The 221,838-nt window shown below is 67.1% G+C and carries 221 protein-coding genes and 2 tRNA genes (1 of these 223 only partly in view); 129 read left to right on the forward strand and 94 right to left on the reverse strand.

The features are described 5' to 3' along the window. The 6 genes from CLD20_RS05185 to CLD20_RS05210 form a co-directional block, all read right to left on the reverse strand. A partial coding sequence (locus CLD20_RS05185) for a YgcG family protein (RefSeq protein WP_224405546.1) occupies positions 1–627 on the reverse strand: 627 nt, incomplete at its 3' end. A gap of 23 nt (positions 628–650) precedes the next feature. Continuing rightward, positions 651–1,274 carry a LemA family protein gene (locus tag CLD20_RS05190; protein WP_224405547.1) on the reverse strand — a complete coding sequence of 208 codons (624 nt, stop codon included), beginning with the start codon at positions 1,272–1,274 and terminating at the stop codon, positions 651–653. 93 nt (positions 1,275–1,367) lie between these two features. After that, positions 1,368–1,775, reverse strand: coding sequence for a hypothetical protein (locus CLD20_RS05195; protein WP_224405548.1), 408 nt, complete (start codon positions 1,773–1,775; stop codon positions 1,368–1,370). A 10-nt stretch (positions 1,776–1,785) separates the two neighbouring features. Continuing rightward, a complete protein-coding gene (gene rlmN / locus CLD20_RS05200; RefSeq protein ID WP_224405952.1) occupies positions 1,786–3,003 on the reverse strand; it encodes a 23S rRNA (adenine(2503)-C(2))-methyltransferase RlmN in 1,218 nt (405 codons plus the stop codon). Between the two features lie 129 nt (positions 3,004–3,132). Beyond that, positions 3,133–3,630, reverse strand: coding sequence for an invasion associated locus B family protein (locus CLD20_RS05205; protein WP_224405549.1), 498 nt, complete (start codon positions 3,628–3,630; stop codon positions 3,133–3,135). Positions 3,631–3,867: 237 nt separating this feature from the next. After that, complete coding sequence (locus tag CLD20_RS05210; protein ID WP_224405550.1) at positions 3,868–4,254, reverse strand: YkvA family protein; 387 nt, start codon at positions 4,252–4,254, stop codon at positions 3,868–3,870. A 103-nt stretch (positions 4,255–4,357) separates the two neighbouring features. Between CLD20_RS05210 and CLD20_RS05215 the strand changes: the two genes are divergently transcribed. Next, positions 4,358–5,143, forward strand: a complete 786-nt coding sequence (locus tag CLD20_RS05215; RefSeq protein WP_224405551.1) for an SDR family oxidoreductase — start codon at positions 4,358–4,360, stop codon at positions 5,141–5,143. A 51-nt stretch (positions 5,144–5,194) separates the two neighbouring features. Here the strand turns inward: CLD20_RS05215 and CLD20_RS05220 are convergent, their stop codons facing one another. Further along, complete coding sequence (locus tag CLD20_RS05220; RefSeq protein WP_224405552.1) at positions 5,195–5,779, reverse strand: hypothetical protein; 585 nt, start codon at positions 5,777–5,779, stop codon at positions 5,195–5,197. A gap of 298 nt (positions 5,780–6,077) precedes the next feature. On the opposite strand from CLD20_RS05220, the gene CLD20_RS05225 reads away from it, so the two are divergent. Then, positions 6,078–7,460 carry a pilus assembly protein gene (locus CLD20_RS05225; RefSeq protein WP_224405553.1) on the forward strand — a complete coding sequence of 461 codons (1,383 nt, stop codon included), beginning with the start codon at positions 6,078–6,080 and terminating at the stop codon, positions 7,458–7,460. Between the two features lie 114 nt (positions 7,461–7,574). Here CLD20_RS05225 and sdhA read toward each other — a convergent pair whose 3' ends face one another. The 8 genes from sdhA to CLD20_RS05265 all read right to left on the reverse strand — a co-directional run bounded on the left by sdhA (position 7,575) and on the right by CLD20_RS05265 (position 14,162). Next, positions 7,575–9,431: a succinate dehydrogenase flavoprotein subunit gene (gene sdhA / locus CLD20_RS05230; RefSeq protein ID WP_255599498.1), complete on the reverse strand. Its 1,857-nt coding sequence runs from the start codon at positions 9,429–9,431 to the stop codon at positions 7,575–7,577. Between the two features lies 1 nt (position 9,432). Further along, on the reverse strand, positions 9,433–9,810 hold the full coding sequence (gene sdhD, locus CLD20_RS05235; RefSeq protein WP_224405554.1) for a succinate dehydrogenase, hydrophobic membrane anchor protein: 378 nt from the start codon (positions 9,808–9,810) through the stop codon (positions 9,433–9,435). A gap of 8 nt (positions 9,811–9,818) precedes the next feature. Then, positions 9,819–10,214, reverse strand: coding sequence for a succinate dehydrogenase, cytochrome b556 subunit (gene sdhC / locus CLD20_RS05240; protein ID WP_224405555.1), 396 nt, complete (start codon positions 10,212–10,214; stop codon positions 9,819–9,821). Positions 10,215–10,307: 93 nt separating this feature from the next. After that, positions 10,308–10,526, reverse strand: coding sequence for a DUF1737 domain-containing protein (locus CLD20_RS05245; protein WP_224405556.1), 219 nt, complete (start codon positions 10,524–10,526; stop codon positions 10,308–10,310). After that, positions 10,523–11,419, reverse strand: coding sequence for a CoA ester lyase (locus CLD20_RS05250; protein WP_224405557.1), 897 nt, complete (start codon positions 11,417–11,419; stop codon positions 10,523–10,525). Before CLD20_RS05250 ends, CLD20_RS05245 begins: the two co-directional genes overlap by 4 nt. 3 nt (positions 11,420–11,422) lie before the next feature. Then, a complete protein-coding gene (locus tag CLD20_RS05255) occupies positions 11,423–12,304 on the reverse strand; it encodes a 3-hydroxybutyryl-CoA dehydrogenase (RefSeq protein WP_224405558.1) in 882 nt (293 codons plus the stop codon). Between the two features lie 149 nt (positions 12,305–12,453). Further along, positions 12,454–13,398, reverse strand: a complete 945-nt coding sequence (locus tag CLD20_RS05260; RefSeq protein ID WP_224405559.1) for an electron transfer flavoprotein subunit alpha/FixB family protein — start codon at positions 13,396–13,398, stop codon at positions 12,454–12,456. A gap of 14 nt (positions 13,399–13,412) precedes the next feature. Continuing rightward, positions 13,413–14,162 carry an electron transfer flavoprotein subunit beta/FixA family protein gene (locus CLD20_RS05265; RefSeq protein ID WP_224405560.1) on the reverse strand — a complete coding sequence of 250 codons (750 nt, stop codon included), beginning with the start codon at positions 14,160–14,162 and terminating at the stop codon, positions 13,413–13,415. Positions 14,163–14,372: 210 nt separating this feature from the next. Between CLD20_RS05265 and msrA the strand changes: the two genes are divergently transcribed. Next, positions 14,373–15,089, forward strand: a complete 717-nt coding sequence (msrA, locus tag CLD20_RS05270) for a peptide-methionine (S)-S-oxide reductase MsrA (protein WP_224405561.1) — start codon at positions 14,373–14,375, stop codon at positions 15,087–15,089. Between the two features lie 10 nt (positions 15,090–15,099). On the opposite strand, the gene CLD20_RS05275 is transcribed toward msrA, so the two are convergent. The 5 genes from CLD20_RS05275 to CLD20_RS05295 all read right to left on the reverse strand — a co-directional run bounded on the left by CLD20_RS05275 (position 15,100) and on the right by CLD20_RS05295 (position 18,370). Next, entirely contained in the window at positions 15,100–15,813 is a 714-nt protein-coding gene (locus tag CLD20_RS05275; RefSeq protein ID WP_224405562.1) for a rhomboid family intramembrane serine protease, read from the reverse strand. Positions 15,814–15,835: 22 nt separating this feature from the next. Beyond that, positions 15,836–16,429, reverse strand: coding sequence for a cob(I)yrinic acid a,c-diamide adenosyltransferase (locus tag CLD20_RS05280; protein WP_224405563.1), 594 nt, complete (start codon positions 16,427–16,429; stop codon positions 15,836–15,838). Positions 16,430–16,523: 94 nt separating this feature from the next. Continuing rightward, positions 16,524–17,129: an acyloxyacyl hydrolase gene (locus CLD20_RS05285; protein WP_224405564.1), complete on the reverse strand. Its 606-nt coding sequence runs from the start codon at positions 17,127–17,129 to the stop codon at positions 16,524–16,526. Positions 17,130–17,259: 130 nt separating this feature from the next. Next, entirely contained in the window at positions 17,260–17,439 is a 180-nt protein-coding gene (locus tag CLD20_RS05290) for a twin transmembrane helix small protein (RefSeq protein ID WP_224405565.1), read from the reverse strand. A 103-nt stretch (positions 17,440–17,542) separates the two neighbouring features. Beyond that, entirely contained in the window at positions 17,543–18,370 is an 828-nt protein-coding gene (locus CLD20_RS05295) for an SDR family NAD(P)-dependent oxidoreductase (RefSeq protein ID WP_224405566.1), read from the reverse strand. 138 nt (positions 18,371–18,508) lie between these two features. Here CLD20_RS05295 and CLD20_RS05300 point away from each other — a divergent pair, with 138 nt between their 5' ends. After that, the gene (locus tag CLD20_RS05300; protein WP_224405567.1) at positions 18,509–19,468 is read left to right on the forward strand and encodes an AEC family transporter; all 960 of its coding nucleotides are present in this window, start codon (positions 18,509–18,511) and stop codon (positions 19,466–19,468) included. On the opposite strand, the gene gluQRS is transcribed toward CLD20_RS05300, so the two are convergent. Further along, positions 19,458–20,351, reverse strand: a complete 894-nt coding sequence (gene gluQRS, locus CLD20_RS05305) for a tRNA glutamyl-Q(34) synthetase GluQRS (protein ID WP_224405954.1) — start codon at positions 20,349–20,351, stop codon at positions 19,458–19,460. The two genes, CLD20_RS05300 and gluQRS, sit on opposite strands and share 11 nt — an antisense overlap. Then, positions 20,338–21,267, reverse strand: a complete 930-nt coding sequence (locus tag CLD20_RS05310; protein ID WP_224405568.1) for a DMT family transporter — start codon at positions 21,265–21,267, stop codon at positions 20,338–20,340. Before CLD20_RS05310 ends, gluQRS begins: the two co-directional genes overlap by 14 nt. A gap of 164 nt (positions 21,268–21,431) precedes the next feature. On the opposite strand from CLD20_RS05310, the gene CLD20_RS05315 reads away from it, so the two are divergent. The 3 genes from CLD20_RS05315 (at position 21,432) to CLD20_RS05325 (ending at position 24,239) form a co-directional block, all read left to right on the forward strand. After that, positions 21,432–22,232, forward strand: coding sequence for a creatininase family protein (locus CLD20_RS05315; RefSeq protein WP_224405569.1), 801 nt, complete (start codon positions 21,432–21,434; stop codon positions 22,230–22,232). Between the two features lie 151 nt (positions 22,233–22,383). Continuing rightward, on the forward strand, positions 22,384–23,331 hold the full coding sequence (locus CLD20_RS05320) for an NAD(P)/FAD-dependent oxidoreductase (RefSeq protein WP_224405955.1): 948 nt from the start codon (positions 22,384–22,386) through the stop codon (positions 23,329–23,331). Next, entirely contained in the window at positions 23,331–24,239 is a 909-nt protein-coding gene (locus tag CLD20_RS05325) for a LysR family transcriptional regulator (RefSeq protein ID WP_224405570.1), read from the forward strand. The genes CLD20_RS05320 and CLD20_RS05325 overlap by 1 nt, the downstream gene beginning before the upstream one ends. A gap of 6 nt (positions 24,240–24,245) precedes the next feature. On the opposite strand, the gene CLD20_RS05330 is transcribed toward CLD20_RS05325, so the two are convergent. After that, the gene (locus tag CLD20_RS05330; RefSeq protein ID WP_224405571.1) at positions 24,246–25,325 is read right to left on the reverse strand and encodes a Glu/Leu/Phe/Val dehydrogenase; all 1,080 of its coding nucleotides are present in this window, start codon (positions 25,323–25,325) and stop codon (positions 24,246–24,248) included. Positions 25,326–25,541: 216 nt separating this feature from the next. On the opposite strand from CLD20_RS05330, the gene CLD20_RS05335 reads away from it, so the two are divergent. Then, on the forward strand, positions 25,542–26,222 hold the full coding sequence (locus CLD20_RS05335) for a DUF1007 family protein (protein ID WP_224405572.1): 681 nt from the start codon (positions 25,542–25,544) through the stop codon (positions 26,220–26,222). Next, entirely contained in the window at positions 26,213–27,253 is a 1,041-nt protein-coding gene (locus CLD20_RS05340; RefSeq protein WP_224405573.1) for a nickel/cobalt transporter, read from the forward strand. The genes CLD20_RS05335 and CLD20_RS05340 overlap by 10 nt, the downstream gene beginning before the upstream one ends. Before the next feature lie 29 nt (positions 27,254–27,282). On the opposite strand, the gene CLD20_RS05345 is transcribed toward CLD20_RS05340, so the two are convergent. Further along, entirely contained in the window at positions 27,283–28,056 is a 774-nt protein-coding gene (locus CLD20_RS05345; RefSeq protein WP_224405574.1) for a gamma-glutamyl-gamma-aminobutyrate hydrolase family protein, read from the reverse strand. A gap of 184 nt (positions 28,057–28,240) precedes the next feature. Here CLD20_RS05345 and CLD20_RS05350 point away from each other — a divergent pair, with 184 nt between their 5' ends. From CLD20_RS05350 to CLD20_RS05385, 8 genes are all read left to right on the forward strand, one after another. Further along, on the forward strand, positions 28,241–29,332 hold the full coding sequence (locus tag CLD20_RS05350) for a TRAP transporter substrate-binding protein (RefSeq protein WP_224405575.1): 1,092 nt from the start codon (positions 28,241–28,243) through the stop codon (positions 29,330–29,332). A 170-nt stretch (positions 29,333–29,502) separates the two neighbouring features. Beyond that, positions 29,503–30,045: a TRAP transporter small permease subunit gene (locus tag CLD20_RS05355; RefSeq protein WP_224405576.1), complete on the forward strand. Its 543-nt coding sequence runs from the start codon at positions 29,503–29,505 to the stop codon at positions 30,043–30,045. Between the two features lie 35 nt (positions 30,046–30,080). Beyond that, complete coding sequence (locus tag CLD20_RS05360; RefSeq protein WP_224405577.1) at positions 30,081–31,697, forward strand: TRAP transporter large permease subunit; 1,617 nt, start codon at positions 30,081–30,083, stop codon at positions 31,695–31,697. A gap of 9 nt (positions 31,698–31,706) precedes the next feature. Beyond that, positions 31,707–32,474 (forward strand): SDR family NAD(P)-dependent oxidoreductase, encoded by a 768-nt coding sequence (locus CLD20_RS05365; RefSeq protein ID WP_224405578.1) that lies wholly within the window; start codon positions 31,707–31,709, stop codon positions 32,472–32,474. A 78-nt stretch (positions 32,475–32,552) separates the two neighbouring features. Then, complete coding sequence (locus CLD20_RS05370; RefSeq protein WP_224405579.1) at positions 32,553–32,741, forward strand: DUF3008 family protein; 189 nt, start codon at positions 32,553–32,555, stop codon at positions 32,739–32,741. A 42-nt stretch (positions 32,742–32,783) separates the two neighbouring features. Next, positions 32,784–33,296 carry a hypothetical protein gene (locus CLD20_RS05375; RefSeq protein ID WP_224405580.1) on the forward strand — a complete coding sequence of 171 codons (513 nt, stop codon included), beginning with the start codon at positions 32,784–32,786 and terminating at the stop codon, positions 33,294–33,296. 198 nt (positions 33,297–33,494) lie between these two features. Continuing rightward, entirely contained in the window at positions 33,495–37,028 is a 3,534-nt protein-coding gene (locus tag CLD20_RS05380) for an indolepyruvate ferredoxin oxidoreductase family protein (RefSeq protein WP_224405581.1), read from the forward strand. Between the two features lie 185 nt (positions 37,029–37,213). Beyond that, on the forward strand, positions 37,214–38,752 hold the full coding sequence (locus CLD20_RS05385) for a bifunctional diguanylate cyclase/phosphodiesterase (RefSeq protein ID WP_224405582.1): 1,539 nt from the start codon (positions 37,214–37,216) through the stop codon (positions 38,750–38,752). 32 nt (positions 38,753–38,784) lie between these two features. On the opposite strand, the gene CLD20_RS05390 is transcribed toward CLD20_RS05385, so the two are convergent. Continuing rightward, positions 38,785–39,003: a hypothetical protein gene (locus CLD20_RS05390; RefSeq protein ID WP_224405583.1), complete on the reverse strand. Its 219-nt coding sequence runs from the start codon at positions 39,001–39,003 to the stop codon at positions 38,785–38,787. 477 nt (positions 39,004–39,480) lie between these two features. On the opposite strand from CLD20_RS05390, the gene CLD20_RS05395 reads away from it, so the two are divergent. Continuing rightward, a complete protein-coding gene (locus CLD20_RS05395) occupies positions 39,481–39,789 on the forward strand; it encodes a hypothetical protein (protein ID WP_224405584.1) in 309 nt (102 codons plus the stop codon). A 145-nt stretch (positions 39,790–39,934) separates the two neighbouring features. Then, positions 39,935–41,410, forward strand: coding sequence for a radical SAM protein (locus CLD20_RS05400; protein ID WP_224405585.1), 1,476 nt, complete (start codon positions 39,935–39,937; stop codon positions 41,408–41,410). Here the strand turns inward: CLD20_RS05400 and CLD20_RS05405 are convergent. Genes CLD20_RS05405 through CLD20_RS05415 form a run of 3 tightly spaced genes read right to left on the reverse strand, consistent with a single transcriptional unit; the run spans position 41,375 to position 45,040 of the window. After that, a complete protein-coding gene (locus CLD20_RS05405; RefSeq protein WP_224405586.1) occupies positions 41,375–41,671 on the reverse strand; it encodes a DUF1330 domain-containing protein in 297 nt (98 codons plus the stop codon). The genes CLD20_RS05400 and CLD20_RS05405 overlap by 36 nt on opposite strands. Positions 41,672–41,678: 7 nt before the next feature. Continuing rightward, positions 41,679–43,394: a sulfoacetaldehyde acetyltransferase gene (locus CLD20_RS05410; protein ID WP_224405587.1), complete on the reverse strand. Its 1,716-nt coding sequence runs from the start codon at positions 43,392–43,394 to the stop codon at positions 41,679–41,681. 41 nt (positions 43,395–43,435) lie between these two features. Continuing rightward, the gene (locus CLD20_RS05415) at positions 43,436–45,040 is read right to left on the reverse strand and encodes a GMC family oxidoreductase (protein WP_224405588.1); all 1,605 of its coding nucleotides are present in this window, start codon (positions 45,038–45,040) and stop codon (positions 43,436–43,438) included. 436 nt (positions 45,041–45,476) lie between these two features. On the opposite strand from CLD20_RS05415, the gene CLD20_RS05420 reads away from it, so the two are divergent. The 4 genes from CLD20_RS05420 to CLD20_RS05435 all read left to right on the forward strand — a co-directional run bounded on the left by CLD20_RS05420 (position 45,477) and on the right by CLD20_RS05435 (position 49,613). Then, positions 45,477–46,028, forward strand: a complete 552-nt coding sequence (locus tag CLD20_RS05420; RefSeq protein WP_224405589.1) for a TRAP transporter small permease subunit — start codon at positions 45,477–45,479, stop codon at positions 46,026–46,028. After that, entirely contained in the window at positions 46,021–47,337 is a 1,317-nt protein-coding gene (locus CLD20_RS05425) for a TRAP transporter large permease subunit (RefSeq protein WP_224405590.1), read from the forward strand. Before CLD20_RS05420 ends, CLD20_RS05425 begins: the two co-directional genes overlap by 8 nt. A gap of 99 nt (positions 47,338–47,436) precedes the next feature. After that, positions 47,437–48,555, forward strand: coding sequence for a TRAP transporter substrate-binding protein (locus CLD20_RS05430; RefSeq protein WP_224405591.1), 1,119 nt, complete (start codon positions 47,437–47,439; stop codon positions 48,553–48,555). Positions 48,556–48,830: 275 nt separating this feature from the next. Continuing rightward, entirely contained in the window at positions 48,831–49,613 is a 783-nt protein-coding gene (locus tag CLD20_RS05435; protein WP_224405592.1) for an IclR family transcriptional regulator, read from the forward strand. A gap of 6 nt (positions 49,614–49,619) precedes the next feature. Here CLD20_RS05435 and ppsR read toward each other — a convergent pair whose 3' ends face one another. Then, complete coding sequence (gene ppsR, locus CLD20_RS05440; protein ID WP_224405593.1) at positions 49,620–51,065, reverse strand: transcriptional regulator PpsR; 1,446 nt, start codon at positions 51,063–51,065, stop codon at positions 49,620–49,622. Positions 51,066–51,296: 231 nt separating this feature from the next. On the opposite strand from ppsR, the gene CLD20_RS05445 reads away from it, so the two are divergent. From CLD20_RS05445 to CLD20_RS05465, 5 genes are all read left to right on the forward strand, one after another. Continuing rightward, positions 51,297–51,908 (forward strand): biliverdin-producing heme oxygenase, encoded by a 612-nt coding sequence (locus tag CLD20_RS05445; protein WP_224405594.1) that lies wholly within the window; start codon positions 51,297–51,299, stop codon positions 51,906–51,908. 14 nt (positions 51,909–51,922) lie between these two features. Then, positions 51,923–54,211 (forward strand): ATP-binding protein, encoded by a 2,289-nt coding sequence (locus CLD20_RS05450; protein WP_224405595.1) that lies wholly within the window; start codon positions 51,923–51,925, stop codon positions 54,209–54,211. Further along, positions 54,204–54,809, forward strand: coding sequence for a response regulator transcription factor (locus CLD20_RS05455; RefSeq protein WP_224405596.1), 606 nt, complete (start codon positions 54,204–54,206; stop codon positions 54,807–54,809). The genes CLD20_RS05450 and CLD20_RS05455 overlap by 8 nt, the downstream gene beginning before the upstream one ends. Positions 54,810–54,986: 177 nt before the next feature. Beyond that, the gene (locus tag CLD20_RS05460) at positions 54,987–55,184 is read left to right on the forward strand and encodes a hypothetical protein (RefSeq protein ID WP_224405597.1); all 198 of its coding nucleotides are present in this window, start codon (positions 54,987–54,989) and stop codon (positions 55,182–55,184) included. 515 nt (positions 55,185–55,699) lie between these two features. Continuing rightward, on the forward strand, positions 55,700–56,464 hold the full coding sequence (locus tag CLD20_RS05465; RefSeq protein WP_224405598.1) for an acetoacetate decarboxylase family protein: 765 nt from the start codon (positions 55,700–55,702) through the stop codon (positions 56,462–56,464). Positions 56,465–56,561: 97 nt separating this feature from the next. Here the strand turns inward: CLD20_RS05465 and CLD20_RS05470 are convergent, their stop codons facing one another. Next, positions 56,562–57,170 (reverse strand): helix-turn-helix domain-containing protein, encoded by a 609-nt coding sequence (locus CLD20_RS05470; RefSeq protein ID WP_224405599.1) that lies wholly within the window; start codon positions 57,168–57,170, stop codon positions 56,562–56,564. A gap of 246 nt (positions 57,171–57,416) precedes the next feature. Here CLD20_RS05470 and CLD20_RS05475 point away from each other — a divergent pair, with 246 nt between their 5' ends. From CLD20_RS05475 to CLD20_RS05515, 9 genes are all read left to right on the forward strand, one after another. Further along, positions 57,417–58,196, forward strand: a complete 780-nt coding sequence (locus CLD20_RS05475) for an acetoacetate decarboxylase family protein (protein WP_224405600.1) — start codon at positions 57,417–57,419, stop codon at positions 58,194–58,196. A 29-nt stretch (positions 58,197–58,225) separates the two neighbouring features. Further along, positions 58,226–59,092 (forward strand): transporter substrate-binding domain-containing protein, encoded by an 867-nt coding sequence (locus tag CLD20_RS05480; RefSeq protein WP_224405601.1) that lies wholly within the window; start codon positions 58,226–58,228, stop codon positions 59,090–59,092. A 29-nt stretch (positions 59,093–59,121) separates the two neighbouring features. After that, positions 59,122–60,021 (forward strand): amino acid ABC transporter permease, encoded by a 900-nt coding sequence (locus CLD20_RS05485; RefSeq protein ID WP_224405602.1) that lies wholly within the window; start codon positions 59,122–59,124, stop codon positions 60,019–60,021. 22 nt (positions 60,022–60,043) lie between these two features. Next, positions 60,044–60,829 (forward strand): amino acid ABC transporter ATP-binding protein, encoded by a 786-nt coding sequence (locus CLD20_RS05490; RefSeq protein ID WP_304504351.1) that lies wholly within the window; start codon positions 60,044–60,046, stop codon positions 60,827–60,829. A 235-nt stretch (positions 60,830–61,064) separates the two neighbouring features. Continuing rightward, on the forward strand, positions 61,065–62,297 hold the full coding sequence (locus tag CLD20_RS05495; RefSeq protein ID WP_224405603.1) for an ROK family transcriptional regulator: 1,233 nt from the start codon (positions 61,065–61,067) through the stop codon (positions 62,295–62,297). A gap of 19 nt (positions 62,298–62,316) precedes the next feature. After that, complete coding sequence (locus tag CLD20_RS05500; RefSeq protein WP_224405604.1) at positions 62,317–63,303, forward strand: tripartite tricarboxylate transporter substrate binding protein; 987 nt, start codon at positions 62,317–62,319, stop codon at positions 63,301–63,303. 73 nt (positions 63,304–63,376) lie between these two features. Further along, on the forward strand, positions 63,377–63,859 hold the full coding sequence (locus tag CLD20_RS05505) for a tripartite tricarboxylate transporter TctB family protein (RefSeq protein ID WP_224405605.1): 483 nt from the start codon (positions 63,377–63,379) through the stop codon (positions 63,857–63,859). A gap of 21 nt (positions 63,860–63,880) precedes the next feature. Continuing rightward, positions 63,881–65,434 carry a tripartite tricarboxylate transporter permease gene (locus tag CLD20_RS05510; RefSeq protein WP_224405606.1) on the forward strand — a complete coding sequence of 518 codons (1,554 nt, stop codon included), beginning with the start codon at positions 63,881–63,883 and terminating at the stop codon, positions 65,432–65,434. A 61-nt stretch (positions 65,435–65,495) separates the two neighbouring features. Beyond that, on the forward strand, positions 65,496–67,538 hold the full coding sequence (locus CLD20_RS05515; RefSeq protein ID WP_224405607.1) for a metallophosphoesterase: 2,043 nt from the start codon (positions 65,496–65,498) through the stop codon (positions 67,536–67,538). A gap of 180 nt (positions 67,539–67,718) precedes the next feature. Here the strand turns inward: CLD20_RS05515 and CLD20_RS05520 are convergent. Next, positions 67,719–67,793, reverse strand: a tRNA-Val gene (locus tag CLD20_RS05520). Positions 67,794–67,900: 107 nt separating this feature from the next. Then, positions 67,901–68,263, reverse strand: a complete 363-nt coding sequence (gene cpdR / locus CLD20_RS05525) for a cell cycle two-component system response regulator CpdR (protein ID WP_224405608.1) — start codon at positions 68,261–68,263, stop codon at positions 67,901–67,903. 186 nt (positions 68,264–68,449) lie between these two features. On the opposite strand from cpdR, the gene CLD20_RS05530 reads away from it, so the two are divergent. Both CLD20_RS05530 and hisN read left to right on the forward strand, forming a co-directional pair. Further along, positions 68,450–69,364, forward strand: coding sequence for an N-formylglutamate amidohydrolase (locus CLD20_RS05530; RefSeq protein ID WP_224405609.1), 915 nt, complete (start codon positions 68,450–68,452; stop codon positions 69,362–69,364). A 298-nt stretch (positions 69,365–69,662) separates the two neighbouring features. Then, a complete protein-coding gene (gene hisN / locus CLD20_RS05535; protein ID WP_224405610.1) occupies positions 69,663–70,454 on the forward strand; it encodes a histidinol-phosphatase in 792 nt (263 codons plus the stop codon). Here the strand turns inward: hisN and CLD20_RS05540 are convergent. Beyond that, complete coding sequence (locus CLD20_RS05540) at positions 70,445–71,413, reverse strand: alpha/beta fold hydrolase (RefSeq protein ID WP_224405611.1); 969 nt, start codon at positions 71,411–71,413, stop codon at positions 70,445–70,447. The genes hisN and CLD20_RS05540 overlap by 10 nt on opposite strands. A 185-nt stretch (positions 71,414–71,598) precedes the next feature. Continuing rightward, positions 71,599–72,009, reverse strand: coding sequence for a hypothetical protein (locus CLD20_RS05545; RefSeq protein WP_224405612.1), 411 nt, complete (start codon positions 72,007–72,009; stop codon positions 71,599–71,601). A 287-nt stretch (positions 72,010–72,296) separates the two neighbouring features. Here CLD20_RS05545 and CLD20_RS05550 point away from each other — a divergent pair, with 287 nt between their 5' ends. Next, a complete protein-coding gene (locus tag CLD20_RS05550) occupies positions 72,297–72,767 on the forward strand; it encodes an Hsp20 family protein (RefSeq protein ID WP_224405613.1) in 471 nt (156 codons plus the stop codon). A gap of 91 nt (positions 72,768–72,858) precedes the next feature. Here CLD20_RS05550 and CLD20_RS05555 read toward each other — a convergent pair whose 3' ends face one another. Beyond that, positions 72,859–74,298, reverse strand: coding sequence for a glutamate synthase subunit beta (locus CLD20_RS05555; RefSeq protein WP_224405614.1), 1,440 nt, complete (start codon positions 74,296–74,298; stop codon positions 72,859–72,861). 176 nt (positions 74,299–74,474) lie between these two features. Beyond that, positions 74,475–79,130 (reverse strand): glutamate synthase large subunit, encoded by a 4,656-nt coding sequence (gltB, locus tag CLD20_RS05560; protein ID WP_224405957.1) that lies wholly within the window; start codon positions 79,128–79,130, stop codon positions 74,475–74,477. A 564-nt stretch (positions 79,131–79,694) separates the two neighbouring features. Here gltB and CLD20_RS05565 point away from each other — a divergent pair. The 8 genes from CLD20_RS05565 to CLD20_RS05600 all read left to right on the forward strand — a co-directional run bounded on the left by CLD20_RS05565 (position 79,695) and on the right by CLD20_RS05600 (position 86,933). Further along, positions 79,695–79,997 (forward strand): DUF2282 domain-containing protein, encoded by a 303-nt coding sequence (locus tag CLD20_RS05565; protein WP_224405615.1) that lies wholly within the window; start codon positions 79,695–79,697, stop codon positions 79,995–79,997. 42 nt (positions 79,998–80,039) lie between these two features. Next, positions 80,040–80,936: a DUF692 domain-containing protein gene (locus CLD20_RS05570; protein ID WP_224405616.1), complete on the forward strand. Its 897-nt coding sequence runs from the start codon at positions 80,040–80,042 to the stop codon at positions 80,934–80,936. Further along, positions 80,914–81,720, forward strand: coding sequence for a DUF2063 domain-containing protein (locus tag CLD20_RS05575; RefSeq protein ID WP_224405617.1), 807 nt, complete (start codon positions 80,914–80,916; stop codon positions 81,718–81,720). The genes CLD20_RS05570 and CLD20_RS05575 overlap by 23 nt, the downstream gene beginning before the upstream one ends. 3 nt (positions 81,721–81,723) lie before the next feature. Further along, positions 81,724–82,215: a DoxX family protein gene (locus tag CLD20_RS05580; protein WP_370636814.1), complete on the forward strand. Its 492-nt coding sequence runs from the start codon at positions 81,724–81,726 to the stop codon at positions 82,213–82,215. A 61-nt stretch (positions 82,216–82,276) separates the two neighbouring features. Further along, positions 82,277–83,083 carry an IclR family transcriptional regulator gene (locus tag CLD20_RS05585; protein ID WP_224405618.1) on the forward strand — a complete coding sequence of 269 codons (807 nt, stop codon included), beginning with the start codon at positions 82,277–82,279 and terminating at the stop codon, positions 83,081–83,083. 160 nt (positions 83,084–83,243) lie between these two features. After that, positions 83,244–84,563: an FAD-dependent oxidoreductase gene (locus CLD20_RS05590; RefSeq protein WP_224405619.1), complete on the forward strand. Its 1,320-nt coding sequence runs from the start codon at positions 83,244–83,246 to the stop codon at positions 84,561–84,563. A gap of 133 nt (positions 84,564–84,696) precedes the next feature. Beyond that, positions 84,697–85,698 carry an ABC transporter substrate-binding protein gene (locus tag CLD20_RS05595; protein ID WP_224405620.1) on the forward strand — a complete coding sequence of 334 codons (1,002 nt, stop codon included), beginning with the start codon at positions 84,697–84,699 and terminating at the stop codon, positions 85,696–85,698. Positions 85,699–85,880: 182 nt separating this feature from the next. After that, positions 85,881–86,933 carry a low specificity L-threonine aldolase gene (locus CLD20_RS05600; protein ID WP_224405621.1) on the forward strand — a complete coding sequence of 351 codons (1,053 nt, stop codon included), beginning with the start codon at positions 85,881–85,883 and terminating at the stop codon, positions 86,931–86,933. A gap of 30 nt (positions 86,934–86,963) precedes the next feature. Here CLD20_RS05600 and CLD20_RS05605 read toward each other — a convergent pair whose 3' ends face one another. Together CLD20_RS05605 and galE are read right to left on the reverse strand one after the other, a co-directional pair. Next, on the reverse strand, positions 86,964–88,247 hold the full coding sequence (locus CLD20_RS05605) for an SGNH family hydrolase (protein ID WP_224405622.1): 1,284 nt from the start codon (positions 88,245–88,247) through the stop codon (positions 86,964–86,966). Positions 88,248–88,362: 115 nt separating this feature from the next. Continuing rightward, on the reverse strand, positions 88,363–89,349 hold the full coding sequence (gene galE, locus CLD20_RS05610) for a UDP-glucose 4-epimerase GalE (protein WP_224405623.1): 987 nt from the start codon (positions 89,347–89,349) through the stop codon (positions 88,363–88,365). A 142-nt stretch (positions 89,350–89,491) separates the two neighbouring features. Here galE and galU point away from each other — a divergent pair, with 142 nt between their 5' ends. Continuing rightward, positions 89,492–90,388 (forward strand): UTP--glucose-1-phosphate uridylyltransferase GalU, encoded by an 897-nt coding sequence (gene galU, locus CLD20_RS05615; protein WP_224405624.1) that lies wholly within the window; start codon positions 89,492–89,494, stop codon positions 90,386–90,388. 53 nt (positions 90,389–90,441) lie between these two features. On the opposite strand, the gene CLD20_RS05620 is transcribed toward galU, so the two are convergent. The 4 genes from CLD20_RS05620 to hemH form a co-directional block, all read right to left on the reverse strand. Further along, positions 90,442–91,953 carry an outer membrane beta-barrel protein gene (locus tag CLD20_RS05620; RefSeq protein ID WP_224405625.1) on the reverse strand — a complete coding sequence of 504 codons (1,512 nt, stop codon included), beginning with the start codon at positions 91,951–91,953 and terminating at the stop codon, positions 90,442–90,444. A 136-nt stretch (positions 91,954–92,089) separates the two neighbouring features. Beyond that, the gene (locus tag CLD20_RS05625; RefSeq protein ID WP_224405626.1) at positions 92,090–92,542 is read right to left on the reverse strand and encodes an NfeD family protein; all 453 of its coding nucleotides are present in this window, start codon (positions 92,540–92,542) and stop codon (positions 92,090–92,092) included. After that, entirely contained in the window at positions 92,539–93,645 is a 1,107-nt protein-coding gene (locus tag CLD20_RS05630; protein WP_370636815.1) for an SPFH domain-containing protein, read from the reverse strand. Before CLD20_RS05630 ends, CLD20_RS05625 begins: the two co-directional genes overlap by 4 nt. Before the next feature lie 301 nt (positions 93,646–93,946). Continuing rightward, positions 93,947–94,975 carry a ferrochelatase gene (gene hemH / locus CLD20_RS05635; RefSeq protein WP_224405959.1) on the reverse strand — a complete coding sequence of 343 codons (1,029 nt, stop codon included), beginning with the start codon at positions 94,973–94,975 and terminating at the stop codon, positions 93,947–93,949. Positions 94,976–95,237: 262 nt separating this feature from the next. On the opposite strand from hemH, the gene CLD20_RS05640 reads away from it, so the two are divergent. Then, positions 95,238–96,743: a bifunctional UDP-sugar hydrolase/5'-nucleotidase gene (locus tag CLD20_RS05640; protein WP_224405627.1), complete on the forward strand. Its 1,506-nt coding sequence runs from the start codon at positions 95,238–95,240 to the stop codon at positions 96,741–96,743. An 8-nt stretch (positions 96,744–96,751) separates the two neighbouring features. Here the strand turns inward: CLD20_RS05640 and CLD20_RS05645 are convergent, their stop codons facing one another. Further along, complete coding sequence (locus CLD20_RS05645) at positions 96,752–98,005, reverse strand: phenylacetate--CoA ligase family protein (RefSeq protein WP_224405628.1); 1,254 nt, start codon at positions 98,003–98,005, stop codon at positions 96,752–96,754. 140 nt (positions 98,006–98,145) lie between these two features. Between CLD20_RS05645 and CLD20_RS05650 the strand changes: the two genes are divergently transcribed. The 5 genes from CLD20_RS05650 to CLD20_RS05670 all read left to right on the forward strand — a co-directional run bounded on the left by CLD20_RS05650 (position 98,146) and on the right by CLD20_RS05670 (position 100,866). After that, positions 98,146–98,221: transfer RNA gene (locus tag CLD20_RS05650), tRNA-Ala, on the forward strand. Positions 98,222–98,327: 106 nt separating this feature from the next. Then, positions 98,328–99,017: a methyltransferase domain-containing protein gene (locus tag CLD20_RS05655; protein ID WP_224405629.1), complete on the forward strand. Its 690-nt coding sequence runs from the start codon at positions 98,328–98,330 to the stop codon at positions 99,015–99,017. Continuing rightward, complete coding sequence (locus CLD20_RS05660) at positions 99,014–99,862, forward strand: glycosyltransferase (RefSeq protein WP_224405630.1); 849 nt, start codon at positions 99,014–99,016, stop codon at positions 99,860–99,862. The genes CLD20_RS05655 and CLD20_RS05660 overlap by 4 nt, the downstream gene beginning before the upstream one ends. A gap of 119 nt (positions 99,863–99,981) precedes the next feature. After that, on the forward strand, positions 99,982–100,575 hold the full coding sequence (locus tag CLD20_RS05665) for a MarR family winged helix-turn-helix transcriptional regulator (protein ID WP_224405631.1): 594 nt from the start codon (positions 99,982–99,984) through the stop codon (positions 100,573–100,575). A gap of 93 nt (positions 100,576–100,668) precedes the next feature. Then, the gene (locus CLD20_RS05670; protein ID WP_224405632.1) at positions 100,669–100,866 is read left to right on the forward strand and encodes a hypothetical protein; all 198 of its coding nucleotides are present in this window, start codon (positions 100,669–100,671) and stop codon (positions 100,864–100,866) included. Positions 100,867–100,872: 6 nt separating this feature from the next. Here the strand turns inward: CLD20_RS05670 and CLD20_RS05675 are convergent, their stop codons facing one another. After that, complete coding sequence (locus CLD20_RS05675) at positions 100,873–101,400, reverse strand: sigma-70 family RNA polymerase sigma factor (protein WP_224405633.1); 528 nt, start codon at positions 101,398–101,400, stop codon at positions 100,873–100,875. Between the two features lie 208 nt (positions 101,401–101,608). On the opposite strand from CLD20_RS05675, the gene CLD20_RS05680 reads away from it, so the two are divergent. Next, positions 101,609–102,385 (forward strand): response regulator, encoded by a 777-nt coding sequence (locus CLD20_RS05680; RefSeq protein WP_224405634.1) that lies wholly within the window; start codon positions 101,609–101,611, stop codon positions 102,383–102,385. 6 nt (positions 102,386–102,391) lie between these two features. On the opposite strand, the gene CLD20_RS05685 is transcribed toward CLD20_RS05680, so the two are convergent. Together CLD20_RS05685 and CLD20_RS05690 are read right to left on the reverse strand one after the other, a co-directional pair. Next, entirely contained in the window at positions 102,392–104,836 is a 2,445-nt protein-coding gene (locus tag CLD20_RS05685; RefSeq protein ID WP_224405635.1) for a PAS domain-containing protein, read from the reverse strand. A 167-nt stretch (positions 104,837–105,003) separates the two neighbouring features. Then, a complete protein-coding gene (locus tag CLD20_RS05690; RefSeq protein WP_370636816.1) occupies positions 105,004–105,960 on the reverse strand; it encodes a choline ABC transporter substrate-binding protein in 957 nt (318 codons plus the stop codon). 211 nt (positions 105,961–106,171) lie between these two features. Here CLD20_RS05690 and betI point away from each other — a divergent pair, with 211 nt between their 5' ends. From betI to CLD20_RS05765, 15 genes are all read left to right on the forward strand, one after another. After that, a complete protein-coding gene (gene betI / locus CLD20_RS05695) occupies positions 106,172–106,777 on the forward strand; it encodes a transcriptional regulator BetI (RefSeq protein ID WP_224405636.1) in 606 nt (201 codons plus the stop codon). Positions 106,778–106,781: 4 nt separating this feature from the next. Next, entirely contained in the window at positions 106,782–108,437 is a 1,656-nt protein-coding gene (gene betA, locus CLD20_RS05700; protein WP_224405637.1) for a choline dehydrogenase, read from the forward strand. Between the two features lie 92 nt (positions 108,438–108,529). Beyond that, complete coding sequence (locus tag CLD20_RS05705; RefSeq protein ID WP_224405638.1) at positions 108,530–109,117, forward strand: sigma-70 family RNA polymerase sigma factor; 588 nt, start codon at positions 108,530–108,532, stop codon at positions 109,115–109,117. Beyond that, positions 109,114–109,803, forward strand: coding sequence for a hypothetical protein (locus CLD20_RS05710; protein WP_224405639.1), 690 nt, complete (start codon positions 109,114–109,116; stop codon positions 109,801–109,803). The genes CLD20_RS05705 and CLD20_RS05710 overlap by 4 nt, the downstream gene beginning before the upstream one ends. Positions 109,804–109,932: 129 nt before the next feature. Continuing rightward, positions 109,933–111,510 carry a S8 family serine peptidase gene (locus CLD20_RS05715; RefSeq protein ID WP_224405640.1) on the forward strand — a complete coding sequence of 526 codons (1,578 nt, stop codon included), beginning with the start codon at positions 109,933–109,935 and terminating at the stop codon, positions 111,508–111,510. A 142-nt stretch (positions 111,511–111,652) separates the two neighbouring features. Then, complete coding sequence (locus tag CLD20_RS05720) at positions 111,653–113,650, forward strand: AMP-binding protein (protein ID WP_224405641.1); 1,998 nt, start codon at positions 111,653–111,655, stop codon at positions 113,648–113,650. Between the two features lie 42 nt (positions 113,651–113,692). Beyond that, a complete protein-coding gene (locus CLD20_RS05725) occupies positions 113,693–114,526 on the forward strand; it encodes an ABC transporter ATP-binding protein (RefSeq protein ID WP_224405642.1) in 834 nt (277 codons plus the stop codon). Continuing rightward, on the forward strand, positions 114,526–115,503 hold the full coding sequence (locus tag CLD20_RS05730; protein ID WP_224405643.1) for a branched-chain amino acid ABC transporter permease: 978 nt from the start codon (positions 114,526–114,528) through the stop codon (positions 115,501–115,503). Before CLD20_RS05725 ends, CLD20_RS05730 begins: the two co-directional genes overlap by 1 nt. Before the next feature lies 1 nt (position 115,504). Continuing rightward, positions 115,505–115,942 carry a hypothetical protein gene (locus CLD20_RS05735; RefSeq protein ID WP_224405644.1) on the forward strand — a complete coding sequence of 146 codons (438 nt, stop codon included), beginning with the start codon at positions 115,505–115,507 and terminating at the stop codon, positions 115,940–115,942. Next, on the forward strand, positions 115,939–116,355 hold the full coding sequence (locus tag CLD20_RS05740) for a VOC family protein (protein ID WP_224405645.1): 417 nt from the start codon (positions 115,939–115,941) through the stop codon (positions 116,353–116,355). The genes CLD20_RS05735 and CLD20_RS05740 overlap by 4 nt, the downstream gene beginning before the upstream one ends. Before the next feature lie 23 nt (positions 116,356–116,378). Continuing rightward, the gene (locus tag CLD20_RS05745; protein WP_224405646.1) at positions 116,379–117,458 is read left to right on the forward strand and encodes a branched-chain amino acid ABC transporter permease; all 1,080 of its coding nucleotides are present in this window, start codon (positions 116,379–116,381) and stop codon (positions 117,456–117,458) included. A 134-nt stretch (positions 117,459–117,592) separates the two neighbouring features. Next, positions 117,593–118,927 carry an ABC transporter substrate-binding protein gene (locus CLD20_RS05750; RefSeq protein WP_224405647.1) on the forward strand — a complete coding sequence of 445 codons (1,335 nt, stop codon included), beginning with the start codon at positions 117,593–117,595 and terminating at the stop codon, positions 118,925–118,927. Between the two features lie 67 nt (positions 118,928–118,994). Continuing rightward, complete coding sequence (locus CLD20_RS05755) at positions 118,995–119,849, forward strand: ABC transporter ATP-binding protein (RefSeq protein ID WP_224405648.1); 855 nt, start codon at positions 118,995–118,997, stop codon at positions 119,847–119,849. Between the two features lie 150 nt (positions 119,850–119,999). Next, positions 120,000–120,212: a hypothetical protein gene (locus CLD20_RS05760; protein ID WP_224405649.1), complete on the forward strand. Its 213-nt coding sequence runs from the start codon at positions 120,000–120,002 to the stop codon at positions 120,210–120,212. 111 nt (positions 120,213–120,323) lie between these two features. Beyond that, a complete protein-coding gene (locus CLD20_RS05765; protein WP_224405650.1) occupies positions 120,324–120,893 on the forward strand; it encodes a fasciclin domain-containing protein in 570 nt (189 codons plus the stop codon). Positions 120,894–121,252: 359 nt separating this feature from the next. Here the strand turns inward: CLD20_RS05765 and CLD20_RS05770 are convergent, their stop codons facing one another. Then, positions 121,253–122,026, reverse strand: coding sequence for an anti-sigma factor domain-containing protein (locus tag CLD20_RS05770; protein ID WP_224405651.1), 774 nt, complete (start codon positions 122,024–122,026; stop codon positions 121,253–121,255). After that, the gene (locus CLD20_RS05775) at positions 122,026–122,598 is read right to left on the reverse strand and encodes a sigma-70 family RNA polymerase sigma factor (protein ID WP_224405652.1); all 573 of its coding nucleotides are present in this window, start codon (positions 122,596–122,598) and stop codon (positions 122,026–122,028) included. The genes CLD20_RS05770 and CLD20_RS05775 overlap by 1 nt, the downstream gene beginning before the upstream one ends. A gap of 188 nt (positions 122,599–122,786) precedes the next feature. Between CLD20_RS05775 and CLD20_RS05780 the strand changes: the two genes are divergently transcribed. Further along, a complete protein-coding gene (locus CLD20_RS05780; protein ID WP_224405653.1) occupies positions 122,787–123,077 on the forward strand; it encodes a YggT family protein in 291 nt (96 codons plus the stop codon). Then, entirely contained in the window at positions 123,074–123,391 is a 318-nt protein-coding gene (locus CLD20_RS05785) for a DUF167 family protein (RefSeq protein ID WP_224405654.1), read from the forward strand. Before CLD20_RS05780 ends, CLD20_RS05785 begins: the two co-directional genes overlap by 4 nt. Here CLD20_RS05785 and CLD20_RS05790 read toward each other — a convergent pair. The 3 genes from CLD20_RS05790 to CLD20_RS05800 all read right to left on the reverse strand — a co-directional run bounded on the left by CLD20_RS05790 (position 123,381) and on the right by CLD20_RS05800 (position 126,119). After that, the gene (locus CLD20_RS05790; RefSeq protein ID WP_224405655.1) at positions 123,381–123,890 is read right to left on the reverse strand and encodes a GNAT family N-acetyltransferase; all 510 of its coding nucleotides are present in this window, start codon (positions 123,888–123,890) and stop codon (positions 123,381–123,383) included. The genes CLD20_RS05785 and CLD20_RS05790 overlap by 11 nt on opposite strands. Positions 123,891–123,940: 50 nt before the next feature. Then, positions 123,941–125,767: a translational GTPase TypA gene (typA, locus tag CLD20_RS05795; RefSeq protein WP_224405656.1), complete on the reverse strand. Its 1,827-nt coding sequence runs from the start codon at positions 125,765–125,767 to the stop codon at positions 123,941–123,943. A gap of 64 nt (positions 125,768–125,831) precedes the next feature. Beyond that, complete coding sequence (locus CLD20_RS05800; protein WP_224405985.1) at positions 125,832–126,119, reverse strand: hypothetical protein; 288 nt, start codon at positions 126,117–126,119, stop codon at positions 125,832–125,834. Between CLD20_RS05800 and CLD20_RS05805 the strand changes: the two genes are divergently transcribed. The 3 genes from CLD20_RS05805 to CLD20_RS05815 are packed head-to-tail and all read left to right on the forward strand — an operon-like array spanning position 126,088 to position 128,691. Beyond that, positions 126,088–126,585 (forward strand): TadE/TadG family type IV pilus assembly protein, encoded by a 498-nt coding sequence (locus CLD20_RS05805; protein ID WP_255599502.1) that lies wholly within the window; start codon positions 126,088–126,090, stop codon positions 126,583–126,585. The genes CLD20_RS05800 and CLD20_RS05805 overlap by 32 nt on opposite strands. 8 nt (positions 126,586–126,593) lie before the next feature. After that, a complete protein-coding gene (locus CLD20_RS05810; protein WP_224405657.1) occupies positions 126,594–127,184 on the forward strand; it encodes a TadE/TadG family type IV pilus assembly protein in 591 nt (196 codons plus the stop codon). Position 127,185: 1 nt separating this feature from the next. Beyond that, positions 127,186–128,691 (forward strand): pilus assembly protein TadG-related protein, encoded by a 1,506-nt coding sequence (locus CLD20_RS05815; RefSeq protein ID WP_224405658.1) that lies wholly within the window; start codon positions 127,186–127,188, stop codon positions 128,689–128,691. A gap of 3 nt (positions 128,692–128,694) precedes the next feature. Here the strand turns inward: CLD20_RS05815 and CLD20_RS05820 are convergent, their stop codons facing one another. Then, positions 128,695–129,366, reverse strand: a complete 672-nt coding sequence (locus CLD20_RS05820) for an AraC family transcriptional regulator (RefSeq protein WP_224405659.1) — start codon at positions 129,364–129,366, stop codon at positions 128,695–128,697. Between the two features lie 192 nt (positions 129,367–129,558). Here CLD20_RS05820 and CLD20_RS05825 point away from each other — a divergent pair, with 192 nt between their 5' ends. Beyond that, positions 129,559–130,278: a class I SAM-dependent methyltransferase gene (locus tag CLD20_RS05825; protein ID WP_224405962.1), complete on the forward strand. Its 720-nt coding sequence runs from the start codon at positions 129,559–129,561 to the stop codon at positions 130,276–130,278. A gap of 16 nt (positions 130,279–130,294) precedes the next feature. Here CLD20_RS05825 and CLD20_RS05830 read toward each other — a convergent pair whose 3' ends face one another. After that, a complete protein-coding gene (locus CLD20_RS05830) occupies positions 130,295–131,449 on the reverse strand; it encodes a site-2 protease family protein (RefSeq protein WP_224405660.1) in 1,155 nt (384 codons plus the stop codon). 240 nt (positions 131,450–131,689) lie between these two features. Between CLD20_RS05830 and CLD20_RS05835 the strand changes: the two genes are divergently transcribed. Both CLD20_RS05835 and CLD20_RS05840 read left to right on the forward strand, forming a co-directional pair. Next, positions 131,690–132,067: a hypothetical protein gene (locus tag CLD20_RS05835; RefSeq protein ID WP_224405661.1), complete on the forward strand. Its 378-nt coding sequence runs from the start codon at positions 131,690–131,692 to the stop codon at positions 132,065–132,067. 13 nt (positions 132,068–132,080) lie between these two features. Continuing rightward, the gene (locus tag CLD20_RS05840; protein WP_224405662.1) at positions 132,081–134,264 is read left to right on the forward strand and encodes a pyrroloquinoline quinone-dependent dehydrogenase; all 2,184 of its coding nucleotides are present in this window, start codon (positions 132,081–132,083) and stop codon (positions 134,262–134,264) included. Positions 134,265–134,339: 75 nt separating this feature from the next. On the opposite strand, the gene CLD20_RS05845 is transcribed toward CLD20_RS05840, so the two are convergent. Then, entirely contained in the window at positions 134,340–135,551 is a 1,212-nt protein-coding gene (locus CLD20_RS05845; RefSeq protein WP_224405663.1) for an argininosuccinate synthase, read from the reverse strand. A gap of 95 nt (positions 135,552–135,646) precedes the next feature. Further along, on the reverse strand, positions 135,647–136,471 hold the full coding sequence (locus CLD20_RS05850; protein ID WP_224405664.1) for a phosphatase PAP2 family protein: 825 nt from the start codon (positions 136,469–136,471) through the stop codon (positions 135,647–135,649). A 146-nt stretch (positions 136,472–136,617) separates the two neighbouring features. Here CLD20_RS05850 and CLD20_RS05855 point away from each other — a divergent pair, with 146 nt between their 5' ends. Both CLD20_RS05855 and CLD20_RS05860 read left to right on the forward strand, forming a co-directional pair. Beyond that, positions 136,618–137,259 carry a LysE family translocator gene (locus CLD20_RS05855; RefSeq protein WP_224405665.1) on the forward strand — a complete coding sequence of 214 codons (642 nt, stop codon included), beginning with the start codon at positions 136,618–136,620 and terminating at the stop codon, positions 137,257–137,259. Positions 137,260–137,273: 14 nt separating this feature from the next. After that, complete coding sequence (locus CLD20_RS05860; RefSeq protein WP_224405666.1) at positions 137,274–137,822, forward strand: GNAT family N-acetyltransferase; 549 nt, start codon at positions 137,274–137,276, stop codon at positions 137,820–137,822. Between the two features lie 7 nt (positions 137,823–137,829). On the opposite strand, the gene CLD20_RS05865 is transcribed toward CLD20_RS05860, so the two are convergent. Continuing rightward, positions 137,830–138,726, reverse strand: coding sequence for a LysR substrate-binding domain-containing protein (locus CLD20_RS05865; protein WP_224405667.1), 897 nt, complete (start codon positions 138,724–138,726; stop codon positions 137,830–137,832). 95 nt (positions 138,727–138,821) lie between these two features. Between CLD20_RS05865 and CLD20_RS05870 the strand changes: the two genes are divergently transcribed. Then, the gene (locus tag CLD20_RS05870) at positions 138,822–139,016 is read left to right on the forward strand and encodes a hypothetical protein (RefSeq protein WP_224405668.1); all 195 of its coding nucleotides are present in this window, start codon (positions 138,822–138,824) and stop codon (positions 139,014–139,016) included. A gap of 12 nt (positions 139,017–139,028) precedes the next feature. Here the strand turns inward: CLD20_RS05870 and thpR are convergent, their stop codons facing one another. After that, the gene (gene thpR / locus CLD20_RS05875) at positions 139,029–139,565 is read right to left on the reverse strand and encodes an RNA 2',3'-cyclic phosphodiesterase (protein ID WP_224405669.1); all 537 of its coding nucleotides are present in this window, start codon (positions 139,563–139,565) and stop codon (positions 139,029–139,031) included. Positions 139,566–140,043: 478 nt separating this feature from the next. Here thpR and CLD20_RS05880 point away from each other — a divergent pair, with 478 nt between their 5' ends. Beyond that, positions 140,044–140,385: a DUF2794 domain-containing protein gene (locus tag CLD20_RS05880; RefSeq protein WP_224405963.1), complete on the forward strand. Its 342-nt coding sequence runs from the start codon at positions 140,044–140,046 to the stop codon at positions 140,383–140,385. A gap of 19 nt (positions 140,386–140,404) precedes the next feature. On the opposite strand, the gene CLD20_RS05885 is transcribed toward CLD20_RS05880, so the two are convergent. The 4 genes from CLD20_RS05885 to CLD20_RS05900 form a co-directional block, all read right to left on the reverse strand. Further along, positions 140,405–140,962: a GNAT family N-acetyltransferase gene (locus CLD20_RS05885; RefSeq protein WP_224405670.1), complete on the reverse strand. Its 558-nt coding sequence runs from the start codon at positions 140,960–140,962 to the stop codon at positions 140,405–140,407. A 116-nt stretch (positions 140,963–141,078) separates the two neighbouring features. Further along, positions 141,079–141,831, reverse strand: coding sequence for a Bax inhibitor-1/YccA family protein (locus tag CLD20_RS05890; protein WP_224405671.1), 753 nt, complete (start codon positions 141,829–141,831; stop codon positions 141,079–141,081). A gap of 150 nt (positions 141,832–141,981) precedes the next feature. Next, positions 141,982–144,528: an ABC transporter permease gene (locus tag CLD20_RS05895; RefSeq protein ID WP_224405672.1), complete on the reverse strand. Its 2,547-nt coding sequence runs from the start codon at positions 144,526–144,528 to the stop codon at positions 141,982–141,984. Continuing rightward, a complete protein-coding gene (locus tag CLD20_RS05900) occupies positions 144,525–145,250 on the reverse strand; it encodes an ABC transporter ATP-binding protein (protein ID WP_224405673.1) in 726 nt (241 codons plus the stop codon). The genes CLD20_RS05895 and CLD20_RS05900 overlap by 4 nt, the downstream gene beginning before the upstream one ends. A 58-nt stretch (positions 145,251–145,308) precedes the next feature. Here CLD20_RS05900 and CLD20_RS05905 point away from each other — a divergent pair, with 58 nt between their 5' ends. After that, on the forward strand, positions 145,309–145,956 hold the full coding sequence (locus CLD20_RS05905) for an arylesterase (RefSeq protein WP_224405674.1): 648 nt from the start codon (positions 145,309–145,311) through the stop codon (positions 145,954–145,956). A 3-nt stretch (positions 145,957–145,959) separates the two neighbouring features. On the opposite strand, the gene CLD20_RS05910 is transcribed toward CLD20_RS05905, so the two are convergent. Continuing rightward, the gene (locus tag CLD20_RS05910) at positions 145,960–146,724 is read right to left on the reverse strand and encodes a thioredoxin family protein (protein WP_224405675.1); all 765 of its coding nucleotides are present in this window, start codon (positions 146,722–146,724) and stop codon (positions 145,960–145,962) included. A gap of 121 nt (positions 146,725–146,845) precedes the next feature. Then, complete coding sequence (acnA, locus tag CLD20_RS05915; RefSeq protein ID WP_224405676.1) at positions 146,846–149,608, reverse strand: aconitate hydratase AcnA; 2,763 nt, start codon at positions 149,606–149,608, stop codon at positions 146,846–146,848. 233 nt (positions 149,609–149,841) lie between these two features. Between acnA and ccmA the strand changes: the two genes are divergently transcribed. The 5 genes from ccmA (at position 149,842) to CLD20_RS05940 (ending at position 152,799) form a co-directional block, all read left to right on the forward strand. Continuing rightward, positions 149,842–150,435 carry a heme ABC exporter ATP-binding protein CcmA gene (gene ccmA / locus CLD20_RS05920; RefSeq protein ID WP_224405964.1) on the forward strand — a complete coding sequence of 198 codons (594 nt, stop codon included), beginning with the start codon at positions 149,842–149,844 and terminating at the stop codon, positions 150,433–150,435. Further along, positions 150,432–151,100, forward strand: coding sequence for a heme exporter protein CcmB (gene ccmB / locus CLD20_RS05925; RefSeq protein WP_224405677.1), 669 nt, complete (start codon positions 150,432–150,434; stop codon positions 151,098–151,100). The genes ccmA and ccmB overlap by 4 nt, the downstream gene beginning before the upstream one ends. Before the next feature lie 80 nt (positions 151,101–151,180). Beyond that, positions 151,181–151,975, forward strand: a complete 795-nt coding sequence (locus CLD20_RS05930; protein ID WP_224405678.1) for a heme ABC transporter permease — start codon at positions 151,181–151,183, stop codon at positions 151,973–151,975. A 7-nt stretch (positions 151,976–151,982) separates the two neighbouring features. Next, positions 151,983–152,156 (forward strand): heme exporter protein CcmD, encoded by a 174-nt coding sequence (gene ccmD, locus CLD20_RS05935; RefSeq protein WP_224405679.1) that lies wholly within the window; start codon positions 151,983–151,985, stop codon positions 152,154–152,156. A gap of 10 nt (positions 152,157–152,166) precedes the next feature. Next, the gene (locus CLD20_RS05940) at positions 152,167–152,799 is read left to right on the forward strand and encodes a DsbE family thiol:disulfide interchange protein (RefSeq protein ID WP_224405680.1); all 633 of its coding nucleotides are present in this window, start codon (positions 152,167–152,169) and stop codon (positions 152,797–152,799) included. A 66-nt stretch (positions 152,800–152,865) separates the two neighbouring features. Here CLD20_RS05940 and CLD20_RS05945 read toward each other — a convergent pair whose 3' ends face one another. The 5 genes from CLD20_RS05945 to dapF form a co-directional block, all read right to left on the reverse strand. Then, positions 152,866–153,645, reverse strand: a complete 780-nt coding sequence (locus tag CLD20_RS05945) for a tellurite resistance TerB family protein (RefSeq protein ID WP_224405681.1) — start codon at positions 153,643–153,645, stop codon at positions 152,866–152,868. Positions 153,646–153,744: 99 nt separating this feature from the next. After that, complete coding sequence (locus CLD20_RS05950; RefSeq protein WP_224405682.1) at positions 153,745–154,362, reverse strand: septation protein A; 618 nt, start codon at positions 154,360–154,362, stop codon at positions 153,745–153,747. Positions 154,363–154,418: 56 nt separating this feature from the next. Further along, the gene (gene ftsY / locus CLD20_RS05955; protein ID WP_224405683.1) at positions 154,419–155,783 is read right to left on the reverse strand and encodes a signal recognition particle-docking protein FtsY; all 1,365 of its coding nucleotides are present in this window, start codon (positions 155,781–155,783) and stop codon (positions 154,419–154,421) included. Further along, on the reverse strand, positions 155,783–157,054 hold the full coding sequence (mtaB, locus tag CLD20_RS05960; protein WP_224405684.1) for a tRNA (N(6)-L-threonylcarbamoyladenosine(37)-C(2))-methylthiotransferase MtaB: 1,272 nt from the start codon (positions 157,052–157,054) through the stop codon (positions 155,783–155,785). The genes ftsY and mtaB overlap by 1 nt, the downstream gene beginning before the upstream one ends. Further along, positions 157,051–157,938 (reverse strand): diaminopimelate epimerase, encoded by an 888-nt coding sequence (gene dapF / locus CLD20_RS05965; RefSeq protein ID WP_224405685.1) that lies wholly within the window; start codon positions 157,936–157,938, stop codon positions 157,051–157,053. The genes mtaB and dapF overlap by 4 nt, the downstream gene beginning before the upstream one ends. A gap of 187 nt (positions 157,939–158,125) precedes the next feature. On the opposite strand from dapF, the gene CLD20_RS05970 reads away from it, so the two are divergent. From CLD20_RS05970 to trmD, 6 genes are all read left to right on the forward strand, one after another. Then, on the forward strand, positions 158,126–159,394 hold the full coding sequence (locus CLD20_RS05970; RefSeq protein ID WP_224405686.1) for a YihY/virulence factor BrkB family protein: 1,269 nt from the start codon (positions 158,126–158,128) through the stop codon (positions 159,392–159,394). Between the two features lie 167 nt (positions 159,395–159,561). After that, positions 159,562–161,067 (forward strand): signal recognition particle protein, encoded by a 1,506-nt coding sequence (ffh, locus tag CLD20_RS05975; RefSeq protein WP_224405687.1) that lies wholly within the window; start codon positions 159,562–159,564, stop codon positions 161,065–161,067. A gap of 24 nt (positions 161,068–161,091) precedes the next feature. Then, positions 161,092–161,505, forward strand: coding sequence for a 30S ribosomal protein S16 (gene rpsP / locus CLD20_RS05980; RefSeq protein ID WP_224405688.1), 414 nt, complete (start codon positions 161,092–161,094; stop codon positions 161,503–161,505). A 30-nt stretch (positions 161,506–161,535) separates the two neighbouring features. Further along, a complete protein-coding gene (rimM, locus tag CLD20_RS05985; protein WP_224405689.1) occupies positions 161,536–162,084 on the forward strand; it encodes a ribosome maturation factor RimM in 549 nt (182 codons plus the stop codon). Next, positions 162,081–162,380: a putative quinol monooxygenase gene (locus CLD20_RS05990; RefSeq protein ID WP_224405690.1), complete on the forward strand. Its 300-nt coding sequence runs from the start codon at positions 162,081–162,083 to the stop codon at positions 162,378–162,380. Before rimM ends, CLD20_RS05990 begins: the two co-directional genes overlap by 4 nt. Before the next feature lie 8 nt (positions 162,381–162,388). Beyond that, complete coding sequence (trmD, locus tag CLD20_RS05995; protein ID WP_224405691.1) at positions 162,389–163,096, forward strand: tRNA (guanosine(37)-N1)-methyltransferase TrmD; 708 nt, start codon at positions 162,389–162,391, stop codon at positions 163,094–163,096. On the opposite strand, the gene CLD20_RS06000 is transcribed toward trmD, so the two are convergent. Further along, positions 163,078–163,827, reverse strand: coding sequence for a sulfite exporter TauE/SafE family protein (locus CLD20_RS06000; protein ID WP_224405692.1), 750 nt, complete (start codon positions 163,825–163,827; stop codon positions 163,078–163,080). The genes trmD and CLD20_RS06000 overlap by 19 nt on opposite strands. 281 nt (positions 163,828–164,108) lie before the next feature. Between CLD20_RS06000 and rplS the strand changes: the two genes are divergently transcribed. From rplS to CLD20_RS06030, 6 genes are all read left to right on the forward strand, one after another. Next, positions 164,109–164,573, forward strand: coding sequence for a 50S ribosomal protein L19 (rplS, locus tag CLD20_RS06005; protein WP_224405693.1), 465 nt, complete (start codon positions 164,109–164,111; stop codon positions 164,571–164,573). Positions 164,574–164,809: 236 nt separating this feature from the next. Continuing rightward, positions 164,810–166,162 (forward strand): substrate-binding protein, encoded by a 1,353-nt coding sequence (locus tag CLD20_RS06010; protein WP_255599504.1) that lies wholly within the window; start codon positions 164,810–164,812, stop codon positions 166,160–166,162. A gap of 96 nt (positions 166,163–166,258) precedes the next feature. Further along, positions 166,259–167,275 (forward strand): branched-chain amino acid ABC transporter permease, encoded by a 1,017-nt coding sequence (locus CLD20_RS06015; protein WP_224405694.1) that lies wholly within the window; start codon positions 166,259–166,261, stop codon positions 167,273–167,275. Positions 167,276–167,382: 107 nt separating this feature from the next. Next, positions 167,383–168,513, forward strand: a complete 1,131-nt coding sequence (locus CLD20_RS06020) for a branched-chain amino acid ABC transporter permease (RefSeq protein ID WP_370636835.1) — start codon at positions 167,383–167,385, stop codon at positions 168,511–168,513. 4 nt (positions 168,514–168,517) lie between these two features. Continuing rightward, a complete protein-coding gene (locus tag CLD20_RS06025) occupies positions 168,518–169,276 on the forward strand; it encodes an ABC transporter ATP-binding protein (protein ID WP_224405695.1) in 759 nt (252 codons plus the stop codon). After that, the gene (locus tag CLD20_RS06030) at positions 169,276–170,055 is read left to right on the forward strand and encodes an ABC transporter ATP-binding protein (protein WP_224405696.1); all 780 of its coding nucleotides are present in this window, start codon (positions 169,276–169,278) and stop codon (positions 170,053–170,055) included. The genes CLD20_RS06025 and CLD20_RS06030 overlap by 1 nt, the downstream gene beginning before the upstream one ends. A 6-nt stretch (positions 170,056–170,061) precedes the next feature. Here CLD20_RS06030 and CLD20_RS06035 read toward each other — a convergent pair whose 3' ends face one another. Next, positions 170,062–170,805: a phosphodiester glycosidase family protein gene (locus tag CLD20_RS06035; protein ID WP_224405697.1), complete on the reverse strand. Its 744-nt coding sequence runs from the start codon at positions 170,803–170,805 to the stop codon at positions 170,062–170,064. A gap of 81 nt (positions 170,806–170,886) precedes the next feature. On the opposite strand from CLD20_RS06035, the gene CLD20_RS06040 reads away from it, so the two are divergent. The 8 genes from CLD20_RS06040 to leuB all read left to right on the forward strand — a co-directional run bounded on the left by CLD20_RS06040 (position 170,887) and on the right by leuB (position 178,758). Then, on the forward strand, positions 170,887–171,042 hold the full coding sequence (locus tag CLD20_RS06040; RefSeq protein ID WP_224405698.1) for a hypothetical protein: 156 nt from the start codon (positions 170,887–170,889) through the stop codon (positions 171,040–171,042). A 53-nt stretch (positions 171,043–171,095) separates the two neighbouring features. Then, positions 171,096–172,508 carry a 3-isopropylmalate dehydratase large subunit gene (gene leuC, locus CLD20_RS06045; protein ID WP_224405699.1) on the forward strand — a complete coding sequence of 471 codons (1,413 nt, stop codon included), beginning with the start codon at positions 171,096–171,098 and terminating at the stop codon, positions 172,506–172,508. Between the two features lie 183 nt (positions 172,509–172,691). Next, positions 172,692–172,952: a hypothetical protein gene (locus tag CLD20_RS06050; protein WP_224405700.1), complete on the forward strand. Its 261-nt coding sequence runs from the start codon at positions 172,692–172,694 to the stop codon at positions 172,950–172,952. Next, entirely contained in the window at positions 172,945–173,364 is a 420-nt protein-coding gene (locus CLD20_RS06055) for a metallopeptidase family protein (RefSeq protein ID WP_224405701.1), read from the forward strand. Before CLD20_RS06050 ends, CLD20_RS06055 begins: the two co-directional genes overlap by 8 nt. Before the next feature lie 62 nt (positions 173,365–173,426). Continuing rightward, entirely contained in the window at positions 173,427–174,032 is a 606-nt protein-coding gene (gene leuD, locus CLD20_RS06060) for a 3-isopropylmalate dehydratase small subunit (protein ID WP_224405702.1), read from the forward strand. Between the two features lie 148 nt (positions 174,033–174,180). Further along, positions 174,181–175,383 (forward strand): lytic murein transglycosylase, encoded by a 1,203-nt coding sequence (locus CLD20_RS06065; protein WP_224405703.1) that lies wholly within the window; start codon positions 174,181–174,183, stop codon positions 175,381–175,383. A gap of 118 nt (positions 175,384–175,501) precedes the next feature. Next, positions 175,502–177,529 carry a cache domain-containing protein gene (locus CLD20_RS06070; RefSeq protein WP_224405704.1) on the forward strand — a complete coding sequence of 676 codons (2,028 nt, stop codon included), beginning with the start codon at positions 175,502–175,504 and terminating at the stop codon, positions 177,527–177,529. Between the two features lie 98 nt (positions 177,530–177,627). Further along, entirely contained in the window at positions 177,628–178,758 is a 1,131-nt protein-coding gene (gene leuB / locus CLD20_RS06075) for a 3-isopropylmalate dehydrogenase (protein ID WP_224405967.1), read from the forward strand. 34 nt (positions 178,759–178,792) lie between these two features. On the opposite strand, the gene CLD20_RS06080 is transcribed toward leuB, so the two are convergent. Then, complete coding sequence (locus CLD20_RS06080; protein ID WP_224405705.1) at positions 178,793–179,671, reverse strand: leucyl/phenylalanyl-tRNA--protein transferase; 879 nt, start codon at positions 179,669–179,671, stop codon at positions 178,793–178,795. Positions 179,672–179,932: 261 nt separating this feature from the next. On the opposite strand from CLD20_RS06080, the gene CLD20_RS06085 reads away from it, so the two are divergent. Then, positions 179,933–180,964 carry an aspartate-semialdehyde dehydrogenase gene (locus CLD20_RS06085; RefSeq protein WP_224405706.1) on the forward strand — a complete coding sequence of 344 codons (1,032 nt, stop codon included), beginning with the start codon at positions 179,933–179,935 and terminating at the stop codon, positions 180,962–180,964. Between the two features lie 5 nt (positions 180,965–180,969). Further along, positions 180,970–181,650 carry a hypothetical protein gene (locus CLD20_RS06090; protein ID WP_224405707.1) on the forward strand — a complete coding sequence of 227 codons (681 nt, stop codon included), beginning with the start codon at positions 180,970–180,972 and terminating at the stop codon, positions 181,648–181,650. A gap of 10 nt (positions 181,651–181,660) precedes the next feature. On the opposite strand, the gene CLD20_RS06095 is transcribed toward CLD20_RS06090, so the two are convergent. The 3 genes from CLD20_RS06095 to CLD20_RS06105 all read right to left on the reverse strand — a co-directional run bounded on the left by CLD20_RS06095 (position 181,661) and on the right by CLD20_RS06105 (position 183,500). Beyond that, the gene (locus CLD20_RS06095; RefSeq protein WP_224405708.1) at positions 181,661–182,005 is read right to left on the reverse strand and encodes a DUF2147 domain-containing protein; all 345 of its coding nucleotides are present in this window, start codon (positions 182,003–182,005) and stop codon (positions 181,661–181,663) included. Between the two features lie 105 nt (positions 182,006–182,110). Beyond that, positions 182,111–182,989, reverse strand: a complete 879-nt coding sequence (locus CLD20_RS06100) for a PfkB family carbohydrate kinase (RefSeq protein WP_224405709.1) — start codon at positions 182,987–182,989, stop codon at positions 182,111–182,113. A 202-nt stretch (positions 182,990–183,191) separates the two neighbouring features. After that, positions 183,192–183,500, reverse strand: a complete 309-nt coding sequence (locus tag CLD20_RS06105) for a DUF1127 domain-containing protein (RefSeq protein ID WP_224405710.1) — start codon at positions 183,498–183,500, stop codon at positions 183,192–183,194. Between the two features lie 154 nt (positions 183,501–183,654). Between CLD20_RS06105 and CLD20_RS06110 the strand changes: the two genes are divergently transcribed. Continuing rightward, positions 183,655–184,548 (forward strand): LysR family transcriptional regulator, encoded by an 894-nt coding sequence (locus CLD20_RS06110; RefSeq protein ID WP_224405711.1) that lies wholly within the window; start codon positions 183,655–183,657, stop codon positions 184,546–184,548. 7 nt (positions 184,549–184,555) lie between these two features. Here CLD20_RS06110 and CLD20_RS06115 read toward each other — a convergent pair whose 3' ends face one another. Beyond that, a complete protein-coding gene (locus tag CLD20_RS06115) occupies positions 184,556–185,242 on the reverse strand; it encodes a TlpA disulfide reductase family protein (protein WP_224405712.1) in 687 nt (228 codons plus the stop codon). Positions 185,243–185,289: 47 nt separating this feature from the next. Here CLD20_RS06115 and argH point away from each other — a divergent pair, with 47 nt between their 5' ends. The 4 genes from argH to CLD20_RS06135 all read left to right on the forward strand — a co-directional run bounded on the left by argH (position 185,290) and on the right by CLD20_RS06135 (position 191,214). Beyond that, a complete protein-coding gene (gene argH / locus CLD20_RS06120) occupies positions 185,290–186,711 on the forward strand; it encodes an argininosuccinate lyase (RefSeq protein ID WP_224405713.1) in 1,422 nt (473 codons plus the stop codon). Between the two features lie 28 nt (positions 186,712–186,739). Further along, on the forward strand, positions 186,740–187,021 hold the full coding sequence (locus tag CLD20_RS06125; protein WP_224405714.1) for a lipoprotein: 282 nt from the start codon (positions 186,740–186,742) through the stop codon (positions 187,019–187,021). Positions 187,022–187,067: 46 nt separating this feature from the next. Next, a complete protein-coding gene (gene lysA, locus CLD20_RS06130; protein ID WP_224405715.1) occupies positions 187,068–188,345 on the forward strand; it encodes a diaminopimelate decarboxylase in 1,278 nt (425 codons plus the stop codon). Between the two features lie 199 nt (positions 188,346–188,544). Then, positions 188,545–191,214: a TIGR02302 family protein gene (locus tag CLD20_RS06135; RefSeq protein ID WP_224405716.1), complete on the forward strand. Its 2,670-nt coding sequence runs from the start codon at positions 188,545–188,547 to the stop codon at positions 191,212–191,214. Positions 191,215–191,263: 49 nt separating this feature from the next. Here CLD20_RS06135 and CLD20_RS06140 read toward each other — a convergent pair whose 3' ends face one another. The 3 genes from CLD20_RS06140 to CLD20_RS06150 are packed head-to-tail and all read right to left on the reverse strand — an operon-like array spanning position 191,264 to position 193,198. After that, a complete protein-coding gene (locus CLD20_RS06140; protein ID WP_224405717.1) occupies positions 191,264–191,641 on the reverse strand; it encodes a response regulator in 378 nt (125 codons plus the stop codon). 13 nt (positions 191,642–191,654) lie between these two features. Continuing rightward, complete coding sequence (gene hpt / locus CLD20_RS06145) at positions 191,655–192,209, reverse strand: hypoxanthine phosphoribosyltransferase (RefSeq protein WP_224405718.1); 555 nt, start codon at positions 192,207–192,209, stop codon at positions 191,655–191,657. Further along, positions 192,206–193,198: a hypothetical protein gene (locus tag CLD20_RS06150; RefSeq protein ID WP_224405719.1), complete on the reverse strand. Its 993-nt coding sequence runs from the start codon at positions 193,196–193,198 to the stop codon at positions 192,206–192,208. Before CLD20_RS06150 ends, hpt begins: the two co-directional genes overlap by 4 nt. Before the next feature lie 103 nt (positions 193,199–193,301). Here CLD20_RS06150 and ftsE point away from each other — a divergent pair, with 103 nt between their 5' ends. The 5 genes from ftsE to CLD20_RS06175 all read left to right on the forward strand — a co-directional run bounded on the left by ftsE (position 193,302) and on the right by CLD20_RS06175 (position 197,746). Beyond that, complete coding sequence (gene ftsE / locus CLD20_RS06155; protein WP_224405720.1) at positions 193,302–193,994, forward strand: cell division ATP-binding protein FtsE; 693 nt, start codon at positions 193,302–193,304, stop codon at positions 193,992–193,994. After that, entirely contained in the window at positions 193,984–195,027 is a 1,044-nt protein-coding gene (locus tag CLD20_RS06160; protein ID WP_224405721.1) for an ABC transporter permease, read from the forward strand. The genes ftsE and CLD20_RS06160 overlap by 11 nt, the downstream gene beginning before the upstream one ends. A gap of 67 nt (positions 195,028–195,094) precedes the next feature. Continuing rightward, the gene (locus CLD20_RS06165) at positions 195,095–195,745 is read left to right on the forward strand and encodes a YdcF family protein (RefSeq protein WP_224405722.1); all 651 of its coding nucleotides are present in this window, start codon (positions 195,095–195,097) and stop codon (positions 195,743–195,745) included. Positions 195,746–195,878: 133 nt separating this feature from the next. Next, positions 195,879–196,850 (forward strand): SLAC1 anion channel family protein, encoded by a 972-nt coding sequence (locus CLD20_RS06170; protein WP_224405723.1) that lies wholly within the window; start codon positions 195,879–195,881, stop codon positions 196,848–196,850. A 104-nt stretch (positions 196,851–196,954) separates the two neighbouring features. Continuing rightward, on the forward strand, positions 196,955–197,746 hold the full coding sequence (locus CLD20_RS06175) for a 1-acyl-sn-glycerol-3-phosphate acyltransferase (protein ID WP_224405724.1): 792 nt from the start codon (positions 196,955–196,957) through the stop codon (positions 197,744–197,746). 8 nt (positions 197,747–197,754) lie between these two features. Here the strand turns inward: CLD20_RS06175 and CLD20_RS06180 are convergent, their stop codons facing one another. Next, on the reverse strand, positions 197,755–198,300 hold the full coding sequence (locus CLD20_RS06180) for a gamma-glutamylcyclotransferase (protein WP_224405725.1): 546 nt from the start codon (positions 198,298–198,300) through the stop codon (positions 197,755–197,757). A 56-nt stretch (positions 198,301–198,356) separates the two neighbouring features. Between CLD20_RS06180 and CLD20_RS06185 the strand changes: the two genes are divergently transcribed. Then, the gene (locus tag CLD20_RS06185; protein ID WP_224405726.1) at positions 198,357–199,322 is read left to right on the forward strand and encodes a DUF2125 domain-containing protein; all 966 of its coding nucleotides are present in this window, start codon (positions 198,357–198,359) and stop codon (positions 199,320–199,322) included. 12 nt (positions 199,323–199,334) lie between these two features. Here CLD20_RS06185 and CLD20_RS06190 read toward each other — a convergent pair whose 3' ends face one another. Genes CLD20_RS06190 through CLD20_RS06200 form a run of 3 tightly spaced genes read right to left on the reverse strand, consistent with a single transcriptional unit; the run spans position 199,335 to position 202,182 of the window. After that, positions 199,335–200,243 carry a prephenate/arogenate dehydrogenase family protein gene (locus tag CLD20_RS06190; RefSeq protein WP_224405727.1) on the reverse strand — a complete coding sequence of 303 codons (909 nt, stop codon included), beginning with the start codon at positions 200,241–200,243 and terminating at the stop codon, positions 199,335–199,337. 8 nt (positions 200,244–200,251) lie between these two features. Beyond that, entirely contained in the window at positions 200,252–201,337 is a 1,086-nt protein-coding gene (gene hisC / locus CLD20_RS06195) for a histidinol-phosphate transaminase (protein ID WP_224405728.1), read from the reverse strand. Continuing rightward, positions 201,334–202,182, reverse strand: a complete 849-nt coding sequence (locus CLD20_RS06200; protein WP_224405729.1) for a chorismate mutase — start codon at positions 202,180–202,182, stop codon at positions 201,334–201,336. Before CLD20_RS06200 ends, hisC begins: the two co-directional genes overlap by 4 nt. Positions 202,183–202,314: 132 nt before the next feature. Between CLD20_RS06200 and CLD20_RS06205 the strand changes: the two genes are divergently transcribed. Both CLD20_RS06205 and metW read left to right on the forward strand, forming a co-directional pair. After that, the gene (locus CLD20_RS06205) at positions 202,315–203,487 is read left to right on the forward strand and encodes a homoserine O-acetyltransferase (protein ID WP_224405730.1); all 1,173 of its coding nucleotides are present in this window, start codon (positions 202,315–202,317) and stop codon (positions 203,485–203,487) included. Then, positions 203,484–204,137 carry a methionine biosynthesis protein MetW gene (gene metW, locus CLD20_RS06210; RefSeq protein WP_370636817.1) on the forward strand — a complete coding sequence of 218 codons (654 nt, stop codon included), beginning with the start codon at positions 203,484–203,486 and terminating at the stop codon, positions 204,135–204,137. Before CLD20_RS06205 ends, metW begins: the two co-directional genes overlap by 4 nt. Here the strand turns inward: metW and CLD20_RS06215 are convergent. Beyond that, entirely contained in the window at positions 204,109–204,888 is a 780-nt protein-coding gene (locus CLD20_RS06215; protein ID WP_224405731.1) for a class I SAM-dependent methyltransferase, read from the reverse strand. The two genes, metW and CLD20_RS06215, sit on opposite strands and share 29 nt — an antisense overlap. Positions 204,889–205,062: 174 nt before the next feature. On the opposite strand from CLD20_RS06215, the gene gloB reads away from it, so the two are divergent. Together gloB and CLD20_RS06225 are read left to right on the forward strand one after the other, a co-directional pair. Continuing rightward, the gene (gene gloB / locus CLD20_RS06220) at positions 205,063–205,833 is read left to right on the forward strand and encodes a hydroxyacylglutathione hydrolase (protein WP_224405732.1); all 771 of its coding nucleotides are present in this window, start codon (positions 205,063–205,065) and stop codon (positions 205,831–205,833) included. A 2-nt stretch (positions 205,834–205,835) separates the two neighbouring features. Further along, positions 205,836–206,288 carry a cupin domain-containing protein gene (locus tag CLD20_RS06225; protein WP_224405733.1) on the forward strand — a complete coding sequence of 151 codons (453 nt, stop codon included), beginning with the start codon at positions 205,836–205,838 and terminating at the stop codon, positions 206,286–206,288. Here the strand turns inward: CLD20_RS06225 and CLD20_RS06230 are convergent. The 4 genes from CLD20_RS06230 to CLD20_RS06245 form a co-directional block, all read right to left on the reverse strand. Beyond that, positions 206,237–207,151 carry a DMT family transporter gene (locus tag CLD20_RS06230; RefSeq protein ID WP_224405734.1) on the reverse strand — a complete coding sequence of 305 codons (915 nt, stop codon included), beginning with the start codon at positions 207,149–207,151 and terminating at the stop codon, positions 206,237–206,239. The two genes, CLD20_RS06225 and CLD20_RS06230, sit on opposite strands and share 52 nt — an antisense overlap. Positions 207,152–207,158: 7 nt before the next feature. Beyond that, the gene (locus tag CLD20_RS06235; RefSeq protein ID WP_224405735.1) at positions 207,159–208,100 is read right to left on the reverse strand and encodes a YihY/virulence factor BrkB family protein; all 942 of its coding nucleotides are present in this window, start codon (positions 208,098–208,100) and stop codon (positions 207,159–207,161) included. 80 nt (positions 208,101–208,180) lie between these two features. Then, entirely contained in the window at positions 208,181–208,906 is a 726-nt protein-coding gene (phbB, locus tag CLD20_RS06240) for an acetoacetyl-CoA reductase (protein ID WP_224405736.1), read from the reverse strand. A 190-nt stretch (positions 208,907–209,096) separates the two neighbouring features. After that, complete coding sequence (locus CLD20_RS06245; protein ID WP_224405737.1) at positions 209,097–210,272, reverse strand: acetyl-CoA C-acetyltransferase; 1,176 nt, start codon at positions 210,270–210,272, stop codon at positions 209,097–209,099. A 258-nt stretch (positions 210,273–210,530) separates the two neighbouring features. Between CLD20_RS06245 and phaR the strand changes: the two genes are divergently transcribed. After that, entirely contained in the window at positions 210,531–211,130 is a 600-nt protein-coding gene (gene phaR / locus CLD20_RS06250; RefSeq protein WP_224405738.1) for a polyhydroxyalkanoate synthesis repressor PhaR, read from the forward strand. 37 nt (positions 211,131–211,167) lie between these two features. On the opposite strand, the gene CLD20_RS06255 is transcribed toward phaR, so the two are convergent. The 4 genes from CLD20_RS06255 to mtgA form a co-directional block, all read right to left on the reverse strand. Next, positions 211,168–212,865 carry a diguanylate cyclase domain-containing protein gene (locus CLD20_RS06255; RefSeq protein WP_224405739.1) on the reverse strand — a complete coding sequence of 566 codons (1,698 nt, stop codon included), beginning with the start codon at positions 212,863–212,865 and terminating at the stop codon, positions 211,168–211,170. Positions 212,866–213,025: 160 nt separating this feature from the next. Next, complete coding sequence (locus tag CLD20_RS06260; protein ID WP_224405740.1) at positions 213,026–214,609, reverse strand: gamma-glutamyltransferase family protein; 1,584 nt, start codon at positions 214,607–214,609, stop codon at positions 213,026–213,028. A 75-nt stretch (positions 214,610–214,684) separates the two neighbouring features. Then, complete coding sequence (gene rpmF, locus CLD20_RS06265; RefSeq protein WP_224405741.1) at positions 214,685–214,870, reverse strand: 50S ribosomal protein L32; 186 nt, start codon at positions 214,868–214,870, stop codon at positions 214,685–214,687. Between the two features lie 126 nt (positions 214,871–214,996). Continuing rightward, positions 214,997–215,737 (reverse strand): monofunctional biosynthetic peptidoglycan transglycosylase, encoded by a 741-nt coding sequence (mtgA, locus tag CLD20_RS06270; RefSeq protein WP_224405742.1) that lies wholly within the window; start codon positions 215,735–215,737, stop codon positions 214,997–214,999. A 50-nt stretch (positions 215,738–215,787) separates the two neighbouring features. On the opposite strand from mtgA, the gene CLD20_RS06275 reads away from it, so the two are divergent. Further along, the gene (locus CLD20_RS06275) at positions 215,788–216,711 is read left to right on the forward strand and encodes a polyprenyl synthetase family protein (protein WP_224405743.1); all 924 of its coding nucleotides are present in this window, start codon (positions 215,788–215,790) and stop codon (positions 216,709–216,711) included. Positions 216,712–216,765: 54 nt separating this feature from the next. Here the strand turns inward: CLD20_RS06275 and denD are convergent, their stop codons facing one another. The 3 genes from denD to CLD20_RS06290 all read right to left on the reverse strand — a co-directional run bounded on the left by denD (position 216,766) and on the right by CLD20_RS06290 (position 220,521). After that, positions 216,766–217,749, reverse strand: a complete 984-nt coding sequence (denD, locus tag CLD20_RS06280; RefSeq protein ID WP_224405744.1) for a D-erythronate dehydrogenase — start codon at positions 217,747–217,749, stop codon at positions 216,766–216,768. Positions 217,750–217,831: 82 nt separating this feature from the next. Continuing rightward, positions 217,832–218,656: an isocitrate lyase/phosphoenolpyruvate mutase family protein gene (locus CLD20_RS06285; RefSeq protein ID WP_224405745.1), complete on the reverse strand. Its 825-nt coding sequence runs from the start codon at positions 218,654–218,656 to the stop codon at positions 217,832–217,834. 44 nt (positions 218,657–218,700) lie between these two features. After that, positions 218,701–220,521 (reverse strand): IlvD/Edd family dehydratase, encoded by a 1,821-nt coding sequence (locus CLD20_RS06290; protein WP_224405746.1) that lies wholly within the window; start codon positions 220,519–220,521, stop codon positions 218,701–218,703. Positions 220,522–220,691: 170 nt separating this feature from the next. On the opposite strand from CLD20_RS06290, the gene CLD20_RS06295 reads away from it, so the two are divergent. Beyond that, a protein-coding gene (locus CLD20_RS06295) for a pyridoxal phosphate-dependent aminotransferase (protein ID WP_224405747.1) crosses the window boundary here: on the forward strand, positions 220,692–221,838 show its 5' portion. It continues 29 nt past the right edge of the window; 1,147 of the gene's 1,176 nt are visible here — the first part of the coding sequence; the start codon lies at positions 220,692–220,694; its stop codon lies off the right edge, out of view.

Consider the following 221,838-nt stretch of genomic DNA (forward strand, 5'->3'; position numbering starts at 1 on the left):
GCCGCCGATGAAGGGCCCGCGCCTTCGCCCCCCGCCGCCTAAGAGGCCGGAGAAGACCATGATGAAGAAGACGGCGAAGAAGAACATGGTGAAAAGCGTGGAGCCGATATCCTCTTCGGGGACGCGCTCCCTCGCCCGCTCCAGCCAGGCATCCCGGTCGCCGCCGAGGACGGCGACAATATCCTCCGTGCCGCGCTGGATGCCGCCGGGAAAATCGCCCGCCTTGAAGCGGGGGATGATGGAGCCCTCGATGATCAGCCTGGAGATGGCGTCGGTCAGCACCGGCTCCAGCCCGTAGCCGACCTCGATCCTCACCTGCCGCTCGTTCGGCGCGACGAGGAGGAGGACGCCGTTATCCTTGTCCTTCTGGCCGATCTGCCAGGCGCGGCCGAGATCGACGCCGTATTCTTCGATGGTGCGGTCCCCGAGCGAGGGGATGGTGGCGATGACGAGCTGGTCGGTGGTCTTGTCCTCAAGATCCTTCGACAGTGCCGTCAGCTCCGCCTCCTCTTCTGGCGAGAGGAGCCCGGCCTCGTCGACGACGCGGCCAGTGAGCTTCGGAAAATCCTGGGCAGCCGCCGGCAGGGCGGCCGCGATAAGGAGAAAGAATGCGAGGAGGAGGCGCAAGGCGCGGTGCGGGTCCCTGAGCCTCAGTTGGCCGGCTGCGGCGCGGCGCCGCCCGTGCCGAAATCGACCTTCGGCGCGTCGGCGTTCTCCGGCGCGGTCGAAAAGTTCGCCATCGGCTCGTAGCCGGAATAGAGCGTCATCGCCCAGAGCCGGCCGGGGAAGGTCTTCAGCTCGGTGTTATATTTCCGGACCGCCTCGATGTAGTCCCGGCGGGCGACGGCGATGCGGTTCTCCGTGCCTTCCAGCTGCGACTGCAGGGCGAGGAAGTTCTGGTTCGATTTAAGGTCCGGATAGTTCTCGGTGATGGCGAGAAGCCGGCCGAGGGCGGCGCCGAGCTCGCCCTGCGCCTCCTGGTAGCGGCGCATGGCTTCCGGATCGGTCGGATCGACGTTGAGCGTGGTCTGCGTCGCCTTGGCGCGGGCCTCGACGACCGAGGTCAGCACCTCGCGCTCCTGCTGCGCAAAGCCCTTCACCGTCTCTACGAGGTTCGGCACGAGATCGGCGCGCCGCTGGTACTGGTTCTGCACCTGGCTCCAGGCGGCCTTGGCCTGCTCCTCATAGGTCGGGATCGTGTTGACGCCGCAGGAGGATAGCAGCATCGCAGCGAGGAAGAGGGCGCCGAGGCGCAAGGCAAGGACGGGGCGCATTCTAGAAAACCTCCGGAAGGGTGCCGCGCGAAAGGTAGTGATGTGCCGCCACGGCGCAAGCGGCGAGTGGCCGGCCAAACGCCTCACGGCCGGTCAAAGCCCGGCCCGCCGGCCGGCGATCAGCCAGTAGACAAAGCCGCCGACGGCGCCCGCCCCGGCAAAGATGACGATGTCGCGCGGCTCGACCGGAGGCGGGGAGGCGATGCCGAGCACCACCGCCACGACGCCGAGAAGCGCGCCGAAGACGAGATGCAGGATCAATGAGCGCCAGCCGAAGCTCTCGGCAAAAAGCACCACAAGGAAGGAGGGGATGCCCGCGACGGCACCGACGACCAGGGCGGCGATGAAGGAGACGAAGCCGGCCTTGGCGGCGTATTCGGCGAGCGTCTCGCCTGCCTGGAGGGCGGGCGGCACGGAAAAGAAGAGCACCGCCGCGGCCGCCCAGCAGGCGGCGACGAAGGCGAGCGGAATGACGAAGAGGATGCGCCAGATCCGGGCCATGCCGGAAGGGTCAGGCCCCAGCCGCGACGGCGGAAACCGCCTCGCGCTCGCGCTTCTTCATCCGTTCCGATGCGCTCTTCAGCTGGCCGCAGGCGGCGAAGATGTCCCGCCCGCGCGGGGTGCGGATCGGCGAGGCATAGCCGGCCCGGTTCACCACCTCGGCGAAGAGCTCGATCTGGTCCCAGTCGGAGCATTCATAGGGGCTGGCCGGCCAGGGATTGAACGGGATGAGATTGATCTTGGCGGGGATGCCCTTCAGGAGCTGCACCAGCTCCCGCGCTTCGGCGAGCGAATCGTTGACGCCCTTCAGCATGACGTATTCGAAGGTGATGCGGCGGGCGTTAGAAAGGCCCGGATAGTTGCGGCAGGCGTGAAGCAGCTCGGCAAGCGGCCATTTCCGGTTGATCGGCACGATCTCGTCGCGCAGGTCGTCGCGCACGGCGTGCAGCGAGATCGCCAGCATGCAGCCGATCTCATCGCCGGTGCGGGCGATCTCCGGCACGACGCCGGAGGTGGAAAGGGTGATGCGGCGCTTGGACAGCGACAGGCCCTCGCCGTCGGCAGCGATGAGCAGCGCGTCGCGCACATTGTCGAAATTGTAGAGCGGCTCGCCCATGCCCATCATGACGATGTTGGAGACGAGGCGGCCTTCCGACGGCACGATGGCGCCCTGCGGCGTCGCCAGATCGGGAAAATCGCCGATCCGCTCGCGCGCCATCAGGATCTGGGAGACGATCTCGCCGGCGGTCAGGTTGCGCACGAGCTTCTGCGTGCCGGTATGGCAGAAGGTGCAGTTCAGCGTGCAGCCCACCTGGCTGGACACGCAGAGCGTGCCGCGGCCTTCTTCGGGGATGTAGACGGTCTCCACCTCGACCGGACGGCCGGCGCCTTCGGCCGGGAAACGGAAAAGCCATTTGCGCGTGCCGTCGACGGAGACCTGCTCGGAAACGATCTCCGGCCGCGCCAGGGTGAAGTTTTCGGCGAGGCTTTCGCGCAGGTCCTTGCCGACATTGCCCATCGCCTCGAAGGACGAGGCGCCTCTGAGATAGATCCAGTGCCAGAGCTGGGCCACCCGCATCCGCTGCTGGCGCTCGGGCACGCCAATGGAGCCCAGCGCGGCGGCGAGCGCCGAGCGGTCCATGCCGAGGAGGGACGGCTTTGCCGGAAATGCAGATTGCGCCGGGGCGGCCTGCCGCTCCGGCGTGAGGGTCTGGAGGCTCATCTTCATCATCTGGTGGTTCTGCCGGGCTCTTACCACAGGGCGCGGCGGACGAAAACGGGCCGGGCCCCGGTATCCGGGGGCTGGCCCGCTCGCCTGACGGTCTTCAGACGGCCCTTAGGTCGCCGAAGCCTTTCCCTACTTGCAGGTGGAGCTCACCTTGTCGCTCGCGGCCGTGACGCCGGAGAGGGAGTATTCGTAGCTCGTCTCGTTGCCGCGGCGCGACGTGCCGGTGATCTTCATCGATTTGCCCGCCTTCATCGCGGCGAAGAGCTCGGGCTCCTCGGCGGCGTTGAGAAGCCAGGCGCTGTCGCCCTTGGTGAACATGGTGAACTTCTTGCCGTCGATATCGACGGTCACCGTCGACTTGTCCTCGAAGGCATAGCCGACAACGAAGTTCGCCTCGTGAGAGATGTTCTCCGAGGGGCTGGTGCGCACGAAGAAGGCGACCTTGCCGTGATTGAGGCTGGAAGGCGCTTCCTTCTTCGGCACCGAATGAATGAAGCAGACCGTGCCCTTGTCGCCCGGATAACTCCAGGCCGTCCAATCGTTGAACTGCCCGAGGGAATTGGGCGTCTGGGCGTAGGCGGCCGTCGCGGCGATCAGAAAAGCGCTGGTGAGAATTGTCCGTAGCATGCCTGTCCCGCTTCAGATGGTTTGCAGTTGGTGCCCCCGCTCAAACGCAGGGCCGAGGCCCTTTGCGGCCCGTTCACAAATGGGTCGTCAAGGTTACTAAATCATGAACGCGCACCGCCTTGCCGCAATTCCGCTCGCGAATTGCCTTCAACAGGCGAGGCCGGCGTTGCGGCGACGGCGCGGCAAGGGTTGTTGTCGCAAAAGCGGCCAGATTTTGACGAAGCACTTGCAGGACGTTCAGGCGGCAAAGCCCTGTGCCCCGGTTTCTTCCGCCAGCGCCTGTCGCGCCGCCTCGCGATGCTCCTCGCGGATGGAAGAGGAAACGGCGGCGAGCGCGGCCGCCAGGATGGAGGCGTCGTCGAGGAAACCGATGCCGAGAATGACGTCCGGCACCAGGTCGAAGGGCGTGACGAAATAGGCGAGGGCGCCGATCACGGTCAGCTTGGCGCGCATCGGGGTGCGCGGATCGAGCATGGCGTAGTAGGCGGCCACCACCTCGTCCATGAAGGGAATCACGCGCAGCGCCTTCTTCACCGTCGGCCAGAAGGCGCGGCGAATGCGGGCTTCCTTGTCGGCGGCATCCTCAGGACCGAGGATTTCGATTTCAGGTATGCTGCGGGCCATTCTCTCTCCCTTTCCTCAGAGGGCAGGTAGGGCCCGATGGGCGCTTTCGCAAGCGCGCCGGCCCGGCTATGACGCTCGCCAACGAAGCTGAAGGGAGTGAGGCATGAAGCTCGACAGCAACCTTGCCGCCGTCGTCACGGGCGGCGCGTCCGGCCTCGGCGAGGGAACGGCGCGCATGCTGGCGCGCGAGGGCGTGCGCGTGACGATCTTCGACATGAACGAGGAGCACGGGATCCGGACGGCCGACGATATCGGCGCCGCATTCGTGAAGGTCGACGTCACCGACGAGGCGAGCGTGAAGGCCGGGTTCGAAAAGGCGCGCGAGATCAACGGCGTCGAACGGATCCTTGTCAATTGCGCCGGCATCGCTCTCGGCCGCAAGACGGTCTCCACCGACCGCAACAGCGGCGAGCTCAAGTGCCACGACATGGAATCCTTCTCCAAGGTGGTGGAGGTCAACCTCCTCGGCACCTACCGGGTGATCCGCCATTCGGCGCTCGCCATGGCGCAGCAGGAGCCGGTGACGGAGGACGGCTGCCGGGGCGTGATGGTCGTCACCGCCTCCGTTGCGGCAACGGACGGTCAGATCGGACAGGCGGCCTATTCGGCCTCCAAGGGCGGCGTCCTCGGCATGACGCTCCCGGTGGCGCGCGACCTCACCGAATACGGCATCCGCGTCTGCTGCATCCAGCCGGGGGTGTTCATGACGCCGATGGTCTCCACCATGCCGGAGAAGGTGCAGGAGGCGCTCGCCGCCGGCGTGCCCTTTCCCAAGCGCCTCGGCCGTCCGGACGAATATGCCCGGCTGGTGCGCTTCATCTGCGAGAGCGACTACATGAACGGCGAATCGGTGCGTCTCGACGGGGCGATCCGCCTGCCTCCGAAATAGATCGCGAGACAGGCCGGCGGCGCCGGTCGCCGCCTGAAGGAGACCGGGCCTTCAGAGATCCAGGCTGAGCGAGAGGCGGACCTTGTCGACCGGCAGGCCGGTGATCTCGGCGACGGCGCCGCGCGCGGCGTCGAGGATGCGCACGATCTGGTCGCGGGGGCGGCCGGCGACATCGGCGCCGGCGATGGCCTCGTCGGCGCCGTCGAGTTCCGCAAGGGAAAGACGCGCGGCCGGCTCATGGCCGGCCAGGATGCCGGATCCGGCGTGGCGCACATCCTCGTTCTCCAGGAGATCGAGCGCGACCCACATGCCGAAATTCTTCGTCAGGCGCTGGCCGGCGGCCTGGCGGGCCTTGTAGGCGGCCTGGAAATGGCTGCGCACCTCGTCGGCGCCGAGAAGGTAGATCTCGATCGCCTGCGGGTTCTCCACCCGGTCCACCGTGGCGATGATGACGATGTCGACCTCGTCGAGCGTCTTCCAGCCCGTGCCGGTCGGCGGAAAGGCGATCCAGCGATCGGCGGCGGTCCGAAGGCAGGCCCGGCGCTCCCGGCCGTTGCGCGAAATCAGCCAGTTATTGGCGCGGCCCCTGCCGGGCAGGCGTTCCATGCCGTAGCCCGCATCGATGAGAGCCGGCACTGCCGCGTCCCGCAGCCTCTGCCACAGTTGTCCCAATTCCGGCCCCTCGGCTATTCTTCGTTAAAGTTTTAGGAAATCTGTCGAATCCGTCGGCGGACGGCAAGGATCGTAGCGGCTGGAGGGTTAACCTTTCCTTCCCGGCTCTGTGGGCACGCCGGTATTGACCGGCCCGAGATGGGCGCGCGGGCAGACTTGCGAAAGATCTGGATGGCGCCGCGCGCGGGAAAGAACGTTAAGCATAGCTCCACATCTTATCTTAAATGCGAAGTCGGAGCATGGCGGCAAACGGGAGGCCACCATGGCTCTGGCGCGCAGGACCTTGCGGAAGGGTCGCGTCTTTTTCAGATTCGCGGGCATCGCCCGGCAGTATCGCAGCGAGGAGGAAGGCGTCGTCGCAATCCTCTTTGCGCTGGCGCTCATCCCGCTTCTCGGCCTGGCGGCTGGGGCCGTCGATTTCTCGCGCCTCAACACGATGAAGGCGGGCGTGCAGCATGCCGCGGACGCGGCGGCGATCGCCGGGGCGAAGGCGGCCCGGCTGGAGGGCGTCGACGCGATCGAGACGGCGCGCCAATCCTACTGGGCGAACGTCGCACGCCTCGGAATCTCGACAGCGCCCGAGCCGGCCATCACCCTCGGCGAGGGGCGCATCACCGTTACCGCCGATGATGCCCTGCCCTCCTCGCTGCTGCAGGTCGTCGGCATTCCGAGCCTCAGCTACCACGCGCTGGCAGCCGCCAATATTCCCGGCACCGCGAATGCCGAGATCGTCATGGTTCTCGACTATTCGACGTCCATGCAGACTTCGGGCAAGTGGGGGCGCATGAAAGATGCGGCGGAGAGCTTCCTCGCCGCCTTTGAGGAAAATCCCGACGCCGACGCCAAGATCGGCTTCGTGCCGTTCTCCGAGTTCGTCTACGCGCCCGTTTCGGGGCGCTATCTGCGCGGTCTCGCCTCGGCCGACTGGGCGAACGACTACCTCGCCTGCACCTACAACCGCGACTATCCCTATTCGGTGGAGGATGCCGAGCCGAACCCGGTGCAGGAGGCGAGCCGCTGGGCCTTCTCCAACTACCGGCTGGCCGACGGCGAGGAAGATACGCCGCCGGGGCAGATCGAGTGGCTGACGGAGGCTGAGCCGGGCAGCGAGGCCGAGGCGAAAGCGAAGCTCTGCGAGAACTACGACAAGTTCCAGCTCGTCCTTCAGGAATTGACCGACGATTACGGCATCCTGCGCACCCAGCTCGGCAAGATGAAGCCGATCCCCAATGGCGGCCTCACCAATATCTCGCTGGCCTCGGAGATGGGCTGGCATGTGCTGACCGACGTTCCGCCCTATGAAGAGGGCGTGGCGGCCGACAGCGCGGAAGGCAAGAGAACCAAGAAGGTGATGATCCTTCTGACCGATGGCGAGCAGACGGTGCCGGTACAGGGTCCCGGCGGCGACGTTTCCGTCGAGGCCGCCGATATCGTGACGCAGGAGGTCTGCACCAACGTGAAGGCCGACGGCATCGAGATCTTCACCATCGCCTACGATCTGGAGCCGGGGCCGGCGACGGACCTTCTGGTGAACTGCGCCTCGAGCGAGAAGAACTTCTACGCCACCGGGGCGACCGGCGACCTCAAGGGCGTCTTCCAGGACATCTTCGACCAGATCGCCGAGCGCATCCGCCTGGTGAACTGAACGGGTGAACTGAAGACATCGGGACAACAAGGTGCCAACGGGAGGCGCCAGACAAAAAGGCCGGGCGAAACGCCCGGCCTTTTCAATTCGCTTCCGGCGTGCCGGCAGATTGCGTCAGTAGACGCGCTTCTTCGGCTCGATATAGGGCACGTCGTTCGACATCGTGTAGGTGTGGACCGGCCGGTCCTCCAGCGTGACGCTGTGCGCCGCCTCGTCGAGGAAGGCGAGCGTGTGCTTCATCCAGTTCTGGTCGTCACGCTCGGGATAATCCTCGCGGGCATGGGCGCCGCGGCTCTCGGTGCGGCTTGCCGCCGATTCCATCGTCACCACCGCCTGGGTGATGAGGTTCTGGAATTCGAGCGTCTCGATGAGATCGGTGTTCCAGATGAGCGAGCGGTCGGAGACGGCGATGTCCTCGGCGCCGCGCCAGACCTCGTCGATGAGCATGCGTCCCTCCTCCAGCACCTCGCCGGTGCGGAAGACGGCGCAGTTCGACTGCATGACCTTCTGCATGCGGGCGCGCAGGGCCGCCGTCGGCGTGCCGCCCTTGGCGTTGCGGGCGCGGTCGAGGCGCGAGAGCGCCAGTTCGTCGGCGGCGGGCGCGATGTCGGGATGGCGCTCGTCCGGCATCACCGTCTCGGCGCAGCGCGCTCCCACGGCCCTGCCGAAGACGACGAGGTCGATCAGCGAGTTGGAGCCGAGGCGGTTGGCGCCGTGGACCGAGACGCAGGCCGCCTCGCCGACGGCCATCAGGCCCGGCACGATGCTGTCGGGATCGCCGCCGACCTTGGTCAGCACCTCGCCGTGATAGTTCGTCGGGATGCCGCCCATGTTGTAGTGGACCGTCGGCAGGACCGGGATCGGCTCGCGGGTGACGTCGACGCCGGCGAAGATCTTGGCGGTCTCCGAAATGCCGGGCAGGCGCTCGTGCAGCACGGCCGGATCGAGATGCTCCAGATGCAGCTCGATATGGTCGCTTTCCTTGCCGACGCCGCGGCCCTCGCGGATCTCGATGGTCATGGCGCGCGAGACGACGTCGCGCGAGGCGAGGTCCTTCGCCGAGGGGGCGTAGCGCTCCATGAAGCGCTCGCCTTCCGAATTGGTCAGATAGCCGCCCTCGCCGCGCGAGCCCTCGGTGATCAGGCAGCCGGCGCCGTAGATGCCGGTCGGGTGGAACTGCACGAACTCCATGTCCTGCAGCGGCAGGCCGGCGCGCAGCACCATGGCGTTGCCGTCGCCGGTGCAGATATGCGCCGAGGTGCAGGAGAAATAGGCGCGGCCATAGCCGCCGGTCGCCAGGATCGTGCGGTGGGCGCGGAAGCGGTGGAGGGTGCCGTCCTCCATGCACAGCGCCATCACGCCGCGGCAATGGCCGTCCTCCATCAGGAGGTCGAGGGCGAAATACTCGATGTAGAACTGCGTGGAGTGCTTCAGCGCCTGGCCGTACATGGTGTGCAGCATGGCGTGGCCGGTGCGGTCGGCGGCCGCGCAGGTGCGCTGCGCCGTGCCCTCGCCGTAGCGCGTGGTCATGCCGCCGAAGGGCCGCTGGTAGATCTTGCCCTCTTCCGTGCGCGAGAAGGGCACGCCCCAATGCTCCAGCTCGTAGACGGCTTCCGGCGCGTTGCGGCACAGATACTCGATCGCGTCCTGGTCACCGAGCCAGTCGGAGCCCTTGACGGTGTCGTACATGTGCCAGCGCCAGTCGTCCTCGCCCATGTTGCCGAGCGCGGCCGAGATGCCGCCTTGGGCCGCCACGGTGTGGGAGCGGGTGGGGAAGACCTTGGTGAGGCAGGCGGTCCGCAGGCCGGCCTGCGCGGCGCCGAGGGCGGCCCTCAGGCCGGCGCCGCCGGCGCCCACGACGACGACGTCGACCGTGTGGTCGATGACCGGGTAGGCCGTGCCGTTGCGGGCGGGCGCGCCGCCGGGCTCTCCTGCCCCGTTCGATTTTCCGTTCTGGCCGTTCGACGCCAAATCAGCCTCCAAAGGCGATGATCAGGATGGAAAGAATGCCGACGACGGCAAGGCCGCCGGTGTAGAGCGAATTGGCGATCCAGGCCGCCGCTTTCAGCCCTTCGTGCTGGAGGTAGTCCTCGATGACCGACTGCATGCCGATGCGCATATGCGTCGTGACGTTGTAGACGAGGGCGACCATGATCGCCGCCACGATCGGATTGCCGATGCGGGCGCGGGCCGTGTCGTAATCGGCGCCGATCAGCGAGACGACGATCAGGATGAAGGCGATCATCAGGGGCAGGTTGGCGTAGGCCGTGATGCGCTGGCGGATCAGGTGGGATTCGGTCCCTTCCTTCGCCGAGCCGAGGCCGCGGACCTGCGAGAGCATTGTGCGCATGGGTGATCCTATAGGGCGATGAGAACGGCGATCCAAAGGATGAGCGTCAGGCCGATGCCGCCGATCATGCTCGCCCTGGCCATGAGATCGACGGTGGGCTTGTCGAGGCCCATCGCCGTGTCCCAGATGAAGTGGCGGATGCCGCCCATGATGTGCTGCATCAGCATCCAGGTGAAGACGAAGAGCACCAGCCAGCCGAGCCATGTGCCGAAGAGCATGGTGGCGAAATCAAAGGCCTGCGGACCCCAGGCGAGCGATACCAGCCAGAAGGCGAAGAGGATGGAGCCGCCATAGAGCACCATCGCCGTGATGCGATGGGCGAGCGAGGCGGCCATGGTGACCGGCCAGCGGAAGATCTGCACGAAGGGCGAGAGGGGCCGCCGGCTTTCGGAAGTATCTGTCATCGAACGCTCCTTGATCCCTTCATAGCGTGCCCATGACGCGATGCAAACGCGGCCGGACGTAATTGCTGCACTGCGTCGTCATCGCGGGGGCGATCAATAGTCGCCGAGGCTGAAATCGGGTTTCGAACTTTCCTCGTCGTAGGTGCCCTCGACCTCCTTGACGATCGCCTGGGCGCAGATCGGCCGGTTCGCCTCAGGGCTGAAGGTCAGGGAAGGCGAGCCGTGCAGCGCCCAGCCCTGGTTGAGGGCCGCGGAGACACGCTTGCAGAAAGCGGGGTCGTCCAGCCCGGTCAGAAGACGGTAGAGTTTCATGTCCGATCCCTCTCGGTGATGACAGCGGCTTTCGCAAGTAGTCTTTCGGCGCTCTGAAGGTGGAGGCGCTCCACCATGCGCCCGGCCACGCGCAGCGCGCCCTTGCCGGCATTCGCCGGATCGGCGAAGGCGGCGCGGATGGCCTCGGCGTCGGCCACCTCCGCCTCGCTCGGCGCAAAGGCGGCATTGGCGGGGCCGATCTGGGCAGGATGGACAAGGCTCTTGCCGTCGAAGCCGAGCGCGCGCGCCTGCCGGCACTCGGCGCCAAGCCTGTCCTCGTCGTCGAGCGCGTTGAGGACCCCGTCGATGGCCAGCAGCCCATAGGCGCGCGCGGCGGCGATCACCGAGAGCATCCAGGGCACGAATTCCGCGCGCTCCGGGCCGGGCGTGACGCCGGTATCCTTGGCAAGGTCGTTGAGGCCGAGGACGAAGCCGGCGAGCGGCAGCTTCTCGGCAAGGGCCGCAATTTCCCGCAGGTTCAGGATCGCCTTCGGGGTCTCGATCATCGCAAAGAGGCGGACGCGGGAAAGCGCGTCGGCTTCCTCCAGCGCGGAGGCGACCGTCGCCAGCGTCTGCGGCCCGTCCACCTTCGGCACCAGGATCGCCTCGGCCCTGGCGGCAAGCGCGGCCAGGAGGTCTTCCGTCGCCCATTCCGTGTCGAGGCCGTTGATGCGCACGAGGCGGAGCTTTTGCGACGGCTCGGCGAGAGCAGCCCGCAGATTCTCGCGCGCCGTCTCCTTGGCATCGGGGGCGACCGCGTCTTCCAGGTCGTAGATGATGCCGTCCGCGGCGAGGCCGGGGGCCTTGGCGAGCGCGCGCTCCTTGTCGGCCGGCACATAGAGGAGCGAGCGGCTGAGAAGGATCTCGCCGGCTGGGGCGGGAGTGGCCGTCACGATCTAGCGGGTCGGAACGGGCGTATCGCCGCGGTAATCGTAGAAGCCTCGGCCGGTCTTGCGGCCGAGCCATCCGGCTTCGACGTATTTCACCAGAAGCGGGCAGGGCCGGTACTTGGAATCGGCGAGCCCCTCATAGAGCATCTGCATGATCGACAGGCAGGTATCGAGGCCGACGAAGTCGGCGAGCTGCAGCGGTCCCATCGGATGATGCGCGCCCAGCCGCATCGCCGTGTCGATGGCGTCCACCGTGCCGACGCCCTCATAGAGCGTGTAGATCGCCTCGTTGATCATCGGCATGAGGATGCGGTTGACCATGAAGGCGGGGAAATCCTCGGCCACGGCGATCGTCTTGCCGAGCGAAGCGACGAAGACCTTGGCCTTGGAAAAGGTCGAATCCTCCGTGGCGATGCCGCGTACCAGCTCCACCAGCTCCATGACCGGCACGGGATTCATGAAATGAATGCCCATGAAGCGCTCCGGCCGGTCGGTGGCCGATGCGAGGCGGGTGATGGAGATGGAGGAGGTGTTGGTGGCCAGCAGCGTCTCCGGATCGAGGATCGGGCAGAGCTCGGCGTAGATCTTGCGCTTGACGGTCTCGTCCTCGGTGGCCGATTCGACGACGAGATCGGCCGCGGCGAGCTTTTCCAGCCCACGGGTGGCGGTGATGCGGGAAAGGGAGCGCTTGCGCTCCTCGTCGTCGATCTTGCCGGAGGAGACCTGGCGGGCAAGGTTGCCCTCCACGGTCGCCAGCGCCGCCTTCAGCCTGTCCTCGGCGATGTCGTAGAGGATGACGTTGTAGCCTGCGAGCGCACAGACATGGGCGATGCCGGCGCCCATCTGGCCGGCACCCACCACACCGACCGTCCTAATCTCGTCCGCCATGGGTGTCTCTCTTAACGCGGTCTCTTGTCCGTTTGTCGAACAAACCCTGCCACGATCTAGAGTATCAAGCAGGCACAGGGAAAGGGGAAGCGTGCGGCGCAACAAAATCCGGGCCGGCGCGAGCCATCTTGCCGCGCCGGCCCGAAGGGTCAGCCGGCCTGCTTGTCCAGCTCGGCGGAAAGCTCCGGCAGGGCGGTGAAGAGATCGGCGACGAGGCCGTAATCGGCGACCTGGAAGATCGGCGCCTCCTCGTCCTTGTTGATCGCCACGATCACCTTGGAATCCTTCATGCCGGCAAGATGCTGGATGGCGCCGGAGATGCCGCAGGCGATGTAGAGGTCCGGCGCGACGATCTTGCCGGTCTGGCCGACCTGCCAGTCGTTCGGCGCGTAGCCGGCATCGACCGCGGCGCGGCTCGCGCCGATCGCGGCGCCGAGCTTGTCTGCCATCGGCAGCATCACCTCGTCGAACTTCTCCTTGGATCCGAGGGCGCGGCCACCGGAGATGATGATCTTGGCGGCGGCGAGTTCGGGGCGCTCGCTCTCCTGGATCTTGGCTCCGACATAGCTCGAAAGGCCGGGATCGGCTGGCGCCTCGATGGTCTCGACGGAGGCCGAGCCGCCTTCGCCGGCGGCGGAGAAGGAGGAGGCGCGGACCGTGATCACCTTCTTGGCGTCGCCCGACTTCACCGTCTGGATGGCGTTGCCGGCATAGATCGGGCGGCGGAACGTGTCGGGGCCGACCACCTCGATGATGTCGGAGACCTGCATGACATCGAGAAGGGCGGCGACGCGGGGCATGATGTTCTTGCCGTCGGTGGTCGCCGGGGCGATGAGCACGTCGTAGCCCTCGGCCAGCGAGACGGCGAGCGCCGCGACCGGCTCGGCGAGGCGGTGTTCCAGCGCCTCGCTTTCGGCGAGCAGCACCTTGCGCACGCCGGAAAGCTTTGCGGCCGCCTCGGCGGCCGGGCCGGCGTCCTTGCCGGCGACGAGAATGTCGACGTCGCCGCCGATGGCCGTGGCGGCCGAAAGCGCCTTGGCGGTCGCCTCGTTGAGGCTCTGATTGTCGTGTTCGGCGATCAGGAGAATGGTCATATCGGGCTTTCCTCTCAGAGCACGCCGGCTTCGTTCTTCAGCTTGTCGACGAGCTCGGCGACCGAGCCGACCTTGACGCCGGCATGCCGCTTCGGCGGCTCGCGCGTTTCCACGACCTGAAGCCGCGGGGCGGTGTCGACGCCGTAATCGGCGGCCTTCTTCATATCGATCGGCTTTTTCTTCGCCTTCATGATGTTCGGCAGCGAGGCGTAGCGCGGCTGGTTGAGGCGCAGATCCGCGGTGACGACGGCCGGCAGCGTGATCGCGATCGACTGCAGGCCGCCATCGACCTCGCGGGTGACCTCGGCCTTGCCGTCCTGAAGCTTCATCTCCTTCAGGAAGGTGCCCTGGGACCAGCCGAGAAGGGCGGAAAGCATCTGGCCCGTCTGGCTGCAATCGTCGTCGATCGCCTGCTTGCCCATGACGACCAGCTCCGGCTTCTCCTCTTCCACGATGGCCTTGAGGATCTTGGCGACGGCGAGAGGCTCCACAGCCTGCTCGGCCTCCACCAGGATGCCGCGATCGGCGCCCATGGCGAGCGCGGTGCGGATCGTCTCCTGCGACTGGGTGGGTCCGACGGAGACGACGACGATCTCTTCCACCGTGCCGGCCTCCTTGAGGCGGATCGCCTCCTCGACGGCAATCTCGTCGAAGGGGTTCATGGACATCTTGACGTTGGCGAGATCGACGCCGGAACCGTCGGCCTTGACCCGCGCCTTGACGTTGTAATCGAGGACCCGCTTGACCGGGACGAGAACTTTCATCGCGCATCACTCCACAAAGACGGCCTCCGGTTAGCCTTGCCGTTCGGCGCATGCAAGAGCGTGCCGGGTGGGAAAGAAGCCGTCGTCGCGCATCGGGGAGCGGGCGCACACGCCCTCTCAAACCCCTGTGAGACGCCTCGCCGGCGGTTGCGGCGTTCCCATATCCTCGTCCAAGCATTGCGGAGATTCCGCAAGGAAGAGGAAGATGCCATGCCGTTCAGCTTCAGAGCCTTCGTCACTTTCATCGCCGCGGCGGGAACCGCGCTCGTCCTTGCCGCGGGCGCGACGGGACCGGCGGCCGCCCAGGCGACGAGCGAGGCCGCGCCGCCCTCGGTGGATGCGCCGGGCGGGCTGAAGCGCGCCATCTTCGCCGGCGGCTGCTTCTGGTGCGTGGAGGCCGATTTCGACAAGGTGCCGGGCGTCAAGGAAACCATTTCCGGCTTCACCGGCGGGCATGTCGATCACGTCACCTATCATGAGGTCACCGCCGGCGGGACGGGGCACAAGGAGGCGGTGGAAGTGACCTACGATCCCGCCGTCGCCTCCTACGACAAGCTTCTCGACGTGTTCTGGCATTCCGTCGATCCCGTCGATGCGGGCGGGCAGTTCTGCGACCGGGGAGAGAGCTACAAGACGGCCATCTTCGCTCTCGACGATGCGCAGCTGAAGGAGGCCCAAGCCTCGAAGGAGGCGATCGCCAAGGATCTCGGCCAGTCGATCGTGACGGAGATCACGAGAGCGGGTCCGTTCTGGCCGGCCGAGGCCTATCACCAGAACTACTACCGGAGCCAGGACCGGATCCTGTCGCGCTTCGGCTACGTGACGAAGGCTTCCGCCTACAAGGGCTACCGCGAGGGCTGCGGACGCGACCGGCGGCTCAAGCAGCTCTGGGGCAAGGACTACCATCGCGGCATCCCGGCGAGCTGAGCGGGACGCCTCAGCGGTTGAGCGGTGGCGGCGAGAGCTTGCGGTCGAAGAGCGGCACCGCCTTGCGGCGCAGCGGCACGACGAGCACCGCGCCGATGGCGAAGCCGCCGATATGTGCCCACCAGGCGATCTTGGAGGATTCCGGCGTCGCCATGACGAGATTGGCGACCTGAAACACGAGCCAGGCGCCGAGCACCCACCAGGCGCGAAGGCGGAGCGGGATACGCCCGAAGGCGAGGATCCACAGCTTCACCTTCGGGTGCAGGACGAGATAGGCGCCGACGACCGCCGCCACCGCGCCCGAGGCGCCGATCAGGGGCGCCTCCGAGCTGCGCTCGGCGAGCGTGTAGATGTAGCCGGAGCCCGCCGCCCCGAGCAGATAGAAGAGGAGGTAGCGGGCATGGCCCATCGCATCCTCGATGTTGTCGCCGAACACCCACAGGAAGAGCATGTTGCCGCCCAGATGGATGAGGCTGGCATGCATGAAGGCGTAGGTGAGGAAGCTCAGCGCCTCGGGAATGACCACGAGGTTCGGAGGCAATTCGGCGATATCGTTCACCACCGAGGGGATGAGGCCGAAGGAAAGCGCATTCGCCTCCACGAGGGTGGCGTTGAGGCCGCCGGCGAGGAAGAAGCAGGCGACGTTGGCCGCGATCAGCGCGTAATTCACCCAGGCTCGCCGCACATGGACGAGCCGGTTGTCGTCGTGGATTGGCAGGAACACCGGGCGAAGGCCTAGCGGGCGTTCATCGGTTCTGCCCCGGCACCCAGAGGATATCCGCCTCACCCTTGCCGTTCACCCAGCGGCTGGCGACGAAGAGAAAGTCGGAGAGCCGGTTCATGTACTGGATCGCCGTCGGGCCGACCTTTTCCGGCTCGTGGGTGGCGAGGGCCACGACGAGGCGCTCGGCGCGGCGCGAGACGGTGCGCGCCAGGTGCAGCGCCGCCGCCGCCGGCGCCCCGCCGGGCAGAATGAAGGAGCGCAGGGGCGACAGATCGCGGTTCAGGTGGTCGATGTCGCGTTCCAGCCGTTCCACCTGGCTCGGCACAATGCGCAGCGGCTCATAATCGAGCGGTGTGCCGTCGTCGGGGCAGGCAAGATCGGCGCCGAGGTCGAAGAGGTCGTTCTGGATGCGCGCCAGCATGGCGTCGACCTCCGTGATCGCCTCGCCGAGGGCCGCGTCGAGATGGGAGCGGGCGAGGCCGATCACCGCGTTCGTCTCGTCGACGGTGCCGTAGGCCTCGACCCTCAGATCGTATTTCGGCCGGCGTTCGCCGGTGCCGAGGGCCGTCGTGCCGTCGTCGCCGGTCTTCGTGTAGATCTTGTTGAGAATGACCATTTCGTCTCCGCCGCACCGAGCGCGTGAACGGCTCTATAGGCCGAGGCGGAGGCGCCGCGCGAGGGGCGCGGCGGAATTCGACCGCAAAAAGGCCTCAGAAGCGGTAGCCGACCTTCACGCCCGCATGGGTAAGGCCGTCGTTCACGCCGCACAGGCCGGCATGCGAGGAATGGTCGACGGCGGCCACGACGACGAAGTTCCGCACGGCGACGCCGATGCCGGCGCTTTCGCGGAAGAGGGCCGAGCAGCCGAGGCGGGGGCCGTTGGCGGTCCTGCCGGTATCGCCGTTGTGCACGGTGCCGCCGAAAGTGCCTTCCAGGAACAGCCAGTCGGTGAGGTAAAGGTCCCAGGTGAGGCCGGCATAGACCTGGCTCGTGCCGCCGGACGTGGCGATCGTCGTGCCGATATGCGGGCGCGGGCGAAGCAGGAAGTCGGCGAACCGGTTGTCGAAGGGCGTCATTGGGTTGCCGAAGATCACTTCGCCGTTGAGGAAGACGCCCTCCTCGTGACGGGTGAGGCGCCTGCGCTCGTCGATGGCGAAGACGGACGGGCCGACGCGGACTTCCTCGATGAATTTGTAGGTGGATACGGGCTCGGGCGCGTAGACGATCTCTTCGCTCGGTACCGGCAGGTCTGCGGCCGATGCGGCGCCTTGGGCGAGCGCCAAGGCAAGCCCGAAAAAGAACAGGATTTTCCGCATTGCCGCCCCTTCCCCGATTAACGGAGATTTAACGGGGGGACTTAGAACCAGGCAACAAACCGAGGCGGTTGTTGCCCGCAGATCGACTTTATTTTGCCCGATTGTTGCGAACGGGGCACACCGGGCGAGATCAGTGCGTTGCGATCCACAGGCCGGACATCAGAATAATGATGGCGACGAACTGCAGGCCGACGCGCCAGCGCATCAATTGCTGCGAGCGGCTGGAGCTGCCGCCGCGCAGCATGTTCCACAGCCCCAGGAGCAGCACTACCAGGACGGCGAAAACCGCGACGACACCGAGATACTCCATGGGTGTAAACCTTCCTTGACGACAGCGCCCGGCTTACGACAGGCGGAGGATGGACGCAAATGGCGCGCTCTCAAGAGCGGTGCGCAAGGCTGAAGCGCGCGCCTCAGCCGGTCATCTTCACGGCGAGGCGGTGGAGGATGCCGCGGGGCAGGAAGCGGCGGCCGGCGCCGGCGATGCGCGTCTGCGAGGTGACGGGATAGTGTGTCTTCGGGCGCGGCGCCTCGCAGGCCTTCACCAGCACCTCCAGCATCGCTTCCGGGCCCAGCTGGCCGGCGGTGTTGCCGCCCTTTTCCAGCGAGGCGATGCGGCGGGCGTAGTAATCCCTGTGAACCGAATTTTCCGCATCGATGGTGCGGCGGAAGACCTTGAGCGAGTTCTCCGACATCTTCGTGGCGATCGGGCCGGGCTGAAGGCTGACGACGTCGATGCCCGAGCCGGCGAGCTCGATGCGCAGGGCGTCGGTGTAGCCCTCGACGGCGAATTTCGATGAGACATAGGCGGCCCGGTAGCCGAGCGCCATGACGCCGAGGACCGAGGAGGTCATGACGATGCGGCCCTTGCCCTGGCGGCGCATCACCGGAATCGCCCGGCGCGTCAGCTCATGCCAGCCGAAGAAATTGGTCTCGAACTGCTCGCGCAGCGCCGCGCCGGGAAGATCCTCCACGGCGCCGAGCTGCGAATAGCCGCCATTGTTGAAGAGCGCATCGAGGCGGCCGTCGGTCGCCATCAGCACCGCGGCAAGCGCGGAGACGATCGTGTCCTCGTCGCGGTAGTCGAGATAAAGGGCGCGCAGGCCCTCGGCCCTCAGCGCTTCCACGTCCTCGTCCCGCCGCGCCGTGGCGAAGACCTGCCAGCCGCGCCTCGCCATGCCGAGGGCGCAGTGGCGGCCGATGCCGGACGAACAGCCGGTGATCAAAATGGAACGGGTCATGGCGTCGGTCTTTCCGCGGATGATCGGTCGTGCCCGGGTCGGGCCGCCCTTCCTTGCCGTTTCGCTCTTGCGGATCAAGCCACTGTCCAATGCGCGCCATCGGCCTTATGCGGAGAAAGGCGAGAAGCGATCCCCCCGATGTCCGACACCGTCTTCATTGTCCTATCCATCTTCGGCCTGATCGGTATCGGCTATCTTGCCGCGCGCTCGCGGCTCCTGTCGGCGGAGACCGGCGACGCGCTCGCCGATTTCGTCTTCACCATCGCCATCCCGCTGCTGCTCTTCCGCACCCTGGCGCGGGCGGATTTTCATGGCGTCGATCCCTGGCGGCTGTGGCTTGCCTATTTCGCCGGCGTCCTCGTCACCTGGACGGTCGCCCATATGCTGGTGCGGCGGGTCTTCGGCCGCGATGCGCGCTCGGGCGTCGTCGCCGGCGTCTCGGCGGGGTTCGGCAACACCGTCCTCATCGGTATCCCGCTGGTGCGCGCCACCTACGGCGAGCCGGGAATGGTCGCGGTCCTCATCCTCGTCTCGGTGCATCTGCCGGTGATGATGGCGGCAAGCCTCCTCCTCAACACCTGGGCGCGCAGCCGGGACGGGCTTGCGCCGGAGGGCACGAGCCGCGCCGGCATGGTGCGGGGCTTCCTCCTGGAGCTGATCCGCCATCCGATCGTCCTCGGCATTCTCGCGGGCGGGCTGTGGCATTTCCTATCCCTGCCGATCCCGGCGCTGATGGGAGAGCTGGTCGACAGCCTCGCCGACATCGCCGGCCCGCTGGCGCTCTTTGCCTGCGGCATGGGGCTCGCGCGCTATGGCATCGCCCGCAACGTTCCGGCCGCCTCGGTGCTGGCGGCCATGAAGCTCGTCGTCATGCCCGCCGTCGTTCTCGTTGTCTCCGAGCTTGTCGGTCTCTCGCCGCTCTCGACCGCGGCGATGGTGCTCGTCGCGGCGAGCCCGACCGGCGTCAACGCCTTCCTCATCGCCAACCGCTTCGGCACCGGCGAGGCGCTTGCCTCCAACGCCACGCTGATCTCCTCGGCGGGCGGCGTCGCCACCGTTAGTTTCTGGCTCTTCGTGGTCCGCCTGATTACGGGCTAGGAAGGTCGAGGCTCGCCCGGATTTCCTGCGGCGTGGCGCCCGCGGCGCGCAGGTCGCGCAGCGAGGTGGAGCCGGCGGATTTCGCCAGCTTCTCCCCCTCTTCGCCGAGAATCAGCCGATGGTGCTGGTAGAGCGGCACGGGCAGCGACAGGAGCTGCTGCAGGAGCCGATGGACGGCCGTCGAGGGTTTCAGGTCCATCCCCCGCACGACATGCGTGACGCCCTGGAAGGCGTCGTCGAGGGTGACGGCGAGATGGTAACTCGTCGCCACTTCCTTGCGGGCGAGGATGACGTCGCCCCAGGCGGCGGGATCGGCGGGCACGCTCTCCTCTTCGCCCGAAAAGGGGTCGTTCTCGCGCCAGGAAAGCGCCGGCACGCCCGCGAGCGCCCTTTGCATGTCGAGCCGGAGCGCATGCGGCTTTCCCGAGGCGATCGCCTCGGCCCGGCGGGCCTGCGGCCAGTCCTTCTCGTTGCCCGGATAGAGCGGGGTGCCATCCGGATCGCGCGGCCAGGTGCCTTGCGTTCCTTCCTTCTCGGCGACGGCGGCGGCGATCTCCGCCCGGCTGAGGAAGGCCGGGTAGAGGAGACCGAGGCGGGAAAGCTCCTCGAGCGCCGCCCGATAGGCTTCGAGGCGGGCACTCTGGAAGAGCACATTCTCGTCGAAGGAAATTTGAAGCCAGGAAAGGTCTTCCATGATCGCCGCGACGAATTCGGGGCGCGAGCGGGAAGGGTCGATATCCTCGATCCTCAGAAGCAGCCGGCCGCCGAGCCTTGCGGCGGCGGATTCGTTGAGGAGAGCGCTATAGGCGTGGCCCAGATGCAGGAAGCCGTTGGGGCTCGGCGCAAAGCGCAGGACCGGCCCGCCGCCGTCAGATGCCCTGATCAAGCTTCACCACGTCGCTGACGCGCCGCTCGCGGTAGAGGAGATAGAGGCCGCTGACGATGATCACGGCCGCGCCGAGCGCGGTCGAGACCGGCGGCACGTCGCCGAAGACGAGGAAGCCGAGCGCCGTCATCCACAAGAGCTGGGTGTAGACGAAGGGGGCGAGCACCGGCGCTGGGGCGAGCTCGTGTGCCTTGATCAGGAACCAGTGGCCGAGGCCGCCGAGAAGGCCGGTGATCAGGAGCAGGAACCAGTGGAAGGTGTCCGGCACCTCCTTCCAGAAGGAGAGGCCGGGCGGCAGCATCACGAAGCCGGCGATCACCGCCGGCAGGATGATCATGCTTTCGGCCGTCTCCTTGCCGGCGAGGCGGCGCGTCAACAGCACATAGCCGGCATAGCAGGTGGTCGCGGCGATCGAGATCAGCAACGCCGGCTGGAAAGCGCCGGGCACGGGCTTGATGATGAGAAGCGCGCCGGCAAAGCCGATGACGATCGCCGCCCAGCGGCGGGGCCCGGCCCATTCGCCGAGGAAGGGGCCGGCGAGCGCCGTGACGATGAATGGGGCGAGGAAGAAGATCGCTGCCGTTTCCGTCAGCTGGAGTCGCTGCACGGCGAGGAAGTTGAGCATCGTGGTGGCGAGCAGAAGGAGACCGCGCAGGACCTGCAGCGGCCATTTGCGCGGCAGATAGAAGCTCCAGGCCCGCCATGGCCGGAAGATCGCCATCGCGAGCAGAAAGTGGGTGAAGAAGCGCATCCAGACGATCTGCACGGGGGAGAGCACCTCGCCGAGATACTTCGCCGTGGTGTCGAGGCAGGCGAAGAAGAAGAAGGTGACGAGGATGAGGCCGAGGGCCTTCAGCCTGTGCGTGACGTCGGGTGCGGCAAGGGCCGATGGAGCGCTGGTCATCGGCTTCATGCAAAGAGCCTCGCGTGTGCGAAAGCAAGTCGTTTGATCGAGCCGGCGTCCGTGCCGGCCTTGGCGGCGGGCCGGGCATCCGCAGAGAAAGGCGTTGCACCGCTGGCCGCTTTCCTCTTCACATGCCGCTGCAACCGACCGGATTGTCGAAGGAATCGCGCAACATGCTTCGCCGCTGGGCCGAGCTGACCAGCCCCGAGATCGGCGCGCTCGATCGGGCGCGGACCGTCGCCGTCCTGCCGCTCGGGGCAACCGAGCAGCACGGACCGCATCTGCCGACGGGCACCGACACGATGATCGCCGAGGGTATCCTCGCCGAGACGGCCGGGCTCGTGGGGCCGGACGTGGAGATCGTCGTTCTGCCGACGCTCCCTGTCGGCGCCTCGCTGGAACATACCTCCTTCGCCGGCACGCTCTCCTTTTCCGCCGCGGGTCTGATCGACATCGTCACGGCGCTCGGCGGCGACGTCGCCCGGGCGGGCCTCGCCAGCCTCCTCATTTTATCCTCGCATGGCGGCAACAATCCCGCGGTGGCGGCCGCGGCGCTCGAACTGCGTGCCCGCCACCGGCTGATCGCCGTGGCGACCAGCCTGGCCCGTTTCGGCCTGCCGGAGGGGCTCGCGGAGGATCCGGAGCGCGCATGGGGCATTCATGGCGGCTTTTCGGAAACCTCTCTGATGCTGCATCTGAGGCCCGAGCTTGTCCGCCGCGAGGAGTGCAGCCTTTTTCCTTCCGCCCAGAGCGCGCTCTCGGCGAAGTTCGAGCATCTTCGGGCGCACGGTCCGGTGGGCTACGGCTGGATGGCGGAAGACCTGAACGCCTCCGGTGCCGTCGGCGATGCCGCCGCGGCGAGCGCGGCGGCCGGCGCGCAAATCGCGCGCCATCAGGCGGAGCGGCTTGCGGTCCTGCTTGCCGAGATCGCCGGTGCCTCGCCCGATGAGCTTCTGGCGCCCGGCCCCGGCTGATCCGCGTTCCGCAGGCGCTTTACGGATCGGGGCGCCTTTGTTTCAACTGGGATACTGGGTTTCAACTGGAATACCGGAAAAGCTCCACAATGGGCCGAATCAAGGCGGGCCAAATCAAGGCGGGCCAAATCAAGGAAGGGTCTTGAGCAACATGCGCATCGCCATCATCGGGGCTGGCATGGCCGGCCTTGCCGCCGGCCGCCGCCTGAAGGAGGCCGGCGCGGATGCGCTCGTGCTGGAGAGGAACGCGCAGCCCGGCGGCAGGCTCGCCAGCGTCGAGGTCGCCGGGGCCCTCACGGATGCCGCGGCGCTCTACGCGACGGCGCGCGAGCCGGCCTTCAAGGATTTCATGCAGTCGGCGGTCTTCTCCGGCCATGCGACGGGCTGGGCGCCGAAAGGCAGGTCGAGCGACGAGCCCTGGCTGATTGGTTTGCCGACGATGAACGCCCTTTCCGCCTTCTGTGCGGAAGGCCTCGATCTGCGTACCGGCACGGCGGCAGAGCGCATCGGCCATGCCAGCGAAGGCTATATCGTCCAGACGGCGGATGCCGGTCCCATCGGTCCTTTCGATGCGGTGATCGTGGCGATTGCCGCCCCCGCGGCCGGGCCGCTCCTGAAGGCGCATGGCAAGCCCTTCGAGCGGATCGGCGCGGTCGTGATGCGCCCGACGCTTGCCGGGGTTTTCGCCTTTTCGGAGCGGCTGCCGATCGATGCGGATTTCATCGCCGAGGCGGCGACGATCGGGGCGGCGGCGCGCAACGCCTCGCGCGCCGGCAGGGCGGGGGAAGAAGTGTGGATCGTCCATGGCTCAGCCGATTTCTCGGCCGGGCACTTCGAGGAGAGCGACGAGGCCGTGGCCGAGAAGCTGCTGGAAGGGCTCGGTGCTGCGGCCGGAAGCGGGCTGCCTGCTCCGGCGGAACGGCACATCCTGCGCTATCCCCAGGCACGGGTGGAGACGGCGCTCGGCGAGCCGTTCCTCGCCGGCGGGCGCGGCAGGCTCGTCGCCTGCGGCGACTGGTGCCTCGGGCCGCGGCTGGAGGCTGCCTTCATCTCCGGCACGGCAGCGGCGGAGGCCGTCCTTTCCGCACTCGCCGCCTGATGGACACCATCACCAGGCTCGGCGCCTTCGTCGCCGTGGTGGAAGCCGGCGGCTTTTCCGCGGCTGCGCGGGCGGAAGGCAAGTCCAAGGCGCTGATGTCGAAATACGTCGCAGAGCTCGAGGAAGAGCTCGGCGCGCGCCTTCTCTCGCGCACGACGCGCACGCTTTCGCTGACCGAAGCGGGCGAATCGGCGCTGGAGGAGGCGCTGGTCATCCTGGAGCGCGTCGGGGCGCTGCGCGAGAGGGTGGAGGCGACGCATTCGGCGCCGCGCGGCCGGCTTCGCGTCGCCCTGCCGCCCGTCATCGGCGAGTTCGACCTGTCGCGCGGCGTGATGGGCTTTCTCGCCGAATATCCCGATATCGAGATGGAGCTCAGCCTGGCGGATCGCTTCGTCGATCTCGTGGAAGAGCGCTACGATGTCGCCATCCGGATTGCGAGCCTTGCCGATTCCAGCCTGATCGCCCGCAAGCTCGCCGCCTTTTCCGTCGTTCTCGTCGCTTCGCCCGCCCTCATTGCCCGGTACGGAAGGCCGGAGCATCCGGGCGAACTCGCCTCGCTGCCGTGCATCATCGACACCAACATCGCCTCGCGACATCAATGGCCGTTCCGCATCGACGGAAAGCGCCAGTTCGTCGGGGTGTCGGGAAGGCTGACGGTGGATTCCCCGGCCGCGGTCGCGGCGGCGGCGCGGGCCGGTCTCGGCTTCGGGCGCGCCCCATGGGCGAGCGTGCGCGCCGATGTGGAGGCGGGCCGCCTCGTTCGCCTGCTCGACGAATACGAGATCGACGATCTCGGCGTCTATGCGCTCTACCCGCACCGCGAGCGCATGCCCGCCAAACTGCGCGCCTTCATCGACCACATGGCGGCCTGGTTCGACGCCGAGCGCCGGGCCGGCCGAGGCTATTGAAGCGACTCAGGCCGCCTGAGAGCGCCGTCTCGCGGCGGTAAGGCGCTCCTCGGCGAGCTGGTCGGCGATCTCGGCCGTGGTCCTGCCCTCCCGGCTTGCGCGGGCGAATATCGCCGCGAGCGTTGCGCCGATCGCTTCCACCTTTTCCGTCGCGCCCGTACTGGCGCGGCGGGTACCCGCGAGCGCCAGCGCAATCACGCCACCTGCGTTGATGGCATAGTCCGGGGCATAGAGAATGCTCTTCTCGGTCAGCCGGATCGCGTCCTCGCGCGTCTCGAGCTGGTTGTTGGCCGCGCCGGCCACGATGTCGGCGGAGATCTGCGGGATGGTGGTCCGGTTGAGGCCGGCGCCGAGGGCACAGGGCACGAAGATCTCGGCCCGTGCCGCATGCGCGCGGGCGGGATGCTCCACCATCGCATCCCATTCGGCGCGTGCGCGCTCCACGCGCGCCTCGTCGAGGTCGGAGACGATGAGGCGGGCGCCGCTGCGGGCGAGCTTTTCGGCAAGCCGCCAGCCGACATGGCCGAGGCCCTGCACGCTGGCGGTCAGTCCCTCCAGATCGCGCGCCCCGAAGCGGTGCTCGACCGCGGCGAGAATGCCGTGGAAGACGCCGAGCGCGGTGAAGGGAGAAGGATCCTCCACGCCGGAGCCCGGCGTGCCGCGCACATGGGCGGTCGACTGGGCCACCGACGCCATGTCGCGGGGCGAGGTGCCGACGTCCTCGGCCGTCACATAGCGGCCGGAAAGCTCCTCGATCGCGGCGCCGAAGGAGCGAAAGAGCGCTGGCGAGGGGGCGGTGCCGGGCTGCAGCGCGATGACCGCCTTGCCGCCGCCGAGGTTGAGGCCCGCTAGGGCGTTCTTGTAGGTCATGCCGCGCGACAGGCGGAGCGCGTCGGTGAGCGCTTCGGCCTCGCTCGCATAGCGCCAGACGCGGCAGCCGCCCAGGGCAGGGCCAAGGGTCGTATCGTGCAAGGCGATGAAGGCCGAAAGGCCGACCTGCGGATCCTCGACGCGAAGAACCTCCTCGTGCCGATCGTAGGCCGGGTGCTTTTCGAGCTCGGACGCGGCAATGTGGCGCAGATGCATTTTGGGCTCCTTTGCGATGCCACTGACATAGGCCCGAGCAACAGGAAGATTCGGTCGCGAAAGCGGCCATGTGCCGGAGGACGGCCGGCAATTTTTCGTCCCTTCGAAGGCGCGGGGAATAATCTTCCGCCGCGATGACGCCGCAGTTTGCGGGAAAACCCCACATAAGGGCGCTTTCACCGGGGCGAATCGGGAGACAATGCGACAATGCGTTCCATGACGCCTGAGCCTGGTGGTCCGTCTTCGCGCCTGTGCGCCGCCCTGGCGGGCCTCGTCCTCGGCGGCCTTGTCCTGTCCGCGCCGGCGCATGCCCATCCGCATGTGTGGGTCGACGTCGCTTCCGAGATCGCCTTCGACGATCAGGGGCGCATCGTGGCGATCCGCCATCACTGGCGCTTCGACGCCGCCTTCTCCGCCTATGCCGCGCAGGGGCTCGACACGGATGGCGACGGCAAGATGTCCGCCGACGAGCTGAAGCCGCTCGCGGAGGTCAACGTCTCCTCGCTCGCCGAATACAACTTCTTCACCGACCTCATCGCCGGCGGCGAGCCCGTCCCCCTTGGAAAGCCGGAGGATTACTGGCTGCAGCCGTCAGGCGACCGGCTTATCCTGCACTTCACGCTGCCGCTGAAGGAACCGCTGGCAACGAGTGCCCCGGTGACGCTCGAAGTCTACGACCCGGAATATTTCGTCGCCTTCTCGCTGCCGTCCGAGGAGGCCGTGCGTCTCGTGGAGGCGCCGGCCGCGTGCAAGCTCACCGTGACGCGCGGCGAGGAGCCGGATGCGAGCGCGGCGGCGATGCTGGCGACCATCGGCGCCGATCAGCGCGAGCTGCCGCCGGAGCTGAAGGCGCTCACCGACGGAACGGAGAACGCGGCGAGGATCGAATGCCCGTAAGGCGGGCGCTGGCGCTCCTCCTGGCGCTCGCGGCGCTTCTCGCCTTCCGCGACCTCGCCTTTGCGGCGACCTCGCCCTTCGGCGTCGGCTTGCCCGAACAAAGCGGGGCGGGGCTGATCCCGGCGATCGCGGCGCTGCAGCGGCGCTTCTACCAGGAGCTGACGGCCGGCATCGCCGCCATCAGCCGCGACGGCGCCGCCTTCTGGTGGCTCGGCACCGTCTCCTTCATCTACGGCATCGTGCATGCGGCCGGGCCCGGCCACGGCAAGGTGGTGATCTCCTCCTACCTGCTGGCGCATGAGCGCACGGCCCGGCGCGGCATCGCCATCGCCTTTGCCGCCGCGCTGGTGCAGGCGATCGTCGCGGTGGCGCTGATCGGCGTGATGGCGGCGATCCTCGGCCTGACGAGCTTTGCCATCACCGATACGGCGCGGTTTCTGGAGGCCGGCAGCTACGCCCTCATCCTGGCGCTCGGGCTTTATCTCCTCGCCCGCAAGTCACGCCCGTTCCTCGCCCGGCTCCGGCGCCGTTCGGCCGCCGTCTCGCTCGGCGCGGCGGCGAGCCATGCCGGGCATGACCATGCGGGGCATGACCACGGAAGACATGACCACGGGGAGCACGACCATGGCGGGCATGGCCATGGCGGGCACGATCACGGGGCGCATGCCGCCTGCGGCCACTCCCATCTTCCCGACCCCGAGACGCTCGAGAAGGGTGGCGCGAAGGCGGCGGTGGGCGCGATCCTCTCCGTCGGGCTCAGGCCGTGCTCGGGTGCGCTGATCGTCCTCGTCTTCGCGCTGTCGCAGAAGATCTTCTGGGCGGGCGTGGCCGCGACCTTCCTGATGGCGCTCGGCACGGGCCTGACGGTGGCGACGCTGGCGGCGATCGCGGTCGGCGCCAAGGGGCTGGCACGCCGCCTGATGGAGTCCGGGCGCGGCGGGGCAGGGCTCGTCATGCCGGCGCTGGAATGGCTCGGCGCCCTCTTCATCACCGCTTTCGGGGCGCTGATGCTTGCTGGCGCGCTCGCCTGAGGGGGGGCGCGCTCGCCTGGGGAAGAGGCCTATTCGGCCGCCATGCCGAGACGCAGAGACTGGCGGTGGCGGGCGGCCTCGGCGAAGGCGGCGAAGATCGCCTTCGACGGGGGATCTGTCTCGGCCCAGTATTCGGGATGCCACTGGACGCCGAAGGCGAAGCTCGCCGCCTCCGCGACCCGGACGGCCTCGATGGTGCCGTCGTCCGCCTCCGCTTCCACGAGGAGGCCGTGCGCCAGCCGGCGAACCGCCTGGCGGTGCAGGGAATTGACCCGAATGCGGTGCTTGCCGACGAAGGCGGCGAGGCGGCTGTCGTCGCGGAAGGTCACCTCATGGGCGAGGCCGAAGCGGGTGTCCTGATCGTCCGACTGGGGCGAGCGATGGTCGGCCCGGCCCTCTTCCTCCTGCACCTCGGCGATGAGCGAGCCGCCGAGCGCCACGTTGAGTTCCTGAAAGCCGCGGCAGACCGCCAGAAGCGGCACGCCGCGCTGCAGGAGCAGGCGAATGAGGGGGAGCGTGGTGGCATCGCGCGAATGGTCGAAGGGGCCGTGCTTTTCCTCCTCCGGCGTGCCGTAGCGGTCCGGATGGACGTTGGAGCGCGAGCCGGTGACGAGAACCCCGTCGGCCGCTTCCACCGCCGCGTCGAAATCGATGCGATCGGCCATGGAGGGCAGGATGAGCGGCAGGGCGCCGATCGAGGTGATGGCCTTCAGATAGGTCTCGGCGACGCAATGCCAGGCGTAACCGTCCGCCGGCCGCACATCCGCGGTGACCAGAATAAGGGGTGTGCCTCTTGCGCGCATCTTCGTCATCCTAGCTTTGGAGCCGGGTGAAAGTCAGCCCTCTCTGCGGCCCTCTTTAGCCCCTTCCAGGGCGCCGTCAAAAGCCCTCGCCGACACAGTCCGCCGCAGCCTCCGGCGCTGGACAGCTCCATGTGAACATGCAACTTTTCCGCCCCACAAAAGAACCCGACTGGGAGGGACAAGAATGGACCGTCGCTCGTTTCTGAAATCTGCCGGCCTTGCTACCGGCGCCGCTGCTGCGTCGAGCCTTGCGACGCCGGCGTTGTCGCAGAATCGCATGGAAGTGAAGTGCGTTACCTCCTGGCCGAAGAATTTTCCCGGCCTCGGTACCGCGCCGGAGAAATTCGCCGAGATGATCGGCAAGGCGACGGACGGGCGGATCACCGTCAAGGTCTATGGCGGCGGCGAACTCGTACCGCCGCTGAAGTGCAACGACGCCGTGCAGGAAGGCACGGCGGAGATGTATCACTCCGCCGACTACTACTATCAGGGCAAGCTGACCGGCTATTCCTTCTTCTGCGCGGTGCCGTTCGGCTTCACGCCTGCGGAGATCGACGCCTGGATCCAGTACGGCGGCGGCCAGGAGCTGTGGGACGAGGTCGGCGGCCAGTTCGGCATCAAGCATCTGCCGGGCGGCAATTCGGGCGCCCAGATGGGCGGCTGGTTCAAGAAGAAGATGGAGACCGTCGACGACTTCAAGGGTCTGAAGATGCGTATCCCGGGCTTCGGCGGCGACGTGATCAACGCGCTGGGCGGCACCTCGGTGACGCTGGCGGGCTCGGAGATCCTGCCGGCGCTGCAGTCCGGCACCATCGACGCGACCGAATGGGTCGGCCCCTGGAACGATCTCGCCTTCGGCCTCTACAAGGTGGTCAAGAACTACCATTACCCGGGCTTCCACGAGCCGGGCTCCATGCTGGGCTTCGGCATCAACAAGCAGTTCTGGGACGGCCTGCCTGAAAGCGACCAGCAGCTCTTCCGCGCTGCCGCGCTCGCCGTCAACAACAACACGCTCGCCGACTTCAACGCCAACAACAACCAGGCGCTGCAGACGCTGATCAACGATTACGGCGTGGAACTCGTGGAGTTCTCCGACGACATCTACAAGGAATTCGGCAAGGCGGCGAAGCAGGTCCTCGACAATGCCGGCAATTCGGATCCGCTCACCAAGAAGGTCTACGAATCCTTCCTCGACTTCCGCAAGAAGGCGGTGGAGTGGACGCGCATCTCCGACCAGACCTACGCCAACAAGCGCGCGTTGACGCCGTTCAGCTGAGCCTTCCCGGCGGGCCGCCCGGCGCGGCGGCCCGTCATCCTTTTTTCCGAGGGCGGGCCGGTGCCCGCCCTCTTTCGGCCGAAGGCGGATTGTTCTAAGCCGAAAGCACAACCCGGCGGCGATAACGCCCTGCGGACACAGAATCCGGGCCGGATTTCAAGAGTGGGACAGTGAAGGCCATCATCGCCGTCATCGACGGGCTGAACTACCATGTCGGCAGGGCCGTGATGTGGCTCGCGATCGGCACGGCGCTTGTTCAGTTCGCCACCGTGATCCTGCGCTACGTCTTCGCCATCGGCTTCATCCCGATGCAGGAATCCATCTGGTACATGCACGCCATCCTGTTCATGACCGGGGCGGGCTTCACCCTCCTGCAGGACGGGCATGTGCGCGTCGACATCCTCTACCGCGACGCCAAACCACGCACCAAGGCGATCATCGACCTGATGGGGGCACTCTTCCTGCTCCTGCCGGTCTGCATCGCCGCCTTCTGGCTCTCCTTCAGCTACGTCACCAATTCCTGGCGCATCCTGGAGCGTTCGACGGAGGTCAGCGGCCTGCCGCTGATCTTCGCGCTGAAGACCTTCATCTGGGTCTTCGCCATCCTCGTCGGCCTGCAGGGCATCGCCCTCGCGCTGCGGGCGATCGTGGCCCTGAGGGAGCACGACGAGAACTATTCCGCCGCCGGCATCCGGCCGGACAGCGTTCACTAGCCCGTGGCTGCGGCGACGGCCGACGGCAGAGTGTCATGATCGATCCCGTCATCCTTTGCTTTTTGATGTTCGGCGTCGCCTGCGCCCTTCTCATGGCGGGCTTTCCGGTCGCGTTCACGCTCGCCGGCACGGCGCTCGGCTTCGCGCTCGTCGGCTCGGCCCTCGACGTGTTCTCGCTGTCGCTGCTGACGGCCTTCCCGCAGTCGATCTTCGGCACGATGGTCAACGAGACGCTCGTGGCCGTGCCGCTGTTCGTCTTCATGGGCGTCATGCTGGAGCGCTCGCGCATCGCCGAGGAGCTCCTCGACAATATGGGCCGCATGTTCGGCACGCTGCCGGGCGGGCTCGCCTTCTCCGTCTGCATCGTGGGCGCCCTGCTGGCGGCCTCCACCGGCATCGTCGGCGCGACCGTCGTGACGATGGGGCTGATGTCGCTGCCGACGATGATAAAGCGCGGCTACGACAAGCGCCTCGCCTGCGGAACCATCGCCGCCTCCGGCACGCTCGGGCAGATCATCCCGCCCTCCATCGTCCTCGTGCTCCTCGGCGACCAGCTTTCCGTCGCCTACCAGAACGCCCAGTTCTCCATGGGCATCTTCTCGCCGGACACGGTGTCGGTGAACGACCTTTTCGCCGGCGCCCTGTTTCCCGGCTTCATGCTCGTCGGCCTCTATATCCTCTACCAGATCGGCTACGTTCTCGTGCATCCGAAGGGAGCGCCGGCCATCCCGGAAGAGGAACTGGGCGACCTCGCCGGCTTTGCCTTCTTCCGCCAGATCTTCCACGCGCTCGCCGCGCCGATTCTCCTCATCGTCGCGGTGCTCGGCTCCATCCTCATCGGCCTCGCCTCGCCGACCGAGGCGGCCGGCGTGGGCGCCATCGGCGCCACCATGCTCGCCGGCTACCGGCGCGACGAAAGCCGCGGCTGGCCCATCATCCTCGGCGTCCTATGCATGGCCGGGCTTCTCGCCCTGACCTATTCCTTCGACCTGCGCAGCCAGCGCTCGGTGGTGAGCGTCACCGAATGGGCCGCCATCGGCGCGGCCATGGTGCTCACCGTCGGCCTCGCCTTCGGGGTGATCGTCTCGCTCGTGCGCACCTTCACCTGGCGCGACCGGGACGGCGCGCGGGTGCTCGCCGCCGTCTGCCAGTCGACCATGTCGATCTCGGCGATGGTCTTCACGATCATCATCGGCGCGCGCATGTTCTCCATCGTCTTCATCGGGCTCGGTGGCGCCGACTACGTGGAACATGTTCTGGAGAACCTGCCGGGCGGGACGCTGGCGGCGATCCTGCTCGTCATGGCCATCATGTTCGTGATGGGCTTCTTCCTCGACTTCCTGGAGATCGTCTTCATCGTCGTGCCGATCGTGGCGCCGATCCTCCTGCAGATGGAGATGCCGGACGGCAGCTCGATGAGCCCGGTCTGGCTGGGCATCATGATGGCGATGAACCTGCAGACCTCGTTCCTGACGCCGCCCTTCGGCTTCGCGCTCTTCTACCTGCGCGGCGTCGCGCCGCCTGAGATCCGCACGATGGACATCTATCGCGGCATCGTGCCCTTCGTGATCATCCAGATCTTCGGACTGGTGCTCCTGTGGTACCTGCCGCAGGTCGCGACCTGGCTGCCTCTGGCGCTGTACGGGCGCTGAGGCGAGGCGATGACGGACCGCTTCGACCTCTCCGGCAAGGTGGCGCTCGTCACCGGCGCCTCCTCCGGTCTCGGAAAGCGCTTCGCCACGGTGCTCGCGGCGAGCGGGGCGCAGGTAGTGCTGGCCGCAAGGCGGGCCGAGCGGCTCGAAGAACTCGCCGCGTCGATCGCCGCGGAGGGCGGCGAGGCGCTCGCCGTCGCCTGCGACGTCACGGACCGAAAAAGCGTCGCCGCCGCCTTCGAAGCCGCCGAGGCGCGCTTCGGCACGGTGCGGCTCCTCGTCAACAATGCCGGCATCGCGCCGGGCGGCGCCGCGATCGACATGCCGGAGGATGCCTGGCGCTCGGTCATCTCGACCAATCTCGACGCGGCCTTTTCTGTGGCGCAGGAAGCGGCGCAGCGCATGGCCAAGGCGGGCGGCGGCGGGGCGATCGTCAACCTTGCCTCCATCCTCGGCTTCACGGTGATCAAGGGCGTGGCGCCCTATGCCGCTTCCAAGGCCGCCATCGTGCACCTGACCCGGGCGCTGGCGCTCGAATGGGCGCGCTACGACATCCGCGTCAACGCCATCGCGCCGGGCTGGATCGAGACGGAAATCAACGCCGATTTCCTCTCCGGGGCGGCGGGCGATGCGATCCGCAAGGCCAATCCGATGCGCCGCTTCGGCGAGCCCGCCGATCTCGACGGCGCGCTCCTGCTCCTTTCTTCCGAGGCCGGCCGATACATCACCGGCACGACGATTGCCGTCGATGGCGGCCAGAGCCTTTCAGGCAGCTAAGCGAAAACCGGGCGGCTGGGGCGAACCGGCGGCATTTTTTGCGCGTTTTGCAGCATCGACCCATCGGGAGACAGAACGATGCCAGCGCAGTCGAAAGCCCAGCAGAAAGCCGCCGGCGCGGCCCTTTCCGCCAAGCGGGGGGAGACGAAAAAATCGGAGCTCAAAGGCGCATCGAGAAGCATGTATGAATCGATGAGCGAAAAAGAGCTCGCGGACTTCGCCGAGGGGCCCCGCAAGGGCAAGCCGGAGCACAGCTCCAAGAGCTGAGGGCCGACGCGCCTTGCGGCCGGGCGGCCGAAAGGCGCGTGCATGCGAAACGATATCCTTTTCGCGCCGGCATGGGGCCGGCGCCTGGCCTTCGGGGCGTTCCTCCTCATGGCGGGCCTGCTGGTGGCGGGCTGCGCCGATGAGAGCGACAAGCCCTATCTGAGGCTCGCCGGCGGCGGCTTCATCTTCAACTACCGGATCTCCGAAATGCATTACGGCGTCGTGCTGGCGCCGGAGCGCGCGCTGCCCGAGGGCGGCAAGGTGGAAGCTTCCTTCGAGAACCCCGCCGGCGGCGGGCCGATCGTCCTTTCCGCGCCGGTGACGGGGACGGAGAAGAAGTTCGTCTTCGACACGCCCGCTCTGAGCGGCACCAAGAAGGACAGGCCCTATCACGTCGCCATTGTCCTGATGGGCCCCGACGGGGCCGAGCTGCAGCGCATCGAGAAGGATTTCACTTCCTCCGTGGAGCAGGCGGACATGCCCGACCGGCCGCTGACCGTCGGCCCTGGCTACACGCCGAACGTGACGGGGCAGAAGGAAGCCTTCACGAAATAGCCCGGCCGCACCTCGCGCCCACTCGGGGTGCGTGGGCGCGGCAAGTCCGGCATATCTTCCGAAACGCTCCGCTTATGGGGGCCAAACGAGACAAATCTCTCCCGGAACAAGAAAAGCGGGAATGGATTTTCTCCGCGCCTGCGACAAATTTTCCCGAGATCTGCTAATCTCGGCCAAAGGCGCCGGGCGGGAGGGACGATGGTCTCGGGACCGACGAGATTTGCCGAGCGGGAAACGCTCAGAGCTGTCAGCCTGGAAGACAAGTACGACCTCGGCAAGGACGAGGTCTTCCTTTCCGGCACGCAGGCGGTGGTGCGCCTCCTCCTCATGCAGAAGGAGCGCGACCGGCGGGCGGGGTTCAACACGGCCGCCTTCGTCTCCGGCTATCGCGGCTCGCCGATCGGTGGGCTCGACCAGCAGCTGTGGAAGAGCGCCAGGCTCCTCACCGAGAACGACATCCGCTTCCAGTCCGGCCTCAACGAGGATCTGGCGGCCACGGCCGTCTGGGGCTCGCAGCAGGCGGAGCTGAGGGGCGAGGGCCGCTACGACGGGGTCTTCGGGCTCTGGTACGGCAAGGGGCCCGGCGTCGACCGTTCCGGCGACGTCTTCCGCCACGCCAATTTCGCCGGCACCTCCCGGCATGGCGGCGTGCTGGCGCTGATGGGGGACGACCATACCTGCGAGAGCTCGACCACGGCGCACCAGTCGGAATTCGCCTTCGTCGACGCCATGATGCCGGTGCTCAACCCGGCCGGCGTGCAGGAAATCCTCGATTACGGCATCACCGGCTATGCGCTGTCGCGCTTCGCCGGCGTTTGGGTCGGGCTGAAATGCATCAAGGACAACATCGAATCGACGGGTTCGGTCGACGGCAGCGCCGGGCGGGTTCAGATCCGGCTGCCGGAGTTCGACATGCCGCCGGGCGGGCTCAACATCCGCCGCGGCCTGCACCCTCTGGAGCAGGAAGCGCTGTTGCACGACTACAAGAAGGCGGCGGCGATCGCCTTCATCCGCGAGAACCGGCTCAATCGCACCGTCATGGGCGGCGGACGGCAGGCGCGGCTCGGCGTCGTCTCGCTCGGCAAGAGCTGGCTCGATACGCGCCAGGCGCTCGACCTTCTCGGCATCGACGAGGTGAGGGCGGCCGATCTCGGGCTGCGGCTGATGAAGGTCGCGGCGCCCTGGCCGCTGGAGCCGGAGGGGATCCGCGCCTTCGCGGAGGGGCTTGAGACCATCATCGTGGTGGAGGAGAAGCGCTCGCTGGTCGAGACGCAGATCAAGGAGCAGCTCTACGGGCGGGCGGGCGCGCCGATGGTCCTCGGCAAGAAGGACGAGGAAGAGCGGGTCCTGTTCACCGCCAAGGGGGCGCTGGAGGCCAACGACGTCGCCATCGCCATCGGCGAGCGGATCATGCGCCATGCGCCGGACGAGGCGATCGCCGGCCGGCTCGGCAGGCTGAAGCGGGCGCAGAACGTGCTTCACTCGACGCAGAGCGTGGCGGTGCGCACGCCGCATTTCTGCGCCGGCTGCCCGCACAACACCTCCACGCTGGTGCCGGAGGGCAGCCGCGCCTATGCCGGCATCGGCTGCCACTACATGGCGCAGTGGATGGAGCGCGAGACGGACGGCTTCACCCAGATGGGCGGCGAGGGCGCCAACTGGATCGGCGAGGCGCCGTTCTCCAGCCGCGAGCATGTCTTCCAGAATCTCGGCGACGGCACCTACAACCATTCCGGCTACCTGGCGATCCGGGCCGCCAAGGCCGCCGGCGTCAACATCACCTACAAGATCCTCTACAACGACGCGGTCGCCATGACCGGCGGCCAGCCGAACGAGGGCGGCCTCACCGTGGAGGTGATCGCCCGGCAGGTGGCAGCGGAAGGCGCCAGCCGCATCGCGCTCGTCACCGACGATCCGCATAAATACCCGAAAGGCACCAGCTGGCCCGAGGGGATGACGATCCACCACCGCTCCGAACTCGACGCCGTCCAGCGCGAAATGCGCGAGGTGAAGGGTCTTTCCGCCCTCATCTACGACCAGACCTGCGCGGCCGAGAAGCGCCGGCGCCGCAAGCGCGGCCTCGCGGAGGATCCGGACCGGCGCGTCTTCATCAATTCGCTCGTCTGCGAGGGCTGCGGCGACTGCTCGGTGAAGTCGAACTGCGTCGCCGTGCAGCCGCTCGAAACCGAGTTCGGTCGCAAGCGGGTGATCGACCAGTCGAGCTGCAACAAGGACTATTCCTGCCTTTCCGGCTTCTGCCCCTCCTTCGTGACGGTGCATGGCGGCGTCCTGAAGAAGGGCGTCGGCGTCGACCGGGCCGCCCTGCCGGAGGTGCCGGAGCCCGTGATCGAGCCGGTGGAGCGGGTCCGTAGCCTCCTCATCACCGGCGTCGGCGGCACCGGCGTGGTGACGATCGGCGCCGTGCTCGGCATGGCGGCGCATCTGGAAGGAAAGGGGATCGGCATCATCGACATGGCCGGGCTCGCCCAGAAGGGCGGCGCCGTCACCACCCATATGAAAATCGCGCCCAGCGCCGAGGACATCCATGCGATCCGCGTCGGCGCGGAGGAGGCGGATACGGTGCTCGCCTGCGATATCGTCGTCGCCGGTTCGCAGAAGGTGCTCGCGGCGATGCGGCCGGGCGAGACGAAGGTCTTCGCCAATACCTACGAGGCCTATCCGGGCGATTTTACCCGCGACGCCGACTTCACCCTGCCGTCGCGCCGGCTCAGGAAGACCATTGAGGACCGTCTGGGCGAGGAGCGTGCCGGCGAGGGGCGGGCGGGCGCAGAGCTGGCGCATTTCGTCGATGCGCAGGGACTGGCGAGCGCTCTCTGCGGCGACGCCATCGCCTCCAACATGTTCATGGCCGGCTATGCCTGGCAGATGGGCGGCATCCCGCTTTCCAGGAGCTCTATCCACGAGGCGATCGCCCTCAACGGTGTCGCCGTGGAGATGAACCTCGCCGCCTTCGAATGGGGCCGGGCGAGCGCCCATGACCGGGCCGCGGTCGAGAGGGCGGCGGGCATGGCGAAGCCGGCCGGGCACGGGCTCGACGAGCAGCAGGGGCTGGAGGCGCTGCTCGAGCGGCGCGCCGAATTCCTCACCGGCTATCAGAGCCGCGCCTATGCCAGACGCTACCGGCAGAAGGTGGAGGAGATGGCCGAGACGGAGGCGCGCCTTGCGCCCGGCGAGAGCGGCCTTGCCGAGGCCGTCCTCCATTCATTGTTCAAGCTGATGGCCGTGAAGGACGAATACGAGGTAGCGCGGCTCTTCACGGATGGCAGCTTCCGGCGCGAGCTTGCCGGCACCTTCGAGAGCTATGCGAGGCTCGACTTCCACATGGCGCCGCCGGTTCTGGCGCGGCGCGACGCCAAGGGCCATCAGAAAAAACAGAGCTTCGGGCCGTGGATGATGCGGGTCCTGAAACCACTGGCGGCCATGCGCTTCCTGCGCGGCACCTTCGCCGATCCGTTCTCCTATCTCGCCGAGCGGCGGTGGGAACGGCAGCTTCTCGCCGACTACCAGGCCGACCTTGCCGAGATCGCCGACGCGCTGTCGGGCGAGAACCACCACATCGCTGTGGCGCTCGCCTCCTGGCCGCAGAAAGTGCGCGGCTTCGGCCATGTGAAGGAGCATCAGGCGAAGGCGGCGCTCGCCGAGCGCGAACGGCTGCTCGCGGCGTTCAGGAGGCCGGCCGAGGCGCCGGCGCTGCCGGAGGCGGCCGAATAGGGCGGGCATTCTCCCCGCCCGGCCTTCAAGACTCTGAAACCATTCAGTCGCAGAGTGTAACCCGTGGGGCATCGGGCGGCGAGGCGAAAGCTGCTGCCGCATCTTTTCGAGAGGCGATGGGATTCTTTGCGAAAGCCGGGCGCGCTTGTGACGCGCATGAGGAGCAAGTCTGGAGACGGGAGCGCATGAGGATCATACGCAGTCTGGCGATGATCGCATTCGCGGCTCTGGTGGCCTACGCCATCAGCTTCAACACGAACCTGTTCGAGGCGCTCTACCATTACAGCCGCGCCCATGAGAGCTGGCAGCTCGACGAGGTCTTCGGCGGGCTCAGTCTCTTCGCCGTCGTGCTTCTCCTCCTTTCCATCTTTCGCGTCTTCGAGCTTCGCCGGAGGATCGTGCAGAAGGAACGTGCAGAGCGGGAGGCGGGCCGGCTCGCGCGCCATGACGCGCTGACCGGCCTTCCCAACCGGCGCCAGCTCTTCGAGGTCTTCGCGCATCGCAACGCGGTGCCCGATGGAGACGCTCCCTGCGCCGTCTTCCTCATCGATCTGGATCGCTTCAAGCCGGTCAACGACATGTACGGCCACCAGGTCGGCGACGAGGCCCTGTGCATCCTGGCCGAGCGGATGAAGGCGCTCCTCGACGGACATGGCTTCGTCGCCCGGCTGGGCGGAGACGAGTTCGCCGCGATCGTCGATCTCGCCCCCGATTCCCCAGAGCTTCTGCGCCTGGTGCGACAGCTCGCCGAAGCGCTTTCCCAGCCTATCCAGATCGACCAGATGCGGTTTTCCCTGGGCGCCAGCATCGGCGTTGCGGTCTATCCGGAGGATGGACGCGACGCCGATACGCTGCTGCGCAACGCCGACATCGCCATGTACCACATGAAGTCGCAGGGCCGGGGCAGCTTTCACTTCTTCCGCGCCGGCATGGATGCGGAGCTCCTGGAGCGCGTGACGCTGGAGAACGAGATTGACGGAGCGATCGCGCGCGGCGAGATCGAACCGTTCCTCCAACCCCTGATCGACCTCTCCTCGGGCAAGGTGCTGGGCTTTGAGATACTCGCCCGCTGGCAGCACCCGGAGCGCGGCCTTCTCATGCCGGACCTTTTCATTCCGATCGCCGAGGACAGCGGCAAGCTCGGAGCGCTCACCTCGCGGCTGCTGAGCGACGCGACGGCCGTCGTGGCCGGATGGCCGGGAAACTTCGTCCTTTCGGTCAATCTGGCGGCCAAACAGATCGTCGATCCGGACCTGCCGGCCATGCTGCTTTCGGCCGTCAGCGCGAGCGGCTTTCCTCCCTATCGGCTGCAGATCGAGCTGACGGAGAGCGCGCTGGTCGACAACATGTCCGAGGCGCGGGCCGTGCTCGACGAATTGCGGGCCTCGGGCGTGCGCATCGCGCTCGACGATTTCGGGACGGGCTTTTCCGGCCTCTATCATCTGCGCGAACTGAAGCTCGATTCCCTCAAGATCGACCGCTCCTTCATCATCGGCATGCTGGAGGACAAGGACCGGCAGGCGATCGTGGAGGCTGTGCTGCACCTTTCCAGGGCGCTCGGGATCGAGACGACGGCGGAGGGCGTGGAGACGCCGGAACTCGACAAGCGTCTTGCCGATCTCGGCTGCCAGATCGGACAGGGCTTCTACTACAGCCGCCCGGTGCCGCTGGCCGAAGCCGAGGCGCTGCTGCGCTCGACCCGCGAAGCGCGGATCAGCGCATAGAGCTTCCAGCGACGGGCGAGAAGCGAACGGTTCTATGCCGCGAAAGCGCCGACCGCCTGGAGCAGCGTGCCGAGGAGAAGGAGCAGGAGGCCGATCTCGCCCGAACGGCGCACGTTCATCTCATCGATCGTTTCGCGTTCCGGCATCTTCGCGCCGGGCTGACCGGGAAGCGCGATCTGCGGCAGGCCGTACCGGAAGAGCAGCAGAATCCCGACGAGATTGAAGATAACACCGAAAAAAGTGGCAACCATGCTTGCCTCCGATCCGAGTGCGGCCGGAGGCGCCGGAAGGTGGCTGCAGTCCGGAGGCGAGCGCGGGAGAAAGAGCGCGCTCGCCGATCCGGCCCGCCAAGGCGCTCGTATCGGGACAGGACGGTCCCCGTTCCTGCCCTCGCCGGCGCCCGTTCGAACACCCCCCGTGGCGTCCATCCGGCCGAGACAGAACTCTAGCGCGCCTTCGCCCGGCGCGGCAGCGGACAGTTTGTCTCTGGCAGGACGGCGCGCTCGTGCCGGCACGCCCTGATCGTGCGTGCGCCGCATATCGCCGGGGCACTATCGTCGGGGGCATCGCTCCCACAGTATGAACGGCCGCTTCGTTCCTAATAATTTGTTTAATGGAAACTTATTGCGCCGTTTTGACACGAAGTAGCCGGCTAATGGCGAGGCTATCCTCTCTCCTCTATCGATCTGGCAGGAATTCATCGACCGCAGAACTTTCGGGAGGTCACCATGGAAAGCTACGCCAAGTGGTTCAGTGACGGTTTCAACGCTCTGGTGGAGAAGAAGGACGAGGAAGCCCTGCGCAAAGTCGGCAAGGCGATGAAGGAAGTTGGCCTCACCTTCAAGCAGGCCGGCGTCAACGTGCCCGGCGTCCGGGCCGACTGCTCTTCCGATTCCGGCGGGGGCGGCGACTGCTCCGACAATTCCTGTCTCGTCAACAGCGGTGGCGGGGATTGCGGCAACGAATCCTGCCTCAACGCCTCCGACGGAGGTTCTTGCGGCTCGGACGTCTGCAGCTCCTGCGCCAGCTCGGTCTAGGTTTTTCGGGCCGCGCCACCGGCGAACGCCGCACTGCAGCGTTTCGGGCGCCGCGTTTCGGGCGCCGCGTCCCGACCGTCTGGCGGCGGCGCCTTCCCGCCACGAGAAGGCCCAGACAACGAGGCCCGCATGAAGAGGGCTTGTCATGCGTATCTGCGAACCGGAAGCGGTGCCGCGGCTCAGCCGCTTCTTCTTCATGCGGCGAGAAAGCGACAAGATCGCCTTCGCCTTCCTGCCGCATCAGAGCCTGAGGACGGGCGTCCTGCATCCGTGCGAGGCGGTGGGGCTGGCGCTGATCGACGGCCGGCGGAACTGGCGCGAGGTGTTGGCGGCGCTCGCCCTCGTATCCTCGGAAGAACCGGAGGCAGCGGGAGCCTTTCTGGAGCGGCTTCTCGGGCGGATCGATCCGCGCCGGGAGATCGTTACGGAGGCCGTTTCCGAAGACGGCGCCTGCCGGCGCTACGAGCCGCAGGATTTCGTTCTGGCGGCGAACCGGCTCGACCCTTCGAGCCGGTTCGAGGCGCCGTTCGCGATGATCCTGAAGCCCACCTCGCGCTGCAAGACGAATTGCCTCTACTGCTACGCTCCGCGCCAGGATGCCGGCCGCAGGCGGGAAATGTCGCTGGAGCGGATCGCCGACATTCTGCGGCAGGCCTGGCAGGCCGGGGTGCGTCAGGTCAATCTGTGCGGCGGCGACGGCTTCGCGCGCACCGACTTCCTCTCCATCGTCGAGGAGGCGGTCGCCCTCGGCTTCGTCACCGACGTTTCCACCAAGGTGCCGCTGACGCCGGCGCAGGCGGCCCGTCTCGCCGCGAGCGGCCTCGACTACCTGCAGATCTCCATCGACAGCGCCGATCCGGCGATCTCCGACAGGATGGTCGGCCGCCGGGGCCACCATGCGGCGCTGGTGGAGAGCATCCGGGCGCTTCGGGCCGCCGGGCTCTACGTGCGCACCAACACGGTGGTGACGCGCCACAACCTTGCGACGATCGCGGCCACGGTGGACATGCTCGCGGGGCTCGGCATCACCGAGATGAAGATCTCGCCGGCTTTCGCCTCCCACCACACCGGCAGTGGCGAGTACGTCCTCGACGAGAGGGAGGCGGCTTGCCTTGAGAAAGAGATATCGCGCCTCAAGGCGCAATGGGCCCCGCGCGGCGTCGACATCCTCTACGGCCGGCTGAAGCCGGCCGAGGCGATGGGCGCGCAGGAGAAGCGCCGCTTCTGGTTTTCCGGGCGCGGCGCCTGTTCGGGCGGGCGATCGGCGATCTTCGTCACGCCGGAGGGCAAGGTGACCCTGTGCGAGCAGGTGCCCCACCATGCGCCCTTCGTCGTCGGCGACCTCGCGCACCAGTCGCTCATGGATGTGTGGAACAGCGCGGCCGCGCGCGCCATGGCCTATCCGCCGCGCGAGAGCTTTGCCGGGACGATCTGCCACGATTGTCCCGATTTCGAGCGCTGCGCCGTCCAGCGCGGCCATTGCTTCCGCGATTCCTGGTTCGCCTCCGGCAGGCTGTGCGGGCCCGGCCCCTATTGCCCGCATGGCCCGGCGGGCGGGGAAGCGGGCGATCCCGCGCCGCGGGCCTCAGCCCGCCTCGACGATGACGAGCTCGCGCTCTGAGGCGCGGGCGGCGATCTTCACCGCCGCCTGGTAGGCGGGGGAATCGTAGCATTCGACGGCCTTCTCGAAGCTCGGGAAGACCGCCACGGTGTTCCAGGGCCGATCCGTTCCCTCCATCTGCCGGTAACGGCCGCCGCGGGCGAGGAACTTTCCGCCATGGGCGGCAACCGCCTCGGCGGCCATCTTCCGGTAAGCGGCGTATTGCGCCTCGTCCGTGACGGTGACGTGGGCGATCCAGTAAGCCTCGCGTGCGCTCGGCATCGCCGCCTCAGTTGCGGTAGAGCGGCAGGTGCCGCTTCGGCCGGCGCAGCGCATCGCGGCGATAGGGCTCGGAGAGCACCTTTCCGTCGATCATCACTTCCAGGACGACCGGAGCCTCGCTCGCAAAGGCCTCGGCGAGGGCCGGGGCGATCTCTTCCGGCCTGGTGATGCGCTTTGCCACCGCGCCCATGTTGCGGGCGATCTCGGAGAAGGAGGGGTTTTCCAGCTCCGTCCAGAAATAGCGCTCGTCGAAGAAATCGTACTGGTTGCGCCGCTCGGCGCCGTAGACGTTGTTGTTCATGAGGATGGCGACGACGTTCACCTTCTCGGTGACGGCCGTCATCACCTCCTGCAGCGTCATCGACCAGGCGCCGTCGCCGATGATGACGCAGACGGGATCGTCCTTTTGCGCCATCTTGGCGCCGATCGCCGTCGCATAGGAGACGCCGATGCCGCCGAGGGAGCCGGCGCCGAGATACCGGCCGGGCTTTTCCGGGCGCAGATAGGCCGCGGCCGTGCCGCAGACATTGCCGATGTCGAGAACGGCGGTGACGTTTTCCGGCAGGGCCTTGGCGATCTCCATGACGGCGCGGCGCGGATGCATGACCTCGCCGTCGATGTCGGACATCTCTTCCAGCTCCTTCGTCCAGGCGTCTTTCTCCGTCGCGACGGCGGCCTTCACCGCTCCGACGTCGCGGGAGATCGCGGCGCCGCTGAGAGCCTCGACGAGCTGCGCCGTTACCTCGGCGGTGTCGCCCAGAAGGCCGAGGGCGATCGGCTTCTGGGCGCCGAGCTCCATCGGATCGTGCGAGTTCTGGATCAGCTTCGCATCCTCGGGGAAGAAGTCGATCTCGTACTGGGTGTTGAGGCCGAAGGCGTTGAGCCGGGTGCCGAGCGCCAGGATGGTATCGGCCCGCGAGACGACGTTCATCGCCGCCTTGGAGCCCTGATAGCCGATCGGGCCGAGGCCGAGCGGATGGTTCATCGGGAAGGCGTCGTTGTGCATGAAGATGGTGGCGACGGGGGCGCCGAGCATCTCGGCGAGCTCGGCCACCTTCTCCGCCGCGCCGGAGCGCACCACGCCGAGGCCGGCGAGGATGACCGGGTTCTTCGCTTCGGCCAGCATCGCGGCCGCCTTCTCGATCTCGCCAGCGGGGGCGCCGCCGCGGCGCCCGTCTGTGCGGTACTGGTGCGGGCGAAGCTCCGGTTCGTCCCACTCGGCATAGAAGTAGTCGCGGGGAATATCGACCTGCGCCGGGCCGCCGAGCGCCCAGGCGGCGCGGAAGGCGGTGCGGATCGCCTCGCCGATGCGGTCGCCGCGCTCCACTTTCACCTGATGAACGGTGACGGAGCGCAGCATGTCCATCTGGTCGATTTCCTGGAAGGCGCCGGTGCCCATCAGCGTGCTCGGCACGGCGGGGGTGATGACGACGACCGGGGTGTGGTTGAGTTTTGCGCTGGCAAGGCCGGTGACGAGGTTGGTGACGCCCGGCCCGTTCTGGCCGATGCACACGCCCGGCACGCCCTTTGCGCGCCCGTAGCCCTCGGCCATCAGCGCGGCGCTCTGCTCGTGGCGCACCTGCACGAAGCGGATGCCGGCGCGGTTGAAGATGTCGAGCGGATCCATGAAGGCCGAGCCGACAATGCCGTAGATGACCTCCACGCCCTCAAGGCGCAGGGCCTCGGTGAACGCCTCGCTCCCGGTCATGCGTCTCGTTTTCATGTTTTCTCCGTGGGTTGGGCGGTGTGGGGGGGCGCCCGGGGTCAGGCGCGGCGGTCCTCGATGATGAGGTCGCTCGCCTTCTCGCCGATCATGATCGCCGGGGCGTTGGTGTTGCCGGAGACGATCTCGGGCATGATGGAGCAGTCGGCGACGCGCAGGCCCGCAATGCCGTGCACGCGCAGCCTCTCGTCGACGACGGCGCTGGGGTCGCGGCCCATGCGGCAGGTGCCGGTCGGGTGGTAGATGGTCGTCGCCGTGTCGCGGACCCATTCCAGCAGCTCGGCGTCGGTGGAAAGCGCGTCGCTCGGTGAATGGGCGCCGACGATCTTGCCGGCGAGCGGCTCGTGGCGCGATATCTCGCGGGCCATGCGCACGCCGGCGACGATGGTCCGCCGGTCCGTCTCGGCGGCCAGATAGTTCGGATGGATGGTCGGATAGGCGGTGGGATCGGCCGAGGCGAGGCGGATCTCGCCGCGACTTTCCGGGCGGAGCTGGCAGACGGAGACGGTGAAGGCGGGGAAGGGGTGGACGCCCTTGCCGGGGCTGTCGGCCGACCATGGCTGGATGTGGAACTGCACGTCGGGAGTTTCGAGCTCCGGGCGCGTCCTGAAGAAGCCGATGGCGAGGCTGGAGGCCATGGCCATCGGGCCACGGCGCTTCATGGCGTATTCGAGCGCGATCCGGCCGCGGCCGAGGAGCGAGCGCACCTCGTTGTTCAGCGTCGGCTCGTTGCATCTGTAGACGAGGCGGGCCTGCAGATGGTCCTGCAGGTTCTTGCCGACGCCCGGCAGGTCGCGGACGACCTCGATGCCGTGGGCGGCGAGCTGGGCCGCCTCGCCGATGCCGGAGAGCATGAGGAGCTGCGGGGAGTTGATGGAGCCGGCCGAGAGCACGACCTCGCCGCGCACGCGCACCGTCTGCTCGCCGCCCTCCGCATCGCGAAAGACGACGCCGGCAACGCGGCGGTTTTCAACGATCAGGCGCGTCGTGCGGGCGCGGGTGATGATCCTGAGATTCGGGCGGGACTTCGCTGGCCGCAGGAAGGCGACCGCCGACGAGCAGCGCCAGCCGTCGCGCGAGGTGAGCTGGACATAGCCGACCCCTTCCTGGGTGGCGCCGTTGCAATCGGGATTGAAGGGGTAGCCGGCATCCTGCGCGGCCGCGACCCAGGCGTCGCAGATCGGGCGCGTCAGCCTCAGATCGGTGACGGAGAGCGGGCCGCCCTTGCCGTGGAAGGCGCTCTCGCCGTGCTCCTGATCCTCGGCGCGGCGGAAGAGCGGCAGCACCTCGTCCCAGCTCCAGCCGGAATTGCCCATCTGCGCCCAGCGATCGTAATCCTGCGGCTGGCCGCGCACATAGACGAGCCCGTTGAGGGAGGAGGAGCCGCCGAGAACCTTGCCGCGCGGCCAGTCGATCGAGCGGCCGTTGAGACCGGGATCGGGCTCGGTGCGGTAGCACCAATCCACCTTCGGATTGTGCATCGTCTTGAAGTAGCCGACGGGGATGTGGATCCAGAGGCTGGAATCGGGGCCCCCCGCCTCCAAGAGCAGGACCTTCACCGAAGGGTCGGCGCTGAGGCGGTTGGCAAGGACACAGCCCGCCGATCCTCCGCCGACGACGACGTAGTCAAAATCGAGATCGCCCAAAGCGTTCCCGTCCCTCTTTTGTCTTTTATAAGTCTTGCAAACTGTTTCTAATGCGCGTTTATTGAGCCTGCAAGCATCATTTTTTGCGCATCTGCGAAGGGGACGGGAACCTTGATCGGAGAGGGAGCGGTTTGCCGGGCAAGTGACAAGGCCTTGAAAACGGCTCGCTTTTTCCGCCCGTCCTCCGATTTCGCAACCGCGAGAAGCCTCGCGGGGCGCCTTCCTCGGCGCTTGTCGGACATGGCCCTCAGATCGGGCGGTCCGCGCCTGGAGGAAGTCTTTACCCAAAGCCTGCCCGCGGCAAGAAAAGACGGCGTGGGCGAGGGTTTTCCGGCGCGGGCAACGACCCGCTCCGGCACGGCAAAAATCACAAAAGCGAACAAAAAAACCCGGCAGGCCGCACGGCCGTCGAAGGGGAGGGAATGTGTCTATGGGGATGAGCGAGGCGAGCGAACGTCGCCTTCGTAGGGCAACCGAATTCCTCGACATACCGGGGCGGATCGTGGGCAAGGCGGCCGCCTGGCTGATCGTGCCGATGATCGGCGCGCTGGTCTACGAGGTGGTCGCCCGATACGGCTTCAACAGCCCCACCATGTGGGCCTACGACGCCACCTTCATGCTCTACGGGGCGCTGTTCATGCTCGGCGCGGCCTATACGCTCGGCCAGGACCGGCATGTGCGCGCCGACTTCCTCTTCAACGTGCTGCCGCCGCGCTGGCAGGGGGTCATCGACGGCGTGATGATCCTCTTCCTGTTCTTCCCGGCGATGTTCTTCTTCACCGAGGCGACCTTCATCTATGCGCGCACCTCCTGGATGCAGGGCGAGCGCATTCCCACCAGCCCGATGATGCCGATCATCTATCCGCTGAAGGCGGTGATGCCGATCACCGGCGCGCTGCTGCTCGTCCAGGGCGTCTCCGAGCTCCTGAAGAGCTGCTACTGCATCGCGGCGAACCGGCCGTTCCGCGACGGGGGCGTCGATGTCTGACCCCGTCCTCGGCCTCGTCTCGCTCGCGGCCATCTTCGCCGGCATCCTGACCGGCTATCCCATGGCCTTCACCTTCATCTTCGTCTCGCTGGTGTTCGGCTACATGGGCATGGGCGACCGGGTCGTCGGCCTCATGCAGTATCAGTTCTTCTCGCTGATGCGGAACACGACGCTCGCCGCGATCCCGCTCTTCCTGTTCATGGGCTTCGTGCTGGAGCGTTCGGGCCTGATGGACCGCATGTTCCGGGCGCTGCGGCTCCTGCTCGGGCGCCTGCGCGGCTCGCTCTATCTCATCGTGCTTCTCGTTGCGACGCTGTTCGCCGCGGCCACCGGCATCGTCGGCGCCTCCGTCACGGTGCTCGGCGTCATGGCCGCGCCGATCATGCGGGAGACGGGCTACAACACCCGCCTGTCGGCCGGGGCGATCGGCGCCGGAGGCACGCTCGGCATCCTGATTCCGCCCTCGATCCTGCTCATCGTCATGGGTCCGGTCGTCGGCGTGCCGGTCTCCGACCTCTTCACCGCGGCCATCGTGCCGGGCCTCGTGCTTGCCACGACGTACATCGTCTACACGCTCGTGCGCAGCTACATGAACCCGGAGCTCGGGCCGCCGCTCACCAGCCAGGAGCTCAGCGAGACGAGCTTCGGGGAGAAGATGCTGGAGCTCCTCCTCGGCATCGTGCCGGTGATGGTGGTGATCTGCTTCACGCTCGGCGTCATCATCGCCGGCATCGCCACGCCGACCGACGCGGCCGCCTGCGGCGCGCTCGCCTCGCTGGTACTGGCGATCGCCTACCGGCGCATGACCTGGAAATCGTTCAAGCAGTGCGTCTTCCAGACGCTGCTCCTGTCCTCGATGATCATGTTCCTGCTCGGCGCGGCGAACTTCTTCGGCGCCGTCTTCTCGCGGCTCGGCAGCGCCGACCTTCTGACGGAATACCTTCTCAGCCTGTCGCTGCCGCCGACGGTGATGCTGCTCATCATCCTCTTCATCGTCTTCCTGCTCGGCTCGCCGCTCGAATGGATCCCGATCGTGCTCGTCATCGTGCCGATCTTCCTGCCGACGATGGTGGAGATGGGCTACGACCCGCTCTGGTTCTCCATCCTCGTCGCCGTGACGCTGCAGACCTCGTGGCTGACGCCGCCCATGGCGCTGTCGGCCTACTTCCTGAAGGGCGTCGTGCCGGAATGGAAGATGGGGGACATCTATCTCGGCATGACCCAGTTCGTCTTCCTGCAGCTCCTCGTGGTGCTGGCCCTGGTCATGTTCCCGCAGATCGTCCTGTGGCTGCCGAACGCCCTGCAATAGGGGGCGCCGCAGATTATTCGAACGAGAAAGGAGGAAGCCGGACTGAAAAGAAGAAGAAACAGAGACCGACAACAGGTTCAAAGAGAGGAAATCCCAGTGATGACGAGATTCACGCAGGTCCTTGCCTGCGGCCTTCTCGGCGCTGCCGTCGCTTTCGGCAGCCCGGGGGCCGCAAAGGCACAGGACAAGACCTACGACCTGAACATCCAGACGGCCGTTCCCAATTCCAGCCTGTACTTCAAGCTCGTCGAGGAGTTCGGCAAGAGCCTGGAAGACATGTCGGGCGGCCGGCTGAAGGTGAACGTCCTGCCGGACGGTGCCGAAGTCGCGGCGTTCGAGATCCTGGACGCCGTCAGCAACGGCGTCGTCAATGCGGGCTATTGCTGGCCGCACTACTGGTCCGGCAAAAACTCGGCCTTCGTGCTCTTCTCCAACGTGCCGGCGAGCACCGGCATGGATCAGCAGAGCCTGATGTCATGGTACTACGCCGGCGAGGGCTTCGATCTCTACCAGGAGCTGCTGCAGGAGGTGATGAACCTCGACGTCGTCTCCTTCCCGATGGAGCCGATGGGCCCCGATCCGCTCGGCTGGTTCGCCAAGCCCTTCGAGAGCATGGACGAGTTCCGCTCGCTCAAGTACCGGGCGCCTCCCGGCATCGCCGGCCAGACCTACAACGCCATGGGCGTGCCGGCCGTCGCCATGCCCGGCTCGGAGCTCGTTCCGGCCGCCCAGCGCGGCACGATCGACGCGGCCGAATGGATCGGGCCTGCCGACGACCGCAATCTCGGCCTGTCGAAAATCTGGAACTACTACTACCTGCAGGGGCTGCACCAGCAGACCGATGTCGGCGAACTCCTGATCAACAAGAGCTTCTTCGAAGGTCTGCCGGACGACCTCAAGGCGATGATCCGCACGGCCGTGCTGGCGAACGCCATGCAGACCCAGGCGACGAACCTGAGGGAGAACTCTCTGGCGGTGAAGGAGTACGAGGAAGGGGGCATCCATGTCCTCGATACGCCGGACGAGTATTACCAGATGTTCATCGACGCGCAGAACGAGATCATCAAGAAATATCTCGACGAGAACGCGTTCTTCGCCAGGGTGTACAAGTCCCAGGAAGACTTCGCCAAGCTGGTCTATCCCTACCATTCGCGCGTGCAGAAGTTGCACAGCGAGGTGGTCCAGGGCGCGGAAAAGGTTCGCCAAGGCCAGCAATAGGCTCAGCTGCAAGGCAAGGGCCGGCGGCCGGGAGCCGCCGTCCCCTTTTCTCCCGACAAACGGTTCGCCGGCGTTGCCGGCGGGCCGGCCCGGGGTCGGCTTTCGTCCGTTGGCCCGGATGCCGCGCCACGCTTGAATTCAGACGCGCTTTTGGCAAATAACGCGGTTGTCGGGCTGAGGCAGCGCCGATGGCGTTCGTTTCCCGGCCGGGTCTTGCGCGAAATGGAGGGCCAGCCCGGCAAGACGGGCGCGGTGCAAGCGGGAAGGGCGAGACATTGAATTCTGCTGAAGCGGACAAGAAGGACGCCATTCCGCCCAATCTGCGGCCTCTCGTGCTTTTGGAAGAGATCGCAAGGGCCGGCGTGCCGGTGACGCCGACCAACATGATGGATCGGATCGATCTGCCGAAGCCGACCGTGCAGCGGCTGTTCGCGACGCTGGAATCGCACGGCTTCCTGCAGCGCGAGCTGAACGGGCGCAGCTATACGCCCGGCCTTAGGCTGCGGCGCCTCACCACCAACGTCTTTTCCTCCATGCGCATGCAGACCAACATGGTCGGCATCCTGCAGGCGCTCGCCGAGCGCATCGGGGAGACCTGCAACGTCGCCGCGCCCGATCGCGCCGGCATGATCTATATCGAGCGCGCGGAGACGAAATGGCCGCTGCGCATCCAGCTGCCCATCGGAAGTGCCGTGCCGTTCCACTGCACGGCGAGCGGCAAGGCCTATCTGTCGACGCTCGGGCGCGCGCGCCTGGAACGCCTTCTCGGCAACATGCGGCTGGAATCGTATTCGCCGAACACCATCACCGACCGCAGGAAGCTGATGGAGGAGCTTCAGCGCGCCGGCGAGGAAGGCTGGGCGCAGGACAACGAGGAATTCATCGAGGGGATGATCGGCATCGCGGTGCCGATCAGCGACCGGCAGGGAAAGATGTTTTCCACGCTCTCCCTGCACGCGCCCTCGCAGCGCCTCAGCCTGAAGAGCGCGCAGGCCCATGTGCCGCTGCTGCGCGAGACGGCCGAAAGGCTTTCCGAGCTGGTGATCGGCGAAAGCTGAGCGCGCTCAGGCGCCGCCCTCGCGGGCCTCGCCGTTCGGCGAAGCGGCCTCGATATCCGGGGCGCCATCCGGGGCGACGATGCCGAAGCGGTTGAGCTTGGCGTAGAGCGCCTGGCGGCTGAGGCCGAGGACGCGCGCCGCGACCGTGCGGTTGTTGCCGCTCAGCTGCAGCGCCGTCTCGATGCACATCTTCTCGATCACGTCCGTCGTCTCGCGCACGAGATCCTTCAGCGGCACGCGGCCGATCATGTCGATCATGCCTTCGGCGGCCCGCTCGATGCCGCTCTCCTCCGCCGTGGCCGAACTCTCCGCCGAAAGGGCACGCATGACGAAGCCGTAGCCCGGCGGCGTTCCGTCCGCGATGAAGACGGCGGAAAGATCGACGCCCCGGCCAAGGCCGTGGCCCATCCGGATGGTGGCGGCGAAATGCTCGATCCGGCCATGGCCGCGGATATTCTGCAGCAGCACTTCCTTCTGCAGCGGGCTCCAGCCGAAGAAATCGTGCACGGGGCGACCGACCGCGAGCGCGGCGCTGGCGATGCCGGAAAGGGCGAGGAAGGAATCGTTCGCCCACAGGATGCGGCCCGTCTCGTCGGTGAGGAGAACGGCTTCCACCGCGCCGCGCACCAGCGAAACGAGAGCGAGGTCGGCTTCGTCGGCCGTTTCGCGCGCCGGCGAAAGGCGCACCATGACCAGGCGAAGGTCGCCGGCCCGGAAGAGCTCCGCGGAAAGGGCGAGGCACTCGCCGCCCATGGAATCGGCCGTCGCCGAGACCGGCCTGCCGGAAGCTAGCACCTGCGCCAGGAGCGCCGTCATCCTTCGCCGCTCGGCGCGCCTGAAGAAGGAGGAGAGCCGGCTGCCCTCCAGATCCTCGCCCGGCTGGCCGAGGAGGCCGGCGGCGCGCGGATTGGCCTCGCGGATGCGGCCTGTTGCCGCATCGATCGTCACGATGGCGTCGGAGGCCGTGTCGAAGAGGAGACGGTAATGCGCCTCGGCCTTGCGCAGGCTCGTGGCGTTGGCATCGAGAGACTGCTGGTGGGCGAGGAGCTGCGACTGGAGCTCCGTCATCGGCCGCAGGTCGCGGCCGACGAGCACCACCCGGTCCTCATCGCTCATGCGCGCGGCGGCGTACTGAATCGGAAGAGTCGCGCCCGCATCGAGGCTGTGCTGGACGCTGTAGTGGGAGGCGACGCGCCCGTTACGCGCCGCGCCGAGCATCTCCCTGAGGACGGGGCGGCTGGTGCGACGGACGACCTCGGCGATAGGCCGGTTGCGCCAATGGGCGATGCTTTCCGCCAGGCGCCGGTCGAGATTGTGCGTCAGATCGACGATGACGTCGTCGCGGTCGACGACGATGGCGAGATCGGAGATCGCCGACAGAAGCGCCGCCGCGGCCGCCGCATCCACATGCGTCAGCTTCAGGGACTGGTTGGCGTGCTTCAGGATCGTCATTTCGCGGGCAGGTTGAGCGGGTGCTTCGTGCGCTCCCGGCAGAAGGGAAATCGTATCGCCCCGTTTTGCATATCGTGTTGCGTGGCTTACAGTTTCCCGATCGTTTCCCTTCCGTGAGCGAATGTCCAGTGCCGTGTTGAAGCACCTGTCGCCGCCGCGCTACATTCGCAGGGCTGCAGGCCAGCTGGCCGGCTCTCCGGGGGGAGGGCGGCCGATATCCAGGAGACCTAGTTGACCATCTTCCTGAGGGAAAGGCACGAGGCCGAGTCGTTCCGCTTCGTGCTCCGCAGGGAGACGAGGGAGCAGCATCTGGCCCTGGACCAGCACGCCGCCTTTGCCGAGCTGCAGGAGGGCGTGCTCGAACTCGGTCGCTACCGCCGGCTGATGGCGGCGCTGCACGGCTTCTATCTCGGTTTCGACCCCGCGGTGGCGCGCGCCTGCGCGGCCTATGGGCTGGAGCGGCGCGGCTTCCATTACGCGCCGCGCGCGCCGATCCTGGCGCAGGATCTCGTCAGTCTCGGCGGAAGCGAGGGGATCCCGCGGGCGGGGATGGCGATGCCGGCGGTCGCCTCGCAGGCCGAACTCGCCGGGCTTCTTTACGTCTCGGAAGGCTCCATGCTGGGCGGCTCGATGCTGTGCGCCGCCACGGAGACGATGCTCGCGGAGGCCGGCGCGTCGGGCAATGCCTACTGGCGATGGTGCCGCGAGGCGGGCGCGCCGCGCTGGCGGGCGACCTGCGGCATCGTGGAGGCGCTTTCGAGCGAAGAGGCGGCGCGCGCGGCGATGATCGCCTCGGCACGGGCCGCGTTCCGGCGCTTTGCCGCCTTCCTGGCGGACGTATAAGGACAGACAGAGAAATGGTCCTCAACCGCGCCGTCGACCTCAGCTCCTGCGATACCGAGCCGATCCACATGATCGGGGCGATCCAGCCGATCGGCGCGCTGGTGGCCGTAGACGCGGCGACGCTGACGATCGAATACGCCAGCCGCAATACCGAGGCCTATTTCGGCCGGGACTGCGCCGATCTGCTCGGCCGGCCGCTGTCCGACCTCCTCGGGGCGGACAATTGCGCCGAGCTCCTCGCCCAGCCGCTCGGGCCGACGATGCCGGACCTGTTGCGCCCCTGGTTCATGGAGGTGACGCAGCCTGACGGCAGCGCCGCGGGGCTGGAGTGCTATCCGCATCAGCATGAGGGTCGGATCATCCTGGAATTCGTCGCGCCGAAGAACGGGCTGGCGGCGATGTGGGAGGAGGATCTGGTGCGCCAGCGGATCATCTCCGAGCTGATCCGGCCGCAGACGATGACCGAGCTCGCCAGGACCGGGGCGCAGATCATCCGCGAGGTGACAGGCTTCGACCGGGTGATGATCTACCGCTTCGCGGAGGACAAGCACGGCGAGGTGATCGCGGAAAGCACAGTCCGGGAGGAGAGTTTTCTCGGGCTGCACTATCCGGCCTCCGACATTCCCGACCCGGCGCGCCGGCATTTCGTCCTCAACGTCATCCGCACCATCCCGGACATCAACGCCGAGCCGGTGCCGATCCTGACGCGTTCCGGGTTGGCGGCCGACGCCTCCTCGCCGCAGCCGCTCGACCTCACCTATTCGAAGCTGCGCGCGGTGGCGCCCGTGCATGTGGAATACCTCAACAACATGGGGGTGAGCGCTAGCCTGTCGATCTCGCTGATCTCCAACGACGAGCTGTGGGGGCTGGTCGCCTGCCACCATTACGCGCCGCTGCAGCTCAGCTGGAGCCGGATGCGCTTCTGCGAGCTCCTCGGCGGGACGATCTCGGCGCTGCTGCAGAGCCTGGAGAACACGGTGCAGCTGCGCGGCAGCATCCAGGCGGAGAAGACGGCCTTCGCCATCGAGAGCGAGGCGCGGGCGGGGCGGCCGCTGCGCGAGGTGATCGAGGCCCATGGCGGAGAGCTGATGGAGCAGCTCTCGGCGGAGGGGATGATCCTGCGCCTTGCCGGCGAGACGGTGGCGATCGGCAAGGTTCCGGCCGCGCCCTGCGACTGGGCGCCGCTTTCGGAGGCGCTCGTCAACGGCGTGGCCACCTCCGACCAGCTGCACGCGCTTCTGGGCCATGACGCCGCCGGCGGCGAGCTGGCCGGGGCGGCGATGATGGAGCTGTCGGAGGACGGGTCGGACTGGCTCGTCCTGGTGCGCGAGGCCTATGAGCAGACGATCCGCTGGGCCGGCAAGCCGGAGAAGCTGGAGCGGCGCGCGCCCGACGGCACGTCGCGGCTCTCGCCGCGCGGCTCGTTCGCGCTGTGGCTGGAGGAGCGGCGGGGGCGCAGCAAGCCCTTCACCGCCATGGACGGCGAGATCCTGCGCATCACGCGACGGGTGCTTTTCGCCATGAACAGCCTCGACCGCGAGCGCGCCGCGACAGAGGCACGGCGCAAGGCGGAAGCGGAGGAGGCGCGCCTGCGTCTCGTCCTGCTCGATTCGGCGCGCGACCGTTCGATGGGCGAACTTGCCTCGGCGCTTGCCCACGAGCTCAACCAGCCGCTCTCGGCCGTCACCAACTACGTCAATGCCTGCCGCCAGGAGCTGCGCAATTACGGCATCACCATCCCGGAAGAGGTTGCCGGGCTGATGGACAAGGCCGTGTCCGAATCCTCGCGGGCGGCCGACCTTATGCGACGGCTGCGCAACTTCATCGGACAGGGCGAGATCGCCAGCGAGCCGATCGTCCTGCACACCGTCATCCGCCAGGGGGTGGAACTGGCGCTTGCGGCCAGCCGCGGCGCGCCGCCCGAGGTGGTCTTCGACTTCGAGCCGGGGCCGGTGCCGATCAGCGCCGATCCGGTGCAGATCGGCCAGGTGGTGCTCAACCTGGTGCGCAACAGCCTGGCGGCCATGGAGGAGACGGCCGAGCGCGTCCTGACGATCTCGACGCGGCGGATCGGCGGCATGGTGGAGGTGTCGGTGGCCGATACGGGCAGCGGCATCGCGCCGGAGGTGGAAAGGACGCTGTTCGAGCCGTTCCACAATTCCACCACCAGCGGCATGGGGATCGGGCTCTCGCTGTGCCGCTCGATCGTCGAGGCGCATGGCGGGCGCATCGGCACGCGGCCGGCCGAGAAGGGCGCCGTTCTGGTCTTCAGCCTGAAGGTGCAGGAGGACGCGGATGCATAGCGCCGCGACCGGCAAGCTGGTCTTCATCGTCGACGACGATGCCTCGGTGCGCGATTCGCTCGCCGCGCTCCTGAGGGCCCACGGCTTTCGAACCGCCGCCTATTCCTCGGCGGAGGAGTTCCTGCAGCGCGCCAATTTCGCGCGCGCGCTCTGCGCCTTCATCGATCTGCGCATGGAGGGGATGGGCGGCATGGAGCTGCACGAGACGATGATCAAGCGCGGCATCGACATCGCGGTGATCATCCTGACCGGCCATGGCGACATTCCGCTGGCCGTCGAGGCGATGCGGGCTGGCGCCATCGACTTCATCGAAAAGCCCGGCTCGGAAAGCCAGATCCTCGGCGCCATCGATACTGCGGCAAATCTTCTCGCCCAGCGACCGCAGCCGGCGGTGCCGCCGCAGGTGGTCGCCGAAAGGCTGAGCCGCCTGACCCTGCGCGAGCGGGAGGTGCTCGACCATCTGGTCCTCGGCATGACCAACAAGAGCATCGCGGGAAAGCTCGGAATCAGCCAGCGAACGGTGGAGATTCATCGGGCGCGCATCCGCGAGAAGCTGGAGGCGCGGGGCCTTGCCGACCTTATCCGCATGATGCGCTGAAGGGCGGAGCCGTCGTCTCCGCGTGGCTGTCATGCGGTAACGACGTAGCGGAATTACCGAAATAGAAGCGGTCGATCCACAGGCCTAAACTCCGTCCCCATAATGAGCTGCCGGCATGCGAAGCGTCGTTATTGACCGGTATGCATGGGGTGCGGGCAGGGCAGCCCGCCTTGGGTGATGGAAGAACAATTCGAGGGTTCGCGTGAGCGGTCGAAGCAACGCCACTGCCTAGTGGTCGCGCTCTCGGACGAGCAATACGCAGCAGCCGAAGCCTGGCGCTCGGCGAACGGGATCGAAGATCCTTCGGAGGCCCTCGGCGAACTCGTTCGCCTCGGCCTCCTCAGCGAGATCGCAAGGATCTACCGTCACGTCTGAACGCCTTCTGGTGAACGCCTTCTGGTGAACGCCTTCCGGCCTCGCCGGCGCTCGCTGGGCGATGATCGGCGTCGATTCCCGTATCCAATGCCATGAGCCGCGATGCCATGGGTCGGGCTGCTAGGCTCGCTTCAGACCCCGCATTGCCTGTTTCATGCGGCGTGGCAGCCTTGCCTTTTTGAGCCGACCGTGGCCTGCCACAGCCTGCAATGCTCGATACCGGCCGTGTCAGTCCAACGAACTGACGGCGGCGCCGCGGCAATCCCCAGATCGTAGCCGCCACCGACTCCGCGCTCCTCGCGGGGCCCCGGCCTGATGTCCCGGAAAGAGACGGTTGAATGCGCGATCGGCACGCCGACCGCAATTTCCCGGCGAGGCGCCGGCGGTGCTCCGATCCGACTGCGCGGCGAGGTGGAGGGGCAGGCCGACCGTGAAACTGCAACACCACGAAATTTGATTGACAGAATATTCGAAGTAGAAAAATAATCGACAAAATTTTCGAACGGAACGAGTCGATGGCCACGGACGATTTTTTCACCAGCTCGAAGGCGGCGCCGTTTTGCGGCCCGGACAGGAGCCCGCTCTACAAGCCCCTCCCGCGTCTTTACCGCGACCTGCGCAAGCTCAGCGTCTTTGCGCGCGGCGACATGGAGGGCATTCGCAAGGCATTGCCGGCGGAATTCGAGCCTGCCTCCGACATCGTCGAATTCTTCGTCATGCATTGCCCGATCGTCCACGACGATGCCGACCCGATCATGGGGCCGCGCGCCTACAGCGAGGGGGGCGTGGTGCTCGGCGCGCGCTACAACGGGATGCTCGGCGGGCATGTCGCCTACGAATTCGTGACAACGGACGATGCCATGTGCGGCGGCCGCGAGATCCTGGGATATCCGAAGAAATTCGCCGAGGTCGATCTGGCCGAGGACGGCAAGACGATCGAAGGGACGGTGCGCCGCCTTGGGCGGGACCTCATCGTCGCCTCGTTCGAAGAGACGGAGGCGCCGGTGGAAAAGCCGGTGCTGCAGCCGCGCCTGCAGGTGAAGCGCATCCCCCGCGCCGACGGAAAGGGCTACGACGTCAACCAGGTCATCACCATCCAGGTCGGCAGCGCCAACATCCTGGAACGGCGGGTCGGCAAGGCGACGCTCTCGGTGGGCGGTCATCCGCATATGGATCCGCTGTTCGAGCTGGGCGTCAGGGAAATCGTCGGAGCCGAGTTCATCGTCGGCGAGTTCGACCTCGGCTATGGCGAAGTTCTGCAAGATCTCCCGAGGGGCTGAGGAAGCCGGGCTCCGCCAACCTCCCGAAAAGGTGGGGGTGGGAATCGGGCGTCTCGATGGCTGGATGGACTGAAGCGCGTCGTGGGAGCCGGGAGCTCTAGTCGCGCTTCACCCGGCTGGTGATCCAGAACAGGACTGCCGGCTCGGGCCCGGGGTTGCGGCAGTAGTGCACGGTATCCGTCAGGTAACTGTAACTGTCGCCCGCCTGCAGGAGGAACTTCCTGTCGTCGATGTAGAGCTCAAGCTCCCCGCTGAGCAGATAGCCGTCTTCGCGCTTCCTGTGGGCGGAGCGACGCCTCGGGGTGGCCGCGCTCGGCTGAAAGACCGAGCGCATGACTTCGATCTCCCGGCCGAGAACGGGGGAGAGGACTTCCGTCAGGATGCCGCCCTGCTCGTGCACGCGGTGCGACCCGCTGCGCTCGATCAGGCCGCTCTCTTCGGCGGGACCAGGATTGCGTTCGCTGAGGAGCCACGCCACGGGCACTTCCAGCGCCTGGCTGATGGCGTACAAATCCCGTAGCGAGGGCTCGGCGAGCCCGCGCTCCAGCTTGCTGATATGGGCGACCGAGCGATCGACGCGCTCCGCCAGGGCTTCGATGGTCAGGTTCTTCGAGCGCCTAACCTGCCGGATCTCGCCGCCGATGGAGGCGATCGTGCGAACAGGGAAAGCCCTTTCGCTGGCGTTTCCTGTGGCGTGGCCGGTCAATGGCTTCTCCGCGGCACGATCCAAACCGAGCGAACGATCCTCGAATCGGGGTTTCCGTCGACATTATCCATACCACGCCCCCTTTCACGCTTCGACATGCGGCGCGATTTCCGAGTCCGACTATAATGCTCAGAAATTTCATTGACAGAATTTTTCTTGGAGACATTATATTTCGAGAATTTTCCAAAAGCGTGTCTGCCTGCCCGCCGGAACGCTGACCTTTCGTCGCGCCCTCGGAGAGCTTCGATGCCACAAGGATTTGACGTCTCCCGCCTCTATCGCCGTCTTCCCTACGGGACGACCGTGCCCGCCCGCTGTCCCGGCCTGAAGACGATCGCGTTCGACTGCCGCGTGAAGGGCGACTGGCTGGAGAGGAATATCGCGGACACGCCCTTCGACCTCGTGGACAACCGCGTCCTGATCGCCGCCGCCGACTTCAGCAATCACACGGCGTTTCCCTTCCATGACGTGATGGTGCTGGCGCCGGTCGAATACACATCAGATCGCGGTGAGGCGATCCGCGGCGGCCATCCGATCGTCGAATTCGAGACGAACAACCGCTCCGTTCTCGGAGGTCGCGAGAAATGGGGATACCCGAAGCTTCATTCAGGCATCGCCTTCGACAACGGCGAGGACGGCGCCGTCCTCGTCACCGTGACGATGGGAACGCGCAAGGTGATGGAGCTCTCCTGGCGGCCCGATGTCGAGGCTCCGTCCGGGAGCGAGGCGGCGGGGGTGCTGCAGCTCTGGCCGCATCTTCTCCTGCGCATGCTGCCCGATCCGTCGCGGCCGGGCATGGACCTCGTCGAGGTCCTGCGGCGCGATACCTCCGAGGACCTGACGGTCCTTGAAGAGAGGACCGGCAGCGGGAGGCTCGCCTTCGGGCCATGGCCCGAGCACGAGATCGACTATTGCGGCCTGGCGGAGCTGGAAATCGAGGAGGTCATCTCAGCCCGGATGACCGTTTGCGACTGGGTGTCCAGCGAGAAGAACGGCTGGGCCCGGCTGGTGGAGAGGCTGTCGTAAGCAATGAAAAATCAAGAGGAGAACAGGTGATGAAAATTCGGTCCCCGATGAGCCGCCGGCCGCGAGCGAACGCCGCGGCGCTGCTCGCGACCCTTGTGGCGGCATGCGTTTCCGGCGCGGGCGCCGCCTATGCGCAGAGCGCGCCCGAGGGCGCCGATCCGGCGCTTTATGCCAAGATTCCCGATGCCTATCGGGACGGTCTGACGGCCGTCTACGACCCGCAATATCCGCCAAGCTACTATATCGACGAGGGCGGCGAGATGGCGGGCTACGTCCTCGATTTCCAGAAGGCGGTGGCCACCAAGCTCGGCATTCCGATCAAGGCGGAGCAGGCGAAGTTTTCCGGCATCGTCGCGGGCATTCTCGGCGAGCGCTACGATACCTCCGCCTTCCACAACACGCCCGAGCGCCAGGAGAAGATGGACTTCGCCAACATCACGCGCACCGGCACCTCGGTGATGGTGAAGGCCGGCAACACGGCGGATATCGACCTCTACAAGCTGTGCGGCCACAAGGTCGGCACGACGCAGGGCGGCGAGCAGTTCCTGGAGCTCCTGCCCAAGCTGCAGGCCAGATGCGAGAGCGAGGGCAAGGAGAAGATCGAGGTGATGGTCTTTTCCGGCCCGAACGAGGGCAGCCTCGCCGTCAAGACCGGCCGCATCGATGGCTGGCTGGGCGACGCGCCCTATACCGGCTACATCGTGAAGCAGAGCAAGGGGACTTTCGAGAAGACCCCGACCTCGGACGTCTCCGGCTTTTCGGGCTTTGCCTTCCGCAAAGGCGACCCGATGGCCGAGCTTTTCAAGGCGGCGCTCGCGGACATGATGGACGACGGGACCTATCAGGCGATCATGGAAGACTGGAAGATCTCCGAACTGGCGATCGAAAAGCCCTGAGCGACGGACCGCAGGAGTAACCGACAGACATGAAGTCGACCGCCGCTGCGCCTTCCCGGACGGGCCCCGGCACGCCCGGGGAGGCGGACAGAAGTGCGCTGACAATCGTCCGGCGGCCGCAATACGGCCGCTGGGCGGCCAACGCCGTTCTGGCCCTTTTGGCGATCGGCATCATCGCGTCGGCAGTGCTCAATCCCAACTTCCAGTGGGACATCGTTCTCAAGTACCTGACGAACAGGACGATCCTTTCGGGTTTGTGGGTGACGATCGAACTGACGGTGATCGCGATGAGCCTCGCGATCGCCCTCGGCGTGCTGCTGGCCCTGTTGACGCTTTCGGGCGATGCGTGGCTGAAGACCTTCGCGGCCGCCTATATCTGGCTGTTCCGCGGCACGCCGCTGCTGGTGCAGCTGATCTTCTGGTTCAATATCTCGGCCCTTTATCCGGAGATCAGTATCGGCATTCCGGGCGGTCCGACCCTGTTTTCCTTTTCCGGCAATTCCATCACGCCCTTCATGGCGGCAGCCATCGGCCTCACTCTGCATGAGGCCGCCTACATGTCGGAGATCGTGCGCGGCGGCGTCCTTTCCGTCGGCCACGGGCAGGGCGAGGCGGGGCTGGCGATCGGCATGACGCGGCTCAAGGCGTTCCGCCGGATCACGCTGCCGCAGGCCCTGCGCGCCATCGTGCCGGCGACAGGCAACCAGGTCATCCTGATGCTGAAGACGACCTCGCTGGTGAGCGTCATCGCCTTGCCGGAGCTGCTCTATTCGGCGCAGATCATCTACGCGCGCACATTCGAGATCATCCCGCTCCTGGTGGTGGCGAGCCTCTGGTACCTGTTCATGTGCACGCTGCTTTCCATCGGGCAGCATTTCCTCGAACGCCGCTTCGGAAGGGGCTTTCAGCAGCCCGGCGGAACGATCTAGCGAGCACGGAAGCCAGTCCCAGATGCAGGATATCGCAACAACCGAACAGCCGCCCATGGTGCTCGCCGAATCCGTCACCAAGTCGTTCGGCAGCCTGAAGGTGCTGAAGGGGATCGATCTGGAGGTCGGTCGGGGCGAGGTGTTTTGCCTGATCGGGCCGTCCGGCTCGGGCAAGTCGACCTTCCTGCGCTGCGTCAACCATCTGGAGGCGATCGATTCGGGATGGCTGTCGGTCGACGGGGATCTGGTCGGCTACCGGCGCGAGGGGAACCACCTCATTGAGCTCGGCGGGCAGGAAGCCGCCTCGCGGCGGGCGCGCATCGGCATGGTGTTCCAGCATTTCAATCTCTTCGCCCACATGACGGCGCTGAAGAACGTCATGGAAGGCCCGGTCACGGTCCGGCACATGAAGAAGGCCGCCGCGCGCGAGCTGGCGCTGGAGCTTCTGGCAAGCGTCGGGCTGGCGGACAAGGCCGATGCCTATCCGAGCCAGCTTTCCGGCGGGCAGCAGCAGCGGGTGGCGATCGCCCGCGCCATGGCGATGGAGCCCAAGCTGCTCCTGTTCGACGAGCCCACATCGGCGCTCGACCCGGAACTGGTCAGCGAGGTGCTCGAAGTCATGCGCAACCTTGCAAGCGGCGGCATGACCATGGTCGTCGTGACCCATGAAATGGCTTTCGCGCGCGATGTCGCCGACCGGATTGTGTTCATGGATCAAGGCGTCGTCGTGGAGCAGGGAACGCCCTCGGAGGTGCTGAACGCACCGCAGGAGGCGCGCACGCGCGCCTTCCTCGCCAGCGTCGGCTAGGCCGCCTCGAAAGAGGATCCTTCCGGGCCCCGGCCGACAGGGACGGACGCGCCGGCGTCGCCCCGCAGCGTCCTTTCCTCCACGTTTTCCCCCGCAAATGGCCGGCTTTTGGGCGCCCGGCAGGCCGGTCGTGGGACCTGGTCGAGGGCCCGCTTGACATGGTTCTAATTAATTGCTTTCGTAAAACAATCAAATGAGCGAAGGGCTGTCGATGGCGAAACCGCTGGCTGCACAAGTGCTTAGCAAGCTCCTCTCGCGCGGCCCCCTTTCCCGTTCGCAGCTCTCCAAGCTCACGGGGCTCAATCCCGCCACCGTCACCCGCCTCACCCAGAAGCTTCTCGACAGCGCCTTCATCCAGGAAGGGCAGGAACTGATCGAGCGCGGCCAGCCCGGCCGGCGCGCCATCGAGCTCGACCTGCGCACGGATGCCCATTTCGTCGTCGGCATTGCCATCAACGCCTATGAGCAGAGCGTGGCCATCGCCGACCTGAAGGGCCAGCTCGTCGCCAGGCGTCCCGTCTCGCGGCTCAGCCGGCCGGATCCGGACGAAACGCTGCGCGCCCTCGGCGCGGCGGCGCTGGAGCTGATCGCCGAGCGGGGCATCGCCAAGGAGAGCGTCCTCGGCTGCGGGGTCGCCTGCGCCGGCGTCGTCGACACCTCGGCGCTGCGCGTCCTCTCCTCGCCCGATATCGGCTGGTTCGACACGCCCGTCGCCGGCCCGCTGCAGGAAAAGCTCGGCGCGCCGGTCTTCCTGGAGACGATGCAGAACGCGCTCAACCTGACCGAATGCTCCTTCGGCCAGGCGGCCGGCGCGCAGAACGCCTTCCTCGTTTCGATCCAGCTCGGCATCGGCGCCAGCCTGATCCTCGACGGGCGCCTCATTCGCGGGGGGCGCAGCGCCGCCGCCACCTTCGGCCATATGCCGGTCGCGGGCGTGGAGGAGCTGTGCAATTGCGGTCGGCGCGGCTGCCTTACCACCATCGCCTCGGGCTATGCCGTGCTGCGCTCGCTCGGTCTCGTCGACCGCTATCGCGCGCCGCAGCCGCACGACCCGGCCTATGCGACGCTGCTGACGAGCACGCTGCATGCGGCGGAGGCGGGGGACCGGGACCTTTCGGCCGCGCTCGGCCAGGCGGGGCAGAATCTCGGCCGCTCGCTGAAGGCGGCGATCGCCCTTGCCGCGCCCGACGTCATCACCCTTTCCGGGCCGCTCGCCCATTCGAGCGCCTATCTCGGCGGCGTCAAGCGCATGCTCGGCCCGACCAGCCACGACCCGTTCGGCTGGGAGGGCACGCTCTACGTCAGCGATACCGACCTTTCCGCGGCGGCCGCGCGGCTCGCCCTCGAGCGCTTCGTCTACCGCCAGGACGACCAGGCCTGGCAAGAGCGGGAGGAGACCGAAATATCGGCGCTCCCGATCCCATCGCAAAACCTGGTCACCACCCAAGCTCCATCAGAGGGGAACTGACATGCGAGCCCAATTTTCGTTGAGCATCATCCGAAAGGCCGCCGGGGCTGCGCTGTGTGCGTTCGCCCTCGCCGCTCCAGCCGTGCCGGCACAGGCGCAGGACGCCTATCCCGAAAAGCCGATCCGTCTCGTCGTGCCCTACGGGCCGGGCGGGGCGACGGACCTCGCCGCACGGGCGCTGGCGAGCGTGCTGCCGGAATTCCTCGGGCAGGGCGTCATCGTCGTCAACGTGCCGGGGGCCGGCGGCGCCGTCGGCGCGCAGCAGGTGGAGGAGAGCGAGCCGGACGGCTACACCATGCTGATGACCGCGATCGGGGCCAATGTGCTGCGCCCGGCGCTCAGCCCTGACCTCCCCTACAGCTACGACGATTTCGACTATCTCGCGCGCACGCAGATCAATCCGAACGTGCTGATCGTCAAAGCCGATTCCTCCTACAAGAGCTTCGATGACTTCGCCGCAGCGCTGAAGGCGGAGGGCGCCAGCTTCAAATACGGGACGGCCGGCGCGGGCAACGTCACGCATCTCGGTCCCAACATGCTTTTCGGCGAGCTCGGCCTTCCGGCCAGCGTCGGAACGCCGGTGCACTACGATTCGGACGGCGCGGCGCTGCTGGCCCTCCTCCAGGGCGAGGTCGATTTCGCCCAGGGCAATCTCGCTTCCTTTGCCTCGGCGCTGCAGAGCGGTGCCGTGCGCGGCCTCGCCATGACGACGCCCGAGCGTGTCGAGGGCTTCGACGACATCCCGACCTACACCGAAGTCGGCCTGCCGGAGGTCTCGATCGTCGGCTGGCGTGGCGTCGCCGGCCCTCCGGGACTGCCGAAGGAGGTCGAGGACGCCTGGCAGGCGGCGCTGGCCAAGACGACCGAGGCGAAGTCGTGGATCAGCCTCGTCAAGAAGCTCGGCGACGAGCCCGGCTACATGCCGAAGGAAGCCTACGACCCCTTCGTCAAGAAGGACTACGAGCGCTACGTGAAAATCGCCGAAGAGATCGGCCTTCGCAAATAAGCGCCCGATGCGGCGCCCGCCCCGGCGGGTGCCGCTCCCTCCCGGTCCCCCCAGAATTCGAAGGACGGAAGAGATGAGCTTTCGCCGAACGCGCGAGTTTGCCGTGCCGGTCGCGCTCCTGGGCGTCTGCGCCATCCTGGCGGGCTGGCTGATCCCCTCGCATGTCACCGTCGTCGGGGGTGGCAACGGGCTCAGTCCGCGCTTCTTTCCCTATGTCCTCACGGCGGCGCTGGCGCTTCTGGCGACAATGCAGCTCGCCAGTCTCTTCAGGGGGGAGGCCGGCGAGGAGGACAGCGAGGTCCGCAGCCCGGTTCTGGAGGCGCCCGACTATGTCGCCGCCCTGTCGCTCTTTGCCTATTTCGCGGCCATCGTCGTCATCGGGATGGTGCCGGCGAGCTTCCTCGCGCTCGCCGCCTACATGCGCTGCTTTCGCGTGAAGAGCTGGTGGAAGGTGCTTGTCTACGCCGCCGCCGTCACGGCTGTTCTAGTCGTCTTCTTCCAGGTTGCCGCCTCCGTCCAGCTGCCGCGCGGCATGCTCGGCCGGGCGCTCTGGTGAGCGGGACATAGGAGACCTCCGATGGATGTTCTCGACCTCATCGGCGCCGTCACCGGCTATTTCGGCGCCATCGGCTCGGGCCTGTGGGCTGGCGCGCATCTCTTCTTCACGCTCTCGAACCTCCTCGCGGTCTTCGGCGGCGTAGCCATCGGCTGCCTGTTCGGAGCGCTGCCGGGCCTCAGCATCACGCTGTCGGTGGCGCTGGTGATGCCGTTCACCTTCAACATGGACCCGCTGACAGGGCTCTCGCTGCTGACCGCCGTCTATGTCGGGGCGATCTACGGCGGCTCCATCTCGGCGATCCTGTTCAATACGCCGGGCACGCCCGCGGCCGCCTGCACGACGCTGGACGGCTACGCCCTCACCCAGAAGGGCCAGGCGGGCAAGGCGCTGCACATGGCGAACTGGGCCTCAATGGTCGGAGACCTGACCAGCACCATCCTCGTCATCCTCGCCTTTCCGCTGCTTGCCAAGGTGGCGATCTACTTCCGCTCGCCGGAATATTTCGCCCTCATCGTCTTCTCCATCACCGTGGTCGGTGGGGTGGCGGGCCGCTCCATGCTGCTCGGGCTGATCGCCGGCATCCTCGGCTTCCTCTTCTCGACCGTGGGCATGGACCCCGTGCAGGGCTACGGGCGCTTCGACTTCGGCTCTCTGGAGCTCCTCAGCGGCTTCAGCTTCGTGCCGCTCCTCATCGGCCTCTTCGCCGTTCCCGAATTCATGCGCCAGTTTGTCCGCTCCGGGCGCTCCGACGCATCGGTCGCGATCGCGGCCGAGACCGGCGCGGGCGACGACAACCATCTCACATGGCGCGAGTTCAAGGCTTCCTTCCGGCACATGGTGCGGGGCGGCGTGATCGGCCTCATCCTCGGCGTCATACCGGGCCTCGGCGCAACGCCGGCCGCCTTTCTCAGCTACGAGCAGGCGCGCCGCAATTCCCGCCATCCGGAAGAGTTCGGGCACGGCTCGCTGGAAGGCATCGCCGCCGCCGAAGCGGGCAATAACGGCGTCAACGGCGCGACACTCGCCCCGCTTCTGACGCTCGGCATTCCCGGCGACGTGGTCACCGCGGTGATGCTCGGCGCCCTTTTGATTTTCAACCTGCAGCCCGGCCCGATGCTCTTCGTCACCCACGCCGACCTCATCTACGGCCTCTTCTGTGCGCTGCTCGTCTGCGACGTGGCGCTGCGCATCGTCGGCATCGCCTTCATCCGCGTCGGCCGCTACGTGACGCGGGTGCCGACCGGCTACGTCTTTCCCCTGATCCTCGTCCTGTGCGTCTTCGGCACCTATTCCATCAACAACAACATCTTCGACGTTTTCGTCATGCTCAGCTTCGGCATCGGCGGGCTGGTGATGGAGCGCGTCCGCCTGCCGGTCGTGCCGTTCGTGATCGCCTTCGTGCTCGGGCCGATGCTCGAGAAGGGTCTGCGCCGCTCGCTGGTCATTTCGGACGGCGATCCGATGATCTTTCTGCACAGCCCCATCGCCGTCGGCTTCTTCATCCTGACGATCCTCGCCATCGTCACGATCGTTCGAAGTCGACTGGCGCCGCCGAATTCATCGAAAGCCTGAACCCACGATTTTCGCCAAACCGGGCAACCGCCAAGAACAAGCCAATCGAAAGGTCGACCGAATGCAATCCGACGCCCGCGAAGCGCCGCTTTTTCGTTTTGCCATCATTTCAGACACGCATATCCGGCCGCAGGAGAGCGACGATTCCTCGCCCTGGACGGTCAATTCCTATGCCAATGGCCGGGCGCGGCGCACCGTCTCCCTGCTGCGTGCCCTCGATCCGGAATTCGTCATCCATCTCGGCGACATGGTGCACCCGCTTCCGTCGCTGCCGAGCTATGCCAGCGCCGTGGCGGAGGCGAAGGAGATCTTCGCGCCGCTGGAGGCGCCGCTGCACCTGATCCCCGGAAACCACGACATCGGCGACAAGCCGATGCCGGGCCTGCCGGCAGCGCCCGTCGATGCGGCGAGCGTTGCCGAATTCCGGAAGAATTTCGGCGAGGACTACCGTTCCTTCGAGCACAAGAGCTGCCGCTTCATCTTCCTCAATGCGGAGATCATCAATACCGGCCTGCCCGACGAGGCCAAGCAGAAGGCCTGGCTGGAGGGCCTGCTCGCCGAACCCTATGGCGGACGCTCCTTCGTCTTCATCCATTATCCGCCCTTCATCCATTCGCCGGACGAGCCTTCCAACTACGACAATCTGGACGAGCCGGGCCGTTCCTGGCTGCTCTCCCTGCTCGCGGGCAAAGTGGAGGCGGTGTTCGCGGGCCATGTGCACAACTTCTTCTACAACCGGCACGAAGGCTTCGATTCCTTCATCCTGCCGGCACTTTCCTTCGTGCGGCAGGATTATTCGGAGCTCTTCCGGGGCGGACCCGGCAAGGAATTCGGGCGCGACGATGCCGGCAAGCTCGGCTTCTTCATCGCCGATGTCTTCGCCGACCGGATCGCGCTCCGGCTGGTGCGCACGCAAGGCATCGAGGAGAGCAAGGAAGAGGCGGCGGCGGGGCCTGCCGCAGCGCCGCTGCTTGCCGGCGGCAAGGCGCCTGCCGCCGCGCTCGGCGTGCATCTGCGCCACAACTGGGCCGAGGTGGTGAAGCTTCCCTATAACGGGCCGATGGACGAGTTCCTGCGCAAGGAAGCGCGGAACGACTACCACCTCCTGGCGCTGATGGAAGCCGGGACGAGGATGCTGCGTATCCCGCTGCGCGACCTCGAAGACCCGGCCTATCTTGAAAGGATCGGCGAGCTGCACCGCATGGGCTTTCGCTTCACGGCGTTCCATTTCGGCCTGCCGGGCGAGCGCCAGATCGCGCTCCTGGAAAAGCATGCGGGCCTCGTCGACACGTTCGAGACCATCATTTCCTGGAAGGACCGCGAGGCCTTCCTTGAGGGAGCGGCCGGCTGGCGCGGCCGCCTGTCGGCCCGGCTCTCGCTGACCCGCGTGGAGAGCTCGGCCGAGAAGAAGGTCACCGGCACCGCCTTCTCGCATTACGTCAGCTACGGTTTCGGCGAAGCGGCGTTCGCGGATGTGGAGACTTTCGCCCGCGCGGGCGAGGCATCGGGGCTCGTCGACGCCTACGTCTTCAGCCTTGCCTGGGCGGATCCGCTCGCCGAAACGGTGGCGTCCCTGCGCGCCAGGGCGGCGGCGATCGGGACGAAGGCCGATATCAATATCCGCCTCGCCTCGGAAAATCCCGCCGAGCTGATCGACGAGCCGGCTGCCGTCGCCGGGCGCGTCGCCGAAGCGGTGGCGCTTGCGCATGCCTATCCGGACACCGCCTTCTTCCTCGACACCTTCATCGACATGGAGCGCGGCTATTTTCCGCGCCTCGGCCTCTACGACCGGCGGCTCAACCCCACACTGGCCGGGCAGGTCTACCGCAATCTCAGCATTCTGCTCGGCGATGGCGAGGTGCGCCTCGGCGAGGCGCAGGAGAGCGATGCCTCGCGCCTGCTACCCCTCAGCTTCGGCAAGGGCGCTGCCCGTCTGGTCCTGCCGAAGCCGGCCGTGAAGGACCACGCCGGCGCAAAAGGCCGGTTCCTGCCCCAGACCGGCTGGAGCGAGGCGATCGACCTTGCGACGGGCGAGACGATCAAGAGCGGTTCGGGCGGAGCGGAGCGCGGCGCGGCCGGCGGGCCCGTCCTCATTATGGATTAGGCCGGATCGTAGCCGAGCGCGGATTCGGGACAGACGGATGAAGGCGGGGCGACCGGCCGGCGTGGCGGCCGGAGCTTCGCCCGTCTCCACGCGCTGCTGGCCAGGCGCCGGCCCGGCCGCCAGCGGGTCTGGCCGCCGGCGGTTCCGGCGGCGAAATCGACAATGAAATCAGTGAGTAAATGGTGGGCGCGACAGGGATTGAACCTGTGACCCCTACGATGTCAACGTAGTGCTCTCCCGCTGAGCTACGCGCCCTTCCAAAGGGGTGCCGTGCGAAACGGCCCGGCGGATATATCGCCTGACTTGTCCGCACGCAAGGGCGGGAGGAACCTCTTTCGGGGCACCGCCGCCGCAGGCGGGCTTCAGGCCGCCATCAGCCGGCCGACCTCGTTGACGAGGTCGCGCAGATGGAACGGCTTCGACAGGATCTTGGCATCCTGCGGGGCGGCCATATCCGGGTTGAGGGCCACGGCCGCAAAGCCCGTGATGAACATGATCTTCAGATCCGGATCGAGCTCGGTCGCCTTGCGGGCGAGCTCGATGCCATCCATCTCCGGCATGACGATGTCGGTCAGAAGCAGGTTGAAGGGCTCGTCGCGCAGCCGCTTGTAGGCGGAGAGCCCGTTATCGAAGGCGACGACGTCATAGCCGGCGTTCTCCAGCGCCTTCTGAAGAAAGCGACGCATATCCTCGTCGTCCTCGGCAAGAAGAATTCGGCCCAACATGCGTCCCCAGCTACGTCCGTCCTCGTTCAGTCCCTTGTGCGCCCAGTGGGTAAATATCGGGTAAGCGCCGCGGACACAATCGCAACGGGGGCGATCGCGGCGCTGTGGCGGGGCGCGAGGCCGCATCGGCCTGTGGACAGGGGGCGAGAGCCCCGGCAACATGGGCGGCCAAGGCCAGACAGATTCATGAGCGAAAGCACGCCTTCCATGTCGGAAACGGACCCCGAGCCCCTGCCGCTGCGGCCCTTTCGCATTCTGGGGCCGGCCGAGCCGGCAACGCCCTTCCTGTTCTCCTCGCCGCATTCGGGCCGCTACTACCCGCCCGGCTTCCTGGCGGCCTCGCAGCTCGACCCGCTGGCGATCCGCCGCTCCGAGGACTTCATGATCGACGTCCTCTTCTCTTCGGTGGTGGAGCGGCGCGCGCCCCTGATCTCGGCCGTCTATCCGCGCGCCTATGTCGACCTCAACCGCGAGCCCTACGAGCTCGATCCGAAGATGTTCCGCGAGCCGCTGCCGCCGCGCGCCAACGGACGCTCGCTGCGCGCCGCCGGCGGACTCGGCACGATCCCGCGCATGGTCTCGGAAGGACGGCTCATCTATCCCGGGCCGATCGCGCTCGGCGAGGCGCTGATGCGGATCGAGACGATCTACCATCCCTTCCACGACGTGCTGCGCCGCCGCCTGGCGGAGACGCTGGCCCAGTTCGGCACGGCGGTGCTGATCGACTGCCATTCCATGCCCTCCTCGGCCCGCAACGCGGCGCCGGGGCTCAGGCCCGATTTCGTCGTCGGCGACCGCTTCGGCTCAAGCTGCGCGCCGGAGCTGACGGAATGCGCGGTGAGGGTGCTGCGCTCGCTCGGCTATTGCGTATCGCGCAACAAGCCTTATGCCGGGGGCTACATCACCGAGCATTACGGCCGGCCCTCCTTCGGGCTGCATGTGCTGCAGCTGGAGGTGAACCGGGGGCTCTACATGGACGAGGAGGCGATCCGGCTTCATGAGGGCTTCGAGCCGCTGAAGCGTTCGCTCGGGGTTCTCGCCGGCGAATTGATGGGGCTGCGCATCGAGCCGCCCGCGGCGCTCGAGGAAGCCGCCGAATAGGGCCGCGCCTATACGCGCAAATGGCGGAAAACCGGGATTTTCGGGAGCCAGAAAGAAAAAAGGCCGCACCATCGGTGCGGCCAAGTCTAGGGAGGAAACGCCCAATGAGGGCTGCGATACAGCGTATCGCAATGCACAAAATATGCTGCTTTGCACAAGATGCAAGTACCCCGGAGCCACATTGGCCAAAAGACTCGCCCATGGGGGGGCGCGAATGCGGCCTTTCGGCCAATGTCGTTTCCCTAACTAACTGAAGTTCAATCGTTTTTTAGCTAACTTGCAAATTGGCAACTCTGCTATGCAATCGCCTGAAAATTTCCTTCCCTTCCTTGCAAGGCTCGCCGAGGCCTCCTCCGAGGTGATCCTGAAGCATTTCAGGGCCCCACTTGACGTGGACGACAAGGGAAGCCGCGAGGGCCGCGGCTTCGACCCCGTGACGGAGGCGGATCGCGGGGCGGAGGCGGTGATGCGCGAGCTGATCCGCAAGACCTATCCCGAGCACGGCATCGTCGGCGAGGAATTCGGCACGGAGGGCGAGGGGCGCTCGCATCAATGGGTGCTCGATCCGATCGACGGGACGCGAGCCTTCATCTGCGGGCTGCCGCTCTGGGGCAGCCTCATCGGCCTGATGATCGACGGCAAGCCCGTCTGCGGCATGCTCTCGCAGCCCTATCTCGGCGAGCGCTTCTTCGGCACGGCGAACGGCGCCTTTTTCGAGCGCGGCGGCGAGCGGCGGCCGCTCCGGGTCCGCGCCTGCGGCTCGCTCGGCGAGGCGATGGTCTCCAGCACCGATCCCGATCTCTTCGTCGGCGAGGAAGCGGCGGCCTTCCGCCGTCTTTCCGGCGCGGCGCGGCTGACACGCTACGGCTACGACTGCTACGCCTACGCCATGGTGGCGGCGGGCTTCATCGATTGCGTGGCCGAGAGCGGGCTGAAGGCCTACGACATCGTGCCGCTCGTTCCGATCATCGAGGGGGCGGGCGGGGCCGTCATCTCCTGGGACGGCAGCGGGCCGGCCCTCGGGGGCCGCGTGCTGGCCATCGGCGACGCGCGACTCAAAGGACCCGCCGTCGAGCTCCTTCAGGTCTGAAGGGCTTCGCTCCACCTTTTCGCCGTGTCGCCGACGAAGGCGTCGAAGGCGGCCCAGAAATCGTCGCGGAAGCGGTCCGCCTCCTGCAGGATCTCGTGACGGGCACCGGCGATGCGCACGCTGCCGACCGTCTTGGTGCGCAGCGCGAATTCCTCGATCGCTGAGTTGGAGACGACACGCTCGTCGCCGGCAAAGGCGATCAGGACGGGCAGGGGCACGCGCTCGGCAAAGCCCGGCTCGGCGATATACTCCGCCGCCCGCAGCGCCGAATGCACCCAGGCGAAGGTCGGGCCGGAGAGGCCGAGCGAGCGGCTTTCGCGGATGACGGCCTGGTTGCGCTCGTAGCGGCGCGAGCTGCCGGTCACGGGATTTCCCTCGAAGGGATCGAGCTGGACGAGCTGGCCGCGATGGCGGCCGGCATAGACCTCGCCAAAGCCGAGATAGTTGAGCGTGCCGGTGATGCGCGCCAGCGATTTGGTGCGCCGGCCGGCAAGGCCGAGAAGGGGGGCGGTGAGCACCATGCGCTCGACCTGCGTACGGGCGCGGGCCGCATAGAGCAGCGCCACGGCGGCGCCGGTCGAATGGGCAAGAATGTTGAAGGGCGGCGCGCAGCGGGCGAGCGCCACTTCCTCCATGATGGTCTCAAGGTCGACGAGGTATTCGGAGAAATCGTCGACATGGCCCTTGAGCGGATCGCCGAGGCTGCGGGTGGAGCCGCCCTGGCCGCGCCAGTCGAAGGTGGCGACGCCGAAGCCGCGGCGGCGCAGATCGTGGACGGTCTCGAAATATTTCTCGATGAACTCCGCCCGGCCCTGAAGGAGCACGACGGTGCCCTTGCGCTGCTGTCCCTGGGGAGGCCACCAGGCGGCGCGAAGCTGTTTGCCGTCGGGCGTCGGCACCATCGCGGTGCGGGCGCCGGCGGGAATCGGATTCTGCGGGGTCTCGACGAGAATCGGCAAGCGAGGGCCTTCGGCCGAAAAGACTATCCGCCGCTGATAGCGGCAGAGCGCCGCGCCCGCAATCGCTGCCTGTGCAAACGAAGCGAGGCGGACGAAGTGAGCCGGCGGCCCCGAAAGGGGACCACCGGCTCTTTACCGGACACCGGAGGGGGCGTTAGCGGCGTCCGATATTCCTGAAAAAGCGCTTAGCGGTTGCGCGGTCCGCCATGGTGGCCGCGGCGATCCCACGGGCTGCGATCATGGCCGCGCAGCGGGCGCAGGCTGACGATCTCGCCGCTGTAGGCGTTGACGGAGACCTTCACCGGGGCGCCGCGGCGGGCGCGGGCGGTGAGCTCGTAGACCCTGCCGCGGGTGTCGAGGAAGCGGATCGGGTCGATGCCCTGGCGGCGCAGGATGTGCGAGATGCGGCGCGGCGAGAGCCGCTCGGCGCCGCGGCGATGGCGATCCTGGCGCCAGCCGTTGCCGCGCCAGTCGGCATGAACGGCGGAGCCGCTCTGCGTGAAGGAAAAGGTCACGCCGGCGGCATTGGCCGGGGCGGTGAAGGACAGGGCCGAAAGGGCGAGGATGCCGGCGGCGGCGAAGGGAGCGAGTTTCATGGCGTTTCTCCTGGGCTGTCGGGGCAGCGCCCCTTCAAGACAGTGCGGAGAATAGGAAGAGGCGACTGAACCGACCCAGAACCCGGCGTTCATTTTCAGTTCAGCGCGCAGCAGAAGCGCGTATTCATTGTTTTCAATGACTTAGCAGGGCTTGAACGGCGAAAAGCGAATTCCCATTTTTCTGATGCGGGGTGCCGACAGGGCCCTGCCGGCGCCGGCGGATACGCTTTCGACGATGAAGCCGCGGCGCTGATCTCTCAATGTCGCTTCATCAAGGAGGACTTATCATGCGTCAGTTCGATCTCAGCCCGCTCTATCGCTCGACCGTGGGCTTCGACCGGCTGTTCAACATGCTCGACACGATGTCGGGCCACGAGAATGGCGGGCAGACCTATCCGCCCTACAATATCGAGCGCACCGGCGAGAACGCCTACCGCATCACCATGGCGGTTGCCGGCTTCGGCGAGAAGGACATCGACATCGAGTCGAAGGAAAACATCCTCACCGTCAAGGCGCAGCGCAACGACGAGAACGAGGGCCAGGAGCGCGAGGTGCTTTATCGCGGCATCGCCGCGCGTTCCTTCGAGCGCCGCTTCCAGCTCGCCGACCATGTCGAAGTGACGGGCGCGACGCTGGAGAACGGCCTTCTGCACATCGATCTCGTGCGCGAGATCCCCGAGGCCATGAAGCCGCGCAAGATCGCCATCGGCACGGCCGGCGAGAAGCGGATCGACGCCGCGGTCAACAAGGCCGCCTGAGGTCGCCCGAGGCCGGAAGGGTTCTTGAGAACGAAGGCGCCCCGCGGGGCGCCTTTTTTCTTGTCCGCGTTTTGTCCGCTCCGGCGCCGGCTCAGCGCGGCAGCGAGGTCTCGCCCATCAGGAATTCGTCGATGGAGCGCGCCGCCTGGCGCCCCTCGCGGATCGCCCAGACGACCAGCGACTGGCCGCGCCGGACATCGCCGGCCGCGAAGACCTTGTCGAGCGAGGTGCGATAGCTCGTCTCGTCGGCGAGGATGTTGGTGCGCCGGTCCTGCTTCAGGGCTCCGCCGAGCTCCTTCATGAAGGTATCTTCCGCCGGGCCGGCAAAGCCGATGGCGATGAAGGCGAGATCGGCCTTCAGGATGAACTCCGTGCCTTCGATCGGCTGGCGCTTTTCGTCGACGCGGGCGCATTTGACGCCGGTGAGGACGCCGTTCTTGTCGACGAATTCGAGCGTCGCGGCCTGGAATTCGCGCTCGGCGCCCTCCGCCTGGCTGGAGGAGGTGCGAAGCTTCGTCGGCCAGTACGGCCAGACGGTCCCCTTTTCCTCCTTCTCCGGCGGGCAGGGGCGGATGTCGAGCTGGGTGACCGAGATGGCGCCCTGGCGGAAGGCGGTGCCGACGCAGTCCGAGGCGGTGTCGCCGCCGCCGACGACCACGACATGCTTGCGGCCGGCCCAGATGTCGTCCGGGTGGTCGATCTCGGGCACCGGCTCGCCGTTCACGCGCCGGTTCGACTGCACGAGATAGGGCATGGCGTAATAGACGCCCTTCAGCTCCATGCCGCCGATGCCCGGATCGCGGGGACGTTCCGCGCCGGCGGCGATCAGCACAGCGTCGTGCCCGTCGATCATCTCGCGCATCGGATGGGTGACGCCGACATTGACGTTGTAGTGGAAGGTGACGCCCTCGGCCTCCATCTGCGCCACGCGCCGGTCGATATGGTGCTTTTCCATCTTGAAGTCGGGGATGCCGTAGCGGCAGAGCCCACCGGCACGCGGCTCGCGCTCGTAGATGTGCACCTCGTGGCCGACGCGCACCAGCTGCTGGGCGGCGGCCATGCCGGCCGGACCTGAGCCGATGACGGCAACGCGCTTGCCGGTGCGCGCCTCGGGAGGCTGGGGCTGCACCCAGCCTTCCTGCCAGGCCTTGTCGGCGATCGCCTCCTCGATGGTCTTGATGGTGACCGGCACGTCTTCCAGGTTCAGCGTGCAGGCCTCCTCGCAGGGGGCGGGGCAGAGCCGGCCGGTCCATTCAGGGAAATTGTTGGTGGAATGGAGATTGCGGGCGGCCTCTTCCCAGTCGTTCTGCCAGACGAGGTCGTTCCAGTCGGGGATCTGGTTGTGCACCGGACAGCCGGTCGGCCCGTGGCAGTAGGGGATGCCGCAATCCATGCAGCGCGCCGCCTGCCGGCGCACTTCCGGCTCCGGCAGCGGCAGCACGAATTCCTTGAAATGCCGGATGCGGTCGGAGGCCGGCTGGTAGCGCTGCTCCTGCCGGTCGATCTCCAGAAATCCCGTAACCTTCGCCATACCCGTCCTACCCTCTGTCGGCGCCTACGGCGCCCCTTTTCGCGCCTGCCGTCGCGCCCTTTCCCGCTCCGCCCGCCCGCGCCGGCCAAGGGCGGCTGCCCGCATGCCGGCCTGCCCGAGGCAGGAGCCTGATGAAATTGCCCTTCGCCTGAAACGGGCAAATGCCCGCATGTGCGCTATTCGGCGGCCAGCTGCCGCGCCGAGCCCATGCGGCGCTCCTCCATCTCGACGAGCGCGCGGCGATACTCGACCGGCATCACCTTGACGAATTTCGGCCGGTACTCCGACCAGTTCTCCAGGATGTGCCTGGCGCGCCCGGAGCCCGTGTAGTGGTGATGGTTGGTGATCAGCGTCAACAGGCGCTCCTCGTCATGCGCGTTCATGTTGGAGGAGACGTTGACGCGGCCGTGCCATTCCATGTCGCCGCCATGGTGGTGCAGCTCTTCCAGAAGCGCCTCTTCCTCCGGCACCGGCTCGAGCTCGACCATGGCGAGGTTGCAGCGGCGCTCGAAGGTGCCGTCCTCGTCGAGCACGTAGGCGATGCCGCCCGACATGCCGGCGGCGAAGTTGCGCCCGGTCTCGCCGATGACGACGACGATGCCGCCGGTCATGTATTCGCAGCCATGGTCGCCGCAGCCTTCCACCACCGCGATGGCGCCGGAATTCCGGACCGCGAAGCGCTCGCCGGCGACGCCCGAGAAGTAGCATTCGCCCTCGATGGCGCCGTAAAGCAGCGTATTGCCGACGATGATGGCGTCGGCGGGATCGACCTTCAGATCCTCCGGCGGCCTGACGATGATGCGCCCGCCGCAGATCCCCTTGCCCACATAGTCGTTGGCGTCGCCCACGAGGTCGAAGGTGATGCCGCGGGCAAGGAAAGCGCCGAAGGACTGGCCGGCTGTGCCGGTCATCTTCACCACGATGGTGTCGTCCGGCAGACCGCCATGGCCGTAGCGCCGGGCGACCTCGCCGGAGAGCATGGCGCCAACGGAACGGTCGAGATTGGCGATTTTCGTCTCGATCGCGACGGTCTCGCCGCGCTCCAGAGCGGGCTCGGCCTCGGCGATCAGCTTGCGGTCGAGGACGTCGTCGATCGGATGGACCTGGCGGCGCGTCCAGCGGATCTCTTCATCGGGCGCCTCGGGACGCTCGAAGAGCTGGGAGAAATCGAGCCCCTTGGCCTTCCAGTGCTCGATCAGCGGGATCACGTCGAGGCGGTCGCGCTGGCCGACCAGTTCGTCGAAGCGGCGCACGCCCATTGCGGCCATGATCTCGCGCACTTCCTCGGCGATGAAGAAGAAGTAGTTGATGACGTGCTCGGGCTTGCCGCGGAAGCGCTTCCTGAGAACCGGGTCCTGCGTGGCGACGCCGACCGGGCAGGTGTTGAGGTGGCACTTGCGCATCATGATGCAGCCGGCCGAGATCAGCGGCGCGGTGGAGAAGCCGAATTCGTCGGCGCCGAGAAGCGCGCCGATGACCACGTCGCGACCGGTCCTCAACCCGCCATCGACCTGCAGGGCAATGCGCGAGCGCAGGCCCTCATGGACGAGCGTCTGGTGGGTCTCGGCAAGGCCGATTTCCCAGGGCAGGCCCGCATGCTTGATGGAGGTGAGCGGCGAGGCGCCCGTGCCGCCGTCATAGCCGGAGATGGTGATGTGGTCGGCACGCGCCTTGGCGACGCCCGCCGCCACCGTGCCGACGCCGACTTCGGCGACGAGCTTGACGGAGACGTCGCCGGCCGGATTGACGTTTTTCAGGTCGAAGATGAGCTGGGCGAGATCCTCGATCGAATAGATGTCGTGATGCGGCGGCGGGGAGATGAGGCCGACGCCCGGGGTCGAATGGCGGACCTTGGCGATGACCGCGTCGACCTTGTGGCCGGGCAGCTGGCCGCCCTCGCCGGGCTTGGCGCCCTGCGCCACCTTGATTTGCATCACGTCCGAATTGACGAGATATTCCGTCGTCACGCCGAAGCGGCCGGAGGCGACCTGCTTGATGGCCGAGCGCTCCGAATCCCCGTTCGGCTTCGGGACGAAGCGCTCCGCCTCCTCGCCGCCCTCGCCGGTGTTCGACTTGCCGCCGATCCGGTTCATGGCGATCGCGAGCGTCGTATGCGCCTCGCGGGAGATGGAGCCGAAGCTCATGGCGCCGGTGACGAAACGCTTGACGATCTCGGCCGCCGGCTCGACCTCGTCGAGCGAGACGGGCTCGTAGCCGAGCGCCTCGGCCTCGCGGATGCGGAAGAGCGAGCGGATCGTCAGCCGCTTGGCGGCTTCGCCATCAACCATTTCGGAATAGGTGCGGAAGCGCTCGAAGCCCTCGCCGCGCACCGCATGCTGGAGCTGGGCGACCGCGTCGGGCGTCCAGACATGGTCCTCACCGCGCATGCGGTAGGCGTATTCGCCGCCGACCTCGAGCGAGCGGCGCAGCACCGGATCGTCGCCGAAAGCGAGGTTGTGACGGCGCACCGTCTCCTCGGCGATCTCGGCAAGGCCGACGCCTTCGATCATCGTCGCGGTGCCGAAGAAGAAGCGGTCGACGAAAGCGGAGGAAAGGCCCACCGCGTCGAAGATCTGCGCGCCGCAATAGGACTGGTAGGTGGAGATGCCCATCTTGGACATCACCTTCAGGATGCCCTTGCCGACCGACTTGATGAAGCGCTCCACAACCTCGCGCGCATCGACGACATCGGGGAACTCGCCGCGCTCGTGCATCTGGGCGAGCGTCTCGAAGGCGAGATAGGGATTGATGGCCTCCGCGCCGTAGCCGGCCAGCACCGCGAAATGATGCACCTCGCGCGCCTCGCCCGTCTCCACGACGAGGCCGACGGAAGTCCTCAGCCCCTTGCGGATCAGGTGATGGTGGACGGCGGCCGTCGCCAGCAGCGCCGGCATGGCGATGCGCTGGGGGCCGACCAGCCGGTCGGAGAGGATGATGATGTTGTAGCCGTCGAGGACCGCCTTCTCCGCCCGCTGGCAGAGCTTGGCGATGGCGTCTTCCATGCCTTCGGCGCCCTGGCCGGCATTGTAGGTGATGTCGAGCGTCTTGGTCTGGAAGTGGTTGTCGGCGATCTCGCCGATGCCGCGGATCTTCTCCAGATCGGCATTGGTCAGGATCGGCTGGCGGACCTCCAGGCGCTTCCGCTCCGAAAGGCCTTCCAGGTCGAACAGATTCGGCCGCGGCCCGATGAAGGAGACGAGGCTCATGACGATCTCCTCGCGGATCGGATCGATCGGCGGGTTCGTCACCTGGGCGAAGTTCTGCTTGAAGTAGGTGTAGAGCAGCTTCGGCTTGTCGGAGAGGACGGAGATTGGCGTATCGGTGCCCATCGAGCCGATCGCCTCCTGGCCGGTCACCGCCATCGGCGCCATCAGGATCTTCAGATCCTCCTGGGAATAGCCGAAGGCCTGCTGGCGATCGAGGAGGGCGGCGGCCGTGGCGGGCGCGCGCGAGCCGACTTCCGGCATGTCCTCCAGGACGATCTGGGTGCGGGCGAGCCACTGGCGATAGGGGTTCGCCCTGGAAAGGCGCGCCTTCAGCTCGGCGTCGTCGACGATGCGACCCTTTTCGAGATCGATGAGGAGCATGCGCCCGGGCTGCAGGCGCCATTTGCGGATGATGGAGCTGTCGGGCACCGGCAGGACGCCGGCCTCCGAGGCCATGATGACGAGGTCGTCCTCCGTCACCACATAGCGGGCGGGGCGCAGGCCGTTGCGGTCGAGGGTGGCGCCGATCTGGCGCCCGTCGGTGAAGGCGATTGCGGCCGGCCCGTCCCAGGGCTCCATCAGGGCGGCGTGGTACTGGTAGAAGGCGCGCCGCTTCTCGTCCATCAGCGGGTTGCCGGCCCAGGCTTCCGGGACGAGCATCATCGCCGCATGGGAGAGCTCGTAGCCGCCCATGGTCAGGAATTCGAGCGCGTTGTCGAAGCAGGCCGTGTCCGACTGGCCTTCGTAGGAGATCGGCCAGAGCTTCTCGATATCCTCGCCGAAAAGCGGGGAATCGACGGAGGCCTGGCGCGCCGCCATCCAGTTGACGTTGCCGCGCAGCGTGTTGATCTCGCCGTTATGGGCGACCATCCGGTAGGGATGGGCGAGCTTCCAGGACGGGAAGGTGTTCGTCGAAAAGCGCTGGTGGACGAGCGCCAGCGCGGAGGCGAAGCGCGGATCCGACAGGTCCTTGTAATATTCGGCGAGCTGGTGGGCGAGGAACATGCCCTTGTAGACGGCCGTGCGCGAGGAGAAGGAGGCGATGTAGAAGCCTTTGTCCCGCCCGTCGCTCTCGGCGAAGATGCGGTTGGAGATCACCTTGCGCAGAATGTAGAGCCGGCGCTCGAACTCATCGCCGGAAAGCCCCTCGGCGGCGCCGACGAAGAGCTGGCGATGCACCGGCTCGGCGGCCCGGATCTTCTGGGCCTGGGAGAGCGAGGAATTGTCGACGGGCACGTCGCGCCAGCCGAGGACCGTCTGGCCCTGCTCGGCGACGACGGCTTCCGCGGCCTCTTCCAGATGCTGGCGGAGGTCGTCCTCCTGCGGCATGAAGAAGACGCCGACGCCGTAACGGCCGAGCGGCGGCAGGGAAAAGCCCGACGCCTCCGCCTCTTCGCGGAAGAAGGCGTCGGGAAGCTGGATCAGCATGCCTGCGCCGTCGCCCACCAGCGGATCGGCGCCGACGGCGCCGCGATGGGTGAGGTTCTCCAGGATCTTGATGCCGTGCTCGATGATGGTGTGCGAGGCGCGGCCCTTCATGTCGGCGATGAAGCCGACGCCGCAGGCGTCGCGTTCGCCGCGCGGATCGACGAGGCCCTTGCCCGCGGCGCCGGCGGCTTTCGCCATGCGCTCGGCCCGGCCCGCCGCGGCTTTCGCCCGGCTCTGCCTCTCGCCTGTGAGATCACGGGTCTTCAGCGTCACGGCCTGCCTCCGCCTCTTTGCCCCCTGCCGTCACCTCATCCGGCGCCGGCATTTCGGGGCACCCCATCCGTTCGGGTCGCACTCCTTTCGGAGATGCGGCTCGAGCCATCGGCCCTTTCGGACCTTACGCTCATCTTATCCTGAATCCGCGCCCCGCGTTGAACGGCCGCCGCCCATAAGGGCCGGCGCGCAATCTGGAGCGTCGATCCCTTGGCGTCGGCTTTGCCCACGCCAACTAGGACAGGACACCTGTCCTATTTAACCAACCATGTCAAATTTTGCCCTGCTCGGCAAGTCGGCGCAACCGGGCGGCCAATGTTGCCGCACGAAATGCAAGTCTTCACGGGTTTCGCTCCCCGCCGTGATTGGGCGTCAGCGCGGACTCACGCCGAACTGTTGGGAGTTGAGTTTCGCCTCGCGGCACATTCGGCCACCCTCCCGGCGCGGTGACACGACGTCGCCGCTCAAGGGAATATAGGGAGAATGCCGATGTCATCCACCACCAGGACCTTCACTTCCAGCGCTCTTGCCGGCGCCGTGCTCGCCGCGGCGAGCCTTGCCGCCGCGCCGGCCCTTGCCCAGGACGGCAAGGAGAAGTGCTACGGCGTCGCCATGGCCGGGCAGAACGATTGCGCGGCAGGGCCGGGCACCACCTGCCAGGGCACCTCCAAGGTCGATTACCAGGGCAATTCCTGGAAGTACGTGGAAGCCGGCACCTGCGAGACGATGGAGCTTCCGGGCGACCGCATGGGCTCCATGAAGCCGCTCGACCGCGACCTGCCGCAGGGCTGAGGCCCGGCCGCCAAAGGACCGCAAGAACCCGGGAGGACCGCCATGCCCCTTTCTCCGAGGAGCGAACCTGCGCTCGCCGCCCGCCTGCCCGAAAGGGCGGGCGTCGGCCTGAAGCTCGACCACGTGAAGCAGATCCTCGAGGAGAAATCCGAGATCGGCTTCTTCGAGGTGCATCCGGAGAACTACATGGGGGCGGGCGGTCCGCCGCATCACTATCTGAGCGCCATTCGCGAGCGCTATCCCCTGTCGCTGCACGGCGTCGGGCTTTCCATCGGCGGGGCGGGACGGCTCGACGGGGCGCATCTTCAAAAGCTGCGCGCCCTTCTCGACCGCTACCAGCCGCAGAGCTTTTCGGAGCATCTCGCCTGGTCGACGCATGAGGGCCATTTCCTCAACGACCTTCTGCCGCTGCCCTATACGCAGGAGACGCTCCGCCTCGTCGCGGCGCATGTCGAGGAAGCGCAGGAGCGGCTCGGGCGGAAAATCCTGATCGAGAATCCGTCGACCTACGTCGCTTTCTCCGCCTCCGACATGGACGAGGTCGATTTCCTCGCCGAGCTCGCCGGCCGCACCGGCTGCGGGCTGCTGCTCGACGTCAACAACGTCTATGTCTCGGCGACCAACCACGCCTATTCGCCCGAGGCCTATCTCGACCGCTTCCCAGTCCATCTCGTCGGCGAGATCCATCTAGCCGGCCATGCCGTCGACGAGGACGAGAGCGGCGCGCCGCTCCTCGTCGATACGCACGACCGCTCTGTCACCGACGCGGTGTGGACGCTCTACGAGCGCGTGATCGCTCGCGTCGGGCCGGTCCCGACGCTGGTGGAATGGGATTCGGAGCTGCCCGACTGGCCGGTCCTCGCCGCCGAGGCGGCGCGGGCCGAGGCGATTTTGTTCAGCGCCGGGGAGGGCCGCGATGCGCGCCGCGCCGCTTCCTGAGCTGCAGGCGGGTTTTGCCGCCGCCCTCTTCGACCCGGACCTGCCGGCGCCGGCGGGGCTGACCCCGACGCCCGGCCGGAACGGTCCGGACGGCAAGCGCTTTTCGGTCTACCGCAACAACGTCGTCGTGTCGCTGTCGCGAGCCCTGCGCGATGCTTATCCGGCGCTCCGGCGCATGCTCGGGGACGAATTCTTCGCGGCGATGGCGGATGTCTATGTGCGCCGGCATCCGCCGAAACGGCCGGTTCTTCTCGATTACGGCGCGGAGTTGCCGGAATTCCTGGAGACATTCGCGCCGGCCCGGCGCCATCCCTATCTGCCGGACGTGGCGCGGCTGGAGCGGGCGCGGCTTCGGGCCTACCACGCCGCCGATGCGCGGCCCTTCACGCTCGCCGGCCTTGCCGCCCTGCCGGAAGAGGCGCTCGGCGCCCTTCGCCTGCAGCCGCATCCGGCGACGCAGCTCCTCATCTCGCGCTATCCGGTCGTTACCGTCTGGTCGATGAACGCAGGCCTCACGGAGCCCGCGCCGGTCGATTTCTCGCGCCGCGAGGCGGCGCTCGTCACCCGGCCCGGGCTGGAGGTGGAGACGCGGCGCCTCAGACCAGGCGGGGCGGATTTCTCCCAGGCGCTGCTTGCCGGCGCGCGGCTCGGCGAGGCGGCCGAGGCGGCCGCGGGCAAAGCCGGTTTCGACCTTGCCGCCAACCTTGCCGATGCGCTCGGCGCCGGGGCGTTTCTACCCCCGCCCGCCGCCTTCCCGCCGATACCGCCCGAAAAGCGAGGCTGAGCGATGCCCGAAACCGAGAGCGATGCCCTGACTGGTCGCTCCGCCGAGCTTGCGCTGGCGCCGGCGCGCTTCTTCGAGCGCATCCCGATGAGCTTGGTGCAGCTCGTTCTGCGATTTGCGGCGGCGATCCCGTTCCTGAAATCCGGCATGCTGAAATGGGAAGGCTTTCTCGACCTGTCGGACGTGACGATCCTCCTCTTTCGCGAGGAGTTTCGCCTGCACATCTTCGGCGCGACCTATCCGTTCCCGGCGCCTGTCGTCATGGCCTGGGCCTCGGCCTGCGCGGAGATCGTGCTTCCCTCGCTGCTGATCCTGGGGCTCGGCACGCGCCTTGCCGCGTTCGGCCTCCTCGGCATGACGGCGATCATCCAGCTGACGGAGCCGGGGGGCTGGGCGAATTTCCATCTCCCCTGGGCGGCGATGCTCATCGCCGTCCTCGCCTACGGGCCGGGCAGCGTCTCGCTCGACCGGATCCTGGGGCGCGCCCGGCGCTGAGGAGAAAGGCGCAGGCGCCGCCACCATTGCGCGGCGGGAAACATCGGCCTAATGCCGCAGCATGCGATCTGCGGGCGACGATCTCAGCGGCGAGGCGCGCCGGACACCGAGCAACCAGAGCTCGATCGTCGCCAAATGCACGCAGATCCTCGACATCCTCTCCAATGCCGGAAGACCGCTGAGCTTCGCCGAGATCGTCGCCCGCTCCGGTCTGGTGAAGAGCTCGGCGCACCGCATCATCGCCATTCTGCTGACCGAGGGGCTCGCCGAGCATGACGAGCACGCCAAGACCTACCGGGTCGGTCCGCGGCTGATGGGCTGGGCGCTGCGAACCTGGCACAGTTCCGACCTGCAGCAGGCCGCGGCCGACGAGCTGGACCGCCTTTATGAAGCGACCGGCCATAATGTGGAGCTCGGCGTGCGCTCGGGCGAGCGCGTCCTCTATCTTCGCACCTTCAACAGCTATCCGGTGCGCTACGCCTCCAAGGCGGGCGACCATGCCCCGCTGCATTGTACGGCGATCGGCAAGGCCCTCGTCGCCTTTCTGCCGGCAGGCCAGCGGGCCGAACTGATCGCCCGGCTGACGTTCGAAAAGCACACCGAGTTCTCCATCGGCGATCGCGCCAGTTTCGAGGCGGATCTCGCCGAGGTGAGGGAGCGTGGATATGCCATCTGCGACCGGGAGGAATCCCTGCAGGTCTGCGGGCTCGCCGTGCCCGTCTACGATTTCGAGCGATCCGTCCACGGCGCCTTCTGCCTGTGGTCGCTGACCGAGCGGGCGGAGATCGGGACGCTCCGCGGGTTCGCCCCCCTTCTCCTGGAGACGGCCGAGAAGATCTCGGCCCGTCTCGGCTACCGCCAGGGCTGAAGTCTTCCAATCCGCTTTCTCGAACGGGCCGCCTGCGGCGGGCCGGTGTTGACTCGTGCGCCGGCTTCCTTTCACTATTGCAATACGAGAGTAATGTTCTGCAATACGGAACTTTGATGACGATAATGGCCTCCTTCCGCCCGCGGCAAGCGTCCAGCCGGTGACGGACACCCGCCCTTCTTCCAAGCGCGAAGGCCCGTTCTGGCCCGTCACGGCCGTCGAGCGGGCGGCGGGTACGCCGCTTCAGGGCGATCTCGACTGCGATGCCGCAATCGTGGGCGCCGGCTTCACCGGCCTGCGGGCGGCGCTTCGTCTGGCGGAGGCGGGCGCGAAGGTCGCCGTCTTCGAGGCCGGCGAGGTCGGGCATGGCGCCTCGGGGCGCAGCGGCGGCCAGGTCAATCCGATGCTGCCGGTGCCGCGTCCGGAAAATCTCCTCAAGGCGGTCGGCCGCACCTATTTCGAACGGCTTGCCGAGGTCTCGCTCGGCTCGGCCGACGAACTCTTCGATCTGGTGCGGCGCTACCAGATCGACTGCCAGGCGCGGCAGAACGGCTGGCTGCGGGTCGACCATAGCCGCGGCGCACGCGAGCGGGCCCGCGCAGCCGCTCTCGAATGGAACAGGTTCGGCGCCGGCTTCGAATTCGTCGACGGAGACCAGGTGCGCCGCATGACGGGATCGCCGGTCTTCGATTCCGCGACCCTCGCGCCCCGGGGCGGGGCCGTGCAGCCGCTCTCGCTGGTACGGGGGCTGGCGCGGGCCGCCGAATCGGCAGGCGCCAGGATTTATGTCCGCTCGCCCGTCACCGAGCTGAGGCGGGTGGGGGAGCGCTGGGCGATGACGGCCGGGGGGACGGCTGGGCGCCACCGGGTCGCCGCCGAAAAGGTGATCCTCGCCACCAACGGCTATACGGACGGCCTGCTTGCGGGTCTGAAGCAGTCGATCCTGCCGCTCACGCCGGTGCAGATCGCCACGAGGCCGCTCGGGGAGGAGGAGATCGGCCCGGTCCTTCCGGGCGGACAGACGATCTCCGATACGCGCCGGCTGATCATGTACGGGCGCCGCGAGCCGGATAACCGCATCGTCTATGGCGGGCTCGGCTTTCGCCGGCTCTTTGCCGGCGTCGGCGGGGTCGAATGGCTCCTGAAGGACGTCGCCCGGGTCTTCCCGTCGATCCGCCCGGAAAGCTGGCGCTTCGAATGGGACGGGCAGATCGCCGTCACGGCCGACCGCGTGCCGCATTTCCACGAGCCGGCGCCGGGCCTCCTCGCAGGTCTCGGCTACAACGGCCGCGGCGTGGCGATGTCGCTCGTGATGGGGCGCGTCCTTGCCGAAAGGGCGCTCGGCGCGGAGGCCGCGAGCCTGCCCTTCCCGGTCTCGCCGGTCCGCGCCATGCCGTTCCGCGGCATCCAGTTCTTCGGCCATAACCCCGCAATGCGCCTGATGCGGCTGATGGACAGTGCGGAATTCAGAGCGAGGTGAGGCCGTGCCTCACGCCTTCCGGCCCGGCGCCGAAAGGCCTTTCTTCTGCCGGCAGGTCCCGCCGGCAAGACCGCCCGGGTGAGCCGGGCCAACAAGAAACGTTCGAGGGGAACAACCGAAAGGAGAAAGATCGATGCTGAGAAGAGCTCTTGCATGTGCAGCTGCGGGCCTCGCCCTGATGGGCACGCCCTTGGTGGCGAGGGGCGCGGCGGCCCAGGACCTCGACAAGGTCACCGTCGCCTACTTCCTGGAATGGCCTTCGCCCAACCTGATGTACAAGGCCGACGGCCGCTTCGACGAGGAAATGGGCGTGCCGGTCGACTGGCGCTCCTTCGGCAACGGCAACGAAATGGCCTCCGCCATGGCCTCCGGCAGCGTTCAGATCGCCTATTCGCAGGGCCTGGTGCCGTTCGTCGTCGCCGTCACCAACGGCGTGCCGCTGAAGCTGGTCAGCGCGGCCGTCTCCTACGCGGAGAACGACAATTGCGTGGTGCGCGAGGATGCCGGCATCACGCAGGAGAACGCCAAGGAGTTGGAGGGCAAGAAGGTGGCCACGCCGATCGGCAACGTGACCCACTACAAGCTCCTCAAGACGCTCGACTATCTCGGCGTCGACGCGAGCAAGGTGAACCTCGTGCAGATGAACCCGCCGGAAGGCGCGGTGGCGCTGGAGCAGGGCCTCGTCACCATGGCCTGCGGCTTCGGCGGGGCGCTGAAGCGGATGAAGGAATCCGGCCATGTGCTGATGACCGCCAAGGAGCAGGAGGATATCGGCATCCGCGTCTTCGACATCGTCTCGGTGACGGAGGACTTCGCCGAGAACCACCCGGACCTCGTGGTGAAGTTCCTGCAGCTGACGGAGGACGCCAACGATGCCTTCAAGGCAGACCAGGAGAAGTACCTGCCGATCCTTGCCGAGCAGTCCGGGCAGGACCTTGCCGATTCCCGCGAGATGGTCGACCTCTTCGAGTTCCCGAGCCGCGACGAGCAGCTTTCCGAGGCCTGGATGGGCGGCAAGGTGCAGGAGTTCATCAACGAGGTCGCCGATTTCTATGTCGAGCAGGGCCAGTTGAGCTCGCGGCTCGACGATTACAGCTCCACCATCGATACGAGCTTCATGGAAAAGGTCGAGTAGGCGCCTTCCAGGTTCCAATCGACAAAGACGGCGCGGCGGCTCCATCGGGGCCGCCGCGTGCCGTTCTGGTGCGCCTGACGGCGGATTTGGCCGGGCAGGAATGGATCGGGGCGTCGAACGCTCCTTCATGCCCGGAGCGGAAACGCTTGCGCGGCAGGGTGCCGGCGTCCTATGCGCCGGGCATGCAGTTTGCGAGTGACAATTGGTCGGGCGCTGCGCCCGAAATCGTGGAGGCGATCGCACGCCAGGCCGCCGGCCATGCCGACGCCTACGGCACGAGCGCCCTCGACCGCGCGGTCGAAGACCGCTTCAACGCCCTCTTCGAGCGGGAGGTGGCGGTGTTCTTCGTCGGCACCGGCACCGCCTGCAACGCGCTGGCGCTCGCGGCGGTCGCAAAGCCCGGCGGGGCGATCTTCTGCCACCGCGAAAGCCATATCGTGGAGGACGAGTGCGGGGCGGTCGAGTTCCACACCAGCGGCGCCCGGCTGATGCAACTCGACGGCACGCTCGGCAAGATCGCGCCGGCGGAGCTGGAGGATGCGCTGCGCCGCTTCCAGCCGGGCTTCGTGCATGCCGGCCAGCCGATCGCGCTCTCCGTGACGCAGGCGACGGAGGTCGGCACCATCTACCGGGACGCCGAACTCGACCTCCTGTGCTCGCTGGCGCGGGGCAGCGGCATTCCGGTCCATATGGACGGGGCGCGCTTTGCCAACGCCCTGGTGCGGCTCGGCAGGACGCCGGCCGAGATGACCTGGAAGCGCGGCGTCGACATCCTCTCCTTCGGGGCGACCAAGAACGGCTGCGTCTCGGCCGAGGCGCTCGTCTTCTTCGATCCGCAGATGGCGTCCGAGTTGCCCTTCCTCAGGAAGCGGGCCGGCCATCTCTTCTCCAAGACACGCTTCATCGCCGCCCAGTTCGAGGCCCATCTGGCGGGCGATTTGTGGCTCGACCTTGCCCGCCACGCCAACCGGATGGCCGAAAGGCTGCGCCAAGGGCTCGCCGCGACGGACAAGGCGCGCCTCGCCTGGACCTCGGAAACGAACGAGACTTTCGCGCTTCTGGACCGAAAGGCGGCCGAAAGGGCCCGCGCTGCCGGCGCCGTCTTCCTCGACTGGAACCGGCCGCATGGCCTCAAGCTCGACTTCGGCGAGAACGAGATCCTCGTGCGCCTCGTCACCAACTTCCAGACGGGCGAAGACGAGATCGACCGTTTCCTGGAAATTTTCGGGGCCTGAGGCGGGCTTTCTCCCGGCCGTGGGGCGGCGCTACTCCGGCCGCGGCCAGGTGTAGTCGTCGATCCGGCCGGAAGGAGTGGCGGCGCCGGCGATCGCCTTTTGCGTGAGGGCCTCGACGACAGGCTGATCGCCCTCCGGCTCCTCGCCGGCCTGCCCTTTTCCGGTCCCGGCCTCTGCGGCGGGCTCGCCGCCGGTGCGCTGGCTCTCCGGCGGTGCCGCGCCGGCAGCCTCGGCGGCTGCGGAGGTGATTTTCGGTCCCGAGGCCGGCTTTTCTTCCGCCGGCTTCTTCTCGGAGAAGGTGGAAAGCCCCGATGCGGGGCCGGTGATGACCGCGTCGATCGACATCATCGGGCTGATGGCCGGGACGGCGGCCGGGCCGCCCTCCGCCTCCGGTTCCAGCGAGGCGAGGAAGGCGCCGCCGGTCTTCAGGACGTCCTGCAGGTCGCGCTCGACGAAGAAGGCGAGCTTGCGCTGGCCGGCCGAGGTGAAGTTGAGCCCGTCGCCGACGCGCAGCTGACGGTTCTGGCCGTTCATATCGGGGCCGGAGGAGACGTATTTGCCCTCGTCATCGGCAAAGCCGTTCCACACGTCGATGAACTTCACCGGCGAGTTCTCCAGCGTCTCGCGATAGATGGAATTGAAGGCGGAATAGTCGCGCGAGAGGGTCGAGGAAGAGACGGGAACGAGACCGACCCAAAGGCCCGGCTTTTCGCTCGTGGCGATGACATTGGCGAGCGCGGCCACACGGTCGGCATATTCCGCGTTCCAGGCGTCGCTGCGCAGCCCAGTCTTGCCGATCGCCTGACGGTCGTTGCCGCCCAGCATCACCACGATGGCATCCGGGTTGTTCTCGGCGATCAGCTCCGGCAGCTTTGCCGGCCAGTCGTAGAAATCGTCGCGCACGAGGCCGGAGGAGCCGTTCGCCGCCTGGACGATGGCGATGTTCGGGTTCTCGGCGAAAGCCGCCTCCAGACCCTTGGCGAGGCTGCGGGCGAAGAAATCGCCGATCACCATGACGCGCTTGGCGTCCTCGGCCTTGTCGACGGTGAGCACCTTGACCGTCGGCTCGCGCGGCGTCGTGCGGCGCACCGTGGAGCGGCGCGGCGTCGTGCGGCGGATCTGCTCGCGGGGGCGCGCGTCGCGGCGCTGGCGGGCATTGGGATCGCGTGGGCCGAAGAGGAAGCGGAAGAGGGAGGGTTGGCGCTCGTTCTGGGCAAGGACGATCGGCTCCTCGGCGATCGCGGGCGCCGGCAGCGCCACGAACTCCATAGCCAGAACGGCCAGGGCCGCCGAAATAATCGCAAAAAGCCGCATCAAACGCTCCCGCGGGGGCCATTCGCCCGCCATCTCTCGCCCCCGAAAGCCGAACCGGATTCTAGTGCTTCCGGCGCCGCCGTCAAAGGCGCATGGCGCGATCGCCCGCGGAGCGTCAGGCGGCCTTGGCGGGCAGGCGCCTTTCGAAGGCGAGGGCGTGGCCGAGCATCGTGTCGAGCAGCGAGTATTGCGGCTGCCAGTCGAGGTGGGCGCGGATGCGCGACACGGCGGCGACGAGGACCGGGATGTCGTCCGGGCGAGGCGCGCGGGCACGCACGTCGAGAACGCGGCCGGCGAGACGCTGGACGACGTCGATCACCTCCAGGACGCTGTGGCCCTCGCCGGTGCTGCAATTGAGCCTGAGGCTGGCGCCGCCGGCCCGCAGATGCCTGAGGGCGGAGAGATGGGCCGAGGCCGCGTCCTTCACGTGGATGTAGTCGCGGATGCCGGTCCCGTCCGGCGTATCGTAGCCGGTGCCGAAGACGGCGATATGGTCGCGCCGCCCGAGTGCGGCCTGCAGCACGATCTTGACCAGGTGGGTGGCGCCGATGGTCGCCTCGCCGGAGCGGCCGGCCGGATCCGCGCCGGCGACATGGCCGAGGCGGAGCGTGACATGGCCGAGGCCCCAGGCAAGGCTCGCCTCGTCCAGCATGTGCTCGACGGCAAGCTTGTAGGCGCCGTAGGGATCGGTCGGCGAGGTCGCGTCCGTCTCCTTTACGGGCACATTCTCCGGTGCGCCGTAGACGGCGAGCGAGGATGGAAAGACGATGTGGCGGACGCCGTTTGCGACGGCGGCGGCGATGATCTCGCGCGCCTTGATGGTGTGGTCGAGATAATAGGCGGTCGGATCGGCCACCATATCGGGGGCGGAATGGGCGCCAGCCAGATGCAGGACCGCGTCGACGCTCCGGCTGCGCATGACATGGTTGAGCAAAAGGCGGTCGCCGGCATCGCCGACGATGAGTTCGGCGTCATCGGGCACGGCCCAGTCGAAGCCGGTCGAAAGGTTGTCGATGACGACGACCTTCTCACCTGCATCCAGAAGCTCAAGTACCAGCTGGCCGCCGAGATAGCCGGCGCCGCCAGTCACCATGACGCTCATTGCCCGTCCTCTTTGCGCGCGTCCCTTCACGCCCGGCCGTGCCGCGGGTCCGCCCGATCTCTCGTTCGGGTCGCCTGCTAGACTTCCGCCGGAGGATCATTCTAAACGGACGGGTGCCCGCCACGTACCGCGAGAGGTGACATTGGTTAACCGCATCAGAAAGGCCGTCATGCCGGTGGCCGGTCTTGGAACCCGATTCCTGCCCGCCACCAAGGCCGTGCCGAAGGAGATGCTGACGATCGTCGACCGGCCCGTCATCCAGTATGTGGTGGACGAGGCGAAGGAGGCCGGGATCGAGCACATCGTCTTCGTCACCGGCCGCGGCAAGTCGACGATCGAAGATCATTTCGACATCCAGCCGGAGCTGGAAGAGACCCTGAAGAGCCGCGGCAAGAATGCCGAGCTGGAGATCCTGGCGGCCGACCTGCCGCCGGCGGGCGGGGTTTCCTTCACCCGCCAGCAGGCCCCGCTCGGCCTCGGCCACGCCATCTGGTGCGCCCGCGAGATCGTCGGCGACGAGGCCTTCGCCGTCCTCTTGCCGGACATGCTGATGCGCTCCAAGCCGGGTTGCCTGTCGCAGATGGTCTCCGCCTACGAGAAGCATGGCGGCAACGTCATCGCGCTCGAGGAGACCGTTCCGGAGATGGTGCACAAATACGGCATCGTGGCGCTCGGCGCGGAGGACGAGACGGGCGTCGAGATCACCGGCATGGTGGAGAAGCCGAAGAAGGAGGACGCGCCGTCCAACTTCTACATTTCCGGGCGTTACATCCTGCAGCCGGAGATTTTCTCGCTGCTGGAAAAGACCACACCCGGGGCGGGGGGCGAGATCCAGCTCACCGATGGTATGAAAGCGCTCGCCGAGACGCAGCGCTTCACCGGCGTGCGCTTCACCGGCACGACCTTCGATTGCGGCGCCAAGGCGGGATTCCTCGCCGCCAATGTCGCTTTCGGCATGGAGCGCGAGGACATCGCGGACGACTTCAAGGCGGAGCTGAAGAAGCTCGGCCCCGACTGGCTGAAGGGACTGGTTTCGTAGTTTCCCTTGTCGGGGCCCAAAAGGTCCTTCGGTGCCTGGAGGAAAGACCGCTCCTAGCGCTTGAGGCGCAGGCGTACCGTGAAGGTGTTCGTGTCCCGGCGATCGCCGGGATCGGTCTCGACGCGCTCATAGGTGTAGCGGCCAACGAGGGCGGCGTAACGATTGAGGTTGTAGGCAAGGCCGCCGAAAGCCGACCAGGTCGTCTCCTGCAGGTCCGTGCCGATGTAGTCGCGATAGTCGAGGCCGAGGCCGGCCTCGGCGGTCAGGCGGTAGCCGAGCTGGCGCTCGGCGGTGAGATCCGCCGAATAGGTGACGGAGCCCGATGCGCCCGGGATCGTCGTGCCGTCCGCCGTGGTTGCGAGGTCGAGGCGCAGTTCCGTGAGGCGCCGCGGCGACCACATCAGCGCAGCGGCCAGAACCGGCGCATCGAGGCTCTTTAGCCGGGCGTCGTCGTATTCCTGGTGCCGCCAGCCGGCCGAGACCTCGCCCTGCAGTTTCGGCGAGAGGTCGAAGATGAGACCGCCGGAGAGCTCCCCATAGGTGGAGGCGCGGCGATAACCCGCCGAATCGACACTCTGATCGTAGGCGATGGTGCCGAGGCGCGCCTGGGCGAAGGGCTCCAGCGCCCCGGAGAGCTGATAGCTCGCGCGTGCCGTCGCCGAGATGTCGGTGCGGTTGCGATCCTCCTGGCTGATTGTCCCGCCGCTCGCCGTGTTGAAATCTTCGTAGATCTCGCGCTCCGCCTTGCCACCCAGCGAAAGGCCGAGCCGGTTCATCCGGTGCGTTCCGGTCAGCGAGGCGTCGAAGGTCTGGCGCGCCGGGCGTTCCACGGCCGCCGCGGGCGTCTCCGGGTCGGTGAAGGATTCCAGCGCATAGGCGTAGCCCGCCTCTGCGGTCAGATCGGTGTCGCGGGTGATGTCGAGGCGACCGCGGAAGCGGGCGGTGGCCTCGCGGTCGTCGAAGGTGTCGTCGGGATAGAAGCTCGCTGTGCCGCGCAGGTCGAGGCTCACCTCGTGGCGGCTCCAGTCGGAGGTGAGGTTGAGGGTCGGCTCGACCAGGGCGCCGGTCTCCCAGTTCTTCTTCGTGTCACCATCCGGATTGTCGGAGACGATGACGCCGGTGTCGATGGTGGGGCGCAGGATGAAGGTGCCGACGCGGATGCCGGGCGCGGCGAAGGGATCTTCCTCGTCCGCCTGCTTGCGGGCCCGGCGGAGGAGGCGCCGGCCGTCGACGACGGGGCCGGTTCGCGCGTCGGCGCGCGGGGCCGTCACGGGCGTCGGTCCGGCAAGCGGCGGGCCGAGGGGCTCCTCGCCGGTCGGACCGGCGAGCGGGGGTCCTATCTCGGCATCGGCGCGTGGATAAGGGGCGCCTGGCGGGGGCGGCGGCGCCTGTGGCTCTTCGGGCGCGGCGGGCTCCAGGAGGTCCTGATCGGCCGGATCGGAGGTGCCGCGCATCATGAAGTCGACGGGCGCATCGGAGGTGGAGCGGCCCTGGGCGAGCGCGTTCGCTGCCGGCAGCGCGAGAGCTGCGGCGCCTGCGATGATGACGGCAAGGCTGCGGCGCATCCGGCTTTCCCGTCCCGCAACCGCGCGGGACATGCCGTCCCGCGATGCGGGACAGCCTTACCGAGGGGTAAAGCCTTATGGTTAACAGCCCGTTAGAGACGGGAGCCGTGGAGGCGGCGCGCCGCCGTTGCCGCCATCAGGCGCCGGCAGGCTCCACGAGCAGCGTCGTGCCATCGGCACCGACGATGCGGATGCGCGTGCCGGCCGGTGCGTCGGGCCCGTTCACCCGCCAGACGCTGTCGTCGATGTTGACGCGGCCGGCACCCTCCACGATCGGCTCCGAAAGGGTGAAGGTGCGGCCCCTCAGCCGCTCGGCGCGCAGGTTGAGGGCCGGATCGTCGCTCGGCGCGTCCTTCATGCCGTAGAAGCGGCGGCCGAGGATCGCGGCGACGACGGAGAGGATGCCGAAGCCGAGGATCTGAAGCTGCCACGGCCAGTCGACCAGGACAGCGCTGATGCCGATGACGATCGCGGCGACGCCGAACCAGAGGAAGAAGAAGCCGGGCGCCAGCACCTCCACGCCGAGAAGGACGAGACCGAGCACCCACCAGGTCCAGCCGCCCAGCGAATCGATGATCTCGACGATCATTGCCCGTCCTCACCGCCTGTCGGCCCGGTATAGACGGCGCCGGGCCCGCCCGGAACGGCGCCGGGGATCGGTCCCGGCATTGTGGAGGAGCCGGTGCGGGGCGTCGGCGGCACGGAGCGGGGCGGGCGCGGAAGGCCGCCGCCGCTGGAACCGCCTGAGCCGCCACCATTGCCGCCGCCGCCATTGCCGAAGGCTTCGCGGGCGATCTCGCCGATGCCGCCCAGAGCGCCGATGACGGAGGCAGCCTCCACGGGCATCAGGAAGGTCTTCTGGTTCGGCGAATCGGCGAAGGCCTTCAGCGCGCCGATATATTCCTGCGCGACGAAGTAGTTGATCGCCTGCACGCCGCCCTTGGAGATGGCTTCGGAGACATAGGCCGTCGCCTTCGCCTCGGCCTCCGCCTCGCGCTCGCGGGCCTCCGCATCGCGGAAGGCGGCCTCGCGCCGGCCCTCAGCCTCCAGGATCTGCGACTGCTTCTCGCCCTCGGCCTTCAGGATCGCGGATTCGCGCATGCCCTGGGCCGTCAGGATCTGGGCGCGCTTCTCGCGCTCGGCCATCATCTGCCGGTTCATGGAATCGATGAGATTGCGCGGCGGATCGATGTCCTTGATCTCGATGCGGGTGATCTTGACGCCCCACGGCCCGGCCGCGGCATCGACCACCTTGAGGAGCCGGTCGTTGATCTCGTCGCGATTGGACAGAAGCTCGTCGAGGTCCATCGAACCCATCACCGAACGGATGTTGGTGAGCGTCAGGTTGATGATGGCGTTTTCCAGAAAGTTGACCTCATAGGCCGCCCGGGGCGCATCCATGACCTGGAAGAAGGTGATGCCGTTGACCGTCACCGTGGCGTTGTCGCGGGTGATGACCTCCTGGCTCGGCACGTCGAGCACCGTCTCCATCATGTTCATCTTGGCGCCGACGCGGTCGATGAAGGGCACGATCAGATTGAGGCCGGGCGACAGGGTCCTGGTGTACCGGCCGAAGCGCTCGATGGTGTAGTTGTGGCCCTGCGGGACCGTCTTGACGCCGGAAAAGAGAACCAGGGCGATCAGGACGACAAGGACGATGACCGCGATGTCGAATCCGCCGAGCAAGGGCATTGAGGCCTCCTAGCGGGCCCCCCTGGCCCGGATCTGCCTGATATGGATGCCGAAGACGCCGCGCACAATGAATCCGGCGCGCCAGCCTAGCCGATTCCTTAATCCGAAAGGAGAGTGGGGCGGCTCTGCGTCTGGGTGCATGGAAGACGCCGGTTGTCGTCAGGCCATGGCATCCATGTCCCGGCCCCTCGTGGAGAGCCCGAGGAATGGATTGCCCGGTCAAGCCCGGCAATGACGAAAGTGAGGGTGCGTGCCGGGTCAGGGCCGGCGATGACGGCAGAGAAGAGCGGTGCGCGGGCCCCTAGATCCAGCCCTGCAGCTCGCGCATCACCACGGTCTTGAGGACATGCATGCCGCCGGCGGAATCGTTGAGGCAGGGGATGTGGCTGAAATTCTCCCCGCCATGCTCATGGAAGGTCTCGCCGACGCCGATGGCGATCTCCTCCAGCGTCTCCAGACAGTCGGAAACGAAGCCCGGATTCATGATGGCGATCGACTTGACGCCTTCGCTCGCAAGGCGGGCGACCGTCTCGTCGGTGTAGGGCTGCAGCCATTCCTCGGGGCCGAAACGAGACTGGAAGGTGGTCAGGAGCCGTTCGCGCGACACGCCGAGGCGCTCGGCCAGAAGGCGCGAGGTCTTGTGGCAGTGGCAGTGATAGGGATCGCCCTTCTCGAAATAGGATTTCGGCAGGCCGTGATAGGAGCAGATGAGAATCTCGGGGGTGAAATCGAGCGTCTCGTAATGCGTCTCGACCGACTGGGCGAGGGCATCGATATAGGCCGGCTCGTCGTGCCAGGGCGGGGCGGTGCGGATTGCCGGCTGCCAGCGCATCTGCTTCAGCGCGTCGAAGGTCTTGTCGTTCACCGTCGCCGTCGTCGTGGCGCTGTACTGGGGGTAGAGCGGCACGATCAGCACCTTCTCGCAGCCCTTCTCCTGCAGCGCATTCAGTCTCTCGGCGATGGGCGGGTTGCCGTAGCGCATCGCCCAGTCGACCTCGAGCCGCTCCTCGGCGGCGAATTCGGCGGCGAGCTTCTCGCCCTGGCTGCGCGTGAAGGTGCGCAGCGGAGATTCGTTCATCTCCTTGTTCCAGATGGTCGCGTAGGCCTCGCCGCTCTTCTGCGGGCGGGTGGAGAGAACCATGCCGTTGAGGATCGGCCACCACAGGAGGCGCGGGGTCTCGATGACCCGCTGATCGGAGAGAAACTCCTTCAGGTAGCGGCGCATCGGCCAGTAGTCGGTGCCGTCCGGGGTGCCGAGATTGACGAGAAGGATGCCGATGCGGCCGGCGCGGACCGGCGGATGGTCGGCCGGCAGGACCTGCTCCTTCATGCCTTCGCGGCGGGAGCTGGATGCCGAGGTGTCGTAAGGTCGATCGACCAGGCCGGATTCTCTCGTCTTGGCGTTCGGGCGGAGGAAGGCGCTCATCGTATGGCGGTCTGCTAGCGGTCCTGATCGGGTGCGGCGGTGAATGTCACCGGGCGGCGTAAAAATTCTGGTAGCACAAAGCCGTGCGTGGCGCATTCGTCCCGCGCATCAGCCTGGAACCGGTGTAAAGTGGTCTCAAAACGGAGGGGTCAAGGCAATGAATGACATGTTGCGATGCTTTGCCGCGTTCGCGGTTGCCCTGCTGGTGCTGGTTCAGCCGTCGCCATCGCGGGCGGAGACCGTGCCGGTGACGTTCCTGCTCGTCAACGACGCCGACCAGATGGCGGGCTCCGACGAGGTCCGCGGAGGGTATGCCCGCATCGCCGCGGTGGCGAAAGAGGAAAGGGCAAAGGGCGGCCACGTCTTTCTCGTGCATGCGGGCGATGCGATCTCGCCCTCGCTGATGGCGGGCTTCGACAGGGGCCAGCACATCATCACGCTGCTCAACATGGTGAAGCCCGACATCTTCGTGCCCGGCAACCATGAATACGATTTCGGCGAGGACATCTTCCGCACGCGCTTCGCAGAGGCGGAATTCCCGGTCCTGGCCGCCAATCTTTCCGGCGCCGACGGCAAGCCGGTCGGCTCCATCCGTCCTTCCGTGATGCTGGAGGTGGAAGGGGCGAAGATCGGCGTCGTCGGCCTGACGGCCGAGGATTCCTATGTCAAGTCGAGCCCGGGCGCGCTCAAGATCGGACCGAGCCTGGAGGCCGGAAAACGCGAGGCGGAAGCGCTGCGCCAGAAGGGCGCCGATTTCGTCGTGGCGGTGGCGCATGCCGGGCGCGCACTCGACCAGGAGCTCTTCCGCAGCCGCGCCTTCGACCTCATCCTCTCCGGCGACGACCACGACCTGATGGTCTTCTTCGACGGCAAGACCGCCATGGCGGAATCGAAGGAGCAGGGCGAGTTCGTCACCGCCGTCGACGTGATGCTTTCCATCCAGGAGGAGGACGGCAAGCGGAAGGTCTCGTGGTGGCCGGGCTTCCGCCCGATCGACACGGCAGGTGTCGTGCCGGACGCCGAGGTGCAGGCCAAGATCGACGAGTTCCAGGCCGATCTGTCGAAGGAGCTCGACGTTACGGTCGGCAAGACGACGACACCGCTCGACAGCCGCCGCCCGGCGGTGCGCACCGCCGAGGCGGCGATCGGCAACCTCATTGCCGACGCCATGCGCCTTGCGGTGAAGGCGGACGTCGCGGTCACCAATGGCGGCGGCATCCGCGGCAACCGCGTCTACGACGCCGGCACGCAGCTCAGCCGCCGCGACATCCTGACGGAGCTGCCCTTCGGCAACCGTACCGTGAAGCTGGAGATCAGCGGCGCAGGCATCCTCAAGGCGCTGGAGAACGGCTTTTCCAAGGTCGAGGAAGGCGCCGGCCGCTTCCCGCAGGTTTCCGGCATGGTGGTCGAGGTGGACCTTCAAAAGCCGGCCGGGAGCCGCGTCGTCGCGGTGCAGATTTCCGGCGAGGAGCTCGATCCGCAGAAGACCTATACGCTCGCCACCAACGACTTCATGGCGCGCGGCGGTGATGGCTACGAGGCCTTCGCGGCGGCGAAACCCATCCTCAACGAGCGCGACGGCAAGCTGATGGCGAGCGACGTCATGTCGTTCATCCGCGCCGCGGGCGAGGTGGCGCCGAAGCCGGAAGGGCGGATCAGGGTCAAGGGCTGAGGCGGCGCTCAGTCGTATTTGCGCTCGTCGGAAATCACCTTGCCGTCGTTGGGCAGCGAGCCGGGGGCGACCTCCTCCACCTCGCCGCGCAGCTTGGTGATCTCCGTGAGGGCGGCGGCGATTTCCTCGGTGGAGCGGATGTCGCCCTCGCGGCTCGCCTCCACCATCAGGATCATCCGGTCCCGCTCGTTCTCGCGCAGGACAACGAGCCGCGCCTTCGCCACTTCCGGTCGGCGCTTCAGGAGCTCGGCGATCTGCACCGGATCGACGAACATGCCCTTCACCTTGGTGCGCTGGTCGGCGCGGCCGAGCCAGCCTTTGAGACGCATATTGGTGCGCCCGCAAGGGCTCGTGTCTGGCATCACCGCCGAAAGGTCGCCGGTGGCAAAGCGCACCAGCGGATAGGCCGGGTTGAGCGTGGTGACCACGACCTCGCCGACCTCGCCATCCGGTACCGGATCGCCGGTGCCCGGACGGACGATCTCCACGAGCACGCTCTCGTCGACGATCATGCCGGGGCAGACCTCGCCATCGGCGGTGCGGCCCTCATAGGCGATGACGCCGACATCGGCCGTCGCGTAGGCCTGCATGACGGAAATGCCGCGGGCCGCGTATGCCTCGCGCAGGCTTGGAAAAAGCGCGCCGCCGGAGACGAGCGCCCTTTTGAGGGAAGAGACGTCGGCGCCGGTTCCGTCCGCCTTTTCGAGGATCACCTTGAGGAAATCGGGCGTGCCGAGATAGCCGTCGGCCTTGAGAGCGGCAACCGCCGCGGCATGGGCCTCCGTATTGCCCGGGCCCGCCGGATAGACGGTGCATCCAAGCGCTCTGGCGCCCTCGTCCAGGATGAAGCCGCCCGGCGTCATCTGGTAGCCGAAGCAGTTGATGACCGTGTCGCCCGGCCGGAAGCCGGCAGCATGGAGCGCGCGGGCGGCATGCCATGGATCGGCGTCGAGGCCCTGCGGCTCCCAGATCGGGCCGGGCGACATGAAGACCCGGGCGCCTCTGAGGGCGGCTTTCGGCACGAAGCCGCCGAAGGGCGGGTCCTTCGCCTGCAGCTCCATCAATCGCGATTTCCTGAGGACCGGCAGGCGCGAAAGCACCGCTCGGTCGGTGACGGCGGTGGGCTCGATGCCGGCAAGGTGCTCGGCAAGGCCGGGCGCGGCCAGAAGCGCTTCGGTGAGGAAGGGCACGAAGCGGGCGAAGAAGGCCCTCTCGCGCTCCTCGCGCGGGCGCGTTTCCAGGATGTCGAAGTGATCGGTCATCGCTTGTGCCTCCCCTTTATCGCCGTGGTGCTGCCGTGGGGCAGAACAACTTTGCGGGCGCGCCCAGCCTCCTCCTTGACACTCCCGGAGGCCAGACCCTAAATGCGCCCCGCTCGCCGATGCGCCGCATTGGTCGCGGCGGGGCCGTAGCTCAGATGGGAGAGCGCTGCAATCGCACTGCAGAGGTCAGGGGTTCGATTCCCCTCGGCTCCACCAGCACCTTGCCGTGTCCGCATCCCGGGCGGCTTTTCCCCACAGCCAGCCTCGATGCCGCGCCCGCTCCGTGTGGACCCGCGCCCGGCGCGGCGGCATTCTTGCGGCAGTGCCGGGAGGGGTTGAGGGCGTGACGGTGGAGGCGGCGACGCAGGTCGAGGGGCACGATTATTACGGGCATGCGCGCCGCGAGATCCTGCCGTTCCTGCCGGAACGCTGCGGGCGGCTCCTTGATGTCGGCTGTGCCGCCGGCACGACGACGGGGGCGATCCGGACGCTGCGGCAGGTCGATTGGGCGGCAGGCGTGGAGCTCGATCCCGAGGCGGCCCGGCTTGCCCGCCAGCGGCTCGACCGCGTCGAGGAGGGGTTTATCGAGGAGGCCCCGCTGGAAGATTTCATCGCCCCGGCGAGCCTCGACCTCATCCTGTGCCTCGACATCCTGGAGCATCTCGTCGATCCGTGGGCGCAGGTGCGCCGCCTCTCGCCGCTGCTCGCCCCGGGTGGGCGGCTCATCGTCTCCGTGCCCAACATCCGCAACTGGAAATTCATCTGGCGGCTGCTGGCGAAGGGCGACTTCCACTACCGCGACGCCGGTCTCCTCGACCGCACGCATCTGCGCTTCTTCACGCGCGAGACCGCGAGCGAGCTTGCGCTGTGCGGCGGGCTCTCGCTCGTGGCGTGCCGCAACGCCACGCGCTATCGGCCGCTGGAGCTTCGGCGCCTGATCTCGCGCGCGACCGGCGGGCGGGCCGAGACGCTGCTCGCCAAACAGTTCATCGTCGTCGCGGAGGCCCGATGAGCGAAAGGCTCACCCTTCTCGTCGTTGCCTACAATTCGGCCGAGGCGCTGCGCTGGCAGGCCGCGCATTGCGCCCCGCTGCCGACGCTCATCGTCGACAATGCGAGTGCCGACGATACGGTGAGGACGGCCGAGGAACTCGGCCACAAGGTGCTGCCGCTCGATGCCAATATCGGCTTCGGACGGGGCATCATGGCAGGGCTGGCGGAGACGGAGAGCGAATTTGCCCTCATTCTCAACCCGGATGCGGCGATCGACGCCGCCTCCCTCGCCGAGCTGCTTGCCGCCGCGGATCGCTACCGGGACTGCGACCTCTTCGTGCCGCGGATCGTCGACGAGGAGGGCGTCGTCTTCTTCCGCTACGAGACGAGCTTCGAGCCGCGCCAGCGCCATCGCGCACCGCCGGAGGGGGAGGCCTGCGTGCCGGTGATCTCGGGCGCGGCGATGCTGGTGCGCGTTTCGCCCTTTCGCGCCTTTGGCGGCTTCGACCCGAAGATCTTCCTCTATTTCGAGGAGGACGAGCTGTGCTTCCGCTACCGGGCGGCGCGGCGGCCGATGGTCTACGTGCCTTCGGCCGCGGTCCTGCATCTGCGCGACAAATCCTCCGAGCCGAGCACGACGACCAGCGCCATCAAGGACGTCTCATTCGGCTGGTCTCTCGCATATGTGATGGGACGCCATGGACGCGGCAGCAGGCCCGCCACCCTTCTCGGCATGGCGGTCAAGATGCCGCTCTATCTCCTTTCCGGCCGGAGCGAGCGCTTCAAGCGCCAGAAGGGCCGGATCGCCGGTTTCCTGACGGCTCTGAGGGGGCGTCCGGCCCCCTTCATGCCGCCAGAAGGCTGAAGCCGCCAACGGCGTCTGCCGCTTCCCGAAACGTCTCGCCACCTCCAGCAAGGTACTGGAGTGCCGTCATTTTTCCGGTGACGGGAGAGGAACCGGCCGGATGAGGCCGTGTTCCTGTCATGAAAGTCACCGGGAACGGTCTTCTCGACCCGACCGCCGACAGGGAGGTACTGACATTGGTGCAGGACACATTGCTCTATCAGCTCGCACAGGCCGGCAAGGCCCAGCGCGTCTACATCGCCACGAAGCTCAGGGAGATCGATCTCCATCCGGGGCAGGACGCCGTGCTGATGCTCCTCAAGGACAAGGGATCGGTCTGCCTTTCCGATGTCGGGCTGCTGCTCGCCATACAGCCGCCGACGGTCACCAAAATGACGGTGCGCCTGGAGCGCGGCGGCTATCTTTCGCGCCGGACCTCGCCGCAGGACCAGCGCAAATGCCTGATCGAGCTTACCGAAAAGGGCGAGGATAAGGTGAGCGAACTGGAAGACCTGTGGCGCCGGGCCGACGAAGAGGCGATGAGGGCTGTCTCACCGACGGTGCGCGCGTTTCTCGGCGAGGCGCTTTCGGATCTCGAAAGCGTGCTCTACCGCAAGGCCGGGCGCTGGAAGGCCTCCGGCAAGGAGACGCCGCGTGCTTCGCCGAAGCGTGAGCCGGCGCGTGCCGAGCACAACGACAACAGCGGTGTTTCGCTGCGCGAAGGCGCCCTTTGACAGGCCCGCTCCGGTCACGCAAAGTCCCCGCGCCTGGTGCGCTCTAAGGGGAAAGAGATGATCAGACCGAGGCCGAGAACTCCCGGCTCCGCAATGACTCGACCTCCCGCAAATTCCGCTGGAAAGGATGACGATCTGAGGCAGCGTCTTGCCCGTCTGGGCGAAGAGGTCCTGGCCGAGGACGTGCCCGAGCGGCTGCTGCAGGCGCTCGCCCAGCAACCGGACGAAAAGCCTGTCGAGCCCGCCGATCCTGTCTCCGGTCACAAGAAGGGCGCTGGCGAGGAGAAATAGCCGTCGTCAGTTGGCGTTGCCCGCGCCCTCGCGCTGCGGCGGCGCGATGAGCTGGGCAAGGCGGGTGCGGGCGCGCGAGACGCGCGAGCGAACCGTACCGATCGGCACACCCAGAAGCCGCGCCGCCTCCTCGTAGGGCACGCCCTCCACCGCCGTCAGAAGCAGGATTTCCCGATGTTCGGCGGAAAGGAGCGCGAAAGCGGCTCCCACCTCGCCGAGAGCGACGACCGATTCCTGTTCCGGCTCGGTATAGGTGCGCGGATCGTTCTGCAGATCCGTCTCGACTCGGCGCCGGTTGGCGCTTTTTCTCAGATCGTTCTTGTAGATGTTGCGCAGGATTGTGAAGAGCCATGCCTTGAGATTGGTGCCGGGCTGGAAGCGGTCGAACGATGAGACGGCCCGCACCAGACATTCCTGGACAAGGTCGTCCGCCCATTCGGCATCCTGGACCAGATAGCGTGCGAAGCGACGCAGATGCGGAATGAGTTCCTCAATCTGACGGCGCAGCTCGGCTGGAATTGCCCCCTTGGCCATCCTCCCCTTCGACTCCCGCTTCGATGAGGCTCCCGAAAGCCTCACTTGACCATGATTCCGGCACATTGGGGGCACAGATTTCCCGCAGCCGATTAGCTGGCTATGGGCTATCGCCGCCTGTGTTCGTTGCTGCGATCTGCGTCAGATGGTATTTCTACGCATCCTTGATGGTCGCATTCATCAACGGTGAGCCCCGGGGAGGGTTTCCATGATCGCTTGCGTTTCTCCTGAGGTGAAGGTGGCGATCGCAAAACTGCGCCGCTACGCCTTCTGCCTTTTCGGTTCTCTCGGACATGCCGATGCCGCCGTGGAGGAATGCCTGCGCCGCGTCGATCCCGGCGCGCTGGAAGCCGGCGACGACATCGAGATCGATCTCTTCCGCGCCTTCGGCCGCATCGCGGCCGGCCATGCCGCTCCCGAATGGCTGAGCAACAGCCGTTCGATCGACGAGGAAGCGCTGCACGGCGCGGTCCTGCGCCTGCCGCTGGCCGAGAGGCAGGCCCTGACGCTGAACGAAGTCTGCCACTTCACGCCCTCCGAGACGGCCCGAATTCTCGGCATCGACGAGGCGCGCGTGGAAAGCCTCGTCGCCGGGGCCTACGGTCTTCTCGCCAGCCCGGGCCTTTCCGCGCTGATCATCGAAGACGAGCCGCTGCTCGCCCAGAACATCTCGGAGATCGTCAGCCGTCTCGGCATCCGCGTCGTGGGCATGGCGATCAACGAGAAGGAAGCCATCTTCAAAGCGGCGGAGACCAAGCCCGGCCTCATCCTGGCGGATGTGCGCCTCACCCAGGGCAGCGGGCTCAACGCCATCAGCACGATCCGGCGCTTCCACGCGCCGCGCGTCGCCTATCTGACGGCCTTCCCCTCCGAGGTGCTGCGCGCCAGCGGCCAGTCGGAAGCGCTGATCGTCGCCAAGCCCTTCAAGGAAGGCGCGGTCGAGGCGGCGGTGCGTCAGCTCGCCGGCATGACGGCAGCCGCCTGAGAGCGCCTACGCCGCCGCGGGCGGCATCATGATGCGCAAGAGCTCCACCAGCGCCCGCTGATCGATCGGCTTGGGCAGGAACGGCGCGTCCGCCAGATCCGCCTCCAAGAAGTCCGAGGGTCGGTGGGCACTGGCGATGAGATAGGGCACGCCCTTTTCCTTCAGGTCGCGCGCCACGGCATCAGCGATCTCGTCGCCGAGATTGAGATCGAGAAGCGCCACGCCGAAGGTCTCTTCCGCCACCATGCGGCGCGCTTCCGCCACCTCACCGGCGATGCCGACGACGGGCCAGCCGGCCGCTTCCACCGCCTCCTGCATGATGGACGACAGGAGCGGCGAATCCTCCACGATCAGGACGCCGCGGCCGCTGGCGGGAAGATAGGCCGCCGGGGCCTCTTCCAGTTCGGGGGCGCTGGCGGCCGGCCTGCGCTCGCCCGAGCGCGTCTTCGCGGCGGGCTTTTCCTGCGGCAGGGGCAGCGTGAAGCGGCATGACATGCCGTCGGAGGAAAACACCAGCTGCGGCTCGCCCTTCAGCTCCGTGCGCAGCATGGCCCGGATGACGAACATGCCGAATCCGTCGGGCCGGCGTTCGCCGGGCGCCGCACCGCTCTCGCTCCAGGCGAAGTCCAGCTGGCCGTCCGCGTTGCTCCACGTGATCTCGACGCGGCCGCCCTCCGATGCCAGCGCGCCGTGGCGGGCGGCGTTGCTCGCCAGCTCGTGCAGGATGAGGCCGATACTCTGCACCAGTCGCGGCTCCAGGAGAATTTCCGGACCGTCGATCTCGACCTTTCCCGCGGCGGAGGAGGAATAGGGCTCCACGATACGGTTGACGAGGGTGCGCAGGCCCGCGCCGACCCAGCCGGAGCGGCTCAGAAGTTCGTGCGACTGGGCGAGCGTATCGATGCGGCCGCGCAGGGTGCGGATATAGCTCTCCACCGTATGGGTCCCCGAACGGCTCTGGGCGGCGATGGCGCTGATGTTCGCGAGCATGTTCTTGACGCGGTGGTCGAGTTCGGCGAGCAGCGCCGTCTGGCGCCGCTGCACGTCGATCAGCTCGCTGATGTCGGACGCAAAGCCGAAGAGGCGGCGGGGTTCGCCGTCGCGATCAAAGGTGACATAGCCCCGGTCCCAGACGTCGATCCAGCGTCCGTCCTCATGCCGTGCCCTGAAGGTCGCCTCGAAGCTCTCCCTCTCTCCCGCCTTCAGCTCCCGGCGGATTTCCAGGATCGCGGGCCGGTCTTCCGGATGGATGCGGGCGGTCCACCATTCCAACAGGTCCGCCCCTTGCGGCCCGGGAGCGCCGATCAACCCGTCGAAGCCTTCGTTGGTGTGCACGATGTCCGTCGCCAGATCCTGTTCGTAGACGAGGCCCGTGACGGCACGGATCGACAGGCGGTAGCGCTCCTCCGCATCGGCGAGGGTCTGGCGCGCCATGCGGGCGGTAGTGATGTCGTAATTGACGCCGTAGGCCCGCGCCTTGCGTCCCCAGAAGACCCTTTCGGCCGCGGCGGCGATCCAGCGGACTTCGCCGTCCGGACGCAGGGTGCGGAACTCGGCGCGCAGGGGCGTGCCATGCTCGGCCATCGCCGCCGCCTCCGCGGCGATGCGCTCGCGGTCCTTTGGGTGAACGCGGCCGAGAAATTCGGATTGCGGGACCGGGCCCTCCCGCTCTTCCATGCCGTAGAGTTCGAACATGCGTGCATCGCCTTCGACGAGGTCCGTCTGCGGGTTCCAGACCCAGGTGCCGATCTCGGCACTGTCCAGAGAAAGCCGCAGGCGTTCCTCCTGCTCTTCCAGGCGCCGCTCGACGCGCCGCCGCTCGATGGCGACAGCGAGGATGTTGGCGACCGCCTGGACGAAGCCGACATCCTCCTCGCCGAAACGCTCGCTCTCGCAGGCATGGACGCCCAGAACGCCCCAGGGCCGTTCCGGCTCGCCGATGGGCACGCTGACGCCGCTTCGCACGCCGTGGTCGGCAAAGAGCTGCGAGGCGCGGAAACGGCTCTCCTCTTGAAGATCGCGAATGACGACCGGCTTGCGGCTCACGAGGGTGAAGCCGGCCTGCGAATTGTCGCCGCTCTCCACATAGGCCTTGCCGACGAGGCGCGCGTTCCAGCCCTCCCCGGCGACGAGGACGAGGCCGCGCCCGTCAGGCTGCAGCTCCAGAATCTTGCAATAGTCGCAGCCGAGCGCGTGCGAGGTGCGCCTTGCCGCGACGGCGAAGAGCTCGTCGAGGCGCATGCCGGCCAGCGCGGCGTTGCCAAGCTCGGCGACGGCGCGCTGCTGCTCCTCGCGGCGGGCGAGGATCTCGGCGGGGCCACGCGCATCGGCGACTTCGGTGGCCCGCTCGGCTTCGAGGGCGGCAAGCCGCTCCTTCAGAGTCTCGTTCTCACGGCGGAGTTCGGCGAGCGCCGCGCTCCCTAAGGGTCTGTTTTCGCTCGCTTCGCCCATTTTCACGCAACTGGTTCGGGGAAAAGGGGCCCGGAGAGATTCCGGCCCGTCCATCTCATCGCCGTCAACGGGCGAAAGGCGCACTGGTTGCGATAAGATCCTGCGCCGGACAAAGAAACGAAAGGCCCGCTCCCGGGTGGGGAGCGGGCCTTTCCTGTCCTGGCGTTCTACTTGGTCAGGCTCGCCTTCACAGCCTCAAGGCCTTCCTTGCCGTCGAGCGTCTTGACGCCGTCAAGCCATGCGTCGAGCGTGTCCGGATGGGCCTTCAGCCAGGCGGCTGCGGCATCCTTGGCTTCCTCGTTGTCGTTGAGGATCGCGCCCATGATCTCGTTCTCCATCGCCAGCGTGAAATGCAGGTTCTTCAGGAGCTGGCCGACATTCGGGCATTCCTCGACATAGCCCTTGCGCACATTGGTGAAGACGGTGGCGCCGCCGTAATTCGGGCCGAAGACGTCGTCGCCGCCGTCGAGATATTTGAGGTCGAAATTGGCGTTCATCGGATGCGGCTCCCAGCCGAGGAAGACGATCGGCTCGTTGCGATCGACGGAGCGGCGCACCTGCGCCAGCATGCCCTGCTCGGAGGATTCCACCAGCTCGAAGCCGGAAAGGCCGAAAGTGCCGTTCTCGATCATGTCGAGGATCAGGCGGTTGCCGTCATTGCCCGGCTCGATGCCGTAGATCTTGCCGTCGAGCTCGTCCTTGAACTTGGCGATGTCGGCGAAGCTGTGGAGGCCCTTCTCGTAGGTGTAGGCCGGCACGGCGAGCGTGTACTTGGCGCCTTCCAGGTTCGCCGGCTCCAGCGTCTGGACCGAGCCGTCCTCGCGATAGGGGGCAATGTCGCCCTCCATGGTCGGCATCCAGTTGCCGAGGAACACGTCGATATCCTTGTTCTTCAGCGAGGCGTAGGTGACCGGGACGGAAAGGACCTTCACCTCCGGCTCGTAGCCGAGGCCGTCGAGCACGACGGAGGCGAGCGCCGTCGTCGCGGTGATATCGGTCCAGCCGACATCGGAGAAGCGCACCTGCTTGCAGGCGGCGTCCTGCGCGAGCGCCGCGCCACCGAGGCCGAGCGCCATGAGGCCGGCGCCGAGCGTTGCTGCAAGTGATCGTCTGATGAGCGTCATCTTTGTCTCCCGTGTCGTTTTCAGATGTCGAGCCGCCATGTCCGGGCGGGCGCCCGGACGGCCCCGAAATCTGTCTCGGAGGTGGGTGCGGCGGCGTTCCGCGGCATCGAACCATCATTGCCGGACGATGGCAACGTTATGTTGATTGACTGTTCAATCAAAAACCCGCAGGTGGGCGGTGAGAGCGATACGCAACCAGCGGGAGGCAAGAATGCCCCGGATCGGCATGGAGCCCGTGCGCCGCAAGGCGCTCATCGACGCGGCGATCGACGCCATCCACCAGGACGGCATGGCGCATGTCACGATGGGCACGATCGCCCGGCGCGCCGGCGTTTCGGCGGGCCTCGCCCACCATTATTTCGGCGGCAAGGAGAAGCTGCTCCTGGCGACGATGCGCCATCTCCTCTCCGAGCTCGGAACGGAGATCGAGCAGCGGCTGAAGCAGGCGGAGACGCCGCGCGCGCGCATCAGTGCCATCATCGAGGGCAACTTCGCGCCGTGCCAGTTCCGGCCGGCCGTCGTCTCGGCCTGGCTCGCCTTCTACGCCGCGGCCGAGACCGAGCCGGAAGCGCGCCGGCTCCTGCGTGTCTATCGCCGGCGGCTGGAGAGCAACCTCGTCCACGCCCTGCAGGATCTGACGGAAAGCCGCGCCGAGGCGGGGGAGCTTGCCGAGACGATCGCCGCCCTCATCGACGGGCTGTGGATCCGCCATTCGCTGGCGGAGGGCGAGGCGGCCCCGGGCGGCGCCACCCGGCTGGTGGAGAACGTGGTCGAGGCGGCGCTTGCGCCGCGCCGGAGCGGGCGGGCGAAGGGCTGAGGCGATGGGCGAAGCGGATTTCGTCATCATCGGCGCCGGCTCTGCCGGCTGCGCGCTCGCCGCCCGGCTTTCCGAGGACGGCCGGAACGAAGTTCTCGTGGTGGAATTCGGCGGCAGCGACCTCTCCCCCTTCATCCAGATGCCGGCCGCCTTCTCGGTGCCGATGAATACCGCGCGCTACGACTGGGGCTACCGCACCGAGCCGGAGCCGCATCTCGGCGGAAGGCGGCTCGCTTGCCCGCGCGGCAAGGTGATCGGCGGCTCTTCCTCCATCAACGGCATGGTCTTCGTGCGTGGCCATGCGCGCGATTTCGACGCCTGGGAGGCGATGGGGGCGCAGGGCTGGTCCTACGGCGACGTGCTTCCCTATTTCCGGCGCATGGAGACGAGCCATGTCGGCGCCGAGCCCTGGCGCGGGCGCGAAGGGCCCCTCCATGTCACCCGCGGCTCGCTGCGCAATCCGCTCTACGCCGCCTTCATCGAGGCGGGCGAGCAGGCGGGCTATCCGCTGACGGCAGACTACAACGGCGCGGCCCAGGAAGGCTTCGGGCCGATGGAGATGACGGTCTGGCGGGGGCTGCGCTGGTCGGCGGCGAACGCCTATCTGAAGCCCGCCCTGAAACGGGCGAACCTTTCCCTGATGAACCGCACGCTGGTGGAGCGGATCGTCTTCGAGGGAAGGCGCGCCGTCGGTATCGAGGTCATGCGGGACGGACGGCGCGAGACGATCCGCGCCAGACGCGAGGTGATCCTTTCCGCCTCGGCGATCAATTCCCCGAAGCTCCTGATGCTGTCGGGCATCGGCCCTGCCGCGCATCTCGGCGAAGCCGGCATCGAGGTGATCGCCGACCGGCCGGGCGTCGGGGCGAACCTGCAGGACCACCTGGAAGTCTACGTGCAGCAGGAATGCACGCAGCCCGTCTCGCTCAACCCGCATCTATCGATCGTCGGCAAGGGACGGATCGGCCTCAGATGGCTCGTCAGCCGGGCCGGGCTCGGCGCGTCCAACCACTTCGAGGCCTGCTCCTTCATCCGCTCGGCGCCGGGCGTGGAATATCCGGACCTGCAGATGCACTTCCTGCCGGCCGCCGTGCGCTACGACGGCAAGGCGGCGGCGAAGGCGCATGGCTACCAGATCCATATCGGACCGATGCGCTCGCCCTCGCGCGGCGAGGTGCGGCTTGCCGGATCCGACCCGGCCGCGGCGCCCAAAATCCGCTTCAACTACATGAGCCATGAAAAGGACTGGGCCGATTTCCGCGCCGCCATCCGCCTGACGCGCGAGATCTTTCGCCAGCCCGCCTTTGCGCCCTTTGCGGGGCCCGAACTCGCGCCCGGCGCGGAGGTCGATAGCGACGAGGCGATCGACGCCTTCGTGCGCGAGGAGGTGGAGAGCGCCTACCATCCCTGCGGCACCTGCCGGATGGGCGCGGCCGATGACGCAAACGCCGTCGTCGATCCCGAATGCCGGGTGATCGGTGTGGAGGGGCTGCGCGTCGTGGATTCGTCGATCTTCCCGCAGATCACCAACGGCAATCTCAACGGACCCTCGATCATGGTCGGGGAAAAGGCCTCCGACCTCATTCTCGGGCGGGCGCCGCTGCCGCGCGAGAATCTCGATCCGGTGCTTTCGGCGAACTGGCAGGTTTCCCAGCGCTAAGCCGTTCTGCCGCTTTGCCCGCAATTCGGCTACACTTGCCGAAAAGCGGGAGGCGGCATGAACCTTTCTCTTCGGCCGGGATACCCACCGTCATGAGCCCGATCGCTTCGGCTTCCCTCTCGCAGGATGCGAGCGACGAGGACCTCGTGCGCGGCATCGCGCGGGGCGAGCGGGCTGCCATGCAGACGCTCTTTGCGCGCCATCAGGTGAAGGTGTTCCGTTTCATCTTCCGGATGGTCCGCGACGAGGCTCTCGCGGAGGATCTGACGAGTGACACGTTTCTCGACATCTGGCGCCAGGCAGGCCGCTTCGAATTCCGCTCGCAGGTCTCCACCTGGATCCTGGGCGTCGCCCGCTTCAAGGCGCTGTCTTCACGGCGCAAGCGGCGCGAGGCCGGCGCGGAAGACGACGAGATGGCGGCCGTTCCCGACACGGCCGACGATCCCGAGCTCACCGCCCAGAAGGCCAGCAAGGCCGACCAGCTTCGCGCCTGCATCGACGGGCTCACCGAGGTGCAGCGCGAGATCATCGACCTCGTCTACTACCAGGAGCGCTCCATCAAGGAGATCTCCGAGCTTCTCGGCATCCCCGAGAACACCGTCAAGACACGCATGTTCAACGCCCGCAAGCGGCTCTCCGAGCTGATGGCCGAGGCAGGTATCGATCGAGGATGGCCATGAGCACGAACAACCAGGCAATGGACCGGGAGGAAGCGGAAGCGCTGCTTCCCTGGTATGCCGCCGCGCTCCTCGACGAGAGCGAGGCGAGGAAGGTCGCGGAGCTTCTGGAGACCGATCCGGGCCTGGCGCGCCAGCTCGCCCTCATCGAGGAGGACCGGCTTGCGGCGATCTCCGCCAACGAAGTCCTGCCGATGCCCGCAGCGGGGGCGGGCGAACGCTTCATGGCGCGGCTCGATGCGGAAGAGCGGCTCGCCCATCAGCGCGGCGGGGCCGGCGCCGCAACGCCCGGGCTCATGGCGCGCTTCGGCGGCTTCTTCCAGTCGCTCTCGCCGCGCCAGGTCGCCTTTGCCGCCATCCTGCTCGTCGGCGTCGTCATCGGCCAGGCGGCCGTCATCACCGGCCAGATGGCCGGCCAGGACGGGACCGGCGGCTTCCGCACGGCCTCCAGCGAAGGACCGGCCGCGGCGGCGGGTCCGGTCTTCCTCGTCGCCTTCCAGCCGGAGGCCTCCGTGGCGGAGATGGCGGGCTTCCTTGCGGCGCACGATGCGCGGATCGTCGGCGGGCCGCTGGCGGGCGGGCTCTTCCGCATCGAGGTGGCGGCGGCCGAGGGTGAAAGCGAGGAAGAGCTTCTGGCGCAGCTTCGCGAGGATGAAAGCCTGGTGCGCACGGTCCTGCCGGCGAACTAGCCGGCGTGCGGGGGGCGAGCCTCCCGCCATGTGCCCTGGCGCACATTCAGAACCTACCTGATCTGACAGGCTCTCAGGCGGCGCGGGAAGCGTTCCGCGCCGCCAGCGTCGCCTGCAAGGGAGGAAACGATGCGCCTCAAGCCCCTCCTCGGACTTTTCGCCGGCCTCATCGCCGCGAGCCCCGCGCTCGCGCCGTCTGATTCCCTCGCCCAGCAACGCGGGGGCTACGACCAGGTCCGCCCGCCTCAGGGCGGTGGAGGAGGAGGCCATTTCGGCGGCGGATTTGGGGGCGGCTTCGGCTTCACCTTCGTGCCGCCGCCGATGATCTACGCCCCCCCGCCGCCGCCCGTCTATTACGAGCCGGCGCCCGAGATGCGGCCCTACCGGCCGCAGCGTGCGAGGCCGGCGCGCCGGGTCAGCTCCAATCCGAAGCCGGCCGTGCGCCAGGTCCGGACGACGCCGCGCGCCACCCCCCGCGCCACCTCTCGCCCCGGGCCACGCCAGGCCGCGCGCGCGCCGGTGCGGGGACCGACCCGTATCTCCGGCATGCCGCCGGCGGGCGAGAGCCGCTTCGTCGCCGACGAGGTGGTGGTCCGCTACAGGCCCGGCACCGCCGAGACAAGCATTCGCGACATCGCCGGCTGGGTGCGGCTTGAAGAACTCGCCCGCCGCGATTTCGCCCTCGTCGATACCAGCGTCTATCGCTACCGCGTCGGCGGCGGCCGCTCCGTGCGCGAGGCGATCGCCGCGTTGGAGGTCGATCCGCGCGTCGCCTTCGTGCAGCCGAACTATCTCTATGCCTTGCAGGACATGGAACTGGCCGGCCTGCCGCGCACGCGACCCGCCCACGATCAGTCGGCGATGCAGTATGCGCTCGACAAGCTGCGTCTGAGGACCGCGCATGAGAGCGTTCGCGGCTCGCAGGTGCGGGTCGCAATCATCGATTCGGCGATCGAGACGGAGCATCCGGAGCTCGACGGAGCCGTCACTGAGAGCCTCGATGCGCTGGAAGAGGAAGGGCGCGGCGCGGCAGATGCCCACGGCACCGGCATTGCCGGCATCATCGCCGCCCGCGGCTCGCTGGAAGGGGCCGCGCCGGAGAGCGAGATCGTCGCCGTCACCGCCTTCCGCAAGGACGCCGGCGGCAACACGGTGGGCTCGACCTTCGATATCGCCAAGGGCTTCGACTTCGCCAGGGAGAAGGATGCCCGGATCGTCAATATGAGCTTTGCCGGCCCCGCCGATCCGCTGCTTTCCGATGTCGTGGAGGCGGCGCTCGACAAGGGCATGATCCTCGTCGCGGCCGCCGGCAATGCGGGAGAAAAATCCCCGCCGCTCTACCCGGCCGCCTATGAGGGCGTCATCGCGGTGACGGCGACGGGCGCCGACGACAGCGCCTTCGGACTGGCCAATGCCGGCGACTATGTGACGCTGGCCGCGCCGGGTGTCGACATCCTCGCCCCGGCGCCGGGCGGCAGCTACCAGGTCTCCTCCGGCACCTCCATGTCGGCCGCCTATGTGAGCGGTCTGCTTGCGCTGATGCTGGAGCGCAGGCCGGATCTGTCCGCGAGCGAGGCCGTGACGATCCTCGAAGAAGCGAGCCTCGATCTCGGCGCGCCCGGACGCGATCCGCGCTTCGGCGCCGGTCTGCCGGAAGCCGACAAGGCGCTTGCGGCCATGCCCCAGCTCGTGGCGACCGGCCGCTAGCTTCTCCTGCCCGGCTGGCCGCGCGCGCCCTGATGCGGGCGCGCGCGGCGCTTGATTTGCGCACAACCGCAGCTACAGTGCCCACAATCAAAAGGAACGAGCGCAGACAAAAAGCGCCGTCCGAGGGTGAGGAAACGGCTTGATGGCGGATGGTGTTGCCGCGGCGGATGCCGGGCACGACACTTTTCCCAAGCTATTGCTGCGTAACGCGGAAATCCGCGGCGAGCGCCCGGCGATGCGCGAGAAGGATCTCGGCATCTGGCAGACCTGGAGCTGGAAGGATGTCCTTGCGGAGATCCGCGCCTTCTCCGTCGGCCTTGCGCAGATTGGCCTGAAGCGCGGCGACAAGGTCGCCATCGTCGGGCAGAACCGGCCGCGCCTTTACTGGTCGATGTGCGCCGCGCAGGCGATCGGCGCCGTGCCGGTGCCGCTCTATGCCGATTCCGTCGCCGAGGAGATGGCCTTCGTGCTCGCCCATGCGGAGGTGGTGGCGGCGATCGTGGAAGACCAGGAGCAGGTCGACAAGCTTCTGTCCGTCGCCGCCGAGGTGCCGCTGCTGAAGACCATCGTCTACGACGATCCGCGCGGCCTCAGGGATTACGATCCGGAGCATCTGTTCTCCTTCGAGCGCGTGCAGGAGAAAGGTAGGGAGCACCTTGCCGCCTCGCCGGGCGCGAAGGGCGAATGGGAGGCCGGGATCGGCAGGGGCAAGGGCTCCGACCTTGCCATCCTCCTCTACACCTCGGGCACGACGGGCCGGCCGAAGGGGGTGATGCTCTCCTTCGACAATCTCGTCATCTCGGCGGAGAACGGCAACCGCTTCGACCATCTGGGCGAGAGCGAGGAGGTCGTCGCCTACCTGCCGATGGCCTGGGTGGGCGACCACATCTTCTCCTATGCCCAGTCCTATTGCGCCGGCTATTGCGTCGCCTGTCCGGAAAGTCCGGAGACGGTGATCCAGGACCGGCGCGAGCTCGGCCCGACCTACTTTTTCGCCCCGCCGCGCGTCTTCGAGAATCTCCTCACCATGATCATGGTGCGGATGGAGGATGCCGGGCGGCTGCAGTACCGGATGTTCCACGCCTTCATGGCGCTGGCGCGCCGCGTCGGCGAGAAAATCCTCAATGGCGAGAAGGTGCCCGCCAGGGACCGGCTCCTCTACCGGCTCGGCGAAATCCTCGTCTACGGGCCGGTGAAGAACCGGCTCGGCTTCTCCCGGCTGAAGGTCGGCTACACGGCCGGCGAGGCGATCGGGCCGGAGATCTTCCGGTTCTACCGTGCGCTCGGGGTCAACCTGAAGCAGCTCTACGGGCAGACGGAAGCCTCCGTCTACATCACCATGCAGCCGGACGGCGAGATCCATGCCGATACGGTCGGCACGCCGGCGCCGCAGGTGGAGATCAAGATCGCGGAAAGCGGCGAGGTGCTCTACCGCTCTCCCGGCGTCTTCCTCGGCTATTACAAGCAGGAGGAGGCGACGGCTGCTACCAAGACCGCGGACGGCTGGGTGCATACGGGCGATGCCGGCTTCTTCGATGCGGCGGGGCACCTGAAGATCATCGACCGGGCCAAGGATGTCGGCAAGCTCACCGACGGCTCGCTGTTCCCGCCGAAATACGTCGAGAACAAGCTGAAATTCTATCCCAACATCAAGGAAGCGGTCGCCTTCGGCGCCGACCGCGACATGGTCTGCTGCTTCGTCAACATCGACCTCACCGCCGTCGGCAGCTGGGCGGAGCGCAACAACATCTCCTATGCGAGCTATCAGGAACTCTCCCAGCACCCAGAGGTGATCGGGCAGGTGAGGGAGCATGTCGACCAGGTGAACCGGGATCTTGCCGCCGAGCCGATGATGGCGGGCGCGCAGATCCACCGCTTCCTCGTCCTGCACAAGGAGCTCGACGCCGATGACGGCGAGCTGACGCGCACCCAGAAGGTGCGCCGCTCCTTCATCGCCGAGCGCTACGGCGAACTGATCGAGGCGCTCTACGACGGCTCCGAAATGGTGCATGCGCGCACCGAGGTCACCTTCGAGGACGGGCGCAAGGGCATGATCGCGGCGGATGTGAAGATCATCGAGATGACGGTCCACGAGCCGATGCGCGCCGACAGGCCTGCGCTGGCGGAGGCAGCCGAATGAAACGAGCGGACGGGGGCGTTCCGGCGGGAGGGGGAGAGCGCGATGCGCGTTGATGCGGAAGGCGGAGGGCCGGGCGCGGCGCCGAAGAAGGGGGAGGAGCGCATCACCGGCGAGGTGCTCCTGTCGATCGACGACATCTCGCTCTCCTTCGGCGGCGTGAAGGCGATCTCGCATGTCTCCTTCGACATCCGCAAAGGCGAGATCCGCGCCATCATCGGCCCGAACGGCGCCGGCAAGACGTCGATGCTCAACGTCATCAACGGCTTCTATCACCCGCAGGAAGGCACCATCACCTTCAAGGGCGAGACGCGCGCCAAGATGCGCCCTTACGTGGCGGCGAGCCAGGGCATCGCCCGCACCTTCCAGAACGTCGCCCTCTTCAAGGGCATGTCGACGCTCGACAACATCATGTCGGGCCGCTCCCTGAAGATGCACCGGAATTTCTTCTGGCAGATGCTCTGGTTCGGGCCGGCGCAACGCGAGGAGATCGCGCATCGCCGCCGGGTGGAGGAGATCATCGACTTCCTGGAGATCGAGCACATCCGCAAGACGCCGGTCGGCAAATTGCCCTACGGGCTGCAGAAGCGGGTGGAGCTCGGCCGGGCGCTCGCCATGGAGCCGGACCTCCTCCTCCTCGACGAGCCGATGGCCGGCATGAACCTGGAAGAGAAGGAGGATATGAGCCGCTTCATCATCGACGTTTCCGACCAGTTCGGCACGACCATCGCGCTGATCGAGCACGATATGGGCGTCGTCATGGACCTTTCCGACCGCGTCGTCGTCCTCGACTACGGTTCCAAGATCGCCGACGGCACGCCCGACGAAGTGCGCGGCAACCAGAAGGTCATCGACGCCTATCTGGGGGTCGCGCATTGATGAACGCGCTCTACGCCGTCCTTGTCGATCCCTTCATGCAGATGGCGGCGCAGCCCGACTTCCTGCTGCAGGTGCTGTGGGAGGGGCTCGTCGGCGGCATCCTCTATGCGCTCATCGCCCTCGGCTTCGTCCTCATCTTCAAGGCCTCCGGCGTCTTCAATTTCGCGCAGGGGATCATGGTGGTCTTCGCGGCGCTGTCGCTGGTGGGCCTTTACGAGGCGGGGGTGCCGGCCTGGCTGGCGCTCATTCTCGCCATCGCCATCATGGGCGTCCTGGCGCTGGCCGTCGAAGGCCTCGTCATGCGCCATCTCGTCAACCAGCCGGAGATCATCCTGCTGATGTCGACGATCGGGCTCACCTATTTCCTGATCGGCTTCGGCGAGTTCATCTTCGGCGGCGAGCCGAAGGTGATGATCACGGAGGAACTCGGCCTGCCGACCGGCTCCACCGTGCTGGAGCCCGCCGGTCTCGGGCGCGACGGTGGGCCGGGCCTCGTCATCCTGCAGCACATCGACATCGCCGCTGCGATCATCGCCATCGTCATGGTGACGGTGCTCGGCATCTTCTTCAACAAGACCCGCATCGGCCGGGCGCTGAGGGCCGTCGCCGACGATCATCAGGCGGCGCTCTCCGTCGGCATCTCGCTCAACCAGATCTGGGCGATCGTCTGGTTCGCGGCCGGCATCGTGGCGCTCGCCACCGGCATCATGTGGGGCGCGCGCTCGGACGTCTCCTTCGCGCTGGAGATCGTGGCGCTGAAGGCGCTGCCTGTCCTCATCCTCGGTGGCTTCACCTCCATCCCCGGCGCCATCGTCGGCGGCCTCATCATCGGCATCGGCGAGAAGCTCGGAGAGATCTACTGGGGCCCGCTCGTCGGTGGCGGCATCGAGAGCTGGCTTGCCTACGTTATCGCCTTGATCTTCCTTCTGTTCAGGCCGCAAGGTCTGTTCGGTGAGCGGATTATCGAGCGGATCTGACATGCAGGCTGACGAAAAGATCAAGAAACAGGTCGCGGCGCTCTTGCCGGAAAGGCGACGGCGCGCGGATCTCAGCGGACGCTGGCAGGTGGTCCACCGGGTCACCCATTCGGCGCTCGGCCGCTATGTCGGACTGGAGATGCAGTTCGACATCCGGCTGCGCCAGGAGGGCGCGCGGCTCTCTGGCGAGGGCGTCAAGTATCGCGTGGGCGAGGAGCTGATCGCGCGCGAGGAGGCATCGGTGCTTGAGATCGAGGGCCGGCTGGAGGGCGAGCATGTGCGCCTCAACATCGTCGAGCGCTCGCCGGCCAATCCGGAGCGCTGCATGAGGGGGGCGATCGATTGGGAGATCGTCCGCCCGGAGCTTCTGGCCGGCACGTTCCAGGTCGAGGCCGCCGACAGCTCCGGCGGCTCCAGAGCCGTGCGGACTTCGCTATGAGCGCCCCGGTTCACAAGAGTCGGCTCGGCGCCGTCGTCATCGACTGCCGGACGGAGGACCTCGCCGAGGCGGCGCGCTTCTGGTCGGCCGCCTTCGGCTACGAGCCGCAGGGCGAAGAGGCCGATCCGAGATATGTCGGCCTTTCCGTGCCCGGCGACGAGCCGCGCATCATTCTGCAGGCCGTCGAGCACGAAAGCCGCGTCCATCTCGACATCGAGACCGACGACAAGGAGGCGGAGGTGGAGCGCCTGGAGCAGCTCGGGGCGAAGAGGGTTGCGGCGGTGAAGGGCTGGGTGGTGATGGAAGCGCCGACCGGCCATCGCTTCTGCGTGGTCGGCCCGCAGCGCAAGGATTTCGCCGGCGCGGCGACCACCTGGTTTCCGCCGGAAGCCAATATCGAGCAGGACGCCTAGGCAATGACCGCAAAGGACGCCTGATGCTGTATCGCGAGGCCGGCCAGTTCAAGACGTCCTATGCCGCCGACCAGGCGGTCTTCCCTTTGCGGGAGGACCGGATCGGCCTTGCCGCGACACTCTTCGCCGCCTTCGTCCTCGTGCCCGTCTTCGCCGACGACTTCTTCCTCTCCTCGATCATGATCCCGTTCCTGATCTTCGCCTGCGCGGCGATCGGGCTGAACATCCTGACGGGCTATGCCGGCCAGCTTTCGCTCGGGACGGGCGCCTTCATGGGGGTGGGCGCCTATGCGGCCTACAAGCTGACGAGCATCTTTCCGGAGACGAACATCGTCCTCCTGGTGCTCGTTTCCGGCTTCTTTTCGGCGGCGATCGGCATCGTCTTCGGCCTGCCGTCCCTCAGGATCAAAGGGCTCTACCTCGCGGTGACGACGCTCGCCGCGCAGTTCTTCCTGGAATGGTGCTTCATCCGCATTCCCTGGCTCTACAACTACAATTCCTCCGGGGCGATCGAGGTGCCGCAGCGCGAGGCCTTCGGTATCATCGCCTCTGGGCCGGCCGCCTCGGCGCTGACGCGCTACTTCATCGTGCTCGCCATCACGCTTGCCGTGACGGTGCTGATGAAGAACGTCATCCGCGGCCATATCGGCCGTTCCTGGATGATGATCCGCGACATGGACATCGCCGCCGAGCTGATCGGCATCCGCCCGCTCTATGCCAAGCTTTCGGCCTTCGCCGTCTCGTCCTATATCTGCGGCCTCGCGGGAGCGATGATGGTGTTCTTCTGGCTGGGGGCGGCCGAGCCCTCGGCCTTCTCCATATCCCTCTCCTTCCAGATTCTCTTCATGGCGATCCTCGGCGGGCTCGGCTCGCTGATGGGCTCCTATTTCGGCGCCGCCTTCATCTGGATCCTGCCCGTCGTCATCCGCTTCGCGTTTCCCGCCCTCGGCATCGACATCGGGGCGGAGACGGTGCAGCACCTCACCTTCATGATCATCGGCGCGCTGATCATCTTCTTCCTCATCGCGGAGCCGCACGGCCTCGCCCGGCTGTGGGCGATCGGCAAGGAGAAGCTGCGCGTGTGGCCATTCCCCTACGGGTAGTATCGCGCAGGAGGATGCAATCGCCGTTTGACGGCGCAAGGCCAGAAGCTACCATCGGGCTGCGGACCGGGCCCGGCACATGGGAACAAGGTCCAAGAAAACGACGGGCAAAGACCCGAATTGGGAGGAAACCAATGATGCTCAGGAAGCTCGCCTTCGGCGCGGCTTGCGTCGCCCTTTCCGGCCTTGCGGCCGGTGCGGTTACGCAGGCCAATGCCCAGGACAGCATCTACGTCCAGCTGCCGACCTACCGGACCGGCCCCTATGCCGGGTCAGGCATTCCCATCGCCAACGGCATGGCCGACTACCTCACCATGCTCAACGAGCGCGATGGCGGCATCGGCGGCGTGAAGATCACCTTCGACGAATGCGAGACCGGCTACGACACCCAGAAGGGCGTCGAGTGCTACGAGGCGGCGAAGGCCAACAACACTGTCGTGTTCAATCCCTGGTCGACCGGCATCACGCTGCAGGTCATTCCGAAGGCAGCCGTCGACAAGATCCCGATCCTGTCCATGGCCTACGGGCTTTCCGCGGCGGCGGAGGGCGATGTCTTTCCGTGGGTCTTCAACCCGCCCGATACCTATTGGGACGGCCTTTCGGCCATCATCAAGGATATCGGCGAGCGCGAGGGCGGCCTCGACAACCTGAAGGGCAAGAAGATCGGCTACCTCTTCCTCGATGCCGGCTACGGGCGCGAGCCGATCCCGCTCCTGGAACAGCTTGCCGAGAAATACGGCTTCGCCGTCACCCAGTACCCGGTGGCGGGCAAGGAAATGCAGAACCAGTCCTCGCAGTGGCTCAATGTGCGCCGCGACAACCCGGACTACATGATCATGTGGGGCTGGGGGGCGATGAACCCGACGGCGGTCAAGGAAGCCACCAAGATCCGCTATCCGATGGACAAGTTCTACGGCGTGTGGTGGGCCGGCGGCGACGACGATGCGCGCGCCGGCGGCGCCCAGGCCAAGGGCTACCGCACCCTCAACTTCCACGGCACGGGCGCGGATTATCCGGCCCTGCAGGACATCAAGAAGCTCGTCGTGGATGCCGGCAAGAGCCAGGTGGAGGCCGATAAGTTCGGCGACAATCTCTATAATCGCGGCGTCTACAACTCCATCCTGATGGCGGAAGCCATCCGGACCGCCCAGGAGATGACCGGCAAGACGGCGATCACCGCCGAAGACATGCGCGTCGGTCTGGAGAACCTCAATATCGACGAGGCGCGGATCAAGGAGATCGGCCTTGAAGGCTTCATGAAGCCGGTGAAGGTCACCTGCGAGAACCATTCCGGCCACCATCAGGTCTACGTCCAGGAATGGGATGGCGAGAAATGGGTCGCGGCGAGCGACTGGTTCGCGCCGATGACGGATGTGGTGGAGCCGCTGCTGAAGCAGGCCGCCGAGGATTACGTCAAGAGCAACGCCCCCTGGCCGGAGCGCCAGGCGGAATGCGCCACGCGCAGCTGAGAAACCTGGGCGGCGGCCGGACCGATCCGGCCGCCGCTCTCCAGCCAGCGAGCCGGAGGGCGTTCTGATGGCGGCAAGCGAGAGCCGGGCCCGTGGCGACACGCTCGCCGAAAAGGCCGCGGACCCGATCCTCAAGGTCACCAATGTCGAGGTGATCTACGACCACGTCATCCTGGTGCTGAAGGGCGTCTCGCTCACGGTGCCGCAGCGGGGCGTCGTCGCGCTTCTGGGGGCCAACGGGGCGGGCAAGACGACGACGCTGAAGGCGATCTCGAATCTTCTGAGGGCCGAGCGGGGCGAAGTCACCAAGGGCACGATCGAATTTTGCGGTGAGCGGGTGGAGAAGCTGACGCCGAACGCGCTGGTCAATCGCGGCTGCATCCAGGTGATGGAAGGCCGGCATTGTTTCGGGCATCTGACGGTGGAGGAGAACCTTCTGACCGGCGCCTATACCCGCAAGGACGGCTGGGGCGCGGTCAAGCGCGACATGGAGCTCGTCTATTCCTATTTCCCGCGCCTCAAGGAGCGGCGCTCCAGCCAGGCCGGGTATACGTCCGGCGGGGAGCAGCAGATGACGGCGATCGGCCGGGCCATGATGGCGAGGCCGAAGATGATCCTCCTAGACGAGCCCTCCATGGGGCTCGCGCCGCAGCTCGTGGAAGAGATCTTCGAGATCGTGAAGGAGCTCAACGCCAGGGAGGGCGTCGCCTTCCTGCTTGCCGAGCAGAACACCAACGTGGCGCTGCGCTATGCCACCTACGGCTACATTCTGGAATCCGGCCGCATCGTCCTCGACGGTGAAGCCAGGGCCCTGCGCGAGAACGAGGACGTGAAGGAATTCTACCTCGGCATCGGCGGAGAGGGGCGCAGGAGTTTCCGGGAAGTGAAGCACTACAAGCGCCGCAAGCGCTGGCTCGCCTGAATTTTCTTCTCCAGCGACCTTCCGGCCGCGCTCTCCCCGCACCCTGTCTGCCGTAGCGTTAACCTTTGGCTAAGCATGGCGGGGAATTCCCCCCGACAAATTGAAACGTATTTGATTCAATTTCCGTTGTCGTCCTGAAGGAGCAAGGTCATGGGCGACGATGCAAGACTTGTGATGCTGATGCGCGAGGTCTACGAGCCGGGCAATCCGGCCCGCCGGACGGCTGCAAGCGCCCTCATCCGGGCGCTCCGCCAGAGGCGCAATCTTGCCGCCGAGAGCGAGCGCATCGCCCGCGAGGTCGGACTGACGGCCGGCGAGGCCGGCGTGCGGGAAGTCCGTCGTCTCTGCGATCTGGTCGCCTGAGCATTTTTTCCAGCCGCGAGCTGAAACCATTCTGAACTCCCTCCCGTAGAGGCGGACATGGCCGGCCTTTCAGGAGAGTTGGGTCGGGTCCAACCCAGGGAGTTTCAGTTCATGTCGAATTTCAAGAATCCGGTTCGCTTCGGCCTTGCAGGCGTTGCCCTCGTCGCGCTTCTCACCGCGCCGGCGCTGGCCCAGTCGCCCGTCACGGTCGGTGGAGCGCCGATGTATGCCGACAAGACGATCACCGAGAACGCGCCGAACGCCGACAACCTGACGACGCTCGTCGCCGCGGTGAAGGCGGCCGGCCTCGCCGGCACGCTCGACGGTGAAGGGCCTTTCACGGTCTTCGCGCCGACCAACGCCGCCTTCGAGAAGCTGCCGGCCGGCACGGTCGAGACGCTCCTGAAGCCGGAGAACGAGGCACAGCTCAAGCACATCCTCACCTATCACGTGGTCCCGGCCAAGGCGACGTCCGAGGCCGCCATGCAGATGGTCAAGGATGATGGCGGCGCCCACAACGTGACGACCGTCTCCGGCGACACGCTGACCCTCAAGATGGACGGCGGCAAGCTCATCGTCATCGACGAAAGCGGCAACGGCGCCGTCGTCGAGCAGGCCGACGTGATGCAGTCGAACGGTGTCGTGCACGTCATCGACACGGTGCTGATGCCGAAGATGTAACTCCGGCACATTGAGGTTCGACCGGGCGGATCATCTGCCCGGTTGAATGAGAGGCGGTCCCAGGCCCCCCGGATCGCCTCTCTTTTTTGCCCGGCGACCTGCGTGTCGCCGCCGCTTCCCACATTCCCCAAAACCTTCAGCCTGTCTCCGGCGCCCGCATGCCTGCCGCATTGTGGCGCGCATACTGGCACGTTCAGCGCGACGACGGGGTTGTCGCTGAGGCCGGCCCGCATCTTCGGCAGGTTGTCGTCTGGGATGCGAAAATTTTTGCAATGGTGCGGTTGGGCAATCGCCGCCTGGCGGGCGCGCCGATGGGCGAACGGACGTCGCCCAGTTGATCCGCTTCGATTTGAACGCCGCTATTTCGGCTCGGCGATCAGCTTGCCCTGGTAGATGACCGGCCCGGTGGCGCTGCCGGTCGGCGAGCCGCCTGGCGGCTCGACGCTGACGGCAATGGCGGCTTCGCCGATGCGGGCGAACTCGCTGGCGCTGACCTTCAGCGTCTTGGCGTCCTCACGCTCCTCCAGAATGCCAATGGAGCGCGGGCTGCCGCCTTCTCCGCCGACATACCAAAGTTCCAGACTGTGATCGGCGGGAACGTGCGCGGCGAGCGAGCGGACCGTCACCGTGCCGGCATCGGTGTCCACCGTGACGATCATGGCGGGCTGTCGGCCTTCGGTATCGACCACCGCGACGTAGCGGTCGGTCGTCCCGGCGGCCTCTTCCCGGCCCGTGGGCATAAAGAAGTCGGGCCGGACGATGACCGCAAGGGCAAGAGCGGCCGCAAGCGCGGTCGTCGCCATGGTCGCGCCGCGCCAGACGGCGAGGCTGCGGCGCAGGGATATGATCTCGGCGCTCGGGCGTTCGCGGTCTTCGGTGCGGAACCTCGCCGCTGGCGCGGCAGGCACGGCTGCTTCGGATCCAATTCTGTCGGAGATACGTTCCCACAGATCGGCGGGCGGCGCTTCGGAGGGGAGGGCGGCGGCAAGCGGCGCGAGGCGTGCCTCGATGGCCGCAACCTCCGCGGCCAGATCCGGCTCGCGGGCGATCCGCTCGGCAAGGCGCGCGCGCTCGTCCCCCGGCAATGTGCCGAGGACGTATTCAGCCGCCGCCATGCGCGTCGCGTCGTCCATCAGTCGCCTTCCAGGCATTGGAACAGTGTCTTGAGGCTGCGATGCAGCCAGGTCTTGATCGTCCCGACGGGGCGAGCATAGCGCTCCGCCAGCTCCTCGCGCGAGAATCCATAACAATAGGCGAGGACGACCGTGTCGCGTGCCTGCTCCTCCAGCCCGTTGAGGCAATGCCTCAATGCACGCGCCTCGACCGGATCGCCGGCCGTGATGCCGCCGTCCAGATACTGGAGGATGTCCTCACCCGTCTCCGTCTCCGTCACGCTGGCCTTCCCGAGGCGATCCTCCTTGGAGCGCAGCCTGTCGATGGCGGCGTTACGGGCAATCGCGATCATCCAGGAAAGCGGCGCGCCGGCCTTGCGGTCATAGCTTGCCGCCCGCTCCCAGATCTTCAGGAAGGTCTCCTGCAGGGTATCCTCTGCAAGGGTTCTATCCTTCAGGATACGGAGCTGGACGCCAAAGAGTTTCCCCGAGACGGCCTGATAAAGCGCCTCGAAGGCCGCGCGTTCGCGCGCGCCCGCTCTTTCGAGGAGGACGGCGAGGCTGTCTCTGTCGTCGGCGGGCGTTTCGGACACGGGCGGTTGGAGCACTCTTTCAACTTGTCGTCGGGAATCTGGCCTGTTTCGACCCCTTCGACAAGGGCGTGCGTTCCGGCACGCACAGGTTGTTGCGTCCATCGGCGCCGCGGCGGCGTCGTGCCTTGCAGGCCGGCGGCGCGACAGCTACATGGGCTTGATTGAACACCAGCCCGCCCGGGATTTACATGCGCGCCATTCTCGACGTCATTCTCTTGATCCTCAATCTCTACACTTGGGTGATCATCGCCAGCGCCATCTTCTCGTGGCTCTATGCGTTCAACGTCGTCAATCCGCGCAACCAGGTCGTGGAGGTGATCGGGCGTGCCCTCTACCAGCTGACGGAGCCGGTGCTGCGACCGATCCGGCGCTTCGTGCCGGCCTTCGGCGGGCTCGACCTTTCGCCGATCATCGTGATCCTGATCATCTTCCTGCTGCAGCGGATCATCATCTACTACCTCTATCCTGCGGTCTTTTGAGCGCTGCCAGGCCCTGGCGCCCCTCGCCCGAGGGGCTCACCCTCACCGTGCGGCTGACGCCGAAGGCCGCCAGGGATGCGGTGGAAGGCATCGAGGAGCTTGCCGACGGCACGGCGGTTCTCAAAGCGCGCGTGCGCGCCGTGCCGGAAAAGGGCGCCGCCAACAAGGCGCTTCAAGCCCTTCTCGCCAAGAGCCTCGGCCTGCCGAAGAGCGCCGTCGCCGTCACGGCCGGCGCAACGAGCCGGGTGAAGACGCTCAGCCTTGCCGGCGAGGCGGAAGAGATCGAAAAGCGGCTGGAAACCTTCAGAGCCTGAAGGAGAAGACCGCGACGGGCATGCGCCGGTCGCCGAACATCGTCTGCGCCATGGAGCGGATACGGCCGCCGCGATGCTCGTAGAATTCGAGCGCGCGCTGGTTCTCCGTCAGCGCCCGCACGATCAGGCGGGTGAAGCCGCGCTCCTTCAGCGTCCGGCAGGTATCATCGAAGAGAAGGCAGCCGCCGCCGATGCCCTGGTATTCCGGCAGGAGATACAGCTCGTAAATCTCGGCTGTGCGAGCGTGGGAGCGCTGGCGCGCGAGCCCGAAGGTGGAATAGCCGGCGATGACGCCGCCGACTTCCAGGACGAGGACGTTGCGCCGTTTGCCGATCACCTCGACCCAGTGGGCCGGGCCGTGGCGGGCAATCATCTGGCGGAGCGCGACGGCCGGCAGGATACCCGCATAGGCTTCGCCCCAAGAGCGCTCATGCACATCCGCGATCGCGGTTGCGTCTGAATGCTGCGCGTACCGGACATCGATGACGAGAGCGCTCATGGGCGAAGCGTAAGACGGTTCGCCCCTTTCGGGCAATCGCTCAGAGCATATCAGGCTGCATCTTTTTTCGCCCGCTCGGCGCGCTTGCGCTCATGCGGGTCGAGGATCGCTTTCCGGAGGCGGATCGAGCGTGGCGTCACCTCCACCAGCTCATCGTCGGAGATGTAGGAAAGCGCCTGCTCCAGGGAGAGCCGCATCGGCGGCGTCAGCAGGACGGCATCGTCCTTGCCGGCCGAGCGGATGTTGGTGAGCTGCTTGCCCTTCAGGACGTTGACCTCAAGGTCGTTGCCGCGCGAATGCTCGCCGACGATCATGCCCGGATAGACGTCTTCACCCGGCCCGATCATCATCGAGCCACGCTCCTGCAGATTGAACAGCGCGTAGGCGACCGAAGCGCCGCTGCCGTTGGACAGGAGAACGCCCCGCTGGCGGGTGGGGATTTCGCCGCGCCAGGGCATGAAGGCGTGGAAGACGCGGTTCATGATCGCCGTGCCGCGCGTGTCGGAGAGAAGCTCGGGCTGATAGCCGATGAGCCCGCGGGTCGGCACATGGAAGACGAGGCGAGTGCGCCCGCCACCGGAGGGGCGCATCTCGATCATCTCGCCGCGGCGGGTGGAGAGCTTCTCGATGACGACGCCGGAATGCTCGTCGTCGACGTCCACCGTCGCTTCCTCGATCGGCTCAAGTGTCTGGCCGTCCTCGTCCCGGCGCGTGACGACACGCGGCTTGCCGATGGTCAGCTCGAAGCCTTCGCGCCGCATCGTCTCGATCAGGATGGCGAGCTGCAGCTCGCCGCGCCCGGCCACCTCGAAGGCGTCCTTGTCGGCCGCTTCGTCGATCTTGAGAGCGACATTGCCCTCCGCCTCGCGCATCAGGCGCTCGCGGATGACGCGGCTCTGCACCTTGTCGCCCTCGCGCCCGGCGAGCGGGCCGTCGTTGATGCGGAAGGACATGGCCAGTGTCGGCGGATCGATCGGCTGGGAGAAGATCGGCTCGGTGACGGAGGGGTCGGCGAGGGTATCGGAGACGGTCGCCTCGCTCATGCCGGCAAGCGCCACGATGTCGCCCGCCTCGCCGAGGTCGATCGGCTGGCGCTCCAGGCCCCGAAAGGCGAGAACCTTGGAGATGCGGAAGGTCTCCACGGTATCGCCGTTGCGCGACAGGGCGCGCACCGTCGTGCCGGCCTTGACGGAGCCGGAGCGGATGCGCCCGGTCAGGATGCGGCCAAGGAAGGGATCTGCCTCCAGCGTCGTCGCCAGCATGCGGAAGGGGCCTTCGTCGATCTGCGGCGCCGGCACATGCGTCAGCACCAGATCAAGCAGCGCGGAGATGCCTTTGTGATGGCCTTCCGGCGTGTCGGCCATCCAGCCCTGCTTCGCCGAGCCGTAGAGGACGGGGAAGTCGAGCTGCTCGTCGGAGGCGCCGAGGGCGGCGAAGAGATCGAAAACCTCGTTCAGCACCTCGTCGGGGCGCGCATCGGGCTTGTCGACCTTGTTGATGACGACGACGGGCTTGAGGCCGACCGCGAGAGCCTTGGTCAGCACGAACTTCGTCTGCGGCATCGGTCCTTCCGAGGCGTCGACGAGAAGAAGGGCGCCATCCACCATGTTGAGGATGCGCTCCACCTCGCCGCCGAAATCGGCATGGCCCGGCGTGTCGACGATGTTGATGCGCTGGTCCTGCCAGAGGAGCGAAGTCACCTTGGCAAGGATGGTGATGCCGCGCTCGCGCTCCAGGGCATTGGAATCCATGGCGCGCTCGGCCACGCGCAGGCCTTCCCGGAAGGCGCCGGTGGCCTTCAGGAGGACGTCGATGAGGGTCGTCTTGCCGTGATCGACATGCGCGATGATGGCGATATTGCGTAGTGTCTTGGTCATGGGGGTCGCTTGTTGCGCCCGCCCCTTACTCTATTCGGGCGGACGAAAATAGGGGCATTCGTGCTCAGGGGCGCTTCAAAGCGGCAACTTGAACAGAATCGGTTCGACTTTCGGCGATCGCCTTTACCGACCATTCAGCCTTCCGGAAGCTTTCGCCTCCAAAGGCTCCGATTTTAAGCAATTCCCGCTTTTTCGGGGTCAGGATCACCGCCAGATAAGAAGCCAAGATGGCGTCGAACAGGCAGATGGCAAGCAGGATCAGGAAACGAGCGAAGCGCCTCGGTCGCGACGAGGGCGGTTCGACCGCGCTCGAATTCGCGATGATCGCGCCGATTCTCTTCCTCCTGATCATGGGCGTCATCGAGATCGGCATGTTGCTGACGGCCCGCGGCATTCTGGAGCACGCCACCTATGTGGCGACCCGGCTCGGGCGCACCGGCTTCGTGGAGAGCAAGTCCACCCGCGACGCCACGATCCGCAAGGAACTGCGCGACAGGGCAGCGCTCTTCCTCGATCCCTCGAAGGTCCATATCTCCAGCGTCGCCTATACCGGCTTCGACAAGATCGGCGATCCGGAGCCCTTCACCGACGCCAACGGCAACGGCGCGCGCGACAACGGCGAGAACTTCACCGACGTCAACGGCAACGGCAAGTGGGACGCCGACCAGGGTGCGAACGGCTACGGCGGCGCCAAGGAGATCGTCGTCTACGACGTCACCTATCCCTGGACCTTCTTCACGCCGATCGTCGGCCGCTTCTTCCCGCAGGGAGGGCTGACGCTGGAGGCCCATGCCATCGTGAAGAACGAACCCTACTGATCCGCGCCATGAACGTTTCCCTCGCCCGCCTGCATCGTCTCGCCCGCCGCCTCCTGCGGCGGGAGGAAGGCCTTGCGGCCGTCGAATTCGCGCTCGTGGCGCCGTTCCTGCTGTCGCTGCTCTTCGGTACCTTCCAGCTCAGCCAGTACCTCGTCGCCAACCAGCGGGTCGAGAAGATGGCCTTCACCATCACCGATGCGATCTCGCGCGATCAGATGATCACCGCGGGCATGGCTTCGGAGCTCTTCCAGGCGACCGGCCAGCTGATGGAGCCGCTGAGCTTCGGCACGAACGGGGTCGTCGTCCTCAGTGCGATCCAGCGCGGCGACACGGATTATCCAAGTTACGGAAAGATCACCTGGCAGTGCGAAGGCGGCGGTTCGCTGGCGAAAACAAGCAAGTTCGGCAAGGTCGGTGACTACGTGCCGAAACTGCCCGGCGGCCTCGATCTGGAGAAGAAGGATGCGGTGATCATCGCCGAGGTCTTCTACCGCTATGTGCCCACAGTCAGCCTCCTCTCCTTCGGCGAGCGCGACATCTACAAGTACGCCCTGTTCCGTCCGCGCCTCGGCCAGCTGACCTCCGCCGCGGGGTGTTGAGATGAGAAAGATGCTTCAGATGAACATCGTGCGCCGCTACCTGCGATCGGAGGAGGGTGCGGTGCTGCCGCTGATCGGGCTCGCCATCACCGTCCTCATCGGGATGATGGGGCTCGCCATCGACATCGGCCGCGCCCAGATCGTCCACGCCAAGCTCCTCAACGCCGCAGATGCGGGCGGTCTTGCCGCGGGCGCGCGGCTCAACTCGTCGATGTCGGGCACACTGCAGCAGGAGGTCGAGAAGTACGTCAAGGCGAACTTCCCGGATGGCTACGTCGATTCCCACGTCACCAGCGTGACGGCGAGGGCCAATTCCACCGATACGACGATCAACGTCACGGCCGAAGCCACGATGCCGACCACCTTCGTGAGGCTGTTCGGCTACAAGACGATCACGGTGAAAGCGACCTCCGAGATCACCCGCGAAATCGGCGGCCTGGAAGTCGTTATGGTGCTCGACAATACCGGCTCCATGGGCGGCTCCAAGCTCAGCTCGCTCAAGAGCGCGGCGAAGGATCTCGTCGAGATCCTTTTCGGCGACAACAGTTCGGAGCACCTTTTCGTCGGCCTCGTACCGTTCTCGCAGGCGGTCAATATCGGCACCACCCACAAGACCTGGCTCAACATCGACGTCGACGACCAGAGCAAGATCGACTTCGGCCAGTCGGTCGGCGGCAGCTGGGGCGGCTGCGTGGAGGCGCGCCTCGACGGAGACGACGTGACCGACGAGCCGCCGGTCGTCGACGAGACCGTCACGCCCAAGGTCGACACCCGCTTCACACCCTATCTGTGGCCGGACGGCTCGGACAACGACTGGAAGAACGAGTCGCCGACCGGGCATTACGAGAGGCGCTGCACCATGGAATGGTTCGGCTACTGCTTCCGCTACGAGAATGTGTGGGTTCAGGACGGGGCGTCCACCACCTACAACACGCCGTTCTCCACGAATCGCGGCCCGAACAAGAGCTGCTCGCAGCCGGTCACGCCGATGACCCAGAGCGAGACGACCATCACCAATGCCATAAACGGCATGCAGGCGGTCGGCAATACACACATCAACCTCGGCGCCGTGTGGGGCTGGCGCATGCTGTCGCCGAAGTGGCGCGATTTCTGGGGCGGGGAGATGACGGCGAACAGCCTGCCGCTCGACTACAACAACGAGCTGATGGACAAGGCCATCATCATCATGACCGACGGCGACAACACCTGGGGCACCGACTACTCGGCCTACGGTCCGAGATCGGAAGCGCGCCTCGGCACGAGCAACACGGGCTACGCCGCCGATGAACTCGACGACCGGCTGGAAGAGGTGTGCACCGACATGAAGAATGTCGGCATCATCGTCTACACGATCGCCTTCGGTAACCCGGGCAACTCGACGAAATCGATGATGCGCCGCTGCGCCACGCAGAGCGACTTCTTCTTCGATTCCCCCTCCTCCTCGGACCTCTCGGCGGCTTTCAAGGAGATCGGCGATTCGCTCTCCAACCTGCGCGTCAGCCGCTAGCGTTCATTCCAGCATTCCGCCGGGCATTGCGCTCTGGCTCGGCGCATGCCCGAACCGCCTGGAATACGCGCGTGAAAACGCGGCGGCGCTGCCGAAGCCGACCGCAGCAGCAACGGATTTGACGCTCTCGCCGGAGCCGAGTCTCGCCCGGCCCAGGACCAGGCGCCAGCCGTTCAGATAAGCGCCGGGTGATTCGCCGACGATCTGTTTGAAGATCGCCGTGAACTGTCCGCGCGACATGCCCGAAATGGCAGCGAGATCGGCGATCTGCCATTTCCTTGCCGGCTCGTCGTGCATTGCGATCAGGCTCGCAGAGAGCCTTGGATGGGCAAGCCCGGCGAGCAAGCCGGCATCGACCGTCCCAATCGCGATGGCCTTGCGGATGGCCAGCACGACGACGACCTCACACAGCCGTGCCTGGACGGAGCTGCCTCCGCACCGCGCGGTTTCCACCTCCGCGGTGATCAATTCCGCAAGGCCGAGCAGTTGCGGTTCCTCCGCCAGCGAGACGCTCACTTCCTCGGGCAATGCTCCGATCAGGGGATTGGCGCTGCCGCCAAAATCCACCCTGGCGGCGGCACACAGTTTCACCCCCTGCGGCAGCGTCTCATTGGAGCGCGCCCGATAAAGGAGGTGGGTCGGACGGCCCGCGCAATCTGCGTCGATGATCAGCAAATTTGCCGCCCGGGCGGAGCCGCAATGCGTCGTGCCGAGCGCAAAGGCTCTGAGAAAAGCCGTCAGCCGGTCATGCCTTATGCCGATATTCGGACTTTCGATCATGTAATCGAGCTTTATTTTGATCAAGAAGGACATACGCTGGCAGCGCGGGGCAAACAAGACCGGTCCCAGGACGACGAAAGAGAAAGCATGACCCAGAGTTCGGCTGCCAAGTTCGACCATTCACGCGCAGACGAATATGCCCGCCAGAGCCGGATCGGCCTTGCCGGATATGACGCCTGCCATGAACTTGCCGCCTGCATGCTGGCGGCCGCGCTCGGCGAGCCACGGCAGGCACGAATCCTGGTTGTCGGGGCCGGAGGAACGGCAGGCGAAATCGTCTCCGCGGCACGGCTGGAGCCGGAATGGTCCTTCGTGGCCGTCGATCCATCGCCGCCGATGCTGGAGCTGGCACGGACACATCTGGCCGAAGCGGGCATTTCCGGGCGCGTGGAGACCGTCGTCGGCGCCGTATCCGATCTGGATCCTGCCGCGTCCTTCGATGCGGCGATCATGATCGGCGTCCTGCACCATCTGCCGGGCGATGCGGCGAAGCAGGATATTCTGGCCGAAATTTCGGCGCGGTTGAAATCCGCGGCGCCGCTGGTCATGGCGGGAAATTATCGGGCCTACGCCTCGCAGCCCCTGCTCATGGCGGCCTGGGCGAACCGCTGGCGCATGAACGGCGCAGAACCTGATGAAGTCCGCTCCAAGATGGGCAAGCTCCTGCAGGGCGCGGAGCCGCCAGGATCCGAAGAAGCGGTGTTCTCGCTGCTGGCGGATGCGGGCTTCGAAGAGCCGGTTCGCTTCTTTGCGAGCCTTTTCTGGGGTGCATGGCTGGCGCGGCGCACCTCGCAGGCCGCCTCCTAGCCCGCGGAACAAGAGATCACTGCGGCAGGAGGGGGCCTTTTTCCTGCCGGTCGCCCGCCGCGGCGGGGCTTGCGGAAGCGGTGCGGATCATCATCAGCTCGCCGACATTTTCGGACGTGACGTAGCCGACGAAGCGGCCACCCTCGGTCGTGCCGGCGACGGTGATGCCGCCTTCCGTGACGCCGACAGCCGGGACGGAGCCGTCCTGCAGGCGTTTCAGCGCATCGCTCAGCCAGGCGCTTTGCGGCACCAGCGGAATGTTGCGCGTCATGGCATCGAGCACCGGGCCTTCGCGCCCTTCCTTCGCCAGGAGGTCGATGAGGCTCTTGCGGGTGAGGATGCCGCGCAGGCGGCCGCCGCCGTCGACCACCGGAAATTCGTGCTGCGTCGTCTTCAAGAGGAGGTCGGCCGCATCGCCCGCCGTGGCGTTCGGCGCGAGGGCCGAGAAGCGGGTGATCATGGCGTCGCGCACACGCACGCCCCGAGCCACGTCCTGCAGGCCGACCGACTGCGCTTCGGCGGTGGCGGCGAGATAGATGAAGATGGCGATGAAGAGCAGGAACGGATTGCCGAACAGGCCAAGAAAGCCGAAGCCGAAGGCGAGCGCCTGGCCGATGCGCGCAGCGAGCTCCGTCGCCTTCACCCGGTTCATGCGCATGGCGAGCACGGCCCGCAGTACCCGTCCGCCATCCATCGGGAAGGCCGGGATCAGGTTGAAGAGGGCGATGAAGAGGTTCACCGAGGCGAGCCGGGCGAGGAAGGAAAGCTGCGGATCCTCCAGTCGGGCGAGTGCCTCAGGACTGACGGTGGCGCCGAGAACGAGGATGAGGATCAGCGCGAAGACGACGTTCACGGCGGGGCCGGCGAGAGCCACCAGAATCTCCTCCGACGGCTTTTCCGGCATGCGCTCGAGGCGGGCAAGGCCGCCGATCGGCAGGAGGGTGATGTCGGGCGTGCGGATGCCATAGCGGCGCGCGACGAGGGCGTGGCCGAATTCGTGCGCCACGACGCAGGCGAAGATCGCCAGAATGAAGAGGACGCCGTCGGCCGCCGCGGCCGCGCCGCCCGTCTGGTAATGCGCCACCCCGATCCACGCCAGAAGCAGGAAGAAGGTGACGTGGATGCGGATCTCGGAGCCGAAGAGACGGCCAATCGGGAAGGACCAGCTCATGAAAACTAGATGGCGATCGCGGGGGCCGGCCGCAACGGCAAACCGCCCCGGCGCCGCGGTTTTGCGGGCGTCGCCGCCTGCGGAAAAGGCGGCACGCGAGGCGCCCGAACAAGGGCGCTGCGGGAGGGCGGCAGACGAGCAGCAGGCGGACGTTTAGTCGGCGAACCGTTAATTCCGGCATTTCACATTGAATAACGCCAGCGTGAACTAGTTGCGGGCCCAAGCCATTCGGAGGGCACCATGACGACATATGCAGGCACGCCGCGACGAGGCGCGGGCTACTGGGCGACCGTCGCCCTGGCCATACTCGTTCTCGTTTTCGGGCTGCCGATCTTCCTCGGCGGGGTCTATCTGATCACCCTTGGAGGCTCCTGGTATTACGCCATCGCCGGGATCGGCCTCGTCCTGACGGCGTGGTTTCTCTTCCGCGCCTCCATGGCCGCCCTGTGGGTCTACCTTCTCACCTACGCCGGCACACTCGTCTGGGCCTTCTGGGAAGTGGGAACGGATTGGTGGGCGCAGGTGCCGCGCCTCGTGGCGCCGAGCGTCGTCCTCGTTCTCGTGCTGCTGACGATCCCCGTCCTGGCGCGCCGCCCGCATCCGACCCGCGACGCATAGAGGAACGCCCGACATGACACGCCTTTCGCATGCTCTCGCCCTCGCGGGCGTCATCGCCCTTTCCGCCGTCCTCAGCCCCGGCCCGCTCTCGGCCCAGCAATCGGCAGAGCCTGACACCAGCCCGACGCCGGAAGCCTCCGACACGCTTCAAGCCCCGGGCGCGCCTGTCGAACCGGCCGGGAGCGCTCTCGACGAGCAGGAGCCCGGCGGCGCCATGCCGGCCGGTGCGATGCCGGAATCCGGCGAGGCGAGTTCCGTGCGGGCCGCCCGGAAGCAGCGCGAGGCGGGCACCGACTGGCCCTTCTGGGGGGCGGGGCCGCAGGCCGACCGCTATTCGCCGCTCACCCAGATCACGACCGAAAATGTCGGCAAGCTCGAAAAGGTATGGACCTATCGCAGCGGCGACATGCCGACGGGCGATGCCAAGGGCAAGTACTCGCCGGAGAACACGCCGCTCAAGATCGACCAGACGCTCTATCTCTGCTCGCCGATGAACATCGTCATCGCGCTCGATGCGGGAACGGGCGAGGAGAAGTGGCGCTACGACCCGAAGGTCTCCACCGACGCGATCCCCTATGGCGCGACCTGCCGGGGTGTTTCCTATTACGAGGTTCCGGACGCTGCCGCGGGCGAGGCCTGCGCGAAGCGGATCATCGAGGGAACGCTCGACGCACGCCTCATCGCCGTCGATGCGGAGACGGGCGAGCCCTGCGCCGATTTCGGCGAGAACGGCTCGGTGGATATGTGGCAGGGCATCGGCAAGAAGGTGCCGGGCTGGTACGCCGTCACCGCGCCGCCGGCCATCGTGCGCGGCATCGCCGTCACCGGGGCGCAGGTGAAGGACGGACAGGCCGAGGACGCGCCTTCCGGCGTCATCCGCGGCTACGACGCCGTCACCGGCGAACTCGCCTGGGCCTGGGACCTCGGCGATCCGGATCTGACCGGGGCCCCGCCGGAGGGCGAGACCTATACGCGCGGGACGCCCAACATGTGGACGACGGCGACGGGCGATGAAGAGCTCGGCTACGTCTATCTGCCGCTGGGCAATTCCGCCGTCGACTATTGGGGCGGCAACCGCTCCGAGGAGGAGAACGAATACTCCTCGTCGCTGGTCGCCATCGACGTCGCCACCGGCAAGCCGGTCTGGCACTTCCAGACCGTGCATTACGATCTGTGGGATTACGACCTCGGCTCGCAGGTCTCGCTCGTCGACTTTCCGAAAGACGGCGCAAGCGTGCCGGCCATCATCCTGCCGAGCAAGCAGGGCGACATCTACATCCTCGATCGGCGCACCGGCGAATCGCTGGTGCCGATGGAGGAGATCGACGCGCCGAAGGGTGGCGTGGAGCCGGAAAACCTCGCCGCGACGCAGCCGGCGTCGGGCTATCACGCGCTGCCGCGGCCGGATCTTCAGGAAAAGGATATGTGGGGCGTCACGCCGCTCGACCAGCTCGTCTGCCGCATCCAGTTCCGGCTCGCCGCCTATGACGGCATGTACACGGCGCCGACGGCCGACCGGCGCTGGATCGAGTATCCCGGATACAACGGCGGCTCCGACTGGGGCAGCCTCGCCGTCGATCCCGAAAAGGGCATCATCGTCGCCAATTACAACGACGTGCCGAACTACAACCGGCTGATCCCGCGCGAGGAGGCGAACAGGCGCAACCTGAAGCCGATCAACGAAGAGACGCCCGGCGGCGGGGGCGGCGGCAAGGCGGAAGGGGCCGGCGATCCGCAGGCCGGCTCGCCCTTCGGCATCGACGTCAATGCCGGCTGGCGGGCGCCGTGGACCGGCATTCCCTGCAAGCGGCCGCCGCTCGGCGGCATCCGGGCGGTCGATTTGGCGACGGGCAAGACGCTCTGGGACCGACCGCTCGGCACGGCGCGGCGCAACGGGCCGTTCAACATCCCCTCCTTCCTGCCGATCAGCATCGGCACGCCGAACAACGGCGGCTCGGCGGTCACGGCCGGCGGGGTCGTCTTCATTGCCGCGGCGACGGACAACCTCATCCGCGCGATCGACCTTGAGACGGGCAAGACGCTCTGGTCGGACGTGCTGCCGGCCGGCGGCCAGGCGACGCCGATCGTCTACGAGGAGGGCGGCAAGGAGTATCTCGTCATCATGGCGGGCGGCCACCATTTCATGGAGACGCCGATCGGCGATTACTGGATCGCCTACGCCCTGCCGGATGGCTGAGGGCGCCGAAATCGTTGAAACGAAAAAGCCCGCCGAGATGCTCGGCGGGCTTTTTTGTCGTGCTGGCGGAAGCGATCAGCTGCGGTCGCGCTTGCCGAGGGTCCTGAGGCGCAGGGCGTTGAGGCGGATGAAGCCGGCGGCGTCCTTCTGGTCGTAGGCGCCGCGGTCGTCCTCGAAGGTGACGAGTTCGTCGTTGTAGAGCGAATAGGGGCTCGCCCTTCCCACGACGATGACGTTGCCCTTGTAGAGCTTCAGGCGGACGGTGCCCTCCACCTTCTCCTGGCTGCGGTCGGCGAGCGCCTGGATCATCTCGCGCTCCGGGGCGTACCAGAAGCCGTTGTAGACGAGCTCGGCGTATTTCGGCATCAGCTCGTCCTTGAGATGGGCGGCGCCGCGGTCGAGCGTCAGCGATTCGATCGCCCGGTGCGCGGCCAGCAGAATGGTGCCGCCGGGCGTTTCGTAGATGCCGCGGCTCTTCATGCCGACGAAGCGGTTCTCCACGAGGTCGATTCGGCCGATGCCGTTGTCGCGGCCGAGATCGTTGAGGGCGGCCAGCAGCTCGTGGGGCTTCAGGGCCTTGCCGTCGATGGCGACCGGGTCGCCCTTCTTGAAGGCGATCTCGATCACCGTCGCCTTGTCCGGCGCCTCCTCCGGCGAGACGGTGCGCTGGAAGACATAGGCGGGCGGCTCCTCGTTCGGATCCTCCAGCACCTTGCCCTCGGAGGAGGAGTGCAGGAGGTTCGCATCGACCGAGAAGGGGGCCTCGCCGCGCTTGTCCTTGGGCACGGGGATCTGGTTCTTCTCGGCAAAATCGATGAGGTCGGTGCGCGACTTGAAATCCCATTCGCGCCAGGGGGCGATCACCTTGATGTCCGGGTCGAGCGCATAGGCGGTCAGCTCGAAGCGTACCTGGTCGTTGCCCTTGCCGGTGGCGCCGTGGGCGATCGCGTCGGCGCCCGTCTCGTGGGCGATCTCCACCAGCCGCTTGGAAATGAGCGGCCGGGCGATGGAGGTGCCGAGCAGATAGACGCCTTCGTAGAGCGCGTTCATGCGGAACATCGGGAAGACGAAGTCGCGCACGAACTCCTCGCGCAGATCCTCGATGTAGATCTCGCGGATGCCGAGCATCTCCGCCTTCTTGCGCGCCGGCTCCAGCTCGTCGCCCTGGCCGAGATCGGCGGTGAAGGTCACCACCTCGCAGCCATAGGTGACCTTCAGCCACTTCAGGATGATGGAGGTGTCGAGGCCGCCGGAATAGGCGAGCACCACTTTCTTGACGTCGGACATGTCGCTGCTCGGGAAGAGGGTTTCGGTCGGGCGCGCACTATAGGCAGGGGCCATGCGTGCGCAAGGCGTCACGCCGACCTTGCGCAGCGGCCCGTTCAGGCGGCGCGCCGTTTCTCCCGCGCCCTGCCGGCCTTCCAGAGAAGGTATCGCAGGAAGCGACCAAGACGGGCGATGCCGGCCTCGATGGCCCGGTCGAGAGCGGGCTGGAAGCGCCTCAGCACCGGCTCCTTCACAAGCAGCATCACGAGCAGCGTGACCAGCCAGGCGATCAGCACGTCGCTGAGGAAGTGCCCGCCCATGGCGACGCGGCTCCAGGAAGCGGCAGCGGCGAGGAGGATGGAGGCGAGGAGCACCGGCGCGCGCCATGCCTTCGGCACGACGAAGACGAGCGCCACGAGCCAGAAGGCGGAGGCCGCCTCGCCGGAGACGAAGGAGCAGTTGGACAGGCAGCTGCCGGAGAAATCGCCGACACGGGCGAAGAGAGCGTCGCCGCCGAATTCGGCGAGATGGCGCGGACGCGGCCTTCCCGAATGTGCCTTCAGGATGCCGTTGACGATGAGGCCGGGACCGAGGGCGAAGACGGCGTAGAGAAAGAGCGGGATGCGCGGGGCGATGAGGAGCCGGCTCTCAGGCCAGACAAGCTTGAAGACAAGCGGCAGGCCGACGGCAAGCGCGACGAGCGCCTCCACGATCCGGGCGAAGTTGCGCACGAAGCGGGCCGTGCCGTCGCTCGTGCCGACGAAGGCGCCGTCCGCCCAGAAGGCGCGCGAGACGGCAAGGTCGAGAACGGGCAGGGCGGCGAAGACGAGAGCCACGACGAGGAGAGCGGCGAGGGCGGCGAGCACCGGTTGCCGCTTCGCGCGGGAAAGGGCACGGGCGAGCGGTTCGGGCAGGGAGGCTTTCGGCAGGCGGGCGCGCATCCAACCCTGATGCGCAGGCCGGGCGAGGGTGGTCAAGCACCCGTTGCGAGAGCCCGGCGGGCCTGCTCGCATTTTGTCTCGCGCGCAAGAAACAGGTGGCGCGCGCGCTCCTCACGCGGCATCCATGGCGGTGCAGGAGCATGCTCATGGAATTCATCCCTTCCTTCGGCGTCATCACCGCTTTCACGCTCGCCGCGGCGATCCTGATCGTCACGCCCGGTCCGGACATGACGCTCTTTCTGTCTCGGGCGCTGATGCAGGGCCGGGCTGCCGGGCTTGCCGCCATGATCGGCGCCTCCTCCGGCATCGTGGTGCACACGATGCTTGCCGCCTTCGGCCTTTCGGCGCTGCTGGCGGCCTCTCCAAAAGCCTTTTTCGTGGTGAAGGTCGCCGGCGCGCTCTATCTCCTCTTCCTCGCCTTCCAGGCGATCCGGCACGGCTCCGCACTGACGCTGGAGACGAGGACGGGGCCGCGCCAGTCGCTCTGGCGAAGCTGGGCCGCCGGCCTCGGCATCAACCTCCTCAACCCGAAGATCGTCCTTTTCTTCGTGACCTTCCTGCCCCAGTTCGTTTCCGTCTCCGATCCGCATGCCGGCGGCAAGCTCGCCTTCCTCGGCTTCTACTTCATCGCGCTCGCCATCCCGTCCTGCGGGGCGATGATCCTGGCGGCGGCGGAGTTTTCGGCCGCGCTGAAGCGCTCGCCGATGATCTCGCGGGTGGTGGACTATCTCTGCGCCACGATCTTCGGGGCCTTTGCGATCCGGCTCCTGATGACGCGCACGAGCTGAGGCCTGCCTCGTTCATGGGCAATGTCCCGGAGCTTGAGACGCCGCGGCTCTTTCTGCGGCCCCTGGCGGTGGAGGATGCGCCCGCCATTCAGCGGAGCTTTCCGCGCTGGGAGATCGTTCGCCATCTCAACGCCGTCGTTCCCTGGCCCTATCCCGAGGATGGCGCGCTCGCCTATCTGCGCGATGCCGCGCTGCCGGCGATGGAGGAGGGGCGGGAATGGCTCTGGTCGCTGCGGCCGAAATCTGAGCCCGACGAGCTCATCGGCGTCATCGGGCTGAGGGATGCGGCGGAGGACCAGCGCGGTTTCTGGCTGGCGCCGGAATGGCAGGGCAGGGGCCTGATGGGCGAGGCGGCGGACGCCGTGACGGAGTACTGGTTCGAGGTGCTGGAGCGGCCGGCCATGCGGGTGTTCAAGGCGATCGGCAACGAGGGATCGCGACGGATCTCCGAGCGCCAGGGCATGCGCCGTGTCGCGCTGGTGGAGCGCGACTACGTCTGCGGCCGCCTGCCGACCGAGGTGTGGGAGATCAGCCGGGAGGAATGGCGCCGGCGGCGCGCCTGAGGCCGCCTCAGCCTCCTGCCTCTTCGGCGAGCCGCGCCTTCAGCCAGTCGAGGAAGACCTGCACCTTGCGCGGCACGCGCCGCGCCTCGGGGAAGACGACGTAGTAGCTCCAGTCGGATGTGGCGAGAGCCGGGAAGGGCTGTACGAGCCGGCCGGTGGCGAGCTCTTCCTGAAAGAAGGCCGGCTCCAGGATCGCAACGCCCTGATCCGCCATCGCCGCGCGGGCGGCCAGATGCTGGGAAAGAAGCTGAAGACCGGGGCGCGCCGCGAGGTCGCCGGCTTCTGCGCCGGCGGCGGCGAACCATTCGACCCACCAGGGATCCGGCGGATCGATGATGGGCAGCGTCAACAGGTCGGCCGGCTTGGGGGCAGGGCCGAGGCGGGCGGCAAGGCCCGGGCCGAGCATCGGCGAGAAGCGGATCGGCAGCACCCAGTGGGCCGCGAGGCCAGGCCATTTGCCGGCTCCGACCCGGATGCCGAGATCGATCTCCTCGCGGGCGAAATCCGTGAGGTGGTGGCTGGTATCGAGCCGGACGGCGATTTCGGGATGGGCGAGCTGGAAGAAACCGAGACGCGGCACCAGCCAGGTCGTCGAGAAGGTGGCGACGGCGCTGATGGAAAGCACTTCGTCCTGGTTCTGCTTCAGGCTCGAGAAACCCTCGCGCAGCTCGGCGAGGGCGCGATCCACCACAGGTGCGAGCCGGGCGCCCGCCTCGCTCAGCTCCACGCCGCGCGCCTGGCGCACGAACAGGCGCGTGCCCGCCCATTCCTCCAGAAGGCGGATCTGGTAGCTGACGGCCGCCTGCGTCATGGCGAGCTCCTCGCCCGCCGCGGTGAAGTTGAGGTGACGGGCGGCGGCGTCGAAGACGCGGATGGTGGAGAGCGGAGGGAGTGGAGGAGCCATTAAACAGCCTTATGTCGTGATCCGGATTATTCGTTGGACCGGACGGGCGTTCAAGAGCAAATATTCCCCCACAAACCTAGAAAACAGGTGTTCTCATGGCTCCCGACACGCTCGTCGGCGGGCGGTCGCTGCCGCTCGTCCATATCATCCGCAAATGGCTGGGCCTGCCCATCCGGTATCGGCGCACCAGCACCCGGTTGCGCTGGGAAGAACTCAGCGAGGCGCGCAAGCGCGATCTCGGGCTTGCCGACGGGCGCTTCCACCTGAAGCGCGATGCGATGCGGGACTGAGATCTTCCGGGGCTAGGCCGCCAGCGGGTAGGCCTCTTCCACGATATACGGCCCGCCGCCCCTCGATGCGCGCGAGGAGAGCAGGACGAAGCGCCCGACCTCGAAGGGAGGCGTACGGAAATCGCCCCTCAGGGCCAGGTAGGTGGCGACGTCGGCCTGGCTCGCCGTCCTGAGGCGCGCCAGCGTGACGTGCGGGGTGAACTTTCGCCGCTCCGGTTCCAGGCCAAGGCGCTGAAGGCGCCTTTCCTGTTCGGCCTGCAACTCTTTCAGTTCCTGAACGGCGGAAATGCCGGCCCAGAGCGAATGCGGCTTCCGCGACCCGAAGCTTCCGAGGCCCGACAGGGCCAGCTTGAAGGACGGGCGGGAGATCTGCGCCAGCGTGTGGGCGACCTCGTCGGCAACGTCGTAGGCGACATCGCCGATGAAGCGGAGCGTCACGTGATAGTTCTCGGGATCGATCCAGCGGGCACCCGGCAGGCCGCCGCGCAGGAGGGAAAGCGAGAAGGCGATGTCGGAAGGAAGCTCCAAGGCGGTGAAGAGACGGGGCATGAGGGGTCTCCTCTGTCGCGGGCAAAGGCCCTGGACATGCCGGACGGCGAATCACCTCACCAATCCGCTGGACAGCATTCTAGCGGCACGTGCTTCAGGGGAAAGAAGGGGCAAGAAAAAAGGCCGGTCGAACCGGCCTTTAAAGGTGCACCTCTGGGGGATTGAACCATACACGGAACAATACCGGGCGACGGAGAAACGGGGCTGGGGGCAAACCGCCTCGCCGCCGCGCCGGATAATGAGGCAGTCTCCATTCTGCCCAGGAGAGTGGCACCGCAAGGGCCGAATTCCGGCGAGAATATGATTTTTCTCGTCGCCAGAGCGGGGCCCCTATGGCGCGTCTTTGCCGCGGAAGCGCGAGCGACCCGACGCGCCCGCCGGCCCTTTCGGCCTTGCCACCTCCGGCTCCTTGCCGCTTTAATGTAAGGTCAGTCAGGAGGGCGCTTTGAGCGAGACAGAAGACTGGTCTACGACCGCGCTGCGGGGCTCTTCCGCAGCGCGCCGAAATAGCGTGAAAGACTCCGTCGCGTTCCATCGGACGGAGCTCGACGTCATCCTCAGGGTTTACGGCAAGCGCGTGGCGGAAGGCGAGTGGCGCGACTATGCGATCGACCACCTTTCCGACCGTGCGATCTTCTCCATCTTCCGGCGTACCAGCGAGATGCCGCTCTACAAGGTGGAGAAGGTGCCCTCGCTCGCCCGCAAGCAAGGCGCCTACCGGGTGGTGGCGACGGGCGGCACGATCCTGAAGCGCGGGCACGACCTCGCCCAGGTGCTGCGCATCTTCGACAAGCCGAAACTGAGGCTGGTGGCGGGCTAGAGCCTTTAGCCGGTGCGCCTCAGGCCGGTGCGCCGGGCTCGCGATCGGGCAATGTCCGGTCGCCCTCGCCGAGCGCCTTCTGCATCCATACCGTATCGAGCCAGCGGCCGAACTTGTAGCCCGTCCCCTTCATGATGCCGGCATGGGAAAAGCCCAGCGCGGCGTGGAGGCCGACGGAGGCGGAATGGTTGGAGCCGTCGCCGATGACGGCGACCATCTGGCGGAAGCCGCGCCGCTCGGCCTCGGCGACGAGGGCCGCCAGCAGGATGCGGCCGACGCCCTGCCGATGGGCGGCGCGATCGACGTAGATCGCATCCTCGACCATGAAGCGATAGGCGCGCCGCGGCCGGAAGGGGCCGGCATAGGCGTAGCCGAGGATCTTTCCGTCCTCATGCGCCACCAGATAGGGATGGCCGCCCGCCGTGAGAGCGCGCATGCGGGCAAGCATCTCGGTCTCGTCCGGCGGCGTGAGCTCGTAGCTTGCCGTGCCGGTCGCGACGGCGTCGGCATAGATGGCGGTGATGGCGGGAATGTCCGCTTCGGTGGCGGCGCGGACGGCCGGCTCTTGGTGCTGCATTTCAGCGCCCATAGCCCAGGAGGCCGGCCAGCGTCGATAGCCGCGTTGTCCCGGGCCTCGGCACAACGAAAAACGGCGCCCGAAGGCGCCGTTCCGGAGGTCTTCTGCGACCTGCCTTAGTTCCGGTTGCCCAGGAACTGCAGCATGAACATGAAGAGGTTGATGAAGTCGAGGTAGAGCTGCAGGGCGCCCATGATGGAGGCGCGGCCCGCGGCCACCGTGTCACCCGAGACGTAGTCGTAGGTGTGCTTCAGCCTCTGCGTGTCGTAGGCCGTCAGGCCGGCGAAGATCAGCACGCCGAGCGCGGAGATGGCGAACTGCAGCGCCGAGGAAGCCAGGAAGATGTTGACGATCATCGCGATGATGATGCCGATCAGCCCCATGACCAGGAACGAGCCCCAGCCCGACAGGTCCTTCTTCGTGGTGTAGCCCCACAGCGAGAGGCCGCCGAAGGCCGCCGCAGTGATGAAGAAGGTCTGGACGATGCTCTGGCCGGTGAAGACCAGGAAGATCGTCGACAGCGACATGCCCATCACCGCCGCGAAGGCGAAGAACACCATTCTCGCCGTGGACGGCTGCATGCGGTTGATACCCGCGGAGAAGCCGAAGACGAAGAGAAGCGGGGCGAACATGATCAGCCACTTCAGCGGGCTGGCATAGACCGCCTGACCGAAGCCGGTCAGGGTGCCAGCGCTCTGGTCGACCGCGAAATAGAATGTGGCGAAGGCCGCAACGCCAGTGATGGCGAGGCCGAGTGCCATGTTGTTGTAGATGCCGAGCATGAAGGCGCGCAGACCCTCATCGATCCCGGCACGGGATACGGTGCTCGAGCGATCGACAGTCTGATACTGCCGGTCGTATTCAGCCATGGAATCCTCCTCCTGGGGTGCTTCGCTCACGCACTACCGGAGCGTCGGAGCGAATATGGCAATGCCTTGAGGCAGCCACAAGGCCTGAACCGTGCGACAGCCTTAACATTCGGCAAGGTCGCGGCCGCCGCGCGGCGGCTGCAATCCGCTTCACAGATTGCGCAAATAGGGCGCCGGCCGGACCGACAGGATGCGCCAGGTGCCGGCAAGGCCGAGCCCCACCGTGACGACGAGGGCGATCAGCGCGGAGGCTGCCGCGATCCACGGGAAGTGGGTGAAGTCGAAGTCCATCAGCCCGGAGATGACGAACCATGCGGCGCCCGATCCGGCGGCGAGAGCGAAGAGACCGGTGGCGAGGCCGAGGAGCCCGTATTCGAGCGCGAAAGCCGAGAGAAGCTGCCGCCTCGTGGCCCCTAGTGCCTTCAGGATGACGGCGTCCTGGCGGCGCTGTCGATGACCGGCGGCGAGCGCTCCGGCGAGCACCAGCATGGAGACGAGGAGGGCGAGCGAGGCGGCGATGCGCACGGCGAGCGCCAGCTGCCTGACGACCGAATTGACCGCTTCGATGGCATCCTTGACGCGCACCGAGGTGACCCCCGGAAAGGCGTCGGTCACCTCGCGCAGGACCGTGCCGGAGAGCGCTTCCGGGCTCCCCTCCGGCAGGGTCAGAGTGGCGAGATGGGTGTGCGGCGCTCCCGAAAATGTGTTCGGCGTAAACACCATGACGAAGTTGATGGCGAGCGATTCCCACTCCACCGAGCGGAAATTGGCGATCCTCGCCGTCAGGTTCCGGCCGAGCACGTTGACGGTGACGGTGTCGCCGAGCTTCAGGCCGAGCCCGCGGGCAAGCTCTCCGTCGAAGGAGACGAGCGGCTCGCCGGAATAATCCGCAGGCCACCATTCGCCTTCCTCCAGCTCGGAGTTTTTCGGCATCTCGTCCGAATAGGTGATGCCGCGGTCGCCGCGCAGCACCCAGCGCGCCCCTTCTTCCGCCTGCACCTCGGAGGCCGGCACGCCATTCAATTCCACGAGGCGTCCACGCAGCATCGGCACGGTCTGGACGCGCCCTTCCGGCGCGACTTCTGCCAGAAGATCGAGGAAGGGCTGGCGCTCGGCGCCCTGGATGTCGACGAAGAAGAAGTCCGGTGCTTTCTCGGCGATGCGGCCGGTGAGCTGGCTGCGCAGGTTCGTGTCGATCAGGGCGAGCGTGACGAGCAGCGTCAGGCCGAGGCCGAGGGAGAGGACGACGCTCGCCGTCAGCGCCCCCGGCCGCTGGATGTTGCGGATGGCAAGGCGCAGGGTCGTGGAGCGGATGGTGCCGGCATTGCGCGCCGCCGCCATCACCGCGATGGCGATGACCCGCAGGATCAGGAAGGCGATGACGACGCCGAGGACGAAGAAGAGCGCCACCTCCTGGTCGACGGAAAGGAGGATGGCGATCCCCGCAAGGGCGAAGAGAAGGACGAGCTGGGCGATGCGGATCGACCATGCCGGCTTTGCGTCGAAATGCGCCGCCCGGTCGGCAAAAAGGCTCGCTGCCGGCAGATCCCGCGCCCGCCCCAGCGGCCAGAGCGAGAAGGCGAGCGCGACGAGGAAGCCGTAGAGGGCGGCGAGCACCAGTTCGCGCGGATAGAAGGCGGGCACGGCGGCCACCGGCAAAATGTTCTTCAGCCCGGCGATGGCGGCGAAAGGCAGCGCCGCGCCGATGACCAGCCCGACGGCGATGCCGAAGGCGGCGAGGATGAGGATCTGTAACAGATAGGTACGGAAGACGAAGCTCCGCGGCGCGCCGAGGCATTTCAGCGTCGCGATGGCCGGCCGCTTCAGGTCGACGAAGCTCGCCACGGCATTGGCGACGCCCACGCCGCCGACGACGAGGGCGGTGAGGCCGACCAGAGTCAGGAACTGCGCGAAGCGGGTGATGTTGTCGGTCAGGCGCGGCGAGGCGTTGTCGCGTGCGCGGATGCGCCAGCCCGCATCGGGAAAGCGCGCCTCGGCCGCCTCGCGGATCGCCTTCAGCCTCTGGTCGGAGGCGCCGGGCAGGATGAGGCGGTATTCGTAGGTGACGAGGCTGCCGGGGCGCACGAGGCCGGTTTCACGCAGCGTTTCACGCGAAACGAGGAGCCGCGGGCCGAAGCCGATGCCGTCGGATAGCCGGTCCGGCTCGAATTCCACGACGCCGCGGATCTGCAGCGTCGCGCTGCCGAGCGCGATCCTGTCTCCCGGAACGAGGCCGAGGCGGTCCATCAACTCGGGCGCGGCCACGGCGCCGGGCATGCCGTCCACCCTTGCCAGCGCCCCGCCGAGGTCGCCGCCCCCGCGCAGCTGCAATTCGCCGAGGTCGGGATAGGAGGGGCCAACCGCCTTCAATTCCACCAACGTCTGGTCGGCGCCGTCGAGCCGGCGGGCCATCGCCCGCATATTCGCGACGAGGGAGGGCTCGCCCGCAGCCTCTTCCTTCAGGAAGGCGTATTCCTCGGGCGAGGCCTCGCGGTGGATCAGCGAGAAGGAGATGTCGCCGCCGAGGATGGTGCGGCCCTCATGGGCGATGCCCTCCGTCAGGGCGCGCGAGACGGAATTGACGCCGGCGATCGCCGCCACGCCGAGGGCGATGCAGGCGAGAAAGACGTAAAAGCCGGAAAACCCGCCGCGCAGTTCCCTCGCGGCGAAGCGGAGCGGCGTCGGTAGCGCGCTCATGCGGGAGTTTCGGCCATCGGGCGCGCGGCGGGGCGGGCCGCGCCCGCCGCTTCCGGCTCGATATGGCCGGCGGTGATGCGCACGGTGCGGTCGCAGCGGGCGGCCAGCTCGCGGTCATGGGTGACGAGAAGGAGCGTGGCACCATGCTCGCGCGAGGTCTCGAAGAGAAGGTCGGCGATCTCGCGGCCGGTATCGCCGTCGAGATTGCCCGTCGGCTCGTCGGCGATGAGGATGGCCGGCTCGGTGACGAGGGCCCTGGCAATGGCGACGCGCTGCTGCTCGCCGCCGGAAAGCTGGGAGGGATAGTGGGTCAGCCGCTCGGCAAGGCCGACCCGCGCCAGCATCGCCTCGGCGCGCTCGAACGCCTCGTTTTCGCCGGCAAGCTCCAGAGGCACGGCGACGTTCTCCAGCGCCGTCATCGTCTGCATCAGGTGGAAGGCCTGGAAGACGAAGCCGATCTCCTGGCCGCGAAAGGCGGCGAGCGCGTCCTCGCTCATGCCGGAAAAGTCATGGCCGGCGATGACGACGCGGCCTCGGTCGATCCGCTCCAGGCCGGCGACGACCATCAGGAGCGTCGACTTGCCGGAGCCGGAGGGGCCGACGAGACCGACGACCTCGCCGGCGGGGATCTGAAGGCTCGCCTTGCGCAGGACGTGCACCTCGGCGCGCCCGCTGCCGAGCGTCAGCTCGGCGTCTTCGATGAGAATTGCCGGTTCAACCAAGTTTCCCAAGCCCTATATCCGCCCCTCGGTCCAAGGCAGCGGATATGGTGCAGGCCTCATGACATTCAAAGCTTTGCCGGCGCTTGTGCTCGGCTTCGTGATGACAGCGATTGCGGTTTCGGCGGCATGGGCCGGCGAACCGGTGAAGATCGTCGCCTTCGGCGACAGCCTGACGGCGGGCTACGGCCTTGCGCCGGGCGAAGGCTTCGTCGACCAGCTCCAGGCGCGGCTCACCGATGAAGGCATCGAGGCCGAGGTCGCCGATGCCGGCGTCTCCGGCGATACCGCGTCCGGAGGGCTGTCGCGGCTCGAATGGTCGGTGCCGGAGGATGCGGATGCCGTCATCGTCGAGCTCGGCGCGAACGACGCGCTGCGCGGCGTCGATCCCGAGGTGACGCGCCAGGCTCTGAGCGAGATCGTCAGCCGGCTGCAGGCGCGCGGCCAGAAGGTGCTGCTTGCCGGCATGCTCGCGCCGCCGAATATGGGGCCGCAATACGGGACGGAATTCAACGCCATCTACCCCGATCTCGCCGAAAAGACGGGCGTGCTCCTCTATCCCTTCTTCCTGGAGGGGGTTGCAGCCGATTCCGCCCTCAACCAGGCGGACGGCATCCACCCGACGGCCGAGGGGGTGAAGGTCGTCGTCGACGGCATCCTGCCGAAGGTGAAGGAGCTCGTGGAAGAGGCGCGGAAAGCGAAGGGCTGAAGCTCAGCTTTCGGCGTGGTGGTGGGCGACGGCGGCGCCGAGCACTTTTCCGGGGCCCGCGTTGGTTTCCACCTGCAGGATGACGGCGCAGCCGTAGCCCGGCCCGGCCATGATCTCGTCGGAGGGCAGGGAGATCGCAAGCGGCTTGCCGTCCCACAGACCTATGGGCTGGTTCGATCTGACCACGTTGCGATAGACGACGGTGCGGCCGCGATTTTCGCCGCCGCGGATGGGCACCGTTTCCTCCTGACGGAAAGTGAGGAGACGCACGGCGACCTGCCGGCCGGCGGGGGCGACGCCCGCCGCGATGCGGATTTCCAGACGCGCGTCGGTCTTGTGCATCTCGATGCCGACGGGAAGGCTCGCCGCGGCGATGGCGTGGCTGACCGCGGAGCGATTGGAGCCGACGAAAGCCTCTTCGCCGTTTACCACCATCTGCGGGGTATAGACCTTGCCGTCGCCGCGGGCGGCGGCATAGGCGCGCTCGCGATCCGAATTCTCCGGCCGCGCCAGCGTGTCCTTCCAGCCGAGATAGTCCCAGTAGTCGACGGGCAGGGAGAGGGCGATGACCTCGTCCCGGTCGGCGAGATCGGCGAGAAAATGATCCGCCGGCGGGCAGGAGGAGCAGCCCTGGCTGGTGAAAAGCTCGATCACGGCCTTGGGCTCGTGGGCCGAAGCGGCGGATGCGGAAAGGAGCGCGCTGAGAAGAGCTGCGGCCAGGAGAGGCGGCAGGCGGACGAGCGGGAGGCGTGGGCGCGGTGCGTGCATGACGGTGCGCAGTATCGCCTCCCCCCTTCGCCCTACGACTCACAAGGGGGTGAAGTGACACCCTTGTGAGCGCAGGTGATTTTGGCCTCCGGCAAAGGTGTGCCGGAGACACGCAAACGTGTCAGGCGGCGGCCTGCTCGTTGACGAGATTGCGCAGCACGTAGTGCAGGATGCCCCCGTGCCGGTAGTAGTCGAGCTCGTCCTCGGTGTCGATGCGCACCAGGAGCGGCACCTCCTCGATGCGGCCGTCGGCGAACTCGATCTTCGCGGTCACTTCGCTCTGCGGGCGTATGTCCTTGAGGCCCGCAATGGAGACCTTCTCGTCGCCCTTGATGCCGAGATCGTGCCAGGTCTTGCCGTCCTTGAAGACCAGCGGCAGGACGCCCATGCCGATGAGATTGGAGCGATGGATACGCTCGAAGCTCTCGGCGATCACGGCGCGCACGCCGAGAAGGCGCGTGCCCTTCGCCGCCCAGTCACGCGACGAGCCGGTGCCGTATTCCTTGCCGGCGAAGACCACCAGCGGCACGCCTTCCTCCTCGTAGCGCATCGCGGCCGTGTAGATCGGCAGCTCCTCGCCGGAGGGATAATGGCGGGTCATGCCGCCCTCGACGCCTTCCAGCATCTGGTTCTTGATGCGGATATTGGCGAAGGTGCCGCGCATCATGACTTCGTGGTTGCCGCGGCGCGAGCCGTAGGAGTTGAACTCGATCGGCCGGACCTGGTGCTCGACCAGATACTCGCCGGCCGGGCTCTCGCGCTTGATGGCGCCGGCCGGGGAGATGTGGTCGGTGGTGATGGAATCGAGGAAGAGCCCCAGGATGCGGGCATCCTCGACGTCCTCCACCGGCTTCGGCGACTTGTCCATGCCCTCGAAGAAGGGCGGGTTCTGCACATAGGTGGAAGAGGGCGGCCATTCGTAGGTCATGCCGCCGCTGACCTCGATCCCCTGCCAGTGCTTGTCGCCCTTGAAGACGTCGCCGTAGCGTTCGCGGAACATCTGCTCGGAGATGACGGCCCGCACGATGTCGGCGACTTCCTTCGCCGTCGGCCAGATGTCCTTGAGGTACACCGGATTGCCGTCGGCACCCTCGCCGAGCGGCTCCTCGGTGATGTTCTTGCGCATCGTGCCGGCGAGCGCATAGGCCACGACCAGCGGCGGCGAGGCGAGATAGTTCGCCCGCACGTCCGGATTGACGCGGCCCTCGAAGTTGCGGTTGCCGGAAAGCACCGAGCAGGCGACCAGATCGTTTTCTGCGATGGCCTCGGAGATCGCCTCCGGCAGCGGGCCGGAATTGCCGATGCAGGTCGTGCAGCCATAGCCGACGAGGTCGAAGCCGAGCGCGTCGAGATCCTCCTGCAGGCCGGATTTCGTCAGATAGTCGGTGACCACCTGCGAGCCGGGAGCGAGAGAGGTCTTCACCCAGGGCTGCACCTTCAGGCCCTTCTCCTTCGCCTTCCTCGCGACGAGGCCGGCAGCGATGAGGACGCTCGGATTGGAGGTGTTGGTGCAGGAGGTGATCGCCGCAATGACGACATCGCCGTCGCGGATATGGAAGTCCATGCCCTCCACCTGATAGGAGGGGATGTCCATGACGCCTTCGGCGCCCTCATCCACATAGCGGGATTCGGCCGAGCTCTCGGGCACCTCGTTGGAGCCCTTCTTGCCCCCCCTCAGTTCGCCGAGCGCCTTCTGGAATGCGTTCGCCGCATCGGTCAGCGGCACGCGGTCCTGCGGACGCTTCGGGCCGGCGAGCGAAGGCACGACCGTGGAGAGGTCGAGACTCAGCGTGTCGGTGAACTCCGGATCGGGCACGTCGTCGAAGCGGAACATGCCCTGCGCCTTGGCGTATTCCTCCACCAGCTTGACGCGGTGCGGATCGCGGCCGGTGGCGCGCAGGTATTTCAGCGTGTCGTTGTCGATCGGGAAGAAGCCGCAAGTGGCACCGTATTCCGGGGCCATGTTGGCGATCGTCGCCTGATCTTCCAGCGAGAGGTTCGAAAGGCCCTCGCCGAAGAATTCCACGAACTTGCCGACGACGCCCTTCTTGCGCAGCATCTGGGTGACGGTCAGCACCAGGTCGGTCGCGGTCGTGCCTTCCGGCAGGCGGCCGGTCAGGCCGAAGCCGATGACCTCGGGGATCAGCATGGAGATCGGCTGGCCGAGCATGGCGGCCTCCGCCTCGATGCCGCCGACGCCCCAGCCGAGAACGGAAAGGCCGTTGACCATCGTGGTGTGGGAATCGGTGCCGACGAGCGTATCCGGGAAGGCGAAGGTCTCGCCTTCCTCCTCACGCGTCCACACCGTCTGGGCGAGGTATTCCAGGTTCACCTGATGGCAGATGCCGGTGCCCGGCGGCACGACGCGGAAGTTCTGGAAGGCTTCCTGGCCCCAGCGCAGGAAGGTGTAGCGCTCCCCGTTGCGCTCGTATTCCATGTCGACGTTCTTGCCGAAGGCTTCCGGGGTGCCGAAATAATCGACCATGACGGAGTGGTCGATGACGAGGTCGACCGGAACGAGCGGATTGATGACCTTCGGGTCGCCGCCGAGATGCGTCGTGGCGTCGCGCATGGCGGCAAGATCGACAACGGCGGGAACGCCGGTGAAGTCCTGCATCAGCACGCGCGCCGGCCGGTAAGCGATCTCGCGCGAGGAGCGATGCTCCTTCAGCCATTCGGCCACGGCGCGGATATCGTCGGCCGAGACGGTGCGGCCGTCCTCGTGCCGCAAGAGGTTCTCCAGCAGCACCTTCAGCGAGAACGGCAGACGGGAAATGCCGTCGAGGCCGTTCTTCTCTGCATCGGGCAGGGAGAAATAGGTGTAGGCCTGCCCGTCGACCTCGATCTGTTTTCGGGCGTTGAAGCTGTTCAGAGATTTTGTCACGGAAAGGCTCCCTCGATCGCCGGCGTCAGAGCACGGGCAGTCGAAATGCCAATGCTGCGCGCACGGTGCGGTTCCGGCGTGGTTTTTCTGGAAGCCGACGGAGAGGAGCGCCTGCCGCCGCCGGTTGCCGGGCATATAGAATATTCTGTAAGCGGAAGCCAGCCGCCTCGGCGGCGTTCGGAAAAAGCAACGCCAGAGAGGCGCTCTTGCCTTCCCAGGATTTCTTTCCCGCGGTGCATGTCGCCGCCGAAGCGCTCGCCTGCGAGCGCGGCGGCCGGCCGATCTTCCATGGCGTCAGCTTCGAACTCTCCGGCGGCGAGGTGCTGGCGATCGTCGGTCCGAATGGGGCGGGCAAGTCGAGCCTGTTGCGCGTCGTCGCCGGGCTGCTGCATCCGGCCGGCGGGCAGGTGCGCATTTCGGCGGGCGATGCGGAGGAGGGCAAACTGCATTTCCTCGCCTATGGCGACGGGCTGAGGAGCGTCTTCACCGTGGAAGAGAACCTGAAGCTCTGGTCGAAGCTTTATGGCGGGGCGGCCGATGCGGGCTCGATCCACGACGCGCTCGAGGAAGTCGGCCTCGCCCATGCCATGCATCTTGCGGCGAGGGCGCTTTCGACCGGGCAGCGCCGCCGCGCCGGGCTCGCCCGCCTTCTCCTGTCGCGCCGGCCGGTCTGGCTTCTCGATGAGCCGACCTCCGGCCTCGACAAGGACGGCGAGGCGATCCTCGGGGCGATGATGAGCGCCCATCTGGCCGCGGGCGGGGCGATCCTGGCGGCGACGCATCTTGCCCTTCCGGTGCCGCCGACCCGGACCATGGAGCTTATATGAGCGCCTTCTCCGCCATCGTCGGCCAGACGGTCTCCGCCTCCTTCCGAGCGGGAGGAGGCGCGCTGACGGGCCTCCTCTTCTTCCTGACCGTGGTTTCGGTTTTCCCGTTCGGCGTCGGGCCGGACCTCAACCTTCTGTCGCGCATCGGGCCGGCGGTGCTGTGGATCGGCGTTCTCCTGTCGCTGCTCCTCGGGCTCGACCGGCTGTTCGGCCAGGACCGCGAGGACGGGGCGCTGGAGTTGATCATGGTCTCCGGCGAGCCGATGGCGGTCTATGTCTTCGCGCGCGCCTGCGGCTACTGGCTGGCGCACGGCCTGCCGATCGTGCTCGCCGCGCCAGTGCTGGGCCTCATCCTCAACCTGACGCCGCTGGCGCTCGGCGCGGTGACGCTGACGCTGCTCGCCGGCTCGCCGGCGCTCGCCATGATCGGTGCCGTCGGCGGGGCGCTGACGGCGGGTCTGGCGCGGGGCGGCATGCTGGCGGCGATCCTCGTCCTGCCGCTTTCCGTGCCGGTGCTGATCTTCGGCGTCGCGGCGGTCAACGGGGCGCTGGCGGACCCCGATCCTTTCCTGGCGCCCTTCCTGATCCTCACCGCCTTCACGCTTTTCTCATCGGTTCTGGCGCCGATCGCGGGCGCAGCGGCACTTCGCCTCGGACTGGATTGATCTAGCTCATGGTAGGCAGGGCTCTCGCATGAGAGCAGGTGACAATTGCTGTCACTCTAGAATGGTCCTAAGTTCTCGCCATGGGTGCCATCTCAAGCCTCGCCAATCCGACCCGGTTCCTGTCCTGGTCGTCGCGGCTCTTGCCGATCGTCTCCGTGCTCGCGGCGGTCACGCTTGCCGTGGGTCTCTACCTGGCGCTCGTGGCCTCTCCCGCCGACTACCAGCAGGGCGACAGCGTGCGCATCATGTACGTGCACGTGCCCGCCTCCTACCTGGCGATGATGTGCTACGTCGTGATGGCGGCCGCCGCGCTCGGCACGCTCGTCTGGCGCCATCCGCTCGCCGACGCCTCGGCGCGGGCGGCAGCGCCGATCGGAGCCGCCTTCACCTTCCTCGCCTTGTTCACCGGCTCCGTCTGGGGCAAGCCGATGTGGGGAACATGGTGGGTCTGGGACGCGCGGCTGACCTCCGTGCTCGTGCTCTTCATCATGTATCTCGGGCTGATCGCGCTGTGGCGCGCCTTCGACGATCCGACGCGCGGCGCCCGGGTCGCCGCCGTGCTCATCCTTGTCGGCTTCATCAACATCCCGATCATCAAGTTCTCGGTCGACTGGTGGAACACGCTGCACCAGCCGGCGAGCATCGTGCGCATGGACGGACCGACCATCGATCCTTCGATGCTGTGGCCGCTGCTCGTGATGATCGCCGCCTTCACCCTCGTCTTCCTGGCGCTGCATCTGGCGGCCATCCGGGCGGAGATCTATCGGCGCCGGGCGCGCACCACCGAAATCATGATCGCGGCGCGGCCCGCCTCGACCGCGGCGCGCTCCGTCGCGGCCTCGCCGGCGGGCGTTCCCCCGCAGGCAGCCGGTTGAGGACGCCATGACGCATCTTCCCTTCATCATCGCCGCCTACGGAGCGACGGCCCTCGTCATCACCGGCCTCGTCGTCTGGGTGAGCCTCGACGTGCGGGTGCAGAAGCGCCGCCTGGAAGAGCTGGAAAAAGCCGGGCCGCGGCGGCAGAGACAGCAGAGACGTCACGGCATCCAGGCGTGAGAGCAGGATCATGAGCCAGAAGAAGGAAAGCCGGGACGAGCGCGCGTCCGGAGGCGAAGCCGTTCCGGCGAAGGCCTCGGCGATGCGCTTCTGGCTCGTGCTGCCGCTGGTGGCGTTCCTGGCGCTCGCCGGGCTCTTCTACGCCCAGCTCGGCCACGACGCCTCGGAGATCCCCTCCGTCCTCATCGGCAAGGAAGTGCCAGATTTCGACCTGCCGCCACTCTTCGATGACGGCAAGGGCGTTTCCAGGGCCGATCTTCAGACCGGCGTCCATCTCGTCAATATCTGGGCGTCCTGGTGCGTGCCGTGCAGGGCCGAGCACCCGATCCTGATGCAGCTTTCCGAAGACAGCCGCTTCGACATCTTCTCGATCAACTACAAGGACAAGCCCGAGAACGCCCGCCGCTTCCTCGGCACCCTCGGCAATCCGTTCGACCGTATCGGAACGGACGAGAAGGGCCGCTCGGCCATCGACTGGGGCGTCTATGGCGTGCCGGAAACCTTCATCGTCAAGGACGGGCGCATCGTCCACAAGCATGTCGGGCCGCTCAACACGGAAGCCTTCAACACCGACTTCCTTCCCGCGCTCGGCCGGGCCCTCGGCGAGGACCTGACGCAGAAGCCGGACGAGCCGACGAGCTGATCGCGCCGACGAGCTGATCGCAATGCCGGGCGGCGCTATCAGGCCCCGCCGTCGCGCGCGACGCGCCTATTCCTGCGCCTCGTCCGTGGCGCGGCGGATTTCCGCCGTCAGCCCCTCCGGCAGGCCGAGACGGGCGGCCAGCATGTCGAGATAGGCCTTCTCGGCCGGATGGTCGGGATCGATGGCGAGTAGCGAGGCGGCATAGAGCTCGGCGGCGGCCTCCTCGTTGGGGGTTTTCTCCACCAGATCGTCGATGGAGAGCGGCCGGCGCATCTCGTCCACGAGGGCGCCCTTTTCTTCCGGCTCGAGATCCAGCGCATCGATACGGGCGAAGATCGCCTCCTGCTCGCGCGGGTCGATGTAGCCGTCGGCCCTTGCGGCCGCGATCATCGCCGAGAGCATGAGGCTGGCGCGCTCGTTCGCCTCGCGCCCCTGCGGCTGGAAGGCCGTGCCGGCAGGTGAGGGCAGTTCGGCCGGCGCCTGATGCGAGAGCTGCGGCTGATTCTGCGGCGCCGCGCCCGCATTCTTCGACCGATCGTTCTTTGCCTGATGGTTCTGCCAGGCCTTGTAGGCGAGGCCCGCGACGAGGGCCATGCCGCCATATTTGGCGGCCTTGCCGGTCAGCCTGCGGCCGCGCTTGGAGCCGAGGAGATAGGTGGCGAGACCGCCGGCGAGTGCGCCCTTCAGCGCGGCATCGCGGTCACCGAAGAAGCCGCCGATCTTCTCCTGAATCGAGCCCTCCTGTATCGAGCGGGCACCGGCCTCTGCAGGCTGGCGCGCGCCCTTCGCGCCACCGGTGCTTCCGGCGCCCAGGAACTCGTCGAGAAGCTTCTGCGGGTCGAACATCAGGCGGGTCCTTTCTTGGTCGTCACATCCGGACCCGGATATCGGAACGCGCCTGCCGCCGCGCAATCGCGGCCCGCACCGGCGGCGATGACGAAGCCGTTATTTGCCGCCGCCCAGCGGCTCCGTGGCATGGCGGTTGATCAGCGGCATCTGCGTCAGGGTGAAGACGATGGTCAGCGGCATGATGCCGAAGACCTTGAAGCTCACCCAGAAGTCGGTGGAAAAATTGCGCCAGACGACCTCGTTGAGGATGGCGAGGGCGAAGAAGAACAGCCCCCAGCGGAAGGTGAGCTTCCTCCAGCCCTCCGCGTCCAGCCGGAAGACGCTGTCGAAGACGTAGCCGAGCAGGGAGCGGCCGAAGACGAGCCCGCCGAGGAGCACCGCGCCGAAGAGCGCGTTCACGATGGTCGGCTTCATCTTGATGAAGACGTCGTCGTGCAGGAAGAGCGTCAGCGTGCCGAAGACGAGGACGACGACGCCGGTGACGACCGGCATGATCGCCAGGCGCTTCGTCAGGATCCAGGAGGCGGCGAGCGCCACGGTGATCGCCGCCATGAAGGCGGCCGTCGCCACGAAAATGTCGAAGCGGGCATTGGCGAAGAAGAAGACGACGAGGGGCCCGAGCTCGAGAGCGAGCTTGACCAGCGGATGCGGGTGGTCGCGCTTGGGGTCGTCGAGATCGCGCTCGAAGAGTTCGTGATCGTCCTTGTCGCTCATAGGCGGGCTATGTGCGGAGTGGCCGATGCGATGTCAATCGTGCCCCCCGCCACGCCTCAGAGCCCCGCAATGGCGCGGGCGAAATCCTCCGCCTGAAAAGGCTGGAGATCGTCGACGCCTTCCCCCACGCCGATGAAATGCACGGGCAGGGCGTGCTTTGCCGCAATGGCGACGAGGATGCCGCCGCGCGCCGTGCCGTCGAGCTTGGTCATCACGAGGCCGGTGACGCCCGCCTTCTCGCCGAAGATCTCCACCTGCGACATGGCGTTCTGTCCGGTCGTGGCGTCGAGCGTGAGCAGCGTGCGGTGCGGCGCGCCCGGATCGTGTTTCTTGATGACGCGCACGACCTTTTCCAGCTCCGCCATCAGCTCGGCGCGGTTCTGCAGGCGCCCGGCCGTGTCGATGATAAGGACCTCGGTGCCGGCCTTCTTCGCCGCCTCCATGGCGTCGTAGGCGAGGCCGGCGGCATCGGAGCCCTGTTCGCGGGCGATGACCTCGGAGCCGGTGCGCTCGCCCCAGATCTTCAGCTGCTCGATGGCGGCGGCGCGAAAGGTGTCGCCGGCGGCCAGCATGACGGAGCGGCCCTCGGCGCGCAGCTTTGCGGCGAGCTTGCCGATCGTCGTCGTCTTGCCGGAGCCGTTGACGCCGACGACGAGGATGACGAAGGGCTTCTTGGAGCCGTCGATCGCAAGCGGCACCGCCACCGGAGCGAGAGCCTTTGCCACCTCGTCGGCCAGGATCGCCTTGATCTCTTCCTCGCCGACCGACTTGTCGTAACGCTCCTTCGCCAGCCGCTCGGTGATGGCGCTCGCCGTCTGGACGCCGAGATCGGCGGAGATGAGGACGTCCTCCAGTTCCTCCAGCGTCTCGTCGTCGAGCCGGCGGCGGGTGAACGAGCCGGTGATGCGCGAGGTGATCGAGGTGGAGGATTTGGAGAGGCCGGCCGTCAGCCGCTGCAGCCAGCCCTGGCGCGTCGCTCCGGCGGCGGGCGCCGGCTCTTCGACCTGGACGACCTCCGGCTCAAGCTCTTCGGCTCCGGAGTCCAGGGGTCCGTGCTCCAGGGCCTCGGATTCCAGGGGTTCGGCGGGCTCGGGGGAGCGGCGGGCCTCCGGTCCGGGCGCTGCGAGGTCCGTACGCGGGGGCTCCGCTTCATCCGGCCGAGATGGCGCTCCCGGAAAGGCCGGCTCGCGGAAGGGCTCTTTCGCGCCGGCCTCGTCCTGGCCGGCCGGTTCGTCCGCCTGGGGCGTCTCTTCGTCGAGCGCCTTGCCCCCAGCCTTTTCTTGGGCCCCGGCCTTCTCTTGGGCTTCGACCTTCTCCTGCGCCTCGGCTTCTTCAGCCTCGGCCGCTTCCGTCTCGTTCTCGGAGGGCTTTTTCTCCTGGCCGAAGAGCCGGCGGAAGAAACCCTTGCTTTCCTTTGCCATCACGCTGCCTGAGCCAGTCTCTCGGTGGTGAGCGCGCCGCTTTCGACGCCGGCGATGCGGGCCGTCAGGATCTCTCCGGCCTCGCCCCCCGCAATGCGGGCGAGGGCGAAATGCTCGCTGCGGGCCGAGCCTTCCTTCTCCACCAGAAGCGAGCGCACCTTGCCGACCTCGCCGAGAAGGAAGGCGTGCTGTGCCGCATCGCCCGCCTCGCGCAGGCGCCGGGCGCGGTCCTTCACTTCCTCGCGGGCAAGCTGGGGCATGCGGGCCGCGGGCGTACCGTTGCGCGCCGAGAAGGGGAAGACGTGCAGGAAGGTAAGCCCGCAATCTTCGATGAGACGGATGGAGTTTTGGAACATCTCCTCCGTCTCGGTGGGGAAGCCGGCGATGAGATCGGCGCCGAAGACGATGTCGGGGCGCAGCCGCCGCGCCTCCTCGCAGAAGCGGATGGCGTCGTCCCTAAGGTGCCGGCGCTTCATGCGCTTCAGGATCATGTCGTCGCCGGCCTGGAGCGAGAGATGCAGGTGCGGCATCAGCCGCTCCTCCTCGGCGATGGCGCGCATCAGTTCGTCGTCCGCCTCGATGGAATCGATGGAGGAAAGGCGCAGGCGCGTCAGCTCCGCCACGTTCTTCAGGATGGTGCGCACCAGGCGGCCAAGCCGCGGGCTGCCGGGCAGGTCGCCGCCCCAGGAGGTGAGGTCGACGCCGGTGAGCACGATCTCGCGGTAGCCGGCGGCCACCAGGCGGCGCACCTCCTCCACCACCGGGCCCATGGCGACGGAGCGCGAATTGCCGCGTCCGTAAGGGATGATGCAGAAGGTGCAGCGGTGGTCGCAGCCATTCTGCACTTGGACGAAGGCTCGGGTGCGGCCCTCGAAGGCGTCGACGAATTGCGGCGCCGTCTCTCGGATCGCCATGATGTCGGAGACGACGATCTTCTCGGCAGGCGGCAGGTCGAGCGGCGAGCGAGCGACGCGCGCCCAGGCGGAACGCTCCGTCTTCTCGGCGTTGCCGAGGACGAGATCGACCTCCTCCATGGCGGCAAAGGTCTCGGGCTCGGTCTGCGCGGCGCAGCCGGTGACGACGATGCGGCGGCCGGGATTTTCCCGCCTCGCCCTGCGGATCGCCTGGCGCGCCTGTCGCACGGCCTCGGCCGTGACGGCGCAGGTGTTGACGATGATGGCATCGTCCATCGCCTCGCCGGCCTCGCGCCGCATGATCTCCGACTCGTAGGTGTTGAGCCGGCAGCCGAAGGTGAGGATGTCGAGGCTCATCCGGTCGCCGCCTCCCCGGCTGCGTCGGACCGCCTCCAGGCGCCGCTCTGCGCGTCGAGGAAACCGGAGAATTCAAGCTCGACCGGGCCGGTCATCCAGATGTGGTCGCGTTCGTCCCAGCGGATGAGGAGATCGCCCCCGGGCATGGAGATGGTGGCGGCCCGATCGGTGCGGCCGGTGCGGGCGGCGCAGACGAGGCTCGCGCAGGCGCCCGTGCCGCAGGCCCGCGTCAGGCCGGCCCCGCGCTCCCAGGTGCGGATGGTGATGGCGCTTCGCCCGGTCACATGCGCCACGGTGATGTTCGCCCTTTCGGGGAAGATCGGGTGGTTCTCCAGCATCGGCCCGAAGATCTCGATCTGGTGGGCGTCGACGTCCTCGACCCAGAAGACGGCGTGCGGATTGCCGACATTGACGACGGAGGGCGAATGAAGGACCGGCGCGTCGACCGGGCCGATCTGCAGTTCGATGGCGCGCGTGTCGTGGAATTCCTCGGCGAGGGGGATCGCCTGCCAGTCGAAACGCGGCTCGCCCATGTCGACGGAAATCGTGCCGGTGCCGTCGATCTCGGCGAGGAGCAGGCCGGCGCGGGTCTGGATGGAGGCGGTTCGCGCGCCCGTCTCGGCCATGACCAGCGATGCGATGCAGCGTGTGGCGTTGCCGCAGGCGGCCACCTCGCCGCCATCGGCATTGTCGATGCGCATGAACACGTCGGCGCCGGCCGGCGAGCGCTCGATGGTGATGAACTGGTCGAAGCCGATGCCGGCGGCGCGGTCGGAAAGCTTGCGGATCACCTCCGCCGACGGGCGCATGCCGCCCCTTCTCGCATCAACGACGGCAAAGTCGTTGGCAAGTCCGTTCATCTTCAGGAAAGGCGTCTCGTTCATCGGCGCCTATATGGGCGAAAGATCGCCGAAACGCCAGAAGGGCCTCGTTTTCCGCCCGGCGCTTAAGGCCGCGGTCTTGCTCATTTTGGTGCGTGATGGAGGAGCCGGGGCGCACCAGGCGCATACGGGCAGCCTGTGGGCGCGGAACCTTCGCACCCTCCGCCGATTGTCGGCGAAAGGGAGACCGATGCTGCAGCGAAGCCAGAGCCATGCCCATTCCAGCGCGACGGAGCCAATCGATCCGCGCGGCCGCCTTGCCAACACGCCGAGCGAGATCCCGCCGAAAGGCTGGCGCGACATCCTGTGGCGGGTCAGCCAGGAGATCGGCGAGGACCGCGTCTCGCTGGTCGCCGGCGGGGTCACCTTCTATCTGCTCCTGGCCGCCTTTCCCGCCCTCGGCGCGCTCGTCTCCATCTACGGGCTCTATTACGATCCTGCCAATCTCGCCGCCCAGCTCCAGTCGCTTCAGGCGGTGATGCCGCAATCGGGCATGGACATCCTGCAGGAGCAGCTCACCCGCCTCGTCAGCGCCGAATCCGCTTCCCTCAGCTTCGCCTTCCTGTTCGGCCTTGGCCTGTCGCTGTGGAGCGCCAACAAGGGCGTGAAAGCGCTCTTCCAGGCGCTCAACGTCGCCTATGAGGAGAAGGAGAAGCGCTCCTTCGTGCTTGTGAACGCGGTTTCGCTCCTGTTCACTTTCGGCTTCATCGTCCTCGTCATCCTTTTCCTCAGCGCCACCGTCGTGGTGCCGGCCGTCCTCACCTTTCTCGGCCTGAAGGAGGGCTGGATCGTCGCGATGATCCGATGGCCGATCCTTTTCCTCGTCGCCGCCGGGGCGATCTCCACGCTCTACCGCTTCGGGCCGAGCCGGCCGCCGATGCGCTGGCGCTGGGTCTCCTGGGGCGGGACGATCACGGCGCTCGTGTGGATCGCCGCTTCCATCCTCTTTTCCTGGTACATCTCCAATTTCGCCGACTACAACGCCACCTACGGTTCGCTGGGCGCCGTCATCGGCATGATGATGTGGATCTGGGTCTCGGTCTTCGTGCTTCTGGCCGGGGCCGAGCTCAATGCCGAGATGGAGCACCAGACGGCGCGCGACACGACGCTGAGGCCGGAAAAGCCGCTCGGCATGCGCGGCGCGCATATGGCCGACACGATCGGCAAGGGGCTCGACGGCTCCGGCGGCGGGGCCGGCATCGATCTCTTCGGCTCGCGCCAGCCGCTGGCGAAGGGCGCGGGCTTCAGCCTCGGCGAACTCATCACCATCGGCATTCCGTTCGTGCTTCTCGGCATCCTCCTGACGCCGGCCGGAAAGGCCAGGCCGCGGCCCGGGAAGGCGAAGTCCCGAAAGGCGAAGCCCGGAAAGGCGAAGAAGGACAAGAAGGCGGACGACGCCCCGAGCACCTGGCAAACGCTGAACCTGTGGGCGGAGCGGGCGGAGCGCCTGATGAAGTGAGGCGGTGCGGGCCAAGCTTGACTTGCCCGCCCCCAGAGCTTACCTCACCGCCACTCTTTTAAAGAGCCAGAATTCACGCCGCCGACCGGAACGGGATTCCGGAGGTCACCACCCGTCAGCGAGGTTTCGCCCGCGGGTGCAATCTGCATTGGACGCCTGAGAGCATCATGTTCGATACCCTCTCCGATCGCCTTTCCGGCATCTTCGACAAGATCACCGGGCGTGGCGCGCTTTCCGACAAGGACGTCGCCGAAGCGCTGCGCGAGGTGCGCCGGGCGCTGCTGGAAGCCGACGTCGCGCTGGAGGTCGTCAAGACCTTCACCGACAAGGTGCGCGAGCGCGCCGTCGGCGCGGAAGTCGTGCGCTCCGTCAAGCCGGGCCAGATGGTGGTCAAGATCGTCCACGACACGCTCGTGGAGACGCTCGGCGCCGAGGCTTCGGAGATCAGCCTCCACGCCGCTCCGCCGGTCGCGATCATGATGGTCGGCCTGCAGGGCTCGGGCAAGACGACGACCACGGCGAAGATCGCCAAGCGTCTGTCGGAGCGCGACAAGAAGAAGGTCCTGATGGCCTCGCTCGATACGCGCCGTCCGGCCGCGCAGGAGCAGCTGAAGATCCTCGGCGAGCAGATCAGCGTCGCCACGCTGCCGATCGTCGCCGGCCAGGGGCCGGTCGATATCGCCCGGCGCGCCCAGAACGCGGCGAAGCTCGGCGGCTACGACGTCGTCATGCTCGACACGGCCGGCCGCACGCATATCGACGAGCCGCTGATGATCGAGATGGAGGAGGTGAAGCGGGCCACCAACCCGCATGAAATCCTCCTCGTCGCCGACGCGCTGACCGGCCAGGACGCCGTCAACGTGGCGCGCTCCTTCAACGAGCGCTGCGCCGTCACCGGCATCGTCCTGACCCGCATCGACGGCGACGGGCGCGGCGGCGCCGCGCTTTCCATGCGCGCCGTCACCGGCAAGCCGATCAAGCTCATCGGCACCGGCGAGAAGATCGACGCCATCGAGGCCTTCCATCCCTCGCGCATCGCCGACCGTATCCTCGGCATGGGCGACATCGTCTCGCTGGTGGAAAAGGCCTCCGAGCAGATCGATCAGGAGAAGGCCCTCCGCACCGCCCAGAAGCTGAAGAAGGGCGAGTTCAACCTGGAAGATTTCGCCGAGCAGCTGCGCCAGATGGAGAAGATCGGCGGCATGTCCGGGATCATGGGCATGATGCCCGGCATCGGAAAGATGAAGAAGCAGGTGGCTGCTTCCGGCATCGACGACCGGATCATCAAGCGCCAGCTCGCCATCATCTCCTCCATGACGAAGGTGGAGAAGGAAAAGCCCGCGCTGATGAACGCCTCGCGCAAGAAGCGCGTGGCGGCCGGTTCGGGCGTCGAGGTGCAGGACGTCAACAAGCTCCTCAAGATGCACCGGCAGATGTCGGACATGATGAAGAAGCTCGGCCGCAACAAGAAGATGGCCGGCCTGTTCGGCGGCGGCGCGCAGCCCGATCCGGCGATGCTGGAAGAAATGCAGAAAAGCGGCGGCATGCCGGGCGGGATGGGCGGCATGCCCCCCGGCATCGGCGGCATGCCTTCAGGATTTCCCGGGCTGCCGGGAATGGGTGGCGGCGGGTTCCCCGGCCTGCCGGGCCTCGGAAGAGGCAAGAAGAAGTAATTCGAACAGACCAGGAAGACCGACATGAGTGTGAAACTGAGACTGGCCCGCGGCGGCACCAAGAAGCGCCCGTTCTACCGGGTCGTGGCCGCCGACGAGCGGGCCCCGCGCGACGGGCGCTATATCGAGCGCCTCGGCACCTACAACCCGCTCCTGCCGAAGGACCATGCCGAGCGCGTCGTCCTCAATACGGAGCGCGTCCAGTACTGGCTCTCCCAGGGCGCCCAGCCGACGGACCGCGTGCTGCGCTTCCTCGATGCGGCCGGCCTTGCCAAGCGCCCGGCGCGCAACAATCCGAACAAGGCCGAGCCCGGCGCCAAGGCCAAGGAGCGGCTGGAAGCTCGCCGCCAGGCCGAGGAAGACGCCAAGGCTGCCGCCGAGGCACCGGCCGAGGAAGCCGCTGGCGAAGAGGCCCCGGCCGAAGAGGCCGCGGAATAGTCTCCGCGGCGTGAAAGGCGGGTCGGCGTCATGTCTGAACAGCGCGGCCTTCTCCTCGTCGCGCAGATCGGCCGGCCCCACGGGGTGAAGGGCGAGGTCCGGGTGAAGTGCTTCACCGCCGACCCGCTCGCCCTTGCCGATTACTCCCCGCTTACCGGCGAAGACGGACGGCGCCTTGCCGTCGTCTCGCTGCGGCCGGACAAGGGCGACATGGTCGTCGCCCGCTTCCAGGGCGTCGGCGACCGCAGCGCCGCCGAGGCGCTGGGCGGGCTCGGGCTCTATGTGCCGCGCGAGGCGCTGCCGGAGGCGGAGGAGGACGAGTTCTACCATGCCGATCTCATCGGACTGGAAGCCCGCTCGCCCTCCGGCGAGCGGCTCGGGCGCGTCCAGGCCATCCACGATTTCGGGGCCGGCGACGTCCTGGAGGTGAAGCCGCCGCAGGGCGCGAGCTTCCTTCTCGCCTTCACCCGCGAGAACGTGCCGGAGATCGATCTTTCCTCCCGTTTCCTCATCCTCGATTTGCCCGAGGAGGTGGAAGTGCGCGAAGAAGGGGCGGGTAGCGAAGAGGAGACCCCATGATCAGCGTCGCCGGCCATTTCCGACTTCCCGAGGGTACGCAGGACGCCTTCCTGCCGCATGCGCGGCGGATGCTGGCCGCCACCCGCCACGAGGAGGGCTGCCTCCTCTACACCTACGCGTTCGACGCGGAGGACCCGCATCTCGTCCGCGTCTACGAGGAATGGGAGAGCTGGGATCATCTTGCCGCCCATGGGCAGGCGCCGCATATGGCGATCTGGCGCGCCGCGCTCGGCGAGATCGGTACCTACGACCGGTCCATCAAGGCTTTCGAGGCGGGCGAGGCGAAGGCCGTCTGAGCGCCGAGATGGGTTTTTCCGCCAGCATCCTCACTCTCTTTCCCGAGATGTTTCCAGGTCCCCTCGGCCTTTCCCTCGCGGGCAAGGGGCTGAAGGAGGGAATCTGGAGCCTTGAGGCCCGCAATATCCGCGAGCACGGGCTCGGCACGCACCGGATGGTGGACGACACGCCGGCCGGCGGCGGGCCGGGTATGGTGATGCGCGCCGACGTCATCGCCGCTGCCATCGACGCCGCCTCGCCGGAAGGCGATTCCCGCCCGCGGCTGCTGATGAGCCCGCGGGGCAGGCCGCTCGACCAGAGGCGCGTGCGCGCTCTCGCCGAGGGGCCGGGGGCTCTGATCGTCTGCGGACGCTTCGAGGGTGTCGACGAGCGCATCATCGAGGCGCGCGGGCTGGAAGAGGTCTCGCTCGGCGATTTCGTGCTTTCCGGCGGCGAGGTGGCGGCGATCGCGCTCCTCGACGCTGTGGTGCGGCTCCTGCCCGGCATCATGGGCAAGGAAGCCTCCGGCGAGGAGGAGAGCTTTGAGGCGGGCCTCCTGGAATATCCGCATTACACCCGCCCGGCCGAGTTCGAGGGCCGCGCCATACCCGCCGTGCTGACCTCCGGCCATCACGGCGAGGTGGCGAAGTGGCGGCGCGCCGAAGCGCTGAGGATCACCCGCGAGCGCCGGCCGGACTTGCTTCGCGAGGTCGCGGATCAGCCCGTGACGAAATAGTAGACGGTCAGGAAGAGGCCGACGGCGATGACGAAGCCGCGTACCCAGGCCTGCGGGAAGCGGCGTGCGGCGGCGACGCCGAGATAGCCGCCGATGGCGACGGCGATCAGCATCACCCAGGCCGCGCTCCACGCGATCAGCCCGCCATTGACGAAGACGATGATGGCGATGATGGCGATGACGACGGAGAGCAGCGTCTTGATGGCGTTGAGGCGGTGAAAGTCCTCGCCCTCGGTGAGGCCGAGCGAGGCGAGCATCATGATGCCCATGCCGGCGCCGAAGAAGCCTCCGTAGATGGCGACGAGGAACTGGATCGCCCAGGCGACAAGGGGAGAGGCGTGCATCTGCCGCGCCTTCAGCGCCCTGGTGATGCGCGGGCCGGCGGCGAAGAGGGCCGTCGCGGCGATCAGGAGCCAGGGCACCATCGCCCGGAATTGCGGATTGTCGAGCGCCAGCAGGATCAGAGCGCCGACGAGGCCGCCGAGGGCGGAGACGATGAGGAAGGGAAGCGCGGCGCGGCCGATCACCTTCAGTTCGCGGCGGTAGGCGAGGGTGGAGGTGACATAGCCCGGAAACTGGGTGATGGAGCTCGTCGCATTCGCCGTGATCGGCGGCAGGCCGACGAGGGTCAGGGCGCCGAAGGCAATGAACGTGCCCCCGCCGGCGACGGCATTGATGGCGCCGGAGACGAAGCCGGCGGCAACCAGGATCAGGATCTCGAAAACAGACATGTATGGGCAAAGGCTCCGATTGCGGGGCCGCAATCTCTAGCCGGTTCGCGCCGAGGCGGAAACCGTGCGGGCTGGCGGGGGGCGCGAAGGGGCACTCGCCGGCGCTCCTCCTGTCACAGCCACGTCATTTTGCAGCCCCGGGGCGTCGACAGGCGATGCGCTTCGGTGTATATGGCCGCCAACTTTCCGATCCCAGATACGAAACAAAGCCGCGAGCCGGCCGTTTCGTCGCGGAGCAATCCGTCGAAACAGGCGCACGCGGGCGGCAAGAGGTTTGAGAGATGAACGCGATCCAGGAGATCGAGCAGGCCGAAATGGCCGGCATCGTCGAGAAGCGGGTCATTCCCGAATTCGAGGCTGGCGACACGGTGCGCGTGCATGTGCGCGTGACGGACGGCAACCGCACGCGCCTGCAGGCTTATGAGGGCGTGGTGATCGGTCGTTCCGGCGGCGGCGTCAACGAGAGCTTCACGGTGCGGAAGATCTCCTACGGCGAGGGCGTGGAACGCGTCTTCCCGATGTGCTCGCCGCTGATCGAGAAGCTCGAGGTGGTGCGCCGCGGCAAGGTCCGCCGTGCCAAGCTCTATTATCTGCGCGGCCGCCGCGGCAAGTCCGCGCGCATCGCCGAGGATGCGCGGGTGCGCGCCAAGCGGCTCAATGAGGCAGCCCGCGAAATCGCGGCCGCCGAGCGCGCTGAAGCCAAGCAGGCGAAGGAAGCGGCCAAGGCCGAGAACGCTGAAGCGTAAGCCAAAAGCCTGAATTTTCGAAGAATTTTCCGAAAGGCGGCCTGCGGGCCGCCTTTTTTATTGCTTTGCACAAGAGCTCCGCTGCTCTGCACAAGACCTGCGTTTTTCGCATAGCAGCTATCGAAAGTAGTATTGTAAGCCCCTCAGAGGACCGATAGCGACGGCAACGGCGAACATGCGTCGCCCAATCGCGGTTCGCCGCCAACGAATTGAATATCGGGAGGGACTGAACGTCCATGAGCATCATCGACAAGAAGAGTCTGACTCGCCGCACGCTGCTGAAAGGCTCCGCTGCGGGCGCAACTCTGCTCGCCACGCCGTATTTCTTCACCAAGGGCGCCTACGCCGCCGAGTATTGCAACATGCCTGGCGGCGATACCGTCACGCTGGGCTTCAACGTGCCGCAGACCGGCCCGTATGCGGATGAGGGCGCCGACGAGCTGCGCGCCTTCCAGCTGGCCGTGAAGCACCTCAACGGCGAGGGCGACGGCGGCATGCTGAACACCTTCAAGCCGTCCAATCTCAAGGGCAACGGCATCCTCGGAAAGAAGGTCGCCTACGTCACGGGCGACACGCAGACCAAGTCGGATGCCGCCCGCGCATCGGCCAAGCGCATGATCGAGAAGGACGGCGCCCTGATGATCTCCGGCGGCTCCTCGTCGGGCGTCGCGGTGGCGGTGCAGTCGCTCTGCCAGGAGACGGGCGTCATCTTCATGGCGGGCCTCACCCACTCCAACGACACGACCGGCAAGGACAAGCGGCGCTACGGCTTCCGCCACTTCTTCAACGCCTACATGTCCGGCCAGGCGCTCGGCCCGATCCTCGCCCAGGAATACGGCAAGGACCGCAAGGCCTATCACCTGACCGCCGATTACACCTGGGGCTGGACGCAGGAAGAATCGATCAAGAACGCGACCGAGAATCTCGGCTGGGAGACCGTTGCGGCGGTCCGCACGCCGCTCGGTGCCGGCGACTTCTCGCAGTATCTGACGCCGGTGCTCAATTCGGGCGCCGACGTCTTGATCCTCAACCATTACGGCGCCGACATGGTGAACTCGCTTCGCCAGGCGGTCCAGTTCGGCATGCGCGAGAAGCAGGTCAACGGCAAGGACTTCCAGATCGTCGTGCCGCTCTATTCGGAGCTGATGGCAATGGGCGCCGGCGAGGCCGTGAAGGGCATCCTCGGCACCGCCAACTGGAACTGGCAGCTCGACAACGACGGCACCCGCGCCTTCGCCAAGTCCTTCGGCGAGGAATACGGCCAGCCGCCGTCCCAGGCTGCCCAGACCTGCTACGCGCAGACCCTGCTTTATGCCAATGCCTGCGAGACGGCCGGCGAGTTCACGCCGCCGGCGGTGATCAAGGCGATGGAAGGCTTCGAGTTCGACGGCCTCGGCAACGGCCAGACGCTCTATCGCGACGCGGACCACCAGTGCTTCAAGCCGGTGCTCGTCGTGAAGGGCAAGGAGAACCCGGAGAACCAGTTCGACATCCTGGAGGTCGTGGAAGTCGTGCCGACCGAGAAGGTCATGTACGACCCGTCGATCTTCGGCGGCGAGCTCGGTCCCTACGAGGTCCAGGGCTGCTGAGCCTGAAACTACGGACGGCCGGTCGCCCCTGGCGGCCGGCCACCTCCCACCTGATCTTCTTCAATCGGCTCGCCCGTTAACCGGGTCGGAGTGGACATGGACGCGATCGTTCTTCAGATTCTGAATGGCCTCGACAAGGGAGCCGCCTATGCGCTGATCGCGCTCGGGCTGACCCTCGTCTTCGGCACGCTGGGCGTCGTCAACTTCGCCCATGGAGCGCTCTTCATGCTCGGCGCCTTCTGCGCCGTCACCATGCAGTACCTCCTCACGCTCTCCACCCGCGTCAAGGACGAGAGCATCACCTTCTTCGAAGCCTACAAGGAAGTGCCGTATCTGGAGGGCTGGTTCGGCGACTGGGGCCGGATGATCATCGACTATTCGGTGCCCATCTCGATCCTGTTGACCATCCCTGTGATGCTGATCTTCGGCGTCGTGATGGAACGCGGCCTGATCCGCTACTTCTACAAGCGCAGCCACGCCGAGCAGATTCTCGTCACCTTCGGCCTCGCGATCGTGCTGCAGGAGATCATCAAGGCCGTCTTCGGCGCCAATCCGGTGCCGATCCAGGCGCCCTCCGCGGTGGCGGGATCGGCTTCCATCGGCGAATGGTTCGGCCTTGGTCCGGCGATCTCCTATCCCTGGTGGCGCCTGGTCTACCTCACCTTCTCCGTCGTCGTGCTCGCCGGCGTCTTCGCCTTCCTGCAGCTCACCACTTTCGGCATGACGGTGCGGGCGGGCATGCGCGACCGCGAGACGGTCGGGCTCCTCGGCATCGATATCGAAAAGCGCTTCATCATCGTCTTCGCGCTCGCCGCCATCGTCGCGGGCATGGCGGGAACGATGTACGCGCCGATCCTCGCTCCGAACTACCATCTCGGCATGGACTTCCTGGTGATCTCCTTCGTCGTCGTCGTGGTCGGGGGCATGGGATCGCTCGGCGGCGCCGTCCTCGCCGGCTTCCTTCTCGGCATCCTTCAATCCTTCGCTTCCATGACGGAAGTGAAGGACATCTTTCCCGGCATCGACCAGATCATTATCTATCTCGTCGCGGTGGTCATCCTGCTCGTGCGGCCGCGCGGCCTGATGGGCCGGTCCGGCATCATGGAGACGTGAGCATGAGCGCGCCAACCACCGCCGCGGAGCGCAAGAAGGCGATCTCCGACCCGGATTTCGACGTCTCCACCCGGCAGCTGCCGCCCCGGGGGCCCGAAACCAAGCCGATGACGAATGTCGACAAGGACTGGCTCGCCATCGTCGCCTTCACCGTCATCGTTCTGGGCATGCCCTGGTGGCTGCAGCCGCTGGGCGCGGCCTATCCGGACCTGATGCAGAAGTTCGCGATCTACGGGATCTTCGCGCTCGGCTTCAATCTGCTGTTCGGCCTGACGGGCTATCTCTCCTTCGGCCATGCCGCCTTCCTCGGCATCGGCTCCTATGCCGCCGTCTGGTCCTTCAAGCTGTTCACGATGAACATCATCCCGGCGGTGCTGTTCGCCATGCTGGTGGCGGCCGTCGCGGCGGTGTTCATCGGCTTCATCAGCCTCAGGCGATCGGGGATCTACTTCTCGATCCTGACGCTGGCGCTCGCCCAGATGTGCTACAACCTCGCCTATTCGGTGCTGACGCCGATCACCAACGGCGAGACGGGCCTGAGGGTGCTGCGCGACGATCCGCGCGTCCTCGACGCGATGACGGGCACGGAGCGCACCGGCTCGCTGATCGGCTCGCTCTTCGGCGAGAAGATGGTCGGCTATCCGGGCTTCTATCTGTGTGCCGTGCTCCTCATCATCGCCTTCTACATCGCGCTCAGGATCATGCGCTCGCCCTTCGGCATGATGCTGCGGGCCATCAAGTCCAACCAGCACCGTATGATCTATACGGGCTTCAATCCGCGGCCCTACATGCTGACGATCTTCGTCGTCTCGGGCATGTATTCCGGCCTTGCCGGGGCGCTGCTGGCCATTACCGACCCCCTGGCAGGGGCGGAGCGCATGCAGTGGACGGCTTCCGGCGAGGTGGTGCTGATGACCATCCTCGGCGGCGCGGGGACGATCTCCGGGCCGATCCTCGGCGCGGGCATCATCAAGTATTTCGAGAACATCTTCTCGGCCCTCAACGACAGTGCCCTGTCCTCGGCCTTCTCTTTCCTGCCGCCGGCGCCGAGGGAATTCCTCGTCACCATCGTCAGTCCCTTCGTGGGCGAAGGCTGGCACCTGACGCTCGGCATCCTGTTCATGGTGATCGTCATCTTCCTGCCGGGCGGCATCATGGAAGGCATTCGCCGGATCTGGAAGCTGGTGACCCGGCGCGGGTCCTCGAGCTCGAAGACCGAAGTGCAGCCGGCGGAGTGAAGACATGAGCAACGCCGTCCTGCACGTTTCCAACGTCCAGAAGAGCTTCGGGGGCCTTCGCGCTCTCACCGACATCGACCTTGAGGTGGAGCAGGGCAAGACCCACGCCATCATCGGCCCCAACGGGGCCGGCAAGTCGACCCTTCTCAATGTCTGCATCGGCCGCCTGCCGCCCGATTCCGGCAAGGTGATCTTCGCCGGCCAGACGATCACCGGCCGCGCGCCCTACGAGATCAACCAGCTCGGCGTGGCGCGCGTCTTCCAGACGCCGGAGATCTTTCCGGACCTGTCGCTGCTGCAGAACGTGATGGTGCCGGCCTTCGCCAAGCGTGACGGCACGTTCCGCATGAACGCGCTCTCCTCGCTGGAGAAGGAAAAGGAGCTGAGGGCGGAAGCGGAGCACCTTCTGGAAGAATTCGGTCTCCTGCATCTTTATGCCAAGCAGGCCGCCTCGCTGTCGCGCGGCGACAAGCGCCGGCTGGAGCTCGCCATGTGCCTCATCCAGCATCCCAAGCTCCTGCTCCTCGACGAGCCGACGGCGGGCATGTCGCGCCACGACACCAACCGCACCATCGATCTTCTGCAACGGATCAAGGAGCGGGGCATGACCAAGGTCATCATCGAGCACGACATGCATGTCGTCTTCTCTCTGGCGGACCGGATCTCCGTCCTTGCCCAGGGCAAGATCATCGCCGAGGGCGCCCCGGACGAGGTTCGCGGCAATCCGAAGGTGCAGGAAGCCTATCTCGGAGGAGCGCATTGATGAACGCGATGACGACGTCGGCCGAGCCGGTGACGCCCACAGAGGCGGCGAATGTGCCGGCCGAGACGCCGGCACAGCCCTACTTCGTCGCGCGCGACCTGCACGCCTATTACGGCGAGAGCTACATCGTGCAGGGCGTCAGCTTCGAGGTGCACGAGAAGGAAGTCCTGGCGCTGCTGGGCCGCAACGGCGCCGGCAAGACCTCCACGCTGCGGACCATCGCCCGGGCGCCGAGCCCGGAATTGAAGACCGGCGAGATCTGGCTGAACGACCTGCCGCTGCACAAGATGGTCTCGCACCAGGCGGCGCGGGCGGGGGTCGTGCTGGTGCCGGAGGATCGGCGCATCATTCCGGGCCTCACCGTGGAGGAAAATCTCGTCTTGTCTCGCATCGCCGAGCCCTGCGGCTGGGAGCTGGAGCGCATCTACGAGCATTTCCCGCGGCTGGCGGAACGGCGCGGCCAGGAGGCGACGACCATGTCGGGCGGCGAGCAGCAGATGCTCGCGGTCGCCCGCGCGCTCGCCCGCGACCTCAAGCTCCTCCTCCTCGACGAGCCCTATGAGGGGCTTGCGCCTGTGATCGTGCGCGAGATCGAGAAGATCGTCGCCGAGATCAAGGAGCTCGGCATCACCACCATCATCGTGGAGCAGAACGCCATCGCCGCGCTGCAGCTCGCCGACCGGGCGATCATCCTCGACATGGGCGAGGTGGTCTATGAGGGCACCGCCAAGGAAGTGCTGGAGAACGAGGATCTGCGCCACGAATATCTGGCGGTGTGACCCGGCCTATCGGGCCTGCGTCACCGCGATGATCGGGCCGACCGGGAAGAAGCCCCCGAAGCGGCGGATCCCCGGCGCGTAGATGGCGGAGATCGAGCCGTCGAGGAAGAGAGCGTCCTTGCAGCCGATCTTCTCCTTAAAGAGCCCGGAAAATTCCCAGAAGGTCACCGGCCCGTCGGAGATGGCAAAGACCGCTTCGCCGCGCGGCGTGACGCAGACGCCGTTGCGCAGCTTGGCGCTGTCGCTGTGTTCCAGGAAGCGCGGATGGCGCTTGCCGCCGACGAGGAGCATCGGGCCGGACTGGGTGGCGAATTCGGCCGGCGGCTTCCTGCGCAGAAATTCCTTCGTCTCCATCACGCCCGCCTTGCCCTGGCCGATCCAGAAGACGCCGTTCGGCAGCATATGGAAGTTGCCAGGCCCTTCATGGGTGTTGGCCGGCTTCAGCGTGCGGCCTTCTTCCATATAGAGCCCGACCGGCTGCAGCCTGTCGTCGTACATGCCGCCGTTCATGGCGAAGACGAGCTCTTTTCCCTCCTTCTCGACCGCCGATTTCAGCGCCGAGAAGGAGCCGTAGGGCTTGCCGGAAGCACCGCTGAGGTAGGTGCGCAGCGCCGCCCGCGCCGGATCGAAACGGCAGACGGAATAGGCGTTCTGCCCGTCACGCAGCGTTTCGCAGGCGGCGGCGCCGGCCGCGGCCGGGGCGAGGCAGGCGATGGCGGAAAGAAGAAGGGCGGTCAGACGCATCGGCATCGGTTATCTCCCGGCCAGGAAAATGTCACCCGCGCCGCCCGAGAATTGTGAGATGCCGGCACCCTTGCTATATGGAGGCCCATGTCGCCGCAGGGAAATTTCCCGGCGCGGCCGCGGCAAGTCGCGGTCGGCGCCCGCACCACGCTCGCCTTTGCGGCGATCGGCGACCATCAGCGCCTGCCCTGGCGCTTCTTTGCGCGTCTCTTCGCCTCCGACGGTTCGCTTATCGGCGGCTGACAAAACCGCCGCCAACCGATCCTTCGAACGCCATTTTCCGAAAGCCGAGAGACATGAAACCGAGAACACTCTACGACAAGATCTGGGACGACCATCTGGTCGACACGCAGCCGGGCGGCACCTCGCTGCTCTATATCGACCGCCATCTCGTCCATGAAGTGACGAGCCCGCAGGCCTTCGAGGGCCTGAGGATCGCCGGCCGCCAGGTGCATGCGCCGGACAAGACGCTCGCCGTCGTCGACCACAACGTGCCGACCACCGACCGCTCCAAGGGCATCGACGATCCGGAATCGGCCGTGCAGGTCGGCGCGCTCGCCAAGAACGCCGCCGATTTCGGCATCGAGTATTACAACGAGCTCGATAAGCGGCAGGGCATCGTCCACATCATCGGGCCGGAGCAGGGCTTCACCCTGCCGGGCATGACGATCGTCTGCGGCGACAGCCACACTTCCACGCATGGCGCTTTCGGCGCGCTTGCCCACGGCATCGGCACCTCGGAGGTGGAGCATGTCCTCGCCACCCAGACGCTGATCCAGTCCAAGGCGAAGAACATGCGCGTCACCGTCGACGGCAAGCTGCCGGATGGCGTGACGGCCAAGGATATCATCCTCGCCATCATCGGAGAGATCGGCACGGCCGGCGGCACCGGCCATGTCATCGAATATGCCGGCGAGGCGATCCGCGCCCTGTCCATGGAAGGGCGGATGACGGTCTGCAACATGTCGATCGAGGCGGGCGCGCGCGCCGGCATGATCGCGCCCGACGAGACGACCTACGCCTATATCGCCGACCGGCCGCGGGCGCCCACGGGCACCGCCTGGGACATGGCCAAGGCCTATTGGGAGAGCCTTCCTTCCGACGAGGGCGCGCATTTCGACCGCGAGGTGCGGCTCGACGCGGCTTCGCTGCCGCCGATCGTCACCTGGGGCTCCTCGCCGGAGGACGTCATCTCGGTTCTCGGCGCGGTGCCCAATCCGGACGACATCGCCGACGAGAACAAGCGTGCCTCCAAGTGGCGGGCGCTGAAATACATGGGCCTGACGCCGGGCACCAAGATCACCGACATCACGCTCGACCGCGTCTTCATCGGCTCGTGCACCAACGGGCGGATCGAGGATCTGAGGGAAGCGGCGAAGGTGGCCGAAGGCCGCAAGGTCGCGGACAGTGTCCAGGCGATGGTCGTGCCGGGCTCCGGCCTCGTCAAGGCGCAGGCCGAGGCGGAGGGGCTCGACAAGATCTTTCTCGCCGCGGGCTTTGAATGGCGCGAGCCGGGCTGCTCCATGTGCCTGGCCATGAACGCCGACAAGCTGGCGCCTGAAGAGCGCTGCGCCTCCACCTCGAACCGCAATTTCGAGGGACGCCAGGGCTTCAAGGGGCGCACGCACCTCGTCTCGCCGGCCATGGCCGCGGCGGCCGCGATCGCCGGTCACTTCGTCGACATCCGCGAATGGGACCGCCAGGGCTAGCCGGGCGCAAGGGAAATGCGGAAAGGGGCCGTTTCCGGACGGCCCTTTTTCTTTGTCTCGCTTGCATGCCTTTTTCGGGGCCTGTGCCGCGGGACCCATGCCGCAAGGCTCGTGCCGTAGCGCGCTTGGCGGGGCTTGAGCGGGGCCTTAGGCTCGCATCCGGGCAGGCGAAGGAGCACATGCATGCCGCAGGAGCGGGACGAGGCGCGGCGGCGCGAGGCCGAGGACGCGCTGAAACGCGTCAGCCGGGACAGCGAGTCGATCGGGACCTCCTCCTTCGCGCGGGCGGCGGGCCAGGCGAAGGGGCACTTTTCGGGGGCGGACGCCCCGCAACAGGACCGGATCGAAGTCTGGGGCCGGCGCGTCGGCCGCGGCCTCGCCCTTGTCTTCGTCCTGTGGCTTCTCTGGCATCTTGTGAGCACCTATCTCTTGCAACATGCATGACGGTTTTTCTTCCGCTGCCGCCTTCGGTCGCGGCCCCGACCTTGCCGAGTTCGAGCGCCTCGCGGTGGCGGCCTACGACGCCCTGCCGGCGGAGTTCCGCAGGCTTACGGGCGATATCCAGATCCGCGTCGCCGAAGCCGCCGACCGGGATGCGCTCGACGAGCTCGACATCGACGACCCGCTCGATCTTCTCGGCCTCTTCGAGGGGATCGGCCTGGCCCATGGCGGGGCGACGCCCTACACCGGCGCCCTGCCCAACCGGGTGTGGCTCTACAGGCGGGCGATCCTCACCTACTGGCGCGAGAACGAGGAGCGGCTGGAAGACATCATCACCCATGTCCTCATCCACGAGATCGGCCATCATTTCGGCCTTTCCGACGACGACATGGACGAACTCTACGAGGGCGAGTGAGGCCGCGCCCGCTTGACGCCCGCAACGCTCCGACGCATGAGAAGCGGCGAAAGGAAGCTGCCATGGAAAAGTTCACGACCCTGACGGGCGTTGCCGCCCCCCTGCCGATCGTCAATGTCGACACCGACATGATCATTCCCAAGCAGTTCCTGAAGACGATCAAGCGCACCGGCCTCGGCGCCTCGCTCTTCTACGAGCAGCGCTTCAACGAGGACGGCTCGGAGAACGAGGATTTCATCCTCAACAAGCCGGCCTATCGGAACGCCAAGATCCTGGTCGCGGGCGACAATTTCGGCTGCGGCTCCTCGCGCGAGCATGCGCCCTGGGCGCTGCAGGATTTCGGCATCACCTGCGTGATCTCCACCTCCTTCGCCGACATTTTCTACAATAACTGCTTCAAGAACGGCATTCTGCCGATCGTCGTCAGCCCCGAAGAGCTGGAAAAGCTCATGGACGACGCGTCGCGCGGCTCCAATGCGACCCTGACGGTGGACCTGGAGGCCGAGGAGATCCGCGGCCCGGATGGCGGCCGCATTCCCTTCAAGATCGACGCCTTCCGCCGGCACTGCCTCTTGAACGGCCTCGACGATATCGGCCTGACGATGCAGAAGTCCGAGGCGATCCAAGGCTATGAAGGGCGGATGAGCGAGAACCGGCCCTGGGTCTAGGTTGCGACGGCTCCGGCCGAAGCGGGAAATTTCTGGCCGTTTTTTCAGATGCTTACGAAATTGTGAGCGGCCCGGCCGGGGCCGGCGGGATTCTCATCGCGTCCGAATCCGTTTAGACAGGCGCTGCAACCAGCCAGCGGAGTGCAGGATGCGGACTGCAATCTTCGGTGGGCACAAGGTGGCGATCGCCCTGGCGCTTTGCGCGGGTCTCGCCCTGCCGGCGCCCGCCCTCGCGGCCAGCTTCTCGGCCTGTGTCGACACCCTGACGCGCCAGGTCGTGGCGGAAGGGGTCAGCCGGCGCGTCGCCGAGCGTGCGCTCGGTGCCGCGCGCTACGACGAAGAGGTGATGCGCAAGGCGCGCGCCCAGCCGGAATTCAAGACGCCGATCTGGGACTATATGGGCTTCCTCGTCGACGAGCAGCGGATCGCCGACGGCCAGACCATGATGCGGCGCTACGACCGAGTCCTGCGGGAGGCCGAGCGGCGCTTCGGCGTCAACCGCTACGTCATCGCGGCGATCTGGGGCGTGGAAAGCAATTACGGTCAGGATGCCGGCGACGACTTCCTGCCGCACGCGCTCGCCAACCTCGTCTGCGGCGGGGTGCGGGCCAAGTTCTTCCGCGGCGAGCTCGTCGCGGCCCTTGAGCTTGTCGACCGGGGCGACCTGGAGCTCGAGGAGCTCTACGGCTCCTGGGCCGGCGCCTTCGGCCAGACGCAGTTCATTCCCTCCACCTATCGCCGGCTCGCCGTCGACGGCGACGGCGACGGCAAGCGCGACCTGGTCAAGTCGGCGGCCGATGCCCTCGCCTCGACGGCCAACTATCTCGACAAGGCGGGATGGCGGAAGGGCGAATCATGGCTGATCGAGGTGAAGGCGCCCGACAGCTACAAGGGGCCGACCGGGAGGGGGCGCAAGGCGAGCCTTTCCACCTGGGCCAAGCGCGGCATCGTGCGGGCCGACGGGGCGCATCTTGCCGGCGGGGCGCAGGCGGGCCTTCTCCTGCCGTCTGGGCCGAAAGGGCCGGGCTTCCTCGTCTTCCGTAACTTCGATGCGATCTATTCCTACAATCAGGCGGAGAGCTATGCGCTCGCCATCTCGCATCTGGCCGACCGGCTCGCCGGCTATCCGGGGCTGCGGACCGCCTGGCCGACCGACGATCCGCCGCTGTCGCGGGCGCAGCGCTTCCAGCTGCAGAGGCTCCTGCTCGCCAAGGGCTACGATGTCGGCGAGGCGGACGGGAAGATCGGCCCGCAGAGCCGGGCCGCCATCGAGGCGGCGGAGAAGCGCTTCGGCATGCCACCGACCGGCCGGCCGGGCGGCAAGATCTACCGGGCGCTTGGCGGGCGCTGAGCGTCACGCTCGTCAGGTCGTCGGCGCCGGGGTTCGTCACAAACGGGTTCACACGACAAGCAGAATTGTCACCTTCCCCTGCGGATGCTAGGCATGGCGTGGCCAAGGGGAAGAGGCCATGGTTTCGATCCGCAGTGTGCTTGCACTGTCGCTCGCAGGGCTGCAGCTCGTCGCCATAGCTGCAGTCATTCTGCCGTTCTACTTTACCTCCGAGCGGGTTCTTCTTGACCACGCGCGCGTCCTCATGCGCGACGTGGCGCATAACACGATCAACCACGCCATCGGTTTCCTCGCTCCTGCCGAGGCGGCGGCCGACCTTTCGCAGCGTCTCGCCCGCCAGCAGGTGGTCTCCAGCGAGAACGAAGATGCGATGGAGCGCTACTTCTTCGAGCAGCTGCGTTCGCACGACCAGTTCGCCGGCATCTTCTACGGCAATACCGAAGGCGACTTCGTCTATGTGAACCGCGACGCCTCCCTCGGCCGGCCGGCCTATCGGGCAAAGACGATCGAGAACCGGCCGGAGCGGCGCAGCGTCGATCTCGTCTGGCGCGACGACGCCTATTCCGTCATCTCGCGCCGCTCCGATCCGCAGGACCGCTACGACCCGCGCACCCGCCCCTGGTATGGCGGGGCCGTGGAGGCGAAAGGGGTCGCCTGGACCGATCCTTACATCTTCTTCTCCTCGCGCGAGCCGGGCATCACCGTCGCGACGCCGGTGACGAGCGAGGCGGGCGAGCTGAAGGGCGTCGTCGGCATCGACATCGAGATCTCGGCCCTCTCGCTCTTCCTCTCCAGCCTCAAGGTCGGCGAGCATGGCGGCGCCTTCATCGTTTCCAATTCGGGCGACGTCATCGCCTATCCGGATCCGGCGAAGATCAAGATGGCCAGCGAATCCGGCGAGGCGCTGCGTTTTGCCCGCATCGACGAGCTCGACGATCCTCTCGCCCGGGCGGCGGCCGCCTCGTTCCCGGGCCTCGGCAAGGCCGGTCCGTCGGCGCAAAATTACTCCAGCTTTCGCTACGGCGGGGAAGATTATCACGCCGTCGCTTCCTCGCTGCCGGGCACGCGCTGGCCCTGGACGGTCATCACCTACGTGCCGGAGAACGACTTTCTCGGTGCCATCAAGGAGAGCCGGCGCAACGGTTACGTCCTCGTCGTCTGCGTCGCGCTCCTGACTGGCCTTATCGGGCTCCTCATCGCCCGCTCCATCACCCGGCCCATCGGCCAGCTCTACAGCCAGGCGGAAGACATCGCCGCTGGCGACCTCAAGCCGATGCCGCCTCTGGCGACGCGTTACAACGAGCTTCACCGCACGGGCCTTGCCTTCTCGCGCATGACGGAATGGCTGCGGCGCGAGCGCGATGCGAACGAGACGCTGACCGGCGACCTGCGGCAGGCCTCGCGCGAACTGGAGGCGCGGGTGGAAAAGCGCACGGCCGAGCTCAACGCGGCCAATGCGCGGCTGAAGGAGGAGGCGGAGCTGCGCGCCGCGCAGGCCGAGAGCCTGAAGAAGGCGAACGCCCAGGCCGAGCTTCTCGCCCGCGAACTGAACCACCGGGTCAAGAACGTCTTCGCAGTGGTCTCGGCGGTGCTTTCGCTCGGGGCGCGTTCGGCCGAATCGGCCGACGACCTCGCACGCACGACACGGCGGCGCATCGATGCCCTCTCGAAAGCCCACAGCGTCACGCAGGGGCATGGCTCGGCCGCCGCGGCGAGCGATCTCGGCCGGCTCGCCAAGCTGGTTCTCGCCCCTTATGTGCGCGAGGATGCGGACCAGGTCAGCGTGACGGGCGAAGCGATCAAGATCGACAACGACGTGGCGACCGCCCTCGGCCTCATTCTGCATGAACTTGCCACCAACGCCGCCAAATACGGGGCGCTCAGCGTTCCGGAGGGTCAGGTCGAGCTTTCCTGGCAGAGCGAGGGCGCTGAGGATAACCGGCAGCTCACCATCGTCTGGCGGGAGCGGGGCGGGCCGAAGCCGATCGCGCCGGGGCCGGACAAGCATGGCTTCGGCACGCAGATGGTGCAGCAGATCGCCGCCCAGTACCGCGCCAGCTACGAAATCGACTGGCACGAGGAAGGGCTGACGGCGATCCTTCGCCTGCCGCTGTCAGAGGCAGAATCGTCACACGAGGCGGCCTGATGGCACCAGCTACGTTCTTATCGGCTCCGGCAGGGCCGGGGCGTCTTGCCTCCATCCATGCGAGCGGCTAGCTCAACGAACCCCTGAAGACGGAAGAACTGATGACGCACAAGCTCCTGCTCCTCGCCGGCGACGGTATCGGCCCTGAAATCATGGCCGAGGTGAAGGCCCTCATCGACTGGATGAACGCGGAGGGGATCGGCTCCTTCGATTGCGAGGAGGGTCTCGTCGGCGGCTCGGCCTACGACGCGGAGGGTGTGGCGGTCTCCGAGGCCACCATGGCGACGGCGCTCGCCTGCGACGCGGTGCTCTTCGGTGCGGTCGGCGGGCCGAAATGGGACGGCGTTCCCTACGACGTGCGCCCCGAGGCCGGGCTCCTGCGGCTGCGCAAGGATCTCGGCCTCTTCGCCAATCTGCGTCCCGCCATCTGCTATCCGGCGCTCGCCGACGCCTCCTCGCTGAAGCGCGAGGTGGTGGAAGGTCTCGACGTCCTCATCGTGCGCGAGCTGACCGGCGGCGTCTATTTCGGCGAGCCGAAGGAGATCACCGATCTCGGCAACGGCCAGAAGCGCGCCGTCGACACGCAGGTCTACGACACCTTCGAGATCGAGCGGATCGTGCGGGTCGCCTGCGACCTCGCCAAGACCCGCGACAAGCGCGTGACCTCGATGGAAAAGCGCAACGTGATGAAGTCGGGCGTCCTTTGGAACGAGGTCGCGACCGCGGTCGCCGCGCGCGAATATCCCGAGATCGCCTTCGACCACATGCTGGCGGATGCCGGCGGCATGCAGCTGGTGCGCTGGCCGAAGCAGTTCGACGTCATCGTCACCGACAACCTCTTCGGCGACATGCTGTCGGACGTCGCGGCGATGCTGACCGGCTCGCTCGGCATGCTGCCGTCGGCCTCGCTCGGCGCGCCGGATGCGCATACCGGCCGGCGCAAGGCGATGTATGAGCCGGTGCACGGCTCGGCTCCCGACATCGCCGGCAAGGAAGTGGCGAACCCGATCGCCATGTTCGCTTCCTTCGCCATGGCGCTGCGCTATTCCTGCGGGATGATCGAGGAAGCCGGCAAGCTGGAAGCGGCGATCGCGGAGGTGCTCGACGAGGGCCTGCGCACGCGCGACATCCTTCCCAGACAGGGCGCGGAGGGTCTGACGGAGGTCGGCACCAAGGGCATGGGCCAGGCGATCCGCGAACGCTTCCTGGCGATGATGCAGGCCGGCTGAGATCGCTTGCGGGCGGCTTCGGCCGCCCCGCCCCTTAGCTTCCGAGGGCGGCGACGTCTTCGGCGGCCGCCTCCACGCTCCAGCGTCCCGGCTTTACCGGCCCGGCCGGGGCATCGCCGATCAGCCTCAGGAATTCCGCGCGCGGCACGGTGTCGAAGCCGAAGCGCGCCACCGCGTCGGACGGCCTCTTGTTGTCGATCAGCGCAAAGCCCCAGCGGTTGAGATGCCAGGCGAGGAAGGCGAAGCCGACCTTGGAGGCGTTGTCGATGCGGAAGAACTGCGATTCGATCGTGAAGCAGCGTCCCGTCGCAACGCCGTAGCCGCCGCCGATCAGCGCGCCGGTTTCGTCCCAGACCTCGAAGGAATGCGCGTCTCCCGCCTCGTGGAGGGCCTGGAAGGCGCGCATGATCTGCGGCGTGATCCAGGTGAGCGGCGTCTGGCCGGGGCGCGGCTCGGCGCAGGCCTCCATCACCTCGCCGAAGGCGGTGTCGAAGGTGACGCGCCACCTGTCCTTGCGGATATGGCTGCGCAGCCGCTTGGAGAGATGGAAGTCGGAAAGCCGCACGATGGCGCGCCGCGAGGGCGAAAGCCATTTCGGGGCGAGCACGTGCGACAGCGGATAAAGGCCGCGCCGATAGGCCTCGCGCAGCGTCGGCACGGAGAGGTCGCGCGCGACTGCGACCGCGCCGGTCGGGCTGAGACGCGGCGCATCGGGGGCGGGCAGGCCCGGATCGGACGATATGAGCGCTTGAAGATGAGCGAGCCCGATGCGCGCGGCGCCGAGCGGGCCGTCGTTCTTCAGGCTCCAGGCGATGCCGAGAAGCCAGCGGCGCGTCTTCTGTCCGGCATTCTCGGAAAAGGCGGGCGGGCCGGCCGGCATGGCGGCTCTCTCGGCCAGCGCGTCTGCGTTCATTGCCTTCTTCCCTGCTCTCGTCCGGTGGCGCGATCCTGGCAGGCCAGCCTCAAGCCTTGGTTAAGTTGTCGCAGCGGAAGGGGAAAAGCGGCTTCAATAGCTTGTGATTGACTTTGGCTCGCCGCGCGATAAAACGCGCCCACCATGAGCAGAACGGCTTTCACCCGGTTTTCCGGGACCAAGACGACCGGCTGACGCTCCGCCCCGATCTCTCCCCGGGGCGGGGATGAGATGCTTTGCACGGGGAGAGAGGAGCAGGACATGGGTTACAGGATCGCAGTCGTCGGCGCGACCGGCAATGTCGGGCGGGAGATGCTCGACATCCTCGACGAGCGCGGCTTTCCCGCGGACGAAGTTGTGGCACTCGCCTCCCGCCGCAGCCAGGGCACGGAAGTCTCCTTCGGCGACAAGACGCTCAAGGTGCAGGCGCTGGAGAACTACGATTTCTCCGGTATCGACATCGCGCTGATGTCGGCGGGCGGCACCGTCTCCAAGGAATGGTCGCCGAAGATCGCCGCCAAGGGCTGCGTTGTCATCGACAATTCCTCGGCCTGGCGCACCGATCCGGATGTGCCGCTGATCGTCCCGGAGGTGAATGCCGATGCGGTCGCGGGCTTCACCAAGAAGAACATCATCGCCAATCCGAACTGCTCGACCGCACAGCTCGTCGTGGCGCTGAAGCCGCTGCATGACCGGGCGAGGATCAAGCGCGTCGTCGTTGCCACCTACCAGTCGGTTTCCGGCGCCGGCAAGGACGCGATGGACGAGCTCTTCAACCAGACGCGGGCCGTCTTCGTGGCCGATCCGGTGGAAGCGAAGAAGTTCCCCAAGCGCATCGCCTTCAACTGCATTCCCCATATCGACGTCTTCATGGAAGACGGCACGACGAAGGAGGAATGGAAGATGGTGGCCGAGACCAAGAAGATTCTCGACCCGAAGATCAAGCTGACGGCGACCTGCGTGCGCGTGCCGGTCTTCGTCGGCCATTCGGAGGCCGTCAACATCGAGTTCGAGGAAGAGCTTTCGGCCGACGAGGCGCGCGAGATCCTGCGCGAGGCGCCGGGCTGCCTCGTCATCGATAAGCACGAGCCGGGCGGATACATGACCCCCTACGAGAGTGCCGGCGAGGATGCGACCTACATCTCGCGCATCCGCGAGGATTCGACGGTTGATTACGGCCTTTCCCTGTGGGTGGTCGCCGACAACCTCAGGAAGGGCGCGGCGCTCAACACCGTGCAGATCGCCGAGCTTCTGGTGAACCGCAAGCTCCTGGAGAAGCAGAAGGCGGCCTGAGCCGCATGCGCCGGCCGCGCCTTCTCGTCACCGGCTTCGGGCCTTTTCCGGGCGTTCCGGAAAATCCGAGCGGCTGGCTGATGGAGCGGCTGTCGCTGCCCGATGGGCTGAAAGGCATCGCGGCCGAAGCGCGGTTCGCCGTCCTGCCGACCGACTGGCAGGCGGGACCGGCCGCCTTCGAGGCGCTCTGGCAAGCGCATTCGCCTGACATCGCGGTCCAGTTCGGCGTCAGCCGGCGCGCCCGCGGCTTCGAGCTGGAGCGCCTTGCGCGCAACCGGGCCGAGCCGGCGCTCGCCGATGCCGCCGGAAAGGCGGCGCCTTCCTGCCGCGTCGATCCGGAAGGGCCGGAGACCTGGCGCGGCTCCCTGCCGATCCGCCGTATCCGCAATGCCCTTGAGGCCGCCGGCCATCCGGCGGGTCTTTCCGACGATGCCGGCCTCTATCTGTGCAATGCGCTCTATTACAGGGCCGGCCGGCTCGCCTCGCAGGCGGGCCGGCTTTCCATGAACGGCTTCGTCCACCTTCCCTTCCTGGAGGGGCAGACCCCGCCCGCTGCGACGGAGAGGCCTGAGGCGGAGACCGCTCCGGCCTTCGCCATGGCGCATGAGGCGATGGCCGCCGGCGCGAGGCTCATCCTTGAGGTCGCCGTCGAAGCCTGGCGCGAGCGCGCCGAAGAGGCCGCGTGAAACGGGCTTCCTATTTCCGCTGCCAGTTCTGCGTCTTGCAGAAGATCGCCATGGCGCAGCCCTTCAGCTTCATCTGCGTGGCGGAGGTCAGCGTCACCGACCCGGAATAGGTCTTGTCGTCCTCCGGGTTCATGATCGTGCCCTTGTAGGAGCCGTTCGAGCCTTCCATGCGGCCGATCTCCTTGCCCTTGTTCGGGCCCGAAGCGACCTTGAGGCAATAGGCGCTGCCGCAGGCAGAGATGCGCACCGTATTGCCGCTCTCGGCGACCCAGTTGCCCACGATCGGATCGGCGGCGAGCGCCATGCCGGGCCATGCGGCGAGCAGGGTGACGGCGACCATCTTCTTCCAGTTCATCGGCGTTTCCTCCTGTTATGGCGGAAATAGAACGCGCCGGGCGGCCGAGCGCAACGGGGATTTTCAGCCCAAAGCGCCGGAAAACTGCGATTCCCGGGGGTGACGTTACGGCCGCGTGGCGACGGCGGGCGCGCCGGCAAGGCGGCGCAACTGCACGCGAGAGAGGTTGGGTCGAACGAGCGCCTCCTGCGCCTCTGCGAAGGCAAGATCCGGCCTGCCGAGTGAGGCCGTCACGGCAAAGACGTCGTGCGTGGCGGCGACCGCATAGGGCAGGGCCTCCTGCGGCGGGGAGCCAAGCAGGCGCCGGCCGAGATAGACGGCGCAGAAGAGGTCGCCGGCGCCCTTTGCCGGGGTCTGGGCGAGCGGGTGCTCGGCAAGCAGCGTGGCGCCGCCGGAAAAGAGAGCCGCGGCGGTGCGTCCGCGCATCAGGGCGGGGGCGGAGGTGACGATGAGTTCGGCCGGACCCAGGTCCGCAGCGGCGGCGGCGATCGCGGCCATTTCGGGGCTCGGACCAAGACCCGCCAGAACGGAGAATTCGAAGAGGTTCGGGGTGGCGATATCGGCGAGCGGCAGAAGCGCGCGGCGCTGCGCTTCGACGACCTCTTGCGGCAGATAGGCCTCGCCGGCATCGCCGAAGACCGGGTCGCAGAGATAAAGGAGCCGCTCATCGCGGCGCTTCAGCTCTTCGATGAAGCTTGCAGCGAGTTCCGCTTCCGGCCGTCCGCCGAAATAGCCGGTGACGACCGCGGAGGGCGGGCGCGCCTTCAGCCGCTCGGCGACGTTTTCCAGGAGCTCGGCGAAATCTTCCGGCGAGGGGCGCAGCGGGCGGACCCGGCGGTGGGCGGGATGATGCGGAAAGATGATCGTCGGGATTTCGACGGTCTCGATGCCGAGACGCTCCAGCACGAAACTGATGATGCGGTTGCCGACGGCGCCGATCGCGACATGGCTCGAAATGGTGACGACGGGCCCCGGCACCGACATGATGGCTGATCCTCTGCGAAAACTCAGCCGCGGGCAGCAGGCTCCAGCCTGCGGGCGACGAATCGGGAAATTTCAGCGGATCGGGAAGGCAGGCGCAAGCGCGCCCGTGCCGGCACATGCGCCGGGGGCGTGAGGAAAGGCGAGCCGCCCCGGCGCAGAGAGGCTGCCGGGGCGGTCTTTGAAGGTCCGCAAGCTTCGGCCGTCAGAGGAACTTGCGGCCGCGCCGCTGGCTGGCGATCCGGTCGGAGCGCCGGCGTATCAGTTCGGCGTTGGGATCGCTCGCAAGCGGCATCGCCAGGGCGCTGTCCACGTCGAAACGGGTGAGCCCGATATCGCTCAGCATGTGGTCGTCGAGTGCTGCGAGCCGATAGGCGGCGCGCCGGCCCCTGATGGCACGGGCGAGACGCGTGGCGGCGGTGACGGCCGGGCCAATGAGCGCGGCGAGCCTCGCCGCAAGGTCGTCCGTGCGCGGCGTGTGCAGCGTCGGATTGGGTGAAAGCCGTTCAAACATCTCAAGTCTCCGTCTGGGGCGGGGGAACCCCTTCCTTGATGGCGATGGGCGGGTGCGTCGTCGCCATGGCCGGAGATTTGAACCTTCCCTATTGATCAATCAAACGAAAAGGTCTTACATGTTGAATGAGAAAAATTGAACGAGGCAGAAATCGATGCATCCTGTTCTCGACGCCGACCTCCTGCGCACTTTTGTCGCGATCGCCGACGGCGGCAGCTTCTCCGTCGCGGCGGACAAAGTGGGCCGCACGCCTTCCGCCATCTCCATGCAGGTGAAGAAGCTGGAGGAGATGGTCGGTCGCCGCCTCTTCGAGCGTGACTCGCGCAAGGTGTCGCTGACGCCCTTCGGCGAATCGATGCTGCCGGATGCGCGCAAGATCCTGGAAATGCACGGCGAGCTCTGGGGACGGCTGAAGACCCCGGACCTTGAGGGCGTCATCACCGTGGGCACGCCGGACGAATATGCGAGCGCCTTCATGCCGCGCGTGTTGCGCAGCTTCGCGCGCACCCATCCCGGCGTCCAGGTGAACGTCATCTGCGATATTTCCACGAAGGTGCGTGGCTGCCTGGAACGGGGCGAGATCGACGCCGGCCTTGTCACCGATTCCGACGTCAGCAACGTCGCCTATTACCGCCGGCAGGTGCATGACGAGCCGCTGGTCTGGCTGGGCGCGCGGGATGGCACGGCGCATGCGCGCCGGCCGCTGCCGGTCGCTGTGGCGAACCCGACCTGCGAATGGCGGCGCCGGTCGGTCGCCGCGCTCGGCAAGTCGGGGCTGCGCCACCGGATCGCCTATCAGAGCGCCTCGGCCGCCGGCCAGATCGCGGCGATCGCGGGCGACCTCGCCGTGGCGCCGCTGCCGGTCTCGCTTGCCAAGGGCGACCTGGTGGCGCTCGGGCCGGAGACCGGCCTGCCGCGGCTCGGCACCTATGCGATTTCCTTCATCGCCCGCGACGAGACCGATCCGCTGGTGATGGCGCTCGCCGACCATGTGGCGACGAGCTTCGCTCCGGCAGGCCAGGCGGGGCTGGAGCAGGTGGCGGCGTAGCCTCTCCTCAGGAGGCGGGCGGCGGCTCCTCGGACGGCGCTTCCAGCGTCGTCGGCGAGGTCTCTTTCAGCGCCGCCTCGATCAGGGCGCCAGCGTCGCCCGAATCCCATTCGGCCGGTCCGTTCATGTGGCCGATCAGGCAGCCATTGCCGTCGACAAGCGCCGTCACCGGCAGTCCGACGGCAAGGCCCTTCGCCTTCATGTCGTTGAAGATCTTCATCGTCCTGTCGGTGTAGAGCGGCAGGTTGTCCACACCGATCTCCTCCAGGAACGTGCGGGGCCGGTCGATGTCGGAGCGGTCGATGTTGATCGGCACGACGGCGAAGTTCTCATTTCCGTGCGTGCCCTCCAGCCTGTCGAGCGCCGGCATCTCCTCGCGGCACGGCACGCACCATGTGGCCCACAGATTGACCAGCTTCAGCTGGCCGGAGAAATCGGCGAGCGTGCGGGTCTGGCCGACCTGGTCGGTGAAGGAGAGCGCGCTGAGGTTCTCCTGCCGCGTCGCCGGAATGAAGGCGGCGACCTCGCCCTTCACAAGCGGATCGATCGCCTCGGCGGCGTCGAGGGCCGGGCGACAATCGCCCGCGGCGACCACCGTCTTCTCATTGCCATTCTGGGAAATCCCGTATAGGGCGACGGCAGCGCCCGCGGCGATGAGAATGGCTGCGGCAAGGGCGAAAAAAACTCGTTTCACGGGTATCAACTCCGAAATCCTGTCACTCAAGCAACGCGATCTTGCAAATGTCGAACCGCATGTGGGGCGGCCGCTTCTCCGAAAGCCCGGACGCCATCATGGAAGAGATCAACGCCTCGATCGATTTCGACAAGGCGCTCGCGGCGCAAGACATCGCCGGCTCTCAGGCACACGCCGCCATGCTCGCCAAAGCCGGCATTATTTCGACGGAGGACGCGGATAAGATCATCGCGGGCCTCGCCGAGATCGGCCGCGACTTCGCCGAAGGCCGTTTTAAGGTCTCCCGCAGCCTGGAAGACATCCACATGAACGTGGAGGCGCGGCTCGCCGAGCTGATCGGCGAGGCGGCCGGAAGGCTGCATACGGCGCGCTCGCGCAACGACCAGATCGCCACCGACTTCAAGCTCTATGTGCGCGAGGCGCTCGACGAGCTCGACCGGCAGGTGGTGGCGCTGATGCGCGCGCTCGCGGCAAAGGCCGAGGCGCATGCCGGCACGGTGATGCCGGGCTTCACGCATCTGCAGAGCGCCCAGCCCGTCACCTTCGGCCATCACTGCCTTGCCTATGTGGAGATGCTGGCGCGCGACCGCGGCCGGCTGGCCGATTGCCGGGGGCGGCTCAACGAATGCCCGCTCGGCTCGGCCGCGCTCGCCGGCACGGCGTTTCCGATCGACCGGAAGATGACGGCCGAGGCGCTCGGCTTTGCGCGCCCGACGGCGAACTCGCTCGACGCCGTCTCCGACCGCGACTTCGCCATGGAGGCCCTCGCGGCGGCCTCGATCTGCGCGGTGCACCTGTCGCGCCTTGCCGAAGAGATCGTCATCTGGTCGTCGGCCCAGTTCCGCTTCGTCAAGCTCTCCGACAAGTTCACCACCGGCTCCTCGATCATGCCGCAGAAGCGCAATCCGGACGCGGCCGAGCTGGTGCGCGCCAAGGCGGGGCGGATCGTCGGGGCGCTGAACGCGCTCATCATCGTCATGAAGGGCCTGCCGCTCGCCTATTGCAAGGACATGCAGGAGGACAAGGAGCCGGTCTTCGACGCGCTGCCTTCCCTGTCGCTCTGTCTTGCGGCGATGACCGGAATGGTCGGCGACATGAAGCCGAACGAGACCGCCATGCGCGAGGCGGCCGGCGTCGGCTTTGCCACGGCCACCGACCTCGCCGACTGGCTGGTGCGCGAGGTGGGCATGCCTTTCCGCGAGGCGCATCACGTCACCGGCCGCATCGTCGCCGAGGCGGAGGCGCGCGGGCTCGATCTCGGCGAACTGCCGCTGGAGGTCATGCGCAAGGTGCACGAGAAGATCGACGCCAGCGTCTTCGACGTTCTCTCGGTCGATGCCTCAGTCTCCAGCCGCAGAAGCGAAGGGGGCACGGCTCCGGAAAATGTTCGCGAGCGGGCGCGCCACTGGCGCACCCTCCTCGAAGAGGCGCCGAAAGAGGCTGCGCAGCCGGGCGAGAGCCCGGTATAGTCAGCCCGCTCCGAGGAGTTTCTCAATAATGGCCTTTCTTCGTCTCGTCATCGTCCTGACGCTCGCCGCATCGGCGGTGACCGGCTGCGGCCGCCGCGGGGCGCTCGAGCCGCCTCCCGGCGCTGAAAACAGCATCGTGCCGAAAAGCGATCCAGGCGCCGGGCCCTCGCAAACCGACACGGTCGGCAATGTGGAGACGCTGTCGGAGGAAGGCAGGGTCGCGGCCGAGACCCCGACGAGCGCCGAAGAGGAAAAGCGCGCGCCGAGCGATCCGAGCGGCCGCCGCTTCATCCTCGATCCGCTGATCTGACAGAAAGGCGCGCGCCCCGGCAAAGGGGTCGCCGCGCGGGACATCCATGCACCATTTCACCTATCGCGAGGGCGTCCTGCACGCCGAGGACGTGCCGGTCACACAGATCGCCGAGGCTGTCGGCACGCCGCTCTACTGCTATTCGACGGCGACGCTGGAGCGCCATTACCAGGTCTTCGAGGAGGCCTTCAGCGGCCTCGATCACCTCATCTGCTACGCGCTCAAGGCCAATTCCAACCAGGCCGTGATCGCCACGCTCGCCCGGCTCGGCGCCGGGGCCGACGTCGTTTCGGAGGGCGAGCTGCGCCGCGCGCTCGCCGTCGGCGTGCCGCCGGAGAAAATCATGTTTTCCGGCGTCGGCAAGACGGCGCATGAGCTTTCCTTCGCGCTTTCGGCCGGGATCTTCTGCTTCAACGTGGAATCGGAAGCCGAGCTGCGGCTTCTCTCGATGCTCGCGAGCGAGGACGGGCGGACCGCGCCGATCAGCCTCAGAATCAATCCGGACGTGGATGCCGGCACCCACGAGAAAATCTCCACGGGGCGCAAGGAGAACAAGTTCGGCATCCCGGCCGCGCGGGCCCGCGAGATCTACGCCGAGGCGCGGGACCTGCCAGGCATCCGGGTGATCGGCATCGATATGCATATCGGCAGCCAGATCACAGAGCTTGAGCCGTTCGAGGCCGCCTTTGGGCGGCTTGCCGCTCTCGTGCGCGAGCTGCGCGGCGACGGACACGACATCGAGCATATCGATCTCGGCGGCGGGCTTGGCATTCCCTATCACGAGGAACGCGTCGCCCCGCCGCTGCCGAAGAGCTATGCGGAGACGGTCCGCCGCCACATGAGCGACCTCGACGCCAAGATCATCTTCGAGCCGGGCCGCCTGATCGCGGGCAATGCCGGCATCCTCCTGACCGAGGTGATCTACGTGAAGGAGGGCGAGGACAAGAATTTCGTCATCGTCGATGCGGCGATGAACGACCTCATCCGCCCGACGCTCTACGACGCCTACCACCGCATCGCGCCGGTGCGCGAAAGCCAGGCGGAGCGAATCACCTGCGATGTCGTCGGACCGGTCTGCGAGACGGGCGACTTCCTGGCGAAGGGCATCCAGCTGCCGCGCCCGCAGCCCGGCGACCTGCTCGCCATCTTCTCGGCCGGTGCCTACGGAGCCGTGCAGGCCGGCACCTACAACACCCGCCGGCTGGTACCGGAAGTGCTTGTGCACGGCCAGGACTACGCGCTGGTGCGCGCCCGCCACAGCTACGAGGAGCTGATCGCCTGGGACCGTGTCCCCGGCTGGCTCCAGCCGTCCGAGGGCATCTAGTCCCCCCAGGGAGCAGGACGATCGTCATCACAATGGCGTGTCGTCGCGGCCTTGATGCGGCCATGCTTGCCGCTTGTCCTTTCCGGCAGGCGGCGCTCCGCTATAGTCTTGAAACGTTCCGGCGATGATCCGCCGCCGTGAGGCGCGGCCGCCGGGACGCACATATTCCGGATCGGGGCGCAAGGCGGAAGGAGCCGGCGTGGGCAAGGCCGAGACGAGCGACAGCAAAGCGGGCGTCCGGAGCGAGGTCTCCGAGCGGCTGGGCGGCGTCGTCCGACGTGCGCGGCTCGCCCTCTTCTGGGAGGCGTTCTGGCCGCGCCTCGTGCCGCTTCTTTCCCTCGTCGGTCTCTTTGTCATCCTCTCCTGGTTCGGCCTGTGGAGCGGCGTCGCGGATCTCGTCCGTGCCGGTATTCTCGCGCTCTTCGGCCTCGGCTTCCTCTTCTGCCTCATGCGCGTGCTGCGCACGCCGTGGCCGGACGAGGCGGCGGCGCTGCGGCGCGTGGAGCGCGCCTCCGACGTGCCGCACCGGCCTGCATCGGGCCTGCGCGACAATCTCTCGGCGGTTTCCGACGGCCCGGCCGCCACCGCCCTGTGGGCGGCGCATCAAAGCCGGCTCCTCGCCTCCCTGTCGCGCCTCAAGGCCGGGTGGGCGCATCCCGACATGGCGCGCCGCGATCCGAACGCCTGGCGCTTTGCCGTGCCCGTCCTTCTCGCCGTCGCCTTCTTCGCCGGCTGGGGCGAGCACTGGCCGCGGCTCGTCGATGCCTTCCGGCCCGTCTCCACCGAGCTCGTCGCGACGGCTCCGGCGCGGATCGACGCCTGGATCGACCCGCCGGCCTATACCGGTGCGCCGCCCGTCTACCTGTCGCGCCGCGAGGGCGCGGTGGACGGAGGGGAAGCAACCAGCGGCGAGCCCGTTTCCGTGCCGCAGGGCAGCAAACTGACGATCCGCGTCGTCTCGCGCGAGGCGCCGCAGGTGAGCCTCGATACGGCGGGCGAGGTTTCCATGCTTTCTTCCGACGCGGCGGAGGCTGCGGGCGAGGCGCCTGCCGCGCAGGGCGAGAAGGCGAAGGCGGCCCCGAAGGCCGCGGATGCGATCCGCAGCTATTCGGCGATCCTGGAAACGGACGGCTCGGTGGCGATCGCCGCCGGCAGCAGCGGCGCGCGCTACGCTTTCCGCATCATCCCTGACCGGCCGCCGACGATCAGCCGCGGCGCTGTGAAGGTGAACCGCTCCGGCTCCTTTTCCATGGAATTCACCGTTGACGACGATTACGGCGTCACCGGCGGCTCGGTCACCTTCCGCCCGAAGAATGAGCAGGAGGACGGGGCGCGGCCGCTGGTCGAAACGCCGACCGTGCCGATCCGCATCGCGCGCTCGCGCGACAAGGAGAAGGAAGCCTCCGGCAAGGCCTATGCGCGGCTGGAGGAACATCCCTTCGCCGGGATGGAGGTCCTCGCCGACGCGGTCGTGACAGATGCGGCGGGCCAGGAGGGTCGGCCGCCCGACGACGGCACGATGACGCTGCCGGAGCGGCCTTTCCGCAACCCGGTCGCCCGCGCCCTCATCGAGCAGCGGCGCGACCTCGCGCTCGACGCGCGCCGGCAGAGCCGGGTCGCTTCCGTGCTCGATGCGATGATGCTGCGGCCCGACCGGTTCATCCAGGATTCGTCGATCTACCTCGGCCTCAGCGTCGCCTATCATCGCCTCCGCGGGGCTGAGACGGACGACCAGCTGCGGGACGTGCTTGCCTATCTTTGGGACATGGCGGTCCTCATCGAGGACGGAGAGCTTTCGGCCGCGCAGCAGCGGCTGGCGGAGGCGCGCGAGGCCCTGGAAAACGCGCTCGCCGAGGGTGCCTCTGAGGAGGAGATCGCCCGCCTGACCGAGGAACTGCGCCAGGCGATGAACGAGTTCATGCGCTCCATGGCCGAGCAGATGGCGCGCATGCCGCAACAGCAGCTGATGCCGATCGATCCGAACGCGCAGATGATGTCGCAGCAGGATCTCGACCGCATGCTCGACCGGATCGAGGATCTTGCCCGGCTTGGCGAGAACGATGCCGCGCAGGAGCTTCTCAGCCAGCTTCAGGAGATGCTCGACAACATGCAGATGGCCCAGCGCATGCAGCAGCAGATGCAAAGCGGCGAGATGGGCGAAATGATGCAGCAGATGGAAGAGCTCGGCCGGCTGATGCGCGAGCAGCAGAAGCTGATGGACGACACCTTCCGCCTCGACCAGGGCCAGCGGCCGACGCAGCGCGGCCAGCAGGGCCAGCAGGGGCAACAGGGCGAGCTATCGCCGTCGGAGATGGCCGAGATCATGCGCCAGCTGCAGGAAGGGCAGGGAGACTTGCATCAGGGCCTGCAGGCGCTTCTCGATCAGCTGCAGCAGATGCAGCAGGGTGGCCAAGGCGAGAACGGCCAGCAGCCGGGCCAACCCGGCGCGGGCCAGCAGGAAGGTCCGGGACAGGGCGAGCGCGCTCTCGATCGTGCCGGCCGCGCCATGGGTGACGCTGCCGGCTCTCTCGGCCAGGGCGAGACGCGGCAGGCCTACGGCCAGCAGGGCGAGGCGCTGCAGGCGATGCGCGAGGGCATGCAGTCGATGATGAACGAGATGCTGGGGCAGCAGGGCCAGGGCGGCCAGCAGCGCATGGGTCGCGGGGGCATGCCGCGGGGCCAGGTCGATCCGCTCGGCCGGCCGCAGCGCACCGACGGCCCCGACCTCGGACAGAATGTGCGTGTGCCCGACGAGATCGACGTGGAACGCGCCAGGCGCATTCTCAACGCGATTCGCGAGAGGCTGGGCGAGCGTTTCCGCCCGCCCTACGAGCTTCAGTATCTGGAGAGGCTGCTCAACCGGGATTGAGCGAGGCCGTTTTCAGTGGGCCGGTCCCGGCGACCGGCCGGCAGCCCTGTCAGGCCGCCTTGGGCTTTTCCGCCCCGGCCTCGCTGACGGCGCTGCGGATTTCCTGCAGCGTGAACGGCTTGGTCAAGACGTCCCGGATGACCTTCTGCAGGTCGTCGGCGCGTTCGCGCTGGTCGGCAAAGCCGGTCATCAGCAGGATCGGCAGGCCGGGCCATTTGCGGGCAGCGCTATGGGCCAGATCGATGCCATCCATGATCGGCATCTTCACGTCGCTGACCAGAAGATCGAAGCAGCCGTCGCTCTCCATCAGCCGATCCATGGCTTCCAGACCGTCGCACGCCGTCTCGACGGCGTGACCGTCCAACTCCAATGCGCGGCTAACGAAAGCTCTCACCGAGTCGTCGTCTTCCGTCAGGAGAATACGCATTACACTTCCCCGATCATTTCCCCCTTCCGTTGTCTTCAACGACGCCGACATAGGGGAGTTCGCGATGTGCATGGCCCGCGTCCATGCCGTAACCGACTACAAAATAATCGGGACAGGTAAATCCAACGTAATCGGCCGCGATTTCCGTCTTGCGGCCTTCGGGCTTGTCGATCATGGCCGCGATCTCGACCCGGTGAGCGCCGCGCGTGAGCATCAGATCGCGCGCAAATCTCAGTGTCAGGCCCGAATCCAGGACGTCGTCGACGAGCAGAACATCGCGGTTTTCCACGGGGCAACCGATATCGCGCAGAATGCGCACCTCGCCGCTCGTCTTCAGGCGTGCGCCATAGGAAGAGAGCGAGATGAACTCGATCTCCATGGCCACATCATTGAGGGAAAGCGCGCGCGCAAGATCCGCTCCGAAGACGAAACCGCCCTTGAGGACGATGACGGCGAGAAGGTTTTCCGGCCGCCGCTCGGCGATCTCGGCGGCCATGGAAGTGATTCGCGCGGCGATCTCCTCGGCGCTGTAGAGCGGGCGGATGCCTTCGCGATGGGGCGCGCTCACGAAGCCGGCTCCGGCCAGCGGCCTTCGACTTTGCCGGCGTTGCCGGCGCTGGCGACGGGAGCTGGGGCGGCGGGAACCGATTCGGCCACCTTTGCGATCCGATCGAAGCGCAGATGCACGGCCTTGGCGTTCGCGGGGGCCTCGCCAAGCGCATAGGAGAAGGCAACGCTGCTGCCGCCTCCGATCGCCTCGGCGGGCGGGGTGATGCGCATATGGCCGAGCTCGCTTCCGCCTGCGCCGATGAAGGTTACGGCGATTGGCGACAGGATGCGGGGGGAAGCGTCCCTGCTGACGATATGTCCGGTGAGAAGCAGGGGAGAGCCGGGCTTGGGCAGGACGCGGCCGACGGTAACGTCCTCGAAGATGACGGGATCGAGGGCGACGGGAAGACCGGCAATCGCGTAGAGGCCGGCAAGGTCCGGCACGGCCTCGACGAGGGCCGGGCGGGCGAAGACGGCGCCTGCCAGGAAGAGGATCGAGACAAGGGCGGTAAGAAGCTGGAGCGCGGTGCGCGGCCCGGATCTGCCAGTATTTGAGGCCCTGGCGGCCCGGCTGGAGCGGATTTTCGTCGCTTCCAGGTCAAGGAAGCACGCGCCTTTGTCTTTCTCCTGCGGGCCCGTGCCGCGTGTCCAGTGGCCTTTCGGTTCGAAGGCGCTCCCGGCGGTGCGTGCGGTGCCGGCGCGCGGCTCGGGCTGCACCCGGATCGGCTCGCCCGCATCGAGCGGCTCCGGTACCGGGCCGATGCCCGCGCCGCCTCTGCTCCTGAGCGGCTCGCGGCTTCCTTCTGCGCCGTTCGCTGCCTTCCAACTCTCGCCGCAATGACCGCAGACGATCAAATGCGAGCGCGCATCGATCTTACCGGCCTCGATGAGCTCGGCAGTGCCGCAGCCGGGGCAGGTGAGAAGATCGACATTGCTGGCGTCATGCGCAGGCCTGCCGGAGAAATGCCCGGAGGCGGATCGCTTGTCGCCCGCGTGGCATTCGGGCATGCAGGGCTCCGTTAGCTTGCTTAGCGCTTTCTTGCCGAACATCGTTAACACCGGCTTAACGCCCGGATGCGATGGAAGAACCTCCAGCTTCTTGGCAGAGCGAATGGACGAACATCCGCCAGGCGATTCGCCTCTCATCCGTTTCGAGAATGTCGGCCTGCGCTACGGGCTCGGCCCGGAGATCCTGCGCGACGTCTCCTTCGCCATCGGCCAGCGCTCGTTCCAGTACGTGACGGGCCCTTCCGGTGCCGGCAAGACCTCGCTCCTGCGCCTGCTTTTCCTGTCGCTGCGGCCAACGCGCGGGCTCGTCGAGATCTTCGGTCAGGACGCGGCGACGGCGGCGCGCCCCAGCGTGCAGGTGCTCCGGCGGCGAATCGGCATCGTCTTCCAGGATTTCCGGCTTCTGGAGCATCTGACGACCTACGAGAACGTCGCCCTGCCGCTGCGCGTCCTCGGCCAGGCCGAATCGACCTACCGCAACGACGTGATGGAACTGCTGGAATGGGTCGGCCTCGGCGACAAGATGTGGGTGCATCCGCCGGTGCTGTCGGGTGGCGAGAAGCAGCGTGCGGCCATCGCGCGGGCCGTCATCACCCGGCCGGAGATCCTGCTCGCCGACGAGCCGACCGGCAATGTCGACCCGCCGCTCGCCCGCCGCCTCCTGCGCCTTTTCATCGAGCTCAACCGGCTCGGCACCTCGATCGTCATCGCCACGCACGACCTAGCCCTGATGGACCAGTATGATGCCAGACGTCTCATCCTCAATGCAGGTGCTATTGAAGTCCATGACGTCTGAGGAGCATCCGATCCGCAAGCGGGTCAGGCGCGCACGGGCGGCCCGCCGCCGCGCCCCGGCCGCCGCCGCGCCGGCGCGCGAGATCGGCGCCGATGGCCTGGCGCCGCGCGAGGGTGCGCAGGGCGGGGCCTTCGAGGAGCCGCGGGCGGTCAATCCGATCGTGCCGCCGCGCTCGGTCGCCGGGCGGGCGCTCCTCGTCCTCGTCGCCATCATGAGCTTTCTTGCCTGCCTGTCGGTCGCCTCCGTCTCGGTCGTCTCCGACCGGGCGCGCGGCTGGCAACGACAGATCGCCGCGGAGCTGACCATCCAGGTCTCCACCACCGGCACGCGGGACATCGACGCCGCCCTCGCCAAGGCCCGCGGCATCGCCGAGGCGACGCCGGGGGTGCGATCGGCCGAAATTCTCGGCCCGGAGGAATCGGCGGGCCTTCTGGAGCCCTGGCTCGGCAGCGGCTTCGATCCGGCCGAACTCCCCATCCCGCGGCTCATCTCCGTGCGGCTCGACGGCGACGCGGATCTTGCGACGCTGCAGCGGCGCCTGCGCGACGAGGTCGAGGGGGCGAGCCTCGACGATCACGGCATGTGGCTGAAACGGCTCTCGCGCATGTCGCAGGCCGTCACGTTCGCCGGCCTCGCCGTCGTCGGCCTCGTCATGGCGGCGACGGCGCTTTCCGTCGTCTTCGCCACGCGCGGAGCCATGGCCGGCAACAAGGAGGTGATCGAGGTCCTGCATTTCGTCGGGGCGGAGGATGCCTATGTCGCCGGCGAGTTCCAGCGGCATTTCCTGCTTCTCGGCCTCAAGGGGGCGGGGCTCGGCGGCTTCGCCGCCATCGCACTCTTTGCCATCCTCTCCCTGATCGGCGGGGTGCAGGGGCCGACGCCGGAGGAGGCGCAGCTGCGAAGTCTGCTTGGCGGGCTGACGGTCGGCCCGCCCGCCTATATCGGCAGCGTCGTCACGGTCGTGGCGATTGCCGTCATCATCGCCGGCACCGCCCGGTTCACCGTGCGGCGCACCCTTGCCGATATCGGCTGAGATCGTTGCAAATCTCAAAGAAGCGAGCGAGGAAGATGGCCTCGTTGTTCGGCGACGGAGGAGCCGGATGGCCCGGCAGAGCCTGACGGAAAAGCTGGAGGCGCGCGGCATGGGCCGCAGGCGGCCGCCGCTCGGGCGGCGTCTCGTGCGAAGCATCGTCTTCGGCGCGGCGATCTTGTGCGTCTTCTTCGTCGGCGGCTTTCTGATCTTCGCCCAGCAGATCGCCTCCGCGCGCCCGCCGGCCTATCCGAGGGCCGACGCGATCGTGGCGCTCACCGGCGGTTCGGCGCGCATCGAGGGCGGCGTGGAGCTGCTGCAGCAGGGGGCGGGAAAGCGCCTGCTCATCTCCGGCGTCTATGCCCAGAACAACAAGCAGTCGATCGCCGCGGCGCTTTCGGGAGAGAGCGAGGATCTGTTCCGCTGCTGCGTCGATCTCGGCAAGACCGCCCGCGATACGCGCGGAAACGCGGAAGAAACGCGCGATTGGGCGCGCCTTCACGGCTACACCTCGCTCATCATCGTCACCAGCGCCTATCACATGCCGCGCTCCATCGCGGAGCTGAAGCGCGAACTGCCGGGGGTTCGGCTCGTGCCCTATCCGGTGCGCCGGCCGGGGCTCGATCTTGGGGACTGGGCGCAGCGCAAGGAGGTCTTCCGCATCCTCTTTGAGGAATATCTGAAGTTCATCGTCGCCTTCATCCGCCCCGCAAGCAGCTGATTCGTCTGGCTTAAGCTCCTTCTGGCGCGTGGCGCTGTCGGTTGCGGCGGGCGCCTGCGACATTCCATCCTCTGGCACTCGCGCAGAGGGAGTTACATTCAAACATTAGAATGTAATGGATGGAGGCAAAGGCATGAGCGAGGTCACCGCCGCCGGGCACAGCCGGCTCGCCCATTTCCCGGTGAGCTTCTTTGCCGTCGTCATGGGCCTTTCCGGCCTCACGCTGGCGCTGCGCGCCAGCGAGCATGCGCTGCGGATCCCGGGCCAGGTCTCCACCTGGGCGCTCTATGTGACGGTGGCGGTGTTCGCCGTCATCGCCGTCCAGTATCTCCTGAAGCTTGTCCTGCGCCCCGCCTCGGTGGCGGAGGAATGGGCGCATCCGGTGCGCATCGCCTTCTTCCCGGCGATCTCGATCTCGCTCCTGCTCATGTCCACGGCGGCCATGCCTCTGGCGCCGGAGATCGCGCGACCCGTCTGGCTCTTCGGCGTCGCCGCGCAGGGTATCCTGTCGCTCTCCGTCATCACCAACTGGATCGGCCACCGCACCTTCCAGCAGGTGCATCTCAACCCGGCCTGGTTCATTCCCGCGGTCGGCAACATCATTGTGCCGCTGGCCGGCGTGCCCTTCGGCTATGTGGAGGTCTCCTGGCTGTTCTTCTCCGCCGGCCTGGTCTTCTGGGTCGTGCTGCTGACGCTGGTGATGAACCGTCTCATCTTCCACGATCCGATGCCCGGGCGGCTCCTGCCGACGCTGGTCATCCTGATCGCCCCGCCCGCCGTTGCCTTCATCGCCCATACGCGGCTGGCCGGCGAGGTGGATTCCTTCGGCCGCATCCTGATCAATGTCGGCTATGTCTTCGCCGCGGTCGTCCTGGCACAGGTGCCGAAGCTCCTGCGCCTCGATTTCGCGCTGTCCTTCTGGGCGCTTTCCTTTCCGGTCGCCGCGCTCGCCGTCGCCTCGCTCGTTTTCGCCGAGGAGACGGGGTCGGAGCCGCACCTTTACGTCGGTCTCGGCCTGGTGACGCTGCTGGCCGCCGTCGTTGCCGGTCTCGCTGTGCGCACCGTCGCCGCGATCGCGGGAAATGAGCTCTGCCAGCCGGAATGAGCCTGCCGGTCCGAGCGCGGCAAGAAAGGGCCGTGCGGCTCGGCCGGCTTGACTGACGGGCGCGCTCGGGCCACTCGAAAGCCCCGTTTCAGCCGGGTCAGGCCATGTTCGCGCGCACGCTCCTCTTCAACGTCGTCTTTTACGTCAACTTCGCCGTCCAGGCGCTGCTCTTCTCACCCTTCCTGCTCCTGCCGGAACGCTACGGCACCTGGGTGACGAAGTTCTGGACCGCTTCCTCGCTCTTCTGGCACCGGCTCATCACCGGGATCGGCGAGGAGACGAAGGGGCTTGAGAACATCCCCCAAGGCGCCTGCATCGTTGCCTGCAAGCACCAGTCGACCTGGGAGACGATGCGGCTCGTCTACATGTTCGACAAGCCGGCCTACATCCTGAAGCGGGAATTGATGTGGATCCCGCTCCTCGGCTGGTACCTGAAGAAATACGGCCATATCCCCGTCGACCGGGGCAGCCGCTCCAAGGCGCTGGCTTCCATCGTCGTGCATGCGCGCCAGCGCAAGGCGACGGGCTACCAGATCCTCATCTTCCCGGAAGGCACGCGCCGGCCGCCGCTCGCCGAGCCGCATTACCGCTACGGCGTCGTGCATCTTTACAAGGAACTCGGCCTGCCGGTGGTGCCGGTGGCGCTCAATGCCGGCCTTTATTGGCCGCGACGCTCCTTCGCTCACGTTCCGGGGACGGTGCGCGTGCAGGTCTTGCCGCCGATCGAGCCGGGGCTGGAGCCTTCGGCTTTTGCCGTCCGCCTGGAGGCGACCCTTGAGGAAGCCACCAACAAGCTGATCGAAAAGGCCTTCGAAACGGATCCGGCGACGCGGCCTCCCGGCTGGGCCCCGAAACGGGACGAAGCGGCCGAGGCGGCGGAGCCGAAGCTCGCCTGAAGTGTGTCTCAGGCCTCCTGTCGCCCAAGTTCGGCGGCGAGCCAGAAAAGGTGGCTGTCCCTCATGCCGCTGTCGCGCAGATGCTCCACCGTGCTCGTGACATAGTCGCGGTTCGGCCCGGATTTTCCCCGCGCCCGACGTACGATCTCGAGCTGGCGGACGGGGTCCAGAACGCCGGCATATTGCTCGTGCGTGCGGTCGACGAGGAAGGTGAGGGCGGTGTCGCGCTCTCCGCCTTCAAGGAGGATCGGGCGCCATTTCTCCGCATAGACCATCGTCACCTGCTCGCGGGCTCGCAGATAGGCGAGCACTTCCTCGCGGTTCTCGCCACGTACGCGGAAGGCGAGGCCGCGGCAGCTTCCGCCGCGGTCGAGACCGAGAACAAGGCCGGGCCTTTCGGGCGTGCCGCGGTGCACCCAGGAAAAGACGCAGAGCGAGCGATGGGCACCGATGAGGCGGGCGGGCTCGGCGCGTTCGTGCGCAAAGCCCGGGTTCCACATCAAAGAGCCGTAGCCGAAGACCCAGAAATCGGCGTATTCGGGAGATTCAAGCATATGCGCTCCGGCTAGCAGGTGCCGCCTTCGGCCGCAATCGGAGCGAGGGAGAACCTATGGGACGCCTCGTCACCATTCTTGTCGCACTCCTCATCCTGATCGCCGTCCTCTGGTCTGCGGGCTGGTGGGGGCTTGCTTCCTATACCGAGAGCCAGGTCGACGCCTTCATCGCCGGACAGGCGGAGGGGGAGGTCGCGATCACCTGCCCGAACCGCTCCGTCGGCGGCTATCCCTTCCGCCTGAAGCTGCGCTGCGAGGGGCCGGTGCGGCTCGTCTCGGCCGACCTGGAAGCGGAAGCGCCGGCGCTTGCCGCCGTCGCCCGGGTCGAAGAGCCGAGCCAGGTGGAAACCGAGCTGCAGAGCCCGCTCAAGCTCTCCACGCCCTTCCTCGCCGAGCCGCTCACCATCACCTGGGAGCAGGCGTTGCTGAAGAGCGGCCTCACCGAGCCGCGCTTCTCCTTGCGCCTGGTGCAGGCTGCCGCGGGGCAGGGCGGGTTCTCCGCTTCGGCGCTGTCGGGCTCCGGCGCGCTCGGGCCGGCCGATAGCGCGGGCGATACCTCAGTCGAGATTGCTCTTTCCGACCTCACCTTGTCCCAGGGCAGCCTGTCGCTCCCGAAGAGCGACCTCGTCATCCGGGCGGAGATGGCGGGCGAGCCGCAAATGCTGCTGGCGGGCGCGCCGCAATGGCGGGTGAGCGGGCTCAACGCCCGACATCTTTCGGCCGAGCTCAAGGTCGAGGGCGCGCGCATCCTGGTGGATGGGCCGGTCGAGGTGGATCCGAACGGCATTCTGTCGGGCCAGCTCGACGTCACCGTGACCGGGCTCGACGTGATCTCCGGCAAGGTGGCGGATCTGCCGGACGGGCTGCGCGAGCCGGCTCAGCTGGTGCTGGCGGCCGTCGGGGGGCTCGGCGTGCCGACCGAGGTGGACGGCGTGCCGGCGCGCCAGCTCACGATCAGCGTGGAGAACGGCAAGGCGCGCGTCGCCTTCCTCAATCTCGGCCGGGTGCCGCGCCTTTACTGAAGGCTCTCCGCTTCAGCTTTTCTTGTGGCGGCCGAAATCGGGATCGGCCGTTTCCTGACCGGCCTCGATGATGCCCCGGCGGATGGCGCGCGTGCGCGTGAACAGGTCGAAAAGCGCGTCGCCGTCGCCCCAGCGGATGGCGCGCTGCAGGGCCGTCAGATCCTCGTTGAAACGGCCGAGCATCTCCAGCACCGCCTCGCGGTTGTTGAGGAAGACGTCGCGCCACATCGTCGGATCGGAGGCGGCGATGCGGGTGAAGTCGCGGAAACCGCCGGCGGCGAACTTCATCACCTCCGATTCGGTCACCTCTTCGAGTTCCGCCGCCGTGCCGACGATGTTGTAGGCGATGAGATGCGGCACATGCGAGGTGATGGCGAGCACCATGTCGTGGTGCCGGGGATCCATCGTCTCCACGCTGGAGCCGAGCTTCGTCCAGAAGGCGGCGAGCTTTTCGACCGCGGCCGGATCGGTGCCGGCGGGCGGCGTGAGGATGCACCAGCGCCCGTCGAAGAGCTCCGCAAAGCCCGCTTCGGGACCGGAATGCTCCGTGCCGGCGATCGGATGTCCGGGCACGAAATGGACATGCGCGGGCAGAAGCGGGGCCATCTCGGTGACGACGGCGTTCTTGACCGAGCCGACATCGGTGACGATGGCGCCCTCGGCCAGATGCGGGGCGATCGCCTCCGTTACCGCGCCGACGGCGCCGACGGGAATACACAGGACGACGAGGTCGGCGCCCTTCACGGCTTCGGCCGGATCGGTCGTGTAGCTGTCGCCGAGACCCAGTTCCTCGGCCTTCTTCACCGTTTCGGCGCGCCGGCTCTGCACGGCGATGGTCCCCACAAGGTTCTCCTTGCGGGCGCGGATGGCGATCGACGAGCCGATGAGGCCGATGCCGATAAGAGCTACTTTCTCGAACATCATAAAGCTCAGGCGAGGAAGCCGGCGAGTGTCTCGACCACCTTCCGGTTCGCCGCTTCCGTGCCGATGCTCATCCTCAGCGCATTGGGAAAGCCGTAGCCGGCGACGCGGCGCAGGATGCAGCCCGCCTCGCGCAGCGCCTTGTCGGCCTCCTCGGCGCCCTTGCCCGGCGTTTGGGAGAAGTGGATGAGGAGGAAGTTGCCGACGCTCGGGGTGACGGTGAGGCCGAGCTTTTCGAGCTCCACCGTGACCCAGGGCAGCCATTTCTCGTTATGGGCAACGCCCGCCTCGACATGTGCCCGGTCGGCGATCGCCGCGGCGCCGGCCGCGAGCGCGGGAGCGGAGACGTTGAACGGGCCGCGCGTGCGGTTCATGGCGTCGATGACGGAGGCCGGTCCGTAGCCCCAGCCGATGCGCAGCGCAGCGAGGCCGTGGATCTTGGAGAAGGTCCGCGTCATCAGGACGTTCGGCGCCTCGCCGGCGAGCTCCACGCCGCTCTCGTAATCGTTGCGCCGCACATATTCGGCATAGGCCGCGTCGATGACGAGAAGCGTCGAGGAAGGAAGGCCCACATGCAGGCGCTTCACCTCGTTGAAGGGGATGAAGGTACCCGTCGGGTTGTTGGGATTGGCGAGATAGACGAGCCGCGTCCTCTCCGTGACGCGCTCAAGGATCGCGTCGACGTCGACGGTGAGGTCCTTCTCCGGCGCCACCACCGGCGTCGCGCCGGAAGCGAGGATGGCGATCCGGTAGACGAGGAAGCCGTGGGCGGAATAGATCGCCTCGTCGCCGGGCGACAGATAGGTCTGGGCGGCGAGCGTGATCAGTTCGTCGGAGCCGTTGCCGCAGATGAGCCGGTCGGGGTTGAGCCCGTGGGCGGCGCCGATTGCCTCGCGCAGCTTCCGCGCCGAGCCGTCGGGATAAAGGTGCAGCTTGCCGGCGACGGAGCTGAAGGCCTCGACGGCCGCGGGACTCGGTCCGAGCGGGGTCTCGTTGGAAGAGAGCTTGAAGCTCTCACGGTCCTCGGCGCCCGCATCGCCCGGCACATAGGCGGCGATGTCGAGGACGCCCTTGCGGGGGCTGACGGCACTCATGTGGTCTCTTCTTCGCTTTCTTCCGCCTCCGCCGCGACGAAGCGGATCGGTGCGGCAAAGGAGCCGAGGATGACCGGCTCCGAAAAGGTCGCTCCGCGCCTGGCGCCTTCGGCGACGAGTTCGTCATGCGTCAGGGCGTCCGGAATCTCTGCAAGAATCTCCTCGCCGCCATCGACCGTCTCGCTGGCGATGACGCGGCCGTTGAAGGCGGCAAGCGTCCTGGCGAATGGCCCGGAGGCCTGCATCCGAACGAGCCGAATATCGGCTTCGGTGGAGGCGGCAAGGCGCGGACCCGCCACATAGGCCTCGGCCTGGACGGGATGGTCGGGCGTGATGATGAAGGGCAGGCGGGCGAAGATCTGGATGTTCTCGTCCGGGCCGATCTGCCGCCACCAGCCGCCGCTGGAATAGGGGGAGAAGATGGCGATGAAACCCTCGTCGGCGCGCAGCTTCTCCACCGCCGCCGCGTCCGATCCGGCCTCCTCGGCGGGGACGGAAAAGCCGAACTGGAAGCGCACCAGATCCTGGAAGGCGGCCCGGTCCGGCGCCTCGGCGATCATGATGTGGAAGGGCGCCTGCATCGCCGTGAAGGTGGAGATCACCTCGCGCCAGATGTGCTCCACCGTGGCCAGCGGCAGGATGCCCTCATGGCGCATCACGAGGCCACGCATCATCAGCGCCTCGCGGTCCGGCCGGAAGGCGGCCGCCGGCGCGCCGATACCCTTCAGATGGATGAGCTGGTCGATCACCGCGCTGCGTTCGATCAGCAGGCGGTGCATCTCGGCGTCGATCGCGTCGATGCGCTGGCGTATCTCGGCCAGTGCTCCAGGGGCCTTGGCGCTCATGTCGTGGTCCGATCGGGGGCGAGGCAGTTCAGGCCCGCTCCTTAGCGAGCCGCGAAGCACGACGCAAAGAAAAGATTGACAGGAAAGAGCCGGCCTTCCTAAGCCGCTCCCCCACAAAGGATAGTGCCACCGATGGATGCCGGCGCGCCAAACCACGCCTCCGCAGCCGCCCAGCAGGCGGAATGCCCGTCCAGCCTTTGCATGCGCCTTGCGGAGACGCTGCCGCTCGACGCGGGCGACGCGCTGGCGGGCTTCCAGCTCGCCTACCAGATGTACGGCGAGCTCAACGCCGACAAATCCAACGCCATCCTCGTCTGCCACGCCCTGACGGGCGACCAGCATGTGGCGAACGAGCACCCCGTGACCGGCAAGCCCGGCTGGTGGTCGCTGATGGTTGGCCCCGGCCGGCCGGTGGACACGGATCGCTACTGCGTCATCTGCGCCAACGTCCTCGCCGGCTGCATGGGCTCGACTGGCCCGGCCTCGAAGAATCCGGCGACGGGCGGGCCCTACGCGCTCGACCTTCCGGTCATCACCATCCGCGACATGGTCCGCGCGCAGGCCCGGCTGATCGACGAACTCGGCATCGAGAAGCTCTTCGCCGTCATGGGCGGCTCCATGGGCGGCATGCAGGTGCTGCAATGGGCGGCGAGCTATCCCGAGCGCGTCTTCGCCGCCATCCCGATCGCGACCGCGGCGCGCCACACCTCACAGAACATCGGCTTCAACGAGGTCGGCCGCCAGGCGGTGATGGCCGATCCCGACTGGTGCGGCGGGCAGTACCTCGCCGAGGGCAAGAGCCCCCGCAAAGGCCTCGCCGTCGCGCGCATGGCCGCGCACATCACCTATCTTTCGGAAAGCGCCCTGCACACCAAGTTCGGCCGCCACCTGCAGGACCGGGAGGCGCTGACCTTCGGCTTCGACGCGGACTTCCAGATCGAATCCTATCTGCGCCACCAGGGCATGACGTTCGTGGAGCGCTTCGACGCCAATTCCTATCTCTACCTGACGCGGGCGATGGATTATTTCGACCTCGGCAAGGATTACGGCGGCCGCCTTGCGGAGGCCTTCCGCGGCTCCAGCTCACGCTTCTGCGTCATCTCCTTCACCAGCGACTGGCTGTTCCCGACCTCGGAGAACCGCTCGATCGTGCATTCCCTCAACGCCTCGGGCGCCAATGTCTCCTTCGTGGAGATCGACAGCGATCGCGGCCACGATTCCTTTCTCCTCGACGAGCCGGAGCTGTTCCGGACCGTCTCCGGCTTCCTGCGCGGCGCAGCGCGCGTGCGGGGATTTGCGGCATGAACCAGATGGAACTCGCCACCATGGCCGCCGATCCGGAGCGCGTCGACCTCAGGGTCATCGCCTCCTTCGTGGCGCCGGGCTCACGCGTCCTCGATGTCGGCTGCGGCGACGGGGCGCTGCTGAAGCTGCTGGAATCGGAAAAGGGCGTCGACGGGCGCGGCATCGAACTGTCGCAATCGGGGGTCAACCAGGCGGTGGCGGAGGGCCTCTCGGTCATCCAGGGCGACGCCGACCGTGACCTCGCCACCTATCCGGACGCCGCCTTCGACTTCGCCATCCTCAGCCAGACGCTGCAGGCGACGCACAATCCGCGCACCGTGGTGGAAGACCTTCTAAGGATCGGCAAGCGGGCGATCGTCTCCTTCCCGAATTTCGGCCATTGGCGCATCCGCATGCAGTTCATGAGCTACGGGCGGATGCCGATCACCTCGAACCTGCCCTATAGCTGGTACGACACGCCCAACATCCATTTCTGCACGATCAAGGACTTCCTCACGCTGACGCGGGAAGTGGAGGCGACGATCGAGGACGCGGTCTGCCTGTACGGCGACGGTCGCCGGCTGACGCAGAACGCGCCTTGGACGATCTGGAACCTCCTCGGCGAACAGGCCGTCTTCGTGCTCAGCCGTCGTCCCCCGAATACGCTCTGAAGCGTGCGGCGCGGCTGGCGTCGACCATGCCTATCCCGGGCTGCAGAGCGGGTTTCAGGGCCGAGGAGAAGCGCCGGCTCGACTTCGCCTTGATCGCCGGCATCGATGATTTCTGCGCATAGACGCAGGTGACGCCCGAAAAGGCCGGCCAGATGCGGCGGCCGATCTTCTCCATCGCCGGCGAGAGGCTGAGCAGCGAGCGATGCCGGCTCGGCCACATATGGAGCGCCGTCGACCAGGACAGGACGGTAAAGCCGGTATCGCCGAGCAGAGAGCGGAGCTGGCTGCGCGAATAGGGCCGGCCATAGCCGAAGGGTGAGGTGTCGGAGCGGGCCCAGGCGCCCTGCCGGTTGGGCACGACGATGAAGACGCGACCGTTGTTGGTGAGGATGCGGCGCAGCTCGGCCATGAATTCGGGCGGGCGCGAGGAGGTCTCGAGCGCATGGACGAGGATCGCCAGGTCGATCGCCGAATCAGGCAGAGGCAGGGCGGTCTCCTCCACCAGCGCGGTGGCGGATACGCCGTTGCCCGGCCAGTCGATGACGCCCTGGGCGGCGGGCATGAAGGCGAGGATCCGCTCGGCGCGGCCGAGCTGCGGGCCGAGATAGGGGGTGGCGAAGCCGAGACCCAGGATGCGGTCGGAAGGCGAGACGGACAGGGTCGCATGCAGAACCTCGCGGATGTGACGCGTCACCATCCGGCCAAGAAGGCCTGCGTAAAAGTCCCTCAGCTCGGCGACGTCAACATGCATCGGATCGCCCTTGAACCCGTTTGCCCCGCCTGGCCGCATCTGCGACAAGCCGTCTGGCCTGTCGGGCGGCATCCCATTCTTGCCACGGCTTCATGACGCCGAATATCGCCCTATACTGCGCCCGACGCCAACCCAATCACACCAAACCGATGCCAATCCAAAAGGAGACAGTCCTTGGCGGCACTCGAAATCGTTCAACTTCCCGCCCGTTCCGACAATTATGCGGTCCTGGTGCATGACCCCGAGACGGGCGCGACCGTCGCCATCGACGCGCCCGAGGCCGAGCCCATCATCGAAACGCTCAAGGCGCGCGAATGGGTCCTCACCGACATCTTCGTCACCCACAAGCATTTCGACCATGTGGAGGGCGTGCCGGCGCTGCGCGATGCCTATTCCGCCCGCACCATCGGCCCGCGCAAGAGCGCGGCCGCGACCGGCCTCTACGACAAGACCGTCGGCGACGGTGAGAGCTTCCAGTGGGCAGGCCGCAAGGTCGAGGTGATCGCGACGCCCGGCCATACGCTCGATCATGTCGCCTACTACGTGCCGCAGGACGGGCTCGCCTTCGTCGGCGACACGCTCTTCGCCCTCGGCTGCGGGCGGGTCTTCGAAGGCTCGGCGGAGGAGATGTGGGCCTCGCTGAAGGCGCTGCGCGATCTGCCGGACGAGACCATCGTCTATTGCGGCCACGAATACACGCTGGCGAACGCGGAATTTGCGGCCAGCATCGATCCGCAGAACGAGGTGCTCATCGCCCGCAAGGGCGAGATCGAGGCGCTGCGCGCGGAGGGCGAGCCGACGCTGCCGACGACCATCGGGACGGAGAAGGCGACCAATCCGTTCCTGCGCGCCGACGATCCGGAGCTGCAGCGTGTCCTCGGCATGGAAGGCGAGGAGCCGGCCGCCGTCTTCGCCGAGATCCGCCAGCGCAAAGACCGCTTCTAGCCATGTCGTGCGGGGGCGACGACGAGGGCGGGTTCAACGCGCGCGAGGTGATCGCGCTCCTGGGGCTGCAGCCGCATCCGGAAGGCGGGCATTTTCGCGAGACGTTCCGCGATGCGGGCGAACATGATGGGCGCTCGCATGGCACGGCGATCTACTTCCTGCTCGCCGCCGGCGAGCGCTCACACTGGCACCGGGTCGATGCGGCGGAGATCTGGCACTTCTACGCCGGCGCCCCGCTTGCGCTCACCGTCGCGGAGGCGCGCGGCCAGTCGGAGCGCTGGCTCCTTGGACCGAATCTTGCCGCCGGCGAACGCCCGCAGCATGTCGTGCCAGCCGGCGCCTGGCAGGCGGCCGAGAGCCTCGGCGCCTGGACGCTCGTCGGCTGTACCGTGGCGCCGGGCTTTCAGTTCGAGGGCTTCGAGCTCGCGCCAGCCGATTTCAGCCCTCCCGACTGAGCGGCGAGACGGCTGCCGCGGGCGGCGATCAGCGCGCCGGCGGTGATGAGGAAGGCGGCGAGCGCGATCTGCGTCGTCAGCACGCCAAAGCCGGCGAGGATGAGGATCAGCGTCGACAGGAGCGGGGCGGCGTAGCTCGCCACGCCGAGGAACTGGATGTCGCCGCGCTTGACGCCGATATCCCAGACATAGAAGGCCGCGCCCACCGGCATCAGGCCGAGGCCGAGGACTGCGAGCCATTCGCTCCCGCTCGCCGGCCAGACGGTGGTCTCGAAAAGAAGATGCGCGATGGCGGCGAGGATCGCCGTCGTGGCGCAATAGCCGGCGACGATGCCGGTCGGCACGGAGGCGAGCCTGCGCGCCGCCACCGAATAGCTCGACCAGGTGAGGGCGCAGCCGAGCGCGGCCCCGTAGCCGAGAGCGTAGCGCATGTCGAAGCCGACATCCTTGCCTCCGGTGACGATCAGGGCCGTCCCACAAAGGCCGAGAACGGCGCCGACGAGGTGATACCAGCGCAGCTTCTCGCCCGGCAGCAGGGCCGAAAAGACGACGATGAGCAGCGGCCAGAGATAGGCGATGAGGCCTGCCTCCACCGGCGGGGCGTTGCGCAGCGCGGTAAAATAGAGGGCGTGATAGCCGAAAAGGCCGGCCGTGCCGAAGATCCAGACCCCGAAAGTCTGGCGCAGGTCGCCCCAGCGCCCCTTCGCGGCCACCCAAGCAAAGCCGATCGCTGCGCCGAGCGCGAAACAGAGCGCGGCGAGCTGGAACGGCGGCACATTGCCGCTCGCCGCGGTGAAGAGGGCGAGCAGCGCCCACATCAGAATGGCCGTGAAGCCGAGCAGGGTCGCGAGCGAGCGGGACATGGGGTCTCTAGCGCCGGCCGAAGGGCAGGCGAAGCTGGCGGCGCATCATCCAGCTCTCCTTGTAGTCGGTGATTTCGTCGTCGATGGCGCGGTTGAGCTCCGCCCCGTACTGGAAAATGAGCGCCTGGATATAGAGAAAGAACATCAGCGCGACGATTCCGCCCAAGCCCGCATAGGTCGCCGAATAGTTGGCGAAGACGGAGACGTAGAAGGAGAACACCCGGCCGGCGACCCACCACAGTCCGACGGTGATGATGACGCCCGTCGCCATGACGCGCACCCGCCGGTGGTTGGCCGGCAGGAAGACGTGCACGGAGGTCAGCATGGCCACCATGACCAGGAAGAGGAGCACCTTGCCGCCGGTCGCGAGCAGCTCCTGGTAGAGGCTCTGGTCCGGAAACCAGGCGCGCAGCACGGCGAGCCAGATCGGCAGGGCGACGGCGAGCGCGGAAACGACGATCAGAAAGAACATGCCGAGGAAGACGAAGACAAGGCTGCCGCCGTAGCGCTCCAGGAAGTGGCGCTGGTCGGTACAGCGATACGCCTTGTTCAGAGCCTCGCGCACGGCTTCCACGGCGCCGGTGATGGAGACGAGGGTGACGAGGAGGCCGATGGTGATGAGGCTGCCGTTGCGGCCGGCGAGGACGCGGCGCACCTCCGGTTCGATGGTCTTGACCATGTGCTCGGGCATGACCTGAAAGGCCTCACGGGTGAGGTAGTCGGCGAGCTCGTGACCGCCGATCGCGCCGGCGAGCGCGATCAGGAAGAGAATGAACGGAAAGAGCGCGAAGATGAGCGAGAAGGCGATGGCGCTCGACAGCATGATGCCGTCATGGCGCAGCAGCCCCGTGATGGCGTTGAAGTTGACGCGCCAGAGGAAGCGCAGCACCCGCCAGCCCCATTCCAGGAGCCAGCCCAGCCAGGATTGCTCTGCGCCGCCAGATATCATGCCGCTCTTAACCACGAGCGGCGACGCTCATAAAGGACCCGGTCGCCACAACGGCTGTCGAATGGCTGAACGGGGGCCGGTCAAACCATGTACTGGCCGCCATTGGCGGTGAGCGTGGAGCCGGTGATGAAGCCGGCCTCGTCGGCGACGAGGAAGATCACGGCTCGTGCGATCTCCTCCGGTTCGCCGAGACGGCCGACCGGGATCTGAGGCAGGATGTGCTTGTCGAGCACCTCCTGCGGCATGGCCGTCACCATCTCGGTGGCGATATAGCCGGGGCAGATGGCGTTGACGGTGATGCCCTTTCTCGCGCCCTCCTGGGCGAGGGCCCGGGTGAAGCCGATCTCGCCCGCTTTCGCGGCGGAGTAATTGACCTGGCCCATCTGGCCCTTCTGGCCGTTGATCGAGGCGATGTTGACGATGCGGCCGAAACCGCGCTCGCGCATGCCATCCCAGATCGGGCGGGTCATGTTGAAGAGCGAGCCGAGATTGGTGTCGATGACGGCGCGCCAGGCTGCGCTGTCCATCTTGTGGAACATGGCGTCGCGGGTGATGCCGGCATTGTTGACGAGGATCTCGACCGGACCGAGTTCCTCCTCGACCTTGGCGATCCCCTCCGCGCAGGCCTTCTCGTCGGAGACGTCCCATTTGAAGACGGGGATTCCCGTCTCTTCCCTGAAAGCGTTCGCCTTCTCGTCGTTGCCGCCATAATTGGCGGCGACCTCGTATCCGGCTTCCTTCAGCGCCTTGGCGATGGCGGCGCCGATTCCGCGCGTGCCGCCGGTGACGATTGCCGTTCTGCCCATTTTTCGTCCTCCCCTGTGCCGCCGGGGGTCTCTGGCGGACCGCCTCGGCAGATTGCTCGTCCAACGCGTAGCGAGCGTGACATTGCGGGGCGGAGGATCCGCCCCTCGGTTCTGCGTCCCTTCCTCCTGCCCCCGCGCGCCTTCGTCACATCCTCCCCAAAAGGGAGGGTCTTTCAGGCGAAGCGGTAGCTCAAGGCCGCTCCACGCACATGGCAATTCCCATGCCACCGCCGATGCAAAGCGTGGCGAGGCCTTTCTTGGCCCCACGGCGCTGCATCTCGAAAAGTAGGGTGTTGAAGATGCGGGCGCCGGAGGCGCCGACCGGATGACCGATGGCGATCGCGCCGCCGTTGACGTTGACGATCGACTTGTCCCAGCCGAGGTCCTTGTTCACGGCACAGGCCTGCGCGGCGAAGGCCTCGTTGGCCTCCACGAGGTCGAGGTCTTCGGCCGACCAGCCGGCCTTCTCCAGCGCGCGGCGCGAGGCCGGGATCGGGCCCGTGCCCATGATCGCCGGATCGACACCGGCCGTCGCCCAGGAGACGATGCGGGCGAGCGGGGTGATACCGCGCTTTTCCGCCTCCGCCTCGCTCATGAGCAGCACGGCCGCGGCACCGTCGTTGATGCCCGAGGCGTTGCCGGCCGTCACCGAGCCTTCCTTGTCGAAGGCGGGACGCAGCGACTGGATCTTGTCGAGCGTCGTGCCGGCGCGGATGTACTCGTCGTCTTCCACGACCGTGTCACCCTTGCGACCCTTGACCGTGACGGGAACGATTTCGTCCTTGAAGCGACCGGCCTTCTGGGCGGCCTCGGCCTTGTTCTGCGAGGCGACTGCGAAGGCGTCCTGCTCCTCGCGGGTGATCTGCCACTGGCGGGCGACGTTTTCCGCGGTGACGCCCATATGGTAGCCGTTGAAGGCATCCATCAGGCCGTCCTTCAGCATGGTGTCGACCATCTTGTAGTCGCCCATCTTCACGCCCTGCCGCAGATGGGCGGCGTGCGGGGCCATGGACATGGATTCCTGGCCGCCCGCCACGATGATCGCGGCATCGCCGGTGGCGATCTGCTGCATGCCGAGCGCGACGGCGCGCAGGCCCGAGCCGCAGAGCTGGTTGAGGCCCCAGGCGGTGGTCTCCTGCGGGCAGCCGGCGGCCATCGCCGCCTGGCGGGCCGGGTTCTGGCCTTCCGCGGCGGTGAGGATCTGGCCCATGATGACCTCGTTCACCTCCTCGCCCGAAACACCGGCCCGCTCCAGGACGCCCTTGATGGCGACGGCGCCGAGCTCGTGGGCGGGCATGGTGGCGAAGGAGCCGTTGAAGGAGCCGACGGGCGTGCGTGCGGCGCTGGCAATGACGATGGCTGACAAGGGTAACCTCCTCGGGATGGAAGGCCGCGGGCGCCCCTTTCCGGGTGTTGTGGTCCGCGGCAGCTTTGCTTCGATAAAGAGCGCGCCGGCCCTGCCTGTCAACGTCGGCGGTCTTCGGAAACGCGGCAATCCGGCGCCGCTTCGGCAGTGCAAAAAGAATTTGGCAAGCCCGGCTCATTCTCCTTATCCTGCCCGACAGTTTCGCCGGGAGGAAGAAGGCGCTCCTGTCCTGCAACCACAAGGGAGGGCCGAATTCGTATGAACAACACCGCGCCGACCGTCATCAAGAAATACGCCAACAGGCGTCTTTATCACACCGGGACGTCCACCTACGTGACGCTCGAGGATCTCGCGCGCATGGTGAAGCAGGGCGAGGACTTCACCGTCGTGGACGCCAAGAGCGGCGAGGACATCACCCGCGCCGTCCTCGGCCAGATCATCTTTGAGCAGGAGAGCAAAGGGCAGCATCTGTTGCCGATCGCCTTCCTGCGCCAGCTCATCCGCTATTACGGCGACAGCATGCAGGCCTTCGTGCCGAGTTATCTGGAGACGTCCCTTTCGGCCTTTTCCAAGGACCGGGACAAGCTGCGCGACCAGATGAGCCGGGCCTTCAAGGGCGATGCCTTCGGCGTCATGGAGGAGCAGGCGCGGCGGAACATGGAGATGTTCACCGAGGCGATGCGCATGTTCACGCCCTTCACCGGCGCGGGCGGAGGTGCGGGCGCCAATCCCGCCGCGGGTAACAGGGCGAGCCCGAAATCGCCGGAAGCGCAGGCACGCGAGATCGAGGCCCTGCGCACGCAGCTGCGCGAAATGCAGCGCACCATCGATACGATCGCCGGCGACGGCAAGGAATAGCCGCCGGGGAAGGGGCCTCCGGCCCCGACATCTCGGCCTAGCCGCGGTCGGGGGCGTGCGAGATCAGCGAGAAGCCGGCTCTTGCAAGGCGCTCCGCCTCACTGGCGCCGGGCACGCCGCTGACGAAGCTTTCAAGCCCGAGGGCGGAGAAGAACTCGGCGCTTGCCCGCCAGGCGGCATCCTCCGCTTCGTGGTGGGCGAGGCGGAGGCCGGCGAAGTCCATCCCGACATGCTCCACGCCGAGGCTCTTCAGCCCGCTCGCAGACCAGAAGCGTCCGTCGAACGAGCTGACGGCGAGACCGCAGCCATGCCCGGCCGCTTCCGCGAGAAGAGCGCCGATCCGCTCTCCCTGCGCCACCAGGGCGGCGAAGGGAAAGGCGAGAATCAGGCGGCCGGCATTTGCCTCTTCCTCGCCCATGACGCGGGCCAGATTGGCCATCCACACCTCGTTGCCGAGGGCGCCGGTCGAGACGGAGAGCCAGAAGCGCCGCCCCGGGGTGGCGGCGAGCCTTTCGCGTGCCAGATAGAGAAGGCGCATGTCGACGAGCTGGGAAAAGCCCAGCCCCTCGGCGCGGGCGATCGGCTCGTCGGCAGGCTTCATCCCGCCCGCTTCGGTCATGATCGTCGGGGCGAGCCGGTAGAAGGCCGGCTCTGTCGATTCCGGATGGCGCGCGGGCTCCTGCGAGAGCAGGAAGCGGCCCTCGCGAAGGGCTTCGAGAAGTTCTTCCACCTCGTCGCTGGTCGACGGGGCGGTGATCGGGGGAAGCGCGATGCCGCCCCGGTCGAGGGCGAGATGGCCGCCGCCCGCTTCCTGGGCGCGCGAAAGAGCACGCCGGGCCGCATCGAGGCACTGGCGCAGGCTCTCCGCCTCGCCGCCCTTGAGCGATACGGCCCCGACGGAGGTGACGGGCAGGAGGACGCGGTCGCGCAGCGGCACGGAGGCGCCCTTCAGGCTCTCGGCAAGGCGCTGCAAGGCGGCTTCGGCCTCGCCCGGCTCGACGCGATTGAGGACGATGGCGATCTCGCCTTCGGCCAGCTTGCCGATGAGGTCGGTCTCGCGCACCGTCCGCGACAGGGCGAGCGCGATGGCGTTGAGGATCGGGTCGATGACCTGTGGCCCGTAGGTCTCCGTCGCGAGCTTCAGATTGTCGATGGAGACGAGGGCAAAGACGAAGGGCACCTGGTAGTGCCGCGAGACGACGAGCGTGTCCTCCAGGAGGCGCAACAGATCGGCGCGGTCCTTCAGGGTGCGGCTGGCCGGCTCCGGGGCAGCCTCGCTGTCCTGGCGCGGCTGGACGCGCACGGCACCGCGTGCGAGCACCGGCTCGCCGGAATGGCCGGCATACCAGCGGCCGCGGTCGCGCACCCAGATGCGGTGGTGTCCGGAAGCGTCGTCGCAGTTGAGGGCATAGGTGAGGTCGTAAGGGACGCCCTGGCCGTAATCGATGGCGATGGCGTTGCGTACCGCCTGGGTGCGGTTCATCAGGCTGTCGGGATCGACCAGCGCGTCGAACCGCTTGCCTGTGGAGATGTCCTTCAGTTCGGGAATGCCGAGCGCCCTTGCGGCATTGCTCGCCCAGCGCAGCCTGTCGCTCACGAGGTCCCATTCGTAGACCGTCTCGCCGATCTCCGTCAGAATCGCCTGCGCCGTCGCGCCCGGCGCCGGGCGATCGTCATCGGCGTCGGCGTTCATCACGGGCGTCAGATCCGGCACATATGCGCTTGCCGGATCCACCTCTTTTTCCGCACCCCTTTTGGCCAAGCTGTCCGTCCCCGCTCCCACCACCAGGGCGCATTGTGGCAAAGCCTGATAAATCCGCGGTTAAGACGGTTTTCTGATCCGGCGGGCGAGACGGCGAGGCAGGCGGCGGTGAAAGCCTGTGCCCCGTCACGTTCTAGAAGCCGAGGGCGCAACCGTCCTTGCGGGGGTCGGAGGCGCCGATCAGGAGATGGCGCGCGGGGTCGGCAAGCACCATCTGGCCGCCGCCGAATGGACCGGCCGCTGGCTTCACGTCGTGGCCGAGCGCGACGAGGCCTTCCGCCGCGCTTTTCGGCATGGCGGTTTCGACCAGGATCGAATCGGCATCGAAGAAGAGGCGCGGACAGTCGATCGCCTCCTGCGGGTCGGCGCCGTGATCGAGCATGTTGGCAACGACATGGGCGTGGCCAAGCGCCTGATAATGGCCGCCCATCACGCCGAAGGCGGCGATGGTGCGGCCGCCCTCGCGCATCAGCGCGGGGATGATGGTGTGCATCGGCCGCTTTGCTGGCCCGTATTCGTTCGGATGGCCCGCTTGAAGGGAAAAACCGGTGCCGCGGCTGTGGAGCGTCACGCCGCTTTCAGGCGCCACGATCGCCGAGCCGAAGCCCTGGAAGAGCGAGGCGATCAGCGAGACGAAGCGGCCCTCGGCGTCGGCGACGGCGCAATAGACGGTGCCGGAGGGCGGCGGGGGGACGGCGCGGAGAGCCGGGTTGCGCCGCGAAGGGTCGATCTGGCGGGCGAGGCCGTCGACAAAGCCGTCCTCAAACAGCGCCGCCGGTGGCGTGGCGAGGAAAGCCGGATCCGCCAGCCAGGCGTCGCGCAGGCCATAGGCGAGCCGTGCGGCTTCCGCCTCGATATGCAGCCGTTCGGCCGAGAGCATCGGATGGCGCGCGAGATCGAAGCGCTCCAGGATCGCGAGGATGAGAAGGGCGATTGCGCCCTGGCCGTTCGGCGGCAGTTCGACGATCTCGCGGCCCCGATAAAGGCGGGAGACGGGCTCCACCCATTGCGCCTCGGCACCGGCAAGGTCTTCCAGTGTCAGCGCGCCGCCATGGGAGGCGACGGCGGCGACGATGTCCTCCGCGACCGGCCCCGCATAGAAGGCTTCCGCGCCTTCCCCGGCGATCCTGCGCATCGTGGCCGCGAGCGCCGGGAAGCGGACGATGTCGCCCGCGCGCGGCGCGGTGCCGGTCGGCAGGAGATGTCGGCGGGCGCCGGCGTCGCGGTGCAGGCGGGGCGACAGGCTCGCCCAGTCATGGGCGACGCGCGGTGCGACCGGAACGCCCTTTTCGGCAAGCTCGATGGCGCGGGAAAGGGCGGTATCGAGGCCGAAGCGGCCAAAGCGGTCCAGAAGGGCGGCGAAGCCGCGGATCGCACCCGGAACGGTGACCGCTTCCACATGGTCCGGTCCGATGGTGGTGATCCCGCGGGACCTCAGCCGCTCGGCATCGGCCGCTTTCGGGGCGCGGCCGGAGGCGTTGAGGCCATGGATCGATCCGTCCGGCTCGGAGACGAGGGCAAAACAATCGCCCCCGATGCCGACCATATGCGGCTCGGCGACCGCGGCGACGGCCATGGCCGCCACCGCCGCATCGGCGGCGTTGCCGCCGGCGCGCAGACAGGCGATCGCCGCTTCGCTCGCAAGCGGATGCGAGGTCGCCACCATGCCGTTCGTCGCATAGACCGGCGAGCGGCCGGGGCTTTGGAAATCGCGCAAGGCTCAGACCTCACGGCACCACGAAAAAGGGCCGGCGCGCGGCCGGCCCTTCTTGGAAACCCTTGAGGCGCGGCGTCAGACGCCCGCCTTCGGCTCGAGGACCTGACGGCCGCGATACTTGCCGGACTTCAGGTCGATATGGTGCGGACGGCGCAGTTCGCCGGAATCCTTGTCTTCCAGATAGGCCGGCGCCTTGAGCGCATCGGCGGAACGGCGGAAGCCGCGCTTCATCGGCGAGGTTTTTCTCTTTGGGACGGCCATTTCGTGCTCCGTGAATGTCGAGGGGGCATCTGCCCAAAGCCAAGGGGCCCGCCGAGGGCAGGCAATGGCTGTTTGGCCGCGATATAGCTTCAAAGGCGCCGCTTGACCAGCGGGGGCGGTGAAAAATTACTCTTTCAGGCATCCGACATGCGGGCCGGCGGCGGCGGCGCGCCGGGCGAAGAGACGGGCAAGGCCGGCGGTGACCGGGCCGGGGCGCGCCGCATCGCGCAGATCCGGGGCGGGAAGGGTGGCGGCAAGGCGCCCACCCTCGGCGCGGCTCAGCGCCGCGGCCGGCTTGCCGAAATAGTGCCGCGCGGCAGCCTGCGCCCCATAGACGCCCCGGTCCCATTCGACGACGTTGAGATAGATTTCCAGAATGCGGCGCTTGGAAAGGATGGCGTCCGCATAAAGGGCCAGGGGAAACTCCAGCGCCTTGCGGATGTAGGAGCGGCCCGGCCAGAGGAAGAGGTTCTTCACCAGTTGCATGGTGATGGTGCTTGCGCCGCGCAGTTCGCCGCCCTTTCGCGCTTCCTCGATGGCGGCGCGCAATTCACCGAAATCGATGCCGATATGGCGGCAGAACTTGGCGTCCTCGGCCATGAGGACGGCGTTGACGAGATGCGGCGAGATCTCCTCAAGCGGAACCCACTGCTTCTCGATCGGCGCGCCGCCGAGCCGCTTCACCACCATCAGAGCGGAGACGGGCGGGTTGACGGCACTGTAGATCGGGATGAGAAGCAGGGGCATCAGGGCGAGAAAGAGGAGGGCAAAGGCGAGCTTCTTCAGCCAGTTGCCGCGTCGACGCGATGGTTGCCGCCGTTCCGCGCCTTCGGGTCCCTGGGGCGTCGTGCCGCCTTCTCCGTTCATTGCCGCGGTCTCATTCCTGTCTTCCAGCCCGTCCTGCCTTAGCGAAAACCATGCTGACGACAAGTGAGACAAATCCAGGCCGCTTCCTGCCGCGCCACGAGGCCTTCGTCGCCAGACTGAATGGCGAGCTCGACCGGCTGATGGACGAAAAGCGGCTTTCTGCCGTCGGGCGCGCGCCCGAACGGCTGGTGGCGGCGATGCGCCACGCCCTTCTTGCCGGCGGCAAGCGCCTGCGTCCCTTCCTGATGGCGGAGAGCGCCGCCCTGATCGGGGCCGATAGCGAGCCGCTGACGGCCGGCGCGGCGGTGGAGTGCCTGCACACCTATTCGCTCGTGCATGACGATCTGCCTGCCATGGATGACGACGACCTCCGCCGCGGCCGTCCGACCGTCCACCGCGCCTTCGACGAGGCGACGGCGATCCTTGCCGGCGACACTCTGCTCACCTTCTCCTTCCAGCTCCTGGCCGAGGCCGGGACGCATCCTGACCCCGCCGTACGGGTGGAACTGGTGCGGCTTCTTGCGGAGGCGACGGGCGCGGGCGGCATGGCGGGCGGACAGATGCGCGATCTGGCGGCCGAGCATTGCCGCCTCGACGCGGAGGCCGTCAACGAGCTGCAGGCGATGAAGACTGGGGCGCTGATCGCGGTCTCCTGCGAGATGGGCGCGGTCTTCGCCGGCGCCGGGGCCGAGGATCGCGAGGCGCTGCGTCGCTTCGGGGCGGCGATCGGACTTGCCTTCCAGATCGCCGACGATCTCATCGACACGCAATCCTCCGCCGAGATCGCCGGCAAGGCGACCGGCAAGGACGCGGCCGCCGGCAAGGCGACGCTGGTCTCGCTGCTCGGTCCGGAGGCGGCGCAGGATCTTCTCGCCCGCACGATCGGCGAGGCGGAGGCCTGGCTGGAGCCCTATGGCGAGCGTGCCGAGGTGCTGCTGGCGACAGCGAAGTTCATCGCCCAGCGCAGTCACTGATCACGGCGACACCAATCACGGGCGCTGACCGGGCCCGTCCCTTTCTGCGGCGCATCAGGCGTTGATCGGCGGCGTGCCGCCGTGCTCGTCCTCGATATGGGCGGCGACGATGTCTCCAAAGCTCGTCTCGGCCTCAAAGCCCAGATCGCGGGCGCGCTTTGCCTCGAATGCCCGGGGCCAGGCGGAGACGATCCTGGCGATCTCCTCGTTCGGCTCGCGGCGGATGAGGGCGACGGCCTTCTCGCCCGCGACTTCGCGCAACGCCTCGATCTCTTCGCCGACCGTGGCGCTGACGGAGGGCATCACCAGCGAGCGGCGGGTTCCGAGGGCTTCCGTCTCCATGGTTGCGGCATGGAGGAAGAAACCGGTTGCCGCGCGCGGGCTGGCGAAGACGTGGCGGAGGTCCTCGCCGACGGGCAGGATCGCCGGCTTGCCGGCGAGCGGCTCGCGGATGATGGACGAGAAGAAGCCGGAAGCGGCCGTGTTGGGCTCGCCGGGCCGCACGCAGATCGTCGGCAGGCGAAGCGCCACGCCGTCGAAAAAGCCGCGGCGGGTGTAATCGCCCAGGAGCAGTTCGCCCATCGCCTTCGCCGTGCCGTAGCTCGTCAGCGGGGTGAGGGCGAAATCGTCGTCGATGACATCCGGCAGCGGCGCGCCGTAGACGGCGACCGTGGAGGCGAAGATGAGGCGCGGCGCATAATTCGCCTTGCGCACCGCCTCGAAGAGGCCGCGTGTGCCGTCGAGATTGGCGCGATAGCCCTTTTCCATGTCCGCCTCCGCGCCGGCCGAGGCGAGGGCGGCGAGGTGGAAGATGACGTCAGGCTTCTCGGCCATGACATGCTCGACGAGAACATGGTCGGCGATGTCGCCCGCCACGGGCAGGACAGCGGTCTCCTCCGAGCCGAAGGAAGGCGGGGTTTGAAGATCCTGCAGCGTCAGTTTCAGGACCGGCCGGCCACCGAGCGTGCCGTCGGCGACAAGCCTTTCGGCGAGCTTGCGACCGAGCATGCCGGCGGCGCCGGTGATGAGGACGTGCATGAAGGGCTCCCTGAAGGTTTCGGCGGCCCGGGGTGAAGGGGAAAGGCCGCTCCGAAGTTCCTTTCTTGCCGTAAGGACCGGCTCAGTCGTCGTCGCCGGGGGCGGTGGAAAAGGCGCCGTTGAGAGTGGAGGAGGAGGCCGCCTTCTCATAGGCGAAGCGCCTGTGCGTCAGGGCGTTCGCAGCATCCAGAAACGCCCCAAGGGCGACCTTTGCCAGTCCCGAGCCGATGGAGACGCGGCGCACGCCGAGCTTTTCCAGCGCATCGATATCGTTGGATATGCCGCCGATACCGCCGAGCACGTTTACCGGCACGGAGACGGCGCCGACGATCTCGCGCACTTCCGCCTCCGTGGTGAGCCCCGGCACGTAGACGACGTCGGCGCCTGCCGCCTCATAGGCCTTCAGGCGTCGCACCGCCTCGCCGAGCGGATCGGGGTTCTTCGTGAAGAAGACCTCGCAGCGGCCGGTGAGCACGAAACCGGAGCCGGATTTTTCCGCTGCCTCCTTCGCGGCATCGAAGCGACGGAGCGCCTCTTCGAGCGGATAGAGATCGCCATTCGCCTGGTCCATGTCCTCGACCGAGCAGCCGGCAAGGCCCGCCTCGATCGCCTGGCGGATGGTCTCGCCGACCTCGGCGGGCGTTTCGCCATAGCCCGATTCGAAATCGCCGTTCACCGGCAGGGGGCTCGCAGCCGCGATGGTCCGCGCATGCGCGATCGCATCGGCTCTTGAGACCGCGCCGCTTGCATCCTGCCGGCCGAGCGTCCAGGCGAGGGCGGCGGAGGAGGTGGCGAGCGCCGCAAAGCCGAGATCGGCGAGAAGACGCGCCGTTCCCGCATCCCAGGGATTGGGCATGACGAAGAGTTCTCGGCGCTCGTGCAGGGCGCGGAAGGTGGCGGCGCTCATCGGGTCGTTCCTTGGTTGTGCCGTGCGCGATCGCGCGTCAGGCCTCAGTGATTGTCGCGCGGATAGGCGTGATGGGCGACATCGCGGTACTTCACCGCCGGCTCCAGCACCATGCCGTCCTCCAGCTGGGCGACCATGCCCCGCTGGATTTCCTGCCAGGGCGTCTGGCTCTGCGGCACGTAGGAGAGACCGCCGTTGGCGAGCTGCGCCTTCAAAGCGGCGCGGCGGCTCTCCAGCTCCGTCTCCTCGATCAGGATGTCGGCGCGCCGGGTGTTCAGGTCGATGCGCACCCGGTCGCCGGTCTTCAGCAGCGCAAGGCCGCCGCCCGCCGCGGCTTCGGGCGAAGCGTTGAGGATCGAGGGCGAGCCGGAGGTGCCGGACTGGCGGCCGTCGCCGATGCAGGGCAACTCGCTGATGCCCTTCTTCAAGAGCTCGTCCGGCGGCTGCATGTTGACGACTTCCGCGGCCCCCGGATAGCCGAGCGGGCCGGCGCCGCGAATGACGAGAAGGGTGTTCTCGTCGATGCCGAGCGAAGGATCGTTGATGCGGTCGTGGTAGTCCTCGCGTCCGTCAAAGACGACGACCTTGCCCTCGAAGGCCTCCGGATCGTCCGGGTTGGAGAGGTAGTGGCGGCGGAAGCTCTCGGAAATCACCGAGGTCTTCATGATGGCGGAATGGAAGAGGTTGCCGGAAAGGTTGAGGAAGCCGGCATCCTTCAGGATCGGCTCGCCGAAGGGGCGGATCACCTCGCGGTCCGTGGCGAAACGGCCCTCGCAATTTTCGCGCATCGTCCGGCCGTTCGCCGTCATCGCATCCGGGTGGGGCAGAGCGTCCGCCGCGATCAGCTCGGCGATGACGGCCGGCACGCCGCCGGCGCGGTGATAGTCCTCGCCGAGAAAGCGGCCGGCCGGCTGCATGTCGACGAGGAGGGGAATGGCATGACCGACCGTCTGCCAGTCCTCGTTGGTGAGCCTGATGCCCAGATGCCGGGCGATGGCGTTGAGGTGGATCGGGGCGTTGGTGGAGCCGCCAATGGCCGAATTGACGACGATGGCGTTCTCGAAGGCCTCGCGCGTCATGATCGCGGCGGGCAGAGCCTCCTCGCCCACCAATTCCACGATGCGCCGGCCGGAAAGATAGGCGACCTGGCCGCGCTCCTTGTGGGGCGCCGGTATGGCAGCCGCGCCCGGCAGCGTCATGCCGAGGGCCTCGGCGAGGGAGTTCATCGTCGTCGCCGTGCCCATGGTGTTGCAGTGGCCGATGGAGGGGGCGGAGGAGGCGACCATCTCGACATATTCGGCCAGGTCGATCTGACCGGCGGATTTCAGCTTGTTCGCCTCCCATTTCATCGTGCCGGAGCCGGAGCGCTCGTTCCTGTACCAGCCGTTCAGCATCGGCCCGCCGGGAAGGGCGATCGCCGGAATGTTGACGGTCGCCGCCGCCATCAGCAGGGCTGGCGTGGTCTTGTCGCAGCCCGTCGTCAGCACGACGCCATCGAGCGGATAGCCGAAGAGCGTCTCGACCAGGCCGAGATAGGCAAGGTTGCGGTCGAGCGCCGCCGTCGGGCGCTTGCCGGTTTCCTGGATCGGGTGGACGGGAAACTCGAAGGCGATGCCGCCGGCATCGCGGATGCCCTCGCGCACGCGCTTGGCGAGCTCGATATGGTGGCGGTTGCAGGGTGCCAGATCGGAGCCCGTCTGGGCGATACCGATGATCGGGCGGCCCGACTGCAGCTCCTCGCGGGTGATGCCCCAGTTGAGATAGCGCTCGATATAGAGCGCCGTCATGTCCGGATCGTCGGGATTGTCGAACCAGATCTGCGAGCGCAGCTTCACTTGGGTTCCGTGCTTGGCGTCGAACGACATCCGGTCCTCCCTCTTATCGCTCCGCCGAATATGCCCACGAGGCGCGACAGGTCAAAGGCGAGAGCGCCGATGGATAGAAACCCGGGTGCCGCACATGCGGCTTTGCTGCCCCAGGCCCCTCCTCTACAAAGGCACCGATTTCAGCCAGACGACATCGAAAGCGCACGCATATGACGCTCAGGACGATCGCCGGCTTCGACCGGATCGGAGAGGAAAACGCCTTCGCCGTGCTGGCGCGCGCCAACGCGCTGACGGCGCAGGGCCGCGACATCATCAATCTCGGCATCGGCCAGCCGGATTTTGCGACGCCCGGGCATATCGTCGAGGCGGCGGTGAAGGCGCTGCGCGACGGCGAGCATGGCTATACGGGCGCGACCGGCATCCTGCCGCTGCGCGAGGCGGTGGCGCGCTGGACCGAGCGGACCACCGGCGTGGAGGTGTCGCCGGAGCGCGTCGTCATCGTGCCCGGCGGCAAGGTGACGATGTTCTCCGCGATCCTCATGTTCGGCGAGCCCGGCGCGGACATCCTCTATCCCGATCCCGGCTTTCCCATCTATCGCTCGATGATCGAGTTCACCGGCGCGCGGCCTGTGCCGATCCCGATCCGCGAGGAGAACGGCTTTGCCTTCTCGGCGGAGGAGACCCTGTCGCTGCTGACGCCGCAGACGCGCCTCGTCATTCTCAACTCGCCGGCCAACCCGACGGGCGGCGTGACGCCGAAGGCGGAGATCGACCGGCTCGTCGCTGGCCTCGCCGAGCGGCCCGACATCGCCATCCTGTCGGACGAGATCTACGACCGGATGGTCTATGACGGCGAAGAGCATGTCTCGCTGCTCACCTATCCCGAAATCCGCGACCGGCTGATCCTCCTCAACGGCTTTTCCAAGACCTGGGCGATGACGGGCTGGCGCCTCGGCTGGTCCATCTGGCCGGACGCGCTCTTCGACAAGATGCGCAAGCTCGCGGTCAATGCCTGGTCCTGCGTCAACGCGCCGGCGCAGTTCGCCGGCATCGCGGCGCTGGAAGGCCCGCAGGACGAGGCCGAAGCGATGGTCGCCGCCTTCGACCGACGTCGGAAAGTGGTGACGGGACTCCTGAACGACCTGCCGGGCGTTTCCTGCGTCACGCCGAAGGGCGCCTTCTACGCCTTTCCGAACATCTCGAAGACGGGATGGAAGGCGAAGCCGCTCGCATCGGCGCTCCTCGAAGAGGCCGGCGTTGCGCTCATCGGAGGCCCGGATTTCGGCGTCAACGGCGAGGGCTATGTGCGCGTCTCCTACGCCAATTCGGAGGAGAACATCCGCACGGCGCTGGAGC

Origin of the sequence: Afifella sp. IM 167, from assembly GCF_020144925.1 — a bacterium.
Classification (GTDB): Bacteria; Pseudomonadota; Alphaproteobacteria; order Rhizobiales; family Afifellaceae; genus Afifella.

Bases quoted from the DNA above. Each gene is read 5' to 3' on its own strand.
- CLD20_RS05725 (WP_224405642.1), top strand. From the start codon at position 113,693: ATGCGCGTTGATGCGGAAGGCGGAGGGCCGGGCGCGGCGCCGAAGAAG.
- CLD20_RS06290 (WP_224405746.1), bottom strand. From the start codon at position 220,521: ATGTCGTTCGACGCCAAGCACGGAACCCAAGTGAAGCTGCGCTCGCAG.
- argH (WP_224405713.1), top strand. From the start codon at position 185,290: ATGTCGAACCGCATGTGGGGCGGCCGCTTCTCCGAAAGCCCGGACGCC.
- CLD20_RS06020 (WP_370636835.1), top strand. From the start codon at position 167,383: ATGACGAATGTCGACAAGGACTGGCTCGCCATCGTCGCCTTCACCGTC.
- CLD20_RS05455 (WP_224405596.1), top strand. From the start codon at position 54,204: ATGCATAGCGCCGCGACCGGCAAGCTGGTCTTCATCGTCGACGACGAT.
- CLD20_RS05780 (WP_224405653.1), top strand. From the start codon at position 122,787: ATGCGCGCCATTCTCGACGTCATTCTCTTGATCCTCAATCTCTACACT.
- metW (WP_370636817.1), top strand. From the start codon at position 203,484: ATGAACCAGATGGAACTCGCCACCATGGCCGCCGATCCGGAGCGCGTC.
- CLD20_RS05825 (WP_224405962.1), top strand. From the start codon at position 129,559: ATGACCCAGAGTTCGGCTGCCAAGTTCGACCATTCACGCGCAGACGAA.
- CLD20_RS05805 (WP_255599502.1), top strand. From the start codon at position 126,088: ATGATCGCGCCGATTCTCTTCCTCCTGATCATGGGCGTCATCGAGATC.
- CLD20_RS05790 (WP_224405655.1), bottom strand. From the start codon at position 123,890: ATGAGCGCTCTCGTCATCGATGTCCGGTACGCGCAGCATTCAGACGCA.
- CLD20_RS05640 (WP_224405627.1), top strand. From the start codon at position 95,238: ATGTTGCGATGCTTTGCCGCGTTCGCGGTTGCCCTGCTGGTGCTGGTT.
- ccmB (WP_224405677.1), top strand. From the start codon at position 150,432: ATGAGCGCCTTCTCCGCCATCGTCGGCCAGACGGTCTCCGCCTCCTTC.
- CLD20_RS05205 (WP_224405549.1), bottom strand. From the start codon at position 3,630: ATGCTACGGACAATTCTCACCAGCGCTTTTCTGATCGCCGCGACGGCC.
- CLD20_RS05395 (WP_224405584.1), top strand. From the start codon at position 39,481: ATGGAAAGCTACGCCAAGTGGTTCAGTGACGGTTTCAACGCTCTGGTG.
- CLD20_RS05660 (WP_224405630.1), top strand. From the start codon at position 99,014: ATGAGCGAAAGGCTCACCCTTCTCGTCGTTGCCTACAATTCGGCCGAG.
- CLD20_RS05550 (WP_224405613.1), top strand. From the start codon at position 72,297: ATGCGTCAGTTCGATCTCAGCCCGCTCTATCGCTCGACCGTGGGCTTC.
- CLD20_RS06125 (WP_224405714.1), top strand. From the start codon at position 186,740: ATGGCCTTTCTTCGTCTCGTCATCGTCCTGACGCTCGCCGCATCGGCG.
- CLD20_RS06000 (WP_224405692.1), bottom strand. From the start codon at position 163,827: ATGTCTGTTTTCGAGATCCTGATCCTGGTTGCCGCCGGCTTCGTCTCC.
- CLD20_RS06095 (WP_224405708.1), bottom strand. From the start codon at position 182,005: ATGAACTGGAAGAAGATGGTCGCCGTCACCCTGCTCGCCGCATGGCCC.
- CLD20_RS05585 (WP_224405618.1), top strand. From the start codon at position 82,277: ATGCGATCTGCGGGCGACGATCTCAGCGGCGAGGCGCGCCGGACACCG.
- CLD20_RS05840 (WP_224405662.1), top strand. From the start codon at position 132,081: ATGACACGCCTTTCGCATGCTCTCGCCCTCGCGGGCGTCATCGCCCTT.
- CLD20_RS05800 (WP_224405985.1), bottom strand. From the start codon at position 126,119: ATGATCAGGAGGAAGAGAATCGGCGCGATCATCGCGAATTCGAGCGCG.
- CLD20_RS05260 (WP_224405559.1), bottom strand. From the start codon at position 13,398: ATGACCATTCTCCTGATCGCCGAACACGACAATCAGAGCCTCAACGAG.
- CLD20_RS05420 (WP_224405589.1), top strand. From the start codon at position 45,477: ATGAGCGAGGCGAGCGAACGTCGCCTTCGTAGGGCAACCGAATTCCTC.
- CLD20_RS05315 (WP_224405569.1), top strand. From the start codon at position 21,432: ATGCTTCGCCGCTGGGCCGAGCTGACCAGCCCCGAGATCGGCGCGCTC.
- CLD20_RS05490 (WP_304504351.1), top strand. From the start codon at position 60,044: ATGCAGGATATCGCAACAACCGAACAGCCGCCCATGGTGCTCGCCGAA.
- CLD20_RS05510 (WP_224405606.1), top strand. From the start codon at position 63,881: ATGGATGTTCTCGACCTCATCGGCGCCGTCACCGGCTATTTCGGCGCC.
- CLD20_RS05715 (WP_224405640.1), top strand. From the start codon at position 109,933: ATGCGCCTCAAGCCCCTCCTCGGACTTTTCGCCGGCCTCATCGCCGCG.
- CLD20_RS05930 (WP_224405678.1), top strand. From the start codon at position 151,181: ATGGGTGCCATCTCAAGCCTCGCCAATCCGACCCGGTTCCTGTCCTGG.
- hisN (WP_224405610.1), top strand. From the start codon at position 69,663: ATGCAATCGCCTGAAAATTTCCTTCCCTTCCTTGCAAGGCTCGCCGAG.
- CLD20_RS05945 (WP_224405681.1), bottom strand. From the start codon at position 153,645: ATGTTCGACCCGCAGAAGCTTCTCGACGAGTTCCTGGGCGCCGGAAGC.
- CLD20_RS05645 (WP_224405628.1), bottom strand. From the start codon at position 98,005: ATGACCGATCACTTCGACATCCTGGAAACGCGCCCGCGCGAGGAGCGC.
- CLD20_RS06160 (WP_224405721.1), top strand. From the start codon at position 193,984: ATGACGTCTGAGGAGCATCCGATCCGCAAGCGGGTCAGGCGCGCACGG.
- CLD20_RS05340 (WP_224405573.1), top strand. From the start codon at position 26,213: ATGCCCGTAAGGCGGGCGCTGGCGCTCCTCCTGGCGCTCGCGGCGCTT.
- rpsP (WP_224405688.1), top strand. From the start codon at position 161,092: ATGAGTGTGAAACTGAGACTGGCCCGCGGCGGCACCAAGAAGCGCCCG.
- CLD20_RS06235 (WP_224405735.1), bottom strand. From the start codon at position 208,100: ATGATATCTGGCGGCGCAGAGCAATCCTGGCTGGGCTGGCTCCTGGAA.
- rlmN (WP_224405952.1), bottom strand. From the start codon at position 3,003: ATGAAGATGAGCCTCCAGACCCTCACGCCGGAGCGGCAGGCCGCCCCG.
- CLD20_RS05360 (WP_224405577.1), top strand. From the start codon at position 30,081: ATGATCGATCCCGTCATCCTTTGCTTTTTGATGTTCGGCGTCGCCTGC.
- CLD20_RS05255 (WP_224405558.1), bottom strand. From the start codon at position 12,304: ATGGCGGACGAGATTAGGACGGTCGGTGTGGTGGGTGCCGGCCAGATG.
- CLD20_RS05740 (WP_224405645.1), top strand. From the start codon at position 115,939: ATGAGCGCCCCGGTTCACAAGAGTCGGCTCGGCGCCGTCGTCATCGAC.
- CLD20_RS05905 (WP_224405674.1), top strand. From the start codon at position 145,309: ATGACATTCAAAGCTTTGCCGGCGCTTGTGCTCGGCTTCGTGATGACA.
- CLD20_RS06105 (WP_224405710.1), bottom strand. From the start codon at position 183,500: ATGTTTGAACGGCTTTCACCCAATCCGACGCTGCACACGCCGCGCACG.
- CLD20_RS05885 (WP_224405670.1), bottom strand. From the start codon at position 140,962: ATGCAGCACCAAGAGCCGGCCGTCCGCGCCGCCACCGAAGCGGACATT.
- CLD20_RS05705 (WP_224405638.1), top strand. From the start codon at position 108,530: ATGAGCCCGATCGCTTCGGCTTCCCTCTCGCAGGATGCGAGCGACGAG.
- hemH (WP_224405959.1), bottom strand. From the start codon at position 94,975: ATGAAGGAGCAGGTCCTGCCGGCCGACCATCCGCCGGTCCGCGCCGGC.
- CLD20_RS05190 (WP_224405547.1), bottom strand. From the start codon at position 1,274: ATGCGCCCCGTCCTTGCCTTGCGCCTCGGCGCCCTCTTCCTCGCTGCG.
- CLD20_RS05570 (WP_224405616.1), top strand. From the start codon at position 80,040: ATGCCCCTTTCTCCGAGGAGCGAACCTGCGCTCGCCGCCCGCCTGCCC.
- CLD20_RS05680 (WP_224405634.1), top strand. From the start codon at position 101,609: ATGATCGCTTGCGTTTCTCCTGAGGTGAAGGTGGCGATCGCAAAACTG.
- CLD20_RS06170 (WP_224405723.1), top strand. From the start codon at position 195,879: ATGAGCGAGGTCACCGCCGCCGGGCACAGCCGGCTCGCCCATTTCCCG.
- CLD20_RS06185 (WP_224405726.1), top strand. From the start codon at position 198,357: ATGGGACGCCTCGTCACCATTCTTGTCGCACTCCTCATCCTGATCGCC.
- CLD20_RS06035 (WP_224405697.1), bottom strand. From the start codon at position 170,805: ATGCCGATGCGTCTGACCGCCCTTCTTCTTTCCGCCATCGCCTGCCTC.
- CLD20_RS05755 (WP_224405648.1), top strand. From the start codon at position 118,995: ATGGCGGCAAGCGAGAGCCGGGCCCGTGGCGACACGCTCGCCGAAAAG.
- CLD20_RS05765 (WP_224405650.1), top strand. From the start codon at position 120,324: ATGTCGAATTTCAAGAATCCGGTTCGCTTCGGCCTTGCAGGCGTTGCC.
- CLD20_RS05810 (WP_224405657.1), top strand. From the start codon at position 126,594: ATGAACGTTTCCCTCGCCCGCCTGCATCGTCTCGCCCGCCGCCTCCTG.
- ftsY (WP_224405683.1), bottom strand. From the start codon at position 155,783: ATGGCAAAGGAAAGCAAGGGTTTCTTCCGCCGGCTCTTCGGCCAGGAG.
- CLD20_RS05210 (WP_224405550.1), bottom strand. From the start codon at position 4,254: ATGGCCCGCAGCATACCTGAAATCGAAATCCTCGGTCCTGAGGATGCC.
- denD (WP_224405744.1), bottom strand. From the start codon at position 217,749: ATGCACGTCCTCATCACCGGCGCCGCCGGCATGCTCGGTCGCAAGCTC.
- CLD20_RS05465 (WP_224405598.1), top strand. From the start codon at position 55,700: ATGGCCACGGACGATTTTTTCACCAGCTCGAAGGCGGCGCCGTTTTGC.
- CLD20_RS05760 (WP_224405649.1), top strand. From the start codon at position 120,000: ATGGGCGACGATGCAAGACTTGTGATGCTGATGCGCGAGGTCTACGAG.
- CLD20_RS06180 (WP_224405725.1), bottom strand. From the start codon at position 198,300: ATGCTTGAATCTCCCGAATACGCCGATTTCTGGGTCTTCGGCTACGGC.
- thpR (WP_224405669.1), bottom strand. From the start codon at position 139,565: ATGCCCCGTCTCTTCACCGCCTTGGAGCTTCCTTCCGACATCGCCTTC.
- CLD20_RS05710 (WP_224405639.1), top strand. From the start codon at position 109,114: ATGAGCACGAACAACCAGGCAATGGACCGGGAGGAAGCGGAAGCGCTG.
- hisC (WP_224405728.1), bottom strand. From the start codon at position 201,337: ATGAGTGCCGTCAGCCCCCGCAAGGGCGTCCTCGACATCGCCGCCTAT.
- CLD20_RS05870 (WP_224405668.1), top strand. From the start codon at position 138,822: ATGGCTCCCGACACGCTCGTCGGCGGGCGGTCGCTGCCGCTCGTCCAT.
- CLD20_RS05990 (WP_224405690.1), top strand. From the start codon at position 162,081: ATGATCAGCGTCGCCGGCCATTTCCGACTTCCCGAGGGTACGCAGGAC.
- CLD20_RS05370 (WP_224405579.1), top strand. From the start codon at position 32,553: ATGCCAGCGCAGTCGAAAGCCCAGCAGAAAGCCGCCGGCGCGGCCCTT.
- CLD20_RS05365 (WP_224405578.1), top strand. From the start codon at position 31,707: ATGACGGACCGCTTCGACCTCTCCGGCAAGGTGGCGCTCGTCACCGGC.
- CLD20_RS05425 (WP_224405590.1), top strand. From the start codon at position 46,021: ATGTCTGACCCCGTCCTCGGCCTCGTCTCGCTCGCGGCCATCTTCGCC.
- CLD20_RS05850 (WP_224405664.1), bottom strand. From the start codon at position 136,471: ATGCGCGCCCGCCTGCCGAAAGCCTCCCTGCCCGAACCGCTCGCCCGT.
- CLD20_RS06275 (WP_224405743.1), top strand. From the start codon at position 215,788: ATGCTGACGACAAGTGAGACAAATCCAGGCCGCTTCCTGCCGCGCCAC.
- CLD20_RS05545 (WP_224405612.1), bottom strand. From the start codon at position 72,009: ATGAAACTCGCTCCCTTCGCCGCCGCCGGCATCCTCGCCCTTTCGGCC.
- sdhC (WP_224405555.1), bottom strand. From the start codon at position 10,214: ATGACAGATACTTCCGAAAGCCGGCGGCCCCTCTCGCCCTTCGTGCAG.
- CLD20_RS06100 (WP_224405709.1), bottom strand. From the start codon at position 182,989: ATGTCGGTGCCGGGGCCCGTCGTCACCATTTCGAGCCATGTCGCGATC.
- CLD20_RS05835 (WP_224405661.1), top strand. From the start codon at position 131,690: ATGACGACATATGCAGGCACGCCGCGACGAGGCGCGGGCTACTGGGCG.
- CLD20_RS05460 (WP_224405597.1), top strand. From the start codon at position 54,987: ATGGAAGAACAATTCGAGGGTTCGCGTGAGCGGTCGAAGCAACGCCAC.
- CLD20_RS05450 (WP_224405595.1), top strand. From the start codon at position 51,923: ATGGTCCTCAACCGCGCCGTCGACCTCAGCTCCTGCGATACCGAGCCG.
- CLD20_RS05690 (WP_370636816.1), bottom strand. From the start codon at position 105,960: ATGACGCTCATCAGACGATCACTTGCAGCAACGCTCGGCGCCGGCCTC.
- CLD20_RS05300 (WP_224405567.1), top strand. From the start codon at position 18,509: ATGTCCGACACCGTCTTCATTGTCCTATCCATCTTCGGCCTGATCGGT.
- CLD20_RS05745 (WP_224405646.1), top strand. From the start codon at position 116,379: ATGCTGTATCGCGAGGCCGGCCAGTTCAAGACGTCCTATGCCGCCGAC.
- CLD20_RS05405 (WP_224405586.1), bottom strand. From the start codon at position 41,671: ATGCCGAGCGCACGCGAGGCTTACTGGATCGCCCACGTCACCGTCACG.
- CLD20_RS05605 (WP_224405622.1), bottom strand. From the start codon at position 88,247: ATGCGGCTTTTTGCGATTATTTCGGCGGCCCTGGCCGTTCTGGCTATG.
- CLD20_RS05480 (WP_224405601.1), top strand. From the start codon at position 58,226: ATGAAAATTCGGTCCCCGATGAGCCGCCGGCCGCGAGCGAACGCCGCG.
- CLD20_RS06175 (WP_224405724.1), top strand. From the start codon at position 196,955: ATGTTCGCGCGCACGCTCCTCTTCAACGTCGTCTTTTACGTCAACTTC.
- CLD20_RS05225 (WP_224405553.1), top strand. From the start codon at position 6,078: ATGGCTCTGGCGCGCAGGACCTTGCGGAAGGGTCGCGTCTTTTTCAGA.
- CLD20_RS05970 (WP_224405686.1), top strand. From the start codon at position 158,126: ATGCTGCAGCGAAGCCAGAGCCATGCCCATTCCAGCGCGACGGAGCCA.
- CLD20_RS05575 (WP_224405617.1), top strand. From the start codon at position 80,914: ATGCGCGCCGCGCCGCTTCCTGAGCTGCAGGCGGGTTTTGCCGCCGCC.
- CLD20_RS06025 (WP_224405695.1), top strand. From the start codon at position 168,518: ATGAGCAACGCCGTCCTGCACGTTTCCAACGTCCAGAAGAGCTTCGGG.
- CLD20_RS05245 (WP_224405556.1), bottom strand. From the start codon at position 10,526: ATGAAACTCTACCGTCTTCTGACCGGGCTGGACGACCCCGCTTTCTGC.
- CLD20_RS05720 (WP_224405641.1), top strand. From the start codon at position 111,653: ATGGCGGATGGTGTTGCCGCGGCGGATGCCGGGCACGACACTTTTCCC.
- CLD20_RS05855 (WP_224405665.1), top strand. From the start codon at position 136,618: ATGGAATTCATCCCTTCCTTCGGCGTCATCACCGCTTTCACGCTCGCC.
- CLD20_RS06190 (WP_224405727.1), bottom strand. From the start codon at position 200,243: ATGTTCGAGAAAGTAGCTCTTATCGGCATCGGCCTCATCGGCTCGTCG.
- CLD20_RS06285 (WP_224405745.1), bottom strand. From the start codon at position 218,656: ATGAGCGCCGCCACCTTCCGCGCCCTGCACGAGCGCCGAGAACTCTTC.
- CLD20_RS06110 (WP_224405711.1), top strand. From the start codon at position 183,655: ATGCATCCTGTTCTCGACGCCGACCTCCTGCGCACTTTTGTCGCGATC.
- msrA (WP_224405561.1), top strand. From the start codon at position 14,373: ATGCCGTTCAGCTTCAGAGCCTTCGTCACTTTCATCGCCGCGGCGGGA.
- CLD20_RS05595 (WP_224405620.1), top strand. From the start codon at position 84,697: ATGCTGAGAAGAGCTCTTGCATGTGCAGCTGCGGGCCTCGCCCTGATG.
- CLD20_RS05735 (WP_224405644.1), top strand. From the start codon at position 115,505: ATGCAGGCTGACGAAAAGATCAAGAAACAGGTCGCGGCGCTCTTGCCG.
- ppsR (WP_224405593.1), bottom strand. From the start codon at position 51,065: ATGACGATCCTGAAGCACGCCAACCAGTCCCTGAAGCTGACGCATGTG.
- CLD20_RS05630 (WP_370636815.1), bottom strand. From the start codon at position 93,645: ATGCCCTTGCTCGGCGGATTCGACATCGCGGTCATCGTCCTTGTCGTC.
- CLD20_RS06080 (WP_224405705.1), bottom strand. From the start codon at position 179,671: ATGAACGCAGACGCGCTGGCCGAGAGAGCCGCCATGCCGGCCGGCCCG.
- ffh (WP_224405687.1), top strand. From the start codon at position 159,562: ATGTTCGATACCCTCTCCGATCGCCTTTCCGGCATCTTCGACAAGATC.
- CLD20_RS06085 (WP_224405706.1), top strand. From the start codon at position 179,933: ATGGGTTACAGGATCGCAGTCGTCGGCGCGACCGGCAATGTCGGGCGG.
- CLD20_RS05830 (WP_224405660.1), bottom strand. From the start codon at position 131,449: ATGAGCTGGTCCTTCCCGATTGGCCGTCTCTTCGGCTCCGAGATCCGC.
- CLD20_RS06050 (WP_224405700.1), top strand. From the start codon at position 172,692: ATGCCGCAGGAGCGGGACGAGGCGCGGCGGCGCGAGGCCGAGGACGCG.
- CLD20_RS05375 (WP_224405580.1), top strand. From the start codon at position 32,784: ATGCGAAACGATATCCTTTTCGCGCCGGCATGGGGCCGGCGCCTGGCC.
- CLD20_RS05530 (WP_224405609.1), top strand. From the start codon at position 68,450: ATGAGCGAAAGCACGCCTTCCATGTCGGAAACGGACCCCGAGCCCCTG.
- CLD20_RS05910 (WP_224405675.1), bottom strand. From the start codon at position 146,724: ATGCACGCACCGCGCCCACGCCTCCCGCTCGTCCGCCTGCCGCCTCTC.
- CLD20_RS06030 (WP_224405696.1), top strand. From the start codon at position 169,276: ATGAACGCGATGACGACGTCGGCCGAGCCGGTGACGCCCACAGAGGCG.
- CLD20_RS05385 (WP_224405582.1), top strand. From the start codon at position 37,214: ATGAGGATCATACGCAGTCTGGCGATGATCGCATTCGCGGCTCTGGTG.
- leuC (WP_224405699.1), top strand. From the start codon at position 171,096: ATGAAACCGAGAACACTCTACGACAAGATCTGGGACGACCATCTGGTC.
- CLD20_RS05505 (WP_224405605.1), top strand. From the start codon at position 63,377: ATGAGCTTTCGCCGAACGCGCGAGTTTGCCGTGCCGGTCGCGCTCCTG.
- CLD20_RS05215 (WP_224405551.1), top strand. From the start codon at position 4,358: ATGAAGCTCGACAGCAACCTTGCCGCCGTCGTCACGGGCGGCGCGTCC.
- CLD20_RS05950 (WP_224405682.1), bottom strand. From the start codon at position 154,362: ATGAGCGACAAGGACGATCACGAACTCTTCGAGCGCGATCTCGACGAC.
- CLD20_RS06205 (WP_224405730.1), top strand. From the start codon at position 202,315: ATGGATGCCGGCGCGCCAAACCACGCCTCCGCAGCCGCCCAGCAGGCG.
- CLD20_RS05940 (WP_224405680.1), top strand. From the start codon at position 152,167: ATGAGCCAGAAGAAGGAAAGCCGGGACGAGCGCGCGTCCGGAGGCGAA.
- CLD20_RS06040 (WP_224405698.1), top strand. From the start codon at position 170,887: ATGTCGCCGCAGGGAAATTTCCCGGCGCGGCCGCGGCAAGTCGCGGTC.
- CLD20_RS05675 (WP_224405633.1), bottom strand. From the start codon at position 101,400: ATGGCCAAGGGGGCAATTCCAGCCGAGCTGCGCCGTCAGATTGAGGAA.
- mtaB (WP_224405684.1), bottom strand. From the start codon at position 157,054: ATGAGCCTCGACATCCTCACCTTCGGCTGCCGGCTCAACACCTACGAG.
- CLD20_RS05285 (WP_224405564.1), bottom strand. From the start codon at position 17,129: ATGCGGAAAATCCTGTTCTTTTTCGGGCTTGCCTTGGCGCTCGCCCAA.
- CLD20_RS05295 (WP_224405566.1), bottom strand. From the start codon at position 18,370: ATGACCCGTTCCATTTTGATCACCGGCTGTTCGTCCGGCATCGGCCGC.
- CLD20_RS05685 (WP_224405635.1), bottom strand. From the start codon at position 104,836: ATGGGCGAAGCGAGCGAAAACAGACCCTTAGGGAGCGCGGCGCTCGCC.
- CLD20_RS05320 (WP_224405955.1), top strand. From the start codon at position 22,384: ATGCGCATCGCCATCATCGGGGCTGGCATGGCCGGCCTTGCCGCCGGC.
- CLD20_RS05620 (WP_224405625.1), bottom strand. From the start codon at position 91,953: ATGCGCCGCAGCCTTGCCGTCATCATCGCAGGCGCCGCAGCTCTCGCG.
- galE (WP_224405623.1), bottom strand. From the start codon at position 89,349: ATGAGCGTCATGGTGACTGGCGGCGCCGGCTATCTCGGCGGCCAGCTG.
- phbB (WP_224405736.1), bottom strand. From the start codon at position 208,906: ATGGGCAGAACGGCAATCGTCACCGGCGGCACGCGCGGAATCGGCGCC.
- betI (WP_224405636.1), top strand. From the start codon at position 106,172: ATGCCCCGGATCGGCATGGAGCCCGTGCGCCGCAAGGCGCTCATCGAC.
- CLD20_RS06010 (WP_255599504.1), top strand. From the start codon at position 164,810: ATGAGCATCATCGACAAGAAGAGTCTGACTCGCCGCACGCTGCTGAAA.
- CLD20_RS05600 (WP_224405621.1), top strand. From the start codon at position 85,881: ATGCAGTTTGCGAGTGACAATTGGTCGGGCGCTGCGCCCGAAATCGTG.
- CLD20_RS05430 (WP_224405591.1), top strand. From the start codon at position 47,437: ATGACGAGATTCACGCAGGTCCTTGCCTGCGGCCTTCTCGGCGCTGCC.
- CLD20_RS05475 (WP_224405600.1), top strand. From the start codon at position 57,417: ATGCCACAAGGATTTGACGTCTCCCGCCTCTATCGCCGTCTTCCCTAC.
- CLD20_RS05565 (WP_224405615.1), top strand. From the start codon at position 79,695: ATGTCATCCACCACCAGGACCTTCACTTCCAGCGCTCTTGCCGGCGCC.
- CLD20_RS05410 (WP_224405587.1), bottom strand. From the start codon at position 43,394: ATGAAAACGAGACGCATGACCGGGAGCGAGGCGTTCACCGAGGCCCTG.
- CLD20_RS06230 (WP_224405734.1), bottom strand. From the start codon at position 207,151: ATGTCCCGCTCGCTCGCGACCCTGCTCGGCTTCACGGCCATTCTGATG.
- rplS (WP_224405693.1), top strand. From the start codon at position 164,109: ATGAACGCGATCCAGGAGATCGAGCAGGCCGAAATGGCCGGCATCGTC.
- CLD20_RS05750 (WP_224405647.1), top strand. From the start codon at position 117,593: ATGATGCTCAGGAAGCTCGCCTTCGGCGCGGCTTGCGTCGCCCTTTCC.
- CLD20_RS05390 (WP_224405583.1), bottom strand. From the start codon at position 39,003: ATGGTTGCCACTTTTTTCGGTGTTATCTTCAATCTCGTCGGGATTCTG.
- CLD20_RS06215 (WP_224405731.1), bottom strand. From the start codon at position 204,888: ATGCATGTTGACGTCGCCGAGCTGAGGGACTTTTACGCAGGCCTTCTT.
- CLD20_RS06225 (WP_224405733.1), top strand. From the start codon at position 205,836: ATGTCGTGCGGGGGCGACGACGAGGGCGGGTTCAACGCGCGCGAGGTG.
- rimM (WP_224405689.1), top strand. From the start codon at position 161,536: ATGTCTGAACAGCGCGGCCTTCTCCTCGTCGCGCAGATCGGCCGGCCC.
- CLD20_RS06165 (WP_224405722.1), top strand. From the start codon at position 195,095: ATGGCCCGGCAGAGCCTGACGGAAAAGCTGGAGGCGCGCGGCATGGGC.
- ftsE (WP_224405720.1), top strand. From the start codon at position 193,302: ATGGACGAACATCCGCCAGGCGATTCGCCTCTCATCCGTTTCGAGAAT.
- gltB (WP_224405957.1), bottom strand. From the start codon at position 79,130: ATGGCGAAAGCCGCCGGCGCCGCGGGCAAGGGCCTCGTCGATCCGCGC.
- CLD20_RS05845 (WP_224405663.1), bottom strand. From the start codon at position 135,551: ATGTCCGACGTCAAGAAAGTGGTGCTCGCCTATTCCGGCGGCCTCGAC.
- ccmD (WP_224405679.1), top strand. From the start codon at position 151,983: ATGACGCATCTTCCCTTCATCATCGCCGCCTACGGAGCGACGGCCCTC.
- mtgA (WP_224405742.1), bottom strand. From the start codon at position 215,737: ATGAACGGAGAAGGCGGCACGACGCCCCAGGGACCCGAAGGCGCGGAA.
- CLD20_RS05555 (WP_224405614.1), bottom strand. From the start codon at position 74,298: ATGGCGAAGGTTACGGGATTTCTGGAGATCGACCGGCAGGAGCAGCGC.
- CLD20_RS05670 (WP_224405632.1), top strand. From the start codon at position 100,669: ATGACTCGACCTCCCGCAAATTCCGCTGGAAAGGATGACGATCTGAGG.
- CLD20_RS06150 (WP_224405719.1), bottom strand. From the start codon at position 193,198: ATGCCCGAATGCCACGCGGGCGACAAGCGATCCGCCTCCGGGCATTTC.
- CLD20_RS05860 (WP_224405666.1), top strand. From the start codon at position 137,274: ATGGGCAATGTCCCGGAGCTTGAGACGCCGCGGCTCTTTCTGCGGCCC.
- CLD20_RS06090 (WP_224405707.1), top strand. From the start codon at position 180,970: ATGCGCCGGCCGCGCCTTCTCGTCACCGGCTTCGGGCCTTTTCCGGGC.
- CLD20_RS05895 (WP_224405672.1), bottom strand. From the start codon at position 144,528: ATGAGCGCGCTACCGACGCCGCTCCGCTTCGCCGCGAGGGAACTGCGC.
- lysA (WP_224405715.1), top strand. From the start codon at position 187,068: ATGCACCATTTCACCTATCGCGAGGGCGTCCTGCACGCCGAGGACGTG.
- CLD20_RS05580 (WP_370636814.1), top strand. From the start codon at position 81,724: ATGCCCGAAACCGAGAGCGATGCCCTGACTGGTCGCTCCGCCGAGCTT.
- CLD20_RS05400 (WP_224405585.1), top strand. From the start codon at position 39,935: ATGCGTATCTGCGAACCGGAAGCGGTGCCGCGGCTCAGCCGCTTCTTC.
- CLD20_RS06055 (WP_224405701.1), top strand. From the start codon at position 172,945: ATGCATGACGGTTTTTCTTCCGCTGCCGCCTTCGGTCGCGGCCCCGAC.
- CLD20_RS05330 (WP_224405571.1), bottom strand. From the start codon at position 25,325: ATGCATCTGCGCCACATTGCCGCGTCCGAGCTCGAAAAGCACCCGGCC.
- phaR (WP_224405738.1), top strand. From the start codon at position 210,531: ATGAACAACACCGCGCCGACCGTCATCAAGAAATACGCCAACAGGCGT.
- CLD20_RS05665 (WP_224405631.1), top strand. From the start codon at position 99,982: ATGAAAGTCACCGGGAACGGTCTTCTCGACCCGACCGCCGACAGGGAG.
- CLD20_RS05380 (WP_224405581.1), top strand. From the start codon at position 33,495: ATGGTCTCGGGACCGACGAGATTTGCCGAGCGGGAAACGCTCAGAGCT.
- CLD20_RS05515 (WP_224405607.1), top strand. From the start codon at position 65,496: ATGCAATCCGACGCCCGCGAAGCGCCGCTTTTTCGTTTTGCCATCATT.
- CLD20_RS05290 (WP_224405565.1), bottom strand. From the start codon at position 17,439: ATGGAGTATCTCGGTGTCGTCGCGGTTTTCGCCGTCCTGGTAGTGCTG.
- CLD20_RS06070 (WP_224405704.1), top strand. From the start codon at position 175,502: ATGGTTTCGATCCGCAGTGTGCTTGCACTGTCGCTCGCAGGGCTGCAG.
- cpdR (WP_224405608.1), bottom strand. From the start codon at position 68,263: ATGTTGGGCCGAATTCTTCTTGCCGAGGACGACGAGGATATGCGTCGC.
- leuD (WP_224405702.1), top strand. From the start codon at position 173,427: ATGGAAAAGTTCACGACCCTGACGGGCGTTGCCGCCCCCCTGCCGATC.
- CLD20_RS05625 (WP_224405626.1), bottom strand. From the start codon at position 92,542: ATGATCGTCGAGATCATCGATTCGCTGGGCGGCTGGACCTGGTGGGTG.
- CLD20_RS05890 (WP_224405671.1), bottom strand. From the start codon at position 141,831: ATGGCTGAATACGACCGGCAGTATCAGACTGTCGATCGCTCGAGCACC.
- CLD20_RS05345 (WP_224405574.1), bottom strand. From the start codon at position 28,056: ATGCGCGCAAGAGGCACACCCCTTATTCTGGTCACCGCGGATGTGCGG.
- CLD20_RS05335 (WP_224405572.1), top strand. From the start codon at position 25,542: ATGACGCCTGAGCCTGGTGGTCCGTCTTCGCGCCTGTGCGCCGCCCTG.
- CLD20_RS05325 (WP_224405570.1), top strand. From the start codon at position 23,331: ATGGACACCATCACCAGGCTCGGCGCCTTCGTCGCCGTGGTGGAAGCC.
- CLD20_RS06015 (WP_224405694.1), top strand. From the start codon at position 166,259: ATGGACGCGATCGTTCTTCAGATTCTGAATGGCCTCGACAAGGGAGCC.
- CLD20_RS05485 (WP_224405602.1), top strand. From the start codon at position 59,122: ATGAAGTCGACCGCCGCTGCGCCTTCCCGGACGGGCCCCGGCACGCCC.
- rpmF (WP_224405741.1), bottom strand. From the start codon at position 214,870: ATGGCCGTCCCAAAGAGAAAAACCTCGCCGATGAAGCGCGGCTTCCGC.
- CLD20_RS05770 (WP_224405651.1), bottom strand. From the start codon at position 122,026: ATGGACGACGCGACGCGCATGGCGGCGGCTGAATACGTCCTCGGCACA.
- CLD20_RS05730 (WP_224405643.1), top strand. From the start codon at position 114,526: ATGAACGCGCTCTACGCCGTCCTTGTCGATCCCTTCATGCAGATGGCG.
- CLD20_RS05195 (WP_224405548.1), bottom strand. From the start codon at position 1,775: ATGGCCCGGATCTGGCGCATCCTCTTCGTCATTCCGCTCGCCTTCGTC.
- CLD20_RS05280 (WP_224405563.1), bottom strand. From the start codon at position 16,429: ATGGTCATTCTCAACAAGATCTACACGAAGACCGGCGACGACGGCACG.
- dapF (WP_224405685.1), bottom strand. From the start codon at position 157,938: ATGAACGAGACGCCTTTCCTGAAGATGAACGGACTTGCCAACGACTTT.
- CLD20_RS05350 (WP_224405575.1), top strand. From the start codon at position 28,241: ATGGACCGTCGCTCGTTTCTGAAATCTGCCGGCCTTGCTACCGGCGCC.
- CLD20_RS05310 (WP_224405568.1), bottom strand. From the start codon at position 21,267: ATGAAGCCGATGACCAGCGCTCCATCGGCCCTTGCCGCACCCGACGTC.
- trmD (WP_224405691.1), top strand. From the start codon at position 162,389: ATGGGTTTTTCCGCCAGCATCCTCACTCTCTTTCCCGAGATGTTTCCA.
- sdhD (WP_224405554.1), bottom strand. From the start codon at position 9,810: ATGCGCACAATGCTCTCGCAGGTCCGCGGCCTCGGCTCGGCGAAGGAA.
- CLD20_RS05265 (WP_224405560.1), bottom strand. From the start codon at position 14,162: ATGAAAGTTCTCGTCCCGGTCAAGCGGGTCCTCGATTACAACGTCAAG.
- CLD20_RS06065 (WP_224405703.1), top strand. From the start codon at position 174,181: ATGCGGACTGCAATCTTCGGTGGGCACAAGGTGGCGATCGCCCTGGCG.
- CLD20_RS06140 (WP_224405717.1), bottom strand. From the start codon at position 191,641: ATGCGTATTCTCCTGACGGAAGACGACGACTCGGTGAGAGCTTTCGTT.
- CLD20_RS05815 (WP_224405658.1), top strand. From the start codon at position 127,186: ATGAGAAAGATGCTTCAGATGAACATCGTGCGCCGCTACCTGCGATCG.
- betA (WP_224405637.1), top strand. From the start codon at position 106,782: ATGGGCGAAGCGGATTTCGTCATCATCGGCGCCGGCTCTGCCGGCTGC.
- CLD20_RS06200 (WP_224405729.1), bottom strand. From the start codon at position 202,182: ATGAGCGCCAAGGCCCCTGGAGCACTGGCCGAGATACGCCAGCGCATC.
- CLD20_RS05865 (WP_224405667.1), bottom strand. From the start codon at position 138,726: ATGGCTCCTCCACTCCCTCCGCTCTCCACCATCCGCGTCTTCGACGCC.
- typA (WP_224405656.1), bottom strand. From the start codon at position 125,767: ATGACCAAGACACTACGCAATATCGCCATCATCGCGCATGTCGATCAC.